Below are 225,932 nucleotides of genomic sequence, written 5' to 3' on the forward strand. Positions count from 1 at the left end.
GACGCGGTACCACCCACACGAACCATCCCCGGATCTCGAACCGACTAATCAGTCCAAGAACCGGGGACCAGTCCACTGGCACCGGGCCTCCCGTCCGTCCGTGGTCGCGACCAGGGCCGCGCATCGTGATCAGAAATGGTCGGGTCCGCATCACGAACCCGACCATTTCTGCTCACGAAGTCACGCGGGGCGGGCCCGCCGCAAGCAGCACCACGAAGACCAGAGCGACCGCCACGACCCCGATGACGACCGCGACCGCGGGGCGACGCACCACGAAGAACAGCAGACGGTCCCAGAAGCCCGAGCGCGCGTCGGGTGAGCGGCGCCACGGGCCCTCGAGCATGCCTCGTCGGGCGACCGCGACCTCGAACGGCACCGTGGCGTACGGCACGACGGCACTCGCCCAGCCGAGCACGAGTGCCCCGACGGTCCAGCGCTGGTTGACCGCGACGACGGTCGTCACGACGAGGTAGGCCAGGAACACGAAGCCGTGCACCCCGCCGCCGATCCGGACGCCCCAGTCGCCGGCGTCCAGGCCGTACTTGAGCACCATCCCGGCGATGAGCATGGTCCAGGTCACGAGTTCGGCGACCGCGGCGGCACGGAACAGGGAGCGGGGAGTCATGCCCACATCGTCGCGGACGTGTCCCGGGAAACCCCCGACACTCCGGTGGTCGTATCGATTCGACGCCCGGGGAGGCTAGCGTTGGAGCCATGTCAGTGCCGACCGAGAACCGTCCCCTGAACATCGTCGTCTGGAACGAGAACGTGCACGAGACCCGCGGTGACGCGACGGTCATCGGGCACTACCCCGACGGCATGCACACCGTGATCGCGGCAGCGCTCCGCGAGCACCACCCCGACGCCACCGTGAGCACCGCGACGCTGCAGGAGCCCGAGCACGGCATCACCGCCGAGCGCCTGGCCACGACCGACGTCCTGTTCTGGTGGGGCCACGCCGCCCACGACGAGGTCAGCGACGCCGTGGTCGACCTGGTCGTCGACGCCGTGCACGCCGGCATGGGCTTGGTGGTGCTGCACTCCGGGCACTACTCGAAGCCGTTCAAGCGCCTGATGGGCACCACCTGCTCGCTGAAGTGGCGCAACGACGGCGAGCGCGAACTCGTCTGGACGATCGCGCCGGAGCACCCGATCGCCGACGGGGTGCCGCACCCGATCGTGATCGACCGGCAGGAGATGTACGGCGAGTTCTTCGACATCCCGCGCCCCGACGAAGAGGTCTTCCTGTCGACCTTCGCCGGCGGCGAGGTCTTCCGGTCCGGGGTCGCCTACCGCCGCGGTCTGGGGAAGGTCTTCTACTTCTCCCCCGGCGACCAGGAGTACCCCGTCTACCACCACCCGGACATCCAGCGCGTGCTGTCGAACGCGGCGGCGTGGGCCGCTCCGGTGTCCGAGCGACGCGAGTTGACGGCCGACCAGCACCCGCGGGACTGGTTCCTGACGGAGGGTGCGGGTAGACAGGGCGCATGACCCAGCCGGACCCCGCCGCGCACCGGACCGCCGTGGTCGAGGCACTCGGTGTCCTCGGCAGTGGTCCGGAGGAGCGGTTCGACCGCATCACCCGCATGACCCAAGAGGCGTTCGGGGTCCCGCTGACGTTCCTGAACCTGGTGCACGGCAACGTCGTGACGGCGCAGTCGACGCAGGGCTGGCGGCAGGGCGGGAGCGCCCCGGCGGAGCAGGTCTTCTGCTCGACGACGGTGCTCACGAACGAGCCGATGGTGGTGCCGGACGCGCTGTTGGACCCCCGGTTCCGCGACCTGGCAGCGGTCACCGAGCAGGGCATCCGGTTCTACGCCGGAGCACCGTTGTCGATGCTCGACGGCACCCGTGTCGGCACGCTCTGCATCATGGACGCGACCCCGCGCGAGCTGTCGGCGGCCGACCTCGACCTGCTGCGTGACCTCGCACGGTGGGCGGAGCGCGAACTCGGCCACGCGATCGACCGCGATCGGGTGACCCGCGTGCTCGAGGGCCTGGTCCCCGGACCCGTCGAGGTCCCCGGACACGACCTCGACACCCTGGTGCTCCGGACCGAGGACGGCGGCGGGGACGTCGCTGACTGGCGACTCGCCAGCGACGGTGCGCTGCACGTCACCATGGGCAGCGTCGCGGCGGCCGGACGCGCGTCCGGCCTGCTGGCCTCCGCGGTCCGCGGCGCCGTCGTCGCACGCACCGAGACCGCCATGCAGGACGCGATCGGCGGCCTGGAGGCCCAGATCACCGCCGACCTGTCCGCTGCGGACGCCGTCGGCTCGCTCTTCCACCTGCGGCTCGACCCGACGTCGGGGCACGTCGTCTTCGGGGACGCCGGCCACGGCCTCGCCGTACTCGTCCGCGCCGACGGCACCAGCCGTGCGCTGCACTCGCTCGACCTGCCGCTCGGCCTGCAGCCGGAGTCCGTGCCGCGGTCCCCCGCGACGCTCGACCTGGCCGCGGGCGACCGGCTGGTGGTCTGCACCGAGGGCGTCCTGGCGCTCGAGGGGATCGGCCACCTCGACGACCTGGCCGCCCTGGTCGCTGCCGAGCCGACCGGGGCCGCGGTCGTCGAACGGGTCCGCGCCCTGGTGCCGGCCGGTGCAGCCCACGACGTGACGCTGGTCGTGCTCGGGCGGAGTTGAACACCGTCCGCTGACGACGTCGCTGCCGCAGTCGTGCGCCGCGGTCAGGAGCGGAAGCGGTCCTGCCGTGATCGCGGTGCACCGGTGAGCGCGACGACGAGCAGCGTGGCCAGCAGTCCGAAGCCCGCGAGCTCGATGCCGAGGCCGGCGAGCTGCCAGTAGGCACTGCCGACCACCTGCGGCTGCGTGATCGACTCGGGCCACCACGCGTCGATCAGCGGGAACGATGCAGGGAACGGGTCGAGGCCGAACACCACGAGCCCGCCGAGCAGCAGGACGACACCGAGCAGCGCCATCACCCCGCGGGAGCGCCCGAGCATGTGCACGACGAGCGCGGCTGCCATCCCGGCGAGGCCGACGACGGCGATCAGGAACGCGAGCACGACGATGGTCTGCGGCGCGAGGGCCACCCAGTCGAGCACCGCGATCGGCAGCAGCAGCCACCGACCGGTCCGCGCCCACCGCGCGGGGTTCCGCCATCCGTCCATGGCGGCCAACCGTAGGGCACCCGCCCGGACGCGGGCCGTGCGCAGCCTCGGAGCGGACTACGATCGGCAGGTGATGGCCCAGGACGGACGCACCCGGCAGCAGCGGGCGCTCGAGACCCGCGCGGCGATCATCGGGGCCGCGGCCGCCGAGTTCGACGAGCGCGGGTACCTCGGCGCGTCGATGGACGGCGTCGCCGAACGGATCGGGCTGACCAAGGGCGCGCTGTACTTCCACTTCGCGTCGAAGGCCGACCTCGCCGGTGCCGTGATCGCGCAGCAGCACGAGGTCTCGCGGCGCTACGGCGAGGCCGCGATCGCCCGGAGCCGGACGCCGCTCGAAGCCCTCATGTGGATGTCACAGGGACTGGCGACCCAGATGGTCACCGAGGTGGTCGTGAGCGCCGGCATCCGTCTGTCGACCGAGGTCGCGACGCACGACGTCCCCCGTCAGGACCCGTACACCGACTGGATGGCGCTCATCGCACAGACCGTGCGCCAGGCGATCGACGCCGGCGAGGTGGACCCGCGGTGGGACCCGGACATGGTCGGACGCGTCGTCATCCCCGCGTACACGGGCGTGCAGACGGTGTCGGACGTGCTCGCCGACCGCACCGACCTGTACGAACGCCTGCGGGAACTCTGGACGGTGCTGCTCGCCGCGCTCGTCACCGAACGCCTGCGGCCAGAGGTCCCGCGACTCGTCGCCATCATCGCGCCGGAATGACGCGGGTCCCCCCAGGGAAACACCCACGTCACCGTCCTCACGAGGATACCCAGCGGTCGGTTCCCGCACCCGCCCCCGTTCGCGGGCATGTGTCCACCGGCCCACTAGCCTGAGCCGGTGCCCACACCACCGGCAGAGGTCGACGTCGACGTCCCGCTCGTCCGGGCCCTGCTGCACGCCCAGCACCCCGACCTGGCGGACCTGACGCTCGTGGTCGTCGCGAACGGCTGGGACAACGTCATCGTGCGACTCGGCGACGAGCACGCCGTGCGGTTGCCGCGTCGGGAGCTCGCGGCACGCCTGGTCGAGCACGAGCAGCGGTGGCTGCCGGAGATCGCCGTCCGCGTCGCACCCGTCGTCCCGGTGCCGGCTCCGGTGCGCGTGGGCCGTCCGGCGCTCGGGTACCCCTGGTCGTGGAGCATCGTCCCGTGGCTCCCGGGAGCACCCGTCGGTGAGCGTGCTGCGGGTGTCCGGGTCGCCGAGGCCCTCGCGGAGTTCGTGCGACTGCTGCACGTGCCGGCTCCGGCGGATGCTCCGGCGAACCCGTTCCGTGCGGTGCCGCTGGCGACGCGCAGCGACGCCGTCCTGAAGCGACTCGCCACGCAGGACGTGCCCCGGGCCGTGGAGCTGGCAGCGGTCTGGCGGACCGCGGCGGCGCTGCCGACGCACACCGGGCCTCCCGTCTGGGTGCACGGCGACCTGCACCCGTTCAACCTGCTCGTGGACCGCACGCCGGACGGCGACGAACGCCTGTCGGCGGTCGTCGACTTCGGCGACGTGACCTCGGGGGACCCCGCCGTCGACCTCGCCACCGCCTGGCTGACGCTCGACCGGGAGGCCCGCCACGCGTTCCGGACGCTGGTCGCCGCCCCGGACGTCACCTGGGGACGCGCGCGCGGGTGGGCGATCGCGCTCGCCTCCGCGCTCGCGACGTCCGACGAACGCGCCTTCCGGAGCGTCGCGCGGCGCAGCATCGACGCGGTGCTGGACGGCTGAGACCCCGCGGGGCTATCGTGACCGCACCATCCGTGCACAGCCGATCGGAGGGGCCCTCATGACCCTCGAGTTCCGCGTCCAGCACGACGTCGCCACCGACGCCTCTCCCGCCCCCACCCGAACCGAGCGAACCGGCCTCCGCGGGTTCCTCGACCGCCTCGCCGAGCGCCGCGCCGCTGCACGCGTCCGACGGGTCGAAGCCCGGCTGCAGGAACTCGGCGAGCTCGAGCACCTGCTGTCCGACGCGCGTGGCGTCGTCGAACGCGGCTGGATCCAGCACGCCTGGTTCGCGTACCTCGACGAGCACGGCCGGATGCGGAAGGCCACGAGTGCCGCCGCGATGGACGTGCAGGGGCGACCGCTCGTCGCCGCGTGCCTGGTCGGCGCGGTCGTCTCGGCCGCTGGCGGGCCGCACGCCGTGCACTCGCCGCGGGTCCAGCACTCCCTCGACCTGGTCTGGCACGCGCTCGCCGTGGACGAGGGCGCGCCGGTGCTCTGGTGTCCTGCGCCCGACGTCCGGATGGGCCGCGTGCGTGACCTGACGAGCTGGAACGACGCCCCTGCGCGCACCTCGGCCGAGGTGGCCGGGCTGCTGCTCACCGCGGAGCGGGTGGCCGTGCAGGAATCGGCACGCCTGCAGGACGTCGTGGTGGCACGATCGAGGGCATGAGCAGCACCGACGCCGTCCCCGAGGTCCACCCCGCGACGACCACCGGCCTCGCGTCCAGCGGGAACTCGGCCCTGTCGGACGAGGGCGCGTCGTCGGACACCGACCCCCTGGCCTCGGCCGCTGCGGTGAAGCGGACGCTGCACCGGTACCTGCAGAAGCACCGCGCCGCGCTCCTCGGCAAGCTCGACGGCCTGGCCGAACGGCAGGCCCGCTGGCCGGTGACCCCGACCGGCACGAACGTGCTCGGGCTGGTGAAGCACGTCGCCGGTGTGCAGGCCGGGTACTTCGGCGAGGTGTTCGGTCGGCCGCTTCCGGACCCGCCCGCCTGGCTCGAGTCCGAGGACGGCGAGGACATGTACGCGACGCTCGACGAGACCCTGGACGACGTCGTGGCCTTCCACCACCGCAGTGCAGCGCACGCCGACGCGACCATCGAAGCGCTCGACCTCGACGCCCGCGGCACCGTCCCCTGGTGGCCGGAGGAGCTCCGCGAGGTCACGCTCCACCGCATCCTGGTGCACATGGCGTACGAGACAGCCCGGCACGCAGGGCACGCCGACATCGTGCGCGAGATGCTCGACGGACTGGCGGGTGACGGGGACGGCAACCTGGCCGACAAGAGCCCGGAAGAGTGGGTCCTCTGGCGCGAGCAGCTCGTCGACATCGCCGAGCGGTCCGGCCTGCGGGGTCTGGCCATGTAGCCGACGGCCCCTCACGATCGTTACCGTTCTCTCAGGCTCGACGGTCGAACTGGCCGCTGACCAGGGGTTCTCATCGTGCCGTCTGCACAGGAAACGATCGCTTCCGCTGCACGTCGACGTGCGACCGGTCCGTGCCCTGCGTAGCTTTGGCGGAGCTTGTGCCCCGACCCGTGGGCAGTTCGGCCGACCGGAAGGGGAGCGCCCACCTGTGTTCCAGTACGTCGTGGAGCGATGGAGCCAGATCTGGTTCTCGTCGTGGCAACACTTCTCACTGGTGGTCCAGTGCACGGTGCTCGCCACGGTCATCGCCGTGGTGCTCGCCACACTCGTCTACCGCAGTCCCCGCCTGACCTCCGTCGCGAACGGGGTGTCCGCAATCGGCCTCACCCTGCCGTCCTTCGCGGTCATCGGCCTGCTCATCGTCCCGCTCGGCTTCGGCGTGCTGCCGTCCGTCGTGACGGTCGTCTTCTTCGCCGCCCTGCCCATCCTGCGCAACGCGGTCGTCGGCCTCGCCGAGATCCCGCCGAGCGTGGTCGAGTCGGCCCGCGGCATCGGCATGAGCCGGTTCCGGACCCTTGTGCAGATCGAACTGCCGATGGCCTGGCCGATCATCCTCAGCGGTGTCCGGGTGTCCGCACAGATGGTGATGGGCATCGCCGCCATCGCCGCCTACGCACTCGGGCCCGGACTCGGCGGCTTCATCTTCTCCGGACTCTCGCGCCTCGGCGGCGCGAACGCCCTGTACTCCGTGGTCGTCGGGGTGGTCGGCGTCGTCCTGCTCGCCCTCGTCCTCGACCTGCTCCTCCTCGGCCTCGGCCGCCTGACCATCTCGAGAGGTATCCGTGTCCAGCACTGACTCCGCCACCACCACCGCGCCCGACGGGGACGTCACCGGCCGCAGCATCCTGCTCGACGAGGTCACCAAGCGGTACCCCGGGCAGTCGAAGCCGGCCGTCGACGGCATCACGCTCGAGATCCCCGCCGGCAAGATCGTCATGCTCGTCGGCCCGTCCGGCTGCGGCAAGACGACCACGCTCAAGATGATCAACCGGCTGATCGAGCCCACCGAGGGCCGCATCGTCGTCGGGGACGACGACGTGACCGGCATCGACGCCGACGAGCTCCGCCGCCGGATGGGCTACGTCATCCAGGCCGGCGGGCTCTTCCCGCACATGACCGTCGCCGCGAACATCGCGATCGTGCCGAAGATGCTCGGCTGGTCGAAGGAGAAGATCGCGGCGCGCGTCGACGAGCTGCTCGACCTCGTCTCGCTCGACCCCGACACCTACCGCGACCGCTACCCCCGCGAACTCTCCGGCGGCCAGCAGCAGCGCGTCGGTGTCGCCCGGGCGCTCGCCGCGGACCCGCCCGTCCTGCTGATGGACGAGCCGTTCGGCGCGGTGGACCCGATCACCCGGCAGCGTCTGCAGGACGAGCTCCTGCGCATCCAGGAAGAGCTGCACAAGACGATCGTCATCGTCAGCCACGACTTCGACGAGGCCGTGAAGCTCGGTGACTGGATCGTCATCTTCACCGAGGGTGCGCACATCGTGCAGTACGACACCCCGGAGCGGATCCTGGCCGAGCCGGCGAACGAGTTCGTCGAGAACTTCATCGGCTCGGGGGCCGGGCTGAAGCAGCTCACCCTGAACCGCGTCCGCGACGTCGAGGTCGTCTCCGCGGTGACCTGCTCCCCCGGCGAAGAGGCGAAGGCCGTCCTGCAGCGCATGCAGGAGGCCGGGGGTCACGGGCACGCCGTCGTGGTCGACCGTCGACAGCGGCCGATCGGCTGGCCGTCGCGCCGGCAGCTCGAGCGCCTGGACCGGATCCCGGACGGCGTCGACCCGGAACTGCCCATCGTGGGCGAGGCCTCGACGCTCAACGACGCCCTCGACACCATGCTCGTCTCGAGCGCCGGGGCCGCACTGGTCACCGGTCGTGGCGAGGCGTTCCGCGGTGTCATCACGGTCGAGGTCGTCATGGAGGCCATCACCCGGTCGCGTGCGGCGGCCGCCGACGACCGCGCGTACACGCCGGTCGGCACGAACACCAACCAGATCGAGACGCTGCCGTCCTCGCCGGCCGCGCCCGTGATCGCGCCCTCCGGGGAAGACCTGTGAGTGCTGTCGCCGCCGGACCCGCCACCGGCGCCAGCACGTCCTGGAAGGGCCTACTGTTCCAGCCGATCGCGATCCTGGTCGTGCTCGCCGGGTTCGCGATCTGGCTCGCCACGGCGGACCTGACCCCGACCGAGCGCACGACGCTCAACCCGTCGGACATCCTGGCGCTCACCGGGCAGCACCTGGTGCTCACGCTGCAGTCGACGGTACTGGTGCTCGTGATCGGCATCCCGCTCGGCATCGTGCTCACCCGCGGACCGCTGCGTCGGGCGAGTCCGTACGTGCTCGCCGTCGCGAACTTCGGGCAGGCGGCTCCCGCCGTCGGCCTGATCGTGCTGCTCGCCGCCTGGCTCGGCCTGAACAGCTGGTCTGCCGTGGTCGCGCTCGTGCTCTACGCGATCCTGCCGGTCCTCCGGAACACCATGATCGGCGTGCAGAGCGTCGACTCGCGACTCGTCGAGGCCGGCCGTGGCATGGGCATGAGCGCGTTCAGCGTCCTGATGCGCGTCGAGCTGCCCCTCGCGGTGCCGGTCATGCTGTCCGGCATCCGGACGGCCCTCGTGCTGCTCGTCGGCACCGCGAGCCTGGCCACCTTCGTCGGTGCAGGCGGCCTCGGTCTCCTCATCACCACGGGCGTGACGCTGTTCCTGCCGAAGGTGCTCGTCGCCGGTGCGCTGCTCGTGGCGCTCCTCGCCCTCTCCATCGACTGGCTCGGCCGTGTGGTCGAGACCGTCGCACGTCCGAAGGGACTCCGATGAACCGCCGTACCCGCCGCCTCCGCCGCGGGGCTGCCGTCGCACTCGCCGGTGCCACCGCGCTCGTCCTGGCCGGCTGCGGCCTGCAGCCCGCGACGTCCTTCGTCCCCGAGGCCGGTCCGGGCACCATCGAGCGCATCGACGACCTGCCGGACGGCGCCCACATCACCGTGACGTCGAAGAACTTCACCGAGCAGCTCGTGCTCGGCAAGATCGCCGTGCTCGCCGCGAAGGCCGCCGGGTTCGACGTCACCGACGAGACCAACGTGCCGGGCAGCGTCGCCGTCCGCGAGTTGATGACCTCGCACGGTGCGGACTTCACGTACGAGTACACCGGCACCGCCTGGCTGACCTTCATGGGCCACGCCGAGGGGATCCCGGACAAGACCGAGCAGTGGGAAGCGGTCAAGAAGGAGGACGCCGGCAACGGGCTCACGTGGCTCGACCCGGCGCCGATGAACAACACCTACGCGTTCGCGGTGCGGGACGAGGCGGTCAAGGAGCTCGGAGACATCAAGACCCTGTCCGACATCGCGAAGCTGCCGGTCGACCAGCGGACGTTCTGCGTCGAGTCGGAGTTCAACTCGCGTGCCGACGGGTTCAAGCCGATGCTCAAGAAGTACGGGTTGGAGCTCGGCGGTTCGGGGGAGAACGGGATCCCCAGCGACAACGTCAGCATCCTCGACACCGGCACGGTCTACACGGCCACCGACCGCGGCAAGTGCAACTTCGGCGAGGTCTTCACCACCGACGGCCGCATCAAGTCGCTCGGCCTGACCGTGCTCGAGGACGACAAGGGCTTCTTCCCGGCGTACAACGTCGCGCCGGTGCTCGACTCGGCCACGCTCAAGGAGTACCCGCAGCTCGCCGACGTCTACGACCAGATCTCGCCGAAGCTCACCGATGCGGTGCTGCAGGAGCTGAACCGTCAGGTCGACGTCGAGGGGCGCGAGCCGGCCGACGTCGCGTTCGACTGGATGGTGAAGGAGGGCTTCATCACGAAGCCGTGACGGCTCTCGACGCATCCACGTCACGGACGGGAGGCCCGGTGCCAGCTGGCACCCGGCCTCCCGTCCGTCCGTGGTTGCGTCTCAGGCCGCAGCGATGCGCGCAGCCGTGTCGCGGATCGACGCGACGACGCGGGCGCGGACCTCTTCCGGGTCGGAACCCTCGTGCCGCGCCGAACTCCGCAGGCCGGTCATGCACATGCCGAGCAGCATCTCGGCGGCCTGCGGGGTCGCGGCGTCCGGCCCCCACGCCGGGTCGCGTTCGAGGATCGTGCGCACCGCACCCGTCATCGCCTCGGCCACGGTCGTCATCCGGCTGACCTGGCGGCGCATGAGCTGCGGGAAGCGCACGATGACCTCCTTCCGGGCGAGCCGCTCGTGCTCGTCGCCGAACGACGAGCCGAACACCAGGAACGCCAGGTCGACCACGGCCTGCGCAGCCGGCTCCCCCGCGACGGTCTCGAGGTGCGCTGCCAGGGTCTCGGCGTCCAGGTCGAGCTCGGTGTGCCCGAGGACCGCGTCCTCCTTGCTCTCGAAGTAGTTGAAGAACGTGCGCGGTGACACCTCGGCGCGTGCGGCGATCTGTTCGATCGTGGTGTGGTCGATGTCCTGCTCGAGCGCGAGGGACCGAGCCGCCTCCGCGATGCGGTGGCGTGTCTCGATGCGCTTGCGGTCGCGCAGACCCATCTCGGTGGCGGGCGCGGTGTCGGGCATGGCCCGACTGTAACCGGAACGTCACATGATCTACAGCAAACGCAAACTTGCAGTCGTGCAGCGGACACTACGGTGGGGCCATGACCACTCCCGTGCTCGAGGCCCGTGACCTCGCCAGGACCTACGGCCGAGGCCCGACGCGGTTCGACGCGCTCAAGGGGGTGTCACTCCAGGTGCACCAGGGCGAGAGCCTGGCGATCGTCGGCAAGTCCGGTTCGGGCAAGTCGACGCTCATGCACCTGCTCGCACTGCTCGACAAGCCGTCGACCGGGCAGGTCCTGCTCGACGGGACCGATGCGGCGACCCTCGGCGCGCGGCAGGTGAACCGCACGCGCAACAGCACCTTCGGGTTCGTGTTCCAGCAGTTCTTCCTGACCCCCAAGACCTCGGTCCTCGACAACGTCGTGCTGCCGCTCAAGATCGCGGGCGTCTCCGGAGCCGAGCGGAAGCGACGCGGCATGGCGGCGCTCGACTCCCTCGGTCTGGCCGACAAGGCGAAGAACGACGCCAACGACCTGTCCGGCGGGCAGAAGCAGCGCGTGGTCATCGCACGCGCGCTGGTCGGTGAGCCGAGCGTCATCTTCGCCGACGAGCCGACCGGCAACCTCGACACGAACACCGGGCAGGTGGTCGAGGACATGCTCTTCGGCCTGCAGCGCGAACGCGGGATCACGCTCGTCGTGGTCACCCACGACGAAGAACTCGCCGCCCGCTGCGACCGCAGCGTGAACGTCCGCGACGGACTCATCGTCGGTGGATCGGACGGCACCCCCACCGCCGGTGCCGCGGTCGACCAGCAGGCCACGCACGGAAGGCACTCCGCATGAACTTCCTCGACCTGCTCCGCACCGCGGTCTCGAACACCTTCCGGTCGAAGCTGCGCACGACCCTGACCGTCATCGCGATCTTCATCGGCGCCTTCACGATCACGCTGACCTCGGCGATCGGTACGGGTGTCAGCAACTACATCGACACCCAGGTCTCGTCGATCGGTGACACCGGTTCCCTGACCATCACGAAGGCCGTCGACACCACGTCGACCGACAGCGGGCCGGCGGAGTACGACCCCGACGAGTCCGGCCAGAGCGTCGACCGCGGTCCGGCGTCGTTCTCGTACCTGTCGCAGTCCGACGTCGACGACATCCGCGCGATCGACGGCATCAAGAGCATCCGTCCGGCGGTCGCCCTGGCGCCGAAGTACGCCGAGCACGGCGACGACGGCAAGTACGTCGTCTCCCTGACCGCCAACGCGGGGGAACTCGACGCCGACCTGGCGAGCGGGAAGCAGCTCGACGACGACACCGACGCGAACCAGGTGATCCTGCCGACGAACTACCTGGAGAACCTCGGACTCGGCAGCGCGAAGGCCGCCGTCGGCAAGGAACTCACCTTCGCGGTGGACGACTACCAGGGCAAGGAGCACACCCTCACCGCGACGGTGGTCGGTGTGCAGAACGAGTCGCTGTTCGGGGGCGGAGCCGGTGCGAACGCCGCGCTCACCGACGCGATGCAGGCCGCGCAGGAGATCGGCAAGCCGGACTCGATCGCGACCTCGTACGCCAGCGCCACCGCGACGCTCGACTCCGGGGCCTCCGCGACCACGGTCAAGAAGGCGCTGTCGGACGACGGGTTCCTCGGGCAGACCATCCAGGACCAGCTCGGCCAGTTCCAGACCGTCATCAGCGGCATCGTCGGGGTCCTGAACGCCTTCGCCGTCATCGCCCTGGTGGCAGCGGGCTTCGGCATCATCAACACGCTGCTGATGAGCGTGCAGGAACGCACCCGCGAGATCGGCCTGATGAAGGCGATGGGCATGGGCGGCGGCAAGGTCTACACGCTGTTCTCGCTCGAGGCGGTCTTCATCGGGTTCCTCGGCAGCGCGATCGGAGCCGGTGTCGCGATCCTGCTCGGGACGGGCATCTCGAACGTGCTCGCCGGCACGGTGCTCAAGGACCTGCCGGGCCTGCAGATCATGCAGTTCGCGCCGAGTTCGGTGGCGACGATCATCCTCGTCGTGATGTTCATCGCGTTCCTCGCCGGCACGCTCCCCGCGCGCCGCGCCGCGCGGCAGAACCCGATCGAGGCGCTCCGGTACGAGTAGCGCCCGGCGTGCATAGTCTCTGACGGGTGGCGGCATTCGGGCGGGACCTCGGCGACGGGTACACGCTGACGCTGCGCGACCTGACGACGGTCGACCCGGTGCTGGAACTCGTGTGCGCGAACCTCGACCGGCTCCGGGCGGCCGAACCCTGGGCGTGGGATCCGCAGGACCGCGAGACCATCGGACTGCACACCGAACGGCTGCTCGGCCAGTTCGCGATGGACCGCGCGCTCCCCTGCGTCATCCGCTCCGACGACCGCATCGTCGGGGTCGCGTCGCTGACCTTCGACCCGTACCTGGGCCAGGCGTCACTCGGCTACTGGGTGGACGCCGGACACGAGGGCCGCGGTGTCGCGGGGCGGGCCGCCGGCGTGCTGGTCGAGGTCGCGCGGGCGCGCGGCACCGCACGGCTCGAGATCCGGACCGGCGTCGACAACGTCCGCAGCCGCGCGCTCGCCGAACGGCTCGGGTTCGCCCTCGAGGGCACTCTGCGGGGCGCGCTGCCGCTCGGGCCCGTCCGCGCCGACGTCGCCGTCTACGGCCTGCTGCTCTAGGCGAGACTCCCCGCCGCCCCCGTGCGCATGCGCGTGCGCGTGCGTCAGGAGCCCTGCGTCGCGCCCTGCCAGACCGCGAACACACCGCCGACGACCGCCAGCACGAGCAGCAGGATCCAGACGGCGAGCGCGATGAGGTTCAGGAAGACCCCCCAGCCCGCGCGACCACGGGCGAGCGGTTCCCGGCTGCGCGACGCGACGCCCAGGCACAGCCCGACGATCGGCGCGACGAACGTCCAACCGGCGAGCAGCGAGCAGATCCCGAGGACGAGGCTCGCGGTGCCGAGACCGGTGCGGGGGGACTCCGTGTACGTGACCATGCACCCGACGCTACGGAACCACTCGTGGCGTGTCGTCCCTCCAGGGCGTGATCCGGGTCCACCTGCCGACGGATGGTCACCGGACGCCGGTATCGTCGGAGCATGGCCTTGTTCGGACGACGCAACCACGACGTGCGCGATCGACCCATCAGCCAGGTCGAACTGAAGCGGGCCGTCGACGAGGGGTTCCTCATCGCGAAGGCCGCGGTCACGATCGCGGTCGGCAACCGGATCATCACGAACGCGCTGCGTGACCAGGGGTACTTCGACCACGCGCTGATCGCCGAGGCCGCGCGCGAGGAGCTCCACCGCATGGCCGAGGAGCAGCGGGGCGACGCCGCGCGCATGCGGGAGATCCGGTCGACGTCGAGCAAGTCGAAGGGCCGTTCACGGCACCAGCACGACTACCGCCGGGGTGACGACCTCAAGCTGCGCACGCGCGAGGCGACGTACGAGCAACTCGCGACGATGCTCGACAAGCGCCGCGACGACCAGCACTTCGTCGACGGCATCGTGCTCGCCGCCCGCGCCCGAGCCTGGGACGACATCGGCACCACGGTGGTCGGGCGCCTCGGCTGGGCCCAGCGTCCGGCCGACGACTACGAGATCGGGCGCGACGACCGTCTGCAGCAGATGCTCGACGAGGACTTCGCGACGTTGCTGGCCGAGCACCCCGTGGGCTCGACCCCGGTCGACGCCGACGAACCCGACGACGCCGACGGCGACGAGGACGGCTCCGACCCTGCGGACCCCGACGTCGCTCGCCCCTGACCGGGACCACGCGCAGACACGAGTCCCTAGGCTCGGACCATGGTTGATGCGGTGGTCGTCGGGGCCGGACCGAACGGACTCGCGGCGGCGGTGACGCTCGCCCGTGCGGGCCTGTCCGTCGAGGTGGTCGAACGGAACGACACGATCGGCGGTGGTGCGCGCACCGCCGAGCTCACCCTGCCGGGGTTCCTGCACGACGTCTGCTCGGCGGTGCACCCGATGGCCCTGCAGTCCGAGTTCTTCCGGCTGTTCCGGATGGAGGAGCGCATCGAGCTCCGTCTGCCCGAGGTGCAGTACGGGCACCCGCTCGACGGCGGTCGTGCGGGCATCGCGTACCAGGACCTCGAGCGGACGGCCGCCGAGCTCGGCGTGGACGGCCCGGCCTTCCGGAACCTGATGGGCCCGCTCGCCCGCGCTGCCGACCAGGTCGCCGACTTCGCCACCGACGCCCTCCTGCACGTGCCGCGGCACCCGCTCACGGTGCTGCGGTTCGGCCTGCGCGCACTCGAGCAGGGCAGCAGCGCCTGGAACGCCCGCTTCCGGCAGGACGCCGCCCCGGCGATGGTGTCCGGCGTCGCCGCGCACTCCATCCAGCACATGCCCTCGCTGTCGACGGCCGCCGCGGCGCTGTCGCTCGGCGCCTACGCACACGCCCGCGGTTGGCCCGTGCCGATCGGCGGCAGCCAGGCGATCATCGACGCGCTCGCCGACGACCTCGTCGCGCACGGCGGACGGATCGTCACCGGGCACGAGGTCCGGTCGCTCGGTGACCTCACCCCGGCGAAGGCGGTGCTCTTCGACACGAGTGTCCCCGGCATGCTGCGGATCGCCGGCTCGCAGATCCCCACGCCGAAGCGCGGTGCGCTCCGCCGGTTCCGGTTCGGCAACGCGGCCGCGAAGGTCGACTTCGCGCTGTCCGACCCGGTGCCGTGGACGAACGAGGCGCTGCGCCGGGCCGGCACGGTGCACATCGGCGGGACACGAGCCGAGATCGCCGCTGCGGAGGGCTCGGTCGCGCACGGCCAGCACGCCGAACGGCCGTACGTGCTCGGTTCCGAGCCGACCGTCGTCGACCCGACCCGGGCGCCGCGGGGCAAGCACGTCTTCTGGGCCTACGCGCACGTGCCGGCGGGGTCCGACGTCGACCAGACCGAGGCGATCACGCGCCAGGTCGAACGGTTCGCACCGGGGTTCCGCGACACGATCCTGCACACGTCGAGCCGGACGGCCGCGCACATGTCGGACCACAACCCGAACTACGTCGGCGGTGACATCGCCGCCGGTGCTGCGAGCTTCTGGCAGCTCGTGAAGCGCCCGGTGCTGTCCAGCGACCCGTGGCGGATGGGCGGCGGCATGTACCTGTGCTCCGAGTCGGCCGCGCCCGGCCCCGGTGTGCACGGCATGGCCGGTTGGCGTGCCGCGAAGAGCGCACTCCGGCACACCTTCGGGCTGCCCGACGACGTCGACCTCACCCCGGAAGGCTGATCACCATGGCGAAGAACGTCCGCATCCTCCACTGCGCTCCCGAGGACGTCTTCGACGTGCTCGGCGACGGCTGGCTCTACACGACCTGGGTGGTCGGCGCCTCGCGCATGCGGAAGCAGGAGGCCGGTTGGCCGCAGGTCGGCACGCACCTGCACCACTCCTTCGGTGCCTGGCCGCTCGTCATCGACGACGTCACGACCTCGTTGGTGTGGGATCCGCCGCACCGCATGGTGATCCAGCCGAAGGGGTGGCCGATCGGCGAGGCCCGCGTGGAGCTGACCGTGGAGCCGCACCGCAAGGGCTGCAAGGTGACGATCGTCGAGAACGCCGTCGCCGGTCCGGGCGCCTGGGTCCCCGACTTCCTCATGCAGCCGCTCATCTGGGTCCGGAACCACGAGACGCTGCGCCGACTCGGGTGGGTGGCCGTCGGGCGCGCGACGAACGCCTGAGACGTTCCCACAAAGGCGGACGGGAGGCGCGGTGCCAGCTGGCCCCGCGCCTCCCGTCCGCCCTGTGGGCGCGTCGACTACTCGGCGCGCGAGAACTCGCTGGCGCGCGCCACCTGGTCGTCCGTCAGGGCGACACCCGTGTACCGCTCGAACTGGCGCGCCGCCTGCAGCGCGATGACCTCGGCTCCGGTGATGACGTGCTTGCCGGCGTCCCGTCCCGCACGGACCAGCGGGGTCTCCGACGGGAACGCGACCACGTCGAAGACCGTGTGGGCCGCCTCGATCCGGTCCTGTGCGAAGGCGAGCGCGTCCTGCTGGTCGCCTCGCATGCCGAGCGGCGTGACGTTGACCACCAGGTCGGACTCCCCCGCCTCGCGCTCCTCGGCGATCCACTCGTACCCGTACTGCGACGCGAGCGCCGTACCGGTCTGCTCGTTGCGGGCGACGACCGTCAGGCGGTCGAAGCCGGCGCCGCGGAACGCCGCGGTCACGGCCTTCGCCATGCCGCCGGAGCCGCGGAGCAGCACCCGGGACGCGGTGTCGACGTCGTGCGACCCGAGCAGCGCGGCGATCGCCTCGTAGTCGGTGTTCGATGCGGTGAGCACGCCGTCGTCGTTCACGACCGTGTTCACCGACTGGATGGCGACGGCGGACTCCTCGACGTGGTCGACGAGCGGGATGATCGCCTCCTTGAAGGGCATCGACACCGAGCAGCCGCGGATGCCGAGCGCGCGGATGCCGGCCACGGCGCCGGGCAGGTCGGTCGTGGTGAACGCCTTGTACAGGAAGTTGAGCCCGAGCTCGTCGTACAGGAAGTTGTGGAACCGGGTGCCGATGTTGCTCGGCCGGGCCGCGAGCGACATGCAGACCTGCATGTCCTTGTTGAGGATGGGCATGGGGCCAGTCTCCCACCGTCGTGCCGATGGAGCGGTCCACGCGGACCGTTCGTCATGCTCGGGGTACCGTCGGACGCGATGACTGAGATCCCGGAGACCATGCGCGCCGTCCGCTTCGACGAGTGGGGTGACCGCTCCGTGCTGCACGTCGCCGAGGTCCCCGTCCCCGAGGCCACCGCCGGTCGGGTGCTCGTCCGGGTCCGCGCCGCGGGCATCAATCCGGGCGAGTCGGCGATCCGCCAGGGGCTGCTCGACGGCGGGTCCTCCGACGCGCTGCCGTCCGGTCAGGGCACCGACTTCGCCGGCATCGTCGTGGCCGTCGGCGAGGGCGTCGACGGCGTCGACGAGGGCGAAGAGGTCCTCGGGTGGTCGTGGGACCGCGCGAGCCAGGCCGAGTACGTCTCGGTGCCGGCCGAACAGGTCGTGCAGAAGCCCCGGCTGCTCGACTGGACCGTCGCTGGCGGGCTCGACATCGTCGCCACGACCGCTGCCGCAGCCGTCCGTGCCGTCGACCCCCGACCCGGCGAGACCGTCGTCGTGTCCGGTGCCGCCGGCGGTGTCGGCGGGTTCGTCACGCAGCTGCTGACGAACGAGGGCATCGACGTGATCGCGATCGCGTCCGAGGCGAACCACGAGTGGCTCCGGTCGAAGCGTGCACGGCCCGTCGCCTACGGCGATGGCCTGCAGGAGCGCATCACCGAGCTCGCCACCAACGGCATCGACGCCGTCATCGACACCCACGGTCCGGAGTACGTGCACCTGGGGATCGCCCTGGGCGTGCCGGTCGACCGCATCGAGACGATCATCGCGTTCGAGGCTGCCGCCGAGGTCGGTGCGAAGGCCTCCGGCAGTGCGGACACGGCCGACCCGGAGATCCTCGGCGCCCTCGCGATGCAGGTGGCGAACGGCGAGGTCGAGGTGCCGATCGCGGCGACGTTCCCGCTCGACCGGGTGCAGGACGCGTACGAGCAGCTGGAGCAGCGGCACACCCGCGGGAAGATCGTGCTGATCCCCTGACGGGCATCGGGCATCGGGCATCGGGCATCGGTGGTCGTGGGCGGGCCTTCGGGGTCGTTCGGGGGTTTTCCCCACCGTTCTCCGGGGTACTGCCCGGATGCCCTTGCTCGTCGCCGGTGCGTAGCGTCGGCCCCATGAGCACACTCTCCCGCCCCCGCAACGGCCGCATCCTCGCCGGTGTCTGCGCCGGCCTCGCCGATCGCTTCGGCCTGTCCCGCACCCTCGTCCGCATCGGCTGGGTGATCCTGAGCCTGTTCCCCGGGCCGCTGTGGATCGCCTACGTCGTCCTGTGGTTCGTGGTGCCGGCGGAGGGCAACACCCGCCGCTGAGCCCGGTCCGTCCGTGCCCGGGGGCCGAGTCTCGCGGTGAGCGACAGTTCTCGCGCTCGTGAGTCCGTGATCTGTCGCTCAGCCCGAGACTCGGCACGGCCAGCTGAGCCCGGTCCGTCCGGACGGGGCTGAGCCCGGTCCGTCCGGACGGGTTAGTGTGGCGGCGTGCCGGTCTCCGTCTTCGATCTGTTCAGCGTGGGTGTCGGTCCCTCGAGCTCGCACACCGTCGGGCCGATGCGGGCCGGCGCCGAGTTCGCGTCCCTGGTCGCCGGGCTGCCCGTCGCCTCCGTCGCCGTCGACCTGTACGGCTCACTGGCGTCGACGGGACAGGGCCACGGCACCCTCGGCGCCGTGGTCGCCGGCCTGATGGGGTCCCACCCCGAGACCGTCGACCCGGACGCGATGTCCGCGGCGCTCGACACCCTCGAACGCGACGGCCTGCTCCGGCTCGACGGTGGGGCGACCGTGCCGTTCCGGCTCGCCGACATCGTGCTGCACCCCCTGACCATGCTGCCCCGGCACCCGAACGCCATGCGGCTGCGAGCCCGTGACGGAGCCGGTGCCGACCTGGCCGACGAGACGTACTACTCGATCGGCGGCGGCTTCATCGCTCGCGACAGCGACGGCGACGGCGAGGACGGCGGTGCCGTGGACGACGGTGCCGTGGTCGCGGGGGCGGCGATCCCGGTCGACGACCGTGTCCCGTACCCGTTCTCGAGCGGCGCCGAGCTGCTGGCCGCCTGCGCTGCCTCCGGTCTGCCGATCAGCGGAGTGGCGCTCGCCAACGAGTCGGTCACCCGGACCGACGCCGACGTCCGCTCCGGGCTGCTCGACATCCACGCCGTTATGGACTCGTGCGTCGACCGCTCCGTCCGCCGTGACGGATGCCTGCCCGGCGGGCTCGACGTCCGGCGTCGTGCAGCCACCTGGCACGAGCAGCTCACCCGCGAGGACCCCGACCACGACCCGCTGTTCGCCATGGAGTGGGTGAACCTCGTCGCCATGGCGGTGAACGAGGAGAACGCCACCGGCGGCCGGGTCGTCACCGCACCCACCAACGGCGCCGCCGGCATCATCCCCGCGGTGCTGTACTACGCGCTCACCTACGTCCCCGTGATCACCGCTGCCGACCGGGACGACGCCGTCGTGCGGTTCCTGCTCACAGCCGGCGCCGTCGGGTCGATCTACAAGGAGCGCGCATCGATCTCCGGCGCCGAGGTCGGGTGCCAGGGCGAGGTCGGCTCGGCCGCGTCGATGGCTGCCGCCGGACTCGCCGAGGTACTCGGGGGCACCCCGGAACAGGTCGAGAACGCCGCGGAGATCGCGATGGAGCACAACCTCGGGCTCACTTGCGACCCGATCGGTGGCCTGGTGCAGATCCCGTGCATCGAGCGGAACGCGATCGCGGCGAACAAGGCGATCAACGCCGCACGGATGGCCCTGCGTGGCGACGGCGTGCACCACGTGTCGCTCGACCAGGTCGTCGAGACGATGCGGCAGACCGGGGCGGACATGTCGACGAAGTACAAGGAGACCGCGATGGGTGGGCTCGCGGTGAACGTCCCGCTCTGCTGAGCACTGCGGCTGCTCGGGCCGCCACCGCTCAGCCGTGCAGGAGCGTCAGCAGCCGGGCGGTCTCGGTGGAGATCGCCTCGCGCCCCGCCGACACGTACTTGCGGGGGTCGACCAGGTCGGGCCGCTCGTCGAGCACGGTGCGCAGGGCACGCGTGAACAGGCCGTTCAGGTGCGTCGAGATGTTGATCTTCGTCATGCCGGCCTGCACCGCGCCGCGCAGCTCGTCGTCGGACAGCCCCGACGAACCGTGCAGGACCAGCGGGACCGGCACCGCGGACCGCAGACGTTCCACCAGGTCGCGGTCGACCGAGGCTTCGCGGGTCTGCATCGCGTGCGAGGTCCCGACGGCGACGGCCAGGGCGTCCACCCCGGTGTCGGCCACGAACGCGGCGGCATCGGTGGGGTCGGTGCGGACACCCGGAGCGTGCACGCCGTCCTTGCCGCCCACCTCGCCGAGCTCGGCCTCGATGGCGACGCCGGCGGCGTGACACCGGACCGCGAGGTCAAGGGTGGCGGCGACGTTCGCCGCGAAGTCCAGGTGCGAGCCGTCGTACATGACGGAGTCGACGCCCAGGTCGATGCCGGCGGCGACGAGGTCCGGGTCCTCGATGTGGTCGAGGTGGACCAGGACGTCGACGTCGGCGGCCCGGGCGATCGCCTGGGTCGCGGTCGTGATCGGTGCGAGACCGCCGTGGTACCGGACGCAGTTCTCGCTGATCTGCAGGATGACGGGCAGTCCGGCCCGCTCGGCCCCGGTGACGATGGCCTCGGCGTGCTCGAGCAGCACGACGTTGAACGCGCCCACGCCGCGGTGTGCCGTGCGGGCGGTGTCGAGCAGGCCCGTCAGGGCGAGGTCGGTGATCATGCTGGGGTCCTCGTTCGGTCGGGGTGGGTCAGGAAGCGGTGGACGTCGGCGGGGTCGACCTCGCCGGCCACCGGGCGCAGGACGGCGGCGGCGCCGTGGGCGGCGGCGGACCGGAGCGCTCGGAGCAGGGTGTCGTCGGTGAACGGGGCACCGGTGCCCTGCTGGTGACCCGAGCGGACCAGGGCACCGACCAGACCGGCGGTCGCTGCGTCGCCCGCCCCGGTCGGGTTGCCCGAGACGCCGGGCACCGCTGGGACCTCGAGCACGTGGTCCGTGGTGTGGGCGGCGATGCCGTGCGCACCGCGGGAGACCACGACGACGCCCGCACCGCGTTCCAGCAGCCGGAGGGCGGCGGTGCGTTCGTCCGCGGCGCCCGTGGCCTCGAGCAGCTCTTCGCGGTTGGGCTTGCAGACGATGGCACCGGCGCTCGCCGCCGCCAGCAGTGCGGCACCGGAGCAGTCCACGACGCTCAGGACGCCGTGCTCGTGGGCCGTGGCGACCCAGCGCGCGACGACGTCGGGTGCGGCACCGCCGGGCAGCGAACCGGACACCACGAGGCCGGTGGCGTCGGCGCGGCCGAGCAGTCCGTCGACCGCTGCGGCGACGGCGTCCCACTCGGTGCCGGTGAGCACCGGGCCGGGCTCACCGAACATCGTCGGGTGGGCGACGTCGTCGACCACGGTGACGGTCGTGCGGGTCGTGCCGGACACCACGACGTCGGTGTGGCCGAGGCCGAGGTCGTCGAGCGCGTCCGACACCCAGCGGCCGGGCGTCTCCCCGAGGGGCAGGACGGCGTGCGTCGCGACACCCGTCGCCGCCAGGACCCGACCGACGTTCAGGCCCTTGCCACCCGGGTGCCGTGCGACGTCGAGGACCCGCTGGGTCTCGCCGATGCGCTGTTCGGCGACCCGGTACGTGACGTCGACGGCCGGGTTCGGGGTGACGACGACGATCACGAGACCACCGCCGTCCGCAGGGGGTTCCGCACCGCACCGGTGTCGGGGTCGAGCACGAGGAGATCGGCGGGTGCGCCGACCGTGAGCGGCGCCGGCCGACCGAGCAGCCGAGCCGCACGTGTGGCAGAGGCGGCGACGACCTCGGGCACCGCGACCCCGCTCGTCAGCAGCCCACGGACCGCGTCGGCGACGGTGATCGTGCTGCCCGCCAACGACGACCCGTCGGCGAGCATCGCGACACCGCCGCGGACCGAGACCGCGGACCCGGCGATGGTGTGGTCACCGTCGGGGCAGCCCGTCGCCGACATCGCATCGGACACGAGCACCAGGCGGCCAGGGGCGCTCCGCTGGACGAGCCCGATCGTGGTCGGGTCGAGGTGGTGTCCGTCGACGATGCACTCGAGCAGCACGCGGTCGTCGGTCAGGGCGACCCCGACCGGCCCCGGTGCGCGGTGGTGGAGCGGTGGCATGCCGTTGAACAGGTGCGTGACGAGCGTGGCACCGGCGTCGATCGCCCGGCGGGTCTGCTCGGCGGTGGCGTCGGTGTGCCCGATCGCCACGACGACCCCGGCGGCGACGAACCGCGCCACGGTGTCGAGGGCACCGGGGAGCTCAGGGGCGAGTGTCACGACCCGCAGCGCTCCGTCGGCGGCCGCCAGGTACGCGTCGACCTCGAGCGGGTCCGGGGCGTGGAGCAGGTCCACCCGGTGGGCTCCGCGGCGGGCCGGGGACAACCACGGCCCTTCGAGGTGCAGGCCAGCCAGCGTGCCGTCCGAGGTGAGCGGTCGCAGGCGCGTGAGGGCTGCGACGGTGTCGTCGGGACGCCCGGTCGCGATCGAGGCGACGAGGGTCGTGGTCCCCCGTGACCGGTGGTGCGCGGCCGCCGCTCGGGCGTCCGCGGCGGAACACGTCGCGAAGTCGTGGCTGAGTGCGCCGTGGGCGTGCGGGTCGACGAAGCCCGGCACGACGGTGCCCTCGACGGTGACCGCGGAGTCCGCGCGCGGCGGTGTGCCGGCACCGACCGCGAGCACGGTGGCGTCGTCGCCGAGGACGAGCCACCCGTCGTGCAGGTCGTGGGCGGCGGTCACGATGCGTGGCGCACGGACGAGCGTGGTCACAGCAGCACCCCGTTCTCGAGTACCCGCCGTGCGAGCAGGCCCGCGCCGATGGCTCCGGCGGCGTCGCCGTGGGCGGCCGGCAGGATCTCCGGTGCGCGGACCCCGACGAGCCGCTCGGCAACCGCCGTGCGGAGCGGCCCGAACAGCAGTGGGCCGGACTCGGCGAGTCCCCCGCCGACGATGACGGTGTGGCAGCCGGCGACCGCGGTCGTCCAGGCGAGGGCGTCCGCGAGCACGGCGACGCAGTCGTCCCAGACGGCGGTCGCCACGGGGTCGCCGTCGCGCACCCGGAGCATGGCTGCGTGCGCTGATGCCGACCCGGAGCGGCGTGCGACTCCCCCGGCCGATGCGATCTCCTCGACCCGGCGCCCAGCGTGCGGTCCGGACGGGATCAGCACCTGGCCGATCTCCCCCGCCCATCCGCCCCCGGACACGACCTGGCCGTCGACGACCAGCGCGCTGGCCAGGCCGGTGCCGACGGGTACGAACGCGACCGATCCGCGGGACAGCGCCGGGTCACCGGTGTGGGTCTCGGCGAGGGCGCCGGCACGGACGTCGTGGCCGAAGGCGATCGGGACGTCGACACCGCGTCGGACGAGCTCGGCCCGCACGAGGTCGCGGACCGGCACGTCCCGCCAGCCGAGGTTCACCGCGAGGACGACGGTGCCGAGGGCTTCGTCGACGACACCCGGGGTGACGAGCCCGACGGCGTCGAGCCGACCGTGGTCGAGTGCCCGCACTGCCAGGTCGGCGACGGCCACCGCCAGTCGGAGCCCCCACGGATCGTCGCGCGGCGTCGGGACCCGGGTCTCGTCCAGGACGAGTCCGTCGGCGTCGGTCAGCCGGGCCTTGGTGCCCGTGCCGCCGACGTCGACCCCGAGCACCGTGCCTGCGCCCGCCATCAGGTGAGGATGACCGACCGCGTCAGCGAGCGGGGGTTGTCCGGGTCCAGCCCACGACCCTCGGCCAGGGCGACGGCGAACCGGTGCACGACGACGAGGCCGGCGATCGGGTCGAGGTCGTGCTGCACGAAGCGCGCACCGGTGGCGGCGACCTCGTCGGCCAGCCCCTGCGGTGCGGCACCGAGCGACCAGACGAGCCGGCCGGGCTGCGCGATGGCGATCGGCCCGTGTCGGTAGTCCATCGCCGGGTAGGACTCTGCCCAGAACTGCGCGGCCTCCCGTGTCTTCAGTGCGGCCTCGAACGTCAGGCCGACGGCGGCACCGCGGCCCACGAAGGAGACCTGCTCGGCGTCGAGCAGGTCGTCGATCGGCAGGGTCAGCGCGATCTCGGCCTGGGCGGCGAGGGCCTCGACGTCGTCGCCGATCGACGCGCGCAGCAGGGCGAGCGCCGTGGTGGCGAACCGCGTCTGCACGACGGAGCGCTCGTCGGCGAAGGGCAGTGCGACCACGTCGTCGGCGACGGCCGCGGCGGGACTGTCCGCGACGGCCGTGATCAGGACGGTGCGCTGCGACGGCAGGGCCTGCAGCAGGTCGACGATCTCGGTCGTCGTGCCCGAGCGGCTGATGGTGAGCACACGGTCGTACTCGCGCGATGCGGGGTACTCGGAGCCGGCGAAGGCGTCGGTGACCCCGAGGCCGGCCTGCTCACGGGCGACGGCGTAGCTCATCGCGATGAACCAGCTCGTGCCGCAGCCGATCACGGCGACGCGTTCACCGGGCTGGGGGAGCGCGTCCGAGAAGGTCGGCAGGAGTGCTGCGGCGGCGCGCCAGGTCTCCGGCTGGGAGGCCAGTTCGGCGCTCACGAAGGTGTCGGTCATGGGAGCCTTCCGGTCCGGTTCGATCCGGGTGATCGATGATCAGGAAGCGTAGCGAGCGATCGTGCGCGATGGAAGACCAAAGCGTCAATTCCGATCACCGAGCAGTCGCGATGGCACCGTAGGATGGCCGTCATGACCCCCCAACAGCGGCTGAACGCCCTGCTCGAACTGGTGAGCGAACGCGGCAACGTGTCGATCGCCGAGATCGGCGAGCTGCTGGGGATCTCGGCCGCCACGGCCCGACGCGACCTCACGACGCTCGCCGACCAGCGGCTCGTCACGCGCACGCACGGCGGAGCCGCGGCGCTCGGGGCCGGTTACGAACTGCCCCTGCAGTACAAGATCGCGCGCCAGGCCGAGGCGAAGACCGCCATCGCCCGTGCCGCAGCACGACTGGTGCAGCCGGGCGAGACCGTCGGGCTGAACGGTGGGACCACCACGACCGAGGTCGCGCGGGAACTCGGCAAGAGCGAGCGGTTCATCCGTGCCGACGGCGAGTTCGGGATCACGATCGTGACGAACGCGCTCAACGTCGGGTACGAGCTGTCCGTCCGCGCCAACGTCAAGATCGTGGTCACCGGCGGGGTGGCGCGGCGGCAGTCGTACGAGCTCGTCGGCCCGCTCGTCCGCGACACCCTCGACGAGTTCGCGCTCGACCTCGTGGTCCTCGGGGTGGACGGGCTCACCGGGCAGTACGGCGCCACGACCATGCACGAGGGCGAGGCCGAGGTCAGCCGGCACTTCGCGTCGGTCGGCCGACGCGTCATCGTGGTCGCCGACTCGACCAAGATCGAGCGGTCGACGTTCGCCAGGATCTGCCCGCTGGACCGCATCGACGTCCTGGTCACCGACCAGCCCGTCCCGCCGGCCTTCGCAGCTGACCTCGCCAGCGCCGGCGTGGAGCTCGTCGTCGCCGACTGACCCGACGGACGAGCGCTCGGATCCCGGGCGCGACGTTTCGATCGTGTAAAACCCTCCCGCTGTGGACCCATGAGCGATCCGTGAGCGCCTATTGTGCATTCATGATCGATTCGGCATCATGGGCGTCACAATCACGCAAGGGAGCGAGATGAGCATGGGCGTTGACAACGGGATCCTCCGCGTCGCGGTGATCGGGATGGGCCAGCGGTCCGCCATCGCACGGCACGTCGCCGAGGCGGTCGCCGCGGACCCGGCACTGCGGGCGCAGGTCGTCGCCGTGGCGGACGTCACCGCAGCGGGCCGCGAGCGCGGGCGGGCCGAGTACCCCGATGCGCTGGTGGTCGAGCACCACCGGGACCTCACCGGGCAGGTCGACGCCGCGATCGTGACCACGCCGGACTGGACGCACGCCGAGATCGCGATCGACCTGCTCCGCGCGGGCATCGCCGTCTACCTCGAGAAGCCCCTCGCCATCACGGTCGAGGACGCCGACGCGGTCCTCAACACCGCCGCCGAGACGGGCACCCCGCTCTACGTCGGCCACAACTTCCGCCACGCGGCCGTCGTCCGCCTGATGCGCGAGATCGTCGACCGCGGCGAGATCGGCGAGGTCAAGGCCGTCTGGTGCCGCCACTTCGTCGGCAACGGCGGGGACTACTACTTCAAGGACTGGCACGCCGACCGCGCGAACGTCAACTCCCTGCTCCTGCAGAAGGCCAGCCACGACCTGGACGTCATCCACGCACTCGGCGGCGGGGACACCAGCCGCGTCGTGGGCATGGGGTCGCTGTCGGTCTACGGCGACGTCACCGACCGACGGGACCGCAGCGGCGAGCTGATGGGGGACTGGTTCTCCCACGACAACTGGCCGCCGCTCGCCCAGACGGGGCTGAACCCGGTCGTCGACGTCGAGGACGTCTCGATGGTGATGATGACGCTCGACAACGGCGTGCAGGCCAGCTACGAGCAGTGCCACTTCACCCCGGACTACTGGCGGAACTACACGGTCATCGGCACCGAGGGTCGCCTCGAGAACATCGGCGACACCGGCGGTGGCGTCGTGAAGGTCTGGACGCACCGTCGTGGCTGGGACACCGCGGGGGACCGCGAGTACCCGATCGACGGCGTCGAGGACGGCCACGCCGACGCCGACCTGATCACCATGACCGAGTTCCTGCGGTCCGTCGCCCTCGGCGAACCGACGGAGCTGTCCCCGATCGCGGCGCGCGCCGCGGTCGCCGCCGGTGCACTGGCGACCCGTTCGCTGCGCACCGGTTCCGTCCCCATCGACGTCCCGCCGCTGCCGGCCGAGACGATCGCGCACTTCAGCCGGCCCGCCACACCCTCCACCCGACCCGCTCCGCACCCCACCCACCCCGCCCAGACCGTCGGTTCCTGACGGCCGTGCGAAAGGACCTCCCGATGACCGCACACATCCCCGCCCGAGGAACCGGCGTCCGCCGGATCCTCGTCGGCGCCGTCGCCGCCCTCGGCGCGGCCGCACTCCTCGCCGGGTGCTCCACGTCCTCCGGGGCGTCGAGCTCCGGCGGCGACTACACCGCCGCCGCGAAGGACACCAAGGCGAACCTGACGTACGCCGTCTGGGACGAGAACCAGGTCAAGGCGATCAAGGCCAACCTCAAGGGCTTCAACGAGGAGTACCCGGACATCAAGGTCAGCGTCGACGTCACGCCGTTCGCCAACTACTGGACGAAGCTGCAGACCCAGGGCTCGAGCAACACGCTGCCCGACCTGTTCTGGATGAACGGCCCCAACTTCCAGCTGTACGCGGCCAACGGCAAGCTCGCGCCGATCACCGGCGAGGTCAAGGCCGGCGACATCGACCCCGCGAAGTACTCGAGCGCGCTGAACGACCTGTACACGTACGACGACACCCAGTACGGCGTGCCGAAGGACTTCGACACCATCGGCGTCTGGGTCAACAAGGCCCTGTTCGAGAAGGCCGGCATGGACCTGCCGTCGAAGGACTGGACCTGGGACGACTTCCAGAAGACCGGCGCCGAGCTCAGCGAGAAGCTCAAGGCCGACGGCGCGTACGGCGCGGCCGGCGGCATGGACGGCCAGACGACCTACTACGACACGATCTTCCAGGCCGGGGGATCGGTCGTGAACGCGGACGGCACGAAGTCCGAGTACGCCTCGAAGGCATCGGAAGCGGGTCTGCAGTTCTGGACGGACCTGATCGACTCGGGCGCTTCGCCGTCGATGAAGCAGCTCACCGACACCACCGCCGACCAGTGGTTCACGTCGGGCAAGCTCGCGATGTACCAGGGCGGCAGCTGGTTCCGCTCGGCCCTGACCGGCACCGCGATGGAGAAGGACATCGTCGTGTACCCCCTGCCGAAGGGCAAGGAGCAGGCGACCGTCATCCACGGTGTCTCGAACGTCGTGTCCGAGGCGAGCAAGAACAAGGCCGCGGCGCAGGCGCTCCAGGTCTACCTCGCCGGCAAGACCGCCCAGCAGCAGCAGGGCGACATGGGCGCCGTCATCCCGGCCTACGAGGGCACGCAGTCCGCCTTCACGAAGACGATGCCGGACGCCGACCTGCAGGTGTTCCTCGACGCCGTCGACTACGCCAAGCCCCTGCCGGTGTCGAAGAACACCGCCGCGTGGAACACCCTCGAGACCAACCTCCTGCCGAACGCCTTCGACGGTTCGACCCCGGTCGACGACGTCGCGAAGCAGCTCGCGCAGAAGATGGACGCCGCCCTCGCCAAGGAACAGTGAGTCCCGAGCCGATGACGATCAACACCGAGCGGCCGCAGGCCGCCTCCACTCCCGCCCGGACGACGCGTTCGTCCGGGCGGGGCGCCCCCGGCCCGACGGCCGGCGGCAAGCGCGCACCCCGACGGACCGACGGCTGGTGGCCGTGGCTCTTCGTCCTGCCGCTGCTCATCGGCGTCGGCACGTTCTACATCTGGCCGATCATCCAGACGTTCTGGTACTCCTTCACCAGCTGGGGCGTGTTCGGCGGTGCGACGTTCAGCGGCGTCGCGAACTACGTGCGGCTCGCCGGTGACCCGCAGCTGTACCAGTCGCTGCTCAACACGATCGTCTACACGGTCATCGTGCTGGCCGGCATCCCGATCGCGGTGTGGCTCGCCAGCCTGCTGAACACCCCGGGCCTGCGGTTCGCGCAGTTCTACCGGGTGCTCTTCTTCCTGCCCTACGTCGCCATGCCGGCCGCGATCGCCCTCGTCTGGCGCATCATGTTCAACGGCGACTACGGCATCGTGAACTGGTTCATCGGACTGTTCGGCATCGACGGCCCGTACTGGATCTCGACGCCCGGGTTCGCGCTCGTCGCAGTGAGCTTCGTCGGCCTGTGGTCGTCCCTCGGGTTCTCGATGATCATCCTCGGCGCGGGCCTCAAGGACATCCCACCGGAGCTGTACGAGGCCGCCGAGCTCGACGGCGCGAGCCGCTGGCGGCAGTTCCGCTCCGTCACGGTCCCGCTGCTCAGCCCGAGCATCTTCTTCGTGGTCATCGTCACGACGATCTCGAGCTTCCAGCTGTTCGACCTGCTCTACGCCATCCTCGGCAGCACCAACCCGGTGATCCCGAAGACGATGTCGCTCGTCTTCTACTTCTACAGCGCCGGGTTCATCGACAACGACAAGGGCTTCGCGGCCGCGATCGCCATGGTGATCTTCCTGCTCATCGGCATCGTCACGCTCGTGCAGTTCCGTGTCCAACGGAAGTGGGTGCAGGCATGACCGCAACCGTCACACCGCCACGGGCAGCACGTCGGCCCGGTCGTCGCGGCGGCAGTCACTGGTGGATCCACGTCGTCCTCGGCGTCGGCGGCTTCGCGATGGCGTTCCCGTTCGTCTGGCAGATCATCATGTCGCTGTCCACGAACGCCCAGGTGCAGTCCGTCACCCCGACGTTCTGGCCGGGGGAGCTGCAGTGGCAGAACTACGCGCAGGTGTTCGAGCGTCTGCCGTTCCTCAGCCAGCTCGGCACGTCCGTGTACGTCACGATCATCCGCACCCTCGCGCAGATCGTGCTCTGCACGCTCGCCGGCTACGCCTTCGCCCGCATGCGGTTCCGCGGCCGGGCGATCCTGCTCGCGATCGTGCTGTCGATCCTGCTCGTGCCGTCGCAGGTCTACCTGATCTCGCAGTACCAGATCGTGCAGGGGCTCGGATGGCTCGACACCCTGATGGGGATCGTCGCGCCGGGCCTGTTCAGCGCGTTCGGCACCTTCCTGATGCGGACGGCGTTCCTGAACATGCCGCCCGAGCTCGAAGAGGCTGCGCGCATGGACGGCGCGAACCCGTTCCAGACGTTCTGGCGGATCATGCTGCCGCTCGCCCGTCCCTCGATCAGCGTGCTCGCGATCACGACGGTGCTGTGGTCGTGGAACGAGCTGCTCTGGCCGCTCGTCGTCTCGACTCGTGCCGAGGACATGCCCCTCGCCGCAGGACTCGCGACGCTGTCGAGCGACCGGACGATCGACTACCCGGTGCTCATGGCCGCGAGCCTGATGGCCATGGCCCCGGTGCTCATCATGTTCATCGTCCTGCAGCGGCGGGTGATGGACGGGCTCGCCTCGTCCGGTCTGAAGTGACCGCCGACACCCCCGGCCAGGAGGCCCGTCCCGCGTCCGTCGCGGTCCTCGCCGCCGCCGTGGGGTCGCCGGACGACTCCGCCACGGTGGCGGCCGCACTGGCCGCCACCGTGGCCGACGCGGAGCCCGCCCAGCGGGACGCCCTGCTGGTCGCCGCGCTCCGCGCGGCCGTGCCCGGCAACGCCGCGGCGCTCGAGGCGCGGGGGCTCCCGCGCAGCCTCGCCGAGGCGTCCGTGGCGGACGTCGACCGCAAACTCGACCGGTACGGTCTGCGTGGCACGGGGGTGGACTGGCTCGTCGCGGTGGCGACCGGTCGCGTGGTGGCCGTGGGGCGCCTCCAGTACGAACTCGGCGACCACCTGCCCGACGGCCAGCCGGCCTGGGGCGTCCACGTCCCGGAGACCGGGCCGCTCGATCCGGACACCTGCGACCGGTCCTTCGCCCGCGCGCCGGAGGTCCTGCGCGCCCTCGCACCGGCGCTCGCCGCCGACCGGTGGCAGTGCCGCTCGTGGATCCTCGATCCCGGTCTGGCCGCGGTGCTCGGTCCCGACGCGAACCTGGTGCGCTTCGCGCGACGGTTCCGGCTCGCGCCGCCCGGCCCGCACGACGCCGCCGAAGGGGACGAGAGCGTGGCGAAGTTCGTGTTCGGTGTGCCGCTGGCCACGGCTCGCGCCTCGAACGCGTCCGGTCGCCTGCCCCGTGCGGTGCTCGACCGGTGGGCGGCGGGCGCGCACTGGACCGTACGGACCGGCACCGCACCCGTCGTCTGATCGCGCGCAGCAGTCAGCGCGTACCGTGCAGCGCATGACGAAGCCCGACCACGACCACCTCGACGACGGCGTGGACATGACGTTCGAGGAACGACGCCAGGACACCTTCCGGCGCATGTCCGGGTCCGACGCGCACGACGCCGACCCCCGGGTCGAGGTGTCCCGCGCCGAGGACGGCGACGTCCGCATCGACGTGGCCGACACCGCAGCCGTGCGCCCCGGCGGTCCGAAGCGCGCCTGAACCGTCACCCCGTCAGCCGGTGACGGTGGGGCACGGCATGATCGTTCCGTGCACCTCGTCCTCCGCCGCGTCGACGGCGGCGTCCTCGCGACGCCCCTGACCGACTCGGGGACCGCTGACGGTGAGCCGATGCGCGTGGACGAGTCGGGCCTCCCGGCCTTCGTCGCGGCGCACGACGCACCGAGCGTGCGCTGGGTGTGGGACGACACCGCGCGCTGGTACCCGGCCGTGCTCGGCGCCGGCGGACGCGTGGGGCGCTGCGTCGACCTGCGGTTGTGCCGACGGATCCTCCGCGCAGCGCTGGCCGCGCGTGGCTCCGCACTCGCGGCGGCATCGGCGGACGCGCTCGACGCTCCGGTGGCGGAGGCCCGGGTCGTCCGGCCGACGCAGGCCCAGCTCTTCGACGACGCCCTGTTCACCGCTTCGGTGCCGGACGACGACGTCGACCCGGTCGCCGAGTTCCGGGCCCAGCTCGCGGCGGTCGCGGGGTCGACGTCGCCCGGTGCCCTCCGCCTGCTGACGACGGCCGAGTCCGCCGGAGCCCTCGTCGCAGCGGAGATGCTGCACGCGGGGCTGCCGTGGCGTGCCGACGTGCACGAGCGACTGCTCGAGGAGACGCTCGGACCGCGCGTCCCGTACGGCGTGCGGCCGCGCCGGCTCGAGGAGATCGCCACCGTCGTCCGCGAGCGCCTCGACGACCCGACGCTCAACCCGGACTCACCGGCCGACGTCCTGCGGTCGTTGCGCCGTGCGGGGCTCATGGTGACGAGCACCCGCAAGTGGGAGCTGCAGGAGATCGAGCACCCCGTCATCGAGCCCCTGCTCGAGTACAAGCGACTGGCGCGGCTCCTGACGGCGAACGGTTGGACGTGGCTCGACGAGTGGGTGCGCGACGGCCGGTTCCACCCGAAGTACGTGGTCGGCGGCGTCGTCACCGGGCGCTGGGCAGCCGACGGCGGGGGAGCGATGCAGCTGCCGAAGGGCATCCGCGGGGCCGTCATCGCCGACCCGGGCTGGAAGCTCGTCGTGGCCGACGCTGCGCAGCTGGAACCGCGCGTGCTCGCCGCGATGGCCGGTGACCGGGCGATGGCCTCCGCGGGCGACGGACGCGACCTGTACGACGGCGTCGTGGCCTCGGGCGCAGTCGAGACCCGGCAGCAGGCGAAGGTGGCCATGCTGGGCGCGATGTACGGCGCCACCCAGGGCGAGGGTGGTCGGCTCGTCCCACGACTGGTGCGGGCGTTCCCGCGCGCGCTCGACCTGGTCGAGCGCGCCGCACGCGCGGGGGAGCGGGGCGAAGCCGTCACGACGTTGCTCGGTCGGACGTCGCCCGTTCCGGAGTCGTCGTGGTTCGAGGCCAGGAACCAGGCCTACACGGTCGAGGGGACCCCGGCGATGCAGCGTGCCGTCGAGTCCCGGGCGCGGAGCTGGGGGAGGTTCACCCGGAACTTCGTGGTGCAGGGGACCGCGGCCGAGTGGGCGCTCGCGTGGATGGGGTCGTTGCGCTCCCGCCTCGCCGCGCGGTTCCCCGGGGCCGTGACGGACGGCCCGCACCTGGTGTTCTTCGTGCACGACGAGATCGTGGTGCACGCGCCGGAGGAGCACGCCGAGTGGGTGGCGACGCAGATCCGTGAAGCCGCGGTCGACGCCGGTCGGCTGTTGTTCCAGGACTTCCCGGTGACGTTCCCGCTGTCGGTCGCGGTGGTGGGGGCGTACTCCGAGGCGAAGGACTGACCGGGGCCGGCGTCGGGGCCTCGGCGGTTCCCGGGCGCTTCGGGCAGGCTGGAGGGATGGACACCGAACGCGGGGACTCCGCCGACCGCACCGTCGGCGAGGTCGACCTCACCCGCTGGCGCACCCGCGCGGGCCGGGCGACCGCGCAGGGGTGGACCACGCTCGGCCACCGGTACGGCGCGATGCCGCTCCTGCTGCTGACGCTGGCCGTCGGGATCGGCATCGCCCTCGTCGCGACCTGGCTCGCCTCCGAGGTCTACGACGCCGTCCGCGAAGCCGACGACGTCGCCGTGCTCGACCGTCCGGTGCTCGACTGGGCACTCACCCTCCGGTCGCCCGTGGGGGATCGCCTGGTCACGTGGTGGACCGACATCGCGGGCACGATCGGCATGCCCATCGTCGCCCTCGGGTTCCTCGTCGGGTTCACCGTCCAGCGTCGGGCGTGGACCCCGTTGGTGCTGCTCGTCGCGGCGAGTGGCGGCTCGCTGCTCATGACGATCGCGGGCAAGGACCTCATCGGTCGAGCGCGTCCGCCGCTCTCCGACGCGGTACCGCCGTACGAGCACTCGCCGTCGTTCCCGTCCGGTCACACCCTCAACGCGACGGTGATCGTGGGGACGATCGTGTACCTGTTGCTCCTGCGACAGTCGCGGGTCGTCACGCGGGTGTGGACGATCGTCGTCGGGACCCTGTTCGTGCTGTCGGTCGGGGCCTCGCGGGTGTTCCTCGGGCACCACTGGCTGACCGACGTACTGGCGGCGTGGGCGCTGGGTCTCGCCTGGCTCGCCCTCGTGATCACGGCGCACCGGCTGTACCTGACGGCGCTCCGCCACGGTGCCGAGCCCACCCCGGACTCGGGTCGCCCCGCTCAGTGAGCAGAAGACGTCGGGTCAGCCTCGCGCACTCGACGTCTTCTGCTCACTCGACGGCCACACCACCCCGAGGGCAGAGCCCCGTCAGCCGCTACCGGTAGGTTGCCCGTCATGGAAGAACGGGTCTTCGGCGGCAGGTACCGCGTCACGGGCACGCTCGGACACGGTGGCATGGCGTCCGTGTACCGGGCGGTCGACGAGCAGCTCGGCCGCGAGGTCGCCGTCAAGGTGTTCCGCATCGGACCGGTCGACCACGGTGAACGCGCCCGCGCCGAGTCGGAGATCCAGACGCTCGCGACACTGCGCAGCCCGGCCCTCGTCACCCTGTACGACGCCGCCCTCGACGACGAGGACGGGGACTCGTACCTCGTCATGGAGCTCGTGCCCGGCAGCGACCTGGCCACCCGGCTGCGCGAAGGACCGCTCGACCCCACGACCGCCGCCCGCGTCGGCGCACAGGTGGCCGACGGGCTGAGCGCCGTGCACGCCCAGGGCATCGTCCACCGCGACGTGAAGCCCGCCAACGTGCTGCTCGAGCGCGACGGCAGCCACGTCAAGCTCGCCGACTTCGGCATCGCCCTGCTCCGTGACGCCTCGCGCGTGACGGGGACGGGCACCGTGATGGGAACAGCCGCGTACCTCGCGCCGGAGCAGGTCCTGGCGCAGGAGATCACCGGCAAGGCCGACGTCTACGCGCTCGGGCTGGTGCTGCTCGAGTGCTTGACCGGCGGGACACCGTTCCCGGGCAGCGCGATCGAGTCCGCGACCGCGCGACTCACCCGCAGCCCGGAGATCGACCAGCACCTGCCGACGGCCTGGCGCACGCTCCTGCACGTGATGACCGCGCAGGACCCGTCCGAGCGCCCGAGCGCGGCGGAGGCAGCCGAACGACTCCGCGCCCTGGGCCGCGACGAGCCCGGGCCCGCCACGCAGCTCCTGCCCGGTGGTCCCGGCACGTTGACGGCAGCCGGTGCCGGCGCGGCAGCCGGAGCAGCCGCGGCCGGTGCCGCCGCCGCAGCCACAGCTCCGATGGCCGCGCACGCGGACGACGCGACCCGCGTGATGCCGGCGAGTGGTGCCTCCCGTCCGGGTGGACAGCCGGGCGCGGACGACGCGACCCGCGTCATGGACGCCCAGCAGCCGAACGCCGCGGACGATGTGTCGACCACCGTCCTCGGTGCTCAGCGCGGCACCGGCGGTCCGACCGGCGGTGGCGGCGTGCCACCCGCGGCCCCGCCCGTCCGTCCGGGCTCCGGTGACGCCCCGGCGCAGCGCGAGAAGCGACGCAAGGGGCCGATCATCACGGCGATCGTCGTGGTCGTCCTGGTGCTGGTCGGCATCGGGGTCGCAGTGTTCGCACTGAACGGCGACGACGACGGCACACCGGCTCCGACGGACACGAACTCGACAGCGCCGACGGAGCAGCAGCCCAGCGAGGAGCAGCAGCCGAGCGAGGAGCAGCAGCCGAGCCAGGAGCAGCAGCAGCCGAGCGAGCCGGCTGAGCAGCAGCCCTCCGAGCCGGCCGAGCAGCCGTCCGAGCCCGCTGAACAGCCGAGCGAGCCCGCCGAGCCCAGCCAGGAGCCTTCCGTCGGTCCGGAGCCGAGCGCGCCGGTCTCGAACCCGGTGCAGGAGCCGCAGGACGGCGCCGACCCAGCCGACGGCGCAGCCGACACGACGACCGACACGACGACCGACACGTCAGCGGACGCGGGTCCGGGCAACTCGGAGAACGCGCCCGGGCAGAACAAGGGCTGACACGCCGAGCGTTTTCGTCCAGACGCTGGACCAAATACGCTGGACCCGTGCGAGAACTGCAACGGAGCGGTGGGCCGACGACGGCCGTCGCGGCGCGGAACGGTGTCGGCTTCGGATCATCGGAGGGGTGGCTGGTCGAACGACCCGCGGGTGACGGTGTCGTCGTGGCGCTCGTCCCCGGGGGCGGTGGCCGGGTGGTCGCACCCGGCGACGAACTGTCGTGGGTCTGGTTCCCCGAACGCACGCTGCCGCAGGGCGCCGCCGAGCCCACCGAGGCGGACCTGCCGCACTTCTGGGACGCCACGGCCTTCACCGTGGACGTCGTCTTCACCGATGGCACGCGACTGAGCGAGCACGCGGCCGCGCACGGTGGACACACCCGCGACCAGTACGGCGACGCGCTCACGCCCGAGGCGCAGGACGCAGCCCGCAAGCAGTGGGTCGACCAGTGGAACCGTCGCGCGGTGGACCTCACGCCGTTCGCGGGGCTGGTCGTCGACCGACTGGAGGCCCGGCTCGGCTCCGACACGCAGCCGTCGGACGCCGACGGGGAGCGTCCAGCCCTGCGCGGCTGGCTCGACGACGTCCGGATCGCCCCGGCACGCCCGGCACCGGTCACGCCGCTCGACCACGTCCGCACGACCCGCGGCACGCAGGCGTCGTCACGGTTCTCCCGCGGCAACAACGCGCCGCTCGTCGGCATCCCGCACGGCGGGGTCTTCGGCCTGCCGATGACCGACGCGTCGAGCAACCGCTGGCCCTACGCCTACCAGGAGCACTCGCGCACCGACGCCGACGGGCGGGTCCGACCGGCGATCCAGGCCTTCGCGACGAGTCACATCCCGTCGCCGTGGATGGGGGACCGCGGCGTGTTCCAGGTCATGCCGTCGCCGCTCGACACCCCCGACGTCGACCGGGCCGCCCGCGCGCTCGGCTTCGACCACGACGACGAACTCGACGGTCCGCACCGGTACCGGGTCGCCCTCGACCAGGGTGTGACGGCCGAGATGACCGCGGGGGAGTTCGCCCTCGGTTTCCGGTTCACCGGTACCCGCAGCATCGTGCTCGACCACCACGGGTGGGTCTCCGACGTCTCCGTGACCGTGACCGACGGCACCGCCGTGGTCGAGGCCCTGCTCGACGACCGCCCCGGCACCCCGCCGCACCACGTGCACGTCCGGGTGTCGGGGGTCACCTCCGACCACACGACGATCGGTGAGCACGAGCTGCGCGGCTGGCTGTCCGTGGGGGAGGGCGGGGGCACGGGCGGCCCGGTCGACGTCCTGCTCGGCATCTCGACCGTCTCGATCGAGGACGCCCGCGCGAACCTCGACGCCGCCGGCTCGTTCGACGCCATGTGCACCCGCGCCGAGGCACTCTGGACCGAGAAGCTCGCGACCCTGTCGTTCGACGGAGCCACCCCGGACCAGCTGACGAGCCTGTACTCCGGCCTGTACCGGCTGTTCCTCTACCCGAACCGTGCCGGCGAGACCGCCCTGACCGGCACCCCGCGGCACCGTTCCCCGTACGGCGCCGTGCTCGCCGACCCGATCCGCGACGAGCCCGGCCCGGAGATCGTCGAGGGGCTGTTCACCACCACGAACGGCTTCTGGGACACCTACCGCACCGCCTGGCCGCTGCTCGGACTCCTCACCCCGGAGACCGCGGGCGAGCTCGCGCAGGGCTTCGTCGAGCACCACCACGACGGCGGGTGGACCCCGCGCTGGAGCGCCCCCGGCGCCGAGGACTGCATGACGGGCACCACGAGCGACACCGTCTTCGCCGACCTCGCGGCGAAGGGCATCACCGGGTTCGACCTCGCCGAGGCGTACCGGAGCGCGGTCCGCAACGCGACCGTCCCGCCGCGTGACGAGCGTGTCGGACGCAAGGGGAGCCTCCCGGGCGCCTTCCGCGGCCACGTCGACACCGCGACGTCCGAGGGCATGTCCTGGACCCTGGACGCCGCCATCAACGACTGGGGACTCGCGGTGATGGCGGGGCTGCTCGCGTCGCGGGCGGGCACGCCCGCCGACCTGTCCCGGTACGAGGCCGAGGCGGAGTGGTTCGCCCGGCGATCCCTCCAGTACCGGCACGTGTTCGACTCCGAGCGGGGCTTCTTCATCGGCCGCGACCCCGACGGCTCGTGGCGGGTCGGCACCGAGTTCGACCCGCGCGACTGGGGCGACGACTACACCGAGACGAACGCGTGGGGCACGGCCTTCACCGCACCCCACGACGGCGCGGGCATCGTCGACCTGCACGGCGGCCCGGCGCGGTTCGACGCTGCGATCGACGCGTTCTTCGCGACTCCCGAGACCGGCGCGACCATCCGCTCCGGCGCGTACGGCTTCCCCATCCACGAGATGACCGAGGCCCGCGACGTCCGGATGGGCATGCTCGGCCTGTCCAACCAGCCGGCGCACCACATCCCGTTCTTCTCGATGTTCACCGGTCGGCACGACGACGCGCACCGGATCGTCCGGGAGTCGCTCGAGCGGCTGTTCGTCGGCTCCGACCTCGGCCAGGGCTACCCCGGCGACGAGGACAACGGCGAGATGAGTGCCTGGTACGTCTTCGCGACGATCGGCCTGTACCCGCTGGCGCCGTCCACGGGCACCTACGTGCTCGTGCCGCCGTCGGTCCGCAGGACGGTGCTGCAGCAGCCGGGAGGAACGCCCACGGTCATCGAGGTCGCCGACGGTTCCTCAGGTGCCTACGTGGCGTCGGTGACGGTCGACGGCTCGCCCTGGACGTCGGTCAGCATCCCGCACCACGTGGTGGTGTCGGCGTCGCGCATCGTCTTCACGCTGTCGTCCGAACCGCAGGGCTGGGCATCGGACACGCGGCCGGTGTCGGCCTCCGAGGTCCACGGCTACCGGGACGCCCCGGTCGACCTGCTGCCCGTCGGGACGTCGTCGGAGGGCTCGTCGGCACTGGTCGACGACACCGGGCGGACCGTCACGGCGCTCGCCGCGGGGGAGTCCGTGTGGTTCGACGTGGACTGCCCCGCCGCGTCGCTGTACACCGTGACGGTGGCGACCCCGGGTTCGTACTCGTGGCAGGTGTCCCTCGGCGAGACCGTCACGGCCGTCGACGGCGCCGAGTTCACCTGGCCCGGGCAGACCCGGGTGTTCCGGATCATCGGTGGCGGCTCGTCGTTCACGTTCACCGCCGGCACCGACCTGACGCTGACGCAGCTCGAGCTGATCGCGGCGGACGGTGCCTGACCTCGACCGCTGATCGCTCGCTCTACGGCGATTCAGAGGCGTCACTCAAGGTCGCCCGGCATGCTCGTCGGCATGTCGATCGCGAACTCGTGGGACCCGTCTGGTGGCCGTGCAATCCCGGAGGACCAGGTCCGCGAGGACGGGCTGGAGCTCGACGAGGACCCGGCGATGCTCGGGATCTCCTTCGACGTCGTGGGTGGCGCCTCCGCCGACCCCGCCGCGGTGTCCCCGGTCGACGTGCGCGTCCCGTCGTCGGGGACCCCGGCTTCTTCCGACTGAAATCCTGGGGTATCGGCCGCCGGGCCGATCGTTGTACCATCGGAGGGCGCGTTGCAGTAGCGGCGCGAAGTGAGCTCGGCAGCCTTCCGGACGGTCGGTGAGCCGAGCTTTGCGCTTTCTACGGTCTGATTGCTGCAGACACGATCATGGGTTGAGTGCGCCGGCGCCAATCGCCACCCTTGGCCTGGCTCCAAGCGATCGCGTCGGCCGCCCACAGAAGCGGCTCGTGGTGCGCGGTCTCGTGTGCGTACGTGAGCGCATCCCGTACCCCGTGTGCATGAACGGCGTCGTAGAGGACCTTCTTGTCAGCGCGCTCGATCGACACGTCTCGCTCGAGTACGATCCGCTCGTGTCCGGCGCTCGCCGCGAGCGCAACGAGCTCACGCAGGCACGCTGCACGGTCGCTCGGCTCGTGCTTCAGGTCGGACCGGACGAGGTGTGCGCGCACTCCGATCTGGTCCAGGGTCGACAGGACGTGACGCCGTCGAGAATCGCTCTCGTTGGTGAAGTGGAGTCGTCGCTGACCGGGCAGTACGAGGGCTCGTATCTTGCGGCGGAGCGTCGTCTGCTCGCCTGGGGCAACGACGACGGCGACCATGAGGTAGCCCTTCGTCTTCGATTCGTCGACGAAGAGCGACGTCATCGACTCGAGTCGGTGGACCGGCCACCGAGAGAACTGGCGGGCTCCGGCATGGGACGAGTCTGCCACTGATGTTTCAGTGGATCGGACCGCCTCGCCGCCGCTGGGGAGACGCGCGGTTCACGCTTGCCGGTCTGCGCCGACGCCAGGGACGCGGTACTTGAAGCCGACGTGCGATCCGGTGAAGCCGAGGCGCTCGTAGAACCGGTGCGCATCCGTGCGGGCGGCGTCCGAGGTGAGCTGCACGAGCGGGGTCCCGAGGTCCGGCGCTGCGACGTCTGTCACCCAGCGCATCAGCGAGCTGCCGATGCCGCCCGAGCGGAGCGCACTGCTCACGCGGACGGCCTCGACCAGCAACCGCGTCGAACCCCGGCGAGCCATGCCCGGGATCCGGGTGAGCTGCAGCGTGCCGACGAGCCGACCGGACTCGTCCTCGGCGACGAGCAGCGCGTTCGCCGGGTCGTCGGTGATCGATCGAAGGGCCGCGGCGTACTGCGGGCGGTCCTCCGGGGCGGCGACATCGCCGCGGGCGGCACTGATCGGGTCGTCGGACAACAGCGCCATCAGGGCGTCGAGGTCGCCGTCGGCCGCGTTCCGCACCACCACCGAACCGGCGCGGGCGGACAGGCGGACGGGCAGGGTGAGGTCGTGGAGCACGACTCCACCCTGCCCGATGGACTCACGGGACGGTGTGCCCCGCGGCGGTGAAGATGCGGTACCACTCCTCGCGCGACAGCTCGACGTCCGAGCCGGCCGCCGAGTCGCGCACGCGCTGCGGGTTCGTCGTGCCGAGGACGACCTGGAAGTGCGCGGGGTGCCGGGTGATCCAGGCGACCGCGATGCCGGTCGGGGTGACCCCGTGCGCGGCGGCGATCTCCTCGAGGACGTCGTCGAGGTCGGCGTACTGCTCGCGGTCGCCGAGGAAGACGCCGTCGAAGAACCCCTTCTGGAACGGCGACCAGGCCTGCAGCGTGATGTCGTTGATCCGCGAGTAGTTGAGGATGTCGTTGTCGCGGGAGATCGACTGGTCGAGGCCACCCATGTTCGCCGTGAGGCCCTGCGAGATGACGTTGGCGTGCGTGATGCTCAGCTGCACCTGGTTGAAGGCGAGCGGCTGGCGGACGTGCTTCTTGAGCAGGTCGACCTGGCCAGGGGTGTGGTTCGAGACGCCGAAGTGGTGCACCTTGCCGGCGGCGTGCAGCTCGTCGAAGGCCTTCGCGACCTCTTCCGGCTCCACCAGGGCGTCGGGGCGGTGCAGGAGCAGGATGTCGATGTACTCGGTCTGCAGCGCGGTGAGCGATTCCTCGACCGACTCGAGGATGTGCTCGTACGAGAAGTCGAAGTACGCGCCGTTCGGGGTCGGACGGATGCCGACCTTGGTCTGCAGCACGATCTCGGCGCGCTCCGCCGGCGACAGCGTCACGGCGGCACCGAACCGCTCCTCGCAACCGTGCCACTCGCCGTACACCGCGGCGTGGTCGAACATGTTCACGCCCGCGTCCCGCGAGGCGCTGTAGAGCGCGCGGATGTCCTCGTCGCTCATGTCGTTGATCCGCATCAGGCCGACGACGACGTCGGATGCGGTGAGGTCCGTCTGTGGCAACTCCAGTGTCTTCACACCATCGATCCTGCCAGCCGGTCCCCGGCGCAGGCAGGCCCTGCCAGTACCTCAGGCGCGTTCGGGCAGCAGGACGGCGAGCACTCCGGAGCCGTCCGTCCACGTACCGGTCAGCTTCTCGCCCTCGGGCAGGGCGGTGCCGACGACCCGAGCGATGACGATCGTGCCGTGGTCGGTCGCGATCGACGTCACCGCGCCCGTCGTGGTCGCGTGCACCGAGGTGACATCGGGGGAGTCGGGTTCGGAGCCGCTGCCGCTGGCCCAGGCGTCCTTCGGCCGCCGTCCGGCATCGTTCGCGAGTTCGAGCTCCGCTTCGTGCCCGCCGGTGACGATCGCCCGGCGCAGGACGTCGGCGTGGACGGGATCGCCCACGGCGTCGTACACCCAGCGTCGCCCGAGCACGGAGTGGTCCATCTCGGTGACCAGGAACGCGTCGGCGCCGGGCAGCGGTGCATCCCGGTAGGTCAGTGGCGCCTGCAGGACCCGGCCGTCCTCGGTGCGGGCGAGCAGCACTTCGACGCCGACCTCGCCGGCGGGGTCGTCGAACCGGAACTGCCCGACGACCTGCAGCGGCGCTCCCGCGACGACGCCGCTCCACGCCTGGTCGGGCAGCCAAGCGGCGAGCGCTTCGGCCTTGGAGGGGCGGAGCGTTGCCTGCTCGATGACTGCCATGTCCCGACCGTACTGCTGCGCAGCACCCTGCCGTCGGCGCACCTCGAGGTCAGTGGACGGAGAACCCGCCGTCGACCGCGATCGACTGCCCGGTGACGTACGCCGAACCGGGGCCGGCGAGGAACACGGCAGCGGCGGCGAAGTCCGACGCGAGTCCGTTCCGGCCGACCAGCGTCCGCGCCGCGAGCGCTGACACCGCGGCCGGGTCGGAGCCGAGCCGCTCGTTGAGCGGGGTGCGCACGAAACCGGGGATGAGGACGTTGGAGGTGACCCCCTGCGCGGACCAGGCCTCCGCTTGGGACCGGGCCAGTGCCTCCAGGCCGGCCTTGGAGACCCCGTACGCGCCACTCGCGGCGAACGGACGGTGCGCCTGCTGCGAGCTGATGCTGATGATCCGGCCGCGGCCACGCGCTGCCATGCCGGGCGCGAGCCGCTGGCCGAGCACGAAGGGTGCGTCGAGGTTCACGGCCATCGTGGCGTCCCAGGTGTCCTCGTCGAGGTCGGCCATCGGCGGCCGGAGGTTGATCCCCGCGGAGTTCACGAGGACGTCGACGTCGCCCGCCGCGTCGGCGAGGGCGTGTGCCCCGGCACGCGAGGACAGGTCCGCGACGATGCCGTCGGCCGATCCTCCAGCGGCGCGGACGTCGTCGACCGTCGAGTCGATGGTTGACCGTGTCCGAGCAGCGACGAGCACGTGCGCACCCGCGTCGGCGAGTGCGGTGGCGATGGCGCGTCCGATGCCGGAACTGCCTCCTGTCACGAGGGCGGTGCGTCCGTCGAGACCGAAGAGCTGCTGCAGCGACATCCGTCCAGGCTAGCGAGGCCCCGTACGCTGGGCCGGTGCGTGACGACCTGCTGCCGATGCTCGCCTGCCCCGTGTGCGCCGAGCCCCTCGGTCGGGTCGACGGCGGCCAGGTCGGCTGTGCGACCGGGCACCGGTTCGACGAGGCAAAGCAGGGCCACCTGACGCTCCTGCCGGCGAAGCGTCGGTCGCTCACCGCGGACACCCCGGAGATGGTCGACGCCCGGCTGCGGTTCCTGGGACGGGGCCACTACGCGCCCGTCGAGCGGGCGCTCGCCGACGCCGTCGCCGAGGCGACGGCCCCTGGAATCGTGCTCGACGTCGGGTCCGGTCCGGGGACGTACCTGGCGCATGCGCTGGACGCAGCGCACGTTCCGGACGGTGCGGACGGGAGGCTCGGGGTTGCGCTGGACCTGTCGGCGATCGCGATCCGACGGGCGGCCCGCGTCCACGAACGTGCCGGAGCCGTCGTCGGGGACGTGACCGAGCGCCTCCCGGTCGTCGACGACGCTGCCGCCGTCGTCCTCGACGTCTTCGCACCGCGCAACCAGACCGAGTACGCCCGCGTCCTGCACCCCGACGGCGTGCTGGTCGTCGTGACCCCGCGCACCGGCCACCTGGCAGAGCTGGCCGAGGCGACGATCTCCGTCGACCCGGAGAAGGAGCGGCGGCTGCACGACTCGCTCACGCCGTCGTTCGTCCTGCGGTCCTCCGAGGACCTGACCTGGACGATGGACCTCTCCGCCGAGGACGTCCACGACGTCGTGCACATGGGGCCGAGCCACCACCACGTCGCACCGGACGCGGTGTTCGCCCCGGCGACGGTGACGGCCGCAGTCACCGTGTCGACGTGGACGCCGACGCGCTGACCGCGGCCACGGGGAACTACAGCTAGCGGTCGGCCGGAGCGACGTCGAGCTGCCAGACCACGCCGAACCGGTCGCGGAGCTGCCCGGCGAGCGGCGCCCAGGCCGAGGGAGCGAGGGGCTGCCGGATCTCGGCGCCGTCGGACAGCACGGCCCAGTACCGCTCGATCTCAGCGGTGTCGTCGCCGTGCACGAACACGTAGAACGCGTTCGATCCCTGGTCGTAGGGCTGCCCGGGCCAGACGTCGAAGGCCATGACCCGGAACCCGGCGTCGGTGGAGACCTGGCCGAAGACGATGCGGTCGGCCCAGGCCTGGTCGTCCAGGGCGCCCATCTGGCCGTAAGTGGCGGCGGTGACCTCGCCGCCGAAGACCGATGCGTAGAAGTCGAGGGCCTCGCGGGCGTTTCCGTCGAAGTTGAGGTGGGGTGTCGTTTCGATGCTCATGGAATGAGGATGACCGGCAATGCGGTCAGATCATGTCCGCTTCTCCGACGAGAATGATCGACATGGCCGGACCTTCTTCGCGCATGCTCGCGCTGCTGTCGCTGTTGCAGGTGCACCGCGACTGGCCAGGCGACGAGCTCGCCGGACGCCTCGAGGTCAGCCCCCGCACGGTCCGCCGCGATGTCGACCGGCTCCGCGAGCTCGGGTACCGGGTCGAGGCACTGCGCGGTCCCGCCGGTGGGTACCGGCTCGCAGCGGGCTCGGACCTTCCGCCGCTGCTGTTCGACGACGACCAGGCCGTGGCGATCGCGCTGTCGCTCGCCGTCGCCCCCGCCTCGGGCGCGGACATCGCCGAGTCGGCTGCCCGAGCACTGGCGACGGTCCGGCAGGTCATGCCCGCGCGGCTCCGGTCGCGCATCGACGCGGTGCAGGCGGTCACGACGTCCGGGCGGACCCGCACCGACCCGGACGTGCTCGTCGCGGTGAGCGAGGCCGTCCACCTGCGCGAGGTGTTCCGCTTCGGCTACGGCGAGGACGAGACCCCGCACCGGGTGGAAGCGCACGCCGTCGTCGCGCGGAACGGCCGCTGGTACCTGCTCGACTGGGACCTCGACCGCGACGACTGGCGCACCCATCGCATCGACCGGATCACCCCGCGGATGCGTACGCGGGTGCCGTTCACCCCACGGCCCGTACCCGGTGGCGACCCCGTGGCCTTCGTGTCGGCGCGCTTCAAGGGATCGTCGCAGGCCGACGTGTGGCCGTGCGTCGGCTCGGTCACCGTGACGGCCGCCGAGGCCCGGACGATCACGCCCTACCTGCCCGAGGACGCCGTCGTCGAACCCCTGTCCGACGAGCGGAGTCGGGTGACGCTCGGCTCGTGGTCCTGGCCGGGGCTCGCCGGAGCGTTCGCGGGGTTCGCGGTCGACTTCGTCGTCGAGGGTCCCGAGGACCTCGCCTGCTCGGTCCATGCGCTGTCCGCACGACTCAGCGCCTCGACCGCGGACTGAAGACGGACCCGTTCGGGCCTCAGACCGACGTGTCGACGAGCGCGCTGCCCGGGCCGAACACCATCACGATCGGTGCCAGCAGGACGACCACGGCGCAGCAGACGGCGAGCGCCGCGCGCTTCCGCCCGCGCCCGCGCGACCACCCCACCAGTGCGAGGACGAGCGCTGCGATCGCGGCCAGCCACGGCACGAACGCCAGCGGCACGGCCCAGAACCACAGCAGGAGCTGCCGCTGCTCACCGAAGAGCCACAGCGGCCCGAAGACGACCGCCCACAGCGCACCGATCGACACCACGGCCGTGGTGAGCAGGCTCCCGGCCACGGCGGACGCCCTCGTTCCGGGGCGGGTCGGGGGAGCAGGGATCACCATGCTCCGATCGTAGGACGGCGAGCGCGCGTTAGCGGGGCGCATGCGTCCGCCAGCGCGGCGTGAGGAAACCGTTAGGAGCGGCCAGGAGGCCCGGCGCAGGATCCAGCATCGGTCTCGGCACCACACGTGGTGCCGTCCGCGTCGCCCGACGCGGACACCGCAGAACTTCTGGAGTCCCTCGTGTTCGACGTGTTCGTCGTCGCCGGTGTCCTCGCCGTGTTCGGCGTGGTGGCACTGATCGCCAAGGGGGTGGAACGGCTGTGATCGGCATCACCATCGCGGCCGCCGTCCTCGGCATCGCCGCAGTCGTGTACCTCGTCTGGGCGCTCGTGCGTCCGGAGCGGTTCTAGTGGGCACCGTGGGCGCGTCGGGCGCCGCGGATGTCTGGGCGGGGATCGTCCAGGTCGCCACGCTCGTCCTGCTGCTCGTCGTCGCCTACCGGCCGCTCGGCGACTGGATGGCGCGGGTCTTCACGCCCGTCCGGCACAACCGGGTCGAGCGCGGGGTCTACCGGCTGATCGGGGTCGACCCGGACGCCGAGCAGTCGTGGCCCGTGTACCTGCGCGGCGTGCTGCTCTTCAGCGTCGTCGGGCTCCTGCTCGTCTACCTGCTGCAGCGCATCCAGGTCGTGCTGCCCGGCGACCTCGGGCTCCCTGCCGTCGGCCCGTCGCTCGCGTTCAACACCGCGGCGTCGTTCGTCGCGAACACGAACTGGCAGTCTTACTCGCCCGAGGTCACCGTCGGGTACAGCGTGCAGATGGCCGGCCTCGCGGTGCAGAACTTCCTGTCCGCAGCCGTCGGGCTCGCCGTCGCCGTGGCGCTGGTCCGTGGGTTCGCCCGCCGTAAGTCCGGCACGCTCGGCAACGTGTGGGTGGACGTCGTCCGCGGTGTCGGTCGGCTGCTGCTGCCCGGTGCGTTCGTCTTCGCGATCGTGCTCGTCGCCGGCGGCGTCGTCCAGTCGTGGGGGAGCGGCACCGACGTCACCACGCTGGTCGGTGGCACGCAGCACCTGCCGGACGGGTTCGTGGCATCGCAGGAGGCGATCAAGGAACTCGGCACGAACGGCGGTGGCTACTTCAACGCGAACTCGGCGCACCCGTTCGAGAACCCGCAGGCGTGGACGAACCTGGTCGAGGTCTTCCTGATGCTCGTCATCCCGTTCTCGCTCCCGCGCACGTTCGGGCGGCTGGTCGGCGACGATCGCCAGGGGTACGCGATCCTCGCCGTGATGGGCGCGATCTTCCTCGTGTCGCTGTCGGTGATGTCGATCGCCGAGCTCGGCGGCGGCGGTGTCGCCACACACGCTGCCGGGGCCGCGATGGAGGGCAAGGAGAGCCGCTTCGGCATCCTCGGTTCGACGCTCTTCTCGACTGCGACCACCTCGACGTCCACCGGTGCCGTCAACGCGATGCACGACAGCTACACCCCGATCGGCGGGATGATGGCGCTCGTCAACATGATGCTCGGCGAGGTCACCCCCGGCGGCGTCGGATCCGGCCTGTACGGCATGCTCGTGCTCGCCGTCATCACGGTGTTCATCGGCGGCCTGCTCGTCGGTCGCACCCCGGAGTACCTCGGCAAGAAGATCCGCGCCAAGGAGATGACCTTCGCGGCGCTGTACATCCTCGTCACGCCGACGCTCGTGCTCCTGGCCACCGGGCTCTCGCTCGTGATCCCCGGGGTCCGGGAACAGGTGCTCGGGACGTCGATCTTCAACCCGGGCAACCACGGTCTGACCGAGCTGCTCTACGCCTTCACCTCGGGCGCGAACAACAACGGGTCGGCCTTCGGCGGGCTCACCGCGAACACGACGTGGATGAACTCCGCGCTCGGTGTCGTGATGCTACTCGGCCGCTTCGTCCCGATGGTGTTCGTCCTGGCGCTCGCCGGATCCCTCGCCGCCCAGGACCGCGTGCCCGAGACGGCCGGCACCCTGCCCACCCACCGCCCGCTGTTCATCGGGCTGCTCGGCGGCGTCGCCGTCATCGTCACCGCACTCACCTACTTCCCGGTGCTCGCACTGGGACCGCTCGCAGAAGGACTGTCATGACCTCCGTGACCTCCGAGCACGAGGCGACCACCGCCCCGGAGCCGGCCACCCGCTCGTCCGCATTCGGACCCCGCCAACTGGTGGCGGGCCTCCCGGGAGCCCTGCGGAAACTCGATCCGCGACTGATGTGGCGGAACCCCGTCATGTTCATCGTCGAGGTCGGCGCCGCGCTGACGACGGTCGCCGCTGTCGTCGAGCCGTCCGCCTTCACCATCGCCATCGCGGTGTGGCTCTGGCTCACCGTCGTCTTCGCGAACCTGGCGGAGTCGGTCGCCGAGGGCCGTGGGAAAGCGCAGGCCGACACCCTGCGGAAGACCCGCTCGACCACGAGCGCCCGACGGGTGCTCGGCTACGACCCGGCCGACGCGGCCGCGACTGGCAACGCGACCGAGGAGGTCGCGTCGGTCGACTTGGCCAAGGGTGACGTGGTGGTCGTCGTCGCCGGCGAGGTGATCCCGGGTGACGGTGACGTCATCGACGGCATCGCGTCCGTCGACGAGTCGGCCGTCACGGGGGAGTCCGCACCGGTCATCCGCGAGTCCGGCGGCGACCGCAGTGCCGTCACCGGCGGCACCCGGGTGCTGTCCGACCGGATCATCGTGCGCATCACCTCGACCCCTGGTGAGACCTTCATCGACCGGATGATCCGCCTCGTCGAGGGTGCAGCCCGGCAGAAGACGCCCAACGAGATCGCGCTGAACATCCTGCTCGCCTCGCTGTCGATCGTCTTCGTGATCGTCTGCCTGACGATGCAGCCCATCGCGGGGCTCGTCGGTGCCACGGTCAGCGTCCCCGTCCTGATCGCCCTGCTCGTCTGCCTCATCCCGACCACCATCGGCGCCCTGCTCTCCGCGATCGGCATCGCCGGCATGGACCGGCTCGTGCAGCACAACGTGCTCGCGATGTCGGGCCGCGCGGTCGAGGCCGCCGGCGACATCACCACCCTGCTGCTCGACAAGACCGGCACGATCACGTACGGCAACCGTCGGGCGTCCCGCGTGGTGCCGGTGCCGGGCGTGAGCGAGGCTTCGCTGATGGCGGCAGCAGCCCTGTCGAGCGCGGCGGACTCGACGCCCGAAGGCCGCTCGATCGTGTCGCTCGCTGCCGACGCCGGGGTGACGCCGGCACTGCCGGACGGTGCCGTCGAGGTGCCGTTCACGGCGCAGACGCGCATGTCCGGTCTGGACCTGCCGGACGGGTCGCAGATCCGAAAGGGTGCCGCTGCGGCCGTACTGGCCTGGGCAGACACCCCCGACGCCGGTTTGGTTGCCGCGATCGACTCCACCGTCGCGGAGATCTCCGACCAGGGCGGCACCCCACTGGTCGTCGGCCGCCGCTCCTCGGACGGCGCGGTCGCCCTGCTCGGCGTCGTGCACCTGAAGGACGTCGTCAAGGACGGCATGGCGGCCCGGTTCGCCGAGCTCCGGTCGATGGGCATCCGCACGGTGATGATCACCGGTGACAACCCCCGCACCGCGGCCGCGATCGCGCACGAGGCCGGCGTCGACGACTTCCTGGCCGAGGCCACCCCGGAGGACAAGCTCGCGTACATCAAGCGCGAGCAGGAGGGCGGCAACCTCGTCGCGATGACCGGGGACGGCACCAACGACGCCCCGGCCCTGGCGCAGGCGGACGTCGGCGTCGCGATGAACACCGGCACGACGGCGGCGAAGGAGGCGGGCAACATGGTCGACCTCGACTCCGACCCGACCAAGCTGATCGACGTCGTCCGGATCGGCAAGCAGCTGCTCATCACCCGCGGCGCCCTGACCACCTTCTCCATCGCCAACGACGTCGCGAAGTACTTCGCGATCATCCCGGCGATGTTCCAGGCGGCGTTCCCCGGGCTCGCAGCGCTCAACGTCATGGGACTCCACAGCCCGTCGTCCGCGATCCTGTCGGCGGTCATCTTCAACGCGCTCGTCATCGTGGCGCTCATCCCGCTGTCCCTGCGTGGCGTCAAGTACCGCGCGGCCGCAGCGTCGTCGATCCTCGGCCGGAACCTGCTCGTCTACGGGCTCGGCGGCGTGATCGTCCCCTTCATCGGCATCAAACTGATCGACCTCGTGGTCGGTCTCATCCCGGGGTTCTAGTCATGGCATCTGCACGTTCCACCGTCCGATCCGCTGGTGTGGCCATCCGCCTCACCCTGCTCGCCACCGTCGTGCTCGGCGTCGGCTACCCGCTCGCCGTCTGGGGTGTCGGCCAGGGGGTGTTCCACGACCAGGCCAACGGCTCGGAGGTCACCGATTCGTCGGGCGCCGTCGTGGGGTCCTCGCTCATCGGGCAGTCGTTCTCCGGCAAGCAGGCTGATCGCTGGTTCCAGTCGCGGCCCTCCGCAGCTGGCGAGGACGGCTACGACGCCGGGGCCTCGTCCGGCTCGAACCTCGGGCCGAACAACCCGGACCTGCTGAAGGCCGTCGAGGAGCGGCAGCAGGCGGTCGCGAAGGCCGACGGTGTGTCCGTGTCCGAGGTGCCGGCCGACGCCGTGACGGCCTCGGGCTCGGGTCTCGACCCGGACATCAGCCCGGCGTACGCGGCGCAGCAGGTGGCGCGTGTGGCTGCGGCGCGGGGGCTGTCCGAGGACAGCGTGCGTGCACTGGTGGTGCAGCACACCGAGTCGCGCCAGCTCGGGTTCCTCGGCGAACCCGTCGTGAACGTGCTGGCCCTGAACCTCGCGCTGGCGAAGGCGTCCTCGTGATCGATCGCGCCCCGCGGTGGTCATCGCGCCCCGACTCACCGGGGCGCGATGACCACACAGGGGCGCGATCCCGCCCTGCGCCCGGCTTCGCACCCGCTGCGGAACTCGACGCGAGAGGATGAGCACGTGAAGCGCGGCAAGCTACGGGTCCTGCTCGGTGCCGCACCGGGCGTCGGCAAGACGTTCACCATGCTCGAGGAGGGCCGCCGGCTGCTCGACGAGGGCCGGGACGTCGTCGTCGCCGTGGTCGAGACGCACGAACGGGCCGCCACCGCCGCGCTCGTCGACGGTCTCGAGGTCGTGCCGCGCCGCACCGTGGACCACCGCGGCGTCGAGCTCGACGACCTGGACCTCGCCGCGGTGCTCCGGCGAGCGCCCGAGGTCGCCCTCGTCGACGAACTCGCGCACACGAACGCTCCCGGCAGTCCGAACGAGAAGCGCTGGCAGGACGTCGAAGCGCTGCGGGCCGCCGGCATCGACGTCATCTCGACGGTCAACGTGCAGCACATGCAGTCCCTCGGTGACGTGGTCCGCGAGATCACGGGCACCGTGCAGCGGGAGACCGTCCCCGACGCCGTGGTGCGCGCGGCCGACCAGATCGAGGTCGTCGACCTCGCGCCGGCTGCCCTGCGCGAGCGGCTCTCCGACGGACTCGTGTACCCGGCTGCCCGGATCGATGCGGCCCTGTCGAACTACTTCCGGCTCGGGAACCTGACGGCGCTGCGCGAGATCGCGCTGCTCTGGCTGGCGGACGAGGTCGACGACGCGCTCAAGGCCTACCGCGCCGAGCACGGCATCGAGCACCGGTGGGAGACCCGGGAGCGCGTGCTGGTCGCCCTGACCGGCGGCCCCGAGGGCGAGACCCTCCTGCGCCGCGGTGCCCGCATCGCTGCCCGCAGTGCCGGGGGCGAACTCGCGGCCGTGCACGTGACGACGAACGACGGCCTGCGCGAGCGCCACCCGGGGGCGCTCGGTGCCCAACGCACCCTGCTCGAACAGCTCGGTGGGACGTACCACCAGGTGGTCGGCGACGACGTGCCGTCGACCCTCGTGCGGTTCGCGCGGTCGATCGACGCGACCCAGATCGTCATCGGCGTCAGCCGTCGCAGTCGGCTCGCCGCGGCCCTGACCGGCCCGGGCATCGGCAACACGGTGATCCGTGAGTCGGGCGACATCGACGTGCACGTCGTCACGCACGAGCGCGCCGGTGGTGGCTTCGCCCTGCCGAAGCTCGGCGGCAGTCTGTCCCGCGGACGGGTCCTCGCCGCGTTCGTGCTCTCGGTCCTGGTCGGGCCCCTGCTCACCTGGGTCCTGTCGATCGGCAGCGACCCCGACGCCATCACCGTGGACGTCCTGGCGTACCAGTTGCTGGTGCTCGTCGTGGCGCTCGTCGGCGGGATGTGTCCGGCGGTGTTCACGGCGGTGCTGTCCGGACTGAGCCTCGACTTCTTCTTCGTCCAACCCCTGCACATGGTCACGGTGCAGCAGCCGTGGCACCTCTTCGCCCTGGTCATGTACGTCATCAGTGCCGTACTCGTCAGCTTCGTGGTCGACCGGTCCGCCAGACGTTCGCGTGCTGCCCGTCGCGCCGCGGCGGAGTCGGGTCTGCTGATGGGGATCGCCGGCAGCGTCCTCCGCGGCGACGACGCCCTGCAGGCCCTGCTCGACCGCACCCGCGAGGCCTTCGGGTTCGCCGGCGTCCGGATCCGGCAGGGGAACGAGGAACCGGCCACGTCGGGGACGTTCGGCGAATCGCCGGACGCGTCCACGAGCCTCCCGTCCGGTGCCGTGCTCGAGTTCGCTGGCGCTCCGGACGACCCGACCCAGCGCCGGTTGCTGCGCGTCGTCGAGCAGCAGCTCGACGCCGCGGTCGAACACCGCTCGTTGACGCGCACCGCGCTGGACGCAGAGCGGATCGCGGCGGCGGACCGCGTCCGCAGCGCGATCCTCGCGGCCGTCGGCCACGACGTGCGGCGGCCGATCGCGGCCGCCTCGGCCGCCGTCCAGTCGTTGCGTGCGTTGGACGTCGACCTGTCCAGGGCCGACCGGGAGGCACTGCTCGCGACCGCCGACGAGAGCCTCGGTCAGCTAGCGGTGCTGTTGGCAGACCTGCTGGACGTCAGTCGTGTGCAGGCGGGTGTGCTCGCGGTCGCGTCCGGGCCGCTGGCCCTCGACACGGTGGTCGCACCGGCGCTCGACGAGCTCGAGCTCGGGCCCGACGACGTCGACCTCGACCTGCCGGCGGACCTGCCGCCGGTGCTCGCCGACCCCGTCCTGCTGCAGCGGGTCGTCGTGAACCTGCTCGCGAACGCCGTCCGCTACGCACCCGACGGCACCCGCGTGCGCGTCGCGGCGAGCGCCTTCGGAGGCGGGGTCGAGCTCCGGATCGCCGACCACGGTCCGGGTATCCCGTCGGACCGGGTCGACGAGGTCTTCCAGCCGTTCCAACGGCTCGGCGACACCGACAACGAGACGGGCCTCGGGCTCGGTCTCGCACTCGCGCGGGGCTTCACCGAGGGCATGGGCGGCACGATCGAGGTCGATGACACCCCGGGTGGTGGGCTCACCGTCGTGGTGCGGCTGCCGATCGCCGGGCACGTGGGAGTGGAGCTCCGGTGAAGGTCCTGATCGCGGACGACGACGCGCAACTCGTCCGAGCGCTCTCCGTCACGCTCGCCGCCCGCGGGTACGAGGTCGTGACGGCGAAGGACGGGCGCGCGGCGATCGACGCCGTCATCACCGAACGGCCCGACCTGGTGCTGCTCGACCTGGGCATGCCCCGGCTCGACGGCATCGGGGTGCTCGAGGGCATCCGGGGGTGGTCGCAGGTGCCGGTGCTCGTGCTGTCCGGACGGACCGACTCGTCCGACAAGGTCGACGCACTCGACGCCGGCGCGGACGACTACGTGACGAAGCCGTTCCAGATGGACGAGCTGCTGGCGCGGTTGCGGGCCCTCGGACGACGCCGTGCCCCGGCCGGCGTCGACAGCGCGCCGACGATCCGGATCGGCGACCTCGTCGTGGACCTCGTCGCGAAGCAGGTCACCCCGGCCAGCGGTCCCGCGATCCGGCTGACCCCGACGGAGTGGCGCCTGCTCGAGGTGCTCGTCACGAACCCCGACCGGCTGATGACCCGCGAGATGCTCCTGACCGAGGTGTGGGGGCCGTCGCACGGCAACGACTCGGGGTACCTGCGGCTGTACATGGCGCAGCTGCGGCGGAAGCTCGAGCCCGACTCGGCGACCCCGCGGTACCTGGTGACCGAGTCCGGCATGGGCTACCGCTTCAGCCCCTCCGGGGTCACGCCCGGGAACTGAAGGCGGCGAGCTCGGCACGGGTGCGGGCGCCGTGCTTCCGGAGCAGGTTCGCCACGTGGTACTTCACCGTGTTGACGCTGATGCCCAGGCCCTCGGCGATCTCGCGGTTGCCGACGCCCGTCGCGAGCAGCCGCAGCACGTCGCGCTCCCGCGGGGTGAGGTCGTCGTCCGCGACCGACTCCACCTCGGTCGGCGACGGGTCGAGGGGCAGCGAGATGTCGAGGACCGAGCCCCAGTCCGGCGTGCTCGACACCTGGACGCGGCCGTCGAGGGTGACGACCCGTTCTGCGATCGGCCGCATGGCGTCGTCGTGCACGTCGAGGGTGCCGGAGCCGTCGTCGCGGAGCTGCATGAGCAGGTTCCGGCCGTCGCAGTCCCACTGGATGCGGACCCGCTTGGCCGCACCACCGTCGACCAGGGCGAGCACGGCGGTCCGGACGATGGCGCGGGCCGCGTGGGCGACGTCGCCCGGCAGTGCGCGGCCGGTGGTCGGCGGCTCGACGAACTGCACGTCGAGGTCGCCGAACCGGACGAGCGGGCGCAGGTCGGCTCGGAGGCGCGAGAACGCCCCGGTGACCGGCTCCAGCAGGGTGCTGCGCTGGTGGTCGGTCTCGGTGCGCAGGTCGACGAGTGCTGCCGACGCGATCTCGACGGCCTCGGCCCGCGCGGCGGCGTCCGACACCCGTGGTGACCGGAGCACGGCGAGCACGGACTCGAGGGTGAGCGCCTGACGGTCCGCCTGCTCGGCGACGGTCCGGGCGTGCTCCGAGGCGGCGAGCCGACTGGCGGGCTCGCCACGGGCCTCCCTGTCGGGTGCGATGGCGTCCATGGGAGCCGAACCTACCTGTCCCACCCGTGCGGACGGGGCCACCCGATCGGGTGGGACGCCTGCCGACGCGGGTAGCGGTGCGGCGGGCCGCGCGACGGCATGCTCGTGGACATGGCAGAACCCACCGTCCCCGCAGCGTTCGACGTGATCGTGCGCGAGGTCACCGACCTCGCCGCGAACGTCGACGACGCGTCGGCCGAGCGCGCCCTCGACCTGATCGACCGCTCCCACCGTGTCTTCGTGCACGGTGCCGGCCGTTCCGGACTCGCGCTGCGCATGACCGCGATGCGGCTCATGCACCTCGGTCGCGACGTCCACGTCGTCGGCGAGGTCACCACGCCCGCGATCCGGCCCGGGGACGTGCTCCTCGTCGCGAGCGGTTCCGGCACGACCACCGGCATCGTGCAGGCCGCCCGCACCGCGCACGACGTCGGCGCGTCCGTCGTCGCCCTGTCGACCACCGACGACTCCCCGTTGTCCGAGGTCGCGGACGTCACCCTCGTGCTGCCGGCAGCGACGAAGACCGACCGCTCCGGCACGGCCTCGGCGCAGTACGCCGGCAGCCTCTTCGAGCAGGCCGTCGCCCTGGTCGGCGACGCCCTGTTCCACACGCTCTGGTCCCGCGGCGGGCAGTCCGCCGACGACCTCTGGCCCCGACACGCAAACCTCGAATGAAAGGCATCCACATGCAGCTCCAGTTCGCCATGGACACCCTGACCACCGAAGCCGCCCTCGAACTCGCCGCCGCGGCCGCGCCGCACGTCGACGTCCTCGAGCTCGGCACGCCCCTGATCAAGAGCGCCGGCCTGTCCGCCGTCACCGCGATCAAGGAAGCCCACCCGGACAAGATCGTGTTCGCGGACCTCAAGACGATGGACGCCGGTGAGCTCGAGGCCGACATCGCCTTCTCGGCCGGTGCCGACCTGGTCACCGTCCTCGGTGTCGCCGGCGACTCGACGATCGTCGGCGCCGTCAAGGCCGCGAAGAAGCACGGCAAGGGCATCGTCGTCGACCTGATCGGCGTCTCCGACAAGGCCGCCCGTGCCCGCGAGGTCGTTGCGCTCGGCGCCGAGTTCGTCGAGGTGCACGCCGGGCTCGACGAGCAGGCGGAAGAGGGCTTCACGTTCTCGACACTGCTCGACGCCGGCAAGGAGTCGGGTGTGCCGTTCTCGATCGCCGGCGGCGTGAACGCGTCCTCCGTCGCCTCGGTGCAGGAGGCCGGTGCCCGGATCGCCGTCGCCGGCAGCGCGATCTACAGCGCGTCGGACGTCGGCGCAGCAGCCGCGGAGATCCGCGCCGCGATCACGGCGTAGCGCCCGCGGCGCCCGCGCCGCGATGGTGAGCAGAAATGGTCGAGTGCGCATCACGCACTCGACCATTTCTGCTCACCGAGGGACCTCCGCCGGTACCGTCGAGGCGTGACGATCGAGCTGCGCCGGGTGACCGCGGACGACTGGCAGACCTGGCGCCCCGTCCGGCTGCGGGCGCTCGCCGACTCCCCGCACGCGTTCGGTTCGACGCTGCAGGACTGGGCGGACGCCCCCGAGCACCGCTGGCGGACACGCCTGTCGATCCCCGGTGCGCTCGACCTGCTGGCGGTCGCCGCCGAGGGCGACGTCGTCGGGATGGCGAGCGGTGTCCCGGGCGCCGACGCCGGTGCGCCAGCCGAACTCATCTCGATGTGGGTCGACCCCGCCGCCCGGGGCCGAGGCGTCGCACGTGCCCTGGTCGAGACGATCGCGGAGTGGGCAGCGGCCTCCGGTGGCGGGGCGCTCGAACTCTCCGTGATGCCCGACAACACCGTCGCCCGGCACACCTACGAGCGCGCCGGGTTCACCGCACTCGACGAACCGGGCGCTCCCCTGCCCGACGGTCGGAACGAGGTGCTGATGCGTCGTACGGTGGTCGCATGAACCGAGTACTGCGGTGGACCGCGTGGATCGTCGCCGTGCTGCTGGTGGTCGTGGTGGTGTTCCTCGTCTGGGCGCACATCGTCATGCAGGGCACCCGGAGCGCTGCGCTGCAGGTCTGGCGCGACGACCGTGTGTCGGTCCAGGATGCCGGTGACTCCGTGGTGATGACGCCCACGGGGCAGGCCGACGGCAAGGGCATCGTGTTCATCCCGGGTGCGAAGGTCGATCCGTACGCGTACATGGCGACCTTCCGGCAGGTGGTCGCGAACGGCACGACGGTCGTCATCACGAAGCCGACGCTCAACCTCGCGTTCTTCGACACCCGGCCGCTCTCGACCTTCGAGGCGCACGCGCCGGACGTCGCGACCTGGGCGGTCGGCGGGCACTCGCTGGGCGGGGTCCGTGCCTGCCAGCTCGCGCAGGACGCGGACGGCCTGCTGCTGCTCGGCAGCTACTGCGCGAACGACATCAGCAGCTCGTACATCGACGTGCTGAGCGTCTCGGGCTCGCGTGACGGGCTCTCGACCCCCGACAAGGTCGACGCGGCCCGGCACCTGTTGCCGTCGACCGCGACGATGACCGAGGTCCAGGGTTCGAACCACGCCGACTTCGGCGCCTACGGGGACCAGCCGGGCGACCGCACGGCGACCATCAGCCGCGAGGCCGCCCGCGAGCAGATCTCCTCGGCGATCGAGGAATGGGCGCGCGACCTGCCGCCGGCCCCTGGCCTGCGCTGACGGCGCGGTCTGAACACGCGTGCTGGAGCGGTCCTAGACTCGACGAGAGCAACGTCCACGAACCCCGTTCCCTGAAGGGCTGCAGATGACGACGCCGACCCGGCGCACACCCGCGCGACTCGCGGACACGCGAGCGCTCCTGTTCGACCTGGACGGTGTCCTCACCCCCACCGCCGACGTGCACATGCGCGCCTGGAGCCGGCTCTTCACGCCGTACCTCGAAGCGCACGGGGTCGCGCCGTACACACAGGCCGACTACTTCGCGTACATCGACGGCAAGCCGCGGTACGACGGCGTGCGGTCGCTGCTCGAGTCGCGGGGCATCGACCTGCCGCAGGGCACCCCGGACGACGGCCCGGACGACGACACCGTGTGCGGTCTCGGCAACCGGAAGAACGCCGAGTTCACCGCCGAGCTGGACGAACACGGCGTCGAGCCGTACCCCGGCTCGCTCCGGTTCCTCACCGCCGCGATCGACGCCGGCTTCCACGTCGCGGTCGTCTCGAGTTCCGCGAACGCCGTCTCGGTGCTGCGGACCGCCGGCATCCTCGACCGGTTCACCGTCGTGGTCGACGGGCTCGTCGCCCGCCAGGACGGCCTGGCGGGCAAGCCCGCCCCCGATACCTACCTGGACGCCGCCGGGCGCTTCGGACTGACCGCCGCCGAGTGCGTCGTGGTCGAGGACGCCACCAGTGGTGTGGAAGCCGGCCGGAACGGGGCCTTCGGGCTCGTCGTCGGGGTCGACCGCGGAGCGGGCGCCGACGCGCTGCGCGAACACGGTGCCGACGTCGTCGTGACGGACCTCGCCGACCTGGTCGCGGACCTTCCCCACGCGACCACCAGCACGACGTAGCCAGCGCGCCGGAGGCGAGCCGCGCCTCCCGGTCGAACCGACGTCCCCACACCACCCTCCCTTCCCACGGAGCACCATGAACCCCATCACCTCGGACCCGCTCGACCGCGTCCGGTACCCGATCGACGAGTGGGCACTCGTCGAGACCGAGTACACCCCCGACCAGCAGGGCGTCGCCGAGACGAACTTCGCCGTCGGTAACGGGTACCTCGGCCTGCGCGGCAACCTCGACGAGGGCCGCGGCGGTGTGCAGTACGGCACGTACATCAACGGGTTCCACGAGACCTGGCCGATCCGGCACGCCGAAGACGCCTTCGGGTTCGCCAAGACCGGCCAGACGATCATCAACGCGCCCGACGCCAAGGTGATCCGGCTCTACGTCGACGACGAACCCCTCGTGCTGGCCGAGGCGGACATCCTCCACCACACGCGGCGCCTCGAGTTCCGCGGCGGCTACCTGTTCCGCGAGACCGAGTGGTCGACGCCGTCCGGCAAGCGCGTGCTGATCCGGTCCCGCCGCCTGGTGTCGTTCACCGATCGGCACCTCGCCGTCATCGACTACGAGGTCACCGTGCTCGACGCGGACGCCTCGATCCTGCTGTCCAGCCAGATCCTGAACCGCCAGGACGTGCAGGACGAGTACCACGCCGGGATGCGGGCGGCCGCGAACGCCTTCGACCCGCGGAAGGCCGAGGCCTTCACCGACCGGGTGCTCGAACCGAAGCTCAAGCGCAGCACCGGCGCCCGTTCGCTGCTCGGGTACCAGGCGTCGAGCTCCGGCATGACGATCTGCGTCGGTGTGGAGCACCACCTCGAGACCGAGAACAGCTGGGACGAGTCGTCGTCGATCGATGACGACCTGGCGAAGCACGTCTACCGCGTCCAGGCGCGTGCCGGGCAGCCGATCCGACTCGTCAAGCACGTGGTGTACCACACCTCCCGCGGTGTCCCGGTGCGCGAACTCGCCGACCGCTGCGACCGCACGCTCGACCGGGCGCACGCCGAGAACATCGACGAGACGTTCGAGAAGCAGCGCGTCTGGCTCGACGACTACTGGGCACGCAGCGACGTCGAGATCGCCGGGCAGCCGGAGATCCAGCAGGCCGTCCGGTGGAACCTGTTCATGCTCGCGCAGGCCACGGCCCGCACCGACGGGCACGGCATCGCCGCCAAGGGCGTCACCGGCTCCGGCTACGGCGGGCACTACTTCTGGGACATGGAGATCTACGTCCTGCCGTTCCTGTCGTACACGGCGCCGATCGTCGCCCGGAACGCGCTGCGGTTCCGCTACAACATGCTCGACGCCGCACGCTCGCGGGCACGCGAGCTGAACCAGCGGGGTGCCCTGTTCCCGTGGCGCACGATCAACGGCGAGGAGTCGAGCGCGTACTACGCCGCCGGCACCGCGCAGTACCACATCGACGCCGACATCGCCCATGCCCTGATGCAGTACGTGCGGGCGTCCGGTGACACCGAGTTCCTGAAGCGCGGGGCGATCGACGTGCTCGTCGAGACCGCCCGGCTGTGGGCTGACCTCGGCTTCTGGCGCTCCAACGGCGACAAGAAGTTCCACATCGACGGCGTCACCGGGCCCGACGAGTACACGACCGTCGTCGACGACAACCTCTACACGAACGTCATGGCGCGGGCGAACCTGTGGTTCGCGGTGAACGCGTGCCGCGAACTCGCGGCCGACGACGTCGAAGAGTACGACCGGATGGTCCGGCGCACCGGTCTGCGCCCCGACGAGCTCGTCGAGTGGGAGCACGCCGCCGAGTCGATGGAGATCCCCTTCGACCCGCACCGTGGCATCCACCCGCAGGACGCCCAGTTCCTCGACAAGGAACTCTGGGACCTCGAGAACACCCCCGAGTCCAAGCGTCCACTGCTGCTCCACTACCACCCGCTGGTCATCTACCGGTTCCAGGTGCTCAAGCAGGCCGACGTCGTGCTCGCGCTGTTCCTGCAGGGGCACGAGTTCACCGCGGCCGAGAAGCGCCGCGACTTCGACTACTACGACGCGCTCACCACGGGCGACTCGACGCTGTCGGCGGTCGTGCAGTCGATCATGGCGGCCGAGGTCGGGTACCACGACCTCGCCGACCAGTACTTCCAGACGGCGCTCTACGTCGACCTGGCCGACCTGCACGGCAACACCTCGGACGGCGTGCACATCGCGTCGACCGGTGGCATCTGGGGTGCGCTCGTCAACGGGTTCGGCGGCATGCGCGACCACGGCGGCCGGATGACGTTCAACCCGCGACTGCCGCGGCACTGGGACTCGTTGACCTACCGTCTGACCGTGCGCGGGTCGCGGGTCCGGGTCGACCTCGGGCAGGACGCCATGACCTTCACGGTCGAGTCCGGCACGGGTTTCACCGCCTGGGTGCACAACCAGCAGTGGGACATCGAGGCCGGCGAGCCGACCGTTGTTCCGTTGCCGCACCAGGGGCCGCGGATGTCCGGGCACGCACCGACCACGAGCGACATCCAGGGCACGCTCCGCGCCGACGGCTCCGTGATCACGGCCTCGATCCCGACGATCTCGCTCCAGCGCGACTTCGACGTGGACGAGACGACCGCTTAGGGCGTCACGCCGGCTGTCGGCAGGGGCCCGCTCGACCCGGTCAGCTCGCGACGAGCTCGACCTTGAAGCGTTCGGCGTCCTCCAGGAAGGCAGCACGGTGGTCTGGACCGCCGGCGTACGGGTGCCGGTCCTCGTAGAGGCGGGTCCAGCCGTGCGCCGGTGCGTCCGTCCACAGCTGCTCGACCTGTCCGGCGTCGCCGGCGTGGAACGCGAGGTGGCTCAGCCCGGGCCGTCGGCGGTCGTGCGCGCCGTCGAGCGGTGCGGCCTCGAGAACGAGGTAGACGTCACCGAGTCGCCAGCTCCGGCCCGCTGGCCACTCCTGGAACGGCGTGTACCCGAGCTCGCCGAGCAGCCAGCCCCACGCCCTGCTCGCCGTGTCGAGGTGGGCGGTGCGGAGCTCGACGTGGTGCAGGGCTCCCCGGGTCACAGGAGCTTCCGGAGCGTGTTCGTGTTGCGCGTCGTGGTCGAGCGCTTGAAGCGTGCTGCCCCGGCCCGCTTCGCGAACACGGTGTCCGTGCTCGACCCCTTCGGGCACGACCAGTACACGACACCGTCACCCCGGGCGACCTGCTCCACGGCGGTGTCGAGCACGAGGTCGGCGAGCAGCGCGTCGAGGGCGTCGTCGTCGGAGCCGAACACCCCGTAGTCGTGCCGAGCGTCGGCCCGGTCGAACGGGAACCCCTCGACGATGCCTTCGAGGTCGTCGTGCCGGACGAGCACGATCCACGCGTCGTAGCCGAAGCGGTCACGGAGTGCCTGCTCGATCGTGGCCTTCAGGGTCGGCGCGTCGGCGTCCGTCCCGAACACCACGTTGCCGGATGCGAGCACCGTGCGGACGTCGTCGAAGCCGAGTCCACGGAGCAGTTCCGCGAGCTCGGCGTTCTTGATCGTGATGCCGTTGACGTTCACTCCGCGCAGCAGCGCGATCCACTTCGCCATGCCGGAACCGTAGCGCGGTGGCGGCCGTCTCAGCCGATCGACTACACAAGAAGCATTGCGCAAGAGTTCTTGTGCATCTATCGTCAGAGCATGACCGTGCGCAGACTCGACGACGCCGCCCACATGCGTGCCCTCGCCCACCCGACCCGACTGCGGATCGTCGGGCTCCTGCGTTCCGGTGGACCGCAGACTGCGGCGATGCTCGGCGACGAGATCGACGAGGCACCCGGCACGATCAGCTACCACTGCAAGCGCCTGGCCGACGCGGACTTCATCGAGCCGGCGCCGGAGCTCGGTTCGGACCGGCGGGAGCGGTGGTGGCGTGCGACTGCGGACCACACGTCGTGGGACCTCGCCGATGCGTTCGACGACCCGGAACGGATGCTCGCCACGACGGCACTCGACCACACCGTCGCCGATGCGTACGCGGCCGAGTACGGGCGGTTCATCGACCAGGCGCCGGTGCTCGGCCGTGAGTGGGTCGCGGCGTCGACCAGCTCCGACGAGGTGCTGCGACTGACCGCCGAGGAGCTCACCGGCCTCGGCGCCGAACTGCGTGCCGTCGTCGAGCGATGGACGGCCGTGAGTGACGCGCACACGCCGGGTGACGGGTCGGAGCGCGTCATCGCCGTCACGCAGAGCTACCGGATGGGGCGACCGTGAACGCCCGGGCACGGTTGCGGGCGCTGCTCGCGGTCCAGGTCGTCTCGCGGACCGGCAACGTCGTCACGACCGTGGCCGTGCCCTTCGCCGTCCTGGCCCGGGGCGGCTCGGCGACGGACGTCGGGATCGCCGCCTTCGCCGCGACGGTGCCGATCGTCCTCGGCGGCCCGTTCGGCGGGGCGCTCGTCGAGCGGGTCGGGTTCGTCCGTTCGAGTGTGGCGTCGGACCTCGTCAGCGGTGCGACCCTCCTGGCGATGCCGATCCTCGCCTGGACGGTGGGTCTGCCATTCTGGGCACTCCTGGCGCTCGTGTTCGTGAGCGGCCTGTTCGACCTGCCCGGGGAGTCCGCACGCCGGGTCCTGCTCCCGGGGCTCGCACGATCGGCCGGCGTCCCGCTGGAGCGCGCGGTCGGTCACTTCGAGGCGTCCCAGCGACTCTCGGTGCTCATCGGCGCGCCGCTCGGCGGGGTGCTCGTCGCGGCTGCCGGACCGATGGCCGCCCTCGTCTGCACCGCGGTGGCGTTCAGTACCGCAGCGCTGCTCGCTGCGGTACTGGTCCGGCCAGCGGGCGACGACGCAGCGGGCGACGACGCAGCGGGTGCGAGCGCTGATGCGGCTCCGACCAACGGGTACTGGCGGGACATCGCCGAGGGCTTCCGGTTCTGCGTCCGCGACCCGTTCTTCCGGCTCGTGATCGCCCTCGTGCTGATCACGAACCTGCTGGACGCGGCCCGGTCGACGACGTTGCTCCCGCTCTACGCCGCTGACACACTCGGCGGGGCGCAGGCGCTGGGCTTCGTGACCGGGACCTTCGGCGGTGCGGCGTTCCTCGGGTCGGTGGCCTTCGGGTACGTCGCACACCGCGTCCCCCGTCGGATCACGTTCGTCGTGTGCTTCGTGCTCGCCGGTGGGCCCTCGCTCCTGGTGCCGGCGCTCGGCCTCGGGCTGCCGTGGATGCTCGCTGCCTCGGCGCTGTCGGGCCTCGCCGCCGGATCACTCAACCCGATCCTCGGAGCCGTCGAGCTCGAGCGCATCCCGGCGCACATGCGCGCCCGGGTGTTCGGGCTGCTCGGAGCCGGGTCCTGGGCGGGCATCCCGCTCGGCGGACTGCTCGCCGGGTTCGCGGCCGAGGGCGTTGGTGTGCAGGCGACGTTCGGGGCCGTCGTCGTGCTCTACACCGTCGTGACGCTCGCGCCGCTGACGGGCGGCGCCTGGCGTCTCATGGAACGACCGGCTCCGGAGCGGGCACCGGTCGAGCGCGTGACGACGTAGTCCGCATCCGGGGCGGCGCTCACGTCCACGTCCGCGCGACGCCCCAGCCGCTGCCCTCGGGCACGATGTCGACCACCAGCGTGTCCCCGTCGTCGGCCGTGGCCTGGAAGCGCCAGCCGACCGTGCGCTCGGGGGCGTGGGTGATGGCGGTCGGCAGCTCGGCCCGCGTCACGGTCAGACGGGTCGGGGTGTCGCTCACCCGCCAACGGCGCCCGCCCCAGACCAGCCGGCTCGGTGCGCCCTCGGACCACCACACGGTGGCGGCCGTCTCCGTGATCATCATCGGGTCTCCTCGTTCGAACGTGTGTTCGAATGCTAGATCGCAATCGAACGGCGAGCAACCGCGGGTTGTGTTCAGAACGCGTTCTGAATACGCTGGATCCATGACCCTGACCGCCCCTCCTCGCTCGCGTCGTGCCGTCCAGTCGTCCGACCTCTCCCGCCATTCGAGAGAAGTGTTCGCTGCAGCTGAAGAAGAGCCGCTCGAAGTCACGCGGCGCGATGGAAAAGCGCTCGTGCTCACCACGAAGGAACGCTCGGACGACGACGACGCGGTCCTCGAGATCGCTGCGCAGTTGATCGCTGCGGTGACCGTCAACGAGGGGCTGCCGCTCCACGATCGACTCGCCATCCCCTACCCGTGGATCAAGCTCCTGAGTCGAGACGACCAGCAGCGATTTGCCCGCGAGATCGTCGACGTGGCTCGTGGATCGTTCTCGCTCAGGCAGCCGCGGGCCTTGCTCGTCGAGATGCAGGCGTGGCGCAGCAGTGCCGAGGCGATCGCGGCGGGCTGGAGCACCGGCGACCCCGAACTCCTCGAGCACCCGATCGTCCTCGACGCGCCGTGAAGCCGTGGTCAGTCGCGGCACTGGTGTCCCCCGGCCGGTACGGACGACGGAGTTCACGGTCGTCCTGGGCACGCGCTCGGCAGAGCACGGATGGCGAGAAGTCCTGGCGACACAGCGGAACGCAGTCGTGTCAGCCTGGGAGCGGTTGACCAGCGATCCCTTGTCCGAGGACCTGGCCTGCCATGCGCTCCGCGGTGCGCTCGGCGTCGTCCGGCACTCGGGTCGCGAATGGACACGTCGGCAGCTCGAACTGAAGCGGGGCGCGCGGATCTGGTTCACGGTGGACGAGGCGGATCGAGTCGTCTGCATCACAGACGTCCACACGCGCCATCCCAACCAGACGAAGTGACTGCGCCTGACCTCGGATGCCCTCGTGTAGACGGGGAGCATGACGAACGACGATCAGGGCCCCGACGAACATCACGAGGTACCCGCGGGGGTCTCCGACGCCACGGTGGAGGCACTCGGCACACTGTCGGCTGCGGTCGAGGTCATCGAGCACGCCCGCGGCCTGCTCTACGGCTTCCACCGCCTGACGGGCACCGCCGACCTGAACCTCGGCGAAGCCGTCGAGCAGCTCCGGAAGGCCGGCCACACCGAACTCGCCGACCGCATCGACACCGAGCTCGTGGGTCGCAACGTCATCGCCGGCCGCTGGACGTTCCAGGTCGTCGAGGACTACGACGACGGGTACTACGCCCTGGCGAAGGAGCTGGAGCGCACTGCGCGGGACGAGCTCGTGCAGGGGCGCCGCCACCTGTTCGAGGCGGGCATGAAGGAGGACCGGCGGTCCGGCGGTCGACGCCACCACGAGGCGACGCCGGGCGACCTGCCGGACTGAGCACGGGCCTCCCGGCCGGCCCGAACGCGAAAGCGACAGTTCTCCGCGGATGTTTCGCGGACAACTGTCGCTTTCGTGGACCACCCTCGGACGGCCCCACAGGAACTGTCGCTCTTGCAGACCAGCCCCGGCCCGGCCCGGCCAACCCCGGCCCGGCGCCCCTGCCTCAGCCGACGCCGAGCAGTGCCTCCAGCGGCCCTCGTGCGAAGTACAGCAGGAAGCCCGCGGCGACGACGTAGAGCAGCCACGACACCTCGCGACCCCGGCCGGACAGCAGCTTGATGAGGACCCAGCTGATGAAGCCGACGCCGATGCCGTTCGCGATCGAGTAGGTGAGCGGCATGACGACGATCGTCAGGAACGCGGGCAGGGCCGAGCCGAAGTCCGTCCAGGAGATGTCCGCGACCTGCGCCACCATCAGGGCGCCGACGACGACGAGTCCGGCGGCGGCGACCTCGAGCGGGACGACCTGCGTGAGCGGGGTGAGGAACATCGACGCCAGGAACAGCAGGCCGGTGACGACCGACGCCATGCCGGTGCGTGCGCCCTCGCCGATGCCGGCGGCGGAGTCGATGAAGACGGTGTTCGACGACACCGAGGCGCCACCGCCGGCGATCGCGCCGACGCCCTCGACGACGAGCGCCGACTTCAGGCGGGGGAACGTGCCGTCGGGCTTCGCGACGCCGGCGGCCTTCGCCAGGCCGGTCATGGTGCCCATCGCGTCGAAGAAGTTCGTGAACACGAGGGTGAAGACGAGCATCGACGCCGCCAACGGCCCGATGCGGCTGAACGCGCCGAACAGGTCGGCGTGGCCGACGAGCGACAGGTCGGGGAACGCGAAGAGCGCACTCGGCAGGCCCGGGGCGTTGAGGTTCCAGCCGGTCTTCGAGTCGACCGACGTCGGCACCTGGAAGATCGCCTGCAGGATGATCGCGATGATCGTCGTGGCGACGATCCCGATGAGCAGGGCGCCCTTGACCTTGCGTGCCATGAGCGTGCCGATGATGACCAGCCCGATCAGGAACACGATGGTCGGCAGGGCGCCGACGGAGCCGTCCTCACCGAGCTGCAGGGGCGGCGACGCGAGCCCGGACGAGCGCACGAAGCCCGAGTCGACGAGGCCGATGAAGGCGATGAACAGGCCGATGCCGACGGTGATCGCTGCCTTCAGCTGCGCCGGGACGGCGGTGAAGATCATCGTCCGGATCCCCGTCAACGCCAGGACCACGATGATCACGCCGTTGATGACGACGAGTCCCATCGCCTCGGCCCAGGTGACCTGCTGCACGACACTGACGGCCAGGAACGAGTTGATCCCGAGGCCCGCGGCGATACCGAACGGCAGGTTCGCGATGACGCCCATGGCGATGGTCATCAGGCCGGCGACGAGACCGGTCGCGGCGGCGACCTGCGCGTTCTCGAGCCAGCCGCCGGAGACGTCCTTGGCGGCCTGGTCGGCGCTGAACCCACCGAGGATCAGCGGGTTGAGGATGACGATGTACGCCATCGTCACGAACGAGACGAGTCCGCCTCGCACCTCGCGCGGGATCGTGGATCCGCGCTTCGTGATGGAGAAGTATCGATCGAGGCCGGTCGCGAAGCGGTTCCGGGGTGGGGTGTCGGTCTTCGTGGCGCTCACCGAGCAAGTTTAAAGCCTGCTGGGTTTCCGGCATGTCACAGGATCCTCACAGGGCGCGCAGGGTGCGCCGATGTCCGACCGGGAGGCCCGACCCGCGTGATCGGGGGACGTCACGCCGTGCGCCGGCTCGCGTTCTCCGGCCATGGCTGGTGTTGGATGGACCGGTGACGTCACGCATGGACCGTGCCCGCGTCGAGGCCGCGGTGCGCGAACTCCTGCTCGGCATCGGCGAGGATCCCGACCGCCCCGAACTCGAACGCACACCCGCTCGGGTCGCCGACTCGTACGCCGAGTTCTTCGCCGGCATCGGCACGGACGCCGTTGCCATCGCCCGCGACGGCACCGTGCACGCCGAGGACGGTGAACGCGGCCGACTCGTCATCGTGCGCGACGTGAAGTTCCGGTCCGTCTGCGAGCACCACCTGCTGCCGTTCCTCGGGGTCGCGCACCTGGCCTACGCGCCGGGTGACCGTCTGATCGGGCTCGGAACGCTCTCGCGGGTGCTCGACGCCGTGGCCTCGCGTCCGCAGCTGCAGGAGCGGCTGGGCGAGCAGGTCGCTGCCACGATCGCCGAGGGGCTCGGCGCCGAGGGGGTCCTCGTGGTCCTCGACGCGCAGCACCAATGCGTGACGACCCGTGGGGAGCGCCAGACCGGCTCGACGACCGTCACGGTCGCGGCGAACGGCTCGCTGGCCGACGCCGCGGGCCGGGCGGAGGCGATCGCGCTCATCGGTGCGGGGCGTGTACCCGACCCCGAGGCGGACGCGTGACGTCTGAGGGGGCCGCCACGGGCCTCCAGGCAGGATCGACCGCACCCGGCTGGGTCGTGCCGGACCTGCGGCAGCCGGTCCGTACGATCGGACGCAGAACGTTCGACTTCGACCACCGCATCGCCGTGATGGCGATCGTGAACCGCACGCCCGACTCGTTCCACGACCGCGGTGCCACCTTCGAGCTCGACCGCGCCGTCGCCGCCGCCGTCCGGGCTGCCGAACAGGGCGCCGACTGGGTCGACATCGGCGGCGTAAAGTTCGCTCCGGGGCCGGAACTGCCCGCTGCTGACGAGGTCGACCGCGTCGTGCCCGTCGTCGAGCAGCTCGCCCAGGAGTCCGACGTCACCATCAGCGTCGACACGTTCCGCCCCGAGGTCGCCGCAGCGGCGATCGCAGCTGGCGCGAGCGTGGTCAACGACACCACCGGCCTGTCCGATCCCCGGATGGCGGCCGTCGTCGCGGACTCCGAGGCGACGATCGTCATCACGCACTCGCTCGCCGAACCCCGACGGCCCCTCGCAGCGCCGCCGCAGTACGACGACGTCACCGCGTCCGTCGTCGGGTTCCTGCGGGAGCGCGTCGACCGGGCGCTCGCCGCGGGGATCCCGGAGTCGCGGATCGTCGTCGACCCGGGCCACGACCTCAACAAGAACACCGTGCACACGCTCGAGGTCACCCGGCGCCTGCCCGAGGTCGTGGCGCTCGGCTACCCGGTGCTCGCGGCGGTGTCGAACAAGGACTTCGTGGGGGAGTCGCTCGGACGCCCGCGCGGCGAACGCCTGGCGGGGTCGCTCGCCGTCGCGACCGTGAGCGCGATGCTCGGGGCGCGGATCGTCCGGATGCACGACGTCGCCGAGAGCGTCGACGCGATGCGCATGGTCGAGGCGACGCTCGGTTGGCGCGCCCCAGCGGAAGCGCGGCACAACACGTGAACCTCCTGCCCCCGTCGATCGCGGACCTGTCCGACGACGACCTCATCGACCTGTACACAGCGGGTGCCTCGGCGCCGTGGCTGCGGGTGAACTTCGTGGCGACGCTCGACGGGTCCGCCTCGGCCGCCGGGGTCTCGGGGTCGCTCGGCGGCCCGGACGACCTGCGCGTGTTCGACCTGCTCCGCCGGGTCGCCGACGTCGTGCTCGTCGCAGCCGGCACCGTGCGTGACGAGGGCTACGGGCCGATGGTCCTGCACGACGCCGACGTGGCCTGGCGCCGGGCGCACGGCCTGCCCGACCACCCGGTGTTCGCGATCGTGTCGCGGTCACTGTCACTGGACGCCGGATCCCGGGTGTTCACCGAGGCCCCGGTCCGGCCAGTCGTCCTGACCTCCGCGGCTGCGGCGGCGTCGGACGTCGGGGTCGCGCTGTCGTCCGTCGCCGACGTCGTGCCCTGCAGCACCGACACCGACCCCGACTCGGTCGACGTGTCGCTCGTCCGCGACGCACTGGTGGCGCGGGGGTTCGGCACGATCCACTGCGAGGGCGGGCCGTCGTTCCTCGGGTCGCTCATCGCCGCGGACGCCGTCGACGAGCTGACCCTGACGATCGACCCGTCGCTCGAGGGCGGCACCGGGCCCCGGATCGCCCGCGGCAGTTCACCGGAGCTGCGACGGATGCGCCCCGCGCACGTGCTCCGCGGTGCGGGTGACGTGCTGCTGACCCGGTACGTCCGGGCGGAGCCGCCTGCCCGAGTCTCGGTGCCGGTCGACCGCGTCGGCTAGGGTCGGGCGCGTGATCGACATCGTGGCGTCCGGGGTCCTCTTCGACATGGACGGGACGCTCGTCGACTCGACCGCGGTGGTCGAGGCCACCTGGACCCGGTTCGGTCACGACCGCGGCATCGACCCGGCCGAGATCCTCGCCTTCTCGCACGGCCGTCAGGCGATCAGCACGATCGAACACTTCCTGCCCGAACTGGACCGCGACGAACAGCTCCGCATCGCCGCCGCACTGGTCGCCGAGGAGAGCGCGAGCAGCGAGGGCATCTTCGAGATCCCCGGTGCCGCAGCCTTCGTCGACCGGCTCCTCGACGCAGGCGTGCCGGTGGCGCTCGTGACCAGTGCACCGCGCGACCTGGCCGCCGGCCGGATGGCGGCAGCGGGCCTGACCATGCCGACGGCGTTCGTGCCGTCCGAGGACGTCGAGCACGGCAAGCCCCACCCCGACGGGTACCTGCGCGGTGCCGCGCTGCTCGGTGTCGAGGCCACCGACTGCGTGGCGTTCGAGGACGCCCCCGCCGGCCTCGAGTCGGCCATCGCCTCCGGAGCGACCACGGTCGTCGTCGGCCCGCACGAGTCGGACGTCACGGCCGGGCTCTACCGGGTGTCGGGGTACGAGGGCATCACCGTCGAGCCCGAAGGGTCCGCTTTCCGCATCCGCGGCTGAGGACCCGCTGCGTCCTGCGGGCACGCCCAGCGCTCCCCGACGACCCTCGGGTGTGCGGCCGGAACAACCGGGCCGCACGTGCGGCCGGAATCACCGGGCCGCGGAAGGAGCGACCATGGCAACCCTGGACGGCAAGAAGGTCCTCGTCATCGCGACGAACTACGGCGTGGAGCAGGACGAGATCGTCGTGCCCGTCGACCAGCTCCGCGAGCGCGGCGCGACGGTGACCGTGGCGGCGCAGGACTCCGGTTCGATCGCGACCCTGGTCGGCGACAAGGACCCCGGCAAGTCCCTCGACCCCGACACCACCATCGCCGGTGTCAACGTGACCGGGTACGACGCGCTCGTGGTCCCCGGTGGCACCATCAACGCCGACACCCTGCGACAGGACAACTCGGCGGTCTCCCTGGTGACGGCCTTCGTCGAGGCGAACAAGCCCGTCGCGGCGATCTGCCACGGCCCGTGGACCCTCATCGAGGCCGGTGTGCTGCGCGGACGGACGATCACTTCGTTCCCGTCGCTGCAGACCGACGTCCGGAACGCCGGCGCCGAGTGGGTCGACCAGGAGGTCCAGGTCGACGGCGGCATCATCACCTCGCGGAACCCCGACGACCTGCCGGCCTTCGTCGACGCGATCGAGAGCGCGCTGACAGCGTGAGCACGGTGCGCTGCCGCTGACGGCCCTGCCGCTGACGGCACCGCCGTCAGCCCGGCGCGACGGGGCGGGTCGTCCGGAGCACCGCGGGTCCGAGGGTGAGCACGCCGTCGGACTCGGGGTCGCACCGCACCCCGCCCCGTCCACGCATCGCCCGGAACGCACCCGGCGCCACCTCGTGGTCCATCCAGGCGCACGGGTTCGCCGGCCGGTACCCGCGGAACAGCACGGCACCGCTGCCGGGGCTCTGCAGCGAGAACGGCTCCCCCCGGAGCGCCTCGACGTCGGCGCCCCGCAGGAACACGTTCCGCCGGGTCGCCACGGGATCGACCGGCACGCCGAGTGATCGTCCGACCTCCTCGAGGCCCTCGAGCCCGATGACCGTCACCGAGGCGTGCACGTGCGCCCGCGCCGCGAAGTAGCGGTCGCCGACGATGCCGAGTCCCGCGCGCAGTTCGATGCGGTCGCGCAGCTCGTCGGGGTCGTCCGATCGGACCGGCAGGGCACCGTCGGCCGGCCTGCCCTCGTAGCGGTGGCGGCGCGACACGAGCAGCAGCGCGACCTCGACGTCGGTCCGGAACGGCAGGTCGACGGAGTCGGCGAGCTCGGCGAGCTCGTCGGAGCCGACCCGGTGGTCAGACCCGGCCACGTCGTCTCCGGAGGTCACCCGCCCAACGCTAGCCGGGCCTCCCGGTCGACGCCGTGCCGCCGTCGGTACTGCGCCGAGGTTCCACAACACGCCGTCGGTGCTGCGCCGAGGTTCCACGGGCGAGCACATCGAGCGCCGACATGCCGAGATCTCGGAACCTCGGAACCTCGGGCCGCCCGCCACCCGCACCACGCGACGTGCCGCGGCGTCCGATTTCCGCCAGTCGCGGTCGGTGGTGCGTGTCAGGCTGGGCCCGTGACCATCCCCGGAACCGACCAGCTGCATGCCGAGCGCTACCGCGTCGTCGCCTCGCGCGACGCACGCTTCGACGGCCAGTTCGTCACCGCCGTGCACTCCACGGGCATCTACTGCCGACCGAGCTGCCCGGCACGCACGCCCCGCGAGACCGGCGTCACCTTCTACCGCACGAGTGCAGCAGCGCACCTGGCCGGCTTCCGTGCCTGCAAGCGCTGCCTGCCCGAAGCGACCCCCGGCAGCCCCGAGTGGGACCTGCGCGAGGACGTCGCCGGCCGCGCCATGCGCCTCGTCCTCGACGGCGTCGTCGAGCGCGACGGCGTCCCGGGGCTCGCCGCACGGGTCGGCTACTCCGAACGCCAGCTCAACCGCATCATGACGGCCGAGCTCGGTGCCGGCCCGAAGGCGCTCAGCCGCGCACACCGCGCCCAGACGGCACGCACGCTGCTGACGTCGTCGGACCTGCCCATCGCGGACGTCGCCTTCGCGGCCGGGTTCGCGAGCGTCCGCCAGTTCAACGAGACCGTCCGCGAGGTCTTCGCCGTCACCCCGTCCGAGCTGCGTGCCCGTCGGACGCCCCGGCCCGCGTCCGACGGCGCACTGCACGTGCACCTGCCCGCGCGGTCGCCGTTCGACGCGCAGGGGCTCCTCGACTGGCACGCACTGCACGCCCTGCCGGGCCTGGAGCAGGTGGACACCGACGAATCCGCGCGGGTCACCTCCTACGGACGGCTGCTCGACCTGCCGGGAGGCCCGGGGTGGTTCAGCGCATCGGCCGCGGTCGCAGGGACGGCCGGTTCCACGGCCGCCGGTCGCGGTACCGGGATCGACCTGCGGGTGCGCGTCACCGACCTGTCCGACCTGCCGACGCTCGTCGCCCGCGTCCGGTCGTACTTCGACCTCGATGCCGACCCGGTCGCCGTCGACGCGGTGCTCGGCTCCGTGCCCGAGCTGGCTGCGGCGGTGCAGCGGGTCCCCGGCCTGCGGCTGCCCGGTGCCGTCGACGCGCACGAGATCGTGTTCCGCACCCTCATCGGGCAGCAGGTCTCCGTCGCCGCGGCCAGGACGGCCCAGACGCGGCTCGTGGCGGCGCTCGGTGCCGCCGTGCCGTCGGCGATCCTGCCGGACGGCCTGCTGTTCCCGTCCGCCGAGGTCATCGCCGCCCGCGGCCACGAGGTGCTGCGCGGTCCGGCCGCCCGGGTCGACACGATCCTGCGGGTCGCCGCGGCGCTCACCGACGGGTCGCTCGTCATCGACGGCGGGCAGTCCCTCGACGAGCTGCGCGAGCGGCTGCTGGCGGTGAAGGGCATCGGGCCGTGGACCGCCGACTACGTGGCGCTCCGGGTCCGGCACCACCCCGACGTGTTCCTCCACAGCGACCTCGCGGTGCGCAACGGTGCACAGGAACTCGGACTGCCCGGTACGGCGCGCGAGCTCTCCCTATGGTCGGAGCAGGTGGCGCCCTGGCGGAGCTACCTGACGATGCACTGCTGGCGACCGATCATCGACCGCGCGATCGCGACGGCCGCCGGTGCGCGGGTGCACGGCACCGGCCGTGCGCAGCACGCAGACAACGACCCTCGGAAGGACGAACGATGACCGACGCAACCATCCAGACCCTGGACACCCCGGACGGGGCCTTCACCGTGCTCGAGGACGCCGAGGGCCGTGTCCTCGCCTCGGGCTGGACCGACTCCGTCGACCGGATCCTCGGGCGGCTCGCCGACCGGTACCGGCCCAGTCGCATCGTCGACGGCACGGTCGCCGCCGCTGATGCCGTGGACGCCTTCTACTCGGGCGAGGTCGAGCACGCCATGCAGGTGCCGGTCCGGCAGTTCGGCACCGACCTGTTCACCGAGGGGTGGCGGCAGCTCCGCCGCATCCCCGCCGGCGGCACCCTGACCTACACCGAGTTCGCGGGGGCGATGGGCCGCCCGGACGCCGTGCGGGCCGCCGCCAGCGTGTGCGCACGGAACGCTCCCGCCCTGTTCGTGCCGTGCCACCGGGTGCTGCGTTCCGACGGCACGCTCGGGGGCTTCGCGTGGGGGCTCGACGTCAAGCGATCGTTGCTCGAACGGGAGTCGGTCGGCACCACGGCGCTCGTCTGACTTGTACAAAACGCTCTAGAATGTACAGGTGAGCGAAGTGTCGATCTCCGAAGCGCGTGGCCGCCTGGCGTCGATCATCGACGACGCCCGGCGCGAACCCGTCTACCTGACCCGGCGCAACAAGCGCGTCGCGGCGGTGGTGGACGCGGATGTCCTGGACCGCCTGCTCGAGGCGGCCGAGGACCTCGACGACCTGGTCGCGTACGACGCTGCCATCGCGGAGAACAAGCGCATCGGCGGCGAGAACGTGCAGTGGGACGATCTCAAGCGCGAACTCGGACTCGGATGACCTGGTCGGTCGAGGTCATCCCGTCCGCGCAACGTGTCATCCGCAAGCTCCCGCCCGACGGTCGTCGGCGGATCGAGGGACTCCTCGCGATCCTCGCCGACCACCCGCGGCCCCCGGCAGCTCGGAAGCTCGTGAACCGACCCGGTTGGCGGGTGCGATCAGGTGACTACCGTCTGATCTACGAGATCGACGACGGCCGACTCATCGTGATCGTCGTCGATGCCGGCCACCGCCGAGCGATCTACCGCGACCGCTGAGCGGAGCCGGAGCCGGACCCGGATCGGTCGTCTCCCCCTGGTTGCGGGTGGTGACGTGGGAGCGCTCCGATGCCATGCTTCGAGGACCGACCCGCCCGGTCCCTCCCGAGGACCCGACGCAGCGCCGTCGAACCACCCTCGGAAGGCCCCCAATGGACCAGCACGTCGACCGCACGGTCGTCTCCGCCGACGGCACGGTGATCGCCGTGTCCGACGCGGGGATCGGTCCGGCGCTCGTCGTGGTCGGTGGCGCCTTCGACCACCACGGCACCCCCACCGTCGAGCACCTGACCGGCGCGCTGCAGGACCGCTACCGGGTCATCACGTACGACCGGCGGGGCCGCGGTGCGAGCGGCGACACCACCCCGTGGACGATCGAGCGCGAGGTCGAGGACCTCGCGGCCGTCGTCGCGAGTGTGGACGGACCCGTCGCCGCGCTCGGCCTCTGCGTCGGCGCGGGGGTGGTCCTCCGGGGCCTCGCCGCCGGTGTCCCGCTCGGGGCCGCCGTGCTGTGGGAGCCGCCGTACCGGGCGACGGTCGACCCGCACGCCGACGACGTCGTCTTCGCCGACCTGCTCGACGAACACGTCGCCGCCGGCCGTCGCGCCCAAGCGGTCCGGGCGTTCCTCGCGCACGTCCTGGGGGTGCCGATGGGGCAGATCTCGGCGCTGCGGCTGAAGGGTGCGCTCTGGCGGTCGCTCGTCGTCGACGCCCACGTGCTCAGCCGCGACGTGCGGGTGCTCAACGGCCTGGCGATCCCGGAGCGGGTGGCAGCAGCGGTCGGTGTCCCGGTGCTCGTCGCCGCGGGCAGCGACGGCCACGAGTGGATGCGGCAGGCGGCCCGAGCGGTCGTCGAGGCCGTGCCGGGCTCGGGCTACGTCGAGGTCCCCGGGCAGGGTCACGTGCCCGACCCGGCTGCGATCGGCGCGGTGCTCGACGGGTTCCTGGTCCGGGTCGTCTCACCGAGCAGCTGACTGCGAGAGGATGGCGTGGTGAACCCAGCTCGTGCTGGGGAGTTCAGCACTCCTGCGAAGATGGTGCCGTGAACGCACCTCGTCTCGGACTCCTGCTCGACGTCGACGGGCCCATCGCCAGCCCCGTCTCCCGCACCATCGCGATCCCGAGCATCATCGAGGACCTCGTCGCCCTCGCCGCCGAGGGCATCCCCGTCGTCTTCAACACCGGCCGGAGCGACGCCTTCATCCGGAGCGAGGTGGTCGGTCCGCTGCTCGCCGGTGGTCTCGCCGAGGGTGGCCGCGTGCACGCCGTCTGCGAGAAGGGCGCCGTCTGGTGCTCGATCGGCCCGCAGTACGAGGGCGGCATGAGCGAGCTCACCGTCGCCGACGACCTGGCGCTCCCGCGCGACTACGCCGACGAGATGCGCGAGCTCGTCCGCACCGAGTACGCCGACCTGGTGTTCTTCGACGAGACGAAGCGCGCCATGGTGTCGATCGAGCAGCGGGTGGAGGTGCCGAACGCCACGTACCTGGCCCGGCAGCCCGAGTTCGACGCGAAGGCGATGGCGGCCCTCGAGCGTCGCGGCCTGGGCGTGCGCCGTCTCGACGACGTCCGACCCGATGCCGACGGCGCTGTGCAGTGGCGGATCGACCCGACGATCATCTCGACCGACGTCGAGTCCGACCGCAGCGGCAAGGACATGGGCGCCGAGCGGTCGCTCGAGCTCCTGGCGCAGGACGGCGAGCTGCCGACGGCCTGGCGCACGATGGGTGACTCGCGCAGCGACTACGCGATGGCGGACTGGCTGCACGCGAACGGCCACGAGGTCGCGCACGTCGACGTCCGTCCCTCGGACGGCGTGCCGGCGACGCCGTACCCGGTGCTCACCGCACCCGACGGGGTGATCCACGACGAGGCCGGAGCGCGGTTCCTGGCGGACTGGCGCCGATCCGCCTGAGCCGAGCCGGGCCTCCCGGTCGACCCGCCCTGCCCACGGAACCTGGTTCCGGACACCGCACCGCGCCGTTCCCTGGTTCCGCGTCCGGAACCTGGTTCCCATGCGCCCAGCGGCTCCGCTGTTTGCGTGTCGGGGTGGTACACCAGTAATGTCACGGGGTCCGCCGCCCAGTCGATGACGGGATCCACCCCATGGCAACGAAGCTCCGCATCAAGTCGATCGAGGCCTCACTGGCCGACTCCGAGGAGCAGGGCCGGTCCCTGAAACGCTCCCTGAAGACGTTCGACATCGCCGCGATGGGCATCGCGGTCGCCGTCGGCGCCGGCATCTTCTCGGTCGGCGCGAACGCCGCCGCGAACTTCGCAGGGCCGGGCGTCATCATCTCGTTCCTGCTCGCCGCCGTCACGTGTGGCCTGGCGATCATGTGCTACGCCGAGTTCGCCTCGACGATCCCCGTCGCCGGCTCCGCGTACACGTTCACGTACGCCACGATGGGCGAGCTGCTCGCCTGGATCGTCGGCTGGGACCTCATCCTCGAGACCCTCACCGCCAGCGCCGTCATCGCGAAGTACTGGGGCATCTACCTCAGCACCGCGTTCGACGTGTTCGGTGTGACCCTGCCGAGCACGATCCAGCTCGGCCCGATCCCGTTCACCTGGGGCCCGGTCCTGATCGTCGGCATCTTCACGGTGCTGCTCGCCTTCGGCACCCGCCTGTCGTCGCGGGTCTCGGCGGTCATCACGATCATCAAGGTCGCCATCGTGGTGTTCGTCATCGTCGCCGGCGCGTTCTTCGTCAAGGCCGCGAACTTCACCCCGTTCATCCCGCCGTCGGAGCCCGCCAAGGGCGCCGAGGGCAGCGTCTGGACCCAGTCGCTCGTGTCGTGGTTCACCGGTTCCGAGCCCGCGCAGTACGGCGTCTTCGGGCTGCTCGCCGCCGCGTCGCTCGTGTTCTTCGCGTTCATCGGCTTCGACGTCGTCGCGACCAGCGCGGAGGAGACCGAGAACCCGCAGAAGACGCTGCCCCGCGGCATCTTCATCGGCCTGGGCATCGTGACGCTGCTCTACGTCGGCGTCAGCATCGTCATCACCGGCATGGTCTCCTACCAGCGCCTCGCGCAGGAGGACGCACCCTCCCTGGCCTCGGCCTTCGACATCGTCGGGCTGCCGTGGGCTGCCGGCATCATCGCCATCGGCTCCCTGATCGGTCTGACGACCGTCGTCATGGTGCTGCTGCTCGGTCTGTCCCGCATCGTCTTCGCGATGAGCCGAGACGGTCTGTTGCCGCGCTGGTTCTCGAAGACGAACCCGAAGACGCAGACGCCGGTGCGCGTGCAGGTCGTCGCGGGCGTCGTCGTCGCGCTGCTCGCCGGGTTCACGGCGGTCGACAAGCTCGAGGGCATGATCAACATCGGCACGCTGTCGGCCTTCGTGCTGGTGTCGATCGGCATCATCGTGCTCCGCAAGTCGCGCCCGGACGCCCCGCGCTCGTTCCGGGTGCCGTGGTCGCCGGTGATCCCGATCCTGTCGGCGGTGCTGTGCTTCTGGCTGATGCTGAACCTCGAGGTCGAGACCTGGCTGCGGTTCGTCGTCTGGCTCGTCATCGGCTTCGCCATCTACTTCGGGTACAGCCGCCGCAACAGCCGGGTCGGCAAGAGGCAGCAGTAGCGGGCTCCGGCCTCCTACGCGCCGACGACCAGCAGGACGCCGAAGCCCAGCATCACGACGGCGACCAGACCGTCGAACACCCGCCACGTCAGCGGCTTCGCGAACAGCGGTCGGAGCAGCCGCCCGCCGAAGCCGAGGGCACCGAACCACAGGCAGCTCGCCGCGACGGCGCCGACGGTCCACAGCCAGCGGTCGTCCGGACCCTGCTGGTTCGCCACGGACCCGAGGAACACCAGCGTGTCCAGGTACACGTGCGGGTTCGCCCACGTGAAGACGAGCATGGTCGCCACCGCCGTGCGCATGGTCACCGCCTGGCCGGGAGGCGCGGTGCGCGTCCGCCCCGCCACCACCGTCCCCGGGCGCTCGGGTCCACTGCCCGCGGCCGGCTCCGGCACGCCGTCGTCCGCCGCGTCGTCGGCCACGCGCATGGCGTCGCGCGACGGCCGCAGTGCCCGTCGCGCGGCGAGCACACCGTAGGTCACGAGGAACGCGGCCCCGACGAACCGCACGACGACGAGCGCCACCGGGAACCGCTCGATCACGGCCCCGACGCCGAGCACCCCGGCGACGATGAGCACGGCGTCCGACACCGCGCACACGACGACCGCCGCCGTCACCACCCGCAGGCCCGAGCTGACCGCCAACCGGAGCAGGTAGGTGTTCTGCACACCGATCGCGACGATCAGGGCGAGTCCGGTGCCGAGGCCGGCGAGCAAGGGGAGGAGTGCGGTCACGTCCACGACGCTAGGGGCGCCCTCGTCTGTAGACCAGCTCACGTTCCTACAGCGCCGTAAGCTGCACTGCATGGTCCGATTCCAGCGCGAGCACCTCGAGACCCTGTTGGCCGCCGTCGACCACGGCACCCTCGACGCGGCTGCCCGGGCCCTGGCGATCACCCCGTCGGCGGTCTCGCAGCGCATCAAGTCGATGGAGCAGCAGGTCGGCCGGGTCCTGCTGCAGCGGACGACCCCGGTCACCCCGACGGCCGACGGCGCCGTCGTGCTCCGGCATGCACGCCAGGTGCGGTTGCTCGACGACGAGACCGCCCACGCACTCGGCGAGACCGATGCCGACGGATCGGGGTCCGCGGTGCCGTCGATCCCGCTCGCCGTCAACGCCGACTCGCTCGGCACCTGGTTCCTCGACGCGCTCGCACTCGTCCGTGTCGACACCGAGGTGGTCTTCGACCTGCACCGCGAGGACCAGGACCGCACCGCCGAGCTGCTGCGCGCCGGCACGGTGATGGGTGCCGTGACGGCCGAGGCGGACCCCGTGCAGGGCTGCTCGTCGGTGCCGCTCGGCATCGACCGGTACCGGGCGGTGGCATCGCCGGCGTTCGTCGACCGCTACCTGTCCGACGCCGACACCGAGCGGCGGATGCTGAGCCGCCTCGACCGGGTGCCGCTCGTCGACTACGACCGCGACGACGACCTGCAGCAGGGCTACCTCCGCCGGGTGCTCGGTCACGCGCCCTCCGGTCCACGCCACTTCGTCCCGACGTCGGCCGACTTCGCACGGGCGGTCTCGCTCGGCTTCGGGTGGGGGATGCTGCCCGAAGCGCAGTGCCTCGATGCCCTGGCGCGGGGCGAGCTGCTCGAGCTCACCCCGACCCGCCGCGCCGACGTCGCCCTGTGGTGGCAGCGGTGGAACCTGGCGTCACCCTTGCTCGAGCGGGTCACGGAAGCGGTGCGGTCGACCGCCGCCGAGCGCCTGCACCCCGTCACCCGGTGAGCAGGCACGTCCCGGTGCTCGTCGCTGCGCCCGCGGCTCAGGTCTGGCAGCGCGTGCACCAGTAGGTGTCCCGCAGGGTGAGCTCCGAGTCACCGAGGTCTCCTCGCCGGATCCGGGTGCCGCACCGCAGGCACGGCTTGCCCGCGCGTCCGTAGACCCAGAACCGACGCCCCGGGCGGTCGATCCCCGTCGTCACCCGGTGGCTGCGGTCGCGGTTCGCCAGGATGAGCCGGCTCGCCAGGGAGATCGTCCGGCCGGCGTCGTGCACCTCGGCCACCGGGCGGGTCGGCAGGACTCCGCGCAGGAAGCAGAGCTCGTTGCGGTAGACGTTGCCGAGGCCGGCGAGCACGCGCTGGTCGAGCAGCGCCAGTCCGACCGGCCGTGCAGGATCCCGCGTCAGGTTCTCGAGCGCCAGGTCGGCGTCCCAGTCGGGCCCGAGCAGGTCCGGGCCGAGGTGTCCGACGACCTCGGACTCCTGGTCGCGGGGGATCACCTCGAGCACCCCGAGCGTGAACCCGACGGTCGAGACGTCCTCGGTGTCGAGGATCGCGCGTGCCTGGTGCGCCGGGCGTCGCCAGCGCTCGCCGGGGGCGTAGACGTCCCACCGCCCCTCCATCTTCAGATGCGAGTGCACGGTCAGGTCCCCGATCCGGTGCAGCAGGTGCTTGCCACGGGGCACGACCTCGTCGACGGTGCGGCCGACCAGGTCGACGGTCGCGAACGCGGGCACCCGGAAGTCGCTCCGGGTCAGGACCTTGCCCGCGAGCGCCGTGTGCAGCCGGTGGGCTGCCCGGTAGACGGTGTCGCCCTCAGGCACGGAGCCGGAGTCCCTGCGGGGTGGCGGTGAACCCGGCGTCGCCCAGCGCGGTGCCGAGCGGGGTGCCGAGCACGAACTCGCCGTCGACGCGCTCGACCGCGAGCTTCCGCAGTCCGGTGCGCACGATGCCCGCGATCGACGCCGCTGCGACGGCCAGCTCGGCGGGGTCGTCGGTGAAGGTCAACACCGACTTGCCGCCGCGCTCGACGTACACCGCGAGCCGGCCGTCGACGGTGGTGACGAGTGCTCCGGCCTTGCGCCCGGGCCGGTGGCCGCGTGCGCCGGTGGTGGCCGGTGCCGGGGCCTTCTGCGCAGCCGCAGCGACAGCAGCGACGTCGGCGCCCGTGACGTCCGTGTCGGCCGCCGCGCGGTCGTCGGACGGCCAAGGCAGCGATGCGCCGTACGGGTTCGCGGGGTCGGTCGCAGCCAGGGTCAGTGCCTCGCGCTTCCGGTCCGGGTCGACGCGCTCGTCGTCGTCGAGGTCACGGGCGTAGGTCCGCAGCCGGTCGATGGTCGGACCCGTGGCGAACTGTGCGGCCCCGAGGCCCTCGATGAAGTAGCCGCGGCGCGCCCGCCCGGACTCCTCGAACCGCGAGAGCACCCGGTACACGCCCGCGAACCCACCTCGGACCCCCTCGACCTGGACGGCCCCGCGGGTGACGACGCCGTAGCGCTCGAGCAGCTGTTCGGCGGTCGCGGCGGCCCGTACGGTCGAGTCGGACTCGGCCAGGGGGAGCAGGGACCAGCGGCCACCGACGGTCGGCGGACCGGACTGCGTCGGCATCGTCGGACGGCGGCGCCCGCGGTACGCACGAGCCCGCGGGGTGCTGCTGCTCTTCGCCTTGCCGCCGAGCATCGAGCGCAGCGGAGCGAACGTGTCGTTCGTGATCTGCCCGGCCCAGACGAGGTCCCACAGCGCCGCCGTCAGGGCCGGGTCGTCGGTGCTGCCGACGGCCTGCCCGAGCTGGCGGAAGAAGTACGCGCCGCCGCCGGCCAGGGCACCGAGCACGTCGCGCTGCAGCTCGGTGGTCTCGTCGCCGGAGGGCTCGGCGAGCGTCGTCGACGCCGTCTCGGCGAGGTGCAGGCGCACCCACCCGTCGTTGCCGGGCAGGGTCCCGCCGCCGGACCACAGGACCTCGCCGGTGGCGGTGAGCTCGTCGAGCATGTTCGTGGAGTAGTCGGTCACCCGCGCGGGCAGCACCAGGGTCTCCCAAGCGCTGGCGGGCAGGGCGACGCCGGCGAGCTGGTCGATCACCTGCAGGACCCCGTCGACCCCGCGCAGACCGCCGCGGGTGCCAGGGGTCTGCACGTGCTGCCAGGCGGGCAGGAAGCGCGCGAGCGTGTCCGGCGACACCGGCTCGACCTCGTGGCGGAGCGCGGCGAGGGACTTCGTGCGGATCCGGCGCAGGACCTCGGCGTCGCACCACTCGGCGCCCTGCCGATCCGGGCGGAACTCGCCCTCGACCACACGCCGGTCGGCGACCAGACGGCGCAGGGTGTCCTGCACGACGGCGACCCCGAGGCCGAGGCGACCCGCGGCCTCCTGCGCCGAGAACGGCCCGTGCGACCGGGCGTAGCGGCCGACCAGGTCACCGAGCGGGTCGGCGACGGGTTCGACGAACGCGGTCGGCACGCCGATCGGCAGCGGGACCCCGAGGGCGTCACGCAGGCGCGAGGCGTCCTCGATGACGGCCCAGCGGGTGGACCCGGCGTGTGAGAACGACAGGACACGGCGGTCGCGCTCGAGCGCGGTGAGCACGGTCTGCACCTCGGTCGCAGCGGCGGAGCGGTCGTCCGACGCCGCCAGCCAGCTCCGGTCGACGGCTTCGTCGAGGTCGAGCGCGCCGACGAGCCGCAGCACGTCGACCAGCCCCTCGGCGTCGCGTGCCCGGCGGTCCGGCGACAGCCGCTGCAGGTCCTGTTCCACCGAGGCGATGACCGCCGGGTCGAGCAGCTCCCGCAGTTCGGCACGACCGAGCAGCTCGCCGAGCAGGGTCGAGTCGAGCGACAGTGCCGCGGCCCGGCGCTCGGCGAGCGGGGAGTCGCCCTCGTACATGAACGCGGCGACGTACCCGAACAGGATCGACCGTGCGAACGGGGACGGCGTCTCGGTCTCGGTCTCGACCAGGCGGATGCGGCGGCCGGCGATCTCGTCAGCGATGCCGAGCAGGGCGGGCACGTCGTAGACGTCCTGCAGCACTTCGCGCACGGTCTCGAGCACGATCGGGAACGACGGGTACTTCCGGGCCACCTCGAGCAGCTGCGAGGCCCGTTGCCGCTGCTGCCACAGGGGCGAACGCTGCCCGGGGTTCCGACGGGGCAGCAGCAGGGCGCGCGCCGCACACTCGCGGAACCGCGCGGCGAACAGCGCCGAGCCACCGACCTCGTCCGTGACGAGCGCCTCGAGGTCGTCGCGCTCGAACACGAACAGGTCGGCACCCGGCGGTTCGGCGTCGGTCTCGGGGATGCGCACCACGATGCCGTCGTCAGCGGCCATCGCGTCGCCGTCGATGCCGTGGCGTTCACGCAGCCGCGCCGCGACCGCCAGGGCCCACGGCGCGTGCACCTGCATGCCGTACGGCGAGTGCAGGATGAGCCGCCAGTCGCCGAGTTCGTCGCGGAAGCGTTCGACCACGAGCGTCGTGTCGTTCGGCACGTGGCCGGTGGCCGCCCGCTGGTCGCGCAGGAAGGTCAGCAGGTTCGTGACAGCACGCTCGTCGAGGCCGCCGGCGGCGACCCGGGCGCGGGCGTCGTCGTCCGAGGCGCCCTCGACCTCGCGCACGAACGCCCCCGTCGCGCGACCGAGTTCGGCGGGGCGGCCGATGCCGTCGCCCTTCCAGAACGGCACCCGACCGGGCTGTCCGAACGCCGGGCTCACGATGACCCGGTCGTGGGTGATCTCCTCGATCCGCCAGCTCGTGGCTCCGAGGGCGAAGACGTCGCCGACGCGGGACTCGTAGACCATCTCCTCGTCGAGCTCGCCGACCCGGGAGGCCTTCTCGCCGACCATGAACACGCCGAACATGCCGCGGTCCGGGATCGTGCCGCCGCTCGTCACCGCGAGCCGCTGGGCGCCGGGGCGTCCGGTCAGGGTGCCGTGCACGCGGTCCCACACCAGCCGCGGGCGGAGTTCGGCGAACTCGTCGCTCGGGTACCGCCCGGTGATCAGGTCGAGCGTGGCGTCGAACGCCGAGCGGGGCAGCCCGCTGAACGGAGCGCTCCGCCGGACCAGGTCGAACCAGTGCTCGACGTCGACGGTGTCGATCGCTCCCGCGGCGACGGTGTGCTGCGCCAGCACGTCGAGGGGGTTCGCCGGCACCGAGATCGACTCGATCTGCCCCGAGACCATCCGTTCGACCGTGACCGCACTGTTGACGAGGTCGGCGCGGTGCTTCGGGAACAGCACCCCGCGCGAGATCTCGCCCACCTGGTGCCCGGCACGCCCGACGCGCTGCAGGCCGCTCGCGACCGAGGGTGGCGCCTCGACCTGGACGACGAGGTCGACCTCGCCCATGTCGATCCCGAGTTCGAGCGAACTCGTCGCGACGACGCACCGCAGCCGACCGGACTTCAGGTCGTCCTCGATGATGGCGCGCTGGTCCTTCGACACCGAGCCGTGGTGGGCGCGGGCGAGCACGGGCACTGCAGTGTCGGAGCCGCCGCCACCGGTCTGCCCGGACGCGCCGATCATCTGCGCCGGCGGCCGCTTCATGCCCTGGGGTGCGACCGCGTGCGCCGAGGTCCGCGCGGGCGACTGCGGGCGACCCCGCGCCACCGGCAGCCCGTCGTCGGCCGGCGAGACACCCGCCGGCACCAGCGCATCGCCCATCGCGGCCGAAGCCGGAGCCGCCGCAGCGAGGACGCGCTCTTCGTGGATCTCGTTCAGCCGCGCGGTGAGTCGCTCGGCCAGGCGCCGCGAGTTCGCGAACACGATCGTCGACCGGTGCTCCTCGATGAGGTCGACCACGCGCTCTTCGACGTGCGGCCAGATCGAGCCGTTCGAGGGCGCGTCGGACGCGTCCGCACCGACCGGCGGAGCACCGAGCTCGGTCATGTCGTCGACCGGCACGACGACCCGCAGGTCGAAGGTCTTCTGCGCCGGCGGGGCGATGATCGTCACCGGCGCACGGCCGCCGAGGAACCGAGCGACCTCTTCCGGCGGCCGGACCGTGGCGGACAACCCGATGCGCTGCACCGGCTTGTCGAGCAGGTCGTCGAGCCGCTCGAGCGAGACGGCCAGGTGCGCCCCGCGCTTGGTCGAGGCGACCGCGTGCACCTCGTCCACGATGACGGTGTCGACGTTCACCAGGGTCTCGCGCGCCTGCGAGGTGAGCATGAGGTACAGGGACTCGGGCGTGGTGATGAGGATGTCGGGCGGCTGGCGGAGCAGCTTCTGCCGGTCCGACGACGGGGTGTCGCCACTGCGCACCCCGACGGTGACCTCTGGTGGTTCGGTGCCGAGCCGCCGGGCCGTCTGCGTGATGCCGACGAGCGGGCTGCGCAGGTTCCGCTCGACGTCGACGCCGAGGGCCTTGAGCGGCGAGACGTACAGGACCCGCGTGCGCTGCTTGGCCGGGGGCCGGTCGGTCGCGCTGATGAGCCGGTCGATCGACCACAGGAACGAGGCCAGGGTCTTGCCGGAACCGGTCGGCGCGATGACGAGTGCGTGCTGCCCCGTCGAGATGGCGTCCCACGCGCCCGCCTGTGCCGGAGTGGGGGCGTCGAACGCACCTCGGAACCACTCCGCGGTCGCGGGGGAGAAGCGCTCGAAGACGTCCGTCATGGTCCGCCCATCCTGCCCGCCACCACCGACAGCAGGCCGAGCGGGGAGTACCCCTTGACAAGACGATAGTTAGCGATCTATCGTAAACACATCGCGATACGACGAAGACGAAACCAGTCAGACCGATCGCGAGCCGACTCAGCAACAAGGAAGGACGCACCATGCGCCCCATGCACAACGACAACGACAGCAACCACCACCCGCGCGGCCCCCGTTTCGGCGGCGCGCGGCAGCACCACGGCGCCGGCTTCCCCGGCCGCGACCGCGGTGACCACGAGCACGGCGGCCGAGGCGGCCGCGGCTTCGGCCCGGGCTTCGGGCCGGGCATGGGCTTCGGCCCCGGCTTCGGTGGCTTCGGCGGACCCGGCTTCGGTCGCGAACGCCGCCGCCGCGGTGACGTCCGCCTCGCGATCCTCGGCCTGCTGGCCGAGGGGCCGCAGAACGGATACGCCGTGATCAAGACCATCGCCGAGCGCACCGGCGGCGCCTGGAAGCCGAGCCCCGGCTCGGTCTACCCGACGCTCCAGCAGCTCGTCGACGAAGACCTCGTGGTCTCGTCGGGCGACGGCCGCAAGACGCTCTTCGAGCTCACCGACGCCGGCAAGGCCGAGGCCGAGGCGAAGGCCGACGAGATCGCCGCGGCACTCGACGCGGCCCCCGGGATCCCGGACGCGCAGCGCGAGTTCTTCGAGGCGCTCCGGAAGACCATGGGCGTCCTGCAGATGTACCGGACGACCGCGACGGAGGACCAGGCCAAGGCCGCCACCGCCAAGGTCGACCAGCTCCGCAAGGACCTGCTGCAGATCCTCGCCGACTGACGGATAGGAGGCACGGTGCCAGCTGGCACCGTGCCTCCCGTCCGTCGTCGCCGGGGCTGACCCCCGCGCATCGTGAGCAGAAAAGGTCGAGTCCGCACGTCGGACCCGACCATTTCTGCTCACCAAGCGGGCTGCGCGTCGCACCAAGCGCGCCCCGCGCCTACACCCCGATGAACGCCGCGACGTCCGACAGCTCCGCCGCCGACACCGCGTGCGGCAGCCCCTCGTACGCCCGGTCCGTCACGGTGGTGTTCGCCGCCGCCCACGCCTGCGTCCGCGCGGTGGCCTCCGCCGGGATCACCGGGTCGAGGTCGCCGTGCCCGAGGAACACCCGCGGCCGGACGGCGGCGACGGTCTCGTCCCGCCCATCCGTCACCCCCGGCACGACGAACCCGGACAGCGACACCGCGAACGCGAACGCCGCGGGCCGTGCGCGCAGCAGCTGCAGCGCCATCGACCCGCCCTGCGAGAACCCGAGGAGTCCGATCCGCGGGTGGTCGGCGGCGACGGAGTCGACCCACGCGAGCACCTCGGCGACGGCGGCGTCGACGGGCTCGAGCGCGGGGGAGCCCGGCGTCTCGAGCGGGTACCAGCTGAACCCCTGGCCCCACGGCATCGGCGCCCGCAGTGACGCCATCGTCCAGGCCGCCGGCAGCGCGGGGGCGAGTCCGAGCAGGTCGCGTTCGTTCGACCCCACCCCGTGCATGGTCACGAGCAGCGGTGTCCCTGCGCGTTCCTCCGCGGGACGGGTCCACTGCACCAGGTCTGCATCGATCATGTGGACAACGCTAACCATCCCCAAGTCCCGCGCCTTCCGCCGAACTCGACGCCGTCCCTGGTAGACACGGTGCATGGCCTCGTTGCAAACCCCCGACCCCGACTCCGGCTGGCTGTCCGACGAGGAACTCGCCAACGCGCGTCGTCGACTCCCCATCTGCTACGTCGAGGCGATCCCCGTCCGTACCGACGGGCTCGGCGTCGTGACCGAGGTCGGAGTGCTGCTGCGTGTGGCCCCGAGCGGCTCGATCGTCCGCACCCTGGTGTCCGGTCGCGTGATGTTCGGCGAGTCCATCCGCACGGCCCTCTTCCGTCACCTCGAGAAGGACCTCGGCCCGATGGCGTTCCCGCAGCTGCCGTCGAGCCCGACGCCGTTCACCGTGGCCGAGTACTTCCCGCTCCCCGGCGCGTCCGTCTACACCGACGAGCGGCAGCACGCGATCTCGCTGGCCTACGTCGTCCCGGTCACCGGCACGTGCGAGCCCCGGCAGGACGCCCTCGAGCTCACCTGGATGACCCCGATGGAAGCCGCGTCCGACGGCGTCGCCGACGACATGGAGGGTGGCCGCGGCGCCCTGCTGCGCGCGGGCCTCGCGTCGGTCGGCGCGCTCATGTAGCGACCGGCTCGGTTCCCGAACACGACGGAGCCCCCCGAACACGACGAAGCCCCCGGATCCGATCGGATCCGGAGGCTTCGCAGCGCGGTGCTTGACCGGCTTGTTACTTCGTGTCGCGGTCGCTCTTGAGGCTGTCGGCGACGCCGGAAGCGGCGTCCTTGACGTTCGTACCCGCCTGCTTGGTGTCGGCCTTGACCTGATCGGTCTTGCCCTCAGCCTTGAGGTGGTCGTTGTCCGTCGCGTTCCCGACGGCCTCCTTGACCTTGCCTGCCGCCTTCTCAGCGGCGTTCTTGATGTCTTCGATCCCAGCCATAGGCACTCCTTCCAACAGCGGACGTTTCCCCGCCAGCCGCTTGCGCGGCATCCGGTGAAGGAGAACCTACGCCTCGGGGGCGTCCGCTTCGCAGGCGCCCCCAAGGTTGTCCCCCGCTGGTCAGCGCGGGCCGGGTCGACAGGTCAGTGGCGGTCGGCAGCGCCGGCCGGACGGGAGGCGCGGCGCGACGAGCCACGACGGCCCCCGCCCGACTCCTGGCCGGCTCCACGGCCCGCGGCGTAGCCACCGTCCGAGGACCAGACGGCAGAGGACCCACCGCGCACGGTGTCGCTGCCGGCGCGACGGCTGCCGCCGGTACGGCGACCACCCGTCGAGCCCGCGCCCGCGGCGGCGGAGCGCCCGGTGCCCTCGGAACGTGCGCCGCGAGCCGGACGGCCCTGACGGCCCCCGGCCGAACCGGCGGACTCGGAAGCCGAGCCGGCACGCGCGGGCTGACCCGAGCCTCCCGGACGGCCGCCGCGACCACGACGACCACGGTCACCCGCGGAATCGGCGGAGCGCTGCTTCGGCTGACGCTGCTGCTGCGCGGGCTGGTCCTCGGCGACGTGGCGGATCGGGGCGATCTCGCCGACGAGCGTGGTGACCGCCGGGGAGGTCGCGGTGACCTGCTGCGGGGTGACCTTGATCGCGGCGGCACGCATCATCTGCGCGACGTCGCGACGCTCGGCGGGCATCGTCACCGTGACGACGTCACCGGACGAACCGGCACGGGCGGTGCGGCCCGAGCGGTGCAGGTACGCCTTGTGCTCGGTGGGCGGGTCGACGTGCACGACGAGCTCGACGTTGTCGACGTGCACACCACGGGCGGCGACGTCGGTGGCGACGAGGACGAGGGCCTCGCCGGACGAGAACTTCGCCAGGTTCCGCTCACGGGCGCCCTGCGACAGGTTGCCCTGCAGGTCGACGGCCGGGATCCCCTGGCTGCTGAGCTGCTTGGCGAGGCGCTTGGCGTGGTGCTTGGTGCGCATGAAGAGGATGCGGCGACCGTTGCCCGAGGCGAGGGTGCTCACGAGGTGCTTCTTCGCGTCGGCGTCGGCGACCTCGAACAGGTGGTGGGTCATCGCCTCGACGGGGCTGTTTGCCTCGTCGACGGAGTGCATCACCGGGTTGTGCAGGAACTTCTTGACGAGCTTGTCCACGCCGTTGTCGAGCGTGGCGGAGAACAGCAGACGCTGCCCCTGCTCGGGCGTGGCCTGCATGATCTTGGTCACGCCGGGCAGGAAGCCCATGTCGGCCATGTGGTCGGCCTCGTCGAGGACGGTCACCTCGATGTCACCGAGGTTGACGTGGCCCTGCTGCATGAGGTCGGCGAGGCGACCCGGGCAGGCCACGACGACGTCCACGCCGCCGCGCAGGGCGTCGACCTGACGGCCCTGTCCGACGCCACCGAAGATGGTCGTGGTGTTCAGGCCCATGGCCTTGGCGAGCGGGGCGAGGGCGACGTCGATCTGGGTCGCGAGCTCACGGGTCGGGGCGAGCACCAGGGCGCGGGGGCGGCCGGCGCGGCGCTTGCGGCCACTGGCGGCGAGACGGGCGACGAGCGGGATCGCGAAAGCGATCGTCTTGCCGGAGCCGGTGCGGCCACGGCCGAGGACGTCCTTGCCCTGCAGGGAGTCGGGGAGCGTGTCCTCCTGGATCGGGAACGCGGTCTCCTTGCCCTGGTCGGCGAGGACGGCGACCATCGGCGCGGGGACGCCCAGGTCGGAGAAACGGAGGTCATTGGTGGTCATGGTGACCTTTCGAGCCGGATGAGACCGGCTGTGGGCGCGCTCTGAGGCAGCGCGCGGGCGGGATGCGCGCCAACAGAGGTGGCTGGCGCAGTCGCCGCAGCAGAGAAGCCTGGGCACCTTCGGGAGGTGCTCGATCATCGACCAGAGGATCAGCGGAACGTGGTCGGGAGTTCGGGGCGTCCGTACGACGCACGAGACGATCGGCGTCTCGAGTACCACCAGCATAGCGTGTCGACCCCGCAGAACCCAGGACCGGTCCGTTCGCCGTGCGCATGCGAGGATTCCCGGGTGCGCACGCGAACCGTCCTGATCACCACCGCGATGGCCCTGGTGGCCGTCCTCGGCACGGCCGGCTGCGCCGAAGCTGCTCCGACCAGCGCTGCGGCGAGCTACCGCAACCTGCCGACCTCGGGGCGCCCGGACTACCAGCTCGGCGGCTCCTACACGCCGCCGTCCGGCGTGACGATCGTCGAGCGGGACAGCACTGCGAAGCCTGCGACGGGCAAGTACGACATCTGCTACGTCAACGGGTTCCAGACGCAGCCCGAGTCCGCCCGCACGTGGACGGGGTCGTACCCGTCGGCGATCCTGCGCGACCGGGCCGGCAAGCCGGTGTCCGACCCGGGTTGGCCGGACGAGATGCTCCTCGACACCCGGACGGCAGCGAAGCGCGCGCTCATCACGAAGGTGCTCGCGAAGTCCATCGCCCGCTGCGGCGACCGCGGGTTCGACGCGGTCGAGTTCGACAACCTCGACTCGTGGACCCGGAGCGGGAAGCGGCTCACGCGCGCCGGCAACCTCGCGCTGGCGAAGTCACTCGTCGACACCGGGCACCGCCACGGCCTGGCCGTCGGGCAGAAGAACACGCCGCAGCTCGGGGCCTCCGGCCGGAAGCAGACCGGGTTCGACTTCGTCGTCGCCGAGGAGTGCGTGCAGTACCGGGAGTGCTCGGCGTACACGAAGGCCTACGGCAAGCGGGTCATCGACATCGAGTACGCGGACACCCTCGAGCGCTCGTGGGGCTCGGTCTGCAAGCTGAAGAGCCGCCCGGCGATGACGATCCTGCGCGACCGCGACCTGGTGACACCGACCGACGACGCCTACGTCTTCGAGCACTGCTGAGCGCGCGGGTTCCTTCCCAGAACGCCCGCGATGGAAAGTCGAATCGGGCGTACCGGGCCGGAACTTCCGACCAGGTACGCCCGGAAGCACCAGGTACGCCCCAGAGCCCCGGTGCCTACGCGGGCCAGGCGTCCTTGAGCGCCGTTGCCGCCTGGTCCGCGGACAGTCCCGCCGCGCGGGCAGCGGCTGCGAGCGCACGTGCCGCATCAGCCACGGCGTCGGGCACCTCGGCCGGCCGCACCACCCGGGTGCCGGCACCACGCGCGGTGTGCACGAGCCCGGCCTCCTCGAGCAGTTGGTAGGCCTTCGCGACCGTGCCGGCCGCCAGCCCGAGCTCGTCGGCCAGCCCCCGCACGCTCGGCAGCCGTTCGCCGTCGACGAGGTACCCCGCGCCGATCTGTGCCGCGATCTGCGAGCGGACCTGCTCGAAGGGCGGCACGCGTCCGCCGGCGTCGAGTGCGACCAGTCCTGCCATGCGTTCCACCCTAGAAGTCGTACTGCTCGCCGACCGGGATCGGCACCGGCACGGTGTTGCCGGGAGGCGCGAGCGGGCACGCCCACGCCGGGTCGTACGCGCACGACGGGTTGTACGCGAAGTTGAAGTCCAGCACGAGCGAGTCGGCGTCGTCGCCGCCCAGGTCCGAGCCCTTGATCGTGTCGAGCAGGTAGCGTCCGCCGCCGTACGTGCCGCGGGCCTTGCCGGCGCTGGAGTCCTTCACGGGGACGAACAGCCCGCCCGCGTAGCCGCCGTGCGACCAGACGTCGAGCGTGCCGACGCCCGGGACCGTCACGACGCCGAGGCGGTCGAAGTGCACGGTGCCGTCGGTGCCGGTCTCGTAGTCGAACTCGGCGGGCTCGGCGGGTTCGATGCGCACCTGGAACCGCCAGGCGGGGTCGTAGTCCGGCACGGGCAGCGACTCGAAGTCGCGGGCGTCCTCGTCCAGGAGCGGCGACGCGGGGTGCTCCGCGAACATCGCGTCGCGGGTCTCCCGCCACAGCGCGTGCGCCGTCTGGGGATCGGGCGTCGCGCGGACACGGCGGTACAGGTCGAACGTCATGCGCCGCCAGTCCACGGTCGCCAGCGTGCTGCGCACACGGTCGTCGGTCGTCGGCTCCTGGGGGCGCGTCTGGCTCACGTGGTCGAGGCTACGCCCGCTCCGCGGTGGACGGGAGGCCCGACTCGCCTCGCTCAGGCAGCATCCGTCCGCCAGGTGGGCGCGAGCGCACGCATCCGGTACGCCCGCCACTGCCAGATGACCCACATCCCCGGCCACAGCAGTGCGCCGAGGGGCCACGGCCGCATCCGGTAGGTCAGGCGGTCGATGAGCAGCGTCCGGTCGCCAGGAGCCGGCACGACCGCCATCCGGTGGCGCATCGTCATGCGGCCGAACAGCCCGCTCGTACCGCCGCCGTTGTCACGCTGCACGGGGACGCCGTCGATCTCGTACAGGTCGAGGTCGACGTGCGTGTCGCCGCTCGGCACGAGGCCGAACGCACTCGCGGTGATCGGGTGCGGGTGCCCCGGTTCCCACCGCTCCGGGAACCCCTCGGGGCTGCGCGAGCGGTACACCAGGAACGGCTTCGTCACCGCGACCATCACGGACGGGGACAGCAGGGCGTCGCGCACGGCGTCGACCGGCGCATCGAGGACGATCCGGATACCGACGTGCATGCCCAGGACCCTACGCTCGGGGCCGACGACCGCTCTCGGCAAATGTGAAATACGAGTATGTGAGTGTGTACAGCATGCGATCCACTCACCCCCGCCTCCCCCTGCTCGCCACCCCCGCCGTCCTCCTCGTCCTCGCCGGGTGCGCGGCCGGAACGCCTCCCGAGGCCGACGCGCACGACGCCGGCACGTCGTGGTCGTACGAGGGAGCAGGCGCCCCGCAGCACTGGGGTGGTCTCACCGACGAGTACGGCACGTGCGGCACCGGCGACCAGCAGTCCCCGATCGACCTCCCGGCCGCCCGCGGTGGCGCCGACCTCGACCTCGTGGGCTCGGGCGCCGTCCGGGGTCTGACGGCGGACAACGGGCACACCGTGCAGTTCACCGCCGGCGACGGTGCCTCGACGACCATCGCCGGCGCGGACCTCGACCTGGTGCAGATGCACTTCCACGCGGGCTCGGAGCACACCGTCGACGGCGATCCGGCCGACGCGGAGTTCCACTTCGTGCACGCCGACGACCGCGGGGCCCTGACCGTCGTCGGGGTCCTCGCCGAGCGGGGCGCGCACAACCCCGCCTACGAGAGCTACCTCGCCGGGGCGACGGCGGGTGCCGGCCGGGAGAGCACGGTGGACGTCGAGGCGATGCTGCCCGCGTCGCGCTCCTTCGCGACCTACGAGGGGTCGCTCACCACGCCGCCGTGCACCGAGGGGGTGCGGTGGATCGTGCTCGAGGACCCGATCGAGCTCGGCGCCGACCAGCTCGCCGACCTCGAGGCAGCGCACGTCGAGAACGCGCGTCCGATCCAGCCGCTCGGCGACCGGACGGTCCGTCACACGCTCTGACGGTCAGGCGTGCCGGGCGGACCGGCGGCGCGACCCCTCGGCGCGGTCGTGCCGCCGGAGCCGCTCGGCCAGGGACAGCCGGACCGCCGGCCACTCCGAGGCGATGATCGAGAACACCACGGTGTCGCGGAGCGTGCCGTCGCGACCGATCGAGTGGTTCCGCAGCACGCCGTCCTGCTTCGCGCCCAGACCGGCGATCGCGGCGCGGGACTGGTGGTTGTGCCAGTGCGTGCGGAACTCCACCGCGATGCACTGCCAGGCCTCGAACGCGTGGGACAGCATCAGCAGCTTCGCCTCGGTGTTGATGCCCGATCGCTGCGCCGACTTCGCCAGGAACGTGCTGCCGATCTCGACGTGCCGGTTGCCCGCGTCGATGTTCATGAAGGTCGTCGAGCCCACCACGCGGCCGGTCGGACGGTCACGCACCGCGAAGGGCACCATGCGGCCGGCCTCGTGCTCGGCGAGGCGCCGGTCGATCTCGTCCTCGACCTGGGCCGGCGCGGGCACCGAGGTGTACCAGGTGCGCCACAGATCGCCGTCCGTCACCGCTGCCCGCAGGTCCTCCGCGTGCTCCTGCGCGAGGGGCTCGAGCGTCACACGGTCGCCGGTCAGGGTGGGCGCGGGGGCGATCTCCATGGAAGTGCATCCTACGGTCGTCGACCATGGTGGAGCCTGTCGGGACGGCCACCCTGTGGAGAGGGACAGCATCGCCCGGACGGCTATCGTGACGGACGTGGCAGAACGCACCCAGGAGCAGTACCAGGTCCGGTTCGCGTGGGGCACCGGTGGTGCGGCACGCATCGCCCACGGCGCACACCTCGTCGTCTGGGCGGACGTCCTGCCGAGCTCGCCGGACGCGGCGGCGCAGCGCCGCGCGTTGCGGAACGCGACCGCCCAGCTGCCGGACGGTCCGGAGGTCGTGCTCGGCCACCTCGGCAACGCGAGTGCGATCGCGGAACGGGTGACGGGCCTCCAGGCCGATCGTGGCGACCGGTGCGTCGTCGCGGTCGTCGCCGCCGGGCTGCACCATCCCGGAGCGCTGGACGACGCGGCCGAGGCCGCGGGCGAGACCGTCGACGTGCCCGACGCACCCGACTTCGCCGTCGAGGACCTGCTCGCCGCCGGCGCCGTCGTCGACGCGCTCGCCGCGGTCGGGATCGACCACACCTCACCGGAGGCCGCCGCGGCCTGCGCGGCGTACACCGGGCTCCGGCGCGCGGTGAAGCACCTGGTCACGGCCTCCGAGAGCGCGGCCGTCCTCGGTCGCGAGCCGGTGCACGCGGCGCTCGCCGTCGGACCGGAACTGGTCGTCCTGCGGGAATCGCGGGGCCGGGCGTAGCGTTCGGGCGGACAGGGACCGGAGCGCCGTCCAGGCCGTCCGGCACCAGCGAGCGAAGGAGCAACGCATGAAGGCAGTCGTCGGCGACACGGTGATCGCGGAGGCCCCGGAAGAGGACCTCATCAAGATCGAGGGCAACTGGTACTTCCCGCCGTCGAGCGTGAAGTCCGAGCTGTTCACCGAGAGCCCCACCCAGTACCACTGCCCGTGGAAGGGCGACACCCAGTACTTCACGGTGAACGTGGACGGACAGGCGCTGCAGGACCGCGCGTGGTCCTACCCGACGCCGATCCCGTCGTCGTTCGACCGCGTCGGCAAGGACTACTCGGGCTACGTCGCGTTCTGGAAGGACGTCACGGTCGTCGAGTGACGACCAGCGCCCCGGCGCTCACTGCGTCACCGTGAGCACGATCAGCGCGACGTTGAGCGCCACGATGACCGCCGCGATCACCCACGCCACCACGCGGGTGGTCGCGGCGTTCACGTCCGTGCCCATGATGCTGCGGCGCGACGTGTAGACGACCAACGGGACGATCGCGAAGGCGATCCCGAAGCTCAGCACCACCTGGCTCACCACCAGCAGCATCGTCGCGTCGGCACCGATCGCGAGCAGCACGATCGCCGGCACCAGGGTGATCACGCGCCGTGCCACGAGCGGGATCCGGACGTGCAGCAGCCCCTTCATGATCTCGGCGCCGGCCATGCAGCCGACCGAGGTCGAGGCCAGCCCCGACGCCAGCAACCCCACCGCGAACAGCACCCCGACGACGGGCCCGACGTGGTCGGCGATCGCCCGCTGGGCACCGGGGATCGAGTCGGTGTCGGCGACGCCGGGCAGGGTCGCCGCGGCCAGGACGAGCATGCAGATGTTCACGCCGCCGGCGACCACCAGCGCGAGACCGACGTCCCACCGGGTCGCGACGAGCACGCGGCGGCGCTCGGGGCCGGCGGGGACGTCGCCGTGCCGGTCGCGGGCCAGCGCGGAGTGCAGGTACACCGCGTGCGGCATGACCGTCGCGCCGAGCATCGACGCCGCGAGCATCACCGACTCGGAGCCCTCGAACCGCGGCACCAGGCCGCTGACGAGCTCGGCGGGGGAGACCTGCGCGAAGAGCAGCCCGGCGCAGAAGCCGACGGTCAGGATCGCGAGCATCGCCGTGACGACGGCTTCGAAGGTGCGGGTCCCGCGGCGGCTATGCAGGGTCAGCAGCAGCATCGAGACGACGCCGGTGATGAGCCCGCCGGCGACGAGCGGCAGGCCGAAGAGCAGGTGCAGGGCGAGCGCGCCGCCGATCACCTCGGCGATGTCGGTCGCGGCCGCGACGATCTCGGCCTGCCCCCAGAACAGCAGCCTCGGGGTGCGACGCATCCGCAGGCCGAGGTGCTCCGGCAGGGACTTGCCCGTGACGACGCCGAGCTTGGCGGACAGGTACTGCACGACGACCGCGCTCGCGTTCGCGGCGACCAGGACCCAGAGGAGCAGGTAGCCGTACTTCGCCCCGGCGGTGAGGTTGGCCGCCACGTTGCCGGGGTCGACGTAGGCGATGGCCGCGACGAACGCCGGGCCGAGCAGGGTGAGGCCGGCGGCGCGGCGCCTCGGGGTACCCGTGGGTTCCTCAGTGGTCCTGGCTGCGGCGGTGTCGGTCACGGGACCCAGCATGCCAGGGAATTCGGCGCGCCGAATCTTTTTCTTCGCGGTGCCTTTGTCGGCTGGCTGGAGGGCGGTCAGACCGCCGCGCGCCGAGCGCGGTGCGCACGGACCTTGGCGCGGTTCCCGCACCGCTGCATCGAACACCAGCGACGCGTCCCGCCCCGCGAGGAGTCGTAGAAGACCAGCGCGCAGTCGTCCGCCGAGCAGCGGCTCAGACGCGTCGGACGGCCGTCGGCCTCGACGTCGTCGAAGCCGACCTCGGTGAACAGCGCGACGGCGTCGCGCGCGACGCTGGACAGTGCCTGGGCCAGGCGGACGCGGTTCGCTCCGGCACGTCGGCGGCCACCCGGGAGGCTCGGGGGCACGTCCGGCAGGGCGGCGAACAGGTTGACGGTGTCGATGTCGTCGGGCGCGGGGCGCGTGCGGCCGGTCCCGGCACGCAGGCCCGCCGCGACGGCGGTGCGCTCGGCCGCGGTGGTCGCCGGGCCGGGGGCCGCGGCGACGGCGAGTCGGGCGATCGCCGCGCGGAGCGCGCGGGCGTCCTGCAGCTCGCGCGCGCTCGCCCCGACGTCGATCGGTTCGGTGTGGTCGCTGAGCCACTCGTCCAGGTCCGCCGGGCTCGCGAGCAGCTCACCGAGCTGCGATCGGGGACGCCGGCCGTCCGGGTCGTCGGCGAACCCACCGGTGTGCGCGAAGTCCAGGGCGATCCGACCGGCGTCGAAGAACCAGGTGGATCCGGCGTCCGTGCGGATGTGCTGCCCCGTGTGCATCCGTCCAGGCTAACGGGTTACCGGCGCGCCTCCGCGCGCGGACGGACTCATGCGGTAGTCGAGGCCACTGTCGACGGGGTGTCAGCGTCGCTCCGGCGCCGCCAGACGATGGCGTTGCGGGGATCGAACCGGCGGGAGCACCGGGCACAGGCGAGCTGGCGGGTGGGCGTCCGGTAGCGGAAGTGCTCGTGTCCGGCTGGGCATGTCCCGATCCACGGTGCGAGCTCGCTGGCGATCGGGCCGTCGTGCAGCCGCGAACCCGTGTACCCGATGGCGGACGCGGTCCGCTTCCACTTCGGGCCGTGGCCCGCACGGGCGCCGGCGAGGGCGTGCGCGACCTCGTGCAGCAGGACCTGCTCGACGTCGTCGTCCGAGAACCGTGTCGCCAGGTGCCGGCTGACGGTGATGCGCTTCCGGGCGAAGTCGCACTGTCCTGCGCGGGTCTTCGCGTGGTCGAACCCGAAGGCCCACGAGCCCGCGCCGAGGTGTTCGGTGATGAGTGCCTCGGCTCGGGAACGGACCGTCTCGAGTGCGGTCACTGGTCGGCGCGGGGCTCGGCCTGGCCCTTCTTGGCTGCCCGTGCGGCGATCCGTCCCCAGATGTCGTCGGCCTCGGTGCGCGCGGCGTCCGGCGCCCCGAGCACCCGGCGGCGGATCGGCGGGACCTGCTTGACCGGCTCGGCGACGCGCATGGTCGGTTCGTCGTCCTCGGCACGGCGGGCGGCGACCTCGCGGGCCGTCCGCGGCTTGTCAGCGGGTTCGGCGGGGTGCGTGATCGAGGCACGCATCGCCGCCTCGACCGCGGTGCGCAGCGCGTCGGTGCGCTCGGACGGGGCACCGGCCTGGCGGAACGCCTGGTAGGCGCGGGACAGTGCGGCGCGGGCATCTTCGAAGCGGTCGTTCTCGAACAGCGACCACCCCTCGATCTCGGCGGCGGCACCCTCGAGCTCCGGCCACTCCTCGGTGGCTGCGGTGTCGCGGGCCAGGGCGGCCTCGGTCGCGGCACGCTCGTGGCGACCCAGGTCGTGCAGGATGTGCGCGCGCCGGATCCGGGCGGCGACCTTGTCCTGACGCTCGCCCGTGAACATCGCGAGGCGGAAGACCTCCTCCGCGACGACGAGTGACTCGTCGAGGCGACCGAGCAGGCGGAGGAGTTCGGCGCGTTCCGCGAGCGCCTCGGTGCTGCGGCTCTGACCGAGGTCGCGCAGACGTTGGTGCACGGCGTCGACGTCGACCGCCGGTCGCAGGCTGATGGGCGCGAAGGTGCTGCCCGGGCTGACCCCGGCCGTCACGGGAGCCGCGTGGCGCGGTTCACGGGACGGGTCGGACGGGTCGGGCTGCTGACGGTCGTCGGGCGGGAGGGACATCGGTTCGAGGGTAGCCGCGCTCTGCCGGGAGCGGCCGGTGCGACGCGCTCAGGCTTCGCGCCGGTGGACGCAGAACGGCCCGCCGTGCCGGAGCACGACGGGCCGTTCCGGACGGGCTCAGCGGATCAGGACATCCCGCTCGCCGCGACCGCAGCGACGCCGACCGCCACGACGAAGACGATGAGCGCGACGACGGCGAGGACGATCGCGAAGACGCCCCAACCGCGGCCACGCTTGGTGACGGCAGCGATGATGCCCTGCACGATCGCCCACAGGCCGAGGGCCGTGCCCAGGTAGAACATGAGGGATCCGGTGATGACGTTCGACGAGGTCATCAGCTCGGTGATCTGCGCGTCGCTCGGCGTCGCTCCGCTGTTCTGCATCGAGTCGCGGAAGGCGTCGGAAGCGCCGAACGACTGCCCGAACAGGTACCCGCCGATGGCTCCCACGACCAGGGCGGCGAGGCCGACCACGAACGCGATCACGCCGACGGTCTTCTTCTTGGCCTTCGGTTCCTCGTAGCTCTGCCACGCGGGCGAACCGGAGCTCGCGGGCGCCGCGGCGTACGGCTGCTGGCCGTACTGCTGCTGCTGGCCGTACTGGTCCTGCTGCTGCCCGTACTGCTGCTGCTGCTGCCCGTACTGCTGCTGCTGCTGCCCGTACTGGTTCTGCTGCTCGCCGTACTGCGGGGCGGACTGCCCGTACTGCGGCGTCGGGTCGCTCCGCTCGCCGTACCGCGGTGCGTCGGCGGCGGGCTGCTGCTGCGGGGCTCCGCCCCAGCTCGGCGCCTGGCCGTCGCCCGTCCGGTCCTGGTTGCTCCGGTCGTCGTTCGTCATCAGGGGATCCCATCGCTCGGTCGCGCACCTGCGCGGTCGTTCAGACCATCCTGACAGCCGCACCCGCCGAGTGCCCGGGAACGGCCTGGCGCGCCGCCCCGTCGTCACCGCAGGGTCAGGCGCCGAACACGCTCCGGTTCGGCTCCGGTGACGCCACGGCCGTCGCGTCGGTGACGATCGGCGCCCCGGCGATGAACGCCCGCAACTCGGCCCCGTGCACGACCTTCGCCGGCATCGGGTCCGACGAGTACCGCCGCGGCATCTCGGCGATCGGCAGGTCGGTCGGCGAGCCGAGCAGCACGATGTTCCCGAACCGACGCCCCTTGAGCATGCCAGTGTCCGCCACCGCTGCGACCGACGGCAGCACGGCCTGCAGCGTCGACGCCTGCCCCCGTGCGAACGCGAGACCCGCGCCGTCGGCCACGTTCACGGCGACGATGCCGGTCGGCGACAGGAACGCGGCGACCTCGCGGTAGAACTCGATGCTCGTCACGTGCGCCGGGATCTGCGAGCCGCCGAAGACGTCCACCACGGCCAGGTCCACCGTGCCGCGGAGCCCGGTGGGGAGCTTGCCGAGTACCTCGCGCGCGTCGCCGTACCGCACCCGGATCGACGCACCGCGGGGGAACGGCAGGACCTCGCGGACGTGGTCCACCAGGTCGCGCTCGAGCTCGATGACCTGCTGGCGGGAGCCCGGCCGGGTCACCGCGACGTACCGGGGGAGCGTCAGGGCGCCGGCGCCGAGGTGCAGCGCCGTGACCGGGCCGGACGGCAGCAGGTCGATGGCGTGTCCGATCCGCCGGATGTACTCGAACGCCAGGTGGGTCGGGTCCTCGAGGTCGACGTGCGACTGCGGCGTGCCGTCCACCACGAGCGTGAAGGACCCGGGGCGGTGCCGGTCCGGCTCGACCACCGAGTACCCCGCACCGATCCGGAACCCGTCGAACGCATCAGCCATGCGGTCAATCGAACACCACCCGACCGGCACCGCGATCACCACCCGGGCCTCCACCCCTGGTTGGTGTGCCCGCGGACGCACCGGAACGAGGCTGGATCCATCGGTCGGGGACGTCCCGCCGGGTCACCTCGAAAGGCACACCATGTCGGTCCAGCTCCTCGTCAACGTCCTGATCGGCGTCGCCCTCGTCGGCTTCCTCGGGTACCGCCAGGCCACCTGGCAGTACCTCGACCCGGCGCGCATCTGGCGCACGCCGATGATCATGGCGATCATCGGCGTGGTGGTCCTGGCGCAGTCGGGGGCGACGATCACCACGACCGACGTCGTGTTCCTCGGCATCGAGGCCCTGATCACGATCGGCGTGGGCCTGACGATGGGCACCATCACTCGGTTCCGCACCGTCGCCACCCCGGACAGCAAGGGTCGGACGATCCAGTCCCGCACGGGCTGGCTCGGAGCGTCCCTCTGGATCGTGCTCATCGCCGTGCGCGTCGGCCTCGACGTGCTCGGCGGCCACCTCGGTGCCCACCTGCTCACCTCGACCGGCGCGATCCTGCTCGTGCTCGCCCTGAACCGCGCCGCCCGCGCCGTCGTCATCGACCAGCGCATCCCGCGCGGAGACCGCGGAGACCACGGAGACCAGAGCGACCGCGGAGACCGCGGCGACCGGACCGCCAGTGGCCGCACCACCCGCGGCATGATGGTCCGGTGACCCTGCTGAGCGGACAGGACCCGACCGACCTCCCCGGGGGTCGGTCCCGTTCGGCAACCGCCTGGGGGCTCAACGCCCTCGGCATCGTGATCGTCGGGTTCTGGTTCGTGAAGAACGGACTCGAGCTGCAGCCGCCCGCGTGGGTGTGGGTGCTCGGTGCGGTGGCGCTCGCCGCGTGGGCGCTCCGTGAGTTCGGCCGGACGCCGCAGCTGCTCGTCGTCGCGGGCGTGGTGATGATCGTCGCCGGTTCCCTGACCGTGGTGGCGACCGACTCGCTCATGATCGTCCCGGTGATCGTCGGGATCGTCCTGCTCGGCGCGAACCTCCGGGTGCCGGTCTGGCTCGCGGCGGTGGCGGCGGTGGGGGCGATGGTGGTCATCGCCGTCTGCGCGACGATCGAGCACGCCTCGGTCCAGTTCGTCCTCGGCACGAGCGGCGGGCTGCTGCTCGGCGTGCTCATCGGGTTCAGCCGCCGGCAGTTCCGGGTCGCGGCGCAACGTGCGCGGCAGGCCGAGCGGGACCAGCAGCGGGCACAGCTCCTCGCCGATCGGTCCCGGGCCTCGCGGGACATCCACGACGTCCTCGCGCACTCGCTCGGCGGTCTCGTGCTGCAGCTCGACGCGGTCGAGGCCCTGCTCGAGGCCGGCCGGGTCGACGACGCGACGAAGCGTGCCGGCGAGGCCAGGACCCTGGCGGCGGACGGCCTCGCCGAGGCGCGCCGAGCCGTGCACGCCCTCCGCGACGACGCGGACGCCGAGCCCGACGCCACCCCGGACCGGGCCGCGACCCCGGACCGGGCCGCCACCCCGGACGGGGCCGCCGTCCCCGACCCGACCACGACCGCGGACCGCGCCACCACACCGGACCGCGCCACCACACCGGACCGCGCCACCACACCGGACCGGACCACGGCCCCGGACCAGGCCACGCGGACCACCGGAGCCGACGTGCCGGACGCGAGCCGCGCCTCCCGGCCGTCCACCGACCACGTGCCGGACCACACCGACCAGACCGACCGCACCGACCACGTGCCGGACCGCACCGACCTGACCGCCCTGGTCGCCGCTCACCGCTCGTTCGGCGGCACCATCGTGGTGCAGGGCGACGCGACCCTGGCCGCACTCGACGAGGCGCACCGCGCCGCCGTCGTCCAGGTCGTCCGCGAGGCCCTCAGCAACGCCCGTAGGCACGCCCCCGGCCGCCCCGTGTCACTGTCCGTCGTCCGCGACGGCGACGCCGTGGACATCGTCGTGGCCAACCCGCTCACCGGCGGCGGCCAGGGGCTGCTCGGGATGCGCGAGCGCGTCGAGGAGCTCGGCAGCGGTGCGACGGTCGAAGCGAAGCGGTCCGACGACGAGTTCGTCGTCGCGCTGCACCTGCCGGTGGACCGGGTGGCCGAGCACGAGGTGGACGCCTCGTGACCATCCGTGTCCTCGTCGTCGACGACCAGGCGATCGTCCGCGACGGCCTGGTGACGGTGCTGTCGCTCGTGCCGGACCTGCAGGTGACGGGTGAGGCCGCCGACGGTGCCGAGGCGATCGCAGCGGTGGACCGTGACGCTCCCGACGTCGTGCTGATGGACCTCCGCATGCCGGGCACCGACGGGCCGACGGCGACCGCGCGCATCGTGGCCGACCACCCGCAGGTGGCGGTGCTCGTGCTGACGACCTACGCGGACGACGAGTCGATCGTGACCGCGCTCCGGGCCGGTGCGCGCGGGTACCTGACGAAGGACGCCGGACGGACCGAGATCGCGACGGCGATCCGGGCGGTCGCGTCGGGGCAGTCGACGTTCGACGCGACGGTCGGAGCGCGGCTGGTGGCGCAGCTCGCCGGCGGCGGGGCGACGGGGTCCACACCCGCTGTGCCGGCGCTGCGTGACCGGTTCCCGGACCTCACCCCGCGCGAGGCCGACGTGCTCGAGCGCATCGCGGCCGGCCGGACGAACCCGCAGATCGCGGCGGAGTTGTTCCTGACGGTGCCGACGGTGAAGTCGTACGTGAACCAGGTGTTCGCGAAGCTCGGGGTCGCCACCCGCGCCGAGGCGGTCGCGCGCGTTCTGCGCTGACGCGGCCACGCGTGGCCCGCGCTGACCGGCCCGGCACATGAATGCGTACACATGGACGGCCAGCGGACGCCAAGACTCGTTCCGTACTGTTCATCCGGTCGTCACGCGGAACCGCGTCGATGCGTGCAGTGCCCCACACCTCGCGCGTCCGCCCTCCCGACGTGACCACGACGTGCCGTCGAGCGGCCCCACCGCTCGAGCGTGCGCGTCGTCGGCATGCGTCCGCGTGCCCCTTCCGGTCACCCGCGCGCGCTGGCCGTGATCACATCGCACCCGTCATGTAAAATACGGGATGCAACACTCCGCCGAGCCGCAGGAGACCCGACATGACCGCTGACACGATGAGCGTGCCCACTGCACGCCTGGCCGCACCGACGACCCGCGACACCACGCGCGCGACCGCGAGCCGGACGACGCGGGTGCCCCGCGCCTCCCGTCCGGCCCACGCCGACCACGAGGCGGCGCCTACCTGGATGCGTGTCGTCGGCGCGGTCCTGCTCCTCGGCGGGCTCGGCCTGACCGCGGCGGTGACCGCCTGGCCCGGCGACGCGCCGGAGACCGCGCTCATCGTGCCGGCGCTGGTCGCCGTCGTGGCGGGCGTGCTGCTGCTGCTCGCGCGGGCCGGGTTCGCCGTCACCGACACGCACGTCACGCTGCACTTCCGGCCGCTGCCGCCACGGCGCATCGCACGTCGGCGCATCGCCGACGTCCGACTCGTCGAGGCGGACGCCCGCACCTACGGCGGCGTCGGCCTGCGGATCGGTCGCGGTGTGCGCGCCCTGATCCTCACCCCCGGACTCGGGATCGAGCTCACCGACGACCGTGGTCGCGTCACCTTCGTGCGCACCCGTCGACCCGAGGACGCCTTCCGTGCGCTGGCGGGGCGGCAGGTCCAGCCGGGAGGCGCGGCGCACGTCGAGCGCGAGCGCCTCGGCTGAGCGCACGGCCGGGTCCACTGCGCGGGCGGGGTGCGCGGGCCTGTTGCGGGCCGTCGCGGGCCGGACGCTGGCCGTTGCAGGCCGGGCGCGGGCCGGGAATTCCGCGGGCACGCAGCGGCTTATACACGCCACTGCCGAATCTGGTCAAGCCAGGACTGGACAGCACGACTCGGCGCGAACTATGATGGCAGTTCGCGCTCCCTGGCATCCGTGTCGTCATATTGCGGTCGACGCAGAGTTCTGAGTTGGACAAGCTCAACTCGCCCTGGTGCAGCCGGACCCGTATATGGCGGCGGGTCCCGCTCACGGAGATCATCCCACACGTGCACCGACGTTCCGCGTCAGGCACGCGTCGGCGTGGTCGCAGGGCAAGAACTCGCGGGGATCGCCGAGCGATCATCTACTCACCTACATGCTGCTCGTCAGTATCGGCCCGACGGGGCCTACGGAGGTCACACCCTTGGCTGCTGCGCCCAACGCATCCACCAACCCCAAGAACGGTCGCAACCACTCGCGACTCTCGTTCGCCAAGATCACGGACACCCTCACGGTTCCTGATCTGCTCGCACTCCAGACGGAGAGCTTCGACTGGCTCGTCGGCAACGACGTCTGGAAGGCCCGTCTCGCAGAGGGACAGGAGCAGGGTCGCACCGACCTCGCCCTGCACTCCGGGTTGGAGGAGATCTTCGAGGAGATCTCCCCGATCGAGGACCTCGGCGAGACCATGCAGCTCTCGTTCACGGCGCCCGAGCTCGAGGACCCCAAGTACTCGATCGACGACTGCAAGGAGCGCGGCAAGACCTACGCCGCTCCGCTGTACGTCAACGCCGAGTTCATGAACCACATGACGGGTGAGATCAAGACGCAGACGGTCTTCATGGGCGACTTCCCGCTCATGACCGAACGCGGCACGTTCATCATCAACGGCACCGAGCGCGTCGTCGTGTCGCAGCTCGTCCGTTCGCCCGGCGTGTACTTCGAGCGCCAGCAGGAGAAGACGTCCGACAAGGACATCTACTCCGCTCGCGTCATCCCCTCGCGTGGTGCGTGGCTCGAGTTCGAGATCGACAAGCGCGACCAGGTGGGCGTGCGCATCGACCGCAAGCGCAAGCAGTCCGTCACGGTCTTCCTCAAGGCGCTGGGTCTGACCAGCGAGGAGATCATGGAGGAGTTCCAGGGCTTCGCCTCGATCGAGTCGACCCTCGAGAAGGACGCCATCCTCACGAAGGAAGAGGCGCTCAAGGACATCTACCGCAAGCTGCGCCCGGGCGAGCAGGTCGCTGCCGAGGCCGCGCGTGCGCTGCTCGACAACTTCTACTTCAACTCGAAGCGCTACGACCTGGCGAAGGTGGGCCGCTACAAGGTCAACCGCAAGCTCGGGATCGACGCCCCGCTGTCCGACTCGGTGCTGACCGTCAAGGACATCGTCGCGACGATCAAGTACCTCGTGTCCCTGCACGCCGAGAAGACCACGCTGAACGGCGTGCGTGACGGCGAGCCGGTGCAGCTGCGCCTCGACGTGGACGACATCGACCACTTCGGCAACCGTCGCATCCGCGCCGTCGGCGAGCTCATCCAGAACCAGGTCCGCACGGGTCTGTCCCGCATGGAGCGCGTCGTCCGCGAGCGCATGACCACGCAGGACATCGAGGCGATCACGCCCCAGACGCTCATCAACGTGCGTCCGGTCGTCGCCGCGATCAAGGAGTTCTTCGGAACGTCCCAGCTGTCGCAGTTCATGGACCAGAACAACCCGCTCGCAGGCCTGACGCACAAGCGTCGTCTCTCGGCCCTCGGCCCGGGTGGTCTGTCCCGTGAGCGAGCCGGTGTCGAGGTCCGTGACGTCCACCCGTCGCACTACGGCCGCATGTGCCCGATCGAGACCCCGGAAGGCCCGAACATCGGCCTGATCGGCTCGCTCGCGTCGTTCGGTCGGATCAACTCGTTCGGCTTCATCGAGACCCCGTACCGTCGCGTCGTCAACGGCGAGGTCACGAAGACCATCGACTACCTGACCGCCTCGGAAGAGGACGAGTTCGTCGTCGCGCAGGCCAACGCGCCGCTGACCGACTCGTTCCACTTCGCCGACGACAAGGTCCTCGTCCGCAAGAAGGGTGGCGAGGTCGAACTCGTCGCCAAGGGCGAAGTCGACTACATGGACGTCTCGCCGCGCCAGATGGTGTCGGTCGCGACCTCGCTCATCCCGTTCCTCGAGCACGACGACGCGAACCGCGCCCTCATGGGTGCGAACATGCAGCGTCAGGCCGTCCCGCTGCTCCGTTCCGAGTCGCCGCTCGTCGGTACCGGCATGGAGGGCTACACCGCGATCGACGCCGGTGACGTCGTCACCGCCGACAAGGCCGGTGTCGTCTCCGAGGTCTCGGCCGACGCCGTGACCCTGCAGCTCGACGAGGGCGGCACGCAGACCTTCTACCTGCGCAAGTTCGACCGCTCCAACCAGGGCACGAGCTACAACCACCGCGTGGTCGTCTCGGCCGGCGAGCGTGTGGAGCAGGGCGAGGTCATCGCCGACGGTCCCGCGACGGAGAACGGCGAGCTCGCGCTCGGCAAGAACCTCCTCGTCGCGTTCATGCCGTGGGAGGGCTACAACTACGAGGACGCGATGATCCTGTCGCAGAACCTCATCAAGGACGACACGCTCTCCTCGATCCACATCGAGGAGTACGAGGTCGACGCCCGCGACACGAAGCTCGGCAAGGAGGAGATCACCCGTGACCTCCCCAACGTCAGCCCGGACCTGCTGGCCGACCTCGACGAGCGCGGCATCATCCGCATCGGTGCCGAGGTCCGCCCCGGCGACATCCTGGTCGGCAAGGTCACGCCGAAGGGCGAGACCGAGCTCTCCGCTGAAGAGCGCCTCCTCCGCGCCATCTTCAACGAGAAGTCGCGCGAAGTGCGCGACACCTCGCTGAAGGTGCCCCACGGTGAAGAGGGCACGATCATCGGCGTCAAGGTGTTCGACTCGCAGGACGGCGACGACGAACTCGGCTCTGGTGTCAACCAGCGCGTGGTCGTCTACATCGCCCAGAAGCGCAAGATCACCGCGGGTGACAAGCTCGCCGGTCGTCACGGCAACAAGGGCGTCATCTCGACCATCCTCCCGGTCGAGGACATGCCCTTCCTCGCCGACGGCACCCCGGTCGACATCGTCCTGAACCCGCTCGGCGTCCCCGGCCGCATGAACTTCGGCCAGGTCCTCGAGATCCACCTCGGTTGGCTCGCCAAGCAGGGCTGGAACGTCGAGGGCATCCAGGAGTGGGCATCGGCCCTCCCCGAGGCAGCGCACAGCGCCGCTCCGGGCACGAAGGTCGCCACCCCGGTGTTCGACGGTGCGTACGAGCGCGAGATCGAGGGCCTCCTCGACTCGACCCTCCCGAACCGCGACGGCGAGCGCCTGATCGGCTCGTCCGGCAAGGCGCAGCTCTTCGACGGTCGCTCCGGCGAGCCGTTCCCCGAGCCCGTCTCGGTCGGCTACATGTACATCCTCAAGCTGCACCACCTGGTCGACGACAAGATCCACGCTCGTTCGACGGGTCCGTACTCGATGATCACGCAGCAGCCGCTGGGTGGTAAGGCGCAGTTCGGTGGCCAGCGATTCGGTGAGATGGAGGTGTGGGCGCTCGAGGCGTACGGCGCCGCTTACGCCCTCCAGGAGCTCCTGACGATCAAGTCCGACGACATCCTCGGCCGCGTGAAGGTCTACGAGGCGATCGTCAAGGGCGAGAACATCCAGGAACCCGGCATCCCCGAGTCCTTCAAGGTCCTCATGAAGGAGATGCAGTCGCTTTGCCTGAACGTCGAGGTCCTCTCGGCCGACGGCCAGGCGGTCAGCCTGCGCGACAACGATGACGAGGTCTTCCGCGCTGCGGAGGAGCTGGGCATCAACATCTCCTCGCGGTTCGAGTCGTCGTCCGTCGACGACATCTGATCCCGCCCGTACATCGAAGCCTGAATCAAGCAAGAGAGAAGAACATTGCTCGAAGCAACTTCCTTTGACGCCATTCGGATCGGCCTCGCGACCGCCGAGGACATCCGTCAGTGGTCGTACGGCGAGGTCAAGAAGCCGGAGACCATCAACTACCGCACCCTGAAGCCCGAGAAGGACGGTCTGTTCGGCGAGCAGATCTTCGGTCCTTCCCGCGACTGGGAGTGCGCCTGCGGCAAGTACAAGCGTGTCCGGTTCAAGGGCATCGTCTGCGAGCGCTGCGGCGTCGAGGTCACCAAGTCCTCGGTCCGTCGTGAGCGCATGGGCCACATCGAGCTCGCTGCCCCCGTCACGCACATCTGGTACTTCAAGGGCGTCCCGTCGCGCCTCGGGTACCTCCTCGACATGGCGCCGAAGGACCTCGAGAAGGTCATCTACTTCGCGGCGTACATGATCATCGACATCGATGAAGAGGGCCGTCACGCGGACATGCCGGGTCTCGAGAACGAGATGCGTCTCGAGATCAAGACCCTCGAGGGCCAGCGCGACTCGATCATCGCCGACCGCCTCAAGAAGCTCGAGGACGACCTCGCAGCCCTTGAGGAAGAGGGAGCGAAGGCCGACGTCAAGCGGCGCACCAAGGACACCGCCGAGAAGGAGATGTCCCAGGTCCGCAAGTCGTTCGACGAGGACATCACCCGTCTCGAGCGTGTGTGGGAGGACTTCCGCAACCTCAAGGTGGGCGACCTCAAGCCCGAGGACGCCGTCTTCCACGAGCTCCAGGACCGGTTCGGGATCTACTTCGACGCCTACATGGGCGCCGAGGCGATCAAGCTCCGGCTCGAGGCGTTCGACCTGGCTGCCGAGGCCGAGGCGCTGCGTCTGCAGATCGCCGAGGGCAAGGGCCAGAAGAAGATCCGCGCGATCAAGCGTCTGCGCGTCGTCAGCTCCTTCCTCGCCACCGGCAACTCGCCGGCAGCGATGGTGCTCGGCGTCGTGCCGGTGATCCCGCCGGAGCTGCGCCCGATGGTGCAGCTCGACGGTGGCCGTTTCGCCACGTCGGACCTCAACGACCTCTACCGTCGTGTGATCAACCGCAACAACCGTCTCCGCCGCCTGCTCGACCTCGGTGCCCCCGAGATCATCGTGAACAACGAGAAGCGCATGCTGCAGGAAGCCGTTGACGCGCTGTTCGACAACGGTCGTCGTGGACGTCCGGTCACGGGTACCGGTAACCGCGCCCTGAAGTCCCTGAGCGACATGCTCAAGGGCAAGCAGGGTCGTTTCCGCCAGAACCTGCTCGGCAAGCGCGTCGACTACTCGGGCCGTTCGGTCATCATCGTCGGCCCGCAGCTGAAGCTGCACCAGTGTGGTCTGCCCAAGCAGATGGCGCTCGAGCTCTTCAAGCCGTTCGTGATCAAGCGCCTGATCGACCTGTCGCACGCGCAGAACATCAAGTCGGCCAAGCGCATGGTCGAGCGTTCGCGTCCGCAGGTGTGGGACGTGCTCGAGGAGATCATCCGCGAGCGCCCCGTGCTGCTGAACCGTGCGCCGACGCTGCACCGTCTGGGCATCCAGGCGTTCGAACCGCAGCTCGTCGAGGGCAAGGCCATCCAGCTCCACCCGCTCGTGTGTGCTGCGTTCAACGCGGACTTCGACGGTGACCAGATGGCCGTGCACCTGCCGCTGTCGGTGGAGGCCCAGGCCGAGGCCCGCATCCTGATGCTCGCCTCGAACAACATCCTGAAGCCGTCCGACGGCCGCCCGGTGACCCTGCCCGCACAGGACATGATCATCGGTCTGCACCACCTGACGACCGTCCGCGAGGGCGCCGTCGGTGAGGGCCGTGCGTTCTCCTCGGTCGCCGAGGCGATCCTGGCCAACGACCAGCACACGCTGCACCTCAACGCCATGGCGAAGATCCGCATGACGGGTGTCCACTTCGCCGAGGGTGAAGCTCCCGAGGGCTACGAGCAGGGCGACACCGTCCTCCTCGAGACGACCCTGGGCCGTGCGCTCTTCAACGAGACCCTCCCGGCGAACTACCCGTTCGTCCAGAAGGTCACCGACAAGGGTGTGCTGTCCGCGATCGTCAACGACCTCGCCGAGCGGTACTCCAAGACCGAGACGGCCGCTGCGCTGGACCGGATCAAGGACGCCGGCTTCTACTGGGGCACGCGCTCCGGTGTGACCGTCGCCCTGTCGGACGTCGTGACGCCTCCTCGCAAGAAGGAGATCATCGCGGGCTACGAGATCCAGGCCGCCAAGGTGCAGGGCGAGTTCGACAAGGGTCTGATCACCGACTCCGAGCGTCGCGCCGACCTGATCAAGATCTGGACCGAGGCCACCAACGAGATCGCGCAGGAGATGCGGGACAACTTCCCCGTCGACAACACGATCAACCGCATGGTGTCGTCGGGTGCTCGTGGTAACTGGCTGCAGGTCCGCAACATCGCGGGTATGCGTGGTCTGGTGAACAACCCGAAGGGCGAGATCATCGCCCGCCCGATCATCAACTCGTACCGCGAGGGCCTGACCGTGGCGGAGTACTTCATCGCCACCCACGGTGCTCGCAAGGGTCTTGCCGACACCGCGCTCCGTACCGCGGACTCCGGGTACCTCACCCGTCGTCTCGTGGACGTCTCGCAGGACGTCATCATCCGCGAGGACGACTGCGGTACGACGCGTGGCCTCGAGCTGCCGATCGCGACCGTGGACGCGGACGGCAAGCTGGTCCGCGACCCGCGCGTCGAGAACACCGTGTACTCGCGCACCCTGGCCACCGAGGCCGTGGACGCCAAGGGCACGGTCGTCGCCGAGGCTCGTGAGGACGTCGGTGACGTGCTCCTCGAGAAGCTGCTGGCAGCCGGTGTCGAGAGCATCAAGGTGCGCTCGGTCCTGACCTGCGAGTCGGCCGTCGGTGTCTGCGCGAAGTGCTACGGCCGTTCGCTCGCCACCGGCAACCTGGTCGACATCGGTGAGGCAGTCGGCATCATCGCCGCGCAGTCCATCGGTGAGCCCGGTACCCAGCTGACGATGCGTACCTTCCACACGGGTGGTTCGGCCTCGGCCGACGACATCACCCAGGGTCTGCCGCGTGTCACGGAGCTCTTCGAGGCCCGTACGCCCAAGGGCGCGTCCCCGATCGCCGAGGCCCCCGGCCGCGTCGTCGTCGAGGACACGGACAAGGGTCGTCGGATCATCCTCACGCCGGACAACGGTGACGAGCCGTTCATCTACCCGGTGCTCAAGCGTGCGACGCTCCTCATCGAGGACAACCAGCACGTCGAGCTCGGCGAGCAGTTCATCGCCGGCACCGTCGACCCGAAGGAAGTCCTCCGGGTCAAGGGTGTCCGAGAGGTCCAGAAGCACCTGGTCAACGGTGTGCAGGACGTCTACGGCTCGCAGGGCGTGCCGATCCACGACAAGCACATCGAGGTCATCGTCCGTCAGATGCTCCGCAAGGTCACCGTCGTCGACCACGGCGACACCGACCTGCTGCCGGGCGAGCTCGTCGACCGGTCGCGCTACAACATGCTGAACCGTGCGGCGCTGCAGGAGGGTCGCAAGACCGCCTCGGCTCGCCAGGAGGTCATGGGCATCACGAAGGCGTCCCTCGCGACCGAGTCGTGGCTGTCCGCCGCTTCCTTCCAGGAGACCACCCGCGTGCTCACGCAGGCGGCCATGGAGGGCAAGCAGGACCACCTCGTCGGCCTCAAGGAGAACGTCATCATCGGTAAGCTCATCCCCGCCGGGACGGGCCTCAGCCGGTACCGCGACGTGGACGTGAACGCGACGGAAGAAGCGAAGGCAGAGCGGTACCCCAACCGCATCTTCGCGGACGACTCGTCGTTCTCGGACGCCGACCTGAGCTTCGTCGACTTCGACAGCTTCTCGTCGGACGACTTCACGCCGGGCACGTACAACTGAGTCTGATGTGATCCCACGAAGGCCCCGTCTCCGCAAGGAGGCGGGGCCTTCGTCGTGTCGTCACCACGTGACGGACGGGAGGCGCGGGGCGGGGCCGCCACGGGCCTCCAGTCCGTCAGGCGGGTGCGTCTAGAGCGCGCGGTCCGCGCCGTTGTCGCGTCCCGAACCGCGACCGGTCTCGTCCACGAGGGAGAACAGGCTGAGGACGTTGCCGTCGGGATCGCGGACGTCGAACCAGTTCACGGCGCCGTCGACGCACTCGACCGGTCCGATGTCGATGCCGAGTGCGCCGATGCGGGCGTGCTGCGCCCCGACGTCGTCGACGCCGAACCGGACGCTCACCGGGTTCTCCTCAGCGGAGTCGTCCTCGTAGAGCTGGATCCAGATCCCGCCGACCTCGTACTCGGCGACACCGTCCTCGGGTTCGAGGTCTGGTTCGGTGCGCTCGAAGACGGCGCCGTACCAGAGGCAGGACGCCTCGATGTCGGTGACGGGCAGCCCCACGGTCACGCTCGTGATGTCCATGACTCATCATGGTCCCGGTCGGGCCTGCTCGTCGAGGGGCTTTCCGCGGCGTCTCGCTGCGCGACGGAACTGGCAGGCTGGAGGGATGGCGACCCTGCGCGAACGGATCACGGCCCCGGCACACCTCTCGTTCCCCACGCCGATCAGCGGCTTGACGTTCCGGGCGGGCGGGCTCGACGACGTCGGCGCGATGCACGCCGTCGCGGTCGCGTCGGCCGCGGTGGACGACCCGCACGCTCGTCCCTCCACAGCCGACCTCGAACGGTCGTTGTCCACCGAGGGGCTGGACGTCACCAGGGACACCGTGGTGGGCGTCGATGCTGGAGGGCATGTGCAGGCCTACGGCATCGTCATCGACGTCCCCTCCCGCGTCACCGCTGCGCGCGCCGTGCTCGACGGGGCGGTCCACCCCGACCTGCGCGGGCAGGGGATCGGACGGCGGGTACTGGCCTGGCAGGTCGGCCGGGCCCGGCAGCGCCTGGCGACGCTCGCCGTCGACCTGCCGGCGACGCTCGACGTCGGCGGACGGCAGGGGTCCTCGGCGCTCCGGCTGGCGGCGCACTTCGACTTCGCGCCGGTGCGCACCTGGCTCGACATGCAGGTCGTGTTCGACGACCGCGGGCCGGACGCCGACGCGGTGCCCGTCCTGGCGGACGGGCTCGTCCTGCGGCCCGTCACGGCGGACGACATCGAGCCGCTCCGGACGGCCAAGAACGACGCCTTCCGCGACCACTGGGGTTCCCAGCCGATGGTCGCGTCGGACTGGCGGGGGTTCCTCACCTCGGACAAGAGCCGGCTGGACCTGTCGCGGGTCGTCGTCGGTGCCGACGGTTCGGTCGTGGCGTTCACGATCGTCGAGGTGGAGCCCGACGGGTTCGCTGCCCGGGGCCGTTCGTACGGGTACGTGCACTGGGTCGGCGTCGTGCGTGCAGCTCGGGGGACGGGGCTCGCCCCGATCGTCCTCGACGCCACGCTGCAGGCGATCCGCGCCGACGGGTTGTCCGCGGCGGTGCTGCACGTCGACGCCGAGAACCCGAGCGGAGCCGGGCGCATCTACGAGCGACTCGGGTTCGTCGCCGGCGAGGTCCACGTCACCGCGTCGACGTCGCTCTGACCGTCGCGTCGGGGGTCCTGGACCCCAGTTCTGGGTGCATCCGGACCCCCTCCGCCCCCTCCTTCTGGGACTGCGGCCGACGACTGTCGCAGAAGTAGCGTGGTCGAGCGCCACATCCCTGGTGGTGCGCAACCCGACCACGTCTCGCCGCGCGCGAGTCCAAGGAGGCACAGGACTCATGGCGACCCTGTCCGAGATCCTCATCCTGAACGGCGCCCTGCCGATCGAGCACCTCGACTCGATGACGGGCGACGAGGACCTGGACGAGCGCGCCATCCGCGGCCTGGTCGACCAGGGCGTCGTGAGCGAGGCGCAGTTCATCACCGCCCGCGCGGCGTCGAACAACTCCCGCACCGTACCGTTGACCGACTACCCGGTCGACGGCACCGCGGTCTCGATCCTCCCCGCTGCGCTCTGCCGGCGCCACGGCGTCCTCGGCGTCGGGTTCGAGGGCGAGCTGCTCATCCTCGCGATGGTCAACCCGACCAACGTGCTCGCGATCGACGACGCCCGCGCTGCGTCCGGCCGACCGATCAAGCCGCTCCAGGTGGACGAGCGCGACCTGCTCACCGCGCTCGACCGCTACCTGCGTGCCGACGACGAGCTCAACGACCTGACCTCGTCGCTCGAAGAAGAAGCCTCGATCAGCTCCTCGGCTCAGGTGGACCTGGCCGACGGTGCCCTCGACGACGTCCCGATCGTCCGCTTCGTGAACCTGCTCGTGTCGCAGGCGATCCAGGACCACGCCTCGGACATCCACATCGAGCCCGGTGAGCACGAGGTCCGGATCCGCTACCGCATCGACGGTGTGCTGCACGAGATGGCCCCGGCGCCGAAGAACATCCAGAACGGCGTCATCAGCCGCCTGAAGATCATGAGCGACATCGACATCGCCGAGCGTCGCAAGCCGCAGGACGGCCGCATGTCGGTCCGCCACGGTGGCCGCCAGATCGACCTCCGCGTGGCGACGCTGCCCACCGTGTGGGGCGAGAAGGTCGTCATGCGGATCCTCGACAACACGAACACGTCGCTGACCCTCAAGGACCTCAACCTCCTCGAGCAGAACTTCCAGGCGTACCAGCGGTCGTACTCGAAGCCGTACGGCATGATCCTGGTCACCGGGCCCACCGGCTCCGGCAAGTCCACGACGCTGTACACGACCCTGAACGCGGTCGCGAAGCCCGAGATCAACGTCATCACGGTCGAGGACCCGGTCGAGTACCGGATGGCCGGCATCAACCAGGTGCAGGTCAACCCGAAGGCCGGGCTGACCTTCGCCTCGGCGCTGCGCTCGATCCTGCGCTCCGACCCCGACGTCGTCCTGCTCGGTGAGATCCGCGACCACGAGACCGCCCAGATCGCCATCGAGGCGTCCCTCACCGGCCACCTCGTGCTGTCCACCCTGCACACGAACGACGCCCCCTCCGCCGTTACCCGCCTGACCGAGATGGACATCGAGCCCTTCCTGGTCGGCTCCGCGCTGGACTCCGTCGTGGCCCAGCGTCTGGCGCGACGGCTGTGCGACCGGTGCAAGGCCCCCGCCGTGTACGAGGCCGAACAGCTCCGCACCCTCGGGTTCCTGCGCCCCGGCGACGAGGTCCCGGCGTTCTTCGCCCCCATCGGCTGCGCGGTCTGCTCGAACACCGGGTACCGCGGCCGCATCGCCCTGCACGAGGTCATGACCGTCACCGAGGAGATCGAACGCCTCGCCGTCTCGCGCGCCTCGAGTGCCGAGATCAGCCGTGTCGCCCAGGCGCAGGGGATGCTGACGCTCCGCCAGGACGGCTTCGAGAAGGTCAAGCTCGGTCTCACGAGCGTCGACGAGATCCTGCGCGTGGTCGCGTAGTCACGAGAGAGCGCAGCAGATGACCGACTCCGTGTACGACATCACGCACCCCGGCGACGAGCCCGTCGCCGGCTGGCACCCGGGCAGCCCCGGCACCGAGGTGGGCTCCCGCCGTGCGGCACGTCTGGCTGCCGCCGCAGCGTCGGCCACTCCGGAGCAGGTGTACGACCTCGGGGACGACATCGCCGGATGGCCGGCACCGTCCGGGTCGCCCGTCGCCGTGCCCGTCGCGCAGCCGCTCGCCGCTCCGGCGACGCCGCCCGCCGGCGTGCCGTCGTCGATCGCGACCTACGGCTACGCCGAGGCGCCGACGCAGCAGCTGCCCACGGCGCCTGCGGCCCCGGCACCGACCGCCACGACTGGCGGCGACATCGAGTTCTCGCGCCACGCGCGCGAGGTCGCCGACCCCGACCTGATCACCGCACTCGCCCAGGTCGTGTACCAGGGCGCATCCGACCTGCACGTCACCGCCGACGCCCCGCCCACAGTCCGCGTCGACGGCTCGCTCCGTCCCGCAGTCCCCGGCGGCGCGTGGTCGCGCGGCAAGGTCATCGCCGCACTCAAGACGATGCTGTCGGTCGAGCAGGTCGGCCAGTTCGACCAGGAGCAGGAACTCGACTTCGCGTACTCGCTGTCGCCGGAGTACCGCTTCCGCGTGAACTTCTACCAGCAGCGCGGCAACTGGGGCGCGGCCTTCCGCATCATCCCCACCAAGATCAAGACGCTCAAGCAGCTCGGCATCCCCGAGCACGTCGGCGACTTCGCCGGCCTGCCCCGGGGACTCGTCCTGGTCACCGGCCCGACCGGTTCCGGCAAGTCCACGACCCTCGCCGCCCTGATCGACCTGGTGAACGAGAGCCGGGCCGACCACATCGTGACGGTCGAGGACCCGATCGAGTTCATGCACGAGCACAAGAAGGCGATCATCAACCAGCGCGAGGTCGGTGCCGACACGCACTCCTTCGCCGCCGCACTGAAGCACGTGCTGCGCCAGGACCCCGACGTCATCCTGATCGGCGAGCTCCGCGACCTCGAGACCATCTCGGTCGCGCTCACCGCGGCCGAGACCGGTCACCTGGTGTTCGCCACCCTGCACACGCAGAGCGCCCCCGGCACGATCGACCGTGTCATCGACGTCTTCCCGCCCCACCAGCAGGGCCAGATCCGCACGCAGCTCGCGGCGACCCTGCAGGGCGTCGTCTGCCAGACCCTGGTGCCGAAGGCCAACGGTGTCGGCCGTGTCGTCGCCACCGAGATCATGACGATCACCCCCGCCATCGGCAACCTGATCCGCGAGGGCAAGACCTACCAGATCACCTCGGCCATGCAGGCGGGGCGTGACCTGGGCATGCACACCATGGACCAGGACCTCGCCGAACTGGTCAACGTCGGCACGATCTCGCGCAAGGCCGCGATGGACAAGGTGCACGACGAAGAGGGCTTCGACCGGCTGGTGCAGCGCGTCGAGTCCCCGTCCGACTCCTCGGCAGCCGCGATCGCCGCCAGCGGGATCGACTTCGGCGACAAGTTCTCCGGAGGCTACTGATGTCCCTCGCATTCGACTACCGCGGGCGCGATGGTGCCGGCAAGCTCGTCAAGGGGCGCCTCGACGCCTCGTCCGAAGGAGCGGTCGTCCAGCGGCTCCGGGGCATGGGTGTCTCGCCGATCGCGATCACGGAGTCCAAGGCCGGCACCGGCCTGCAGACCGAGATCAAGATCCCCGGGTTCGAGAAGGGCGTCGGGCTCAAGGACCTCGCGATCATGTCGCGGCAGGCCTCGACGATGCTCACCTCGGGACTCTCGCTGCTGCGCGCGCTGTCGATCCTCGCCGACCAGACCGAGAACAAGAAGCTCAAGGACATCCTCGGCAAGGTCCGCGACGACGTCGAACGCGGTGTCTCGTTCTCCGACGCGGTGGCGAAGTTCCCGGTCGACTTCCCGCCGATCATGATCAACATGATCCGCGCGGGCGAGACCGGCGGGTTCCTCGACCAGGCCATGGACTCCATCGCGACCAACTTCGAGAAGGAGCACAAGCTCCGCTCGACGATCAAGTCGGCGATGACCTACCCGGTGGTCGTGCTGTGCATGTCGCTGGCCGCGGTCGTCATCATGCTCGTGTTCATCGTGCCGATCTTCCAAGGCATGTTCGAGTCGCTCGGCGGGCAGCTGCCGTTGCCGACGCTGATGCTCGTCTACCTGTCGCACGCGATGGTGTACGTCGGGCCGGTCCTCGCGGTCGCCGTGGTCGTCGGCTGGTTCTGGTGGCGCGCGAACAAGAACACCGACCGTGTGCGTCGGGTGATCGATCCGCTCCGGATGCGCCTTCCAGTGTTCGGGCAACTCAACCGCAAGATCGTGATGGCCCGGTTCGCGCGCAACCTGTCGAACATGATCGGAGCTGGCGTCCCCATTCTCGAGGCATTGCAGATCGCCGGACAGGTGTCGAACAACTTCGTCGTCGAGCAGGCGTTGGGGCGCGTTTCTGAAGCGGTTCGGAAAGGGGAATCAATCGCCGCCCCGCTCGAGCGGGAATCAGTGTTCCCGACGATGGTGACGCAGATGATCGCCGTCGGCGAGGACGCCGGCTCGATGGAATTGATGCTCGAGCGGATCGCGGTCTTCTACGACAACGAGGTCGAGGCATCGACAGAAGCGCTGACCTCGTTGATCGAACCGCTGCTCATCGGGTTCCTCGGGGTGGTGGTCGGCGGCATGATCGTCGCCCTGTACCTGCCGATCTTCCAGATCTCGTCGCTCGTCAAGTAACGGATCCAACAGCACGGGTCACCCTCTGACGGGGGTGGCCCGTGCTGTTCCACCCCCGGTACTGGGGGTATTTCGCACCCCCGATCACCCCCGTTCTCGGGATTCTGCACCGAACCTCGTGTGAATACGCTCGTCACCGGCGGCCGAGCAAGTGCCGGACACTTTCCCCATCACATTCCCGAAAGAATGGAAACACCATGTACTTCGCTCTCATGGGCAAGCTGAACGCTCGCCGCAAGGGTCTTCTCGAAGAGAACGAGAAGGGCTTCACGCTCATCGAGCTCCTCGTCGTCGTGATCATCATCGGTATCCTCGCCGCGATCGCCATCCCGGTGTACCTGGGCATCACAAACAACGCTAAGGAATCGAGCACGAAGTCGGACATCACCAACTTCAAGACCGCGGTGATCAGCATCCAGTCGACCAGCGGTTCGTTCCCCGCCGCAGGGACGTACAACGGAACCACCGCGCTCACCACGGCGTTGAAGGGTGCCGGGGCGAGCCTCGGCAGCGACACGTCGTCGATCGTCTACACGATCGGCGGCACCACCGCTGCGCCGACGTTCAAGATCGTCGGCACCAGCTCGACCAACAGCACCTTCTGCACGTCGGACACCTCCGGCGTCGTCAGCGGTTCGACCTGCTGACCTGCCGTCCAGCGACGAGCCGTGACGTCCGTCACGGCTCGTCGCGACCACCGCTCCGACAGAGAGGCAGAACGTGTTGCTGCGCATCGTCGACCGCCTCCGGGCGGCCCGTGAGTCCGACGAGGGCTTCTCGATCATCGAGGTGATGGTCGCGATGACCGTCTTCGCGATGATCGCCGCGGGTGTCGCAGCGGGCATCGTCTCCGCGCTCTACCTCACGCAGGACAACCGCTCGCGCGAAGCAGCGCTCAACCTTGCGAACCAGGCGCTCGACGCGGCACGCAGCACGAAGGACGTCTTCACGCTCGACGACGACACGTCGCTGCAGTCGGTCGGCAACCAGGCGTACACGATCAAGCAGACCACGAACTGGATCAACTCGGACGGCTCCGACAACTCGTGCGGCGCGGGGTCGGGTGTCCTCGCTTACAAGCGCGTGTCGATCACCGTCTCCTGGACGAGTGGGACGTCGCCGCGACAGAAGAACGTCGTGCTCGACACCCTGATCTCGCCTTCCGCTGCGGTGTCGAGCGCGAGCGCGTCCACGATCGTGGTCGGGGTCCAGACCGCGACGGGCGGACCGAACCCTGGCGTCGCCGTCACGATCACGCCCGTGTCCGGCGGCGCGACCGGCTTGTCGAACCCGCCAGCGGTGACCGACACGAACGGGTGCAGTTACGCGGTCGGGGTCACCCCGGGAACCTACAAGGTGACGATCGCCAAGGCCGGGAACATCGACAAGGACGGAGCGACCGCTCCGTCCTCGTCGGTGGCCACCACCGCCGGCGGCGTCGGCAACGCGACGTTCCTCTACGACCAGGCGATCACCGTGACGGCCGGTGCGCCGCTGAACCTCAAGGACGGCGTCACGGCGAAGCTGCCGACGTCGCTCCCGATGACCTACCGCTACGACGACACGGTAAGGACCGTCACCACCACGTCCACCGTGCTCTTCCCCTACCAGTGGACCGCGATCGCCGGCGCGTACACCTCGACGTGCAAGGACGTCGACCCGACGGCGTGGCCCACGGCGAGCAACCTGACGACGTCACCGAACATCTTCAACGCGGCAGACGGCGCCACCCCGGGCTACAACCCGACGACCGCGCTCACCGCCACCGCGCGGGCTCCCATGGGGGTGTTCGACGTGAAGATGGGCGGCGTGGACACCGTCCTCGTCGCGACGGTCAAGAACACGGCAGCGGTGACCAACGGCGATCCTGGATGCGCACCGTCGACGACGTACACGTTCACCGGTATGAGCCCGTCCGTCGCGACGACGATCGCGCTGCCGTTCGGAACCTGGACGCTGCGCGGGACGACCGTGCTCGGTGGCGTGTTGAGCAGCAACACGCAGACCATCGCCTCGAACCCGAACGTGTCGAACCTCAAGGTCTCCTCGAGCGGCAACGTCGTGACGCTCGACCCGCGAACGGTACCGACCTCGTGATCGGCCGGATCCGCCGAGTCCTCGACCGCGCCCGCACCGACCAACGGGGCATCACGCTCGTCGAGCTCATCGTGGGCATGAGTCTCTCGCTCCTCGTGCTGACGATCGCGGGCTCGTTCCTCGTCGCGTCCCAGAAGGCCTCCGTGACGGCGAGCTCGATCAGTCAGAACACCCGAGCTGCGTCGACAGCCATGAACGAGATGGGCCGCATGCTCCGGGCGGCGACCGACAACCCGGTGCCGACCGGCGACGACTCGCAGTTCGCCTTCCAGTACGCCAGCGCGACGTCGATCCGCTTCTTCGCGTACGTGAACCTCGACTCGACACTCTCCCAGCCGGTCCAGGTCCAGCTGACGCTCGATCCGGTCACGAACCGGATCACGGAGACGACCTGGAAGGGTACCGCCGTCTCCGGCAACTCCTCGTACTTCTCCTTCCCGCTGGCCCTCGGTGCCACGCTGACGTCGACTCCCACGTCGAAGCGCACGCTGGTGTCCTCCGCGGTGAACGGCGTCGCGTTCTCGTTCACCGATGCGTCGAACAACGTGCTCGGAACGCTGACATCACCGGTCGCGGTGACGGACCTGCCGAACATCCGATCGGTCAGCGTGACGCTGACCGTCGGGTCGAGCACGACGGACCCGAACGCCGTGACCCTGACCAACAGGGCCAGCATGCCGAACATCGTGATGGGAGCCTCCTCGTGATCCGACTCCTCCGCGTCATCCGTTCCCGGGACGACGAACGTGGTGTCGCCCTCGTTGCCGTCGTGGGCATCGGCATGGTCGTGATGATCCTGGTCGCGACGATGGTCGCGATCGCGACGTCGGGCGCGAAGGTCACGTCGACGGACCGATCCTGGAACCGAGCCATCGCGGCGGCCTACGCCGGCGTCGCCGATTACCAGTCGCGGCTCAACGCCGACAACACCTACGGCAACTACGGGCAGTCGAGCGCACCGTTCAGCGCCGCGTCGAACAGCACCTTCAGCAAGGGCACCGGCGACAACGCGGCGTTCAACTACCAGACCGGTCAGCAGTGGGTGTCCGTCCCCACCGGCGACGGCTCCGCCAGCGACTCGTCGTTCCGGTACGCCGTCGACAACAGCAAGCTCTCGTCGCAGGGCGTGATCCGGGTGCAGTCGACCGGGCGTTCCGGCACGACGACCAGGACCGTCGTCGCAAACGTGCGGCCGGACGGGTTCTCGAACTACCTCTACTTCACCAACTTCGAGTCCGGTGACCCGACCGTCACGAACGAGAAGGGCGTCGGGACGCTGCCGTGCACCTCGGTGTACCGACCGGTCGCGACGTCGGCGACCTGCGACCAGATCCAGTTCGGCGGCGGTGACGTGCTCGAGGGCCCGGTGCGGTCGAACGATCAACTCAAGGTGTGCGGCGCGCAGTTCAAGAGCACGGTCCAGAGCGTCTACGGCGTGAGCAGCAGCGGGTGCACGCTCGGGCGGTACGCCTCGAACCCGACGACGTCCTCGACGTTGACCCCGCCGGCCACGATCGGTGACCTGCGCGACTACACGCGCTCCGATCTGCCCTCGACCACCAGCACCGTCGAGGGAGCCGGCTGCATCTACACCGGGCCGACGAAGATCACGTTCAACGGTGACGGCACGATGACGGTGCGCTCGCCGATGACGATCGCGACGCAGGTCACCGGAGCGACCGCGACACCGGGGGCGCAGATCACCGGCGTGAACAGCGACACGTCGGCAGCCGCGGCCAAGTGCGGTGCTCCCACCGACCTCCGGAGCGCCAGCGGGGCTCGGGTCACGATCCCGAAGAACAACCTGATCTTCGTGCAGAACGAGCCGAGCGCACGTGCGGCCGGGACGACGCCGGACCCGAACTACTGGAAGGGCAACGCCACCCTCAAGAACGTCGCGACAGCGTGTGATGCGACCTCGGCCGCGAGCACCGCGACCACCCTGAAGCCGAACGGTGTCGGTTTCCCCTTCGTCGGTTCCTCGGCGAACAACTCCGAGACGGACCCCACCGCTGGCGGTGGCACCTCGGTGACGGCGCCGTACGGCTGCGATCGCGGTGACGCGTTCGTGCAGGGCACGGTCGACAAGGCGGTCACCATCGCTGCCGAGAACTACCTCTACGTCACCGGCGACATCCGGTACCCGGCGACGCGGTCCGCGTCCACGGTCCTCGGGCTGATCGGTCAGCGTGCGGTCTGGGTGTGGAACCCGATCAACACGAACAACGCTGCGATCCTGTCGAACGATCGCGAGATCGACGCAGCGATCCTCTCGAACACCGGCACGTTCGTCGTGCAGAACTGGACACGGGGTTCGTCGAACGGCCGGGGGACCCTCACGGTCAGCGGATCGATCGCGCAGAACTTCCGCGGTGCGGTCGGTCTGGCGAGCGGGCAGGGCTACACGAAGGCGTACACGTTCGACTCGAGCTTGGCGACCTACACGCCGCCGAAGTTCCCGCAGCCGACCGTGACGACGTACCGAGTGGCCACCCAGGTCGAATCGAAGACGGCGTACGACCGGAACGGAGCCCCGATCTCGTGACCAGCGCCGTCTCGACCCTCGCGGCGTTCGTGGCTGCGTTCGGAGCGGTGTTCGGGCTCGCCGTCGGTTCGTTCCTCAACGTGGTCGTCCATCGGGTCCCGGCCGGGATGTCCGTCGTCGCCCCCGCATCCGCGTGTCCGAAGTGTGGGCGCGCGATCCGGGGCTTCGACAACGTTCCGTTGGTGTCCTGGTTGGTCCTCCGGGGCCGATGCCGTGACTGCGCCGAACCGATCTCCGTCCGGTACCCGATCGTCGAGGCCTCGACCGGGGTGTTGTTCATCGCGGTGGTGCTCCGGTTCCTGCCACAGGACGGCTCACCCGGTGCGGTTGTCGCGGGTCAGACGGTCCTGCTCGTCGCCCTGCTCTTCGTCATGGCGGTGAGCGTCGCGTTGGCGCTCATCGACATCGACACGCACACGTTGCCCAACAGGATCGTCCTGCCGATGTACCCGGTGCTCGTCGGGCTGCTGGCCGCTTCGAGTGTCCTGACCGGCGATTGGGGTGCGATGCTCCGGGGTCTGCTCGGTCTCGTGATCCTCGGTGGCGTCTACCTGGTCCTCGCGATCGCGGCACCACGGGGGATGGGGTTCGGGGACGTGAAGCTCGCCGGTGCACTGGGACTCCTGCTCGCGTACCTCGGATGGGGACCCCTCGCTGTGGGTGCTTTCGGAGCGTTCCTCCTCGGCGGTACCTTCGGGATCGTCCTCCTCCTGACCAGGCGTGCGGGTCGCTCGACGGGGATCCCGTTCGGCCCGTGGATGCTCCTCGGCGCGTGGGTGGGCGCGTTCTCCGGGGTCCCGATCTGGAACGCCTACCTCCGACTCCTCGGTCTCGCCTGACGAACCGGGCTGACACCCCCCCCCAGAGCCCGGCTCGACCGGAAGGAACACGACATGACGAAGAACATCGTCGGCATCGACATCGGCGCCGAGTCGATCCGCGCAGTCGAGGTCGCCGACGCCGAGAAGGCGAACCCGACGATCGTGCGCGTCGCTGAGGTCCCGGTACCGAAGGATGCGACGAAGCAGGGCGAGGTCCTCGAAGCGAACACGGTCGCGGCGGCATTCCGCGAACTCTGGTCGATCGGCCGCTTCCGGACCAAGGACGTCGTCCTGGGCATGGGGAACCAGCGCGTCCTCTCGCGTGACCTCACCGTGCCGAAGGCGCCGCTCGCGCAGATCCGCGAGTCGCTCCCCTTCCAGGTCCAGGACATGCTCCCCGTTCCGGTCGTGGACGCGATCCTCGACTTCTACCCGGTGTCCGAGGGCGTCGGGGAGTCCGGACCGGTCGTGAACGGTTTGCTCGTCGCCGCGATCAAGGACGCGGTCCTCGCGAACGTGCGCGCTGCGGAGCTGGCCGGACTGCGCCCGGTGGGTGTCGACCTGATCCCGTTCGCCTTGTCACGGGTCCTGGCGCCCCGGGTCGCCGGTGCCGGGACGGTCGCGATCGTCGACTGCGGTGGCAACACGACGTCGGTCGTGATCGCCAACGACGGGGTCCCCACGTTCGTGCGCATCATCCCGACGGGTGGCGATCACGTGACCAAGACGATCGCCACCCGGCTCGAGGTCTCCCTCACCGAAGCCGAGGCGATCAAGCGGCACTTCGGTCTGGTCGGACGAGCGCAGACGCCGGACGACGCCCGTGCCGTGGCCGTGACGCGTGAGACGGTCGGTGAACTGCTCACCAGCGTCCGGAACACGGTGACCTACTACGCCAACACCCGACCAGCCGATGTCGTGCGGGGCATCGTGCTCGTCGGTGGCGGTGCGGCACTCCCCGGCTTCCGGGAGAGTCTCGGTGACTACTCCGGCCTGCCGGTCGCCGTCGGGGACCCGTTCGTGTCCGCTCGGACGGCACGGGGCATCACCCCGGAACTCCTCCGTGAGCGGTCGGCTTCCATCTCGGTCGCCTGGAGCCTCGCGGTCGGAGGCCGAGCAGCATGACCAAGATGATCGAGACCGGTTCGACCGCCCGACGCCGGCCAGCCAAGGCGGTTCCCGGCAGCAGCACAGAGGCGACCTCTCGCACGGCGAGAGCCGGCGCGAAGTCGCGTGTCCTGGTGGTCGGAGGACCGCCGCGAGTGGACCTGCTCCCCACCGAGGTCCACGTCAGCCGGCGGCAGCGCGCCACGATCCGGCGTGCGTGGGCGGGCGTGCTGGTCGTCGCCGTCGCAGTCGGACTGGCGACTGCCTGGGCGATGGCGGACCGCATGTCCGCCGAGCAGGACCTGGCCGCAGCCCAGAGTGAGACGGCGACGCTCGCCAAGCAGCAGGGGCAGTACCGGGACGTCCGTGTGGCTGAATCCGAGAGCGCGTTGTTGCAGAGCGCGCAGACGGTCGGCGGATCAACGGAGATCGACTGGGCGACGACGCTGGCGTCGGTGCGGTCGAGACTGCCGGCCGGGGTGCAGATCACCGGACTCACGATCGACTCCGCCGGCGCCGAGGAAGCGTACGCGCAGTCGGACGACCCCCTGCAGGGGCAACGCATCGCGACGCTCACCTTCGACGCCACGAGCGACGCCCTGCCCTCGATCCCGGACTGGCTGACCGCCGTCGGCGGGGTCAACGGGTTCGTCGATGCGAACGCCAACTCGGTCGCCCGGTCGCAGGACGGCGGCGGGTACGCGGTCAACATGACCATCCACCTCGACGAGAAGGCGTTCGACGGTCGGTACGCCGTCAAGAACGCGGAGAAGGACTGACCATGTCGCGCAACCGCCTGAGTCTCTTGCTCGCCGTCCTCGCGATGGCGGTCGTCGCCGTCGGCGGGTTCTTCCTCGCTGTGCAGCCGCAGCTCGCTCAGACGGCATCAGCGCACACCCAGACGGCGTCCGTCGAGCAGACGAACGACACCAGCCGGAGCGAGCTCGCACGCCTGCGCGAGCAGGCGGCGGACCTGCCAGCCATGAAGCGCGAGCTGTCGACCCGTGCGGCCTCGGTGCCGGACACCGCTCGGCTGTCGGCGTTCATCGACGAGCTCAACACCATCGCCGCGGCTTCCGGGATGCAGGTGTCGTCGTTCACGGCGAGCGACGCGACGGCGTACTCGCCAGCGGTCGCGGCGGAGGCCGCGGCTGCGGGGCAGGGCGCTGCAACGCCGTCGGCATCGCCGTCCGCGACGGCCGGAGCGGTGCCGTCCGCCCCGCAGGCGCCGAGCCTCGTCACGGACGCGGCGGTCACCGGCCAGAACTTCTCGGTGATCCCCGTCACCGTCGCGGTCGACGGCTCGTTCGACCAGGCGCTGCAGTTCGTCAAGGGAGTCCAGGGTGGCGATCGACTGTTCCTGATCACGACCGTCTCGTCTGCAGAGAAGAGCGGGGACGACGGCACTGCAAGCAGCAGCAGCTCATGGACCTTCGGTGGATCGGTCTACGTGCTCGACCGGTCCCCTGACGCGGGTGCTGACACCGCAGGCACGGCCTCCGCGAAGGGCTGATCCGACCCCCTCCCACTGGGGTGTGACGCGCCACGCCGACCCCTCTTCCGCGACACCCGTCGCTGTGCGTACGATGCTCACGGCGCCGTGATCGCGGCTGCTCATCTCCCTCTCGAACGGTCGGCTCGAACCGGCCGTTCCCGTCGTGCCCGGAGTCGCGCGTGTTGGTCGGAATCGTGGAATTCCTTGGTTGGTTCGGTGCTGTAACCGTGCTGGCTGGTTACATTCTCTTCTCCACGGGGAAGCTCCCGAACGGGCCGGTCTACCAGCTCTTCAACCTCGTCGGCGGGCTGGCCGTCGCCGTCAACGTGGCCGCGCACCACGCGGTGCCGTCGACCATCGTCAACGGCATCTGGGCGATCGTGGCCGTGGTCGTCCTGGTGAAGATGAGACGCGCCCGTCGTGCGGCGAAGCGCGGCGAGCCGGCGGCCTCCGAGGCGACCGTCCTGCACGCCGAGCCGGCGGCCACCACCGGCGTCCTGCCGATCATCGGCCCGGCCCTGCGTGACCACGAGCCGGACGAGCCCTTCGAGGCGGACGCAGCCCCGGGCCTCCAGGCAGCGCCGACCACGAGCACGACGCAGGTCGCTCCGATGACCGAGACCGTCCCGATCATCACCGCGACGATCGCACTGGCCCTGGTCGCCGCAGCGCAGGGGCACGTGGAGCGTGCGGACACCGCGGACAGCGCAGTCTCCCCTGAAGGCGCCGACCACGCGGAGCGGACCGAAGCCACCCGCTGACCGTCCCGTCGGCGATACGATCACCTCATGTCCCGGTGGTTGATCGCGACGATGACGTCCGTCCTCTTCATCGCGCTCGTCGTCGCCGTCGCGGGGTTCGAAGCGCTCCTCGCTGACGTCGAGGCGATCGCGCAGCCGGACGCGACCCCGTACCTCGGCCCGGCCATGGTGATCGGCGCCGCAGTGGTGGTGTTCCTCGCGACCGCGGTCGGCGCGCGAGAGGGCAACCCCGGTGTCACCGGCCTGGTCGCCGCCGCGACCGCCTACCTGGTCATGCTCGGCGTCGGTGCCGTCGGGTACGCGGCGATCCGCCGCGACCTGACCGAGCTCCTCGTCTTCCCGGCTGGCTACGCACTCGGGCCGTTCGTGGTCGGGTCCGTCGTGGTGGCGCTCCTGTCGGTGATCGGCGGGATCTCCATGGCCCGGCACCAGGCCCGGACGACGGGCTCGACACCCACCGCAGGGCAGCGGCAGGAGCCGACCGTCGCGGGTGACGACACCGTCGGGCGGTAGTCTGCCCGGGCAGGACGCACACGCAACGGGGGAACGATGAGCGACGAGAACACGCCGGATCCGGACCAGCAGGACGGTTGGGGAGCCGTGCCGTCGGTGGCGTCGATCCGCGGGACGCAAGAGACGCCCGCGGCCGCGCAGAACGCGCAGGCCGGGTCGACGGCGCAGGCCGGGACGACCGCGCACGGCGCGCAGTACGCCCCGACCGCGTCGCGTGCTCCGCGCCGGAAGCTCCGCCGCGGCCAGCTCATCGGGATCATCGCCGGCAGCACCGCCGTCGTGCTGTTGCTCGTCGCCGGTGTCGTCGGGTTCTCGGTCGGCTCGGCCACCCACTCGGCCGACCGCCCCGTGCGGGCGTTCCTCGACGACCTGACCGCGGGGAAGGTCACCGACGCCCTCGACGCAGCGGGCATCGACCGGACGAAGGCCGACGTGCTCCTGACCGACGCCGCGTACGCGAAGGCGACCGCCAAGGTCACCGGTTACCGGGTGGCCGCGACGCGCACGGACGGCGACACCGCCACCGTCCGCGCGTACCTGCGCCAGGCCGGCCGTGACGTCGCGGCGACCTTCACGCTCGACAAGACCGGCACCGACTGGGGCGTGTTCCCGGTGTGGGAGCTGCAGGCGCCGGAGCTCGGCAGCGTCGACGTCAGCGTCCGGGGTCCGGCCGGCGCCTCGGTGCAGGTCGCGGGCACGTCGACGAAGACCCCGAAGGACGGCACGGTCGGTCTCCGCGCCCTCCCCGGCACCTACGCGGTCACGTACGACGGCGGCAAGTGGACCAAGGCCACTGGAGGCAGCGCCGTCGTGGGCGGGTTCGGTGGCAGTACCTCGACGCCGGTGCAGATGACCGCGACGCTCACGAACGCGGGCGACCAGGCGGCGAAGCGGGCCGTGGACGCCTGGGTGGACGGCTGCATCGCCTCGAACGACGCAGCGCCGGCCGGGTGCAGCTTCTACGCGTACGGCGAGAACCCCGCGTACACCTACACGAACGAGAAGTGGACGCTCGAGTCGCGGCCGACCGTCGCCGTCGGCAGCTGGACGACGAACGGCTGGCTCGTCTCCACCACCACCTTCGGTCGGGCCACCTTCACGGCGGACATCGCCGGCGCGGGCGGCACCGGGACGGCCACGGCCGGACCGCTCAACGTCAACGCGAGCGGGTACATCACGGGGTTCTCGAGCTCGGGCGCGACGTTCCGGTCGGCGGTCGGCAACGGGTCCTCGGACACCGGCTCATGACGGTGTCCGGCGTGGTGCCGGCCCGGATTGATTTCGTCCCGTTACGCGGGTAGTCTCTTCTGGGTGTGCGCCCTCGGGCGCGCCCGAAAAGTCCGGCGAGCAAGATCGCCCAGTCGGACCACTCCGTCCCCCCGCAGATTCCTCCGCCGTCAGGCGGTCATCAGCGTGGGACGAGGAAGCCGGCGGATCGCGCCGGCCAGAGAGCACGAGCGAAGAACCAGGAGAACAGTTGCCTACTATTCAGCAGCTGGTTCGCAAGGGTCGTACGCCGAAGGTCACCAAGACCAAGGCGCCCGCCCTGAAGGCGAACCCCCAGCAGCGTGGTGTGTGCACCCGCGTCTACACCACCACCCCGAAGAAGCCGAACTCCGCACTGCGCAAGGTCGCTCGTGTGAAGCTCTCGAACGGCACCGAGGTCACGGCGTACATCCCCGGTGAGGGCCACAACCTCCAGGAGCACTCGATGGTGCTCGTCCGTGGCGGTCGTGTGAAGGACCTCCCCGGTGTGCGGTACAAGATCATCCGTGGCGCCCTGGACACCCAGGCCGTGAAGAACCGTAAGCAGGCTCGTAGCCGCTACGGCGCGAAGAAGGGTTGAGTTAGATGCCTCGTAAGGGTCCCGCCCCCAAGCGTCCCGTCGTCGCCGACCCGGTCTACGGTGCGCCGATCGTCAGCCAGCTCGTCAACAAGATCCTGCTCGACGGCAAGAAGGGCCTCGCCGAGCGCATCGTCTACGGTGCACTCGAGGGCGTCACTGCCAAGAACCAGCAGGATGCTGTCGTCACGCTCAAGAAGGCGCTCGACAACGTCCGTCCGACCCTCGAGGTCCGCAGCCGCCGCGTCGGTGGCTCGACCTACCAGGTCCCGGTCGAGGTCAAGCCGCACCGCGCGAACACCCTCGCGCTCCGCTGGCTGACCTCGTACGCCAAGGCCCGTCGCGAGAAGACGATGACCGAGCGTCTCATGAACGAGATCCTCGACGCGTCGAACGGTCTCGGTGCCGCGGTCAAGCGCCGCGAGGACACGCACAAGATGGCCGAGTCGAACAAGGCCTTCGCCCACTACCGCTGGTAGTCCCGGCACCGTCCGGGCACAGGTGGTCAAGAACCCCGGCGCCCGGACGGCCGCCAACCTCTCCTACAACTCTTCCGGAGGAACCCTGTGGCACAGGACGTGCTCACCGACCTGAACAAGGTCCGCAACATCGGCATCATGGCGCACATCGATGCCGGCAAGACCACGACGACCGAGCGCATCCTGTTCTACACGGGCATCACGCACAAGATCGGTGAGGTCCACGACGGCGCTGCCACGATGGACTGGATGGCGCAGGAGCAGGAGCGCGGCATCACGATCACGTCGGCCGCGACGACCTGCTTCTGGGACAACAACCAGATCAACATCATCGACACCCCCGGTCACGTGGACTTCACGGTCGAGGTGGAGCGTTCGCTCCGCGTCCTCGACGGTGCGGTCGCCGTCTTCGACGGCAAGGAGGGCGTCGAGCCCCAGTCCGAGACCGTGTGGCGTCAGGCTGACAAGTACAACGTCCCGCGCATCTGCTTCGTCAACAAGATGGACAAGCTCGGCGCGGACTTCTACTACACCGTCGACACGATCATCAACCGCCTCGGTGCGGAGCCCCTCGTGCTCCAGCTGCCGATCGGTTCGGAGAGCTCGTTCGAAGGCGTCGTCGACCTCGTCCAGATGCGTGCACTCACCTGGCGCGGCGACGCCAAGGGTGACGTCGCGATGGGTGCGAAGTACGAGATCGAAGAGATCCCGGCCGACCTGCAGGACCGCGCCGCCGAGTACCGCGAGAAGCTCATCGAGCGCGTGGCCGAGGCGGACGACGTCCTCATGGAGCGTTACCTCGAGGGCGACACCGACTTCTCGGTCGACGAGATCAAGGCCGCGATCCGCGCCCTCACCGTGAGCAGCACGCTCTACCCGGTGCTGTGCGGTTCCGCGTTCAAGAACCGCGGTGTCCAGCCGATGCTCGACGCCGTCATCGACTACCTCCCGTCCCCGCTCGACGTGCCGCCGATGATCGGCCACGACGTCAAGGACGAGGAGAAGGAGATCATCCGCAAGCCCGACGCGTCGGAGCCGTTCTCGGCTCTCGCGTTCAAGGTCGCGGTGCACCCCTTCTTCGGTCGCCTCACCTACGTCCGCGTGTACTCCGGCTCGATCGAGTCCGGCGCACAGGTCATCAACTCGACCAAGGGCAAGAAGGAGCGCATCGGGAAGATCTTCCAGATGCACTCCAACAAGGAGAACCCGGTCGCCAACGTGACCGCTGGCCACATCTACGCGGTCATCGGCCTCAAGGACACCACCACCGGTGACACCCTGTGCGACCCGACCAACCAGGTCGTCCTCGAGTCGATGACGTTCCCGGAGCCGGTCATCGAGGTCGCGATCGAGCCGAACACGAAGGCTGACCAGGAGAAGCTCTCCACGGCCATCCAGAAGCTCGCCGAAGAGGACCCGACGTTCCGCGTCGAGCTCAACGCCGAGACCGGTCAGACGACGATCAAGGGCATGGGCGAGCTCCACCTCGACATCCTCGTCGACCGCATGAAGCGCGAGTTCCACGTCGAGGCGAGCGTCGGCAAGCCCCAGGTGGCCTACCGCGAGACGCTCACCAAGATCGTCGAGCGCTACGACTACACCCACAAGAAGCAGACCGGTGGTTCCGGTCAGTTCGCGAAGGTGCAGATCGCGCTCGAGCCGATGGAGGTCACGAGCGAGAAGGTCTACGAGTTCGTCAACGCGACCTCCGGTGGCCGTGTCCCGCGCGAGTACATCCCCTCGGTCGACGCCGGTATCCAGGACGCCATGCAGGTCGGCATCCTCGCGGGCTACCCGACCGTCGGCGTGAAGGCCATCCTCAAGGACGGCGCGGCGCACGACGTCGACTCGTCCGAGATGGCGTTCAAGATCGCCGGTTCCATCGCCTACAAGGAAGCGGCCCGCAAGGCCGGTCCCGCGATCCTCGAGCCGATCATGGCCGTCGAGGTCCGTACTCCTGAGGAGTACATGGGCGACGTCATCGGTGACCTGAACTCCCGTCGTGGCCAGATCGCCTCGATGGAGGACGCCTCGGGCGTCAAGGTGGTCCGCGCGAGCGTGCCGCTGTCCGAGATGTTCGGCTACGTCGGCGACCTGCGGTCGAAGACCTCTGGTCGTGCGGTCTACTCGATGACCTTCGAGACCTACAGCCAGGTCCCGGCCAAGGTCGCCGAGGAGATCATCGCGAAGAACGCGGGGGAGTAGCGCTCAGCGCTTCTCCACAGGCGGGGGTGCCCGGCGACGGGCCCCTCGCCACCAAGTAAAGTACAGACACACACCGCGCATCAACGGTCGCGAGCCCATCCAGGGCCGGCCGGGGATGACGCTTCCGAGTCCTGAGGAGGACCCACAGTGGCCAAGGCCAAGTTCGAGCGCACCAAGCCGCACGTCAACATCGGAACCATCGGTCACGTCGACCACGGCAAGACCACGCTCACGGCGGCGATCACCAAGGTTCTGCACGACCAGTACCCGGACCTCAACGAGGCCCGTGACTTCGCGCAGATCGACAACGCTCCCGAGGAGCGCCAGCGCGGCATCACGATCAACATCTCGCACGTCGAGTACCAGACCGAGAAGCGTCACTACGCGCACGTCGACGCCCCCGGTCACGCCGACTACGTGAAGAACATGATCACGGGTGCGGCGCAGATGGACGGCGCGATCCTCGTGGTCGCCGCCACCGACGGCCCGATGCCCCAGACGCGTGAGCACGTGCTGCTCGCCCGCCAGGTCGGCGTCCCCTACATCGTCGTCGCGCTGAACAAGTCCGACATGGTGGACGACGAGGAGATCCTGGAGCTCGTCGAGCTCGAGGTCCGCGAGCTCCTCGGCACGCAGCAGTTCGACGAGGACGCCCCCGTCGTGCAGGTCTCGGCGCTCAAGGCGCTCGAGGGCGACGAGAAGTGGGTCAAGTCGGTCCAGGAGCTCATGGCCCAGGTCGACGAGCACGTGCCGGACCCGGTGCGCGCCACCGACCAGCCCTTCCTGATGCCGATCGAGGACGTCTTCACGATCACCGGTCGTGGAACGGTCGTCACCGGTCGCGTCGAGCGTGGAACGCTCAACCTGAACGCCGAGGTCGAGATCGTCGGCATCCGCGCGACGCAGAAGACCACCGTCACGGGCATCGAGATGTTCCGCAAGCTGCTCGACCAGGCGGTCGCCGGTGACAACACCGGTCTGCTCATCCGTGGCCTCAAGCGCGAGGACGTGGAGCGCGGCCAGGTCGTCGTGAAGCCGGGTTCGGTCACGCCGCACACCGAGTTCCAGGCGAACGCGTACATCCTGACCAAGGACGAGGGTGGGCGTCACAACCCGTTCTACGCGAACTACCGCCCGCAGTTCTACTTCCGCACCACGGACGTCACCGGCGTCATCACGCTGCCCGAGGGCACCGAGATGGTCATGCCCGGTGACACCGTCGCCATGACGGTCGAGCTGATCCAGCCGATCGCCATGGAAGAGGGCCTCCGTTTCGCCATCCGTGAGGGTGGTCGTACGGTCGGCGCCGGTACGGTCGAGAAGATCCTCAAGTAACTCCGGTTACCTGCCGCAGCGGGGTCGAGCCTTCGGGCTCGGCCCCGCTGTGTCGTTGCCCCGGTCGACGTGGCAGCGCTCGGAGCCACTGTCGGCCGCTCACGGCCCTGGCGGGCGGCGGACGGGAGGCCCGGGGTACGCCCGCCACGACGGCGTCCGTCCGCCCCGTACGGCGTCCCAGGCAGCGGGGAGTTGGCTCGGCCGGGTGACTCGTCTGCGCCGTTCCACGACCTCCGGTCGTGGCTACCACCGTGTCCGGAGCGGCCGCGGCTTCTCGTACCGTGACCCCGACGGTGCGACCGTCACCGATGCCGCGGTGCGTCAGCGGCTCGAGGACCTCGTCATCCCGCCGGCCTGGGACGACGTCTGGATCTCGCCGTACGAGAACGGGCACGTCCTCGCGACCGGGATCGACGGGGCCGGACGCCGCCAGTACATGTACCACCCGTCGTGGCGCGAACGGATGGACCGGATCAAGTACGACCGGGCGCTCGCCCTCGCGGAGTCGCTGCCGGTCGCACGGCGCGGGGTCACGCAGGACCTCCGACGACCGGAACCCGATCGCCGCCGAGCGCTGGCCGCAGCGTTCCGGATGCTCGACCAGGGCTCGCTGCGGGTCGGATCGGAGCGGTACGCCAGCGAGCACGGCAGCCGCGGACTGTCGACCCTGCTGTGCGCGCACGCCCACGTCTCCGGTGACGACATCGAGCTCGACTTCCCCGGCAAGAGCGGGCAGGAGTGGTCGTCGTCGATCCACGACGCCGACCTCGCGACGGTGATCGCCGGCATGAAGCGCCGTGGGCCGAACGCCCGACTGCTGTCGTTCCGCGAACGCCGCGGTGACGAGTGGGAGCCGTTGTCCGCCGAGGACATCAACGCCTACGTCAAGGAGCGTGCTGGTGACGACTTCACGGCGAAGGACTTCCGCACCCTGCACGGCACGGTGGCCGCGGCCGTCGACCTTGCCCAGACCGGTCCGCTGTCGTCGCAGGCGAAGCGGAAGCGTGCGGTGTCCCATGCCGTGAAGGCCGCGAGCGACGAGCTCGGCAACACCCCGACGGTGTGCCGGCAGAGCTACATCGACCCGCGGCTGCTCGACGCCTACGAGCACGGCGAGACCATCGATCCGGCCCGGATCCACGCCGCCGAGTCCGAGGTCCGGGCACTGCTCTACCGACAATGACCCCGGGAGCGTCCGGATGACGTAGCGTTGGTCGACGTGCTGGACCACCCCACACGGCACGGAAGGACCCACAACAGTCGTGACTGACGAGTGCATCCACGGTTTCCCCATCGAGCTCTGCGACATCTGCGCGCCCCGGCAGCGTGAGGAGTCGGCGATCCCAGCCGCTCCGGCGCCACGGCGGACCCGCATCACCACCAACCTGCGCGTCGACCCGCCTGCCTCCGGCCCCGGGACGTCGCTGCGTTCACCGACGTCGCTCCGGTCGTCGTCGGCCGACCTGCCCGAGGCTCGGGTGTTCGCGTCGCTGCGTGCGCACCACGTGACCCACATCGACAACCTCGACGGCATCGTCGGGTCCGGCGCCATCCTGGCTGCCGACCAGGCGGAGCCCGCCGTCGACGTCAGCAGCCCCGAGACCCGAGCCGCACGCGCCGAGGCCGAAGCACCCGACGGCAGCACCATCGCGAGCCACGTGCCGTTCACCCTGTCGCCGGATGCCGTCCGGTGGGACGAACTCCGCACCGGCGCCGTCGGGGAGCGGTGGTCCGACGCCGCCCGACGCACGCGCGCGGTGGACTACGTCGTGCTCGTCGTCCCGGTCTCGGCGTTCGGTGACTCGGTGGTCGTCGCCGACCAGGACGCCGACGCTGACGACGTCCGGTTCGCCGTCGGCCCCGACGCCGGGACGAACCTGATCCGCCGCACCGACTTCTCCGACCCCGAGATGCTCGGACTCGAGCTCCTCGCGGGGCCGAGCGTGCCGTTCTCGTCCGTCGCGGTGATCGGTGTCCCGAACGACAAGGCCCGCCAGACGGTCCGTGCGGTGCTCGCCGACCACGGCGGCCACGCGCCGCGCGTGGCGGTCTTCCCGCCGTGGTTCGTCCCTCCGGTGACGGCCGAGTAACCGTCTCCACGAGCGCCCTCCGGACCATGTCCGGAGGGCGCTCCGCGTTGCGGCGGCGACCCGTGCCTCCAGGCCGTCCGATCCGCGTGGATCCGGGGGGCGAGCCGGTGTCGACACGCCCGGCACATCGCGACACGCCCGGGTTGCACGTGGGCTCGGGACATGCGAGACTTGTCCGGTTCCGAATTCCCCGCGGGTGCGAGTCCGCAGGATCACTGCTCTGGCAGTGCACAACCCCCCTGTTCAGCAGGGCTGGGTTGGGCCGCAGGCAGCAGAACACGACTCCCCGAGGTCATGACGGACGCGACACTGTTGCGCCCGGAGTGCGAGGAAGTCGATTGCCCACGCTGGACGGCCAAGGTCGCCCGCGCGGTTGACAGGTGAACAGCGGTCATCCCCAGCGGATGCGGCCGGTTGGTTCAGGAAAACAGCACGGTCTGCAGCAATGCGGAGCCGAGCGGCGTCAGGCGGCCTGCGGGTGCGCGGCGCAGAGAGAGGACAAGAGACACATGGCGGGACAGAAGATCCGCATCCGGCTCAAGTCGTATGACCACGAGGTCATCGACACGTCGGCCCGGAAGATCGTCGACACGGTGACCCGTGCCGGTGCAACCGTGGTCGGCCCGGTGCCACTCCCCACCGAGAAGAACGTGATCGCAGTGATCCGTTCCCCTCACAAGTACAAGGACTCGCGCGAGCACTTCGAGAAGCGCACGCACAAGCGGGTCATCGACATCGTCGACCCGACGCCGAAGGCCGTTGACTCGCTCATGCGACTCGACCTGCCGGCAGACGTCAACATCGAGATCAAGCTGTAAGGGGGCTGACCAATGGCGAACTCAACCAAGACCGTCAAGGGCCTCCTCGGCAAGAAGCTCGGGATGACCCAGGTGTGGGACGAGAACAACAAGTTCATCCCCGTCACCGTGATCGAGGTCGGCCCGAACGTGGTCACCCAGATCCGCAACGCTGAGCGCGACGGCTACGAGGCGATCCAGATCGCCGCCGGTGCCATCGACCCGCGCAAGGTCAACAAGCCGGCCGCTGGCCACTTCGAGGCCGCTGGCGTGACCCCGCGTCGCACCCTCACCGAGATCCGGACCAACGACTCCGCTGAGTACACGCTCGGCCAGGAGCTCACCGTGGACGGCACGTTCACGGCGGGCCAGAAGGTCGACGTCGTCGGTACCTCCAAGGGCAAGGGCTTCGCCGGTGTCATGAAGCGCCACGGCTTCCACGGCGTCGGCGCCTCGCACGGTGCACACCGCAACCACCGCAAGCCCGGCTCGATCGGTGCTTCCTCGACCCCGTCGCGTGTCTTCAAGGGCATGCGCATGGCCGGTCGTATGGGTGGCGACCGCGTGACCGTCCTCAACCTCACGGTGCACGCCGTCGACGCCGAGAAGGGTCTGCTGCTCGTCAAGGGCGCCGTCCCCGGTGCTCGTGGCCGCTCCGTCTTCGTCCGCACCGCCGTGAAGGGTAAGTGATCATGGCCACCACGACCGCAACCACGATCGACGTCCTCGACGCATCGGGTGTCAAGTCCGGCACCGTCGAGCTGCCCGCAGCTCTCTTCGACGTCGAGACCAACGTCCCGCTGATCCACCAGGTCGTCACCGCGCAGCTCGCAGCCGCGCGTCAGGGCACCCACAAGACCAAGAACCGCGGCGAAGTCCGCGGTGCCGGTCGCAAGCCGTTCAAGCAGAAGGGCACCGGCCGCGCCCGTCAGGGTTCCGTCCGTGCTCCCGAGCACACCGGTGGTGGCGTCGTCCACGGACCGACCCCCCGCGACTACTCGCAGCGCACCCCCAAGAAGATGATCGCCGCAGCGCTGCTCGGCTCGCTCTCGGACCGCGCCCGCGGTGGCCGCATCTCGGCTGTCGACGGCTTCGTCGAGGCCGACGTGCCGTCGACCAAGGTCGCTCGCACGCTCCTCGAGAAGGTCGCGCCCGTCAAGCACGTGCTGATCGTGCTCGAGTCGAACGACGAGCTGACGCTCAAGTCGATCCGCAACCTGCCGAACGTCCACGCGCTCTCGTACGGCCAGCTGAACGCCTACGACGTCCTCAAGTCGGACGCCGTCGTCTTCAGCAAGAGCGCCCTCGACGCCTTCATCGCGTCGAAGACCGCGAAGGAGATCACCGCATGAGCGGCTTCAACAAGGACCCGCGCGACGTCATCATCTCGCCGGTCGTCTCGGAGAAGAGCTACGCGCTCATCGACCAGGGCAAGTACACGTTCATCGTGGACCCCCGTTCGAACAAGACCGAGATCAAGCTCGCCATCGAGAAGATCTTCGAAGTCAAGGTCGCGAGCATCAACACGCTGAACCGCCCGGGCAAGACCCGTCGCACCAAGTTCGGTCTCGGCAAGCGCAAGGACACCAAGCGCGCCATCGTGACGCTCAAGTCCGGTTCGATCGACATCTTCACGGCTGTCGGCTGAGGACCAGAGGGATAAATCATGGCTATTCGTAACTACAAGCCGACGACCCCCGGTCGTCGCGGCTCGTCGGTCGCCGACTTCGCTGAGATCACCCGTTCGACTCCGGAGAAGTCCCTGCTTCGTCCGCTGCCGAAGACCGGTGGTCGCAACAGCTCCGGCCGCATCACCACGCGTCACATCGGTGGTGGCCACAAGCGCCAGTACCGCGTGATCGACTTCCGTCGCTCCGACAAGGACGGCGTGGACGCCAAGGTCGCTCACATCGAGTACGACCCCAACCGCACTGCGCGCATCGCGCTCCTGCACTACGTGGACGGCACGAAGCGGTACATCATCGCGCCGAACAAGCTCAAGCAGGGCGACGTCATCGAGCAGGGCCCCGGCGCCGACATCAAGCCCGGCAACAACCTGCCGCTGCGCAACATCCCGGTGGGTACCGTCGTGCACGCCATCGAGCTCCGCCCCGGTGGCGGCGCGAAGATGGCCCGCTCGGCCGGCGCCTCGGTGCGTCTCGTCGCCAAGGACGGCCCCTACGCGCAGCTCCGTCTGCCGTCGGGCGAGGTCCGCAACGTCGACGCACGCTGCCGCGCCACGATCGGCGAGGTCGGCAACGCCGAGCAGTCGAACATCAACTGGGGCAAGGCCGGCCGCATGCGCTGGAAGGGCGTCCGCCCGACCGTGCGTGGTGTCGCGATGAACCCGGTCGACCACCCCCACGGTGGTGGCGAGGGCAAGACCTCCGGTGGTCGTCACCCGGTCAGCCCCTGGGGCCAGGCCGAGGGTCGCACGCGCAAGCCGAACAAGCCGAGCGACAAGCTCATCGTCCGTCGCCGTAACGCCGGCAAGAAGCGCAAGTAGGAGTTCAGAAGATGCCACGCAGTCTGAAGAAGGGCCCCTTCGTCGACGAGCACCTGCTCCGCAAGGTCGTCACGCAGAACGAGGCCAACACCAAGAACGTGATCCGTACGTGGTCGCGGCGGTCGATGATCGTCCCGAACATGCTCGGTCACACCATCGCGGTGCACGACGGCCGCAAGCACATCCCGGTGTTCGTCACCGAGTCGATGGTCGGTCACAAGCTCGGCGAGTTCGCGCCGACCCGCACCTTCCGTGGTCACGTGAAGGACGACAAGAAGGGCCGTCGCCGCTAACGCGGGGACGCAGAGGAGGAACGAAATGGTGGAGTCGATCGCACGCGTGCGACACATCCGCGTCACGCCTCAGAAGGCCCGTCGCGTCATCGAGCTGATCCGCGGCAAGCAGGCCCACGAGGCGCTCGCCATCCTGAAGTTCGCCCCCCAGGGCGCTTCGGAGCCCGTGTACAAGCTGGTCGCCTCGGCGATCGCGAACGCCCGGGTGAAGGCTGACTCGACGAACAGCTTCCTCGACGAGCGCGACCTCTACGTGAGCCGCGTCTTCGTCGACGAGGGAACGACCCTGAAGCGGTTCCAGCCGCGCGCCCAGGGCCGGGCCTTCCGCATCAACAAGCGCACCAGCCACATCACGGTCGTCCTCGCGACGCCGGAAGAGGCCGAGGCTGCCGCGACGAGCAAGAAGGCGAGCAACTAATGGGCCAGAAGGTCAACCCGTACGGCTTCCGTCTCGGGATCACGACGGACCACGTCTCGCACTGGTTCACCGACAGCAAGAAGGCCGGTCAGCGCTACGCCGACTACGTGGCCGAGGACATCAAGGTGCGCGAGTACCTGAAGAAGACCCTCGACCGCGCCGGTGTTGCTCGCATCGAGCTCGAGCGAACCCGTGACCGTGTCCGCGTGGACATCCACACGGCGCGTCCGGGCATCGTCATCGGCCGCCGCGGCGCCGAGGCGGAGCGCGTTCGCGGTGAGCTCGAGAAGCTCACCAAGAAGCAGATCCAGCTGAACATCCTCGAGGTCAAGAACCCCGAGACCGAGGCCCAGCTCGTCGCGCAGGGCATCGCCGAGCAGCTCTCCGCTCGTGTCGCGTTCCGTCGCGCCATGCGCAAGGGCCTGCAGGGTGCACAGCGCGCCGGCGCCAAGGGTGTCCGCATCCAGGTGTCGGGCCGTCTCGGCGGCGCCGAGATGTCCCGTTCGGAGTTCTACCGCGAAGGCCGTGTGCCGCTGCACACCCTCCGCGCGAACATCGACTACGGCTTCTACGAGGCCCGGACCACGTTCGGCCGCATCGGCGTGAAGGTCTGGATCTACAAGGGCGACATCACGAACAAGGAGCTCGCTCGCGAGCAGGCGAACCAGCGTTCGTCGCGCCCCGAGCGTCGTGGCGGCCCGCGCGGTGAGCGTGGCGACCGTGGCGGCGACCGTCGTGGCGGCGACCGCGGTGACCGCCGCCCGCAGCAGGCCCCGCAGGACGCGCCGGCCGGCGCAGGAGTTGAGGCGTAACCATGCTTATTCCCCGTCGAGTCAAGCACCGTAAGCAGCACCACCCGAAGCGTTCGGGTCAGGCAACCGGTGGTACCAAGGTCAGCTTCGGCGACTACGGCATCCAGGCCCTCACCCCGGCGTACGTGACCAACCGTCAGATCGAGTCCGCTCGTATCGCCATGACGCGTCACATCAAGCGTGGCGGCAAGGTCTGGATCAACATCTACCCGGACCGTCCGCTCACGAAGAAGCCGGCTGAGACCCGCATGGGTTCCGGTAAGGGCTCGCCCGAGTGGTGGGTCGCCAACGTCAAGCCGGGTCGTGTGCTCTTCGAGCTCTCCGGCGTCACCGAGGACATCGCCCGTGAGGCGCTGACCCGTGCAATCCACAAGCTGCCCCTCAAGGCACGCATCATCAAGCGCGAGGAGGGCGACGCATAATGGCGATCGGTTCCAAGGAGCTCCGTCCGACGGAGCTCGACACGTTCGAGAACGAGCGTCTCGCTGACGAGCTGAAGAAGGCCAAGGAGGAACTCTTCAACCTCCGCTTCCAGTCGGCCACCGGCCAGCTGGAGAGCCACGGTCGTCTCCGTGCCGTCAAGCGCGACATCGCTCGCATCTACACCGTCCTCCGCGAGCGCGAGCTCGGCATCCGTGCCACTCCCGCGCCCGTCGAGACCGCCACCAAGGCCAAGAAGACGACGAAGAAGGCTGACAAGCCGGCTGAGTCGACCGAGGCCGAGACCGCCGAGGAGAAGTAATGGCGAACGAAGAGAAGACCTCCGCCGCCCTCACTCGCGGCTACCGCAAGACGCGTCGCGGCTACGTGACCAGCGACAAGATGGACAAGACCATCGTGGTCGAGGTCGAGGACCGCGTGAAGCACGCGCTCTACGGCAAGATCATCCGTCGCACGTCCAAGGTGAAGGCCCACGACGAGCTCGGCACCGCTGGTGTCGGCGACCTCGTCGTGATCAGCGAGACCCGTCCCCTCAGCGCTTCCAAGCGCTGGCGCCTGGTCGAGATCCTCGAGAAGGCCAAGTAGGCCTCGGCCTGCTTCGGAATAGGAGACAGCAGTGATTCAGCAGGAATCCCGCCTGAAGATCGCCGACAACACGGGTGCCAAGGAGATCTTGACCATCCGCGTGCTCGGTGGTTCGGGTCGTCGCTACGCCGGTCTCGGTGACGTCATCGTCGCCACGGTGAAGGACGCCATCCCCGGCGGCAACGTGAAGAAGGGTGACGTCGTGAAGGCGGTCATCGTTCGCACCAAGAAGGAGACCCGTCGTCAGGACGGCTCCTACATCAAGTTCGACGAGAACGCGGCAGTGATCCTCAAGGCCGACGGCGACCCGCGCGGCACGCGCATCTTCGGTCCGGTCGGTCGCGAGCTCCGTGACAAGAAGTTCATGAAGATCATCTCGCTCGCGCCGGAGGTGCTGTAAGCCATGGCGAACATCAAGAAGGGTGACCTCGTCCAGGTCATCACGGGCGCGACGCAGGAGCGTGGCGGCGACCGTGGCAAGCAGGGCAAGGTCATCGAGGTCCTCAAGGACAAGCAGCGCGTCGTCGTCGAGGGCGTGAATTTCGTCACGAAGCACGTCCGCGTCGGCCAGACGCAGCGCGGCTCGAAGACGGGTGGCATCGAGAAGCACGAAGCCTCGATCCACGTGTCCAACGTCGCCCTCGTCGACCCGAAGACGAAGAAGCCGACCCGCGTCGGCTTCCGTACCGAAGAGGTGGAGAAGGGCGGGGTCAAGAAGACCGTCCGTGTCCGCTACGCCAAGAAGTCAGGTGAAACGCTCTGATGACTGACACGACTGCAACGACTGAGGCCCCCAAGGCCCAGCCGCGCCTCAAGCAGAAGTACAAGGACGAGATCAAGGCCACGCTCACCGAGCAGTTCGGCTACGCGAACGTCAACCAGGTCCCCGGCCTGGTCAAGGTCGTCGTGAACACCGGTGTCGGCGAGGCCGCTCGCGACTCGAAGATCATCGAAGGGGCCATCAAGGACCTCACGGCGATCACGGGTCAGAAGCCCCAGGTCAACATCGCTCGCAAGTCCATCGCGCAGTTCAAGCTGCGCGAGGGTCAGGCGATCGGTGCGCACGTCACCCTCCGCGGTGACCGCGCCTGGGAGTTCCTCGACCGCCTGATCTCCCTCGCACTGCCCCGCATCCGCGACTTCCGCGGTCTCAGCGACAAGCAGTTCGACGGGAACGGCAACTACACGTTCGGTCTCTCGGAGCAGTCCGTGTTCCACGAGATCGACCAGGACCGCATCGACCGTGTCCGCGGCTTCGACATCACTGTCGTCACCACCGCGAAGACGGACGACGAGGGACGCGCGCTGCTCCGTCAGCTCGGCTTCCCGTTCCGCTCCAACGAGCAGACGGTCTAAACTACTTCGGGCGGTGCGGGCCGGAGGATTCACGTCCTCCGGCCCGCACGCACGAACACACCGATCCTGGGGAACCGCCCCGGGATCACTCGATCGCTCAGGTCGGCATTCGTGGAACGGGTGTCGAAACCAGGCGAGAAATGGACGAACATCATGACGATGACCGATCCGGTCGCAGACATGCTGACCAGATTGCGGAACGCGAACTCCGCGCACCACGACGCCGTCGCGCTCCCGAGCTCCAAGCTCAAGAAGAACATCGCCGACATCCTCAAGCGTGAGGGCTACATCAGCGAGTGGAAGGTGGAGGACGCCCGAGTCGGGCAGACCCTCACCATCGACCTGAAGTACGGCCCCGAGCGCGAGCGTTCGATCGCCGGCATCAAGCGCGTGTCGAAGCCGGGCCTCCGGGTCTACGCGAAGTCGACGGAGATCCCCCAGGTCCTCGGTGGCCTCGGCGTGGCGATCCTCTCGACCTCGTCCGGCCTGCTGACCGACCGCGAAGCCGAGCAGAAGGGCGTGGGTGGGGAAGTCCTCGCCTACGTGTGGTGATCGACAATGTCACGAATCGGACGTCTTCCCATCGACATCCCCGCCGGCGTGACCGTCTCCGTTGACGGTCAGAGCGTGGCGGTCAAGGGCCCGAAGGGCGAGCTCGCGCTCGTCGTCGCGGAGCCCATCCAGGCCAAGGTCGAGGAGAACCAGGTTCTCGTCACCCGTCCGGACGACGAGCGCGAGTCGCGTTCGCTCCACGGCCTGACCCGTACCCTCATCGCCAACAACATCATCGGCGTGACCCAGGGCTACACCAAGGGCCTCGAGGTCGTCGGCACCGGTTACCGCGTGCAGGCGAAGGGCTCGAACCTCGAGTTCGCGCTCGGGTACTCCCACTCGATCACGGTCGAGCCGCCCGCGGGCATCAGCTTCGCGGTCGAGGGCAACAACAAGGTCACGGTCGCCGGCATCGACAAGCAGGCAGTCGGCGAAGTGGCGGCGAACATCCGGAAGCTCCGGAAGCCCGAGCCGTACAAGGGCAAGGGTGTCCGTTACGCCGGCGAGAACGTGCGCCGCAAGGCCGGAAAGTCAGGTAAGTGATCATGGGACTCCTCAAGACACGAGGCAAGAGCAAGGCGGCCGCCAAGGCGCGTCGTCACAACCGTCTCCGCAAGAAGATCACCGGCACCGAGGCTCGTCCCCGTCTCGCCGTCACCCGCTCGTCGCGTCACGTGTTCGTGCAGGTCATCGACGACGCGAAGGGTCACACCCTCGCAAGCGCCTCGACGATGGAGGCAGACCTCCGCTCGTTCGACGGCGACAAGACCGCCAAGGCCCGTCGCGTCGGTGAGCTCCTCGCCGAGCGCGCGAAGTCGGCTGGCGTCGAGGCCGTGGTCTTCGACCGCGGTGGCAGCAAGTACGCCGGTCGCGTCGCCGCGATCGCCGATGGTGCCCGTGAAGGAGGGCTGAACCTGTGAGCGACAACGCGAACACCAACGAAGACGCCAAGACCGAGACCACCGAGGCGAGCACGGAGGCCCCCGAGGCCACCGAAGCGACCGCTGAGGGCACCGAGGCAACTGCTGAGGGCACCGACGCAGCCGCTGAGGGCACCGACACCGCCGCGAAGGGCAAGGAGGCGGAGGCACCTGCCGTCGCCGAGCGTCCCGTCGAGACCGCTGCCGGTTCCGCATCGAACAACCGCGACTCGGCTGACAACCGTGGCCGTCGTGGTGGCGGTCGTGACCGTCAGCAGGGCCGCGACCGCAACAACCGCGGTGGTGATAGCCAGTTCCTCGAGCGCGTGGTGACCATCAACCGCGTGTCGAAGGTCGTCAAGGGTGGTCGTCGCTTCAGCTTCACGGCGCTCGTCGTCGTGGGTGACGGCAACGGCCTCGTGGGCGTCGGCTACGGCAAGGCCAAGGAGGTCCCCACTGCGATCTCCAAGGGTGTCGAAGAGGCGAAGAAGAACTTCTTCCGCGTCCCCCGCGTCGGCAACACCATCCCGCACCCCGTGCAGGGTGAAGCCGCTGCTGGCGTCGTCCTCCTGCGTCCGGCCGGCCCGGGTACCGGTGTCATCGCCGGTGGTCCCGTCCGCGCCGTGCTCGAGTGCGCCGGCATCCACGACGTCCTGAGCAAGTCGCTCGGTTCGTCGAACACCATCAACATCGTGCACGCGACCGTCGAGGCTCTGAAGCAGCTCGAGGAGCCCCGCGCCGTCGCGAGCCGTCGTGGCCTCGACGTCGAGCGGGTCGTCCCGGCTCGTCTGCTCCAGGCCGAGGCTGCAGCACTGCGTGCCGCGACCGAGAAGGCAGGTGCGTGATGGCGACGCTGAAGATCACGCAGATCAAGTCCGTTATCAGCGAGAAGCAGTACCAGCGCGACACGCTCCGCAGCCTGGGTCTCAAGCGCATCGGCCGTACGGTCGAGCGTGAGGACAACGCCCAGAACCGCGGGTACATCGCAACGGTGGCGCACCTCGTGAAGGTCGAGGAGGTCGACGCATGAGCGACGAGAAGAACGAGCGCGTGCAGGTGCTGAAGCTGCACCACCTCCGCCCCGCAGAGGGCGCCAAGAAGGACCGCACCCGTGTGGGTCGCGGTGAGGGCTCGAAGGGCAAGACCGCTGGGCGTGGTACCAAGGGCACGAAGGCCCGTTACCAGGTCCGGGTCGGCTTCGAGGGTGGGCAGATGCCGCTGCACATGCGCACCCCGAAGCTCCGCGGGTTCAAGAACCCGTTCCGGGTCGAGTACCAGGTCGTGAACCTGGACAAGATCTCGGAGCTCTACCCCGATGGTGGCGACGTCACCGTTGCGGGCCTGGTCGCCAAGGGCGCCGTCCGCAAGAACGAGAAGGTCAAGGTTCTCGGTCAGGGTGACATCACCGTGAAGATCACGGTCACGGTCGACAAGGTCTCGGCGTCCGCCGCCGAGAAGATCGTGGCTGCTGGCGGCACCGTCTCCCAGTAACCCCCGTCGGCGGCCCGTGCGTTTGCGCACGGGCCGCCGTTACGGTTTCCTTGACAGTGGCCGGCATCCGCCAGCCTGGTCGGCCCTGCCGACCGACACCGGAACGGCCGCGATCGACGGCCCCGGTCCCAGAAGTTCGGAGTCCTCGTGTTCAGAGCGGTCGCGCGCATCATGCGCACCCCTGATCTTCGCAAGAAGATCGGCTTCACCCTCGCGATCATCGCGCTGTTCCGCCTCGGGTCGTACATCCCGGCACCGTTCGTCGACTACGCGGCCGTGCAGAGCTGTCTCGCCAGCGCCTCGTCGTCCGGCGGTCTCTACGACCTGATCAACCTGTTCTCCGGCGGCGCGCTGCTGAAGCTCTCGGTCTTCGCGCTCGGCATCATGCCGTACATCACGTCGTCGATCATCGTGCAGCTCCTGCGCGTGGTCATCCCGCACTTCGATTCCCTCTACAAGGAGGGCCAGTCCGGTCAGGCGAAGCTGACGCAGTACACGCGCTACCTCACGATCGCGCTGGGCGTGCTGCAGTCCACCACCCTGATCACGGTCGCCCGCTCGGGTGCCCTCTTCGGCACGAACGCGTCGTCCTCCTGCTCGTCGATCATCTCGAACGACAGCTGGTACGCGATCATGCTCATGGTCGTCACGCTGACCGCCGGTACCGGCCTCATCATGTGGATGGGCGAGCTCGTCACCGAGCGCGGCATCGGCAACGGCATGTCGCTCCTCATCTTCACGTCGATCGCGGCGCAGTTCCCGTCGGCGCTGTGGGCCATCGAGCAGTCGCAGTCGTTCGAGCTCTTCCTGTTCGTCATCCTGGTCGGACTGGTCATCATGATGGCCGTCGTGTTCGTCGAGCAGTCGCAGCGGCGGATCCCGGTCCAGTACGCCAAGCGCATGGTCGGCCGACGCACGTACGGCGGCAACAACACGTACATCCCGATCAAGGTGAACATGGCCGGCGTCGTGCCCGTCATCTTCGCGTCGTCGCTGCTGTACCTGCCGGCCCTGGTCGCGCAGTTCAACAAGCCCTCGGACGGCTCCGAGCCCGCGGCGTGGGTCACCTGGATCGAGAACAACCTCGTCTCCGGCGACAACCTGTTCTACATGGTGCTGTACTTCCTGCTCATCGTCGGGTTCACGTACTTCTACGTGGCGATCACCTTCAACCCCGAAGAGGTCGCCGACAACATGAAGAAGTACGGCGGGTTCATCCCCGGCATCCGTGCCGGTCGTCCGACCGCCGAGTACCTCGACTACGTCCTCACCCGGGTGACGCTGCCCGGCTCGCTCTACCTCGGTTTCATCGCGCTCATCCCGCTGGCAGCACTGGCGCTGTTCGGCGCGAACCAGAACTTCCCGTTCGGTGGCGCGAGCATCCTGATCATCGTGGGTGTCGGTCTCGAGACCGTGAAGCAGATCGACTCGCAGCTGCAGCAGCGTCACTACGAAGGGCTTCTCCGTTGAGCGCACGTCTCATCATCGTCGGACCCCCCGGAGCGGGGAAGGGCACCCAGGCCGGGCGGATCGCCGAGTCCTTCGGGATCCCGGCGGTCTCGACGGGCGACATCTTCCGCAAGAACGTCGCAGAGGGCACGCCGCTCGGTGTGCAGGCCAAGGCGATCATGGACGCCGGCGAGTACGTGCCGGACTCCTTGACGAACGAGCTCGTGAAGTCGCGCCTGAACGAGGCCGACGCAGCCGAGGGGTTCCTGCTCGACGGGTACCCCCGCACGGTCGGGCAGGTCGAGTACCTCGACGCGCTGCTCGCCGAGCAGGGCACCGGGATCGACGCGGTCGTGCAGCTCGTCGCCGACCAGGACGAGCTCGTCGGCCGGTTGCTCAAGCGTGCCGAGCAGCAGGGCCGCAGTGACGACAACGAGGAGACGATCCGTCGTCGCCAGCAGGTCTACACCGAGCAGACCGCCCCGATCGTCGGTGCCTACGGCGACCGTGGTCTCGTCCTCGACGTCGACGGCCTCGGCGCGATCGACGAGGTCGGCGACCGCATCCAGGCCGCGCTGTCGGCTCGCGGGCTGACCGCGGGCGTCTGACCCGGCGTGGTCCGCTTCCGCAAGCCCTCGATCTACAAGACGCCGGACGAGCTCCGCGCCATGGTGCGCCCCGGGCTGCTGACCGCCGAGGCGCTCGACGCCGTGCGTGCGGCGATCCGTCCCGGCATCACGACGGGTGAGCTCGACGCGATCGCCGAGCGGACGATCCGCGACGGCGGCGGGATCCCGAACTTCCAGCTCGTGCCGGGCTACCGGCACACGCTGTGCGTGTCCGTGAACGACGAGATCGTGCACGGCATCCCCGGTGACCGCGTGCTCGCTCTCGGTGACATCGTGTCGGTGGACGCCGGTGCCGAGGTCGACGGCTGGAACGGCGACAGCGCGTTCACCACGGTCGTCCCCGGTGGTGACGCCGAGGTGTCCGCAGCACGCCAGACGCTCTGCGACACCACGGAGCGCTCGCTCTGGCACGGCATCGCGGCGCTCGCCCACGCGAAGAACCTGCACGAGGTCGGTTCCGCGGTCGAGGACGCGATCGACGAGACCGGCGCCTGGGGCATCGTCGAGGACTACACGGGGCACGGCATCGGTCGCTCCATGCACGAGGACCCGCCGGTCTTCAACTACCGCGTCCGCGGTGCCGGTCCGGCGGTGAAGCCCGGCCTGGTGGTGGCCATCGAGCCGATGGTCACCGCGGGCACGATCGACAGCTCGACGGACGACGACGACTGGACCGTCCGCACGATGGACGGCAAGGACGCCGCGCACTGGGAACACAGTGTCGCGGTGCACGCCGACGGCGTGTGGGTCCTGACGGCCGCCGACGGCGGCGCTGCGGGCCTGGCCCCGCTGGGCGTGACGCCCGTCCCGATCCCGTAGGACGGGCCTCCAGGCTGCCTCGGTCGTGACGGCCAGGAGGCGCGGGTCGTCCCCGCCTCGTCGCCCGCCCTGCGCAGACGCGTCTGCCCAGTGCCCGGAGGGCGTCGCGCTGTCCGCCCTGTCCGGCGGTCAGTTGCCGACGGAGCAGGTCTGCTCGGAGGCGCTCTGTCCGGTGATCGACGAGGGCAGCGGGGTCGACGTCGCCGTGCTCGTGGCCGACGAGCTCGGTGCGGACGACGTTCCCGACGATGCGCCGCTCGACGCGGGCGCCGACGCCGTGTCGGACGGCGTGGTGCCGGTCGACGGCGCGGTCGTCGCGGTGCCCCCGGCTGTCGGCGACTCCTCGGACGCGCGCCCGGTGCTCGAGTCGCTCAGCGAGGACTTCACGTCGTTCTGCAGCGCCACGTTGAGCGTGTGGGCGGTCTCCTGGTCGACGATCACCCGCGCGCTGTCGTCGGGGTCGTCGGCGACGGGGTACTGCACGAAGAGCATGTTGGCGGTGCTCATGCCGCGCAGTGCGGAGGCAAGGCCGACGAGGGTGCGGGTCTGGGCCAGGCCGTCGGACAGCGTCATGTTCGACAGGGCCGCGCCGGCGAGCTTGTAGAGCGTGATGGGGTTCGACAGGGTGCCGTCGGAGGTGACCTTGCGGAGCAGCGCCGACAGGAACACCTGCTGCGAGCTGATCCGGGCCAGGTCGCTGCCGTCGCCGACGCCGTGGCGGGTGCGCAGGAACGCGAGGGCGTCGGAGCCCTCGAGGTTGTGCGAGCCGGCGGTGAGGTGCAGACCGGTGAAGGTGTCGTCGATGGGCTCCGCGACGCAGACGTCGACGCCGCCCAGGGCGTTCGACATCTCGATCACGCCGTCGAAGGTGATGAGCCCGGCGTAGGGGATGCTCAGGCCGGTGAGGTTCTCGACGGTGTCGACGACGCACGAGACGCCACCGTTGCCGAGCGCCGTGTTGAACATGGCGGAGGTCGAGGCCGGGTAGGTCGTCCCGCTCGCGGGGTTGGTGCAGGCCGGGATCGGGACCATCAGATCGCGGGGGAAGCTGACCGCGGTGAGCTGCTGGTGGTCCTCGGAGATGTGGATGAGCATGGTGACGTCGTTGCGGGCGCCCTCGACGTCCTCGTCGGAGTCGAACTGTCCGACGCGGGTGTCGCTGCCGATGAGCAGGATGTTCGCCCCGCCCTTGATCGCCGTGATGTCGGCGGTCTTCGCGGTGCTCTGGTCGTCGGTGCTGAGCTGCACGGTCTGCGGTGCGGTCGCCAGCTGGGCGCCGGCGATGGCGGCGACGCTCGTCCCGCTCACGAGCACGACGGCCAGCGCCGAGGCCACGACGGTCACGAGCGTGGTCCAGCCGCGACGGCGGGCCTGCTTGCCGTGTGCGGCGAAGGGGCGTCGTGTGGCGTCGGGCACGTGGTCTCCGTTCGGTGGTCCGCGCAGGGTACGTGGGCGGCGGACGTGGCTGCGGAGCAACGCTACGGTCCGGGCACAAGCTCCGGCCCGGAGCACGCCGTCAAACCACTGTGGAACACTCAGGTGTGCCAGCGGAAGCCCCAGGTGAGGGGGCGTGCCGCGCCTGCACTTGGCAATTGCGGGTTTACCACATAAGATCGATCTTTGGTGTGTCATGCCCTCTCGGGTGTGGCGACCGACCCGCAGACCGGTTCGGGGATCACACCTGTTCCACAACCAAGCGACAGTGAGGCTATGGCCAAGAAAGACGGCGTCATCGAGATCGAAGGCTCGGTGCTCGAAGCTCTGCCCAACGCGATGTTCCGCGTTGAGCTGACGAACGGACACAAGGTCCTCGCGCACATCTCCGGGAAGATGCGCCAGCACTACATCCGCATCCTCCCCGAGGACCGCGTGATCGTGGAGCTGAGCCCGTACGACCTGACCCGCGGCCGGATCGTCTACCGCTACAAGTGATCCGCGAGCTGGAAAGGAACGGCTCGGCAATCCTGCCGCGCACGAAGCCAGCGAGCACGAGGAAAGAACAATGAAGGTCAACCCCAGCGTCAAGCCCATGTGCGAGCACTGCCGAGTGATTCGCCGCAAGGGCCGCGTCATGGTGATCTGCAAGAGCAACCCGCGTCACAAGCAGCGCCAGGGCTAGTCCCCGGCGCGTGACCGGCGCCGACGCTGTCCCTCGGACAGCAGGCTGCTCGAGCACGACCCACAACTGAAGATCGACAACGCAGTACCAGAACCCGGTCGCACGACGATCGGGGGACACCTCGGGTCGGAGGCCCGGGCACCGGTACTGCTCCACACCTCCATCGACAACAGGAGCAGCCATCACATGGCACGTCTAGCAGGCGTCGACATCCCGCGCGAGAAGCGCGTGGAGATCGCACTCACGTACATCTACGGCGTCGGCCGTACCCGCGCGGTCCAGGCACTCGCCGAGACCGGTATCTCCGGTGACATCCGCGTCAAGGACCTGACCGACGACCAGCTCGTCGCCCTCCGTGACTTCATCGAGGGCAACTTCAAGGTGGAGGGTGACCTCCGCCGCGAGGTGGCAGCCGACATCCGTCGCAAGGTCGAGATCGGTAGCTACGAGGGTCTTCGCCACCGTCGTGGTCTCCCGGTGCGCGGTCAGCGCACCAAGACCAACGCGCGTACCCGCAAGGGACCGAAGCGCACCGTGGCAGGCAAGAAGAAGGCTCGATAGGAGACCCCGATGGCTACCCCCAAGACTGCCGCGCGCAAGCCGCGCCGCAAGGAGAAGAAGAACGTCGCAGTGGGCCAGGCCCACATCAAGAGCACGTTCAACAACACGATCGTCAGCATCACCGACCCGTCGGGTGCCGTCCTCAGCTGGGCGTCCTCGGGTGCCGTGGGCTTCAAGGGTTCGCGCAAGTCGACGCCGTTCGCGGCGCAGCTCGCCGCCGAGTCCGCTGCGCGTCAGGCGCAGGAGCACGGCGTCAAGAAGGTCGACGTCTTCGTGAAGGGTCCGGGTTCGGGCCGCGAGACCGCGATCCGTTCGCTCCAGGCCGCTGGCCTCGAGGTCGGTTCGATCAACGACGTCACTCCGCAGGCGCACAACGGTTGCCGCCCGCCGAAGCGTCGTCGCGTCTGACGCGAGGAGCAACCGGCCGCGCCCTGCTCGTCCCCTGACGGGGTCGGGCAGGGCCCGCGGCCATTCCTGGTCGTTCGATCGCGCACATCGGTGCGCGTGATCACAACTCAACAGACCCGTCGGGGCCCACGCGGCCCCGTCGTACCGCCAAGTGTCATATAGCGGACACTTCGCCGAAAGGAATCCCACAGTGCTCATTGCACAGCGCCCCACCCTGACCGAGGAGTCGATCTCCGAGCACCGCTCGCGCTTCGTCATCGAGCCGCTCGAGCCGGGCTTCGGTTACACCCTCGGCAACTCGCTGCGCCGCACGCTCCTCTCCTCGATCCCCGGCGCGGCTGTCACCAGCATCCGCATCGACGGTGTCCTCCACGAATTCAGCACCGTTCCCGGTGTGAAGGAAGACGTCACCGAGATCATCCTCAACATCAAGAGCCTCGTCGTCTCCAGCGAGCACGACGAGCCGATCACCGCGTACCTGCGCAAGCAGGGTGCCGGTCAGGTCACCGCAGCGGACATCTCCGCTCCGGCCGGCGTCGAGATCCACAACCCGGAACTCGTCATCGCGACCCTGAACGACACCGCGCGGTTCGAGCTCGAGCTCACGATCGAGCGCGGCCGCGGCTACGTCTCGGCCACGCAGAACCGTTCCGAGTTCTCCGAGGCCGGTCAGATCCCGATCGACTCGATCTACTCGCCGGTCCTCAAGGTCACCTACCGCGTCGAGGCGACGCGTGCCGGTGAGCGCACGGACTTCGACCGCCTGGTCGTCGACGTCGAGTCGAAGCCGGCGATCACGCCGCGCGACGCCATCGCGTCGGCCGGTCGCACGCTGGTCGAGCTGTTCGGGCTCGCTCGCGAGCTCAACACGGCCGCAGAGGGCATCGAGATCGGCCCCGCGCCGGTCGACGCTGTCCTGTCGAACGAGCTGCAGACGCCGATCGAGGACCTCGACCTGTCGGTCCGCAGCTACAACTGCCTGAAGCGCGAGGGCATCAACACGGTGTCCGAGCTCGTCGCCCTGTCGGAGACGCAGCTCATGAACATCCGCAACTTCGGTCAGAAGTCGGTGGACGAGGTCAAGGACAAGCTCACCGAGCTCGGCCTGTCCCTCAAGGACACCGTCCCCGGATTCGACGGTGCCCACTTCTACAGCGGGTACGACGAGGACGAGTCCAACAACTGATCTCGCGCTCACGCGCAAGCGCGCTGACACCGCGCGCACCACTTTCACCACTGGAGAACTGACATGCCGAAGCCCACCAAGGGCCCCCGCCTCGGTGGCGGTCCCGCTCACGAGCGCCTGCTCCTGAGCAACCTCGCCAACGCCCTCTTCACGCACGGCCGCATCACGACCACCGAGACGAAGGCCAAGCGCCTCCGTCCGGTCGCCGAGCGGCTCATCACGTTCGCGAAGCGCGGCGACCTGCACGCTCGTCGTCGGGTCATCGCGACCCTGCGCGACAAGTCCGTCGTGCACACGCTGTTCACGGAGATCGCCCCGCAGGTCGAGGACCGTCAGGGCGGTTACACCCGCATCACGAAGCTCGGCTTCCGCAAGGGCGACAACGCCCCGCTGGCGTCGATCGAGCTCGTCCTCGAGCCGGTGTCGGGCACGCCCGCCCCGGTGAAGCGCACCGCGGCTCCGGCCGCCGCCGCTCCGGTCGAGGAGCCGGCTGCCGACGAGACCACCGAGGAGGCCCCGGTCGAGGAGACCGAGACCACCGAGGAGTCCGCGCCGGTCGAGTCGGAGACCGAGACCGAGGCTGCTGCCGAGGTCGAGGCCGACGCCGCTGAGAAGAGCGACGACACCAAGTAGTACCCCGCGTCACCACGAAGCCCCCGCGACCCAGGTCGCGGGGGCTTCGTCGCGTTCGGGAGCGGTACGCATGCACCCCGACGTCCGGAGAACGCAGGACCGTCGCCTTCCCAGTGGGCGCCCCGTAGCGTGTCCGCCCGACAGGGAGAGTCACCACATGGAGTTCCAACACATCGCGGGCGTCGGTCGCCGCGCGTGGCGGTGGAGCCGCACGTCCGGCACGCAGCCGCGACTGCTGCACGCAGCCAAGGCCGCAGGCGCCGCGGCACTGGCCTGGTTCATCGCCAGGCACGTGCCCGGGGTCGCGTCCGACTACCCGTACTACGCACCGCTCGGGGCGATCGTCGCGATGCAGACGACGGTCTACGCGGGGCTGCGCAACGGCATCCAGACGCTCGTCGGCATCCTGCTCGGCATCGCCGTCGCGGGCTTCACGATGATCGTGGGCGACCCGGGGATCCTCGCCGTGGCCCTGGCGGTCGGCATCGGCGTACTCGTCGGCGGGTTCCGGGTGCTCGGCGAGGGCAGCACCTGGGTCTCGACGGCGGCGTTGTTCGTGCTGCTCGTCGGCGGGGCGAACGCCGAGGGCTACTCGTTCGGGTACCTGGTGCAGATGGGTGTCGGCGTGGTCGTCGGCCTGCTCGTGAACTTCCTGGTGTTCCCGCCGCTGCACTTCTGGGACGCCGAACGCCGGATCGACGAGGTGAACGCCGTGTTGGCCGATCACCTCGAGGGGCTCGCACACGTGCTGGAGAGCGGCAAGCGCGACGAGGACGCCTGGAACCGGCAGCAGGACAAGCTCGACCGTGCGATCGCCGACGTGCGCGCGCGGGTGTCCGTCGCCCACGAGAGCCGGAAGATCAACCCCCGCGGAGCGCTCCGCGGGTCACGGGCCCGGCTCCAGCAGGACGGGGCGCGCTTCCGGGCGCTCGAACGGGTCGCCTGGTACACGACCGACCTCACCGAACTCGTCGCTCGGTCGGGCCCGGTGTCGGGGAACCTCGGCCGTCCCGACCCCGCGTTCACCGAACCGCTCTTCGAGGCGATCCGTCAGCTCGCCGGCGTGATCCGCGGGGAGTCCCCCGAGGACGACGGCGACAAGGCGATCGAGCGACTCGAGCAGGCGCTCGACGCCTCGCACGAGAACCCGTCGCACGTCGCGGTGACGGCGTCCGCGCTCGTGGCGCTCCGCGGCATCGTGGAGTCCGAGCGCCGTGCGACGGACAACCTCGACACCCGCACGGGTCCGTCGGCGTTCCACCGTCCGCGCGGCTGACGCGAGGACCCCGTGACACCGGCGCTCCGTAGACTCGCACCGTGACCGTCCCGCCCCGAATCAACGTCCTCGGACCGGTCACGGTGACGGGTGCGGACGGCCGGCAGTCGCCGGTGCCCGGGGCGCTCGCTCGGGCGTTCCTGACCGCGCTGGTGCTCGCGCGCGGCCACGCCCTGACCACCGATTCCCTGATCGACGACCTCTGGCCGGACGTGCAGCCGCGGGGTGCCCGTGCAGCGCTGCAGACACTCGTGTCCCGACTGCGCCGGAGCGTGGCGGACGGCCTCGTGGTGTCGACGAGCACCGGGTACGCGTTGGGCGGCGACCCCGAGGACGTCGACCTCGCCCGCGCCGAGCGTGCGGTGGGCGAGGCGGAGCCGGCAGCGGTCCGTGCCGCCCTCGACCTCTGGCGTGGTGAACCGGGCGCCGACGTCGACGGCGACCTGGGCGCAGCACTCGCGGACCGTGCGGCAGCGCTCCGGCGGACACTCCGACGCGCGCTCGGCGGTGCACTGCTCGACGAGGGCGACGCCGACGAGGCCGCCGCACTCTGGGCAGCAGAGGCCGTCGCCAACCCCTACGACGAGGTCGCGGTCGCCGGTTCGATGCGTGCCCTCGCCGCGGCCGGCCGCACGAGCGAGGCCATCGCCGCCTTCGCAGCGCACCGTGACCGGCTCGCCGACGAACTCGGCGCCGACCCCTCGGCCGATCTGGTCCGCCTCAACGCCGAGTTGCTGCGTCGGTCCGGCCCCGCCACGGGCAGCGTCCGCCGCGTCGGCCTGCGTGCTGCGCCGAACACCTTGGTCGGGAGGGAGGCCGACCTCGCCGCCGTCTCGGACCTGCTGTCCGCCGGACGGCTCGTCACGATCCTCGGTGCGGGTGGGCTGGGGAAGACCCGCCTCGCGCAGGCGGTCGCCGCCGGCCTGCCGCCGACACAGGGCGTCGTCGTGTTCGAGCTCGCGCCGCTCGCCACGGCTGACGACATCGTGCCGGCCCTCGGCGCGCTGCTCGGGATCGCCGAGTTCCGTTCCACCAGGTCGCTCCGGGACGCCGTCGCGGCCGACCTGCGCACCCGGGTCGTGCGGGCGCTCGCCGACGGGCCGACCGTGCTCGTCCTGGACAACTGCGAACACCTGGTTGCCGAGGTCGCCGCCTTCGCCGCGGACCTGCTCGCGACCGTGCCCGAGCTGCGGATCCTGACGACGTCACGCGCGCCGCTCGCCATCGCCGGCGAGGTCGTGGCTCCCCTCGCGCCCCTGCCCGTCGAGGCCGACGGGGCAGCCGTCCGGCTGTTCACCGAGCGGGCGCGGGCCGCACGACCCGGAGCCGTGCTGCCGGTGGACGCGGTGCGCCGGATCTGCACGCGGCTCGACGGGTCACCGCTGGCCATCGAGCTCGCGGCCGCACGCATCCGGGGGATGAGCGCCGACGAGATCGAGCGCCGGCTGGACGACCGGTTCGCGCTGCTGCGCGGCGGCGACCGGAGCGCCCCGGAGCGGCACCGCACCCTGCTCGCCGTGATCGAGTGGAGCTGGCGCCTGCTCGACGACGGGGCCCAGGACCTGTTGACCCGGCTGGCGCTCTTCCCGGACGGACTCGCGGTCGACGCCGTCGAGGCCGTCGCCGCCCCGGACCGCCGGGCCGACGCGCTCGACGACCTCGCCGAGCTCGTGGAGCAGTCGCTCGTGCAGCTCGTCGAGCACGAGGGCGAGCCCGTGCGGTACCGGCTGCTCGAGACGGTGCGGGAGTTCGGTGCGGCCCGGCTGGGGAACCGCGGCGCCACCGAGGCCGTCCGTGCGGCCATGATCGGCTGGGGCCGTGGGTTCGCGGCCGAGCGCAACCTCCTCACGATCACGGGTTCCGCCCAGCTCGAGCGGTTCCGCGAGGTCGCCCGCGAATCCGACAACCTCGTCACGCTGCTCCGCTGGAGCCTGGCGGCCGACGACACCGCGGCGGTCGCGCACCTGTTCGCGGCCCTCGGCGGCTACTGGTCGCTGCGCGGGGCCCACGGCGAGGTCGTCGCACTCGGCCCCGAGGTCGTCCCGGTCCTGCGCCGTACCGGACCGGCGACCGAGGACCGCGCAGCGACGGTCCTCGGGCTGGTCGTCACCGGCGGGTCGTCCGCGTTCAGCGACAAGCGCACCGCAGCCCTCGCCGTGTCGACCCTGCGCCGCGTGATGCGCGACGGCACCACCGGGTTCGCGGTGCTCGACGCCCAGGCAGCGCTGCTCCTCACCCTGGGGCGACCGGCCGACGGGTACGCCCTGCTCGCCCGCTACCGCGACGACCCGGAGCCCGGGGTCGCCTGCCTGGCGAACATGCTCAGCGCGCCGCTCGCCGAGAACGACGGGGAGTCCGCCGTCGCCCTGCGGTACGCGACCCGCGCCGAGACGCTCTCACGGTCGAGCGACGATGCCTGGACCACCGGGTCGATCGCCGTCACCATGACCCAGCTCCTGGCGCAGACCGGTCGGCACGCCGACGCCCTGCGCTCCGCCGAGGTCGCCCGCGAGCAACTCGAACGGTTCGGGGCCGACGACGACCTGTACGAGATCGGTTGGACCGTCGGGCTCTGCGCCGCGAGCACCGGCGACGTCGTGCGTGCCCGGCAGGTCGCCGACGACCTGCAGCACCGGCCGGTCGAGGCCCGCGGCGGGTTCGACGAGGACCGGGTGCAGATCGGCGTGCTCGCGATGGCCATCGGTGCGGAGTGCTCGCGCTGGGAAGGAGCCCTCGACGAGGCGGCGGCGGAGTACGCCCGCGCCTGGGACTCCGTGCTGCCCCTGCGGAAGCAGACACCGCACTGGACGCTCATGGCGGGGTCGGCGCGGCTCGCGGCCCGGGACGAGGCGGCGGTGCGCCGGTCCGGCGGGGCCGCCCCGGGCCTCCCGGTCGACGACGTGGCGGTCGCGAGACGCCTGCGCGTCGGTGCGCTCGTGATGCTGCGCGTCCACCCGTGGTGGCTGGACCTGCCCGTGATCGGGACCGCCCTGCTCGGCCTGGCGCTCGCCGCCGCCCGTGACGGACAGCCGGAGCACGCCGCTCGCTGCTGGGGGCTGGCGACCCGACTCGGTTCGCGGCAGGACTTCGGCGTGCTCGCGCACCCACGGATGCGGTCGGTGCTGTCCGACGCCCTCGGCGACGCGGTGCTGGCGGACGCCGAGACGGCCTCGGCCGGATCGAACCGGGCCGAGGCCGTCTCGCAGGCGCGGCTCCTGCTCGAGGAGCTGCGGTTCCGCGTGCGCTGATCGGCGCCCGTCAGGCCTTCCGCATGTACGCGCGGACCGTCAGCGGCGCGAACACCGCGACCACGACCGCTGCGCCGAGCAGGCTGATCCAGAGGTCGACGCCCACCGTGCCGTGGTTCACGAGCTCACGGACCGCCGTGATCAGGTGCGAGATCGGGTTCACCTCGGAGAACCAGCGCAGCCAGTCCGGCAGGGTGTCCGCAGGCACGAACGCGTTCGACAGGAACGTCAGCGGGAACAGCACCATGTTGGAGATGCCGGAGACGCTCGACGCCGTCCGCGCGACGACGCCGAAGTAGGCGAAGATCCAGCTGATCGCCCACGCGACGACGATGACCAGCAACCCGGCCAGGACGACCGCACCGAACCCGCCGGCGGGACGCAGACCCATGATGATGCCGACCGTGAAGGTGATCGTCGTGGCGATCGCGTACCGGACGGTGTCGGCGAGCAGCGCACCCGCGAGCGGGGCGATCCGGGCGATGGGCAGGGACTTGAAGCGGTCGAAGACGCCCTTGTCCATGTCCTCGCGCAGCTGCACGCCGGTGACGATCGACGACGTGATGTTCGTCTGGACCAGGATGCCGGGGATGATGATCGGCAGGTAGCTCGCGACGTCACCCGCGATCGCACCACCGAAGATGTACGTGAACATCACGGTGAAGATGATCGGCATCAGGGTGACGTCGAACAGCTGCTCCGGGGTGCGCCGGACCTTGATCAGCCCGCGGTACGCCATCGTGAGCGACTGCCGGACGGTGGCGCCGAGGCCGGTCGCACCGACGCCGGGGCGCGGGGTGATCCGGGGCGCAGCGGTGCCCGTGGTGGTGGTGATGGTGGTCATGCGATGCTCCCTGCGAGTTCGCGGTCGGTGCTGTCGTTGTCGTCGTCGGTGCCGTCGTCGTCGGCGGTCGCCGGTGCGCCGGTGATCGTCAGGAAGACCTCGTCGAGGGTGGGCTTCTGCACGCTCATCTCGGCGAGGGTGATGCCGGCCTCGCGGAACGACACCAGCAGGTCCGTCACGCGGTCGGGGTCCGACATCGGCGCGGTGAGACGCGAGCCCTCGGGGCTGGCCACCGCGTCGACACCGAGGGTGTTCCGGACGATCGTGCGCGCGGCGTCGAGCCGGAGCGCATCGGTCAGGCGGAGCTGCAGCGACGAACTGCCGATCGAGGCCTTCAGTTCGTCGCTCGTGCCCTCGGCGACCACCTTGCCGTGGTCGATGACCGCGATGCGGTCGGCGAGCTGGTCCGCCTCGTCCAGGTACTGCGTCGTCAGCAGCACCGTCGAACCCGTCGCCACGAGCTCGCGGATGGTGTCCCACATCTGCGCACGGGTCCGGGGGTCGAGCCCCGTCGTCGGCTCGTCGAGGAAGATCAGCGGCGGCTGCGCGATGAGGCTCGCAGCCAGGTCGAGCCGGCGACGCATGCCACCGGAGAAGGCCTTGAGCGGGCGTGACGCGGCCTCGGTCAGCCCGAAGCGTTCGAGCAGCTCCACGGCCTTCCGCTTCGCGTCCGCGCGGGACAGCCCGAGCAGGCGCGCGAAGATCACCAGGTTCTCGGTCGCGCTGAGCGTCTCGTCGACACTGGCGTACTGACCGGTCACCCCGATCAGGGTGCGGACGGTCTGCGCCTCGCGTCGGACGTCGTGCCCGAAGATCCGGGCCTCGCCGCCGTCCGCCTTGAGCAGGGTCGCGAGCATGGAGATGGTGGTGGTCTTGCCGGCGCCGTTGGGACCGAGCACGCCGTAGACCGTGCCGGCCTCCACACGGAGGTCGACACCGTCCACTGCGCGGTTCGTCCCGAAGGTCTTCACGAGGCCGGAGGCCTCCACCGCGAGCGGTGTCGTGGTCATCGAAATGTCCTTTCGTCGATGTCGAGGACGATGGTGCCGCGGGGCGCTCACGCGGCACTGACGTGGCGCTGACACCGGTGGACAGCGCGCGTCAGCGGCGCAGCGGCCTTCGGTTGCGCAGACGGGTGTCCGCCGGCTGCCGGGAGGCGCGGTGCGGCCCCGGTACGGTGGTCGCGTGGACGAGACGGCGGGCCCGCAGAGCGGCGGCGAGGTTGCCGGGATCCGGCTGCGGCTGGACATCGCGTACGACGGGGCCGCGTTCTCCGGGTGGGCCCGGCAGCCCGGGCTGCGGACCGTGCAGGGCGCGCTCGAGGCCGCCCTCGCCACCGTCTTCACCCGGTGGGGCGAGCCGCCACTGCTCACCGTCGCCGGACGCACCGACGCAGGCGTGCACGCCACCGGGCAGGTCTCCCACCTCGACCTCTCCGCCGAGCAGTGGGACGCGCTCAGCGCCAAGCGCGGCACGGGGCGCTCACCGCTGGACGGGCTCGTCAAACGCGTGAACGGCATCGCGGCACCCGAGGGCGACGTCGTCGTCACCCGGGCGTCGGTCGCGCCGGACGGGTTCGACGCACGGTTCTCGCCGCTCTGGCGACGGTACGAGTACCGGATCGCGGACGCCGACGCCCCGCGCGATCCACGTCGGCGCGGGCACACGGTCTGGCACGGGGCGAGCCTCGACCCGGCAGCGATGGAGCGCGGTGCGCTGACGCTGTTGGGGCTGCACGACTTCGCGACGTTCTGCAAGCCGCGCGAGGGCGCGACGACCATCCGGACGTTGCAGGAGTTCCGCTGGGACCGCGAGCCGGACGGCGTGCTGGTGGCGCGCCTCCAGGCCGATGCGTTCTGCCACTCCATGGTGCGCGCGATGGTGGGGGCGACCGTCGCCGTCGGCGAGGGACGGTTCGGGCCGGAACGGCTCGAGGAGCTCCGCGTCGCCGAGACGCGGACGAGCGCGTTCAAGACCGCTCCGGCGAAGGGGCTGACCCTGACCGAGGTGGGGTACCCGGCCGACGCGGAGCTCGCGGGGAGGGCGGAGCAGACGCGGGCGCGGCGGGAGTGAACGCCCGGTCCTGATGTTGCCGAACGCAATCATTTACCTCGACGCAACCTGAGGGACTCCGCAGGTCGGTAGCGTGCGGGCATGCCCAACTCCCTCGGGCGCACTCTGCTGTGCGCCACGGCTGCCGCGACACTCCTCGCGGCCCCGCTCGTCACCGTCACCGCAGCGACCGCGAACCCCGAGGGGAGTGGCCTCGTCATCGAGGAGGCCTACCTGAAGGCCGGCAGCAACGGTGCCTTCTACAACCAGAAGTTCATCGAGATCGGCAACCCGACCGACGCCCCGGTGTCGCTCGACGGCTGGTCGCTGCAGTACCGCTCGGCGACGAGCACCGGCGCCTTCTCGACGAGCGCGCTCGAGGGGACGGTGCCGGCCAAGGGCACGTTCCTGGTGTCGATGGCCGGCAACGGCGGCGCCACCCCGGTCGGCGCGGACCTGCCGACGGCGGACGACACCGCCTCGCTGAACCCCTCCGGAACCACGGGCACGCTCGTGTTGTCCGACGCCACCACGCCGGTGGCGCTCGCCGCGGGTCCCGTGACGACCGGCACCGCTGGCGTCGTCGACCTGCTCGGCTACGGCGCCTCGAACACCTTCGAGGGCACCGTGCGCACCGTCGAGGGTGCGAACGCCGTGCCGAACGGCCTGGTCCGCCAGGGCACCACGGACACCGACGACAACGGCGCGGACTTCTCGGTGACGACGACCCTGACCCCGCGGAACGCCGCGGGTGAGACGGCTGCGCCGACCGACCCGACGGAGCCCACCGACCCGACCGACCCGACGGACCCCGGCGCCCCTGCCGAGGCCGTTACCATCGCGCAGCTGCAGGGCACCACGGACACCTCGCCCTACACCGGCAAGAACGTCACCACCGACGGTGTCGTCACCGCGGTCTACGCGTCCGGCGGCTTCAACGGCTACACGATCCAGACCCCGGGGACCGGCGGCGCGATCGACTTCGGCACCCACACCGCGTCCGACGCCGTGTTCGTCTTCTCGTCCGCGACCGCCGGGCTGGTGGCCGAGGGCGACCACGTGCGGGTCACCGGTGCGGTCTCCGAGTACTTCGGCCTGACCGAGCTGACGGTGTCGGGGGCATCCTCGCTCGAAAAGCTCGGCGACGCCGTCGCCGCCCCGCAGCCCGCCGCGGTCGCGTTCCCGTCGTCGGACGCGCAGCGCGAGTCGCTCGAGAGCATGCTCATCGCCCCGCAGGGCTCCTACACCGTCGCCGACAACTACACGACGAACCAGTACGGCGAGGTCGTGCTCGCCAGCGGCGCCGGCCGGCTCGTCCAGCCGACCGAGGTCGGTCGCCCCGGCAGCGCCGAGGCGACGGCCGCCGCGGCGTCCAACGCTGCGCGCAAGGTCACGCTCGACGACGGCGCCAGCACCAACTTCCTGACGAAGGCCAACCAGGGCATCCCGGTGTCGTGGCTCACCCAGGGCCCGGTGACCGTCGGTGCGACCGCTACGTTCGAGGCACCGGTCGTCCTCGACTACCGCAACAGCGGGTGGAAGTTCCAGCCGACCGCGCCGATCACCGGTGCGACCCCGGCGGCGGACCTGCCCGCGTCGTTCTCGAACGTGCGGCAGGCGAAGCCGCAGGACGTCGGCGGCGACCTCAAGCTCGCCGGCTTCAACGTGCTGAACTACTTCCCGACCACGGGTGACCAGCTCACCGGGTGCTCGTACTACACCGACCGCGCGGGCGACCCCGTCACGGTGAACTCCGGCTGTGACGCCCGCGGTGCTGCTGAGGAAGAGGACTTCCTGCGCCAGCAGGTCAAGATCGTCAAGGCGATCAACGGCCTCGGTGCCGACGTCGTCTCGCTCGAGGAGATCGAGAACTCGGCGCGCTTCGGCCAGGACCGTGACGCCGCGGTCGCCACGCTCGTCGACGCCCTGAACGCCGCCACCGGCGAGGACACCTGGGCCTACGCGAAGTCGCCCGCGACCGTCCCGGCGAGCGAGGACGTCATCCGCCTCGCGCTCATCTACAAGCAGGACCGCGTCGAACCCGTCGGCGAGTCGACGATCCTGCTCGACGACGCGTTCACGAACGCCCGGCAGCCCGTCGCGGACGCGTTCCGCCCCGTCGGCGGCACCGCGGACGACGACTTCCTGGTGATCGCGAACCACTTCAAGTCGAAGGGCTCCGGCACCGGCGAGAACGCCGACCAGGGTGACGGCCAGGGCGCCTCGAACGCCGACCGGGTGCGGCAGGCGAAGGCCCTCGTGACCTTCTCCACCGACATGCAGGCGCAGTACGGCACCGACAAGGTGTTCATGCTCGGCGACTTCAACGCCTACAGCAAGGAGGACCCGGTGGTCGTCCTCGACGACGCCGGCTACACCGACCTCGGCCCGGCGCTCGACGCCACCGAGTACTCGTACGTGTTCTCCGGCCTGAGCGGGTCGCTCGACCACGTGTTCGCGTCCCCGGCCGCCACCGAGACGGTCACGGGGGTGGACATCTGGAACATCAACTCGGTCGAGTCGGTGGGTCTGGAGTACAGCCGCTACAACTACAACGCGTCGGACCTGTACACGGACGACGTGTTCCGCGCGAGCGACCACGACCCGATCCTGGTGGGCTTCGACCTCGATGCTGCGGGCACCGACCCGGGCACGGACCCGGGCACGGACCCCGGGACCGGCCCGACCCCGGTGCCGACCCCGACCCCGACGCCGGGTGACGGCGGCACGACCCCGACCCCGACGCCCACGTCGAAGCCGACCCCTGCTCCGACCCCGTCCGCTCCGGGCACGGTGCCGCCGGTGGGCCCGTCCGAGACCGGTCTGACCGACGCGAACCGCGGGAGCGTCTCGGCGCCGTCGTCGGCTCGTGCGGGGGAGACCATCACGGTCACGGTCGGCACGCAGTACGCGGGTGACGTCGTGAACGTGTGGCTGTACTCGACGCCGACGCTGCTCGGCACCGTGACGGTCGCTGAGGACGGCACGGTGCGCGTCACGATCCCGTCGGACACCCCCGCTGGTGCACACCGCCTCGCGGTGACGGCAGCGGACGGGAGCCTGATCGGGTGGACCCCGATCACGATCACCGCTGACGGGCAGCTCGCGTTCACGGGTGCGGAGGGCCTCGGTGCCGGAGCACTCCTCGCGTTCCTGCTGCTCGCCGCGGGTGCCGGTGTCCTGATCGTCCGCCGCAGGAGGACCGCGGCCGCCGCGGAGTAGTCCCCACGCCCCACGGGGGCACTTCGTGAGCAGGAATGGTCGGGTTCGCCGTGCGCGACCCGACCATTCCTGCTCACCATGCGGGGGTGGGCGCGACCCACGGACGGACGGGAGGCTCGTGGCGGGTTTGCCACGTGACTCCCGTCCGGCAGCGGCTGCGTTTGACCGACGCGACTCGCGTCGGCTAAGCTCTCACCTTGGTCTGTGCGCCACGCGCGCCGGACAGTCAGATGAGCCCTCCATCCGGGCGTTCCGCCGGCTTCTGCCGCGGGGAACCCCGACCGGAGTGGGATTCACGGACTCCTCACCTCGACACGAAAGCAGCACTCCTGTGACTCGCACGTTCTCACCGAAGCCGGCAGACGTCCAGCACGACTGGATCGTCATCGACGCGACCGACGTCGTCCTCGGCCGTCTCGCCACCCACGCCGCGGCGCTCCTGCGCGGCAAGCACAAGGCCACCTTCGCCCAGCACATGGACATGGGTGACTACGTCATCATCGTGAACGCCGACAAGGTCGCCCTGACCGGGTCGAAGCTCGCGAAGAAGGTCTACTACCGCCACTCGGGCTACCCGGGCGGCCTCACGGCGACCTCCTACCCGGAGATGCTCGAGAAGCACCCCACCCGCGCCGTCGAGAAGGCGATCCGCGGCATGCTGCCGAAGAACACCCTCGGTCGCGAGCAGCTCAAGAAGCTGAAGGTCTACGCCGGCGCGGAGCACCCGCACTCCGCGCAGCAGCCCAAGGCGTACATCTTCGACCAGGTCGCACAGTAGTTCCGGCCACGACGACTTCAAGGACATAGAGAAACTCATGGCTCAGATCGCTGATTCCCTCGACCAGACCCCGGAGAGCTTCACCACGGAGAGCGCACCCGCCGCTGCCGAGGCCGCTCCCCGTCAGATCCTCAACGTCTCCGGCGGTGCCGTCGGGCGCCGCAAGGAGGCCATCGCGCGCGTTCGCCTCGTTCCGGGCTCCGGCACGTTCGTCGTGAACGGTCGCTCGCTCGAGGACTACTTCCCGAACAAGCTGCACCAGCAGCTCATCAACGACCCGTTCAAGGTCCTCGAGCTCCTCGGCTCGTACGACGTCGTCGCCCGCATCACCGGTGGCGGCCCCTCGGGTCAGGCCGGCGCACTCCGCCTCGCCATCGCCCGCACCCTGAACGAGATCGACCGCGAGAACAACCGCGCGACCCTCAAGAAGGCCGGCTTCCTCACCCGTGACGCCCGCGTCATCGAGCGCAAGAAGGCCGGTCTCAAGAAGGCCCGCAAGGCTTCGCAGTTCTCGAAGCGCTAGTCGTCACCGGCTGAAGATCGCAATGCCGCGTCTGTTCGGTACCGACGGGGTTCGTGGTCTCGCCAACGGCGAGCTGACGGCCGCGCTCGCACTGGGTCTTGCCCAGGCGAGCGCGGCCGTCCTCACACACGGACACCATGCCGACGCCCGCCGGGCGTCCGGTCGACCGCGCCCGCGCGCGGTCCTCGCGCGTGACCCGCGCGTCTCCGGCGAGTTCCTCGGTGCCGCCGTCGCGGCCGGGCTCGCTTCCGCCGGCGTCGACGTGCTCGACGCCGGGGTCATCCCCACCCCCGCTGCGGCGTTCCTCGTCGCGGACATCGACGCCGACTTCGGCGTGATGATCTCCGCGTCGCACAACCCCGCCCCGGACAACGGGATCAAGTTCTTCGCCACGGGTGGTCGCAAGCTGCCGGACGAGGTCGAGGACCGCATCGAAGCGGCCATGCACGACCACTCCGCGCCGACCCCCACCGGCATCGACGTCGGCCGGATCACCCGGTTCGCCGACGCCGAGGACCGCTACGTCGTCCACCTGCTCGGCACGCTGCCGCACCGGCTCGACGGCATCCACGTCGTGCTCGACTGCGCCAACGGTGCTGCCGCCGGCGTCTCGCCCGAGGTGTTCGTGAACGCCGGGGCCCGCGTGACGCTCATCGGCGCCGAGCCCGACGGCTGGAACATCAACGACGGCGTCGGCTCGACCCACATCGACAACCTGTCCCGCGCCGTCCTGGCTGCCGGCGCGGACATCGGCATCGCGCACGACGGCGACGCCGACCGCTGCCTGGCGGTGGACGCCGCGGGCAACGCCATCGACGGTGACCAGATCATGGCGATCCTGGCGCTGTCGTTGCAGGAGCGCGGGCGGCTGAAGGACGACACCCTCGTCGCGACGGTCATGTCCAACCTCGGGCTGAAGCGTGCCATGGCGGATGCGGGCATCACCGTGATCGAGGCCGGCGTCGGCGACCGCTACGTGCTCGAGAAGATGAACGAGGGCGACTACTCCATCGGTGGCGAGCAGTCCGGCCACATCATCTTCAACGAGTACGCCACCACGGGTGACGGCATCCTGACCGGGCTGCACCTGGTCGCCGAGATGGCGCGCACCGGGAAGTCGCTGCAGGAGCTCGCCTCGTGCATGACGGTGTTCCCGCAGGTGCTGCTCAACGTGCGCGGGGTCGACCGGCACGGTCTCGCCGACCAGGGCGTGCAGGACGCGGTCGCCGCGGCTTCAGCAGCGCTCGGTGACACCGGTCGCGTCCTGCTCCGTCCGTCGGGCACCGAGCCGGTCGTGCGCGTGATGGTCGAGGCTGCCTCGCAGGACGATGCCCAGCGCATCGCCGAGGAGCTCGCCGCCGTCGTGCAGGAGCGCCTGGCGCTCGACGCCGCGTAGGGCGGGCGCGACTTCGCGCTGCGCGCGCGCCGCGTTCGCGCCCCGCTGCGGTCGTTGCGCCCCGACTCTTGGGGGCGCGACGCCCATACCGGGGTGCAAGCCCGCGCGCACCCGCGCGCGCCCGCGCTAGATCTTGCGGAGCAGGACCGAGTTCACCTTGTGGTCGGCGGCCTTCTTGAGCACCAGGGTCGCGCGGGACCGGGTCGGCAGGACGTTCTCGAGCAGGTTCGGTTCGTTGATCGCCCGCCAGACCTCGGTCGCCGTCCGCACCGCGTCGTCGCGCGACAGCGAGGCGAACCGGTGGAAGAAGGAGTCCGGGCTCGAGAACGCCTCTTCCTGCAGGGCCAGGAACCGGTCGACGTACCAGGCCTCGATGTCCTTGGTCTTGGCGTCGACGTAGATCGTGAAGTCGAACAGGTCGGACAGCGCGAGCCGCCCGTGCACCGGCGGGGCGAGCACGTTCAGGCCCTCGACGATGAGGATGTCCGGCTGGCGGACGACGATCTCGGCGTCCGGCACGATGTCGTAGACCAGGTGCGAGTAGTACGGCGCCCGTACCTCGGTCGCGCCGCTCTTCACCTGGCTGACGAACCGCAGCAGGGAGCGACGGTCGTAGGACTCCGGGAAGCCCTTCCGGTCCATGATCCCGCGACGCTCGAGCTCGGCGTTCGGGTACAGGAAGCCGTCGGTGGTCACCAGCTCGACCCGCGGGGTGTCCGGCCAGCGCTTCGTCAGCTCGCGGAGCAGTCGGGCGACGGTCGACTTGCCGACGGCGACGGAGCCCGCGACGCCGATGACGAACGGCGTGCGACCGGCGCGGTCACCCAGGAACGCCGATGTCGACGCGTGCAGGTTCCGTGCGCCGGCGGCGTAGAGCGTCAGCAACCGCGACAGTGGGAGGTAGACCTCCTGCACCTCCTGCATGTCCAACCGGTCGCCGAGACCGCGCAGCTGCACGATCTCGGTCTCGGTGAGGGACAGGTGCTCCTTGGGTGCGAGCTGCGACCACTCGTGCCGCGGGATCTCCACGAACGGGGTCGGGTGCGCGACGGCGGTCTCCGGGATCGGCATGGGGACGAGCGTACAGACGGGAGGCCCGGTGCAGGTGAGCTGACCGGCTCACCTGCACCGGGCCTCCCGTCCAGTGCTCGGTGTGCGTCCGCAGGACGCGGTGCGTCAGGCGGGCAGGGCGGCCTCGATGGCCGCGATCACCTCGGGGGCGTCCGGCTTCGTGGTCGGACGGAAGCGCGAGACGGTGCCGTCGGGTGCGACGAGGAACTTCTCGAAGTTCCAGCTGACCCGTCCGGCCTTGCCGTCGGCGTCCGGGGTCTCCTTGAGTGCCTGGTAGAGCGGGTGCGCGCTCTTGCCGTTCACCTTGACCTTCTCGGACATCGGGAAGGTGACGCCCCACGTGGTGGAGCAGTACTCGTCGATGGCCTCGTACGAGCCGAGCTCCTGCAGGAACTGGTTGCTCGGGAACCCGAGGACCGTGAAGCCGCGTGGGCCGTACTGCTTCTGGAGGGCCTCGAGCTGCTCGTACTGCGGAGCGAGACCGCACCGCGACGCGACGTTCACGACCAGCACCGCCTTGTCCGCGAACGAACCGAACGTGGTGTCCTCGCCGTGCAGCGTGGTGATGGCGATGTCGTCGAAGCGTCCCATGGCCGAAACGTTATCCCCAGCCCTGCTGCTTCGCAGGGTCCGCGCTCAGGCAGACCGTAGGATCGCTTCCATGTGTGGAATCGTCGGCTACGTCGGCAGCAACAGCAGCCAGGACGTCCTCCTCGGTGGCCTCCGTCGCCTCGAGTACCGCGGCTACGACTCGGCGGGCATCGCCGTGGTCGATCCTGCGGGGGACCTCGTCTCCGCCAAGAAGGCGGGCAAGCTCCAGGCCCTCGTCGACGAGCTCGAGTCGTCGCCGATCCCGGACGGCACCACGGGCATCGGGCACACCCGCTGGGCGACCCACGGCGGCCCGACGGACGGCAACGCCCACCCGCACCTGGCCGACGGCGACAAGCTCGCCCTCATCCACAACGGCATCATCGAGAACTTCTCCGAGCTGCGCGCCGAGCTGCAGGCCGAGGGCATCGAGTTCCGCAGCGAGACCGACTCCGAGGTCGCCGCGCACCTGGTCGGCCGGGCGTTCCGCGAGACCGGTGACCTGACCGCCGCCATGCAGCAGGCCGTGCAGCGACTGGACGGGGCGTTCACGCTCCTCGTCGTGCACGCCGACCAGCCCGGCGTCGTCGTCGGTGCCCGTCGCAACTCCCCGCTCGTGGTGGGCCTGGGCGACGGCGAGAACTTCATGGGCTCGGACGTCGCCGCGTTCGTCGCCTACACGCAGCGTGCGCTCGCGATCGGGCAGGACGAGATCGCCACGATCCGCCCCGACCGCGTCGACGTCATCCACTTCGACGGCACCCCGGCCACCCCGAGCGAGTTCGAGGTGAACTGGGACGCCTCCGCGGCCGACAAGGGCGGCTGGTCCTCGTTCATGGCGAAGGAGATCAGCGAGGAGCCCGAGGCCGTCGCCAAGACGATCCTCGGCCGCGTGCACGACGGTGCCGTCACCCTGACCGACCTCGACCCGATCGCCGAGCGCCTGGCCACGGTCGACCGCGTCATCGTGATCGCCTGCGGCACCGCTGCGTACGCCGGCATCCTCGGCAAGTACGCCATCGAGCAGTGGGCCCGGATCCCGGTCGAGGTCGAGCTCGCCCACGAGTTCCGCTACCGCGACCCGGTGCTGAACGACCGCACGCTCGTCGTCTCGATCAGCCAGTCCGGCGAGACGATGGACACGCTCATGGCCGTCAAGTACGCCCGCGAGCAGGGCGCGCAGGTGCTGTCGATCTGCAACACCCAGGGCGCGACGATCCCGCGCGAGTCCGACGCCGTGATCTACACGCACGCCGGGCCCGAGGTCGCCGTCGCGTCGACGAAGGCCTTCATCGCCCAGGGCGTTGCGCTGTACCTCCTGGGGCTGCACCTGGCCACCCTTTGCGGCACCATGACGGCGGAGCAGATCGCCGAGCAGGTCGCCGAGCTCGAGGGCCTGGCCCCGAAGCTGCAGCAGACCATCGAGGACGCCGCTGGCATCAAGGACCTGGCGCGCTGGATGGCGGACACCCGCAGCGTGCTGTTCCTCGGTCGCCACGTCGGCTACCCGATCGCGCTCGAGGGTGCGCTCAAGCTCAAGGAGCTCGCGTACATCCACGCCGAGGGCTTCGCCGCAGGTGAGCTCAAGCACGGCCCGATCGCGCTCATCGAGCCCGGACAGATCGTCTTCGTCATCGTGCCGTCGCCGCGTGACCCGCGGTCGCTGCACCCGAAGGTCGTTTCGAACATCCAGGAGATCCGCGCCCGTGGTGCTCGCGTGATCGCCATCGCGGAAGAGGGCGACGCCGCCGTGCTGCCCTTCGCCGACGAGGTGCTGCGCATCCCGCTCGCGACCCCGCTGTTCGAGCCGCTGCTCGCCGTGGCACCGCTGCACATGTTCGGTATGGAGCTCGCCGCGGCCAAGGGCCTCGACGTCGACCAGCCGCGCAACCTCGCGAAGTCGGTCACCGTCGAGTAGTCGCACGATGATCATCGGCATCGGGGTCGACGTGGTGGACCTGGAGCGGTTCGAACGGGTGCTGTCGCGCACGCCGGCGATGCGTGCGCGGTTGTTCACCCCGGCCGAGCAGGTCCGCGACGGCGAACAACGGCCGATCGCGTCGCTCGCTGCGCGGTTCGCGGCCAAGGAGGCCCTGATCAAGGCGTTCGGCTCCAGTGCGGGGCTCAGCTGGCAGGACCTCGAGGTCGTGTCGGACGACCAGCGCAACCCGTCGCTGACGCTGCACCAACAGGCGCGACAGGTGGCGGATGCGCGTGGCGTGACGAGCGTGCACCTGTCGCTCTCGCATGATGGAGGCATCGCGACCGCGTTCGTGGTCCTGGAGGGAACAACGAAGTGAGTGCGTTCACCGGCATCACGGTCGATCGTGAAGCGCTGATCGAGAACTACGCGACGATCGCCGAGCAGGTCGCACCGGCCGGCGTCATCGCGGTCGTGAAGGCCAACGCCTACGGCCACGGCGCGCTCGACGCCGCACGGGCCTTCGTCGACGCCGGTGCCGAGTGGCTCGGCGTCGCGGACATCGACGAGGCCGTCGCGCTCCGTCAGGGCGGCATCGACGAGGACGTCCGGATCCTCGCGTGGTTGCACGCCCCCGACGAGGACTTCCGCCGGGCAGCGCAGTACGGCATCACCCCGGCGGTGTCGAGCGTCGAGCAGTTGTCCGCCGCTGCCGACTCCGAGGTCGGCGCCGTGCACGTCTGCGTCGACACCGGCCTGAGCCGCAACGGTGCGGTCGAATCCGAGTGGACCGAACTCTTCGCGACCGCCGGGGCTCTCGCCCGTGGTGGCAACCGCACCCGTGTCGAGGGGCTGATGTCGCACCTGTCGAACGCGTCGCGCACGGACGACCTCGACCAGGACGCAGCACTGCAGCGCGCACTCGACGGCCTCGCCGCCAACGGCATCGTGCCCGACCTGGTGCACCTCGCCGCGAGCGCCGCGAGCATCGCCGTGCCGGAGACGCGCCGCGACCTGTCCCGCGTCGGACTCGCCCTGTACGGCCTGAGCCCGTTCACCGACCGCACGTCGGCCGACCTCGGCCTCCGCCCCGCGATGCGTGTGACCGCTGCCGTGCTCCGCACCGTCGACGTCCGCGCCGGCGAGGGCGTGTCCTACGGCTACACCTGGCGGGCGTCGACCGACACCCGCCTCGCCGTCATCGGCCTCGGGTACGCCGACGGCTTCGACCGCGACTTCGGCAACCGGGTCTCGGTCCGCATCGGCGACCGCACGTTCCCGGTGGTCGGCCGGGTCGCGATGAACGCCATGCACGTGGACATCGGCGACGCCGACGTCAGCATCGGCGACGAAGCCGTGCTCTGGGGCGACCCGGCGAACGGCGACCCCGCGGTCGAGGACTGGGCCGCCGCGATCGGCACCATCAACTACGAGGTGGTCGCCCGGGTCGGCCACAGCGTGCACCGGAGGACGACGTGAGCTCCGCACCCCTGCGCCAGGCACGGATCGACCTGGACGCCTACCGCGCGAACCTCGACCTGGTCCGCGAGTGGATGGACCCCGTCGCGGTCATGGCGATCATGAAGGCCGACGCCTACGGCCACGGTCTCGAGCCGATCGCGCTCGCCGCGGTGGACGCCGGCATCCGCTGGATCGGGGTGCTCACGGTCCCCGCGGCCCTGCGTCTGCGGTCGATCGGCGTCGGTGAGGACGTCCACCTCTTCACCTGGCAGCACGACCCCGCCCTGGACTTCCGCGACGCCATCGACTCCGCCGTCGACCTCGGTGTCTCGAACGTGCCGGAGCTGCGGCGCGTCATCGACGCCGTCGACCAGCGACCCGCGCGCGTGCACCTCGGCTTCGACTCCGGGCTGCACCGCGACGGAGCGACCCCGGCGGCCTGGCCGGCGCTCGTGTCGCTCGCGCTGGACGCCCAGCGCGCCGGCCGCATCGAGGTCGTCGCGGCGTACACGCACCTGGCGGAGTCCTCGGACCAGGACGACGCCGACGCCGTGGCGCTCTTCGACGCCGCCGTGGAGCAGGCCGACGACCTCGGGCTCGACCTCCCGATGGAGCACGTCGCCGCCTCGCTCGCCGGGTTGGAGCGCAAGGAGTTCCGCAAGGACATGGTCCGGATGGGCGCCAACTTGTTCGGCATCCCCGGCGCGGACGGTGTCTCGGCGGCCGACCTCGGGCTCGAACCCGTGATGACCCTGACGGCGTCGGTCGCGAAGACCAAGCGGGTGCCCGTCGACACCGGCGTCTCGTACGACTACACGTACCGCACCGCCTCGGAGACCACCCTCGCGCTCGTGCCCGTCGGGTACGCGGACGGCGTCCCCCGTCTGGCGCAGGGCCGCATCGAGGTCGCGATCGGCGGCAAGCGCTACCCGGTCGCCGGCCGTGTGGCCATGGACCAGTTCCTGGTCGACGTCGGCGACGACGACGTCCGCACCGGCGACACCGTGACCCTGTTCGGCACCGGCGAGCACGACGAGATGACCGTCCTCGACTGGGGCCGTGCGCTCGGCACCATCGGCGAGGAGATCGTCTGCCGCATCGGGCCCCGCGTGCCACGGTTCTACGAGGGTCACGACATCGAGGGACACGTCGGGGAGTACCTGCGGGGCGACCAGTCGTGACCGGCGCCGCTCGGGTCCTGCTGGACATGGCCGTCGACAGCACCGATGCGATGGGCCAGCTCGGGGCGCGGCTGGCCGCGGTCCTGCGTGCCGGGGACCTGGTCGTGCTGACCGGGCCGCTCGGCGCCGGCAAGACGACGCTGACCCGTGGCCTCGGCGCTGCTCTCGGCGCGCGTGGCCAGGTGTCGAGCCCGACCTTCGTCCTCGCCCGGACGCACCCCACCAACGCCGGCCCGGACCTGGTGCACGTCGACGCCTACCGGCTGTCCGACCCCGTCGAGCTCGACGACCTCGACCTCGACTGGGATGCGTCGATCGTCGTGGTCGAGTGGGGCCGCGGCATGGTCGACGGCATCAGCGACAGCGTGCTCGACGTCGAGATCACCCGGGCCACCGGAGCCGACGCGGCCGACCGCGGGGCCGACGACGACGTCGATCCCGACGACGTGACCGACGAGCCGCGCCGGGTCGTCGTCACCGCGACGGGCCCGCGCTGGACGGGCGTCGACCTCTGACTCTGCAGCGCGTGGACACCGGTGCGGTCGACGACCTCCGCACCTTCCTCGTCGGTGCCGACCTGACCGTCGCTGGTCTCGACCGTGCTGGTCTCGACCCTGCCGGTCTCGAGCCGACCGTCCGGCTGTGGGTCAACCGTGCCGACGACGGCCGCGTGGTCGGCAGCACCGGGTACGAGACGAGAGCCGACGGTGTCCACGTGCTCGTCCGCAGCGTGGCGGTGGCGCCGCACCTCCGGGGGCTCGGCCATGGCACCCGACTCGCACGCTTCGCCGTCGACCACGCCGCGACCACGGGCGCGCGACGGGCGTGGCTGTTCTCGCGGCGCTCCGGTCCGTTCTGGCAGTCGCTCGGGTTCACCCCCGCCGACCGTGACGACCTGGCGGCCGTGATGGCCGACACGCACCAGGTCCGGTCGTTCCGGCGGACCGGGCAGTTCGCGCACGAGGTCGCCTGGTCCCTCGACCTGACCGCAGTGTGAGCCGGCACGGCCTGGCGACAGCGGGCGTCCCGGTGCCGCCCAGCCGGCGCCGGGAGGATGCGGTGTGCCGACGCTCATCGTGACCGCCCACCTGGCGGCCGAGGGGTTCGACCCGCGGTTCACGCTGGCCGACCGGCACACCTACCGGACCGGCACGGACGCCCCGGCCGACGTCGTCGCCGAGCAGCAGCGCATCGACCGCGCCACCGACCTCGTCCTCGTGTTCCCGGTCTGGTGGTGGTCCGTGCCCGCGGTGCTCAAGGGGTGGATCGACCGCGTGTTCGTGAACGGCTGGGCGTTCGACGTCGACCCGCACGGCGGCATCCGTCGGGCGCTCGGACGGCTCACCGTCCACCTGGTGCCGATCGCAGGTGACGACGCCGGCGTGTACGAACGGCACGGGTACGCCGAGGCACTCCGGACGCAGGTCGAGCACGGGATCGTCGACTTCTGCGGTGCCCGCCGGGGCGCCACTGTGTTCGTGCACGACTCCGAGACCGAGGACGCCGAGGCCCGCGAGCGCGCGGTCGCCGCGGCGGTGGAGGGTGTCCGTCGGGCGGTCGTCGACCGTGAGCCGGCCGGCGCACGGTAGCCTCGCAGCAGATCTGGTGAGCGCGAACGGGGGGAACCATGCGCATCGTCCTCGACACCGGCGGCTTCAGCGACGTGGAGGTCGGCACGGTGGACCGTGACGACACCGAGTTGGTGTTCCGGTCGCCCGCAGGAGCGGTCGTGGCACGCCATCCGGTGACTGCCGTCGCCTGCCTGGACGTCCGGGCGACCGGCCCGCAGTCGACGCCGACGCCGGCGCCGGCCGTCGCCACGACGTCCGGAACGGACGAAGCACCGTCCCCGCTGGTGGTCCGGGCTGCACCGACCGGCAACCCGCAGGTCGACGCTGCTCGGCTCGACCGGCCCGCCGCCTACGCGCCGTGGACGCAGCAGGAGGACACTGGGCTCGAGGCGATGACGGCCGCGGGGATGTCCGTGGCGGACGTCGCGATCGTCCTGCGTCGCCAAGACGGCGGTGTGCGGTCCCGGCTGCGGCACCTCCGAGAAGCAGCGGACGAGGCCGCGACGCGTACGGGCGCGACGTCGCCCACCAGCACGGTCCGTTTCGACTAGCCGCCGCGCCTGGCTCCTGCGCCCCGCGGCCCCGGGACGGCTCAGCACATCGGGACCGTCTCGTGACGCTTCTGCCGCCAGGGGGGCGGTGCGTCCTCGCCGTTCCAGACCTGCACAATGCCCGAGTCGGCTGCGATGAGCGAGACCGCGAGCAGCGCACCCGTCACCCCGCCGAGCACGGTACCCGCCGTCAGCCCGATCAGGATGACGAGGCCGTGCAGGCTGTGTGTCCGGACGACAGCGAAGGACTCGCCTTCGCTCGTCGGGCGTTGGACCTCCTGCACGGGGCTTGAGGCGGATCGCGACGTCCAGTGATCCATCTGCAGAGCCGGGGCGACGCTCCCGAGACAGCATGACGGATCGAACGTCCCCGCGCTCCCCACGTGCGGGTGCTTGGAAGTTCGACCCGAAGTTATAGGGCGGAGGGTACTTTGCTTATGATGACAGGATGCGCCGAGAAGACTTCCGTTCAGATCGGTTCGGCACGCTCACGACGCGTCCGTTGTCCGAGTGGCCGCACGCCTACTTCTTGCCTGCACCCCTCCCACGCGAACTCGTCCTCGAGCCCGTGACGAACGCTGCGGTGTCACGCGCCGACATCGCCATCGGCCGGTTGGCCGGGCTCGGGCAGCTCGTGCAGGAGCCGGAACTGCTGCTCGGCCCATCCATGGCACAGGAAGCCCTTGCGAGCTCGCGGATCGAGGGCACACAAGCGTCGCTGAGCGATGTGCTCAGCGTCGAGAACGGCGACGAGATCCTGGACGACGACCTTCGTGAGGTCGACAACTACCTACGAGCGGCGCGCGAGGGCGTCGACCTCCTCGCGGACCTGCCGATCACGCAGCGGTTCATCTGCGCGCTGCACGAGACCCTCATGCGCGACGTGCGCGGCGACGAGAAGTCTCCTGGAGAGCTCCGCCGCTCGCCGGTCTGGATCGGATCACCGAACGCTCGGCCCGAAACCGCACGCTTCATCCCACCGCACCAGGACCACCTGCCGGACACGCTCGACGACTGGGAGCGGTTCGTGAACGGACGGTTGGACACGATGTCGGTGACCGTGAAGTGTGCGCTGCTGCACTACCAGTTCGAGACGATCCACCCGTTCCTCGACGGTAACGGCCGGATCGGCCGGCTCCTGATCGGTTTCTCGCTCATCGCGGACGGCATCCTGCCGGCGCCGATCCTGCACATCTCGGGCTACTTCGAACAGCACCGCACGGAGTACTACGAGCGGTTGCAGGCTGTCCGGGAGCGCGGGGAGGTGGACGAGTGGATCCAGTTCTTCGCGGAGGCGGTGACCGTCCGGGCGAACGACAGCGCCGAACGGATCCGGAAGCTCGTCGAGATCCGCGAGCGGTACCGCCTGGCCTCGCGAACGGAGCGTTCGGCCCTCCCTGGGCTCGTCGACGTGGTCTTCAGGAACCCGGTCGTGACGGTCACGTCCGTCCGGCGTGCGCTCGACGTCTCGCAGCCGACGGCCTCGTCCCTCCTCCGCCGCGCGGAGGAGTACGGCTGGCTCCGGTCGCTGGGGCGTTCGGGCCGAGGCGGACGCGAGCGGTGGCGTGCCGACGAGATCTGGAACGCGGTCGCTGGCAGCCTCGACGAGACCTGATCCCACCCCGCCTACGATGGACGGGTGCTCCTCGCCATCGACACCTCCGCCGGAACCTCCGTGGCCGTCGTCGACCCCGCCACCGGCAAGCCCCTCGCCACCCGCGACACCGAGGACAGTCGCCGGCACGCCGAGGTGATCGGCCCGTTCCTGGCCGAGGCGCTCGCCGAGGCCGGCATCACTGGCGCGGACGTCACGGGCGTGGTCGCCGGCATGGGCCCCGGCCCGTTCACCGGTCTGCGCGTCGGGATCGCCGCCGCCCGCACCTTCGCCGCCGCGGTCGGCGTGCCCGTCCTGCCACTCGTCAGCCACGACGCGGTCGCGGCCGACGAGCGCGACGGGCGACGAGACGGACCGTTCGTCGTCCTGACGGACGCCCGCCGGCGCGAGGTCTACTGGAGCGCGTACGACCAGACCGGCACGCGTGTTGCGGGTCCGGGTCTCGCCAGGCCGGCCGATCTCGACGAGGCGATCCGTGCCTCCCGGCCCGAAGCGGTGGGCTGGGACCGCGTGACGGCCCTGTCCATCCCTGCCTGGAGGCTCGGATCACTCGCCGCGGACCGCCTGCGGTCCGGCGCGGGGTTCGACCAGGACACCCCCCTCTACCTGCGGGAACCCGACGTCACGGTGCCGGGTGCGCCGAAGCGGGTGAAGCAGTGACGGTGCGGGACGGGCTCCGCCTGCGGCGGGCGCACCCGCAGGACCTCGACGACATCATGTGGCTCGAGCACGTCTCGTTCCCGGCGGACGCCTGGTCGGCGTCGCAGATGTCGGGCGAGCTGTACTCGCCGCACGGGTACTACGTCGTCGTCGAGACCGTCGACGAATCGGCAGCGCCGTCGGTCGTCGGGTACGCCGGACTGTCCTCGCTGGCGGGCAACCCGGTCGCTGACGTGCAGACCATCGCGGTCGCAGCCGAGCAGCGCGGCAAGGGACTCGGGCGGGTGCTGTTCACGGAACTCCTCGACGAGGCCCGTCGCCGCGGTGTGCGCGAGGTGTTCCTCGAGGTCCGCGCCGACAACCCCGTCGCGCAGTCGATGTACACGGCGTTCGGGTTCGAGCACATCGCGACCCGGCCGCGGTACTACCAGCCGGACGGCGTCGACGCGTGGGTGATGCGGGCGGAGCTGCCGGTCGCAGCAGACGCGGCCACGACGCCGACGACCGTCGGCCCGATCGGACAGGAGGCGCTCGATGAGCGTGGCTGAACCGCTGGTGCTCGGCATCGAGACGAGCTGCGACGAGACGGGTGTCGGGATCGTGCGGGGGAGCACCCTGCTCGCGAACGTCATCGCGTCGAGCATGGACGAGCACGCTCGGTACGGCGGCGTCGTGCCCGAGGTCGCCGCACGCGCGCACCTCGAGGCGATGACCCCGACGCTGCACGAGGCACTCGAGCGGGCCGGGGTCACCCTCGACGAACTCGACGCCGTCGCGGTCACCGCCGGGCCGGGTCTGGCGGGCGCGCTCATGGTCGGGGTGGGTGCCGCGAAGGCGCTCGCCGTCGCCACCGGCAAGCCCCTGTACGGCGTGAACCACCTGGTCGGGCACGTCGGTGCCGACGTCCTGCGCACGGACGGCAGCGACATCGAGCTGCCGACGATCGCACTGCTGGTGTCCGGCGGGCACACCTCGCTGCTGCTCGTGAAGGACCTGGTCGGCGACGTCGAACTGCTCGGCGAGACCATCGACGACGCCGCGGGTGAAGCGTTCGACAAGGTCGCACGGCTGCTCGGCCTGCCGTACCCCGGCGGGCCGCAGATCGACCGCGCCGCGGCGGACGGCGACCCGAAGGCCATCCGGTTCCCCCGCGGCCTGACGTTGCCGAAGGACCTGGCCGCGCACCGGTACGACTTCTCGTTCTCCGGGCTGAAGACCGCCGTCGCGCGCTGGGTCGAGCGCTGCCGCGACGAAGGGCGCGAGGTCCCCGTGGCCGACGTCGCCGCGAGTTTCCGAGAAGCCGTCGTCGACGTCCTGCTGACCAAGGCCCTGAACGCGTGCCGCGACACCGGCGTGGACCGGCTCCTGCTCGGTGGCGGTGTGGTCGCGAACGCTCGGCTGCGGCAGGTCGCCGAGGAGCGGTGCGCCGCTGCGGGGGTGCAGCTGCGGATCCCGCCGTTCGACCTGTGCACGGACAACGGCGCCATGATCGCGGCCGTCGGCGCACGCCTGGTCGCCGAGGGGCACGCGCCGAGCGACCTCGGGATCGCGGCCGACTCGACGTTGCCGGTCACGACCGTCCAGGTCTGAACCGTCCGGGCACCGTCCAGGTCTGAACCGTCCGGGCCCCGACCCGGTCTGAACCGTCCGGGCCCCGACCGGTCGGCCCTCGGGCGCCTGTGGGAGGATTCACGTGGCGTCGGAGAGACCGGGCGCCGAGAGGGGTGGACGGTGTCCGATCAGAACGAGTGGCCGAAGCCGGGCGAGACGACGCCGGGCGGCACGAGCGGTGGGCAGCCCGAGGGGACGCCCGCACCGGACGCACCGCAGGCCCCCGACGCACCACAGGCCCCGTCGGCTCCCGAGCAGCCGCAAAACCCGTACGGGCAGCAGCAGCCGTCGAACCCGTACGCGGCTCCGCAGCCGAACCCGTACGGTCAGCCCCAGCCGTCCAACCCGTACGGCCAGCCGCAGCCGTCGAACCCGTACGCGGCTCCGCAGCAGCCGCAGAACCCGTACTCGGCACCGCAGGCGCCGCAGGACCCGTACGGCGCCGCCCAGAACCCGTACGGCCAGCAGAACCCGTACGCGCAGCAGCAGGGCGGCCAGAACCCCTACGCGCAGCCGCAGCAGCAGCCGTACGCGCCCGCGGGTGCCTACGGTCCGACGGGGTACCAGCCCTACGCGCAGCGCCCGAAGACGAACACCCTGGCGATCCTGTCGATCGTGTTCGGTCTCGCCGCCGTCCCGATGTGGTTCATCGCGATCCTGCTCGGCCCCGCCGGCGCGATCCTCGGCCACGTCGCACTCGGCAAGATCAAGCAGAACGGTGAGGCCGGCCGAGGGCTCGCCCTGACCGGCATCATCGCCGGCTGGGTGATGACCGGCGTCTGGCTGATCTGGATCGCCTTCATCATCTTCCTCGGCGTGATCGGCCAGAGCTCGTACTCCGACTACGGCTACGACTCGGGGACCGGCGCGTTCCTCAGCTGAGCCGCTCGCACAGGATCGCGGTGTGCCGGCCCTCCAGCCGGGTGAGCACGAGGGTCACACGACCGGTCCCGCGCAGCCGCAGGCGCTTGCGGAACTGCGCCGGGTCGACGTCGACGCCGCGCTTCTTGATCTCGACGGTGCCGATGCCGTCGGCGGCGAGCCGCGCTGACAGGCGCTTCACGTCGAGCGGCATGGTGTCGAGCACCCGGAAGCCCTGGGCGAAGGGCGTCGACGCGGCACGGTCCGAGGTGACGTACGCGATCCCGTCGGAGAGCATGTGGCCGTCCAGGGTGCGGGCGAGGTCGCCGATGAGCCGTGCGCGGATGACGGCGCCGTCCGGCTCGTACAGGTAGGCCCCGAGCGGCCCCACCTCGGCGTCGTCCGAGTCTGCCGGGCCGGTCATCTCGGCGATGCCGTGTGCACCGATGACGGTCGCCGCTCGGCGGATGCCCGGTCGGGCGAGGGGTCCGAACCACAGCGCGAGCTCGACGACCTCGCGGTCGACGGACGTCCACTGCGCCTCGGCGGTGTCCGGGATCAGGTCGCGGTCGATCCCCGGCCCGAGCTTCACGCCGGTCGGGGTCGTCGTCGCGGTGGCGAACACGGTGTCCAACGAGGGTGACCAGTCGTCCGGGTCGGCCAGGCGGCGGGTGTCGGAGTGGCCGGAGGTCCGACGTGCGGGGTCCATCCAGATGCCGTCGACGCGGGAGGCGTCGAACGAGGCCGCGTCGCCGAGTTCGACCCGGGCGTTCGGCCACACCGCGAGGTTGTGCGTGGCGACCGCCGCGGTGACCTCATCACGGTCGACCGCTGTGACGTCGAGGTCGAGGGCCGCCATCGCCATCGCGTCGCCGCCGATCCCGCACCCGAGGTCGGCGACCCGGGTCAGCCCGGCAGCAGCGAAGCGCCCGGCATGCTGCGCGGCGACCTGCAGGCGCGTGGCCTGCTCGAGTCCAGCCTCGGTGAAGAGCATGCGCGCGGCGAAGTCGCCGAACTTGCCGCGGGCCTTCTGCCGGAGCTTGGCCTGGGTCAGGACCGCCGCGACGAGCTGCGGATCGTGCCCCTCGGCTCGGAGCCGCGACACCACCCGGACGATCTCGCCGCCGTCCGAGACGCCGGGGGTACGGTCGAGCAGGGCCATCCCGTCGGGGGTCAGCAGTGCGGCGAGTTCGGCGGCTTCCATGTCCCGATCCTCCCAGGTGCTAGATGTTCCCCTGATGTGCTGGCACTCGGATTGACCGAGTGCCAGTGTCCCCCTAGAGTTGGCGTTGGCACTCTCCTGTGCGTAGTGCCAACCCGGTTTTCATCTGTACCGAGTCCGTACCGAGAAAGAAGAGGTCACCGTGGCCGTCAGCATCAAGCCGCTCGAGGATCGCATCGTCATCCGCCAGGTCGAGGCGGAGCAGACCACTGCATCCGGTCTGGTCATCCCCGACACCGCGAAGGAGAAGCCCCAGGAGGGCGAGGTCGTCGCCGTGGGCCCCGGTCGCATCGACGACAACGGCAACCGCGTCCCGCTGGACGTCGCCGTGGGTGACAAGGTCATCTACTCCAAGTACGGCGGAACCGAGGTCAAGTACTCGGGCGAGGACCTGCTGGTCCTGTCGGCCCGCGACGTCCTCGCGGTCGTCGTCAACTGAGTCCAGTACTCCACGCGAACGCCCCGTTCGGCCTGTCGGCCGGCGGGGCGTTCGTGCGTCTGCGGGCTTCCGGCGGGTCCGTCGCGTGCACGTGCCCCGACCGGGAGGCCCGTGGAACGCCCGGCCCGTCGGTGGCCGTTCCTAGGATGGTTCCGTGAGTGAACCGAGTCCCGCGCGACCCGTCCGCAGCGAGGCATCCGTCGGCGTGGTGCAGGCGATCATCGCGTACGGACTCTGGGGCCTCATGCCCCTGCTCTTCGCGGCGATGGCCCCGGCCGGCGCGTTCGAGATCGTCGCCTGGCGGATCGTCTTCGGGCTGGTGTTCTGCGCGGTCGCGATCGCCGTCACCCGCTCGTGGCTCCGGACCCGCACCCTGATGGCGCAGCGCCGCGTGATGGCCGTGATGGGGCTGGCCGCGGTCCTCATCCTGGTGAACTGGACCGTGTACGTCCTGGCGACCACGACCGGCCACACCGTCGAGGCCGCGCTCGGGTACTTCATCAACCCCCTGGTCACGATCGCGCTCGGCGTCGTCGTGCTCCGCGAACGCCTGCGGCCGGCGCAGTGGGCCGCGGTCGGCATCAGCGTCGTCGCGGTCGTCGTGATCGCCGTCGGCTACGGGCAGGTGCCGTGGATCTCGCTCGTGCTGGCGTGCTCGTTCGGCCTGTACGGCCTGGTGAAGAAGCGGGTCGGCGGCACGGTCGACGCGCTGAGTGGTCTGACGATCGAGACCGTGTGGCTGCTGCCGATCGCGGTCGTGGCGCTGGTCGTGCTCGGCGCGACGGGGCTCGGCGGCGGCGTGACGTTCACGAGCGCGGGCTGGGTGCACGTCCTCGTGACGGTGCTCACCGGTCCGGCGACGGCGGTCCCGCTCCTGCTGTTCGCCTCGTCGGCGCGGCGGGTGAGCCTGTCGACCCTCGGGCTGACGCAGTACCTCGCGCCCGTGATGCAGCTGCTCGTCGGTGTCGTGGTGCAGCACGAGGCGATGCCGCCCGCGCGCTGGTTCGGGTTCGGCATCGTGTGGTTGGCGCTCGTGGTGCTGACGGCGGACTCGTTCGCCGCCGCGCGGGCGTCCCGTCGGCGAGCGCTCGCACCTGCTCCGGCCGAGCCCGCCTGACGGACGCACCCCGGGCCTCCCGTCCGCCCGTCCCACACGCGAAAGCGACAGTTCCCTGCGGATGGTCCGCAGGGAACTGTCGCTTTCGTGAGGTGGAGCCGGTGCCCTACTTCTTGACCGCGCCCTGGATGGCGCTCTGGTAGACGGGCTTGTTGTCGCCGTCGAACTTGTAGATGCCGATGTAGGCGCTCGACGGGTCGTTGTTGTCGTCGAACGGACCGATGCCGGACGGGCCGGTGTAGTGGATGTCCTTGCCGTCGTCGAGGAGCGCGACGCACTCCTTGTACGTGGCGCACTCGGTGCCGCCGTCCGCTCCGGAGACCGCGGCCATGTTGGCCTGGATCGTGCCCGAGTCGGTGCCCTTGCCCTTCACCGCGGCGAGGGCGGCGAGGACGGTGGCGTCGTAGGACTCCGCCGCGTACGAGTAGTCGGCGAGCGTCTTGTTCGACGAGTCCTTGTAGAAGGCGGACAGCTGCTTCTTGAAGTCGTCCTTCGGCGAGGCACCGGGGATGGTGCCCTGGGCGCCGGTCAGGGTGCCCTTGTCGAAGTCCTTCGAGTAGTCGGCCGTGTTGCCGTCGGACATGTAGATCTTCGCCGTGTTCCCCTGCGAGACGAGCTCCGGGATGATCGACTTCGTCTCGTCGAAGGCCAGGACGACGATCGCGTCCGGCTTGGCTGCGAGTGCGGCCGTCACCTCGGACGAGAACGTGGTCTGACCGGGCGGGAACTCCTGGCCCTCGCCCTTGCCGCCGTAGACGACCTGGCCACCAGAGGCCTCGACCGCGGACTGCACCGAGTTGCGGAGGCCCGTGCCGTAGGTGTCGTTGAAGACGAGGAACGCGACCTTGGCGTTGCCGTCACCGGTCACGAGCTGACCGAGTGCCGAACCCTGCACGGAGTCCGGCGGAGCGGTCCGGTAGTAGTACGACGAGTAGCCGGACAGGTCGCTCGCGGTGTTCGCGGGTGAGATCTCGACGATGCAGTTGCTGGTGAGCTGGTCGATGACGTTGAGCGTGACCGACGAGGACTCGGCGCCGATCGCGACCGGGACCTTCGCGTTCACGAGCTTCGTCGCCGCCGAGCTCGACACGGTCATGTCGTTGCTGTCGCCCGAGTCCGTCGCCGGGTCGATGGTGACGTCCTTGTCGAGGACGCCGCCCGCGGCGTTGATGTCCTTCACCGCGAGGCCGACACCGGACTCGGCCGGCGGGTTCAGGTACGCCAGCGAACCGGTGAGCGGCAGGATCGTGCCGATCTTCAGCGCATCGGTGCTGGGGGTGTCGGGGGCCTTGCAACTGGCGGCGGGGTCCTTCTTCGCACCGCTCGACGCCGAGCTGGACGGGGAGTCGCCGCTGCTGGTGGTGGAACACGCGGCGAGCAGGACGGCTACTGCGCCTGCCAACGCCAGTGCCGTGGTGGCACGGGTGGTTCTGATCATCCGTGGAGCCCTTTCTCTGCGCGGAGGCCGTGCCGCTTCGGGTCGAACGCGGCGCCTCCACTGGATGTCGAGAAACGTAGGGTCCCGGTGTTTCGCCCGTGTGACGGGGCGGTACGGAAAGTGTTTCGTTACCGAGCCGTGATCGTTTCTGTGCGGAGGATCAGGGATCGGCGATCTGGGCAGCCCGCGCGTCAGCCGTCGAGTTCAGCCACGGAACGCAGCACGCAGAACTCGTTGCCCTCCGGATCGGCGAACACCACCCACCCACCGTCGTCGTGTCGGAGGTCCGCGAGTTCGGTCGCACCGATGCCCCGCAGCCGCTCCACCTCGGCATCGCGCGTGCGGTCGGTGGGACGCAGGTCGAAGTGGATCCGGTTCTTCACGGACTTCGCCTCGGGCACCTGGATGAACAGCACCTGGTGCGAGCCGTCGGGAGCGGTGATCATGCACTCCTCGTGCCCGAGGCCGTTCGGGTCGTCGGCGATGTCGACGTAGCCGAGGACCTGCTTCCACCACTCCGACAGGGCGAAGGCGTCACGGCAGTCGATCGTGGTGTGGGAGACGGCGCTGACCATGCCGTGACACTACTGCCGGCAGACGACGAACGCCCCGCTCCGGTGGGGAGCGGGGCGTTCGGGGTGCAGTCGGCTCAGCTGCGGTAGTTCGGTGCCTCGACGACCATCTGGACGTCGTGCGGGTGCGACTCCTTGAGCCCGGCAGCCGTGATGCGGACGAACTTGCCGCGGGCCTTGAGCTCCGGGATCGTGCGGCCGCCGACGTAGAACATCGACTGCCGGAGTCCACCGGTGAGCTGGTACACGACGTTGCCGACCGAGCCGCGGTAGGGCACCTGGCCCTCGATGCCCTCGGGGATCAGCTTGTCGTCGTTGGGGACGTCCGCCTGGAAGTAGCGGTCCTTCGAGTACGAGGTCTTCTTGCCGCGGGTCTGCAGTGCGCCCAGGGAGCCCATCCCGCGGTACGCCTTGAACTGCTTGCCGCCCACGAAGACCAGGTCGCCGGGGGACTCGTCCGTGCCGGCCAGCAGCGAACCGAGCATGACGGTGTCGGCACCGGCCACCAGGGCCTTGGCGATGTCGCCCGAGTACTGCAGGCCACCGTCGGCGATGATCGGCACGCCGGCCTCGCGCGCGGCGAGGGACGCCTCGTACACGGCGGTGACCTGCGGGACGCCGACGCCGGCGACGACGCGGGTGGTGCAGATCGAGCCGGGTCCGACGCCCACCTTGACGGCGTCGACACCGGCGTCGATGAGCGCCTGCGCACCGGCACGGGTCGCCACGTTGCCGCCGATGACGTCGATGTCCGCGAAGGACGGGTCTGCCTTGAGGCGGCGCACCATGTCGAGCACGCCTTCGCTCTCGCCGTTGGCGGTGTCGACCACGAGCACGTCGACGCCCGCGTCACGCAGGGCCTCGGCACGCTGCCAGGCGTCGCCGAAGAAGCCGATCGCGGCACCGACGCGCAGTCGGCCCTCGTCGTCCTTGGTGGCGTCCGGGTACTGCTCGCTCTTGTCGAAGTCCTTGACGGTGATGAGGCCGCGGAGCTTGCCCTCGGCGTCCACCAGCGGGAGCTTCTCGATCTTGTGCTGCGCGAAGATCGCGATGGCTTCTTCGGGGTCGATGCCCTCCATCGCGGTGATCAGCGGCGCCTTGGTCATGACGTCGCGCACGAAGGTGGTCGACTGCTCGAACGTCGCCACGAACCGCATGTCGCGGTTGGTGATGATGCCGACGAGGGTGCCGTCCGCTTCGACCACGGGCAGGCCGGAGACCCGGAACTGTCCGCAGATCGCGTCGACCTCGGCCACGGTGGCGTCCGGGGTGGTGGTCACCGGGTTGGTGATCATGCCCGACTCGGAGCGCTTGACCTTGTCGACGTAGGCCGCCTGGTCCTCGATGGAGAGGTTGCGGTGGAGGATCCCGATGCCACCCTGCCGCGCCATGGCGATGGCCATGCGGGCTTCGGTGACGGTGTCCATCGCTGCGGAGAGCAGCGGGACGTTGACGGAGATCCGCCTGGTGAGCCGGGACGCGGTGGACGCCTCGCTCGGGATGACGTCGGTGTGCCCCGGCAGGAGCATGACGTCGTCGTACGTGAGTCCGATGAATCCGAACGGATCCGGCTGGTCCATGGGTCCCCTTCGTGGGCGAGTGAAGTGGTCGAGACACCGAGAACGCAACGGCGGGTTCCGGATAGGACATGGTAACGCGCGTGGGCCGTCCCGCTATTCCGCGTTCCGCCTGGGAGAACGGATCGCGGCTCTCCTCCACACAGGTCACGGTTGCGCGACGACTCACAGCGGGAACGAGTTGGAAACACGGGTGTCACACAATCCCCATAGCGTCACTCGACATCCGAACGAGAGGCTCTTCCGTGGGATCCATCACTCCTCCGGGACGGGCGCAGCCGCGCCTGTTCCGCCTCCGCCAGGCCCGGCGACGACCGGTCCTGGCGGCCGTGCTCGTCGCCGCGTTCCTGGCGACCTTCCTGATCGACTGGGCGGTCACCCTGCCGGCCTTCAGTGCCACGTCGGCACCGGCGACCAGCCAGGCCTGCACCGTCAGCCCGACGAACGGGTGCATCCAGGGCACGATCACCGACTCCGAGCGGGAACCGGCCGACGACGTCGACGTCGACGTCGCCGGGCCCGGCGGCTTCGCCGAGACCGCCACCACGAACGCCGACGGCCGCTGGTCGGTCAGCGTCGACGAGGCCGGCGAGTACACCGTGAGCGTCGACCAGGACACCCTGCCGAAGGGCCAGTACCTGACGAACGCGGCGGACGCGGAGCGCAAGGTCCAGGCGACCCTGAACGCCAACGTCGGGCAGATCTTCCAGCTGTCCGACCAGAAGGGCGCCACCACCACGACGGACTCGTCGAGCGTCAGCCCGCAGCGGGCCTGGCAGCAGTTCGCCTCGGGGATCCGACTCGGCCTGCTCATCGCACTGGCGTCGATCGGCCTCTCGCTCATCTACGGCACGACGGGGCTGTCGAGCTTCTCGCACGGCGAGCAGGTCACCCTCGGCGGGCTGCTGGCCTACGTGTTCGCGAACCAGCTCGGCTGGAACATCTGGGTGACCGGCATCGTCGTCACGCTGCTGTGCGCGGCGACCGGGTACCTGCAGGACGCCGGGATCTGGCGGCCACTGCGGCGCAAGCGGATCAGCCTCACGCAGCTCATGATCGTGACGATCGGTCTGTCGATCGCCGCCCAGTACGCGTTCCAGTACTTCTTCGGCGCCGCGACCGTCCGGATCCAGCAGGGCAACCCCGAGACCGTCCGGTTCGCCGGGGTCACGCTCACGGTGCAGTCCTACGTGGCGATGGGCATCGCGCTGGTCGTCCTGATCGCCACCGGCCTGTTCCTGGCGAAGACCCGCTTCGGCCGGGCCACCCGCGCAGTGTCGGACAACCCGGCGCTCGCCGCGGCGTCCGGCATCGACGTCGACCGGGTCATCCGGTTCGTGTGGACGCTCGCCGCCGGTCTCGCCGGCCTGTCCGGCGTGATGCTCGGCCTGGTGCTGAACGGCGTGAACTGGCAGACCGGCCTGCAGCTGCTCCTGCTCATGTTCGCCTCGGTGACCCTCGGTGGTCTCGGCACGGCCTACGGCGCGCTGGTCGGATCGATGATCATCGGCGTCGTCGTCGAGCTCACGAACCTCGTGCTCCCCGGTGACTTCAAGTACGCCACCGCCCTCGTCATCCTCATCCTCATCCTGCTGTTCCGGCCGCAGGGCATCTTCGGCCGCGCCGAGCGGGTCGGCTAAGGGAGCACGCGCATGGACTACATCCTCAACCTGCTGTCCTCGCTCACCCAGGAGGCCCTCGCCCCGACCACGGCGGCGTTCGCCCTGGCGGCCATCGGACTGAACGTGCACTTCGGCCTGACCGGGCTCGTGAACATGGGCCAGGCGGCGTTCCTGCTGCTCGGTGCCTACGGCTTCGCGATCTCGATCACGAACGGGCTGCCGTTCGTGATGGCCGTGCTCATCGCCCTGCTCGTCGCCATCGTGTTCGCGATCATCCTCGGCGTCCCGACGTTGCGGCTCCGCGGCGACTACCTGGCGATCGTGACGATCTCCGGCGCCGAGATCATCCGCATGGTCGGCCGCTCCAGCCTGCTGACCACGACGACGGGTGGCTCCAACGGCATCACCGGGTCGAGCTACCGCGACCCGTTCACCGCCCTGAGCCCGCTGCCGGACGGCACCACGACCATCCTCTGGTTCACCTACGCGAACAACGGCGTCAACGGCTGGTGGATCCGCATCGCCGCCTGGGCCCTCGTCGCGCTGTTCACCTTCGTGCTCTTCCTGCTCATGCGCAGCCCCTGGGGCCGTGTCCTGAAGGCGATCCGCGAGGACGAGGACGCCGTCCGCTCCCTCGGCAAGAACGTCTACTCGTACAAGATGCAGGCGCTCGTCTTCGGCGGTGCGCTCGGAGCGCTGGCGGGGATCATCTACGTCCTGCCGAGTTCGGTGCAACCGGACGCCATGGGCCGCTCGATGACGTTCTTCATCTGGACGGCGCTCATCCTCGGCGGTGCCGCGACGGTGTTCGGTCCGGTGCTCGGCGCAGTGCTGTTCTTCGTCGTCCGGCTCTTCATCCGCACCCTGGCCGGTGACTTCATCCCCGACTCGATCATGAACGCCCAGCAGGCCGAGCAGTTCTCGTACGTGCTCGTCGGCGTCGCGCTCATGCTCCTGATCGTGTTCCGACCACAGGGCCTGCTCGGCAACAAGAAGGAGCTGACGTTCAGTGTCTGAGACCTACGGCTACACGAAGGCCGACCCGATCCTCACGGTCGACGGCGTCACCCGGCACTTCGGCGGCATGACCGCCGTGGACGTCGACCACCTCGAGGTCCAGCGCGGCTCCATCACCGCCCTGATCGGCCCGAACGGCGCCGGCAAGACGACCTTCTTCAACCTGCTGACCGGCTTCGACAAGCCCAGCCCCGGCGCCAGGACGCAGTTCAACGGCGCCACGCTGCAGAAGACCAGCGCGACCCACATCGCCAACCGCGGCATGGTCCGCACCTTCCAGCTGACGAAGGCGTTGTCGCGGCTCACCGTGATGCAGAACATGCTGCTCGGCGCCCGCGACCAGCCCGGCGAGAACTTCTTCGCCGCGCTGATCAAGCCGGTGTGGGCGAAGCGCGAGCGGGAGATCACCGCGAAGGCCGAGGACCTCCTCGCCCGCTTCAAGCTCGACGACAAGGCGGACGACTACGCCGGGTCGCTGTCCGGCGGCCAGCGGAAGCTCCTCGAGATGGCCAGGGCACTGATGTCCGACCCGACGATGATCATGCTCGACGAGCCGATGGCGGGCGTGAACCCCGCGCTGACGCAGTCGCTGCTCGGGCACATCCAGTCCCTGCGCGACGACGGCATGACCGTGCTGTTCGTCGAGCACGACATGCACATGGTCCGGCACATCTCGGACTGGGTGGTCGTGATGGCCGAGGGCAAGGTCGTCGCCGAGGGCCCGGCGGACACCGTGATGGACGACCAGGCGGTCATCGACGCGTACCTGGGCGCACACCACGACACCGACCTGGGTGACGACTCGCTCCTCACCGAGGAGACCTTCGAGGAACTGGCGGAGGAAGTCGCGGAAGAAGACGCGGCGGACGCAGCAGCAGAGGAGAAGACCCGATGACGGACGCAGTCGACCCCACGAACGCGAGCAGCGCCTCCAGTCCGGAAGCGCCGAAGGCGAGCACCGCCACGCTGGAACGCGAGCCGGTGCTGAGCGCGAAGAACCTCGTCGCCGGCTACCTGCCGGGGGTGAACATCCTGAACGGCTGCGACCTGGACTGCTACCCCGGTGAGCTGATCGGGATCATCGGGCCGAACGGTGCGGGCAAGTCCACGCTGCTCAAGGCCCTGTTCGGTCTCGTGTCGATCCGCGAGGGGTCGGTCACGCTGCAGGGTGAGGACATCACGAACCTCAAGGCGAACAAGCTCGTGCAGGCCGGCGTCGGCTTCGTCCCGCAGACGAACAACGTGTTCCCGTCGCTGTCCATCGAGGAGAACCTGCAGATGGGGCTGTACCTGCGGCCCCGCAAGTTCGCCGAGCGCCTCGAGGTCATCTACGACCTGTTCCCGGTGCTCGCGCAGCGCCGCGGCCAGCGGGCGGGGTCCCTGTCCGGCGGTGAGCGGCAGTCGGTCGCCATGGCACGTGCGCTGATGATGGACCCGAAGGTGCTGCTGCTCGACGAGCCGAGTGCCGGGCTGTCCCCGGTGCGGCAGGACGAGACGTTCCTGCGGACCCGCCGGATCAACAAGGCCGGTGTGTCGATCGTCATGGTGGAGCAGAACGCGCGACGCTGTCTGCAGATCTGCGATCGTGGGTACGTGCTCGACCAGGGGAGGAACGCGTACTCGGGCACGGGGAAGGAACTCGCGGACGACCCGAAGGTCATCGAGCTGTACCTCGGGACGCTCGCCAAGGACGTCGACGCGGGGCGCTAGCGCACTGTGTCGACTGCGGGTACCGCTGTGGGGGTGGTATCCGCGACGGGTGGGGCCGTGCGTGGTCGCTTCGCGCCGCACGGCCCCGCTCCTGCATGCGGTCGTCTGTTGGCCCACCCCGGTGCGTGGCCGGCTCCGGTTCTGCCGGGAGGCCCGCCCCGCGTCCGCCGGGTCGGTATCGTTCCGCAGGTGCAGAGACTGTCGGCGGGTGCGATGGACGCCCTGGTGTGGGTGGTCTTCATCGCGCTGTTCGTCGGTGCGGCGCTGCTCGTGAAGGTGGCGGCTGCGCTCCTGGTCGTGCTCGTGGTGCTCGCGCTCCTGCTCGGCTTCGTGTTGCGGGTGCTCCGCAAGCGACGCCGGGCCCCGCGCCGCCCCCGCTGACCTCGCACCATGCGCGGCGGGCCTCGCACGGTGCGAGGTCGCCAGCCGCGGTCCGCACCGTCCGGTCCGTGCACGCCCCCGGACCTGCCCGGTAGGCTTGCCGGGTGAGCGAAGTCGAGATCGGTGCAGGCAAGCGCGGACGTCGGGCGTACGCGTTCGACGACATCGCGGTGGTCCCCTCCAGGCGCACGCGTGACCCGCGCGACGTCAGCGTGCAGTGGTCGATCGACGCGTTCACCTTCGCGTCGCCGATCCTCTCCGCGCCGATGGACTCCGTGTCCTCGCCGGCCACGGTCATCCAGATGGGCAAGCTCGGCATCCTGGGCGTCCTCGACCTCGAGGGGCTGTGGACCCGCTACGAGGACCCGACGCCCTACTACGACGAGATCAAGTCGCTCACCGACGGCAACGTCACGAAGCGCATGCAGGAGATCTACTCCGAGCCGATCAAGGCCGAGCTGATCACCGCGCGCCTGGCCGAGATCCGTGCCGCCGGGGTGCCGGTCGCCGGCTCGCTCAGCCCGCAGCGCACGCAGGAGTTCTCGAAGACGGTCGTCGACGCCGGTGTCGACCTGTTCGTCATCCGCGGCACGACGGTCTCGGCCGAGCACGTGTCGCAGAACGAAGAGCCCCTCAACCTCAAGAAGTTCATCTACGAGCTCGACGTCCCCGTGATCGTGGGCGGTGCCTCGACGTACACGTCGGCGCTGCACCTCATGCGCACCGGTGCCGCCGGTGTCCTCGTCGGCTTCGGCGGCGGTGCTGCGTCCACCACGCGTGCCGCGCTGGGCATCCACGCGCCGATGGCCACCGCGGTCGCCGACGTCGCGGGTGCCCGTCGTGACTACCTCGACGAGTCGGGTGGCCGCTACGTGCACGTCATCGCCGACGGCGGTCTCGACACCGCCGGCGACATCGTCAAGGCGATCGCGGTCGGTGCGGACGCCGTCATGCTCGGTACCGCGCTCGCCCGTGCCACCGAGGCGCCGGGTGGCGGCTTCCACTGGGGTGCCGAGGCCCACCACCCGGAGCTGCCCCGCGGCCGCCGGGTCGAGGTGGGCACGATCGCCCCGCTCGAGAACGTGCTGAACGGCCCGACCCCGACGTTCGACGGCCGCGCCAACCTCGTCGGTGCGCTGCGCCGCTCGATGGCGACGACCGGATACTCCGACGTCAAGGAGTTCCAGCGAGTAGAAGTGGTCGTGGCGCCGTACCACCAGTGATCCTGGTGGCACCCGCGCACCGACGCGGGTGACGCTTCGGCGCCGACCGTGACCCGGAGGCGACGATGGCGAAGTCCAGCACCACGAAGCAGACCAGTTCGGCCGGACGTCCTGGCGACGTCGTGCCGGGGGCGGGGTTCGACCCCGCGGCCAAGCTCGGCCCCGACGAACGCGCGGCGGCGATCGAGACCCTCAAGACGAAGGAGCTCGACGTCCTGGTCGTGGGCGGCGGCATCGTCGGTGCGGGCAGTGCGCTCGACGCCGTCACCCGTGGCCTGACCGTCGGCATCGTCGAGGCCCGTGACTGGGGTTCCGGCACGTCGAGCCGTTCGTCGAAGCTCGTGCACGGTGGCATCCGCTACCTGGAGCAGTTGAACTTCGGGCTCGTGCGCGAGGCCCTCATCGAACGCGGCCTGCTGCTGCAGCGGATCGCCCCGCACCTGGTGAAGCCGGTGCGCTTCCTGTACCCGCTCAACCACCGTGTGTGGGAGCGGTTCTACATCGGCATCGGCATGGCGATGTACGACGCCTTCAGTTGGTCCGGCGGTCGTCCGCCCGGGGTCCCGCACCACCGGCACCTCAGCCGCACGCAGGTGCTCCGCTCGATGCCGTCGCTCAAGAAGGACGCCTTCGTCGGCGGCATGACCTACTACGACGCCCAGGTCGACGACGCCCGCTACGTCGCTTCGCTCGTCCGCACCGCGGCCTCGTACGGCGCCCATGCGGCGAGCCGCATCCGGATCGAGGGCTTCATCAAGGTGGGGGAGCGCGTGGTCGGCGCGCAGGCCCACGACATCCAGACCGGCGAGCGGTTCGAGATCCGCGCGAAGCAGGTCGTGAACGCCACGGGCGTCTGGACGGACGACACCCAGGCGATGATCGGCACCCGCGGGCAGTTCAAGGTGCGGGCGTCGAAGGGCGTGCACCTGGTCATCCCGCGCGACCGGTTCCAGTCGAACATGGGCATGATCCTGCGCACCGAGAAGAGCGTGCTGTTCGTGATCCCGTGGGGCCGGCACTGGCTGGTCGGCACGACCGACACCGACTGGTACCTCGACAAGGCGCACCCGGCGGCGACCGCAGCGGACATCGACTACATCCTCGAGCACGTCAACAAGGTGCTCCGCGTCCCGCTCACCCGTGAGGACGTCGAGGGCGTCTACGCCGGCCTCCGTCCCCTGCTGGCGGGGGAGTCCGACCAGACCTCGAAGCTCAGCCGCGAACACGTGGTGGCGCACACGGTGCCCGGGCTCGTGGTGGTCGCCGGCGGCAAGTGGACCACCTACCGGGTGATGGGCAAGGACGCCATCGACGAGGCCGTCGCCGCGATGGACGGCAAGATCCCGGTGTCGACGACCGAGGACATCCCACTGCTCGGGGCCGAGGGCTACCCGGCCGCGTGGAACCGTCGCGCACGGACCGCCCGCAGCTTCAACGTGCACAAGGTCCGCATCGAGCACCTGCTGAACCGCTACGGCACCCTGGCCACCGAGGTGCTGCAGCTCGTCGAGCAGGACCCCGCCCTGGCCGAGCCGCTGCCGGGAGCCGACGACTACATCGGTGCCGAGGTCGTGTACGCCGCATCGCACGAGGGGGCCCTGCACCTGGAGGACGTCCTCGCCCGCCGCACCCGCATCTCGATCGAGGCCTGGGACCGCGGTGAGTCGGCGGCCCCGGTCGCCGCGAAGCTCATGGCCGACGTGCTCGGCTGGGACCAGGAGACGACCGAGCACGAGGTGTCGAACTACCTGAAGCGTGTGGCCGCGGAACGCGAGTCGCAGCTGCAGCCCGACGACGAGAGCGCGGACCGTGTGCGGCTCGAGGCACCGGACATCGCGTTCGGTTTCGACGAGGACGACGTCGTCGTGGGCGGTGGCCGCAGCAGCGGCGCCGAGGGTGCGAAGGCGTCCGACGAGCAGGTGGTGGGGGAGAAGACGAGCGAGCCGGAGTAGCGACCCGCGTTGCGGACGCGGCCACGGGCCTCCGGACGGGAGGCCCGTGGTGCGTCCGTCAGGCGGCCAGCGTCTCCGACACGGCGCGGCCACGGCGTCGCTCGCCGACGACGAGCACGACTGGGATCGCGAGCAGCGCGACGAGGCTGGTGACGTAGAGGACACCGGCCCAGATGGTGTGGTCCTCGCCGCCGATGCCGTAGCCGTCGGCCACGTCCATCCCGAGCTGGAAACCGGAACCGAACACCTGGACGGCGCCGGCGGCCACGATCGCCAGCAGCCAGGCGGCGGCGAAGTGCGCCGTCGTCCGCCGGACCAGCGTCACGATCAGGACCGTGACCGCCAAAGCGATGCCGACCGCCGCGATGACGAGTACGGTCACGACGTCGGTCCGCACCTGGTACCCCTGCGCGTCGAGGTGACCGTAGATCGCACCGAGCGACTGCCCCGGCACCGCGCCGAGCGGATCGAGCACGAGCGCGTTGAGCGCCAGCAACCCCGCGTACAGCGTGACGACCAGCGTCCCGACGACCCCGACGACGATCCGAGTTCTCCCCATCCACAGAACAGTAACGACCGGAATGCGCGGGGCCGTGCGGTGGTTAGCATGGGCGTACTCGAAAAGGGAGCCATCATGGTCGACGTCCATCGCGTCAAACTCCCCGGAGTCGGCGTGCTGCACAGCTTCTACACCGACGACGGTGGCAAGTGCGGTGTCATCACGCACCGGTCGGGTCACTCCGACCTCATCTCGTTCGCCGACGTCTCCGACGGCGCGGACAAGTCCGAGAAGGTCTCGCTGCGCCTCAGCGAAGACGAGGCGCACACCCTCGCCGAACTCCTGGGCGGCACCCGGATCACCGAGGGCCTCGACAAGCTCGACGAGATCCCCGGGCTGTCCATCGACTGGTTCTCGGTCGACTACGACGACGCGATCGCCGGCAAGCCGCTCGGCGACCTGCACGACTCCGGCTTCATCGGCCTGACCGTCGTGGCCGTCGTCCGTGGCGACAGCGCCAACCCGGCACCCTCGCCGGACTTCGTCGTCTTCCCCGGTGACACCATCGTCGTCGCCGGTTCCCCCGAGAAGGTCGCCAAGGCCTTCTCTTTCTACCGCAGCGGAGAGCTTGCGGCCGCATCGGCCGAGGCCCCGCGGAAGAGCTAGCGCATGCACCTGGGCGGTGAACTGCTCACCATCGGTGTGCTGTTCGTCATCGCCTACGTGCTCGGGCGGCTCGGCAAGACCATCGGTCTGCCGGCGATCCCGATCTACATGATCGTCGGGCTCATCGCGAGCCCGCACACGCCGTGGATCGGCCTGAACGTCGAGTCGCACACGATCGAGCTCATCGCGACGTTCGGGCTCATCCTGCTGCTGTTCAACCTCGGGTTGGAGTTCGACCAAGAGGAGTTCTACGGCAACGCCGGCAAGCTCCTGGTGTCGGGCGGCACCTACGTCGTCATCAACATGGGCGTCGGGTTCGCGTTCGGGTTCTCGCTCGGCTGGGGCACCCGTGAAGCCCTGATCATCGCTGGCATGACGGCCACCTCGTCGAGTGCGATCGTCACGAAGCTCCTCATCGAGCTGCGACGACTCGCGAACGACGAGACCCCGATGATCCTGGGCGTCACGGTCATCGAGGACGTCTTCATCGCCATCTACCTGGCGATCGTCTCGGTCGTGCTGTCCGGCGACACCAACGCGTGGGCCGTCGTCGGCAAGCTCGCGCTCGCGTTCGGCTTCCTCATCGTGATGTTCACGCTCGCCCGGTTTGCCGGCAAGTGGGTCTCGAAGATCTTCGCGACGCGTGACGACGAACTCTTCACGGTGCTGTTCTTCGGGCTCGCCGTGATGTTCGGTGGCATCGGCGACCTGCTCGGCGTGACCGACGCAATCGGTGCCTTCGTCATCGGGCTGCTCTGCGGCGCCACCCGGTACCGCGACCGCATCGAACAGCTCGCCCTGCCGATGCGTGACGTCTTCGCCGCGTTCTTCTTCGTGAACTTCGGGCTCGGTCTCGACCTGTCGACCTTCGGCGAGGTGCTCTGGCCGGTCCTCGGTGCGATCGGCATGACGGTCGTGCTCAACGCGGTCGCCGGGCAGATCGTCGCGCGCATGAACGGCTTCAACGTCCAACAGGGGATCAACACCGCCGTCATCCTGGTGAACCGTGGCGAGTTCGCGCTGATCCTCGCGACGCTCTCGGCTGCCGCCGGACTGGAGGCCCGGATCACCGCGTTCGCGGGCCTCTACGTCCTCGTCATGGCGATCCTCGGGCCGCTGCTCGCGGTGAACTCGGAGCGGATCGGCCGCCTCGTGGTGCGACCCGCCCGCCTCGCCCGCCTGCGCGGACGACTCGGTGGCCGCCGAGCGGTCGCAGCGGCTGCCGCCGCCGAGGCAGCAGAGGCCGAGGAAGCCGAAGCAGCGTCCGCCGCCGCGGTCCGCCGTGCCGAGCGGGACCGCCAGTTCGCGGAGGAGTTCGCGCTCGTGGAGGCCGCTGGCAGGGACGAGCAGGAGAATGGGTCACCGGAGGCGACCGACGAACCCGTCACGTCGCCCGTCGAGATCCCCACCGAGCGCCCCGAGCGTCCGGTCCGACAGCGCGATCCGGAGTACTGATACAGATGTGGGCCGTTGCCCGACGACCGAGGTGGATCGCGCTGCTGTTGCTGGCGCTCGTGCTCGCGGCGGTGTTCGCCGGGCTGGGCAAGTGGCAGCTCGAGCGGAGCATCGCCAACGGCAAGCCGCTGCCGGAGACCACCGAGACCCGCAAGACGCTCGATGCGGTCACCGCCCCGGAAGAACCCGCGAGCGAGACCATCGCCGGCCAGAAGGTCACCGTCACCGGCACGTTCGTCGCCGGCGACACCACGATCCTGACCGGCCGCACCGGGGGTGGGACGTACCAGACCGTGGGTCACTTGGTGGACTCGGATGGTGGGGCGAGCCTCCCGGTCGTCATCGGGTGGTCCGACCAACGGTCCGCCGCCGTCGCCGGTGGTGACCGCCTGACGGACGGGCAGACGCTCACGGTGCAGGGCCGGTACTACCCCGCCGAGTCGCCCGACCAGGACACCTACAAGCAGGCTGAGTACTCCGCCGTGGCACCCGCGCGCTTCGTGAACACGTGGAAGGCGTTCGACGACCGGATGTACCTCGGGTACGTCGTCGCCGACGGTGCCACCGCGCAGGCCGCCGACCTCGGCACCATCGCCGACCGGGCGCCGTCGCGCGAGGTCCAGTTCGACTGGCTGAACCTGTTCTACGCGATCGAGTGGGTCGTCTTCGCCGGCTTCGCGGTGTTCCTCTGGTACCGGTTCGTGAAGGACGCCTGGGAGCGCGAGGAAGAGGAGCGGCGTGAGGCTGCCCTCAGCGTCGACGGGGCCCTCGCGGACCGACGGTAGGCTGGTCGTCATGGCCTTGACCGTCCGAACCCGCGACATCCCGAAGATCCCGGGTGCGGTGAAGTGGTACCGCGTCTCCGCGTACATCACCGGTGTGCTGCTGCTGGCCCTCGTGATCGAGGTCATCATCAAGTACACGCCGCTCCAGCTCGAGATGCAGCTCGGCAACGGCCCGTTCTTCGTGCCGAACGGCACGGCCGGCGAAGCACCCGGCACGTTCAACCTGTCGATCGCGATCCTCATCGCGCACGGCTGGCTGTACGTCCTCTACCTCTTCACGGACTTCCGTCTGTGGAGCATCATGCGCTGGAAGCCCTCCCGCTTCCTGCTCATCGCCCTCGGTGGCATCATCCCGTTCATGTCCTTCGTGGTCGAACACCGCATGCAGCAGAAGGCCATGGACACCTACCACGAGCTGATCGCTGCCCAGCAGCGTGAGAAGGAGGCCGCTCGGTGAGCGAGACCGAACAGCGTCCCGTCCTCGTCGTCGACTTCGGGGCCCAGTACGCGCAGCTCATCGCGCGTCGGGTCCGTGAAGCGAACGTCTACAGCGAGATCGTCCCGCACTCCATCACGGCGGAGGAGATCCGCGCGAAGGACCCCGCAGCCATCGTGCTGTCCGGTGGGCCGTCGTCCGTGTACGAAGAAGGTGCACCGTCCCTCGACGGCGACATCCTCGACCTCGGCGTCCCCGTGCTCGGCATCTGCTACGGCTTCCAGGCCATGGCGACCGCCCTCGGTGGCGAGGTCGCGAACACCGGCCTGCGTGAGTACGGCGCGACGTCCGTCGACGTCAGCGGCACCGACAGCGTCCTGCTCGGCGGGCAGCCCGGGTCCCAGGTCACGTGGATGTCGCACGGCGACTCCGTGGCGAAGGCCCCCGAGGGCTTCGAGGTCCTCGCGTCGAGCGCGTCGACCCCCGTCGCGGCCTTCGCGTCCGACGAGCGCAAGCTCTACGGCGTGCAGTGGCACCCCGAGGTGAAGCACTCCGAGCACGGCCAGGCCGTCCTCGAGAACTTCCTGCACCGCGCCGCCGGTCTGCCCGGCGACTGGAACTCGAGCAACGTCATCGACGAGCAGGTCGCCCGGATCCAGGCCCAGGTCGGGTCGAACCGCGTGATCGCCGGCCTGTCCGGCGGTGTCGACTCCGCCGTCGCCGCAGCCATCGTGCACAAGGCCGTCGGTGACCAGCTCACTTGCGTCTTCGTCGACCACGGGCTCCTCCGCGCCGACGAGCGCAAGCAGGTGGAAGAGGACTACGTCGCCTCCACCGGTGTCCGGCTCATCACGATCGACGCCGAGCAGCAGTTCCTCGACGCCCTCGCCGGTGTGAGCGACCCCGAGCAGAAGCGCAAGATCATCGGGCGCGAGTTCATCCGCACGTTCGAGGCCGCGGCCGAGGCACTCGTGCTCGAGGCGCGCGGGGACGGTGACGACGGCGAGGTCAAGTTCCTCGTGCAGGGCACTCTCTACCCCGACGTCGTCGAGTCCGGCGGCGGAGCGGGCACCGCGAACATCAAGTCGCACCACAACGTGGGCGGCCTGCCCGAGGACATGACCTTCGAGCTCGTCGAGCCGCTCCGTGCGCTCTTCAAGGACGAGGTCCGTGCCGTCGGTCGCGAGCTCGGCCTTCCCGAGGTCATCGTCGGCCGCCAGCCGTTCCCCGGACCGGGGCTCGGCATCCGCATCGTGGGTTCGGTCGACAAGCAGCGGCTCGAGCTGCTCCGCGCCGCCGACAAGATCGCGCGCGAGGAACTCTCCGCAGCGGGCCTCGACGGGGAGATCTGGCAGTGCCCGGTCATCCTGCTCGCCGACGTCCGCTCCGTGGGTGTTCAGGGTGACGGCCGCACGTACGGGCACCCGATCGTGCTCCGTCCGGTCTCGTCCGAGGACGCCATGACCGCGGACTGGACGCGCCTGCCGTACGACGTGCTCGCGAAGATCTCGAACCGCATCACGAACGAGGTGCCCGACGTCAACCGGGTCGTGCTCGACGTCACGTCGAAGCCGCCGGGGACGATCGAGTGGGAGTGACGCTCCCCTGAACGACCGGAGGCCCGGCACGCCCTGCGTGCCGGGCCTCCGCGCGTCCGGGGGCGGCGCTGCCGGGGGAATGGGTGCTGCTGGGGGTGGTCGAGTGGCGACAACACCCCGCGGGCCCGGTGCCGAGCGGTCACGAACTGTCGGTTGGCCCCGGCCCGGGCGACACTTCGTGACCACTCGCCGGGCGACCGGCGGGGTGTTGCGACCACTGGCGCTGCCGCCGCTCCCGCCCACGGCGCCCCGGGAACGACGAAGGGCCCCGGCAGCGCCGGGGCCCTTCGTGTACGCGGTGGTACTAGTTGCGCGCGCTGCTCGCGACGATGGCGAGGATGCGCAGGATCTCGAGGTACAGCCACACGAGCGTCACGATGAGGCCGAACGCCGCGGTCCACGCGTAGATCTTCGGAGCGCCGCGCTGGACACCGGTCTTGATCTGGTCGAAGTCGAGGATCAGCGAGTACGCCGCCATGACCACGACGAAGATGCCGATGAGGACGCCGAGCGGGATACCGAACAACGTCACACCCATGAGGCCGAAGGCGCTCTGGGTCACACCGGTCCACATCAGGACGAGGTTCACGAGCGAGAACGCCATGTACCCGACGATCGCGATGAGGAAGAAGCGGGTGGCCTTCGGGGTCGCACGGACCTTTCCCGACAGGAACAGGAGCAGCGTGACCGCGAACACCCCGAGGGTGCCGAACACGGCCTGGGCGACGATGCCGCCAGTCTGCGTGAAGTTGTACTCGAAGAAGTTCGAGATCCCGCCGACGAAGAGCCCCTCGAAGAACGCGTACGTCAGGATCAGACCCGGCGACGGCTTCTTCTTGAAGGTGTTCACGAGCGCCAGGACGAACCCGACGATCGCGCCGACGATCCACACGATCGGGGGCAGGTTCCAACCGGCCACTGCACCGACGAGCAGCACGCCGAAGGCGAGCAGCGTCTTGACGATGGTGTCCTCGTACGACATGCGGTCGGTGTCGACCGTCGATGCGGCCGGGCGGTCGTACATGTACTGCAGCTGCTCGGGGGTCATCCCGCCCTGCGCCTGCTGCGGGGTCTGTCCCCAGCCGGCCTGCTGCTGACCAGCGCCACGCCCGCCCCAGGTGTTGGGTCCCTGGGCGTTGAAGGCGGGGGACTGGTCGAAACCGGGCTTGAAGGCCATGGTGTCCTCTTCCTAGGAGATATGAGTCCTCTCAGCCTAGGTGCGCTCGGTCGCGGAAGGCTGAGGATTCGCGGCGAGCGGACGCGGGCCCGGAGGCCCTGACGATCGCAGCCTATGGGCACCCGCTGCGCGCGCGCCTCGAAGTCGTCGAGAGTCCGCCGTCCAACGCGCCGAGCCGGACGGCAGCGCCGGGTAGACCCAGGTGACGAGCGCGACCGAGATCGTCATGAGCAGGAACCACGCCACGATCTTCGTCGGGGCCACCGGGTGCCAGACGGCGAGCTGCGCGGGGTAGCTCCACGCTCCGGCCCAGGTCGCGACGTTCTCGGCGAACCAGATGAACACGGCGACGAGTCCCATGGCGACGAGCACCGGCATGCGCATCGTCGCTCGGTGTATCCGGACGTGCATGGTCGTGCGGGCGAAGAGCAGTACGACGAGTGCGAGCAGGACCCAGCGGGCGTCGGGCAGGAAGTGGTGCCCGAAGAAGTTCAGGTACACGCCGGCAGCGACGACGGCGAGCAGCCACTGCCGCGGGTACCGGTCGAACCGCAGGTCGAACAGGCGGTGCACACGGACCATGTACGACCCGACCGCGCCGTACATGAACCCGGAGAACAGCGGGACCCCGGCGACCACGAACAGCCCGCCGGGTTCGTACGACCACGAGCCCATGTGCGTCTTGAAGACCTCCATGGCGGTGCCGACGACGTGGAAGAGCAGGACGACCCGGAGCTCCCGCACGGTCTCGAGCCCGAACACGAGCATGCCGAGCTGCAGCAGCACCGCCACGACGGTCAGCACGTCGTTCCGGAACGCCGCCGGCACGGTCAGTGAGGCCACGGCCATCGAACCGAGCAGCAGCGCCCCGAACGCGCACGCCCACGCCTGCTTCGCGCCGAACACCAGGAACTCGGTGACGAACAACCGGACGGGCCGGTGCGGCTGGTGCCCGGCGTCGAGCAGTCGGCGGGCGGCACGGTCGATCCGGGCCTCGACGGCGGTGGAGAGCGATCGGACGGTCATGCAGCGATGGTCAGCGCCGATGCTGAGATGCACGGGCTCCGGCCGGGCGCGTGTGTCCCGCGACACAGGGCGGCCCGCCGTCACCCTGGCCCAGTAGGGTCGCGCCATGACCCTCGTGATCGCCCACCGCGGTGCGTCCGGCTACCGCCCCGAGCACTCGCGGAGCGCGTACGAACTCGCCATCGAGCTCGGTGCCGACGCGATCGAGCCGGACCTGGTGCCCACGAAGGACGGCGTGCTCGTGCTCCGCCACGAGAACGAGGTGTCCGGCACCACCGACGTCGCGGACCACCCGGAGTTCCGGCACCTGCGCACGACGAAGACCGTCGACGGCCAGAGCCTGACCGGCTGGTTCACCGAGGACTTCACCTGGGCCGAGCTGCAGACGCTCCGCACCCGGGAACGTCTGCCCGCCCTGCGGCCCGGGTCGGCCGAGCACGACGGCGAGGAGCCGGTCCTGCGCCTCGAGGACCTGCTCGCGATCCTCGACGCCGCGCCTCGTCCGGTCGGGCTGGTCGCCGAGGTCAAGCACGCGGCGTTCTTCGACCGCGCGGGCTTCCCGATGGACGAACTCGTCGACCGCGCGCTCGGTGACGCCGGGTGGCGCCGTGACGAGCGGCTCACGGTCGAGAGCTTCGAGAAGGGCGTGCTCCGCGACCTGCGCGAGCGGCACACGGGTGGTCGGCTGGTGTACCTCCAGGAGGCCCGTGGCAGCGCCGCCGACGAGGTCGCGTCCCACGGATCGCTCGCCCCCACCTACGCCGCGGAGCGTTCCGAGGACGCGCTCGCGTCGTTCGCGACCGAGTTCCACGGCATCAGCGTCGACCTCGGCACGCTGATGGCCGGGGTGGACAGCGTCGCGCTCGAGGACCCGACGCCGGTCCGGAGCGCGATCGTCGACCGTGCGCACGCCGCGGGCCTCGCGGTGTACACGTGGACGCTCCGACCGGAGAACCGGTTCCTGCCCGGGCCGCTGCGCCGCGGTGGGGACGTCGCGGCCTTCGGCGACTGGGAGCGCTGGTACACCTCGGTGATCCGGACCGGCCTCGACGGGGTGTTCGCGGACCACACCGACCTGGCGGTCCTCGCCCGGTCGGCTGTCGGGGGTCCCGCTTAGACTGTCCCGAACATGACGATCGTGCTCGACCCCTTCGAATCGACGCCCGAGCCGGGCGCCGGTGCCCGTGCGTACGAGGACCCGTTCACCGCGGGTCTGAACCCCCAGCAGAAGGAAGCCGTCGAGTACCGCGGCGAGTCCCTGCTGATCGTGGCCGGTGCCGGATCCGGCAAGACGAGCGTCCTCACGCGCCGCATCGCGCTGCTGCTCGCCAACCGTGAAGCCTGGCCGTCGCAGATCCTCGCGATCACCTTCACGAACAAGGCCGCGGCCGAGATGCGTGAGCGCGTCCGGGCCCTGGTGGGTGGCGAGTCCGACGGCATGTGGATCTCGACGTTCCACTCGGCGTGCGTGCGCATCCTCCGGCGGGAGGCGGAGCGGTTCGGGTTCGCGCAATCGTTCACGATCTACGACTCCGCCGACTCCAAGGCCCTGCTGAAGCGGATCATCAAGGACCTCGAGGCGGACACGCTCGGGCTCACGGTGGGCGCCGCTGCGTCGAAGATCTCGAAGCTCAAGAACGAGCTGCAGGACATCGACTCGTACGCGCGCAACATCAACGTGAACGACCCGCAGGAAGTCATGTTCACCGAGGTCTTCCGTCGGTACACGAACGACCTGCGCCGGGCGAACGCGTTCGACTTCGACGACCTCATCGGCCAGACCGTCTTCCTGTTCCGGGCGTTCCCCGAGGTCGCTGCGCTCTACCAGCGGCGTTTCCGCTTCATCCTGGTCGACGAGTACCAGGACACCAACCACGCGCAGTACTCCCTGATCCGCGAGCTCACGCGTCCGGTGCCGGTCGAGCAGGTCGACAAACTCGAGGACTCCGGCCAGCACGTCGCCCGCATGCGCGAGCGCGACGGGTCGATCGCCGGAGCGTCCCTGACCGTTGTGGGCGACTCGGACCAGTCGATCTACGCGTTCCGCGGGGCCGACATCCGCAACATCGTCGAGTTCGAGCGCGACTTCCCGAACTCGAAGGTGATCCTGCTCGAGCAGAACTACCGCTCGACGCAGACCATCCTCGACGCCGCGAACGCCGTCATCGCGAACAACTTCGACCGTCAGGCGAAGAACCTGTTCACCGACGTCGGCGCGGGCGAGAAGATCGTCGGCTTCACCGGGTACACCGGCCACGACGAGGCCCAGTTCGTCGCCGACGAGATCCAGCGCCTGCGCGAGGACGGCATGGACTACCGCGACATGGCGGTGTTCTACCGGACCAATTCGCAGACCCGTGCGCTCGAGGAGATCCTCATCCGCGCCGCGATCCCGTACCGGGTGCTCGGCGGCACGAAGTTCTACGAGCGCGCCGAGATCAAGGACGCCATGGCGTACCTGATCACCGTGGCGAACCCCGCCGACCCGATGGCGCTCCGTCGTGTGCTCAACGTGCCGAAGCGCGGCATCGGCTCCGTCACCGAGACGACCCTGCAGCGCTACGCCGACGAGCACGAGACCACGATGCGTGATGCCCTGCGGCACGCGGGTGAGCTCGGCTTCGGGCCGAAGGTGCGGAACGCCATCACCGAGTTCGCGGCGCTGCTGGACTCCGTGTCCGAGAAGGCCCCGACGCAGCCGGTCGTCGACACCCTGACCCAGCTGCTCGACGGCTCCCACCTGCTCGAGAACCTGCGGAAGTCGCCCGACGCGCAGGACGCCGCCCGGGCCGACAACATCGACGAACTCGTGGCGGTGACGCGCGAGTTCCAGAAGAACAACCCCGAGGGCACGCTGACGGACTTCCTGACCGAGGTCTCGTTGGTCGCAGCGGCGGACGAGCTCGACGACTCGTCCGGCACGGTGTCGCTCATGACGCTGCACACGGCCAAGGGGCTGGAGTACGAGGCCGTGTTCCTGACCGGCGTCGAGGAAGACCTGCTGCCGCACCGGATGTCCGCGAACGAGCCGGGTGGTCCGTCGGAGGAACGCCGGCTGTTCTACGTCGGCATCACCCGCGCGAAGAAGGTCCTGTTCCTGTCGCTGGCGATGACCCGCGCCCAGTTCGGTGACGTCAACGTCGCCATGCCGTCGCGCTTCCTGCAGGAGATCCCCGAGGGGCTCATCGAGTGGAAGCAGTCGCCGGGCATGGCGAACAGCCGTGGTGGCACGCAGCCCCGGGCGCTCAACGCGAAGCGCGAGGGCGGCATCGGCGGCGGCGGTGGCGGTGGTTACCGCGGCGGTGGCGGCTGGGGCGGTGGGTCGTACGACCGCGCGGCCGCTGCGTCGAAGACCCGCCCGAAGACCGAGTGGGCGAACCGGGTGTCCGGCCAGGTCCGCGACAACGGCGACATGGAACTCGTCGCCGGCGACCGGATCAAGCACGTCGACTTCGGCGAGGGCACCGTGTCGGCGGTGACCGGCCAGGGCGCGAAGCGCATCGCCGAGATCGCGTTCGACTCCGCGGGCCGCAAGAAGCTGCTCATCAAGATCGCGCCGATCGAGAAGCTCTAGCCAGAGCTGGCTGAACGTCCGTACACCCCGCCGGTTCCCCGGCGGGGTGCGTTCGTCGTGGGTACGAGGACGTCGCGCCACGCCCGAGACCTGGGAGTCCACCCCTGTTCGGGTGACACCGAAAAGCAGGTGAGGTTAGCCTTACCTAACGTGACACCCATCGAACTGCTGACCACTGCCAACGCCGAGCGCTACCGGTCGACCGTCGGGTCGACGGTGGACCAGCTCGCCGACCGACTCGCCACCGTCGACCGCGCGACGACCGCGACCGCCCCGGAAGCGCTGCACGACCGCGTGCGCGCGGTCGACCTGGACGCCGCTCCCGTCGGGACGGAACGGGCGCTCGCCGAACTCGACGACCTGTTCGTCCGCGAGGCCGTGTGGTTCCACGACCCCGGCTACCTCGCGCACCTGAACTGCCCGGTCGCACTGCCCGCGGTCGCCGCCGAGTCCGTCCTCGCCGCGGTGAACCCGTCGGTCGACACCTGGGACCAGTCCCGCATCGGCACGGACATCGAACGCCACGTGGTCGACTGGCTGGCCCGTCGTGCCGGGTTCGCTGTCGGCGACGGGGTGTTCACCTCCGGTGGCTCGCAGTCCAACCTGCAGGCGCTGCTGCTGGCGCGCGAAGCCGTCGGCGTGGCCGGAACCGTGTTCACGACGGCGGAGACCCACTTCAGCATCGCGAAGTCGGCACGACTCCTCGGTCTCGAGGCCGTGGTCGACGTCGCTACCGACCACGCCGGTCGGATGCGACCGGCAGCCCTCGCGGAGGCGATCGCCGCGACCCGGGCAGCGGGCCGTACCCCGATCGCGGTCGTCGCGACCGCCGGCACCACCGACCGCGGGGTCATTGACCCGATCGAGCCGATCGCCGACGTGTGTGATCTGGAGGGCGTCTGGCTGCACGTCGACGCCGCGTACGGCTGCGGACTGCTCGTGTCCCCGACGCGTCGGCACCTGCTCGCCGGCATCGAGCGGGCGCGCAGCGTGACGACCGATCTGCACAAGTCGTTCTTCCAGCCGGTGTCCTCGAGCGCACTGCTCGTCCGTGACCCGGCCGACCTGCGCCGGACGGCCTGGTACGCCGACTACCTCAACCCCGAGGATGCCGCCGAGCCGAACCAGGTCGACAAGTCGCTGCAGACCACCCGCCGCTTCGACGCCCTGAAGCTCTGGGCCACCCTGCGCGCGACCGGGGCCGACGCGATCGGCACCGCGTTCGACGCCGTCATCGACCTCGCCGCCGCCACCCACCGGATCGTCGAGGAGGACCCCGACCTGGTGCTCGTCGCCCCGACGCAGCTCAGCACCGTGCTCTTCCGCTGGCAGCCGGCCGGGGTGACCGACGAGCAGGCCGACGCGCTCGTCGCCCCGATCCGTGCGGCGCTGCTCGCCGAGGGCCGGGTCCTCATCGCGAAGACCGTGATCGACGGCCGACCCTGCAACAAGCTGACGCTGCTCAACCCCGAGACCACCCCGGCGCAGATGCGCGCCTCGCTGGAGCACGTCGCCGCGACGGCGGAGCGCGTCCGAGCCGCCACCACCACCCCGGAAGGAGCGATCCGATGAGCCACGTTGAGCAGCCCGTCCACGACCTGATCGGCATCGGCATCGGCCCGTTCAACCTCGGCCTCGCCTGCCTCACCGACCCGCTCGACGACCTCGACGCGGTGTTCCTCGACGCCGCCGACGGCTTCGCCTGGCACCACGGCATGATGCTCGACGACGCCACGATCCAGGTGCCCTTCATGGCGGACCTGGTGACGATGGCCGACCCGACCTCGCCGTTCTCGTTCCTCGCGTGGCTCAAGGAGACCGGCCGCCTGTACCCGTTCTACATCCGCGAGGACTTCCACCCCCTGCGCAGCGAGTACGACGCCTACTGCCGGTGGGCCGCCGACCGGCTCGACACGCTCCGGTGGGGCCGGTCCGTCACGGCGGTCGAGCACGACCCGGCGACGGACGTGTTCACGGTGCACACCGAGACCGATCAGGGTCCCGAGACGTACCGCGCACGCCACGTCGTGGTCGGCATCGGGACGGAGCCGTCGGTCCCCGCCCCGCTGCGTGGGATCGCCGGGCCGGCGATCCACTCCGCCGAGTTCCTGCCGAACCGGGACGCCCTGCGCGACGCCGGGTCGATCGCCGTCGTCGGCAGCGGGCAGTCCGCCGCCGAGGTCTACCGCGAACTGCTCGAGGACATCCGGCAGGACGGCTACCGCCTCGACTGGATCACCCGGTCGCCGCGGTTCTTCCCGATGGAGGACACGAAGCTCACCCTCGAGATGACGAGTCCGGAGTACACGGACCACTTCCACGGGCTGCCCGAAGCCGTCCGCGACCACCTGGGGCGCGAGCAGCGCGGGCTGTACAAGGGCATCAGTGCGGACCTGGTCGACGAGCTCTACGACCAGCTGTACCGCATCAGCGCTCGAGGCCCGATCCCGACGACCCTGCGCACCGAGACCAGTGTCGTCGACGCCGAGTGGCTCGCCGACCGGGGGACGTACCGGCTGACGCTCCGCCACGAGCAGCTCGGCGAGACGTACGAGCACGAGGTCGAGCGGCTCGTCCTGGCGACCGGCTACACGCCGCGCACGCCGCGGTTCCTCGACCCCGTCGAGCACCTCGTCGACCGTGACTCCCGTGGTCGCCTGGCCGTCGCGCGCGATCACCACGTCGACACCCTCGGCGGACGCATCTGGGTGCAGAACGCCGAGGAGCACACGCACGGCCTGACCGCGCCCGACCTCGGCATGGGTGCGTGGCGGAACGCGTCGATCATCCGGTCCGTCACGGGGCGCCCCGTGTACGGCCTGGAGGCCCGGATCGCCTTCCAGGAGTTCGGCCTGCCCGCCACGGACCAGTCCACCGCCGCTCCCGCCGGTGCGCACCGCGCGCCGGCCCGGCAGGCGACCGAGCGCACGGAGGTGCCCGCATGAGCGCGCACCTGACGGGTGCCGACGTGACGGGTAGTGGACTGACCAGTGCGCCCGAGGCGACGGTGTCTGCCGGAGCTGCTCCGGGCCTCCTGGCCGTCGAACCCGTGGTCCCGGAACGCGACGCCGTCGTCGTCCAGTCGTGGCTCGCCCATCCGGCGTCGTCGTGGTGGGAGATGGGCGACCTCGACGTGGACGGCGTCCGGGACTACCTGACCGGCGTGCAGGCGGACCCGGCGCAGGCTGCGTGGCTCGGCCGACGCGACGGTGAGCCGTGCTTCCTGGTCGAGACCTACGACCCCGCCGCCGTCCTGCTCACCGACGTGTGGGCGGCCGAACCCGGCGACGTCGGGATGCACCTGCTCGTCGCGCCGGCGCCCGCTGACCGTCGTGTGCACGGACTGACGAGCGCCGTGATGCGCGCCGTCGTCGAGCACTGCCGCGACGTCCTCGGCGCGCGGCGGGTCGTCGTCGAGCCGGACGTGCGGAACACCGCGGTGCAGGCGAAGAACGCCGAGGTGGGCTTCCGCGCGCTGCGCCAGGTCGACGTCGACGGCAAGCGGGCACTGCTGTCGGTGCTCGACACCGACCGGATCGGCGTGCCCGACGACGACGGGCCGGCCGCGCACCTGCGACCCGAGCACCTGGAACCCGCTGAACGCCACCTGGTGGCGAAGGCCATCGCCGAGTTCACCCACGAGCGGCTGATCGAACCCGTGCCGGACGGGGAGGGGTGGCGGCTCGACGCGGGGGACTCGACCTACCGGTTCCGGGCACGGCAGCACGTGCTCGAACACTGGTCGATCGACGAAGCCTCGCTGACGCGCACTCGCGCTGGGACACCGGCGTCGCTCAGTGCGCAGGACTTCGTGCTCGAACTGCACGAGGTGCTCGGGATCCCCGACGAGCTGCTCGGCACCTACCTGGAGGAGATCGCGTCGACCCTGGCGAGCGCCGCTGCGAAGCACCGGCGGGGTGGGCCGTCGGCCGCGCAGCTGGCGCGTGGGCGGGCGGGCGATTCTGTCGCCGCCGTCGTCGCTTCGTTCCAGGACATCGAGGCGGCGATGACCGAGGGTCACCCGGCCTTCGTCGCCGCGAACGGGCGGATCGGGTTCGGACTCGATGAGTACCGGGCCTTCGCACCCGAGGTCGGCGGCCGGTTCCGGTACCGGTGGCTCGCCGCCCGACGGGAGCACACGCACCTGGCGCTCGCCGCGGACCGCACCGAAGAAGCGCACTGGGAGGCCGAGCTCGACCCGCAGACCATCGCCGGGTTCCGGGCCGTGCTCGTGTCCCGCGGCCTCGACCCCGACGACTACGTGTGGATCCCCGTGCACCCCTGGCAGTGGCAGCACCGGATCGCCGTGACGTTCGCACCCGACCTGGGGCGGCAGGACCTCGTCGACCTCGGCGAGGGGCCGGACGAGTACCAGCCGCAGCAGTCGATCCGCACCGCGTTCGACCACTCGGACCAGACCCGCTCGTACGTCAAGACGGCGCTCGCCGTGCAGAACATGGGGTTCCTGCGGGGGATGTCGCCCGCGTACATGCGGAACACTCCGGCGGTGAACGACTGGGTCGAGTCGATCGTCGCCGCCGACCCGACACTCGCGTCGGTCGGGTTCTCGGTGCTCCGGGAGCACGCCGCCATCGGGTACACCGGCGACGCGTACCACCGGGTCGACGTGTCGTCGCCGCAGCGCAAGATGCTCGCGGCCCTGTGGCGGGAGAGCCCGCTGCCGAGGGTGACGGACGGCGAGCGACTGCTGACGATGGCGGCGCTGCTGCACCGGGACGCCTCGGGGAACGCCGTCGTCTCAGCGCTGATCGAGGCATCGGGGCTGCCTGCCGACGAGTGGGTGCGGCGCTGGCTCGACGCCTACCTGTTGCCCGTCGTGCACTGCCTGACCGTGCACGACCTGGTGTTCATGCCGCACGGCGAGAACCTCGTGCTCGTCGTCCGCGACGGCGCCGTTGTCCGTGCCGTGATGAAGGACATCGGGGAAGAGGCAGCGGTGCTCGGACACCACCACGATCGCCCGGTGCCCGCCGACATCGACCGGATCGTGCACCCGGTGTCCGACGACGAAGCCGCGCTCGCGGTGTTCACCGACGTGTTCGACGGGGTGCTGCGGTTCGTCGCGGCGATCCTCGACGACGACGGGGTGCTGCCGGAAGGCCGGTTCTGGCAGGTCGTGGGGGAGTGCATCGACGCGCACGCCGCCGCGCACCCGGACCGCCGCCGTCCGTTGGACCTGCGGGTGCCGACGTTCGAGCACTCCTGCCTGAACCGGCTGCAGCTGCGGAACACCCTGTCGATGGTCGACCTGACGGACCAGTCGTCGTCGCTCATCCGGGCGGGGGCGATGGCGAACCCGATCGGGCGGTAGGGGCTGCGCGGCGGACGGCGGACCTACTCGGTGCGAGGTTGACCACTCCGTGCAGCGCAAGAAGCGCGCACGGAGTGGTCAACCTCGCACCAGCCGGAGCGGCGCCGGTGCGGGGTGCGGGAGACTGGCCTGGTGCAGACGGGCGGGGGCGGCGCGATGGACGAGGTCACGGTCGACATCGGGGACGTCGTCGACGCGGATCAGACCTGGCGCCGTGCATTCCGACCAGTCAGGCGCATCCGAGGCGCCGGACTGTTGCTCGGCGGGGCGGTCCTCGTCGGGGGAGTCGCCGTCGCGGACCAGCCGAGTGACCGCGGTACCGCAGCGGCCCTGGTCGGCACGGTGCTGGTTGCCGCGGGGCTCATCGCCCTCGGGTACCTGGTCACGCGACGCCGGCTCCGGCTGGCCCGGGCCGCGCGGACGACGGCCGTCGATGCTGGTGTCGCTCGTGTCCTCACGCAGGCGCGGGCGTCTGGCGTCCCCGAACTCGACCCGGCCAGCGTTCGGCGCGCGCTGGTCGAGAGCGACAACGGACCGGGGCCCTGGTACGACCCGAAGCTCGGTCCGCACACCTGGCCGGTGTGGCGCGTGCTGGCCGCGGACCCCACGGCGACGGTGTTCGTGGTGGCCAGGAAGTCCGACGACGCCCGGTCGCTGACGATCAGCGTCGAGTCCGCGAAGCCGTCGTGGTGGCAGCGGGACTGACCGGGAGCGGACTCGACTACGGCTGCAGGCGGGTGGCCGACCAGGCGCGGTCGGCGAGCACGTACTGCAGGCGGCGGTGCATCCGGTCGCGGCTGCCGTGCCAGAACTCCACCACGTCGGGCTCGAGCCGCCACGCGACCCACCCAGCCGGCCGTGGCACGGCGTCGTCAGACTCGTCGAGCAGCACGTTGGCGTCGTCGATCAAGTCCTGCAGCGTCCGCGGTTCGAGCACGGCGGACTGGTCGGCGATGGCGGTGGCGGCGCGGGACTTCGGCGAGCGATCCGCGAACAGCGCGTCGGATTCGTCGTCGGTCAGCTGCACGGCCCGGCCCTCGAACCGGAGCTGCTGCATGGTCTCGCGCCAGTAGACCTGGAGTGCCGCGTGCGGGTTGTCGGCGAGCTGACGACCCTTCGGGCTCAGCGTCGAGGTGCCGAACACGAGCCCGCGGTCGTCGAGCCGCTTCACGTCGACCGTGCGGGCGGACACTCGGCCGTCCACACCTGCCGTGGCGAGGGTCATCGACTTCGGCTCGGAGACGTCGCGTTCGTCCGCGGCATCCAGCCACTGCTGCGCGAGGTCGAGCGGCGACGCCGGGGGTGCGTCGAACTCGGGCAGGTGCAGGGAGTCGTCACCGGACAAGGAAGAGGACATGGGTCCACCCAACCGTGCTCAGTTCTGCCACGTCCAGGCTGCCGGGGGACGCCCGCCCCGGGGTCCCGCACTCGCTGGGAGCTCGACCCGGGCAAGCGCGGTGTTCGTACGGAGCGTCCGGTTGAGGTTGCCCGGATCCGGTGTGGTCCCTGTCAGGGCGATCCGCAGCCGAGCGGCGTCCGCCGTGGTGAACGGATCGCCGAGCAGCGCTCGTGTGAACGGCAGGTCTGACCAGAGGAGGACCCGTGCGCGCTCGAGCGCCGAGTCGACGATCCGGTCGTGGTCGAACGGCAGTCCGAGCGGCAGCGCGCCGACGTCGTGCCACGTTGCGTCGGCGTGCGCTGCCGGGTCGATGACCGCGAGGAACGCGATGCTGATCGCGGAGCTCCGTGGATCGCGGTCGGGTCCGTCGAACGCGCCGACCTGCGCGAGGTGGCGCACCGCTGCCGGGCCGACGCCGGTCTTGGTCCGCAGGGCGCGCCGCGCACCGTCGGCGAGGATCTCGGTGCCGTCGAGGAGCACGCCGGGGAGCGCTTCCTGTCCGGCGTACGGTGCATACGCCCGACGCGCGGTGGCGACCCGCAAACCGTCCGTCGTCACGAAGGACACCGGGACGACGTCGATCGCGATGAGCGGTTGGTCGCGGATCGCCGCTGCGGCATCGGTCACGCGGTGGCCGCCCGGCGGGTGGCACGAGCCGAACGCTCGTCGCGGAGCGTCTGGCGGACGTCGGCGAAGGACTGGAGGCGCGTGAAACGGCCGTCGACCCACACCGGCTGGAGCAGGCTGCTCGCCTCGTCGTCGGCCGTGGCCTGGTCGGTCTGCCGGATCTCGCCGGTCTCGTCGCGGTGCAGGGCGATGCGGCCCTTCGCGCTCTTCTTGCCGCTGCCGGTCTTCGGGTCCTTCTGGATGTCGACGGGCTCGCCGTCGACGAGTGCCCACGTGGCCTTGACCGCGCTGCCGAGGTTGTCGCGGGTCATGTACTGGTACGTGTACGACCCGATGCCGAGCACGATGTTGTCGCTCGAGTACCCCTTGGCGGCCAGGCGCTCGTAGATGCGACGGGCACGGTCGAGCGTGATGCTGTCGCCGTAGATGACGCCGATGTGCTGGTCGAGGACCTTGAAGCCCTGCTCGTTCACGGTGTGCCCGAAGATCTCGTCGAGCAGTTCGACGACGCCCTTCTGCTCGTGGCTGCGGTCGGCGGCGAACAGTTCGGCCTGGTCGACACCGTGCACGGTGCCGGTGACGATGTCGACCGGGTCGCCCGAGTCGGGTCGGATGACGAGCTTGCCGTCACGACCGGTGATGCGGTCCTTGAGCTGCGGCAGGGTCTCGGTGATGACCTTGAACAGGTCGAAGCCGTCGCTGACCGCCGAGACGATGCCCGTCGGGTACACGTCGAGGATCTGCTCGAAGGTCGCCAGCTCGCCGTCGGCGCCGCGGACGCACATCACGCTGTGCTCGGTGGCGGGCACGCTCGCGGCCACCCAACCGTTGTCGCCCGGGTAGTAGCGGTCGATGAAGTCGAGCGACGGCATCGAGTCAGTGCCGAGGAACGAGAGCAGGTGGCCCGCGCCACCCGCTGCGGCCGACTCGATGCTCGACTGCCCACGGAACGAGAAGTCGTGCGCGGCGAAGTCGATGCCGGCCGGGACCGCGCCGGTGCGGGCGGCCCAGTCCTCCATCAGGTCGCGGTACTCGAGCGCCTTCGTCGCGACCGTCGACGGGTGCCAGATCGACGCCGACAGGGCAGTCTCGATGTAGTTGGGCAGCCAGTAGAACTCGTCGATCGTGTTCTCGACGGTGAGGGTCGCGACACCGATCGGGGCGAGGGTGCCCTCGGGCAGCGCACGGATCTCGAGGGGCAGGTAGCCGAGGCGGTGCAGGGCCCGGACGTGGTCGGTGCCGATGTGGTTCGGGCCGAAGTAGCTCTGCAGTGCGTCGTCGAAGAGCCGGACGACCTCGTCTTCGTCCGCCGCGAAGAACGGTGCCCAGGCCTCGACGAGCGAGCGCTGGATGAACGCCTGCAGCCCGAAGACCACGGCGTGCGTCGACTCGGGCATGTGCGCGTTCGACCGGTTCGTCCAGTTGATCAGGATGCGGGTGGTGCCGGCCGGGTAGACCTGCCGGTGCGAGTGCTTGTAACCGTCGACGGCCAGTAGCGGCGCGATCGGGCTCGCCGTGGTGATGCGCGGCTCGATCCCGGTGGTCGTTCCGGCGTTCGCGGTGGTCGTGGTGCTCGTGGTCTGCGTCATCGGATCTGCTCCGTCAGGTAGGGGGTGAGTGCGATCGTGCGCAGGCCGTCGATGGCGTTCTGCGCCGGGTACGAGTCGGTGGTGACGATCTCGCCGAAGTGGTCGGCGAGCTGTGCTGCCCGGCCGGAGAAGACGCCGTGCGAGACCCAGAGGCCGAGGCGTTCCTTGGGCAGGCCCGTCGAGCCCGCGAGCCCCATGAACGTGCCGCCGCCGTCGCAGATGTCGTCGACCACCAGGAACCGGCCGGTGTCGGGCAGGGGTTCGCAGGTGAAGCCGTCGAGCTTGCCGGTGTCGGGGTTGCGGTGCTTCTCGGCCCGGTAGAGCGGCAGCCCGCACGCCTCGGCGACCGCGGTTGCACGGGGGACCGCGCCCTTGTCCGGAGCGATGATGCCGGTGTACGGGGCGCCGCCGTCGTGCTCGGGTGCGCCGACCACGGCGTCACGGACGACCTGCTCGCTCGTGACGACGGTCAGGTTGTCGACCAGGCCGACGATGACCGGCGAGTGCGGGTCGAACGCGATGACCTGGTCGAGGTGGAAGCCGTTGAGGACGTCCGCGTAGACCTTCGCGCCGAACGGCAAGCCGCGGTCCTGCCGGGCTCCGGGCAGGTAGGGGACGAGCGCGACGGACCTCGATCCGCGCTGCCGCACGGCGTCCGCCCACATGCCGAGCATGATCAGGTCGTCGCCGCTCGTGCCGCGCAGGGTCGCGATCTCGATGAGTCCCCCCGGCTCGGCGGTGTCGTTCGCGACCTTGACGTGGGCTTCACCGGCGGGGAACCGCATGGTGGAGAACGTCGGTGTCATCTGGTTGCCCTGGGCGTCCCAGGTGCTGAGTTCAACTGCCATGGCTCGACCGTACCACGGTATTTGTCAGGAGGACAAGAACGCGGCCTCGATCGCTGCCTGCGCTCCAGCCCGCCACGGCCGCGGCAGCCCTCCGGGACGTTCCACCACGAAGATCGTCGGGTGCGGGCGGTCGCCGAGGGCGTGTCTGATCGCCGCAGCCGTCGCCCGGGGGTCTCGGGCCAGCACCACGGGGAGCGACCACCGACCCGAACGGAGCATGAGCGACCGCCCGGGCGAGACGGTGTCGGCGGTGATCGCGGCCCAGAGGCCGGCGGCCGTCCCGAGCGGAGTCGGCGTCACGGACCGGAGCGTGGCGAGCACCGGCGGCCGAGGAGGTGGGAGGAACTCCGTACCGGCGCGGGACGGGCCCGCCGGGTCGATGACGAACCGTACCGAGCCCGTGGCCTCGCGCTGGCGGAGCGTGTCGCTGGAGATGCACTGCGTCCCGGCACCGAAGTCGGTCGGACGGTCGGCCGGATCGCTGTAGGCCCAGTGCACCGCGGCACCGTGGTCGAGCTGCTCCCGTTCCGGTCGGCCGCGCGAGTCGACGACCACGTGCAGTTCTACCGGGACGCCGACCCGCTGGACCACGACCGCCGGGCGTCCACGGTGCATCGGTCTCAGTGCCGTTCGACGTGCGCGAGCGGCGGCTGCTGACGCACCCACGTGGCGTGCTCGACGGGGAGTTCGTCGATCCAGGCGGTGAGGACCGGCACCGGCACGTCGTGCGCGCGTGCGACCTCGAACACGATCTCGGAGAAGGCGAACGCGGCGTCACGGTCCGCCGTCGCCACCACGACCATCAGGTCCTCGGGCACGATGTCGACACCGTGGCGGAACAGCCACACCCAGACCACGCCCGGTGTGAGCGGGGCTCGTTCGGCGAGTGCGTCGGAGAACCCCTGGGACGCGGACGGTGCCGGGCGGAGCGTGACCTCGGCTCCGTCGGGGAACGGACCACCCGCGGCGATGACCGTCTGCTTCTCGTCGGGCTGCACGACCTGCGGGTAGGGCTGGTCGATGTCGAGCACGAGACCCCAGTCAGCGGGCAGACCGGCGACCAGACGTGACATCGGCAGTGACAGCGGCGTCGCAGCGACCCCGGCCGGGATGCGGGCGACGGCCGCTGCGGGATCGGTGAAGGCCAGCGCGAGGGGGATGCCCTCGGGGCTGACGACGCCGAGTGGGATTCCCTGCTCGTCGTGTCGGAGCGCGACGACCTCGGCAGCTGCGAACGCGAACCGCGAGCGCACCATCAGGGCGCGTCGCTGTGCGGAGGTGAGGTTCGTGGTGGTGCTCATCAGGAGAAGATCCTCGCGAACAGGCTCGGTCGTGCCGCCGACGGGGGTGTGAACACGAGCGCGAACGTCGGGTGCAGCGGGTCGCCGGGGTGGGGGATGTCGCGGATGATCGCGTACCCGTCGGAGAGTACCTCTGACTGGACGCCCTGCGGGAACACGAACCGGGCGAGCAGTTCGGCCCAGTCGTCGGCTCCGCGGATCTCGGTGCCCCACGTCGGGCGGACGACACCGGACAGCGTCGCGTACGCGCCGAGGTCGGGACGCACGTCGTACCCGAGATCGCCGATCGTGCGGACGATCGGAGCGAGTCTGCCCCAACCCTGTTCGTACGGGCCGGTCGACGGCACGGTGTACGTTCCGCGGGCATCGGCCGGCAGGGGTTCCACGGTCTTCTCGATGCGGGACACCGTCGTCGGCACCACCCCGGGTTCGTGGCGGTCGATCGCTGCTCGGTCCGGGCTCAACGTCGTGCGGAAGCGGCGCGGTTCGTACTCGTTCCGCCAGCCGTCCTCGATGTTCGCGTCGGTCCGGACGTCGACGGCGAACGATGCGACGTGGAACGAGTCCGGCAGGGCCACCGACTCGAGGACCGCGGGTGCGGAAGTCGTGTGGACGAGCGCCGCGCGCGGGACGACGACCTGTCGCCCGCGTTCGAACAGCGTGCCGTCGAGGTCCTCGACCTCGTGGCCATCGTCCGACAGGGCGTTGAGCAGTCGCAGGCTCGCGCCGTACTCCGGCCACAGTGGGTCGACGGTGTCGGTGATGGTCCACCGGCCGTCCGCGGCGCGCTCGGGCAGGGCGTTCCAGGACGGTGAACGGTCCAGGAGCTCGTGACCCGCCCGGGTGACGCCGCTGCGGGTCACCGCAGTCGGTCCTGGACGGACTGCGTCGCCTCGCTGATGTCCCACGGCGCCGTCACGATGCCCGCCGCGACGGCCGGCCCGCGCGAGCCGAGGTCGTGCAGCGCGTTCGCGTACTGGTTCGTCGTGAGGACCCCCGGCTGTGGACTCCGCGTGGCCGGGTCCATCAGCACCTGGTTCATCCCGTCGGGGACGACGTTCCCCGCCTGGTCGACCGGGCTGAGCACGCCGGTGTTCACCAGGTCGCTCGTCGACTTGTCCGTGAAGAGCTGGTGCTGCCCGCCACTGCCGAACTGGGTGTTCGCCTGCGCGGTGCCCTCGGCGTGCGGCAGCGGTTGATTTACCAGGTAGCTGTCGCCGGTGTTGCGGTAGTCGGGGTGCGTGGACGCTCCTGCCGGGACGCCGTCGTGACCGGCGTGGGACTGAACGCCCACCTGCACGGACTCGCTGTAGTCCGAGGCGCTGCCGCCGGCGTGCATGGTGCCGTCGGGGACGTAGAAGTTGCCGTGGCCCGGTCCGCTGATCTGGAGCGTCTGCCCGACGAGCGAGTCGGCGTCGCCGTTCGCCCAGCGGTCGACACCGAGGTAGCCGCTCTGGAAGCCGCCCTTGCCACCCTGCCAGTGCCGCGCGAGCTCGGCGAGGGAGGACCCGCCGTTGTCCCAGTACGCCTGCGTGGCCTTGTTCGCGATCTCCGGCATCGACCGGACCGAGGCGATGAAGCCGTCGCCCGGACGTCGGAGTGCACCGACCGCCGCGGAACCGCCGTGCACGGCGAGGGCGCGGAGCGACTCGACCGAGCGCAGTGCGGCACCGTGGCGAAGGTTGTTGACCAGGTGCAGACCCGGCGCGAACAGCTGTCGGCTCTCCGAGGCGACGTGTCGACCGGCCGAGCTGAACTTGGCAGCGAGTGAGGCGCCCTTCGCGAACTCCTCGCCGATCTTCGCCGCGGTGGTGATCCCCTTCATCCCCGGGATGCAGTCGAGCAACGCGAAGGCGAGGTCCCACCCGTCGGCGGTGCCCTTCGACATCTTGTACAGGGTGTCGGCGAGGACGAGCAGGGCTGCGCCGAGCACGATCCAGGCGAGTGGCCCGCCGATGATCATGACGATGATGCCGCCCACGGCGACGACGACCTTCGCGATGGAGACGATGGTCTCCCACGCCTCGGACCCGAAGATCTTGTCCCACGTGGACTGCTTCCCCAGCCCCGCGTCAGCCGCTTCACCGATCTTCGTCGCGGTCCGCTGCTCCGCGTCCTGCCAGTCACCCTTCGCATCCGCCACGAGCCGCTTCGCCGCGTCGATCCGCGACTGCGCCGCCGCGATGTCGCCCTGCGCGGACGACACGGACCCCTGCGCGACGGAGGCGTTGTCGGACGCCGCCCGCAACTGCGCCGGCGACGGCACGTCCACCCCGTCCGGCACCTCGGACCCGGCCGGGTACTTGTCCGCCACCTTCGACAGGTCCGACGACGCCGACTGGTAGTGCGACAGGTTCGACTGCGCATCGGAGAGCCGGTCCTGCGCCGCGGCGAGGTCCCCGGAGGCGTCCTTCGCGTCCGCGAGCGCACCGTCGGCCCGGTACTGGGTGTCATCGACCGTGTCCGCCCACCCCGACAACGCCGTCGCGGCGAGTTCGTAGGAGTCGACGAGCTTGGTCAGGTCCGACGGGGTGTCCTCGATCGCGTCGACGAACACGTCCGCCGCTTCACCCTCCCAGTCGGTCAGCCACCCCGACCCCTTCACCGATTTCAACCGGGTCGAGGCGTCATCGGCTGCGTCGGAGATGCGCTGGTACTCCCGCGACATCATCCGCAACGTCGACGGATCACCCTTGACCGGATCATCACCCTGCTCGACGACATCCCACCCCGACGGCCGCCCCATGACTACTCCGCCCTCGAGGCAGCGGGTCCGCCGCCGCCGTTCTCGTCGTTGACCTGCAGTGCCTGTGCGAGCTGCTCGTCGGTCTCGGTGTAGGTCTCGACGGACGCGCTGAGCATGTCCGCCAGCGCCTTCGTCGAGTCGCTGATCTTGTCGCGCTTGTCGCCCCAGCGGTGGTCGAAGTCGTGCAGGGCGTCCTGCACGGTGCCCGAGCCGATCTCGTCGTCGGACGCATCGACGCGCTTGTGCGCCTGTTCGAGCGTGCTGTGCACGGTCGACAGGTCGGTCTGGAGCTCCCCGAGCCCCATCAGGTCAACGAGCAGTCTCGAAGCCACGGAACAATCCCTCCCCGATCACGAACCGGAAGCCACCGCCACCGGAACCGCGTCGACCCCGTGCCCCACGCGATCGCGGGACACGGGGTCGTCAGCGGTGTCAGCCCTTGAGGCCGGAAGCGAGCGACTCGTCCGTCTCAGACAGGGTCTGCGACGCCTTCGACAGGAACGTCGACAGGCCCTCGAGCCCCTGGACGGTCTGGGTCACGCCACGGTTGAACTCGTCGTAGGACTCGCCGAACGCGACGGACGACTTGTCGGTGACGTAGCCGTCGGAGATGAGCTGCTGGATCTTGCGCTGCAGGGCGGAGAGACGGTCTTCGATGTCCGCCTGACCCGCCTTGAGGTCGGAGGCTGCTGCCTCGAGGTCTGCGTACGAGACGTTGATGTTCGCCACGGTGTGACTCCCTTTCCCCGGAGTTTCGTCATGTCCCCCCAACGGGGCGTGTTGCAGGGGACACTACCATCGTCCTGCGACATGTAGTCAATGCTACGGGGGATGCCATGACCTTCACGTTCACGATGGTCGACCGCGAGAGCGGTCAGACCGCCAACGTCTACGTCGACGGGGACGACACCCGCGCGGTCGGCGAGCTCGTCGCCGAGGCCGAACGCCTCATCGCGACTGACGTCGTGGCCTCCGGACGGACCCCGGCGTACTTCGTCGGCGAGCAGCCGCTCGACCTGGCCGCGACGGTCGCGGAGTCCGGTGTGCGCGAGGGCGTGGTCGTGGCCCGCAGTCTCGAGCAGGTGCCGCCGCAGCCGCTCCGTCCGCTGACCGACGCCGAGATCCGGATCGTCTCGGGCCTGCACGCCGGCACCATCGTGCGGGTGGGCACCGGCACGGTGACGATCGGCACGGCGACGAACGCCACGGTGCGCATCCCGGTGAGCACCACCGCCGAGGTCGAGGCCGAGGCCACCGGGGCCGAGACCGTCCCGGAGGTCGCCCTGCTCGTGTCGGTCACGGCCGACGGCGCGAAGGTCCGTCCGGCGAACGGCTTCGCCGGGGCAGTGCTCGACGGTGCTGCCGTCACCGAGGAGACCGACTGGCCGGAGACCGCGCAGCTGGCGATCGGCGGGGTCCTGCTCGGCTTCGGTCGGGCGCCGGACCGCGGAGCCCACCTGTCCCTGGCCGACGACGGCATGTCGCTCGAGTACAACCGCCCGCCGCGCATCCTGCCGCCCGACGAGCACACCCGCTACCAGCTGCCGGCACCGCCGACCGAACCCCCGGCGCGGGCGCTGCCCATCCTGATGGCGCTGGCGCCGATGGGCATGGCCGTGATGTTCGTGTCGACCACCGGTCGCTGGATCTACCTGCTCATCGCCCTGCTGTCACCGATCCTGATGATCATCACGGGCCTCCAGGGCCGCCGCCAGGGCAAGAAGACGTACCGCCAGCGGATCGTGGAGTACGAGGACACCAAGGCGCGCATCGAGGCGGACGCGACCGAGAGCCTCCAGTCCGAACGGGCACGCTGGATCGCGAGCGCGCCCGACCCGGCTGCCGTCTACGAGACGGCGGTCACGCCGCTGCCGCGCCTGTGGGAGCGGCGCCGCACCGACCCCGACCACCTGCTCGTCCGTGTCGGCACGGCGACGCAGCGGTCCGAGGTGACCATCGAGGACCCGGAACAGCTGTCGCACAAGCGGACCGTCGCGTGGGACGCGACCGACGTGCCGGTCCGGATCCGCCTGGCGGAGCGCGGCGTGATCGGCATCGCCGGTCCGGACGACGACGCCCGACGGCTGGCGAACTGGGTGGTCGCGCAGCTCGCGACGCTGCAGAGCCCGAAGGACGTCACCTTCACGCTGCTCACCGACACCACCCGGACCGCGCTGTGGGAGTGGATGTCCTGGTTGCCGCACGTCCGCCGCGACGGCGCCGACCAGCCGATGACGAGCATCGCCTCGAACGCCGCGACGACCGCGCGGGCCATCGCCGAGCTCGCGGCGGTCATCGACGCCCGGAAGGAAGCCGGCATCGGCAAGAAGACGCCGCCGGCCGACGAGATCGTGGTCGTGATGGACGGCGCCCGACGCCTGCGTGCGATGCCGTCGCTCGTGCAGGTGCTGAAGGAGGGGCCGTCGGTCGGGGTGTTCAGCATCTGCCTCGACCTGGACGAGCGGCTCCTGCCCGAGGAGTGCGACGCCGTGGTCGTGGTCCGCGACGACCGGATCCGGGTCACGCAGCAGCGCAGCGAGCGGATCGACGATGCCCGACCCGACTTGGTCGACCAGGACTGGCTCGAGTGGGTCGCCCGCTCGCTGTCGCCGATCGTCGACGCCAGCCCGGACGTGCAGGACGGCGCCATCCCGTCGTCGGCGCGGCTGCTCGACGTCCTCCAGCTCGAACCGCCGACGTCCGAGGCCGTGCAGGCCCGGTGGCTGCTCGGCGGACGCAGCACGACCGCCGTCATCGGCGCCTCGATCGACGGGCCGTTCGCGATCGACCTGCGGAACGACGGCCCGCACGGACTCGTCGCCGGCACGACCGGTTCCGGCAAGTCCGAGTTGCTGCAGACGATCGTCGCGTCGCTCGCCGTCGCGAACCGGCCGGACGAGATGAACTTCGTGCTCGTCGACTACAAGGGCGGTGCGGCGTTCAAGGACTGCGTCGACCTGCCGCACACGGTCGGCATGGTCACCGACCTCGACACCCACCAGGTGGAGCGGGCGCTCGAGTCGCTCGGCGCGGAACTGCGCACCCGCGAGCACGCCCTGGCCGAGGTCGGCGCGAAGGACCTGGAGGACTACCAGGACCTGCAGGCGAAGCGCGCCGCGTCGGGCGACGCGATCCCGAGCCTGCCGCGCCTGCTCATCGTCATCGACGAGTTCGCCTCGCTCGCCCGCGAGCTGCCCGACTTCGTCAAGGGCCTGGTCAACATCGCCCAGCGCGGTCGGTCGCTCGGCATCCACCTCGTGCTCGCCACGCAGCGCCCCGGCGGTGTCGTGTCGCCCGAGATCCGCGCCAACACGAACCTGCGGATCGCGTTGCGCGTCACCGACCAGTCCGAGAGCCAGGACGTCATCGGCGCGAACGACGCCGCGCGGATCGCGAAGACGACGCCCGGTCGCGCGTACGTGCGGCTCGGCGCGGCCTCGTTGCTGCCCTTCCAGTCCGGTCGGGTGGGCGGGCGTCGGCCCGGCACGGACGACCAGGAGGCCCGGCCCGCCCTGGTCCGCGAACTCACCTTCGCCTCGTACAGCGAACCAGCCCCCCGCCCGGCAGCCGTCGAGGCCGCCGCCAGCGACGTGGAGGTCACCGACCTGAGCGTCCTCGTCGCGTCGATCGGCGACGCCACCCGCGCCCTCGGCACCCCCGAGCAGCGGAAGCCGTGGCTGCCGCCCCTCGGTGCGGTCGTCGGACTCGACGACGTCGAAGCCGCCGGTGCCTCGGCCGCCCCCGAGCTGCCGCCGCTCGCCGTGGCCTGGGGCATCGAGGACCACCCCGCCGACCAGCAGCAGCGCCCCGCCGTGTTCGACCTCGACGCCGACGGGCACCTGTTCGTCATCGGGTCGCCGCGCTCCGGCCGCAGCCAGACGCTCCGCACCCTGGCCGGTGCGATGGCCCTGCGCCTCGGCGTCGGTGACGTGCACATGTACGGGATCGACTGCGGCAACGGCGCCCTGCTCGCGCTCGGGGCCCTGCCGCACTGCGGTGCCGTGGTGCAGCGGCACGAGCCCGACCGGGTCTCGCGGTTGCTCGGCATCCTGCTCCGCACCGTGCAGGAGCGCCAGGCGGCCTTCGCGAGCGGCGGGTACTCGTCCATCGCCGAGCAGCGGTCCGACGAGCACACCACCCCGCTGCCGCACGTCGTCGTGTTCCTGGACCAGTGGGAGAGCTTCATGGCGACCCTGGCCGACGCCGAGAACGGAGCGCTGCACGACGCCGTCCAGACGCTGCTGCGCGAGGGCGTCGGCGTCGGCGTGCACCTGATCGTCTCCGGGGACCGCACGCTGACCTCCGGCCGGATGTCGAGCCAGGTGGAGCGGAAGCTGCTGCTCGCCCTGGCCGACCGCGGCGACTACAACTACGAGGGCATCAACGGCAAGAAGCTGCCGGAGTCGATCCCGCCCGGCCGCGGCTTCCGGAACGCCACTGCGACGGAGACCCAGGTCGCCGTGCTGCCCGGTGGCCTCGGCGGCCGTGACCAGGCGGCGGCGATCCGCGGCATCGGCGACGAGGTCCGCGCCCACGTCCCCGCGACCGTGCCGAAGCCGTTCCGGATCGATGTGCTGCCGCGGTCCATCACGTTCGAGGAGGCCGTGCGCTACCTGCCCTCGGCGGACGCCTCGGTCGGCCGGGTCGCGCTCGGCGTCGGCGGCGACGAGCTCCGGCTCTTCACCCACGACTTCGTGCAGGACACCCCGGTGTTCATCGTCGCCGGCAGCCCGCGCTCCGGCAAGAGCACCGCGCTCGTCGCGATGGCCCGGCACGTCCTGTCCGCAGGTGGGTCGGTCGTCGCGGTCACGCCGCGGGACTCCCCGCTCCGGGCACTCGAGGGTGCACCGCGCGCGACCGTGGTCACCGACGGCGGGATCGGGGCGGAGGGGCTCTCCGCCGCGATCGACACCGGCTCGGACGGCTTCACGCTCGTGCTCGTCGACGACGCCGAGGCACTCAAGGAGACCCCGGCCGAACCGGTGTTCCGGGCGGTCATGGACTCCGACCGGGGCCGTTCGGTCGGGCTCGTCATCGCGGGCGACGTCGAGGGCGTCGCGAGCGGGTTCCGTGGCTGGCAGGTCGACGCGAAGAAGGCCCGTCGCGGGATGCTGCTCGCACCGCTCAGCACCGTCGACGGCGACCTGATCGGCACGAAGCTGTCGAAGAGCCTGGTGACGCAGGACCGGGTGCCGGGTCGGGCGCTGCTCAACGACGCCGACCAGGCGCTGCGGCTGGTGCAGGTGCCCGCCGACTGACGGGGACGGCGCGAGGTCGCGCGCCGGCGTCAGCCGAGTGGGGCTTCGCCGACCAGCGCGGTCTGCGGCTCGGCGCGCAGCGTGTGGCCGCCGAACACGACCACGTCGCCCGGCTGCACCACGGTGCGCTGCGCCGGCGGCACCATCGTCGCCGGGAACCCCGGCCGCTGCAGCTCGACCCCGTTCGCCGACGCCGTGTCGAGCACCCAGAGCGACCCCTCGGCACCGAAGCCGAACTCCAGGTGCGTGCGGCTGAGCAGCTTGTCCGGGTCCTCGAGCGCGATCATGTGCGCGTAGCCGCCGTCCGGGTGAGCGCTCGCCGGGTCACGGCCGATCAGCCCGCCACCGGACACCGTCACCCGCTGGTGGTCGTCGAGCACCAGGACGGCCGCCGCGGTCTGCCGGGCCGGAGCCGCGTCGCGGCGAGCCGTGCCACCGGCGGAGCCCAGGGGACGTCCGGGCATCTGCGCGACGGTCGCCCGCACCCGGTCGGCGCTGGCGCGGGGAGCCGGCGGCGGCGTGACGACCGCGCGGGCGAGTTCGCCGCGCTGCGCCATCCGCGCGAGGTCGTCGACGGTGACCCGCTCGACGACGGGCTCGACGGGCTTCCGACGCTTCCGGAACGGCCAGATCCGCATCAGTCGACCCCGCCGCCGACCGTGGCCGAGTCGATGAGCTCGAAGGTGTCGGTCACGGTCTCGAACAGTTCGTACAGCGGCTCGGCCAGGTCGGTCGCGGGCGAGGACACGCTCACCAGCGCGACCTGGTCACCGGCCGGCACGAACGTCTGCATCAGCACGACGTCGAACGAGCCGCGGCCGTCCGGCGCCTGCACGGTCGAGACGCCCCAGACGCGCGGCACCCGACCGACGCGCGGGACCTCGTGCACGTCGACGTGCATGCCGTCGTCGTCACCGCCGAGCGCGGCGACGTGGTCGGTCAGGGCGGCGAGCGGATCGCCGCCGGCCTCGGGCGCGGGCAGGACCGTGACGGTCAGGGCGCCGGAGACGATGCCGTCCTCGCTCGGCTCGGCGAAGGCCGCGCAGTACCGCGCACCGCTGTCCCACGCCGACCGGGCGAACCGACGGAGGGCGCGGACGATCTCGGTCCGGTGGTCCCAGAGCTCGCGCTGGTCCTCGATGCGCTCCTGCACGAGGGCGCTGATCCGGTCGTCGCGGCGCTCCGGCTCGACGGGCAGCTCGAACCAGGAGCGCGGGACCGTGATGGCGAAGTGGTCGACCGACATGCCCGCTACCGTACCGTGGCGTGTCGCCCGGCCGTCCGGCGCATCGCCCGCAGCAGCAGCGGACCCGGCAGCCGCAGCAGGGCCCCGGGCAGGACCGACCGCACCCCGCTGACCACGGCGACCGTCCGCTGGAACCGACGGTGCTCGCGCGGCCCCCACGCGAACCCGTACGCGGTCCGCAGCCGTTCCGGCAGCATCCCGACCGTGACGATCCGGACGAGCGGCATCGCGGCACGCACCCAGAGCGGCGCGAACCGCGGGTGGAGCAGGTCACGCACCACCCCGCGGGCGTCGTCGGTGACCTCGAGCCGCTCGAGGGCGTCGGCCCAGTACTCGTCGAAGGCCGCGACCGAGGTCGGCCAGCGCTCGGCGGGCACCCGCAGCGTCGTCGCGATCGGGGCGTA

Annotated in this window: 233 protein-coding genes (1 of these 233 running past the window's edge); 168 read left to right on the forward strand and 65 right to left on the reverse strand. The window is 70.6% G+C overall.

Features of this window, described 5'->3' with window-relative positions; genetic code table 11:
- Positions 1-172: 172 nt before the first annotated feature.
- Positions 173-625, reverse strand: coding sequence for a DUF3817 domain-containing protein (locus tag EDF31_RS08665; protein ID WP_131845874.1), 453 nt, complete (start codon positions 623-625; stop codon positions 173-175).
- Between the two features lie 89 nt (positions 626-714).
- On the opposite strand from EDF31_RS08665, the gene EDF31_RS08670 reads away from it, so the two are divergent.
- Complete coding sequence (locus EDF31_RS08670) at positions 715-1,491, forward strand: ThuA domain-containing protein (RefSeq protein WP_243649950.1); 777 nt, start codon at positions 715-717, stop codon at positions 1,489-1,491.
- The gene (locus EDF31_RS08675) at positions 1,488-2,642 is read left to right on the forward strand and encodes a GAF domain-containing protein (RefSeq protein WP_131845875.1); all 1,155 of its coding nucleotides are present in this window, start codon (positions 1,488-1,490) and stop codon (positions 2,640-2,642) included. The genes EDF31_RS08670 and EDF31_RS08675 overlap by 4 nt, the downstream gene beginning before the upstream one ends.
- A gap of 44 nt (positions 2,643-2,686) precedes the next feature.
- Here EDF31_RS08675 and EDF31_RS08680 read toward each other — a convergent pair whose 3' ends face one another.
- Entirely contained in the window at positions 2,687-3,130 is a 444-nt protein-coding gene (locus EDF31_RS08680; protein ID WP_123293011.1) for a hypothetical protein, read from the reverse strand.
- Positions 3,131-3,203: 73 nt separating this feature from the next.
- Here EDF31_RS08680 and EDF31_RS08685 point away from each other — a divergent pair, with 73 nt between their 5' ends.
- The 8 genes from EDF31_RS08685 to EDF31_RS08720 all read left to right on the forward strand — a co-directional run bounded on the left by EDF31_RS08685 (position 3,204) and on the right by EDF31_RS08720 (position 10,106).
- Positions 3,204-3,854, forward strand: a complete 651-nt coding sequence (locus EDF31_RS08685; protein WP_165901374.1) for a ScbR family autoregulator-binding transcription factor — start codon at positions 3,204-3,206, stop codon at positions 3,852-3,854.
- 117 nt (positions 3,855-3,971) lie between these two features.
- Entirely contained in the window at positions 3,972-4,850 is an 879-nt protein-coding gene (locus EDF31_RS08690; protein ID WP_131845877.1) for an aminoglycoside phosphotransferase family protein, read from the forward strand.
- 58 nt (positions 4,851-4,908) lie between these two features.
- Positions 4,909-5,520 (forward strand): hypothetical protein, encoded by a 612-nt coding sequence (locus EDF31_RS08695; RefSeq protein WP_131845878.1) that lies wholly within the window; start codon positions 4,909-4,911, stop codon positions 5,518-5,520.
- A complete protein-coding gene (locus tag EDF31_RS08700) occupies positions 5,517-6,221 on the forward strand; it encodes a DinB family protein (RefSeq protein WP_123293015.1) in 705 nt (234 codons plus the stop codon). Before EDF31_RS08695 ends, EDF31_RS08700 begins: the two co-directional genes overlap by 4 nt.
- Positions 6,222-6,429: 208 nt before the next feature.
- Positions 6,430-7,077, forward strand: coding sequence for an ABC transporter permease (locus EDF31_RS08705; RefSeq protein ID WP_131845879.1), 648 nt, complete (start codon positions 6,430-6,432; stop codon positions 7,075-7,077).
- Entirely contained in the window at positions 7,064-8,341 is a 1,278-nt protein-coding gene (locus tag EDF31_RS08710; RefSeq protein WP_111083580.1) for an ATP-binding cassette domain-containing protein, read from the forward strand. Before EDF31_RS08705 ends, EDF31_RS08710 begins: the two co-directional genes overlap by 14 nt.
- Positions 8,338-9,099, forward strand: a complete 762-nt coding sequence (locus EDF31_RS08715) for an ABC transporter permease (RefSeq protein ID WP_111083579.1) — start codon at positions 8,338-8,340, stop codon at positions 9,097-9,099. The genes EDF31_RS08710 and EDF31_RS08715 overlap by 4 nt, the downstream gene beginning before the upstream one ends.
- On the forward strand, positions 9,096-10,106 hold the full coding sequence (locus EDF31_RS08720; RefSeq protein WP_131845880.1) for a glycine betaine ABC transporter substrate-binding protein: 1,011 nt from the start codon (positions 9,096-9,098) through the stop codon (positions 10,104-10,106). Before EDF31_RS08715 ends, EDF31_RS08720 begins: the two co-directional genes overlap by 4 nt.
- Before the next feature lie 81 nt (positions 10,107-10,187).
- Here the strand turns inward: EDF31_RS08720 and EDF31_RS08725 are convergent, their stop codons facing one another.
- Positions 10,188-10,817 carry a TetR/AcrR family transcriptional regulator gene (locus EDF31_RS08725; protein ID WP_123293018.1) on the reverse strand — a complete coding sequence of 210 codons (630 nt, stop codon included), beginning with the start codon at positions 10,815-10,817 and terminating at the stop codon, positions 10,188-10,190.
- 80 nt (positions 10,818-10,897) lie between these two features.
- Here EDF31_RS08725 and EDF31_RS08730 point away from each other — a divergent pair, with 80 nt between their 5' ends.
- From EDF31_RS08730 to EDF31_RS08740, 3 genes are read left to right on the forward strand one after another with little or no spacing between them, the layout of a single operon-like run.
- Positions 10,898-11,644, forward strand: a complete 747-nt coding sequence (locus EDF31_RS08730; RefSeq protein WP_111083576.1) for an ABC transporter ATP-binding protein — start codon at positions 10,898-10,900, stop codon at positions 11,642-11,644.
- On the forward strand, positions 11,641-12,918 hold the full coding sequence (locus EDF31_RS08735) for an ABC transporter permease (protein ID WP_123937041.1): 1,278 nt from the start codon (positions 11,641-11,643) through the stop codon (positions 12,916-12,918). The genes EDF31_RS08730 and EDF31_RS08735 overlap by 4 nt, the downstream gene beginning before the upstream one ends.
- A gap of 26 nt (positions 12,919-12,944) precedes the next feature.
- A complete protein-coding gene (locus EDF31_RS08740) occupies positions 12,945-13,472 on the forward strand; it encodes a GNAT family protein (RefSeq protein WP_131845881.1) in 528 nt (175 codons plus the stop codon).
- Positions 13,473-13,516: 44 nt separating this feature from the next.
- Here EDF31_RS08740 and EDF31_RS08745 read toward each other — a convergent pair whose 3' ends face one another.
- Positions 13,517-13,792, reverse strand: a complete 276-nt coding sequence (locus tag EDF31_RS08745) for a hypothetical protein (protein WP_131845882.1) — start codon at positions 13,790-13,792, stop codon at positions 13,517-13,519.
- 102 nt (positions 13,793-13,894) lie between these two features.
- Between EDF31_RS08745 and EDF31_RS08750 the strand changes: the two genes are divergently transcribed.
- Genes EDF31_RS08750 through EDF31_RS08760 form a run of 3 tightly spaced genes read left to right on the forward strand, consistent with a single transcriptional unit; the run spans position 13,895 to position 16,497 of the window.
- Positions 13,895-14,563 (forward strand): hypothetical protein, encoded by a 669-nt coding sequence (locus EDF31_RS08750; protein ID WP_111083572.1) that lies wholly within the window; start codon positions 13,895-13,897, stop codon positions 14,561-14,563.
- 39 nt (positions 14,564-14,602) lie between these two features.
- Complete coding sequence (locus tag EDF31_RS08755; protein WP_131845883.1) at positions 14,603-16,048, forward strand: NAD(P)/FAD-dependent oxidoreductase; 1,446 nt, start codon at positions 14,603-14,605, stop codon at positions 16,046-16,048.
- Positions 16,049-16,053: 5 nt separating this feature from the next.
- Positions 16,054-16,497, forward strand: coding sequence for an SRPBCC family protein (locus EDF31_RS08760; RefSeq protein WP_123293024.1), 444 nt, complete (start codon positions 16,054-16,056; stop codon positions 16,495-16,497).
- Between the two features lie 77 nt (positions 16,498-16,574).
- On the opposite strand, the gene EDF31_RS08765 is transcribed toward EDF31_RS08760, so the two are convergent.
- A complete protein-coding gene (locus EDF31_RS08765) occupies positions 16,575-17,393 on the reverse strand; it encodes a shikimate 5-dehydrogenase (protein WP_131845884.1) in 819 nt (272 codons plus the stop codon).
- 78 nt (positions 17,394-17,471) lie between these two features.
- On the opposite strand from EDF31_RS08765, the gene EDF31_RS08770 reads away from it, so the two are divergent.
- From EDF31_RS08770 to EDF31_RS08780, 3 genes are all read left to right on the forward strand, one after another.
- Complete coding sequence (locus EDF31_RS08770; protein WP_243649951.1) at positions 17,472-18,410, forward strand: NADP-dependent oxidoreductase; 939 nt, start codon at positions 17,472-17,474, stop codon at positions 18,408-18,410.
- Positions 18,411-18,544: 134 nt separating this feature from the next.
- On the forward strand, positions 18,545-18,739 hold the full coding sequence (locus EDF31_RS08775; RefSeq protein ID WP_111083567.1) for a PspC domain-containing protein: 195 nt from the start codon (positions 18,545-18,547) through the stop codon (positions 18,737-18,739).
- Positions 18,740-18,904: 165 nt separating this feature from the next.
- Positions 18,905-20,314 (forward strand): L-serine ammonia-lyase, encoded by a 1,410-nt coding sequence (locus tag EDF31_RS08780; RefSeq protein WP_123293026.1) that lies wholly within the window; start codon positions 18,905-18,907, stop codon positions 20,312-20,314.
- Between the two features lie 28 nt (positions 20,315-20,342).
- Here EDF31_RS08780 and EDF31_RS08785 read toward each other — a convergent pair whose 3' ends face one another.
- From EDF31_RS08785 to EDF31_RS08805, 5 genes are read right to left on the reverse strand one after another with little or no spacing between them, the layout of a single operon-like run.
- Complete coding sequence (locus EDF31_RS08785) at positions 20,343-21,179, reverse strand: class II fructose-bisphosphate aldolase (RefSeq protein WP_123937035.1); 837 nt, start codon at positions 21,177-21,179, stop codon at positions 20,343-20,345.
- Complete coding sequence (locus EDF31_RS08790; protein ID WP_131845885.1) at positions 21,176-22,135, reverse strand: PfkB family carbohydrate kinase; 960 nt, start codon at positions 22,133-22,135, stop codon at positions 21,176-21,178. Before EDF31_RS08790 ends, EDF31_RS08785 begins: the two co-directional genes overlap by 4 nt.
- Complete coding sequence (gene nagA / locus EDF31_RS08795; RefSeq protein ID WP_131845886.1) at positions 22,132-23,253, reverse strand: N-acetylglucosamine-6-phosphate deacetylase; 1,122 nt, start codon at positions 23,251-23,253, stop codon at positions 22,132-22,134. Before nagA ends, EDF31_RS08790 begins: the two co-directional genes overlap by 4 nt.
- Complete coding sequence (locus EDF31_RS08800; RefSeq protein WP_131845887.1) at positions 23,250-24,155, reverse strand: ROK family protein; 906 nt, start codon at positions 24,153-24,155, stop codon at positions 23,250-23,252. Before EDF31_RS08800 ends, nagA begins: the two co-directional genes overlap by 4 nt.
- Positions 24,155-25,033, reverse strand: coding sequence for an SIS domain-containing protein (locus EDF31_RS08805; RefSeq protein WP_123293030.1), 879 nt, complete (start codon positions 25,031-25,033; stop codon positions 24,155-24,157). The genes EDF31_RS08800 and EDF31_RS08805 overlap by 1 nt, the downstream gene beginning before the upstream one ends.
- 132 nt (positions 25,034-25,165) lie before the next feature.
- Here EDF31_RS08805 and EDF31_RS08810 point away from each other — a divergent pair, with 132 nt between their 5' ends.
- The 13 genes from EDF31_RS08810 to EDF31_RS08870 all read left to right on the forward strand — a co-directional run bounded on the left by EDF31_RS08810 (position 25,166) and on the right by EDF31_RS08870 (position 40,138).
- Positions 25,166-25,954: a DeoR/GlpR family DNA-binding transcription regulator gene (locus EDF31_RS08810; protein WP_165901013.1), complete on the forward strand. Its 789-nt coding sequence runs from the start codon at positions 25,166-25,168 to the stop codon at positions 25,952-25,954.
- A gap of 148 nt (positions 25,955-26,102) precedes the next feature.
- Complete coding sequence (locus EDF31_RS08815) at positions 26,103-27,353, forward strand: Gfo/Idh/MocA family oxidoreductase (protein ID WP_131845888.1); 1,251 nt, start codon at positions 26,103-26,105, stop codon at positions 27,351-27,353.
- 23 nt (positions 27,354-27,376) lie between these two features.
- Positions 27,377-28,702 (forward strand): sugar ABC transporter substrate-binding protein, encoded by a 1,326-nt coding sequence (locus EDF31_RS08820; protein ID WP_123339407.1) that lies wholly within the window; start codon positions 27,377-27,379, stop codon positions 28,700-28,702.
- Positions 28,703-28,713: 11 nt separating this feature from the next.
- Complete coding sequence (locus tag EDF31_RS08825; protein WP_111083559.1) at positions 28,714-29,691, forward strand: sugar ABC transporter permease; 978 nt, start codon at positions 28,714-28,716, stop codon at positions 29,689-29,691.
- Positions 29,688-30,548, forward strand: coding sequence for a carbohydrate ABC transporter permease (locus EDF31_RS08830; RefSeq protein ID WP_165901014.1), 861 nt, complete (start codon positions 29,688-29,690; stop codon positions 30,546-30,548). Before EDF31_RS08825 ends, EDF31_RS08830 begins: the two co-directional genes overlap by 4 nt.
- A complete protein-coding gene (locus tag EDF31_RS08835; protein WP_131845889.1) occupies positions 30,545-31,318 on the forward strand; it encodes a hypothetical protein in 774 nt (257 codons plus the stop codon). The genes EDF31_RS08830 and EDF31_RS08835 overlap by 4 nt, the downstream gene beginning before the upstream one ends.
- A gap of 34 nt (positions 31,319-31,352) precedes the next feature.
- On the forward strand, positions 31,353-31,559 hold the full coding sequence (locus EDF31_RS08840; RefSeq protein WP_111083557.1) for a hypothetical protein: 207 nt from the start codon (positions 31,353-31,355) through the stop codon (positions 31,557-31,559).
- Positions 31,560-31,607: 48 nt separating this feature from the next.
- Positions 31,608-33,293, forward strand: a complete 1,686-nt coding sequence (locus EDF31_RS08845) for a bifunctional 3'-5' exonuclease/DNA polymerase (protein ID WP_131845890.1) — start codon at positions 31,608-31,610, stop codon at positions 33,291-33,293.
- 56 nt (positions 33,294-33,349) lie between these two features.
- On the forward strand, positions 33,350-34,168 hold the full coding sequence (locus EDF31_RS08850; protein WP_131845891.1) for a phosphatase PAP2 family protein: 819 nt from the start codon (positions 33,350-33,352) through the stop codon (positions 34,166-34,168).
- Between the two features lie 108 nt (positions 34,169-34,276).
- Positions 34,277-35,920, forward strand: coding sequence for a serine/threonine-protein kinase (locus EDF31_RS08855; RefSeq protein ID WP_131845892.1), 1,644 nt, complete (start codon positions 34,277-34,279; stop codon positions 35,918-35,920).
- Between the two features lie 47 nt (positions 35,921-35,967).
- Positions 35,968-39,147 carry a GH92 family glycosyl hydrolase gene (locus tag EDF31_RS08860; RefSeq protein WP_243649952.1) on the forward strand — a complete coding sequence of 1,060 codons (3,180 nt, stop codon included), beginning with the start codon at positions 35,968-35,970 and terminating at the stop codon, positions 39,145-39,147.
- Positions 39,148-39,207: 60 nt separating this feature from the next.
- A complete protein-coding gene (locus EDF31_RS08865) occupies positions 39,208-39,426 on the forward strand; it encodes a hypothetical protein (protein WP_131845893.1) in 219 nt (72 codons plus the stop codon).
- A gap of 277 nt (positions 39,427-39,703) precedes the next feature.
- The gene (locus EDF31_RS08870; protein ID WP_131845894.1) at positions 39,704-40,138 is read left to right on the forward strand and encodes a hypothetical protein; all 435 of its coding nucleotides are present in this window, start codon (positions 39,704-39,706) and stop codon (positions 40,136-40,138) included.
- 48 nt (positions 40,139-40,186) lie between these two features.
- Here the strand turns inward: EDF31_RS08870 and EDF31_RS08875 are convergent, their stop codons facing one another.
- From EDF31_RS08875 to EDF31_RS08890, 4 genes are read right to left on the reverse strand one after another with little or no spacing between them, the layout of a single operon-like run.
- Complete coding sequence (locus EDF31_RS08875; RefSeq protein ID WP_131845895.1) at positions 40,187-40,723, reverse strand: GNAT family N-acetyltransferase; 537 nt, start codon at positions 40,721-40,723, stop codon at positions 40,187-40,189.
- Between the two features lie 22 nt (positions 40,724-40,745).
- Positions 40,746-41,684: an aldo/keto reductase gene (locus tag EDF31_RS08880; protein WP_131845896.1), complete on the reverse strand. Its 939-nt coding sequence runs from the start codon at positions 41,682-41,684 to the stop codon at positions 40,746-40,748.
- A 51-nt stretch (positions 41,685-41,735) separates the two neighbouring features.
- Positions 41,736-42,356 (reverse strand): hypothetical protein, encoded by a 621-nt coding sequence (locus tag EDF31_RS08885; protein ID WP_131845897.1) that lies wholly within the window; start codon positions 42,354-42,356, stop codon positions 41,736-41,738.
- 49 nt (positions 42,357-42,405) lie between these two features.
- A complete protein-coding gene (locus EDF31_RS08890) occupies positions 42,406-43,161 on the reverse strand; it encodes an SDR family oxidoreductase (RefSeq protein ID WP_131845898.1) in 756 nt (251 codons plus the stop codon).
- 35 nt (positions 43,162-43,196) lie between these two features.
- On the opposite strand from EDF31_RS08890, the gene EDF31_RS08895 reads away from it, so the two are divergent.
- A complete protein-coding gene (locus tag EDF31_RS08895; RefSeq protein ID WP_131845899.1) occupies positions 43,197-44,027 on the forward strand; it encodes a putative RNA methyltransferase in 831 nt (276 codons plus the stop codon).
- Positions 44,028-44,049: 22 nt separating this feature from the next.
- Here EDF31_RS08895 and EDF31_RS08900 read toward each other — a convergent pair whose 3' ends face one another.
- Positions 44,050-44,469 (reverse strand): VOC family protein, encoded by a 420-nt coding sequence (locus tag EDF31_RS08900; RefSeq protein WP_131845900.1) that lies wholly within the window; start codon positions 44,467-44,469, stop codon positions 44,050-44,052.
- A gap of 62 nt (positions 44,470-44,531) precedes the next feature.
- Here EDF31_RS08900 and EDF31_RS08905 point away from each other — a divergent pair, with 62 nt between their 5' ends.
- Entirely contained in the window at positions 44,532-45,479 is a 948-nt protein-coding gene (locus EDF31_RS08905; RefSeq protein ID WP_131845901.1) for a WYL domain-containing protein, read from the forward strand.
- 19 nt (positions 45,480-45,498) lie between these two features.
- Here the strand turns inward: EDF31_RS08905 and EDF31_RS08910 are convergent, their stop codons facing one another.
- Entirely contained in the window at positions 45,499-45,849 is a 351-nt protein-coding gene (locus EDF31_RS08910; RefSeq protein ID WP_131845902.1) for a hypothetical protein, read from the reverse strand.
- Positions 45,850-45,975: 126 nt separating this feature from the next.
- Between EDF31_RS08910 and EDF31_RS19940 the strand changes: the two genes are divergently transcribed.
- The 7 genes from EDF31_RS19940 (at position 45,976) to EDF31_RS08940 (ending at position 53,917) form a co-directional block, all read left to right on the forward strand.
- Entirely contained in the window at positions 45,976-46,113 is a 138-nt protein-coding gene (locus EDF31_RS19940) for a hypothetical protein (protein ID WP_165901375.1), read from the forward strand.
- Positions 46,110-46,199, forward strand: a complete 90-nt coding sequence (locus EDF31_RS08915; protein ID WP_017887940.1) for a potassium-transporting ATPase subunit F — start codon at positions 46,110-46,112, stop codon at positions 46,197-46,199. The genes EDF31_RS19940 and EDF31_RS08915 overlap by 4 nt, the downstream gene beginning before the upstream one ends.
- 8 nt (positions 46,200-46,207) lie before the next feature.
- The gene (kdpA, locus tag EDF31_RS08920) at positions 46,208-47,899 is read left to right on the forward strand and encodes a potassium-transporting ATPase subunit KdpA (protein WP_131845903.1); all 1,692 of its coding nucleotides are present in this window, start codon (positions 46,208-46,210) and stop codon (positions 47,897-47,899) included.
- Complete coding sequence (gene kdpB, locus EDF31_RS08925; RefSeq protein WP_131845904.1) at positions 47,896-49,992, forward strand: potassium-transporting ATPase subunit KdpB; 2,097 nt, start codon at positions 47,896-47,898, stop codon at positions 49,990-49,992. Before kdpA ends, kdpB begins: the two co-directional genes overlap by 4 nt.
- A 2-nt stretch (positions 49,993-49,994) precedes the next feature.
- On the forward strand, positions 49,995-50,600 hold the full coding sequence (gene kdpC, locus EDF31_RS08930; protein ID WP_131845905.1) for a potassium-transporting ATPase subunit KdpC: 606 nt from the start codon (positions 49,995-49,997) through the stop codon (positions 50,598-50,600).
- 126 nt (positions 50,601-50,726) lie between these two features.
- Positions 50,727-53,219 carry an ATP-binding protein gene (locus EDF31_RS08935; protein ID WP_131845906.1) on the forward strand — a complete coding sequence of 831 codons (2,493 nt, stop codon included), beginning with the start codon at positions 50,727-50,729 and terminating at the stop codon, positions 53,217-53,219.
- The gene (locus EDF31_RS08940; RefSeq protein ID WP_123937009.1) at positions 53,216-53,917 is read left to right on the forward strand and encodes a response regulator transcription factor; all 702 of its coding nucleotides are present in this window, start codon (positions 53,216-53,218) and stop codon (positions 53,915-53,917) included. The genes EDF31_RS08935 and EDF31_RS08940 overlap by 4 nt, the downstream gene beginning before the upstream one ends.
- Here EDF31_RS08940 and EDF31_RS08945 read toward each other — a convergent pair.
- Positions 53,901-54,746 (reverse strand): LuxR C-terminal-related transcriptional regulator, encoded by an 846-nt coding sequence (locus EDF31_RS08945; RefSeq protein WP_131845907.1) that lies wholly within the window; start codon positions 54,744-54,746, stop codon positions 53,901-53,903. The genes EDF31_RS08940 and EDF31_RS08945 overlap by 17 nt on opposite strands.
- 111 nt (positions 54,747-54,857) lie before the next feature.
- On the opposite strand from EDF31_RS08945, the gene hxlB reads away from it, so the two are divergent.
- The 6 genes from hxlB (at position 54,858) to EDF31_RS08975 (ending at position 60,836) form a co-directional block, all read left to right on the forward strand.
- On the forward strand, positions 54,858-55,421 hold the full coding sequence (hxlB, locus tag EDF31_RS08950; protein WP_123339553.1) for a 6-phospho-3-hexuloisomerase: 564 nt from the start codon (positions 54,858-54,860) through the stop codon (positions 55,419-55,421).
- Positions 55,422-55,432: 11 nt separating this feature from the next.
- Complete coding sequence (gene hxlA / locus EDF31_RS08955; RefSeq protein WP_111083537.1) at positions 55,433-56,059, forward strand: 3-hexulose-6-phosphate synthase; 627 nt, start codon at positions 55,433-55,435, stop codon at positions 56,057-56,059.
- 105 nt (positions 56,060-56,164) lie between these two features.
- Positions 56,165-56,659 (forward strand): GNAT family N-acetyltransferase, encoded by a 495-nt coding sequence (locus EDF31_RS08960; RefSeq protein ID WP_131845908.1) that lies wholly within the window; start codon positions 56,165-56,167, stop codon positions 56,657-56,659.
- A complete protein-coding gene (locus EDF31_RS08965; RefSeq protein ID WP_123339425.1) occupies positions 56,656-57,396 on the forward strand; it encodes an alpha/beta hydrolase in 741 nt (246 codons plus the stop codon). Before EDF31_RS08960 ends, EDF31_RS08965 begins: the two co-directional genes overlap by 4 nt.
- An 85-nt stretch (positions 57,397-57,481) precedes the next feature.
- The gene (locus EDF31_RS08970; RefSeq protein WP_111083533.1) at positions 57,482-58,249 is read left to right on the forward strand and encodes an HAD-IA family hydrolase; all 768 of its coding nucleotides are present in this window, start codon (positions 57,482-57,484) and stop codon (positions 58,247-58,249) included.
- 76 nt (positions 58,250-58,325) lie between these two features.
- Positions 58,326-60,836, forward strand: a complete 2,511-nt coding sequence (locus tag EDF31_RS08975; RefSeq protein WP_131845909.1) for a glycosyl hydrolase family 65 protein — start codon at positions 58,326-58,328, stop codon at positions 60,834-60,836.
- Between the two features lie 40 nt (positions 60,837-60,876).
- Here the strand turns inward: EDF31_RS08975 and EDF31_RS08980 are convergent, their stop codons facing one another.
- Complete coding sequence (locus tag EDF31_RS08980) at positions 60,877-61,263, reverse strand: VOC family protein (protein WP_123671387.1); 387 nt, start codon at positions 61,261-61,263, stop codon at positions 60,877-60,879.
- Positions 61,260-61,775: a DUF1697 domain-containing protein gene (locus tag EDF31_RS08985; protein WP_131845910.1), complete on the reverse strand. Its 516-nt coding sequence runs from the start codon at positions 61,773-61,775 to the stop codon at positions 61,260-61,262. Before EDF31_RS08985 ends, EDF31_RS08980 begins: the two co-directional genes overlap by 4 nt.
- Before the next feature lie 90 nt (positions 61,776-61,865).
- On the opposite strand from EDF31_RS08985, the gene EDF31_RS08990 reads away from it, so the two are divergent.
- A complete protein-coding gene (locus EDF31_RS08990) occupies positions 61,866-62,438 on the forward strand; it encodes a helix-turn-helix domain-containing protein (RefSeq protein WP_123671389.1) in 573 nt (190 codons plus the stop codon).
- A complete protein-coding gene (locus EDF31_RS08995; protein WP_131845911.1) occupies positions 62,435-63,709 on the forward strand; it encodes an MFS transporter in 1,275 nt (424 codons plus the stop codon). Before EDF31_RS08990 ends, EDF31_RS08995 begins: the two co-directional genes overlap by 4 nt.
- Before the next feature lie 19 nt (positions 63,710-63,728).
- Here EDF31_RS08995 and EDF31_RS09000 read toward each other — a convergent pair whose 3' ends face one another.
- Entirely contained in the window at positions 63,729-63,992 is a 264-nt protein-coding gene (locus EDF31_RS09000; protein WP_111083527.1) for a hypothetical protein, read from the reverse strand.
- A gap of 100 nt (positions 63,993-64,092) precedes the next feature.
- Here EDF31_RS09000 and EDF31_RS09005 point away from each other — a divergent pair, with 100 nt between their 5' ends.
- The 3 genes from EDF31_RS09005 (at position 64,093) to EDF31_RS09015 (ending at position 65,398) form a co-directional block, all read left to right on the forward strand.
- On the forward strand, positions 64,093-64,557 hold the full coding sequence (locus EDF31_RS09005) for a prevent-host-death protein (protein WP_131845912.1): 465 nt from the start codon (positions 64,093-64,095) through the stop codon (positions 64,555-64,557).
- A gap of 127 nt (positions 64,558-64,684) precedes the next feature.
- On the forward strand, positions 64,685-64,906 hold the full coding sequence (locus EDF31_RS20335) for a hypothetical protein (RefSeq protein WP_235035857.1): 222 nt from the start codon (positions 64,685-64,687) through the stop codon (positions 64,904-64,906).
- Between the two features lie 39 nt (positions 64,907-64,945).
- Entirely contained in the window at positions 64,946-65,398 is a 453-nt protein-coding gene (locus tag EDF31_RS09015) for a hypothetical protein (protein ID WP_131845914.1), read from the forward strand.
- A gap of 166 nt (positions 65,399-65,564) precedes the next feature.
- Here the strand turns inward: EDF31_RS09015 and EDF31_RS09020 are convergent, their stop codons facing one another.
- Positions 65,565-67,037: an NCS2 family permease gene (locus EDF31_RS09020; protein WP_123293062.1), complete on the reverse strand. Its 1,473-nt coding sequence runs from the start codon at positions 67,035-67,037 to the stop codon at positions 65,565-65,567.
- A 176-nt stretch (positions 67,038-67,213) separates the two neighbouring features.
- Here EDF31_RS09020 and folE point away from each other — a divergent pair, with 176 nt between their 5' ends.
- From folE to EDF31_RS09045, 5 genes are all read left to right on the forward strand, one after another.
- A complete protein-coding gene (gene folE / locus EDF31_RS09025) occupies positions 67,214-67,807 on the forward strand; it encodes a GTP cyclohydrolase I (protein WP_123293064.1) in 594 nt (197 codons plus the stop codon).
- Positions 67,804-68,742, forward strand: coding sequence for a dihydropteroate synthase (gene folP / locus EDF31_RS09030; protein WP_131845915.1), 939 nt, complete (start codon positions 67,804-67,806; stop codon positions 68,740-68,742). The genes folE and folP overlap by 4 nt, the downstream gene beginning before the upstream one ends.
- Complete coding sequence (locus EDF31_RS09035; RefSeq protein ID WP_131845916.1) at positions 68,739-69,527, forward strand: pyrimidine reductase family protein; 789 nt, start codon at positions 68,739-68,741, stop codon at positions 69,525-69,527. Before folP ends, EDF31_RS09035 begins: the two co-directional genes overlap by 4 nt.
- 10 nt (positions 69,528-69,537) lie before the next feature.
- Positions 69,538-70,191 carry an HAD-IA family hydrolase gene (locus EDF31_RS09040; RefSeq protein WP_123293069.1) on the forward strand — a complete coding sequence of 218 codons (654 nt, stop codon included), beginning with the start codon at positions 69,538-69,540 and terminating at the stop codon, positions 70,189-70,191.
- 115 nt (positions 70,192-70,306) lie between these two features.
- On the forward strand, positions 70,307-70,849 hold the full coding sequence (locus tag EDF31_RS09045; RefSeq protein ID WP_111083520.1) for a type 1 glutamine amidotransferase domain-containing protein: 543 nt from the start codon (positions 70,307-70,309) through the stop codon (positions 70,847-70,849).
- A 46-nt stretch (positions 70,850-70,895) separates the two neighbouring features.
- Here EDF31_RS09045 and EDF31_RS09050 read toward each other — a convergent pair whose 3' ends face one another.
- The gene (locus EDF31_RS09050) at positions 70,896-71,432 is read right to left on the reverse strand and encodes a molybdenum cofactor biosysynthesis protein (protein ID WP_131846116.1); all 537 of its coding nucleotides are present in this window, start codon (positions 71,430-71,432) and stop codon (positions 70,896-70,898) included.
- Between the two features lie 318 nt (positions 71,433-71,750).
- Here EDF31_RS09050 and EDF31_RS09055 point away from each other — a divergent pair, with 318 nt between their 5' ends.
- The 7 genes from EDF31_RS09055 (at position 71,751) to EDF31_RS09085 (ending at position 77,986) form a co-directional block, all read left to right on the forward strand.
- Positions 71,751-73,349, forward strand: coding sequence for an AlkA N-terminal domain-containing protein (locus EDF31_RS09055; RefSeq protein ID WP_243649953.1), 1,599 nt, complete (start codon positions 71,751-71,753; stop codon positions 73,347-73,349).
- Complete coding sequence (locus EDF31_RS09060) at positions 73,346-73,858, forward strand: MGMT family protein (RefSeq protein ID WP_111083519.1); 513 nt, start codon at positions 73,346-73,348, stop codon at positions 73,856-73,858. Before EDF31_RS09055 ends, EDF31_RS09060 begins: the two co-directional genes overlap by 4 nt.
- A gap of 28 nt (positions 73,859-73,886) precedes the next feature.
- Positions 73,887-74,147, forward strand: a complete 261-nt coding sequence (locus tag EDF31_RS09065) for a type II toxin-antitoxin system Phd/YefM family antitoxin (RefSeq protein WP_165901376.1) — start codon at positions 73,887-73,889, stop codon at positions 74,145-74,147.
- Positions 74,144-74,404: a type II toxin-antitoxin system RelE/ParE family toxin gene (locus tag EDF31_RS09070; protein WP_123293075.1), complete on the forward strand. Its 261-nt coding sequence runs from the start codon at positions 74,144-74,146 to the stop codon at positions 74,402-74,404. The genes EDF31_RS09065 and EDF31_RS09070 overlap by 4 nt, the downstream gene beginning before the upstream one ends.
- A 152-nt stretch (positions 74,405-74,556) precedes the next feature.
- Positions 74,557-75,378, forward strand: a complete 822-nt coding sequence (locus EDF31_RS09075) for an alpha/beta fold hydrolase (protein ID WP_165901377.1) — start codon at positions 74,557-74,559, stop codon at positions 75,376-75,378.
- Positions 75,379-75,446: 68 nt separating this feature from the next.
- A complete protein-coding gene (locus tag EDF31_RS09080; protein WP_131845918.1) occupies positions 75,447-76,319 on the forward strand; it encodes a hypothetical protein in 873 nt (290 codons plus the stop codon).
- 191 nt (positions 76,320-76,510) lie between these two features.
- A complete protein-coding gene (locus EDF31_RS09085; RefSeq protein WP_131845919.1) occupies positions 76,511-77,986 on the forward strand; it encodes an amino acid permease in 1,476 nt (491 codons plus the stop codon).
- Between the two features lie 14 nt (positions 77,987-78,000).
- Here EDF31_RS09085 and EDF31_RS09090 read toward each other — a convergent pair whose 3' ends face one another.
- Positions 78,001-78,720 carry a LysE family transporter gene (locus EDF31_RS09090; protein WP_243649954.1) on the reverse strand — a complete coding sequence of 240 codons (720 nt, stop codon included), beginning with the start codon at positions 78,718-78,720 and terminating at the stop codon, positions 78,001-78,003.
- A 70-nt stretch (positions 78,721-78,790) separates the two neighbouring features.
- Here EDF31_RS09090 and EDF31_RS09095 point away from each other — a divergent pair, with 70 nt between their 5' ends.
- Positions 78,791-79,717 carry a LysR family transcriptional regulator ArgP gene (locus EDF31_RS09095; RefSeq protein ID WP_131845921.1) on the forward strand — a complete coding sequence of 309 codons (927 nt, stop codon included), beginning with the start codon at positions 78,791-78,793 and terminating at the stop codon, positions 79,715-79,717.
- A gap of 37 nt (positions 79,718-79,754) precedes the next feature.
- Here the strand turns inward: EDF31_RS09095 and EDF31_RS09100 are convergent, their stop codons facing one another.
- Positions 79,755-80,534, reverse strand: a complete 780-nt coding sequence (locus EDF31_RS09100) for a DNA-formamidopyrimidine glycosylase family protein (protein ID WP_131845922.1) — start codon at positions 80,532-80,534, stop codon at positions 79,755-79,757.
- Complete coding sequence (locus EDF31_RS09105) at positions 80,527-85,317, reverse strand: DEAD/DEAH box helicase (protein WP_131845923.1); 4,791 nt, start codon at positions 85,315-85,317, stop codon at positions 80,527-80,529. The genes EDF31_RS09100 and EDF31_RS09105 overlap by 8 nt, the downstream gene beginning before the upstream one ends.
- 170 nt (positions 85,318-85,487) lie before the next feature.
- On the opposite strand from EDF31_RS09105, the gene EDF31_RS09110 reads away from it, so the two are divergent.
- Positions 85,488-86,135, forward strand: coding sequence for a PadR family transcriptional regulator (locus EDF31_RS09110; protein WP_235035855.1), 648 nt, complete (start codon positions 85,488-85,490; stop codon positions 86,133-86,135).
- A 160-nt stretch (positions 86,136-86,295) separates the two neighbouring features.
- Here EDF31_RS09110 and EDF31_RS09115 read toward each other — a convergent pair whose 3' ends face one another.
- On the reverse strand, positions 86,296-86,913 hold the full coding sequence (locus EDF31_RS09115) for an alpha/beta hydrolase-fold protein (protein ID WP_165901379.1): 618 nt from the start codon (positions 86,911-86,913) through the stop codon (positions 86,296-86,298).
- Positions 86,914-86,986: 73 nt separating this feature from the next.
- Here EDF31_RS09115 and EDF31_RS09120 point away from each other — a divergent pair, with 73 nt between their 5' ends.
- Positions 86,987-87,529 (forward strand): NUDIX hydrolase family protein, encoded by a 543-nt coding sequence (locus EDF31_RS09120; RefSeq protein WP_111083509.1) that lies wholly within the window; start codon positions 86,987-86,989, stop codon positions 87,527-87,529.
- Between the two features lie 103 nt (positions 87,530-87,632).
- Here the strand turns inward: EDF31_RS09120 and EDF31_RS09125 are convergent, their stop codons facing one another.
- Together EDF31_RS09125 and EDF31_RS09130 are read right to left on the reverse strand one after the other, a co-directional pair.
- Positions 87,633-87,842, reverse strand: a complete 210-nt coding sequence (locus EDF31_RS09125; protein ID WP_111083508.1) for a CsbD family protein — start codon at positions 87,840-87,842, stop codon at positions 87,633-87,635.
- A gap of 143 nt (positions 87,843-87,985) precedes the next feature.
- Complete coding sequence (locus EDF31_RS09130) at positions 87,986-89,593, reverse strand: DEAD/DEAH box helicase (RefSeq protein WP_131845925.1); 1,608 nt, start codon at positions 89,591-89,593, stop codon at positions 87,986-87,988.
- A gap of 288 nt (positions 89,594-89,881) precedes the next feature.
- On the opposite strand from EDF31_RS09130, the gene EDF31_RS09135 reads away from it, so the two are divergent.
- Positions 89,882-90,715: an endo alpha-1,4 polygalactosaminidase gene (locus EDF31_RS09135; protein ID WP_123936986.1), complete on the forward strand. Its 834-nt coding sequence runs from the start codon at positions 89,882-89,884 to the stop codon at positions 90,713-90,715.
- A gap of 115 nt (positions 90,716-90,830) precedes the next feature.
- On the opposite strand, the gene EDF31_RS09140 is transcribed toward EDF31_RS09135, so the two are convergent.
- The 3 genes from EDF31_RS09140 to EDF31_RS09150 all read right to left on the reverse strand — a co-directional run bounded on the left by EDF31_RS09140 (position 90,831) and on the right by EDF31_RS09150 (position 92,387).
- Positions 90,831-91,190: a GntR family transcriptional regulator gene (locus EDF31_RS09140; protein WP_165901018.1), complete on the reverse strand. Its 360-nt coding sequence runs from the start codon at positions 91,188-91,190 to the stop codon at positions 90,831-90,833.
- Positions 91,191-91,200: 10 nt separating this feature from the next.
- Positions 91,201-91,773, reverse strand: a complete 573-nt coding sequence (locus EDF31_RS09145; protein ID WP_123293403.1) for a DUF1684 domain-containing protein — start codon at positions 91,771-91,773, stop codon at positions 91,201-91,203.
- A gap of 131 nt (positions 91,774-91,904) precedes the next feature.
- On the reverse strand, positions 91,905-92,387 hold the full coding sequence (locus EDF31_RS09150) for a hypothetical protein (protein WP_123293092.1): 483 nt from the start codon (positions 92,385-92,387) through the stop codon (positions 91,905-91,907).
- 74 nt (positions 92,388-92,461) lie between these two features.
- Here EDF31_RS09150 and EDF31_RS09155 point away from each other — a divergent pair, with 74 nt between their 5' ends.
- Complete coding sequence (locus EDF31_RS09155) at positions 92,462-93,229, forward strand: carbonic anhydrase family protein (RefSeq protein ID WP_131845926.1); 768 nt, start codon at positions 92,462-92,464, stop codon at positions 93,227-93,229.
- Positions 93,230-93,232: 3 nt separating this feature from the next.
- On the opposite strand, the gene EDF31_RS09160 is transcribed toward EDF31_RS09155, so the two are convergent.
- Positions 93,233-93,865 carry a GNAT family protein gene (locus EDF31_RS09160; protein ID WP_123339447.1) on the reverse strand — a complete coding sequence of 211 codons (633 nt, stop codon included), beginning with the start codon at positions 93,863-93,865 and terminating at the stop codon, positions 93,233-93,235.
- A gap of 97 nt (positions 93,866-93,962) precedes the next feature.
- Here EDF31_RS09160 and EDF31_RS09165 point away from each other — a divergent pair, with 97 nt between their 5' ends.
- Positions 93,963-94,568 (forward strand): hypothetical protein, encoded by a 606-nt coding sequence (locus tag EDF31_RS09165; protein ID WP_243649955.1) that lies wholly within the window; start codon positions 93,963-93,965, stop codon positions 94,566-94,568.
- 67 nt (positions 94,569-94,635) lie between these two features.
- Positions 94,636-94,938: a DUF427 domain-containing protein gene (locus EDF31_RS09170; protein ID WP_111083501.1), complete on the forward strand. Its 303-nt coding sequence runs from the start codon at positions 94,636-94,638 to the stop codon at positions 94,936-94,938.
- A gap of 18 nt (positions 94,939-94,956) precedes the next feature.
- Here the strand turns inward: EDF31_RS09170 and EDF31_RS09175 are convergent, their stop codons facing one another.
- The 6 genes from EDF31_RS09175 to EDF31_RS09200 form a co-directional block, all read right to left on the reverse strand.
- Positions 94,957-96,216 carry an Nramp family divalent metal transporter gene (locus EDF31_RS09175; RefSeq protein ID WP_207895445.1) on the reverse strand — a complete coding sequence of 420 codons (1,260 nt, stop codon included), beginning with the start codon at positions 96,214-96,216 and terminating at the stop codon, positions 94,957-94,959.
- A 77-nt stretch (positions 96,217-96,293) separates the two neighbouring features.
- Positions 96,294-96,989, reverse strand: coding sequence for a CGNR zinc finger domain-containing protein (locus tag EDF31_RS09180; RefSeq protein ID WP_111083499.1), 696 nt, complete (start codon positions 96,987-96,989; stop codon positions 96,294-96,296).
- A 47-nt stretch (positions 96,990-97,036) separates the two neighbouring features.
- On the reverse strand, positions 97,037-97,528 hold the full coding sequence (locus EDF31_RS09185; protein ID WP_123293099.1) for a SprT-like domain-containing protein: 492 nt from the start codon (positions 97,526-97,528) through the stop codon (positions 97,037-97,039).
- A complete protein-coding gene (locus tag EDF31_RS09190; protein WP_131845928.1) occupies positions 97,525-98,355 on the reverse strand; it encodes a hypothetical protein in 831 nt (276 codons plus the stop codon). The genes EDF31_RS09185 and EDF31_RS09190 overlap by 4 nt, the downstream gene beginning before the upstream one ends.
- 125 nt (positions 98,356-98,480) lie before the next feature.
- Positions 98,481-99,191, reverse strand: a complete 711-nt coding sequence (locus tag EDF31_RS09195; RefSeq protein ID WP_131845929.1) for a DUF4064 domain-containing protein — start codon at positions 99,189-99,191, stop codon at positions 98,481-98,483.
- A gap of 115 nt (positions 99,192-99,306) precedes the next feature.
- The gene (locus tag EDF31_RS09200) at positions 99,307-100,149 is read right to left on the reverse strand and encodes a fused MFS/spermidine synthase (protein WP_131845930.1); all 843 of its coding nucleotides are present in this window, start codon (positions 100,147-100,149) and stop codon (positions 99,307-99,309) included.
- 142 nt (positions 100,150-100,291) lie between these two features.
- Here EDF31_RS09200 and EDF31_RS09205 point away from each other — a divergent pair, with 142 nt between their 5' ends.
- The 6 genes from EDF31_RS09205 to rpoC all read left to right on the forward strand — a co-directional run bounded on the left by EDF31_RS09205 (position 100,292) and on the right by rpoC (position 111,743).
- Positions 100,292-100,861, forward strand: a complete 570-nt coding sequence (locus EDF31_RS09205; protein ID WP_131845931.1) for a hypothetical protein — start codon at positions 100,292-100,294, stop codon at positions 100,859-100,861.
- The gene (locus tag EDF31_RS09210) at positions 100,858-102,282 is read left to right on the forward strand and encodes a histidine kinase (RefSeq protein ID WP_131845932.1); all 1,425 of its coding nucleotides are present in this window, start codon (positions 100,858-100,860) and stop codon (positions 102,280-102,282) included. The genes EDF31_RS09205 and EDF31_RS09210 overlap by 4 nt, the downstream gene beginning before the upstream one ends.
- Positions 102,279-102,929, forward strand: coding sequence for a response regulator transcription factor (locus EDF31_RS09215; RefSeq protein WP_131845933.1), 651 nt, complete (start codon positions 102,279-102,281; stop codon positions 102,927-102,929). The genes EDF31_RS09210 and EDF31_RS09215 overlap by 4 nt, the downstream gene beginning before the upstream one ends.
- Positions 102,930-103,255: 326 nt before the next feature.
- Positions 103,256-103,867 (forward strand): hypothetical protein, encoded by a 612-nt coding sequence (locus EDF31_RS09220; protein WP_131845934.1) that lies wholly within the window; start codon positions 103,256-103,258, stop codon positions 103,865-103,867.
- A gap of 460 nt (positions 103,868-104,327) precedes the next feature.
- A complete protein-coding gene (gene rpoB, locus EDF31_RS09225) occupies positions 104,328-107,816 on the forward strand; it encodes a DNA-directed RNA polymerase subunit beta (protein WP_111083490.1) in 3,489 nt (1,162 codons plus the stop codon).
- Between the two features lie 45 nt (positions 107,817-107,861).
- Positions 107,862-111,743 (forward strand): DNA-directed RNA polymerase subunit beta', encoded by a 3,882-nt coding sequence (gene rpoC, locus EDF31_RS09230; RefSeq protein ID WP_111083489.1) that lies wholly within the window; start codon positions 107,862-107,864, stop codon positions 111,741-111,743.
- A gap of 129 nt (positions 111,744-111,872) precedes the next feature.
- On the opposite strand, the gene EDF31_RS09235 is transcribed toward rpoC, so the two are convergent.
- Positions 111,873-112,268, reverse strand: a complete 396-nt coding sequence (locus EDF31_RS09235; RefSeq protein WP_111083488.1) for a VOC family protein — start codon at positions 112,266-112,268, stop codon at positions 111,873-111,875.
- Positions 112,269-112,353: 85 nt separating this feature from the next.
- Between EDF31_RS09235 and EDF31_RS09240 the strand changes: the two genes are divergently transcribed.
- The 44 genes from EDF31_RS09240 to map all read left to right on the forward strand — a co-directional run bounded on the left by EDF31_RS09240 (position 112,354) and on the right by map (position 148,356).
- Complete coding sequence (locus EDF31_RS09240) at positions 112,354-113,382, forward strand: GNAT family N-acetyltransferase (RefSeq protein ID WP_131845935.1); 1,029 nt, start codon at positions 112,354-112,356, stop codon at positions 113,380-113,382.
- Between the two features lie 178 nt (positions 113,383-113,560).
- Positions 113,561-115,228, forward strand: a complete 1,668-nt coding sequence (locus EDF31_RS09245) for an ATPase, T2SS/T4P/T4SS family (protein ID WP_123293113.1) — start codon at positions 113,561-113,563, stop codon at positions 115,226-115,228.
- A gap of 19 nt (positions 115,229-115,247) precedes the next feature.
- The gene (locus tag EDF31_RS09250; RefSeq protein WP_131845936.1) at positions 115,248-116,774 is read left to right on the forward strand and encodes a type IV pilus twitching motility protein PilT; all 1,527 of its coding nucleotides are present in this window, start codon (positions 115,248-115,250) and stop codon (positions 116,772-116,774) included.
- Positions 116,774-117,997, forward strand: coding sequence for a type II secretion system F family protein (locus EDF31_RS09255; RefSeq protein ID WP_131845937.1), 1,224 nt, complete (start codon positions 116,774-116,776; stop codon positions 117,995-117,997). Before EDF31_RS09250 ends, EDF31_RS09255 begins: the two co-directional genes overlap by 1 nt.
- A 197-nt stretch (positions 117,998-118,194) precedes the next feature.
- Positions 118,195-118,644 (forward strand): prepilin-type N-terminal cleavage/methylation domain-containing protein, encoded by a 450-nt coding sequence (locus tag EDF31_RS20495; RefSeq protein WP_131845938.1) that lies wholly within the window; start codon positions 118,195-118,197, stop codon positions 118,642-118,644.
- A gap of 73 nt (positions 118,645-118,717) precedes the next feature.
- Positions 118,718-120,094, forward strand: a complete 1,377-nt coding sequence (locus EDF31_RS09265) for a prepilin-type N-terminal cleavage/methylation domain-containing protein (protein ID WP_131845939.1) — start codon at positions 118,718-118,720, stop codon at positions 120,092-120,094.
- Positions 120,091-120,801 (forward strand): type II secretion system protein, encoded by a 711-nt coding sequence (locus EDF31_RS09270; RefSeq protein ID WP_165901380.1) that lies wholly within the window; start codon positions 120,091-120,093, stop codon positions 120,799-120,801. The genes EDF31_RS09265 and EDF31_RS09270 overlap by 4 nt, the downstream gene beginning before the upstream one ends.
- A complete protein-coding gene (locus EDF31_RS09275; protein WP_131845941.1) occupies positions 120,798-122,639 on the forward strand; it encodes a hypothetical protein in 1,842 nt (613 codons plus the stop codon). The genes EDF31_RS09270 and EDF31_RS09275 overlap by 4 nt, the downstream gene beginning before the upstream one ends.
- Positions 122,636-123,478 carry an A24 family peptidase gene (locus EDF31_RS09280; RefSeq protein ID WP_243649956.1) on the forward strand — a complete coding sequence of 281 codons (843 nt, stop codon included), beginning with the start codon at positions 122,636-122,638 and terminating at the stop codon, positions 123,476-123,478. Before EDF31_RS09275 ends, EDF31_RS09280 begins: the two co-directional genes overlap by 4 nt.
- A gap of 54 nt (positions 123,479-123,532) precedes the next feature.
- Positions 123,533-124,585, forward strand: a complete 1,053-nt coding sequence (gene pilM, locus EDF31_RS09285; RefSeq protein ID WP_131845942.1) for a type IV pilus assembly protein PilM — start codon at positions 123,533-123,535, stop codon at positions 124,583-124,585.
- A 137-nt stretch (positions 124,586-124,722) separates the two neighbouring features.
- On the forward strand, positions 124,723-125,346 hold the full coding sequence (locus EDF31_RS09290) for a hypothetical protein (protein ID WP_131845943.1): 624 nt from the start codon (positions 124,723-124,725) through the stop codon (positions 125,344-125,346).
- Positions 125,347-125,348: 2 nt separating this feature from the next.
- Positions 125,349-126,080 carry a hypothetical protein gene (locus EDF31_RS09295; RefSeq protein ID WP_131845944.1) on the forward strand — a complete coding sequence of 244 codons (732 nt, stop codon included), beginning with the start codon at positions 125,349-125,351 and terminating at the stop codon, positions 126,078-126,080.
- 209 nt (positions 126,081-126,289) lie between these two features.
- Positions 126,290-126,823 carry a hypothetical protein gene (locus tag EDF31_RS09300; RefSeq protein WP_131845945.1) on the forward strand — a complete coding sequence of 178 codons (534 nt, stop codon included), beginning with the start codon at positions 126,290-126,292 and terminating at the stop codon, positions 126,821-126,823.
- Positions 126,824-126,850: 27 nt separating this feature from the next.
- Positions 126,851-127,336 (forward strand): DUF6121 family protein, encoded by a 486-nt coding sequence (locus EDF31_RS09305; protein ID WP_123936962.1) that lies wholly within the window; start codon positions 126,851-126,853, stop codon positions 127,334-127,336.
- A 36-nt stretch (positions 127,337-127,372) separates the two neighbouring features.
- Positions 127,373-128,584 carry a hypothetical protein gene (locus EDF31_RS09310; protein WP_131845946.1) on the forward strand — a complete coding sequence of 404 codons (1,212 nt, stop codon included), beginning with the start codon at positions 127,373-127,375 and terminating at the stop codon, positions 128,582-128,584.
- Positions 128,585-128,813: 229 nt separating this feature from the next.
- Positions 128,814-129,182 (forward strand): 30S ribosomal protein S12, encoded by a 369-nt coding sequence (gene rpsL / locus EDF31_RS09315; RefSeq protein ID WP_017885540.1) that lies wholly within the window; start codon positions 128,814-128,816, stop codon positions 129,180-129,182.
- Positions 129,183-129,187: 5 nt separating this feature from the next.
- Positions 129,188-129,658 carry a 30S ribosomal protein S7 gene (gene rpsG / locus EDF31_RS09320; RefSeq protein ID WP_055950927.1) on the forward strand — a complete coding sequence of 157 codons (471 nt, stop codon included), beginning with the start codon at positions 129,188-129,190 and terminating at the stop codon, positions 129,656-129,658.
- An 87-nt stretch (positions 129,659-129,745) separates the two neighbouring features.
- Positions 129,746-131,863, forward strand: coding sequence for an elongation factor G (fusA, locus tag EDF31_RS09325; RefSeq protein ID WP_111083473.1), 2,118 nt, complete (start codon positions 129,746-129,748; stop codon positions 131,861-131,863).
- Between the two features lie 147 nt (positions 131,864-132,010).
- Positions 132,011-133,198: an elongation factor Tu gene (tuf, locus tag EDF31_RS09330; protein ID WP_131845947.1), complete on the forward strand. Its 1,188-nt coding sequence runs from the start codon at positions 132,011-132,013 to the stop codon at positions 133,196-133,198.
- 205 nt (positions 133,199-133,403) lie between these two features.
- Entirely contained in the window at positions 133,404-134,381 is a 978-nt protein-coding gene (locus EDF31_RS09335; RefSeq protein WP_123293138.1) for a DNA topoisomerase IB, read from the forward strand.
- Between the two features lie 79 nt (positions 134,382-134,460).
- Complete coding sequence (locus tag EDF31_RS09340) at positions 134,461-135,288, forward strand: DarT ssDNA thymidine ADP-ribosyltransferase family protein (protein ID WP_131845948.1); 828 nt, start codon at positions 134,461-134,463, stop codon at positions 135,286-135,288.
- Positions 135,289-135,797: 509 nt separating this feature from the next.
- Positions 135,798-136,106 carry a 30S ribosomal protein S10 gene (gene rpsJ / locus EDF31_RS09345; protein WP_017885534.1) on the forward strand — a complete coding sequence of 103 codons (309 nt, stop codon included), beginning with the start codon at positions 135,798-135,800 and terminating at the stop codon, positions 136,104-136,106.
- Positions 136,107-136,118: 12 nt separating this feature from the next.
- Positions 136,119-136,775 carry a 50S ribosomal protein L3 gene (gene rplC / locus EDF31_RS09350; RefSeq protein ID WP_027466731.1) on the forward strand — a complete coding sequence of 219 codons (657 nt, stop codon included), beginning with the start codon at positions 136,119-136,121 and terminating at the stop codon, positions 136,773-136,775.
- A gap of 2 nt (positions 136,776-136,777) precedes the next feature.
- Complete coding sequence (gene rplD, locus EDF31_RS09355; RefSeq protein WP_111083469.1) at positions 136,778-137,437, forward strand: 50S ribosomal protein L4; 660 nt, start codon at positions 136,778-136,780, stop codon at positions 137,435-137,437.
- The gene (gene rplW, locus EDF31_RS09360; protein WP_111083468.1) at positions 137,434-137,733 is read left to right on the forward strand and encodes a 50S ribosomal protein L23; all 300 of its coding nucleotides are present in this window, start codon (positions 137,434-137,436) and stop codon (positions 137,731-137,733) included. Before rplD ends, rplW begins: the two co-directional genes overlap by 4 nt.
- Before the next feature lie 18 nt (positions 137,734-137,751).
- Positions 137,752-138,591, forward strand: a complete 840-nt coding sequence (gene rplB / locus EDF31_RS09365; protein WP_111083467.1) for a 50S ribosomal protein L2 — start codon at positions 137,752-137,754, stop codon at positions 138,589-138,591.
- A gap of 11 nt (positions 138,592-138,602) precedes the next feature.
- Positions 138,603-138,884 carry a 30S ribosomal protein S19 gene (gene rpsS / locus EDF31_RS09370; protein WP_017885529.1) on the forward strand — a complete coding sequence of 94 codons (282 nt, stop codon included), beginning with the start codon at positions 138,603-138,605 and terminating at the stop codon, positions 138,882-138,884.
- 25 nt (positions 138,885-138,909) lie between these two features.
- Complete coding sequence (rplV, locus tag EDF31_RS09375; protein WP_111083466.1) at positions 138,910-139,302, forward strand: 50S ribosomal protein L22; 393 nt, start codon at positions 138,910-138,912, stop codon at positions 139,300-139,302.
- The gene (gene rpsC, locus EDF31_RS09380) at positions 139,302-140,114 is read left to right on the forward strand and encodes a 30S ribosomal protein S3 (RefSeq protein ID WP_017885527.1); all 813 of its coding nucleotides are present in this window, start codon (positions 139,302-139,304) and stop codon (positions 140,112-140,114) included. Before rplV ends, rpsC begins: the two co-directional genes overlap by 1 nt.
- Before the next feature lie 2 nt (positions 140,115-140,116).
- Entirely contained in the window at positions 140,117-140,536 is a 420-nt protein-coding gene (gene rplP, locus EDF31_RS09385) for a 50S ribosomal protein L16 (protein WP_111083465.1), read from the forward strand.
- A complete protein-coding gene (gene rpmC, locus EDF31_RS20500) occupies positions 140,536-140,856 on the forward strand; it encodes a 50S ribosomal protein L29 (RefSeq protein WP_111083464.1) in 321 nt (106 codons plus the stop codon). Before rplP ends, rpmC begins: the two co-directional genes overlap by 1 nt.
- Complete coding sequence (rpsQ, locus tag EDF31_RS09395; protein ID WP_111083463.1) at positions 140,856-141,140, forward strand: 30S ribosomal protein S17; 285 nt, start codon at positions 140,856-140,858, stop codon at positions 141,138-141,140. The genes rpmC and rpsQ overlap by 1 nt, the downstream gene beginning before the upstream one ends.
- Before the next feature lie 31 nt (positions 141,141-141,171).
- Positions 141,172-141,540, forward strand: coding sequence for a 50S ribosomal protein L14 (gene rplN / locus EDF31_RS09400; protein WP_111083462.1), 369 nt, complete (start codon positions 141,172-141,174; stop codon positions 141,538-141,540).
- 3 nt (positions 141,541-141,543) lie between these two features.
- Positions 141,544-141,903, forward strand: coding sequence for a 50S ribosomal protein L24 (gene rplX / locus EDF31_RS09405; RefSeq protein ID WP_111083461.1), 360 nt, complete (start codon positions 141,544-141,546; stop codon positions 141,901-141,903).
- Positions 141,903-142,496: a 50S ribosomal protein L5 gene (gene rplE, locus EDF31_RS09410; RefSeq protein ID WP_111083460.1), complete on the forward strand. Its 594-nt coding sequence runs from the start codon at positions 141,903-141,905 to the stop codon at positions 142,494-142,496. Before rplX ends, rplE begins: the two co-directional genes overlap by 1 nt.
- Before the next feature lie 153 nt (positions 142,497-142,649).
- Positions 142,650-143,048 carry a 30S ribosomal protein S8 gene (gene rpsH / locus EDF31_RS09415; RefSeq protein WP_017885519.1) on the forward strand — a complete coding sequence of 133 codons (399 nt, stop codon included), beginning with the start codon at positions 142,650-142,652 and terminating at the stop codon, positions 143,046-143,048.
- Positions 143,049-143,054: 6 nt separating this feature from the next.
- Positions 143,055-143,591 carry a 50S ribosomal protein L6 gene (gene rplF, locus EDF31_RS09420; protein ID WP_131845949.1) on the forward strand — a complete coding sequence of 179 codons (537 nt, stop codon included), beginning with the start codon at positions 143,055-143,057 and terminating at the stop codon, positions 143,589-143,591.
- 2 nt (positions 143,592-143,593) lie between these two features.
- Complete coding sequence (gene rplR, locus EDF31_RS09425; protein ID WP_031259041.1) at positions 143,594-143,968, forward strand: 50S ribosomal protein L18; 375 nt, start codon at positions 143,594-143,596, stop codon at positions 143,966-143,968.
- Positions 143,965-144,813, forward strand: coding sequence for a 30S ribosomal protein S5 (rpsE, locus tag EDF31_RS09430; protein ID WP_131845950.1), 849 nt, complete (start codon positions 143,965-143,967; stop codon positions 144,811-144,813). The genes rplR and rpsE overlap by 4 nt, the downstream gene beginning before the upstream one ends.
- Complete coding sequence (gene rpmD, locus EDF31_RS09435; protein ID WP_173168934.1) at positions 144,813-144,998, forward strand: 50S ribosomal protein L30; 186 nt, start codon at positions 144,813-144,815, stop codon at positions 144,996-144,998. The genes rpsE and rpmD overlap by 1 nt, the downstream gene beginning before the upstream one ends.
- Positions 144,995-145,459, forward strand: coding sequence for a 50S ribosomal protein L15 (gene rplO / locus EDF31_RS09440; RefSeq protein WP_027466723.1), 465 nt, complete (start codon positions 144,995-144,997; stop codon positions 145,457-145,459). Before rpmD ends, rplO begins: the two co-directional genes overlap by 4 nt.
- Positions 145,460-145,606: 147 nt before the next feature.
- Complete coding sequence (gene secY, locus EDF31_RS09445) at positions 145,607-146,929, forward strand: preprotein translocase subunit SecY (protein WP_111083457.1); 1,323 nt, start codon at positions 145,607-145,609, stop codon at positions 146,927-146,929.
- Positions 146,926-147,516: an adenylate kinase gene (locus EDF31_RS09450; protein ID WP_131845951.1), complete on the forward strand. Its 591-nt coding sequence runs from the start codon at positions 146,926-146,928 to the stop codon at positions 147,514-147,516. Before secY ends, EDF31_RS09450 begins: the two co-directional genes overlap by 4 nt.
- A 6-nt stretch (positions 147,517-147,522) precedes the next feature.
- A complete protein-coding gene (gene map, locus EDF31_RS09455; RefSeq protein WP_131845952.1) occupies positions 147,523-148,356 on the forward strand; it encodes a type I methionyl aminopeptidase in 834 nt (277 codons plus the stop codon).
- Between the two features lie 129 nt (positions 148,357-148,485).
- On the opposite strand, the gene EDF31_RS09460 is transcribed toward map, so the two are convergent.
- Entirely contained in the window at positions 148,486-149,772 is a 1,287-nt protein-coding gene (locus tag EDF31_RS09460; RefSeq protein WP_165901022.1) for an LCP family protein, read from the reverse strand.
- A gap of 294 nt (positions 149,773-150,066) precedes the next feature.
- Between EDF31_RS09460 and infA the strand changes: the two genes are divergently transcribed.
- The 8 genes from infA to EDF31_RS09500 all read left to right on the forward strand — a co-directional run bounded on the left by infA (position 150,067) and on the right by EDF31_RS09500 (position 157,787).
- Entirely contained in the window at positions 150,067-150,288 is a 222-nt protein-coding gene (gene infA / locus EDF31_RS09465; protein WP_017885509.1) for a translation initiation factor IF-1, read from the forward strand.
- 70 nt (positions 150,289-150,358) lie between these two features.
- Positions 150,359-150,475: a 50S ribosomal protein L36 gene (gene rpmJ, locus EDF31_RS09470; RefSeq protein ID WP_071276701.1), complete on the forward strand. Its 117-nt coding sequence runs from the start codon at positions 150,359-150,361 to the stop codon at positions 150,473-150,475.
- Positions 150,476-150,661: 186 nt separating this feature from the next.
- Entirely contained in the window at positions 150,662-151,036 is a 375-nt protein-coding gene (rpsM, locus tag EDF31_RS09475) for a 30S ribosomal protein S13 (protein WP_058728274.1), read from the forward strand.
- A gap of 9 nt (positions 151,037-151,045) precedes the next feature.
- Positions 151,046-151,444 carry a 30S ribosomal protein S11 gene (gene rpsK, locus EDF31_RS09480; protein ID WP_017885507.1) on the forward strand — a complete coding sequence of 133 codons (399 nt, stop codon included), beginning with the start codon at positions 151,046-151,048 and terminating at the stop codon, positions 151,442-151,444.
- A gap of 190 nt (positions 151,445-151,634) precedes the next feature.
- Positions 151,635-152,630, forward strand: a complete 996-nt coding sequence (locus EDF31_RS09485) for a DNA-directed RNA polymerase subunit alpha (protein WP_071259847.1) — start codon at positions 151,635-151,637, stop codon at positions 152,628-152,630.
- Positions 152,631-152,693: 63 nt separating this feature from the next.
- Positions 152,694-153,263 carry a 50S ribosomal protein L17 gene (gene rplQ, locus EDF31_RS09490; protein WP_131845954.1) on the forward strand — a complete coding sequence of 190 codons (570 nt, stop codon included), beginning with the start codon at positions 152,694-152,696 and terminating at the stop codon, positions 153,261-153,263.
- A gap of 157 nt (positions 153,264-153,420) precedes the next feature.
- Positions 153,421-154,539 (forward strand): aromatic acid exporter family protein, encoded by a 1,119-nt coding sequence (locus tag EDF31_RS09495; protein ID WP_165901381.1) that lies wholly within the window; start codon positions 153,421-153,423, stop codon positions 154,537-154,539.
- Between the two features lie 41 nt (positions 154,540-154,580).
- A complete protein-coding gene (locus tag EDF31_RS09500) occupies positions 154,581-157,787 on the forward strand; it encodes a BTAD domain-containing putative transcriptional regulator (protein WP_131845956.1) in 3,207 nt (1,068 codons plus the stop codon).
- 10 nt (positions 157,788-157,797) lie between these two features.
- Here EDF31_RS09500 and EDF31_RS09505 read toward each other — a convergent pair whose 3' ends face one another.
- Positions 157,798-158,631, reverse strand: coding sequence for an ABC transporter permease (locus tag EDF31_RS09505; RefSeq protein WP_123339476.1), 834 nt, complete (start codon positions 158,629-158,631; stop codon positions 157,798-157,800).
- The gene (locus EDF31_RS09510; RefSeq protein WP_131845957.1) at positions 158,628-159,641 is read right to left on the reverse strand and encodes an ATP-binding cassette domain-containing protein; all 1,014 of its coding nucleotides are present in this window, start codon (positions 159,639-159,641) and stop codon (positions 158,628-158,630) included. The genes EDF31_RS09505 and EDF31_RS09510 overlap by 4 nt, the downstream gene beginning before the upstream one ends.
- Before the next feature lie 175 nt (positions 159,642-159,816).
- Between EDF31_RS09510 and truA the strand changes: the two genes are divergently transcribed.
- The 5 genes from truA to glmM all read left to right on the forward strand — a co-directional run bounded on the left by truA (position 159,817) and on the right by glmM (position 166,602).
- Positions 159,817-160,704, forward strand: a complete 888-nt coding sequence (gene truA, locus EDF31_RS09515; protein ID WP_243649957.1) for a tRNA pseudouridine(38-40) synthase TruA — start codon at positions 159,817-159,819, stop codon at positions 160,702-160,704.
- An 81-nt stretch (positions 160,705-160,785) separates the two neighbouring features.
- Complete coding sequence (locus EDF31_RS09520; RefSeq protein WP_207896160.1) at positions 160,786-163,905, forward strand: ExeM/NucH family extracellular endonuclease; 3,120 nt, start codon at positions 160,786-160,788, stop codon at positions 163,903-163,905.
- A 331-nt stretch (positions 163,906-164,236) separates the two neighbouring features.
- On the forward strand, positions 164,237-164,683 hold the full coding sequence (gene rplM, locus EDF31_RS09530; RefSeq protein ID WP_071259898.1) for a 50S ribosomal protein L13: 447 nt from the start codon (positions 164,237-164,239) through the stop codon (positions 164,681-164,683).
- A gap of 37 nt (positions 164,684-164,720) precedes the next feature.
- Positions 164,721-165,206, forward strand: a complete 486-nt coding sequence (gene rpsI, locus EDF31_RS09535) for a 30S ribosomal protein S9 (RefSeq protein WP_111083442.1) — start codon at positions 164,721-164,723, stop codon at positions 165,204-165,206.
- A 22-nt stretch (positions 165,207-165,228) separates the two neighbouring features.
- The gene (glmM, locus tag EDF31_RS09540; protein ID WP_123936954.1) at positions 165,229-166,602 is read left to right on the forward strand and encodes a phosphoglucosamine mutase; all 1,374 of its coding nucleotides are present in this window, start codon (positions 165,229-165,231) and stop codon (positions 166,600-166,602) included.
- A gap of 126 nt (positions 166,603-166,728) precedes the next feature.
- On the opposite strand, the gene coaA is transcribed toward glmM, so the two are convergent.
- Positions 166,729-167,673 (reverse strand): type I pantothenate kinase, encoded by a 945-nt coding sequence (gene coaA, locus EDF31_RS09545; protein WP_123339480.1) that lies wholly within the window; start codon positions 167,671-167,673, stop codon positions 166,729-166,731.
- Positions 167,674-167,778: 105 nt separating this feature from the next.
- The gene (locus tag EDF31_RS09550; RefSeq protein WP_131845959.1) at positions 167,779-168,264 is read right to left on the reverse strand and encodes a glutathione peroxidase; all 486 of its coding nucleotides are present in this window, start codon (positions 168,262-168,264) and stop codon (positions 167,779-167,781) included.
- A 70-nt stretch (positions 168,265-168,334) separates the two neighbouring features.
- Between EDF31_RS09550 and glmS the strand changes: the two genes are divergently transcribed.
- From glmS to EDF31_RS09590, 8 genes are all read left to right on the forward strand, one after another.
- Positions 168,335-170,182 (forward strand): glutamine--fructose-6-phosphate transaminase (isomerizing), encoded by a 1,848-nt coding sequence (gene glmS, locus EDF31_RS09555; RefSeq protein ID WP_131845960.1) that lies wholly within the window; start codon positions 168,335-168,337, stop codon positions 170,180-170,182.
- A gap of 7 nt (positions 170,183-170,189) precedes the next feature.
- The gene (locus EDF31_RS09560; protein ID WP_123293157.1) at positions 170,190-170,564 is read left to right on the forward strand and encodes a holo-ACP synthase; all 375 of its coding nucleotides are present in this window, start codon (positions 170,190-170,192) and stop codon (positions 170,562-170,564) included.
- Positions 170,561-171,664 (forward strand): alanine racemase, encoded by a 1,104-nt coding sequence (gene alr, locus EDF31_RS09565; RefSeq protein WP_131845961.1) that lies wholly within the window; start codon positions 170,561-170,563, stop codon positions 171,662-171,664. The genes EDF31_RS09560 and alr (EDF31_RS09565) overlap by 4 nt, the downstream gene beginning before the upstream one ends.
- Positions 171,661-172,827, forward strand: coding sequence for an alanine racemase (gene alr, locus EDF31_RS09570; protein WP_165901382.1), 1,167 nt, complete (start codon positions 171,661-171,663; stop codon positions 172,825-172,827). The genes alr (EDF31_RS09565) and alr (EDF31_RS09570) overlap by 4 nt, the downstream gene beginning before the upstream one ends.
- Entirely contained in the window at positions 172,824-173,342 is a 519-nt protein-coding gene (gene tsaE / locus EDF31_RS09575) for a tRNA (adenosine(37)-N6)-threonylcarbamoyltransferase complex ATPase subunit type 1 TsaE (protein WP_243649958.1), read from the forward strand. The genes alr (EDF31_RS09570) and tsaE overlap by 4 nt, the downstream gene beginning before the upstream one ends.
- Positions 173,343-173,353: 11 nt before the next feature.
- Positions 173,354-173,824, forward strand: coding sequence for a GNAT family N-acetyltransferase (locus EDF31_RS09580; protein ID WP_131845962.1), 471 nt, complete (start codon positions 173,354-173,356; stop codon positions 173,822-173,824).
- 64 nt (positions 173,825-173,888) lie between these two features.
- Positions 173,889-174,416 carry an NAD(P)H-dependent oxidoreductase gene (locus EDF31_RS09585; RefSeq protein WP_131845963.1) on the forward strand — a complete coding sequence of 176 codons (528 nt, stop codon included), beginning with the start codon at positions 173,889-173,891 and terminating at the stop codon, positions 174,414-174,416.
- Between the two features lie 38 nt (positions 174,417-174,454).
- Positions 174,455-174,949 carry a hypothetical protein gene (locus EDF31_RS09590; protein ID WP_131845964.1) on the forward strand — a complete coding sequence of 165 codons (495 nt, stop codon included), beginning with the start codon at positions 174,455-174,457 and terminating at the stop codon, positions 174,947-174,949.
- Between the two features lie 41 nt (positions 174,950-174,990).
- Here EDF31_RS09590 and EDF31_RS09595 read toward each other — a convergent pair whose 3' ends face one another.
- Positions 174,991-175,233, reverse strand: coding sequence for a hypothetical protein (locus EDF31_RS09595; RefSeq protein WP_131845965.1), 243 nt, complete (start codon positions 175,231-175,233; stop codon positions 174,991-174,993).
- Between the two features lie 164 nt (positions 175,234-175,397).
- On the opposite strand from EDF31_RS09595, the gene EDF31_RS09600 reads away from it, so the two are divergent.
- The 5 genes from EDF31_RS09600 (at position 175,398) to EDF31_RS09620 (ending at position 179,717) form a co-directional block, all read left to right on the forward strand.
- Positions 175,398-176,564 carry a Fic family protein gene (locus tag EDF31_RS09600; RefSeq protein WP_131845966.1) on the forward strand — a complete coding sequence of 389 codons (1,167 nt, stop codon included), beginning with the start codon at positions 175,398-175,400 and terminating at the stop codon, positions 176,562-176,564.
- 24 nt (positions 176,565-176,588) lie between these two features.
- On the forward strand, positions 176,589-177,224 hold the full coding sequence (tsaB, locus tag EDF31_RS09605) for a tRNA (adenosine(37)-N6)-threonylcarbamoyltransferase complex dimerization subunit type 1 TsaB (RefSeq protein ID WP_131845967.1): 636 nt from the start codon (positions 176,589-176,591) through the stop codon (positions 177,222-177,224).
- Positions 177,221-177,772, forward strand: coding sequence for a ribosomal protein S18-alanine N-acetyltransferase (gene rimI, locus EDF31_RS09610; RefSeq protein ID WP_243649960.1), 552 nt, complete (start codon positions 177,221-177,223; stop codon positions 177,770-177,772). The genes tsaB and rimI overlap by 4 nt, the downstream gene beginning before the upstream one ends.
- Entirely contained in the window at positions 177,759-178,814 is a 1,056-nt protein-coding gene (gene tsaD / locus EDF31_RS09615; RefSeq protein WP_111083431.1) for a tRNA (adenosine(37)-N6)-threonylcarbamoyltransferase complex transferase subunit TsaD, read from the forward strand. The genes rimI and tsaD overlap by 14 nt, the downstream gene beginning before the upstream one ends.
- A gap of 141 nt (positions 178,815-178,955) precedes the next feature.
- Positions 178,956-179,717, forward strand: a complete 762-nt coding sequence (locus EDF31_RS09620; RefSeq protein ID WP_131845968.1) for a DUF4190 domain-containing protein — start codon at positions 178,956-178,958, stop codon at positions 179,715-179,717.
- Here EDF31_RS09620 and EDF31_RS09625 read toward each other — a convergent pair.
- Positions 179,710-180,900 carry a class I SAM-dependent methyltransferase gene (locus EDF31_RS09625; protein WP_131845969.1) on the reverse strand — a complete coding sequence of 397 codons (1,191 nt, stop codon included), beginning with the start codon at positions 180,898-180,900 and terminating at the stop codon, positions 179,710-179,712. The genes EDF31_RS09620 and EDF31_RS09625 overlap by 8 nt on opposite strands.
- A 160-nt stretch (positions 180,901-181,060) precedes the next feature.
- On the opposite strand from EDF31_RS09625, the gene groES reads away from it, so the two are divergent.
- Both groES and rarD read left to right on the forward strand, forming a co-directional pair.
- Positions 181,061-181,357 (forward strand): co-chaperone GroES, encoded by a 297-nt coding sequence (groES, locus tag EDF31_RS09630; protein ID WP_110893972.1) that lies wholly within the window; start codon positions 181,061-181,063, stop codon positions 181,355-181,357.
- A 154-nt stretch (positions 181,358-181,511) separates the two neighbouring features.
- Complete coding sequence (gene rarD / locus EDF31_RS09635; RefSeq protein WP_207896162.1) at positions 181,512-182,474, forward strand: EamA family transporter RarD; 963 nt, start codon at positions 181,512-181,514, stop codon at positions 182,472-182,474.
- A 106-nt stretch (positions 182,475-182,580) separates the two neighbouring features.
- Here the strand turns inward: rarD and EDF31_RS09640 are convergent, their stop codons facing one another.
- The 3 genes from EDF31_RS09640 to guaB form a co-directional block, all read right to left on the reverse strand.
- Positions 182,581-183,912 carry an ABC transporter substrate-binding protein gene (locus tag EDF31_RS09640; RefSeq protein ID WP_131845970.1) on the reverse strand — a complete coding sequence of 444 codons (1,332 nt, stop codon included), beginning with the start codon at positions 183,910-183,912 and terminating at the stop codon, positions 182,581-182,583.
- A 191-nt stretch (positions 183,913-184,103) separates the two neighbouring features.
- A complete protein-coding gene (locus EDF31_RS09645; protein WP_131845971.1) occupies positions 184,104-184,487 on the reverse strand; it encodes a VOC family protein in 384 nt (127 codons plus the stop codon).
- A 74-nt stretch (positions 184,488-184,561) separates the two neighbouring features.
- Positions 184,562-186,064, reverse strand: a complete 1,503-nt coding sequence (gene guaB, locus EDF31_RS09650; protein WP_123293173.1) for an IMP dehydrogenase — start codon at positions 186,062-186,064, stop codon at positions 184,562-184,564.
- Between the two features lie 242 nt (positions 186,065-186,306).
- Between guaB and EDF31_RS09655 the strand changes: the two genes are divergently transcribed.
- From EDF31_RS09655 to EDF31_RS09685, 7 genes are all read left to right on the forward strand, one after another.
- Positions 186,307-187,701 carry a branched-chain amino acid ABC transporter permease gene (locus EDF31_RS09655; protein WP_235035783.1) on the forward strand — a complete coding sequence of 465 codons (1,395 nt, stop codon included), beginning with the start codon at positions 186,307-186,309 and terminating at the stop codon, positions 187,699-187,701.
- A gap of 12 nt (positions 187,702-187,713) precedes the next feature.
- Positions 187,714-188,700, forward strand: coding sequence for a branched-chain amino acid ABC transporter permease (locus EDF31_RS09660; protein WP_123293176.1), 987 nt, complete (start codon positions 187,714-187,716; stop codon positions 188,698-188,700).
- On the forward strand, positions 188,693-189,595 hold the full coding sequence (locus EDF31_RS09665) for an ABC transporter ATP-binding protein (RefSeq protein ID WP_123293178.1): 903 nt from the start codon (positions 188,693-188,695) through the stop codon (positions 189,593-189,595). Before EDF31_RS09660 ends, EDF31_RS09665 begins: the two co-directional genes overlap by 8 nt.
- Positions 189,592-190,410 carry an ABC transporter ATP-binding protein gene (locus EDF31_RS09670; protein ID WP_123293180.1) on the forward strand — a complete coding sequence of 273 codons (819 nt, stop codon included), beginning with the start codon at positions 189,592-189,594 and terminating at the stop codon, positions 190,408-190,410. Before EDF31_RS09665 ends, EDF31_RS09670 begins: the two co-directional genes overlap by 4 nt.
- A gap of 189 nt (positions 190,411-190,599) precedes the next feature.
- Positions 190,600-190,791, forward strand: a complete 192-nt coding sequence (locus EDF31_RS09675) for a hypothetical protein (protein ID WP_131845972.1) — start codon at positions 190,600-190,602, stop codon at positions 190,789-190,791.
- A gap of 104 nt (positions 190,792-190,895) precedes the next feature.
- Positions 190,896-192,014: a GuaB3 family IMP dehydrogenase-related protein gene (locus tag EDF31_RS09680; RefSeq protein ID WP_111083422.1), complete on the forward strand. Its 1,119-nt coding sequence runs from the start codon at positions 190,896-190,898 to the stop codon at positions 192,012-192,014.
- 65 nt (positions 192,015-192,079) lie between these two features.
- Entirely contained in the window at positions 192,080-193,966 is a 1,887-nt protein-coding gene (locus EDF31_RS09685) for a glycerol-3-phosphate dehydrogenase/oxidase (protein ID WP_131845973.1), read from the forward strand.
- 58 nt (positions 193,967-194,024) lie between these two features.
- On the opposite strand, the gene EDF31_RS09690 is transcribed toward EDF31_RS09685, so the two are convergent.
- Positions 194,025-194,525, reverse strand: coding sequence for a hypothetical protein (locus EDF31_RS09690; RefSeq protein WP_131845974.1), 501 nt, complete (start codon positions 194,523-194,525; stop codon positions 194,025-194,027).
- Positions 194,526-194,600: 75 nt separating this feature from the next.
- On the opposite strand from EDF31_RS09690, the gene EDF31_RS09695 reads away from it, so the two are divergent.
- Genes EDF31_RS09695 through guaA form a run of 5 tightly spaced genes read left to right on the forward strand, consistent with a single transcriptional unit; the run spans position 194,601 to position 199,405 of the window.
- Positions 194,601-195,131 carry a TrkA C-terminal domain-containing protein gene (locus EDF31_RS09695; RefSeq protein ID WP_071260110.1) on the forward strand — a complete coding sequence of 177 codons (531 nt, stop codon included), beginning with the start codon at positions 194,601-194,603 and terminating at the stop codon, positions 195,129-195,131.
- A gap of 3 nt (positions 195,132-195,134) precedes the next feature.
- A complete protein-coding gene (locus tag EDF31_RS09700) occupies positions 195,135-196,586 on the forward strand; it encodes a cation:proton antiporter (protein WP_111083418.1) in 1,452 nt (483 codons plus the stop codon).
- Positions 196,587-196,591: 5 nt separating this feature from the next.
- The gene (locus EDF31_RS09705) at positions 196,592-197,371 is read left to right on the forward strand and encodes an SURF1 family cytochrome oxidase biogenesis protein (RefSeq protein ID WP_123293184.1); all 780 of its coding nucleotides are present in this window, start codon (positions 196,592-196,594) and stop codon (positions 197,369-197,371) included.
- Positions 197,372-197,381: 10 nt separating this feature from the next.
- Positions 197,382-197,828: a DUF3817 domain-containing protein gene (locus EDF31_RS09710; RefSeq protein ID WP_111083416.1), complete on the forward strand. Its 447-nt coding sequence runs from the start codon at positions 197,382-197,384 to the stop codon at positions 197,826-197,828.
- Complete coding sequence (guaA, locus tag EDF31_RS09715; RefSeq protein ID WP_131845975.1) at positions 197,825-199,405, forward strand: glutamine-hydrolyzing GMP synthase; 1,581 nt, start codon at positions 197,825-197,827, stop codon at positions 199,403-199,405. The genes EDF31_RS09710 and guaA overlap by 4 nt, the downstream gene beginning before the upstream one ends.
- 304 nt (positions 199,406-199,709) lie before the next feature.
- Here the strand turns inward: guaA and EDF31_RS09720 are convergent, their stop codons facing one another.
- Together EDF31_RS09720 and EDF31_RS09725 are read right to left on the reverse strand one after the other, a co-directional pair.
- The gene (locus EDF31_RS09720) at positions 199,710-200,582 is read right to left on the reverse strand and encodes a Bax inhibitor-1/YccA family protein (protein ID WP_111083414.1); all 873 of its coding nucleotides are present in this window, start codon (positions 200,580-200,582) and stop codon (positions 199,710-199,712) included.
- Between the two features lie 36 nt (positions 200,583-200,618).
- Positions 200,619-201,608 (reverse strand): DUF817 domain-containing protein, encoded by a 990-nt coding sequence (locus EDF31_RS09725; protein ID WP_131845976.1) that lies wholly within the window; start codon positions 201,606-201,608, stop codon positions 200,619-200,621.
- A gap of 106 nt (positions 201,609-201,714) precedes the next feature.
- On the opposite strand from EDF31_RS09725, the gene EDF31_RS09730 reads away from it, so the two are divergent.
- From EDF31_RS09730 to EDF31_RS09755, 6 genes are all read left to right on the forward strand, one after another.
- Positions 201,715-202,725 (forward strand): glycerophosphodiester phosphodiesterase family protein, encoded by a 1,011-nt coding sequence (locus EDF31_RS09730; RefSeq protein WP_131845977.1) that lies wholly within the window; start codon positions 201,715-201,717, stop codon positions 202,723-202,725.
- Between the two features lie 12 nt (positions 202,726-202,737).
- Positions 202,738-205,182, forward strand: a complete 2,445-nt coding sequence (locus EDF31_RS09735) for a UvrD-helicase domain-containing protein (RefSeq protein ID WP_131845978.1) — start codon at positions 202,738-202,740, stop codon at positions 205,180-205,182.
- 150 nt (positions 205,183-205,332) lie between these two features.
- Positions 205,333-206,754: a pyridoxal-dependent decarboxylase gene (locus tag EDF31_RS09740; RefSeq protein WP_131845979.1), complete on the forward strand. Its 1,422-nt coding sequence runs from the start codon at positions 205,333-205,335 to the stop codon at positions 206,752-206,754.
- Entirely contained in the window at positions 206,751-208,127 is a 1,377-nt protein-coding gene (locus tag EDF31_RS09745) for a SidA/IucD/PvdA family monooxygenase (protein WP_131845980.1), read from the forward strand. The genes EDF31_RS09740 and EDF31_RS09745 overlap by 4 nt, the downstream gene beginning before the upstream one ends.
- Entirely contained in the window at positions 208,124-210,514 is a 2,391-nt protein-coding gene (locus EDF31_RS09750) for a GNAT family N-acetyltransferase (RefSeq protein WP_165901383.1), read from the forward strand. Before EDF31_RS09745 ends, EDF31_RS09750 begins: the two co-directional genes overlap by 4 nt.
- 132 nt (positions 210,515-210,646) lie before the next feature.
- Positions 210,647-211,219 carry a hypothetical protein gene (locus tag EDF31_RS09755; protein WP_131845981.1) on the forward strand — a complete coding sequence of 191 codons (573 nt, stop codon included), beginning with the start codon at positions 210,647-210,649 and terminating at the stop codon, positions 211,217-211,219.
- A 16-nt stretch (positions 211,220-211,235) separates the two neighbouring features.
- Here EDF31_RS09755 and EDF31_RS09760 read toward each other — a convergent pair whose 3' ends face one another.
- From EDF31_RS09760 to EDF31_RS09805, 10 genes are all read right to left on the reverse strand, one after another.
- Positions 211,236-211,871 (reverse strand): pyridoxal 5'-phosphate synthase, encoded by a 636-nt coding sequence (locus EDF31_RS09760; protein WP_131845982.1) that lies wholly within the window; start codon positions 211,869-211,871, stop codon positions 211,236-211,238.
- 18 nt (positions 211,872-211,889) lie between these two features.
- Positions 211,890-212,540 carry an NUDIX hydrolase gene (locus EDF31_RS09765; protein ID WP_131845983.1) on the reverse strand — a complete coding sequence of 217 codons (651 nt, stop codon included), beginning with the start codon at positions 212,538-212,540 and terminating at the stop codon, positions 211,890-211,892.
- Positions 212,537-214,129, reverse strand: coding sequence for a nicotinate phosphoribosyltransferase (locus tag EDF31_RS09770; RefSeq protein ID WP_131845984.1), 1,593 nt, complete (start codon positions 214,127-214,129; stop codon positions 212,537-212,539). Before EDF31_RS09770 ends, EDF31_RS09765 begins: the two co-directional genes overlap by 4 nt.
- The gene (locus EDF31_RS09775) at positions 214,126-214,977 is read right to left on the reverse strand and encodes a phosphoribosyltransferase family protein (protein WP_131845985.1); all 852 of its coding nucleotides are present in this window, start codon (positions 214,975-214,977) and stop codon (positions 214,126-214,128) included. Before EDF31_RS09775 ends, EDF31_RS09770 begins: the two co-directional genes overlap by 4 nt.
- 24 nt (positions 214,978-215,001) lie before the next feature.
- Complete coding sequence (locus EDF31_RS09780; RefSeq protein ID WP_131845986.1) at positions 215,002-215,592, reverse strand: hypothetical protein; 591 nt, start codon at positions 215,590-215,592, stop codon at positions 215,002-215,004.
- 5 nt (positions 215,593-215,597) lie between these two features.
- Positions 215,598-216,278 (reverse strand): hypothetical protein, encoded by a 681-nt coding sequence (locus tag EDF31_RS09785; protein ID WP_131845987.1) that lies wholly within the window; start codon positions 216,276-216,278, stop codon positions 215,598-215,600.
- A complete protein-coding gene (locus EDF31_RS09790) occupies positions 216,278-217,141 on the reverse strand; it encodes a hypothetical protein (protein WP_131845988.1) in 864 nt (287 codons plus the stop codon). The genes EDF31_RS09785 and EDF31_RS09790 overlap by 1 nt, the downstream gene beginning before the upstream one ends.
- Positions 217,138-219,024, reverse strand: coding sequence for a putative T7SS-secreted protein (locus EDF31_RS09795; RefSeq protein ID WP_131845989.1), 1,887 nt, complete (start codon positions 219,022-219,024; stop codon positions 217,138-217,140). The genes EDF31_RS09790 and EDF31_RS09795 overlap by 4 nt, the downstream gene beginning before the upstream one ends.
- Before the next feature lie 2 nt (positions 219,025-219,026).
- Positions 219,027-219,356 carry a hypothetical protein gene (locus tag EDF31_RS09800; protein ID WP_123936922.1) on the reverse strand — a complete coding sequence of 110 codons (330 nt, stop codon included), beginning with the start codon at positions 219,354-219,356 and terminating at the stop codon, positions 219,027-219,029.
- A gap of 100 nt (positions 219,357-219,456) precedes the next feature.
- Entirely contained in the window at positions 219,457-219,753 is a 297-nt protein-coding gene (locus EDF31_RS09805; protein WP_071404660.1) for a WXG100 family type VII secretion target, read from the reverse strand.
- A gap of 107 nt (positions 219,754-219,860) precedes the next feature.
- Here EDF31_RS09805 and EDF31_RS09810 point away from each other — a divergent pair, with 107 nt between their 5' ends.
- Positions 219,861-224,282, forward strand: coding sequence for an FtsK/SpoIIIE domain-containing protein (locus EDF31_RS09810; protein ID WP_131845990.1), 4,422 nt, complete (start codon positions 219,861-219,863; stop codon positions 224,280-224,282).
- Between the two features lie 29 nt (positions 224,283-224,311).
- Here EDF31_RS09810 and EDF31_RS09815 read toward each other — a convergent pair whose 3' ends face one another.
- The 3 genes in view from EDF31_RS09815 to EDF31_RS09825 are tightly spaced (at most 5 nt apart) and all read right to left on the reverse strand, a layout consistent with a single transcriptional unit that may run on beyond the window.
- Positions 224,312-224,920 (reverse strand): FHA domain-containing protein, encoded by a 609-nt coding sequence (locus EDF31_RS09815; RefSeq protein WP_131845991.1) that lies wholly within the window; start codon positions 224,918-224,920, stop codon positions 224,312-224,314.
- Positions 224,920-225,528 carry a hypothetical protein gene (locus tag EDF31_RS09820; RefSeq protein ID WP_111085350.1) on the reverse strand — a complete coding sequence of 203 codons (609 nt, stop codon included), beginning with the start codon at positions 225,526-225,528 and terminating at the stop codon, positions 224,920-224,922. Before EDF31_RS09820 ends, EDF31_RS09815 begins: the two co-directional genes overlap by 1 nt.
- 5 nt (positions 225,529-225,533) lie before the next feature.
- Positions 225,534-225,932, reverse strand: partial view of an oxygenase MpaB family protein gene (locus tag EDF31_RS09825; protein WP_165901384.1) — the 3' end only. 405 nt of this gene lie beyond the right edge of the window; only the last 399 of its 804 coding nucleotides appear in the window; its start codon lies beyond the right edge, outside the window; its stop codon occupies positions 225,534-225,536.

This window comes from Curtobacterium sp. PhB142, from assembly GCF_004341255.1.
GTDB lineage: Bacteria > Actinomycetota > Actinomycetes > Actinomycetales > Microbacteriaceae > Curtobacterium.

What these genes read in the sequence shown, in the direction of transcription:
- EDF31_RS09070 (WP_123293075.1), top strand. Translation starts at nt 74,144, where the DNA reads ATGACCTGGTCGGTCGAGGTCATCCCGTCCGCGCAACGTGTCATCCGC.
- EDF31_RS09145 (WP_123293403.1), bottom strand. Translation starts at nt 91,773, where the DNA reads ATGACGTTCGACCTGTACCGCCGTGTCCGCGCGACGCCCGATCCCCAG.
- EDF31_RS09150 (WP_123293092.1), bottom strand. Translation starts at nt 92,387, where the DNA reads ATGCACGTCGGTATCCGGATCGTCCTCGATGCGCCGGTCGACGCCGTG.
- EDF31_RS08870 (WP_131845894.1), top strand. Translation starts at nt 39,704, where the DNA reads ATGAACGGCGTCGTAGAGGACCTTCTTGTCAGCGCGCTCGATCGACAC.
- rpsQ (WP_111083463.1), top strand. Translation starts at nt 140,856, where the DNA reads ATGGCGAACGAAGAGAAGACCTCCGCCGCCCTCACTCGCGGCTACCGC.
- EDF31_RS08905 (WP_131845901.1), top strand. Translation starts at nt 44,532, where the DNA reads ATGGCCGGACCTTCTTCGCGCATGCTCGCGCTGCTGTCGCTGTTGCAG.
- EDF31_RS09060 (WP_111083519.1), top strand. Translation starts at nt 73,346, where the DNA reads ATGACCGACGCAACCATCCAGACCCTGGACACCCCGGACGGGGCCTTC.
- hxlA (WP_111083537.1), top strand. Translation starts at nt 55,433, where the DNA reads ATGCAGCTCCAGTTCGCCATGGACACCCTGACCACCGAAGCCGCCCTC.
- EDF31_RS09015 (WP_131845914.1), top strand. Translation starts at nt 64,946, where the DNA reads ATGACGAACGACGATCAGGGCCCCGACGAACATCACGAGGTACCCGCG.
- rpmC (WP_111083464.1), top strand. Translation starts at nt 140,536, where the DNA reads ATGGCGATCGGTTCCAAGGAGCTCCGTCCGACGGAGCTCGACACGTTC.
- EDF31_RS08805 (WP_123293030.1), bottom strand. Translation starts at nt 25,033, where the DNA reads ATGACCGACACCTTCGTGAGCGCCGAACTGGCCTCCCAGCCGGAGACC.
- EDF31_RS09115 (WP_165901379.1), bottom strand. Translation starts at nt 86,913, where the DNA reads ATGATCGATGCAGACCTGGTGCAGTGGACCCGTCCCGCGGAGGAACGC.
- EDF31_RS09705 (WP_123293184.1), top strand. Translation starts at nt 196,592, where the DNA reads ATGTGGGCCGTTGCCCGACGACCGAGGTGGATCGCGCTGCTGTTGCTG.
- EDF31_RS09195 (WP_131845929.1), bottom strand. Translation starts at nt 99,191, where the DNA reads ATGACGAACGACGACCGGAGCAACCAGGACCGGACGGGCGACGGCCAG.
- rplX (WP_111083461.1), top strand. Translation starts at nt 141,544, where the DNA reads ATGGCGAACATCAAGAAGGGTGACCTCGTCCAGGTCATCACGGGCGCG.
- EDF31_RS08725 (WP_123293018.1), bottom strand. Translation starts at nt 10,817, where the DNA reads ATGCCCGACACCGCGCCCGCCACCGAGATGGGTCTGCGCGACCGCAAG.
- EDF31_RS08990 (WP_123671389.1), top strand. Translation starts at nt 61,866, where the DNA reads ATGACCGTGCGCAGACTCGACGACGCCGCCCACATGCGTGCCCTCGCC.
- rpsC (WP_017885527.1), top strand. Translation starts at nt 139,302, where the DNA reads ATGGGCCAGAAGGTCAACCCGTACGGCTTCCGTCTCGGGATCACGACG.
- EDF31_RS09785 (WP_131845987.1), bottom strand. Translation starts at nt 216,278, where the DNA reads ATGAGCACCACCACGAACCTCACCTCCGCACAGCGACGCGCCCTGATG.
- EDF31_RS09640 (WP_131845970.1), bottom strand. Translation starts at nt 183,912, where the DNA reads ATGATCAGAACCACCCGTGCCACCACGGCACTGGCGTTGGCAGGCGCA.
- EDF31_RS08750 (WP_111083572.1), top strand. Translation starts at nt 13,895, where the DNA reads ATGGCCTTGTTCGGACGACGCAACCACGACGTGCGCGATCGACCCATC.
- EDF31_RS09250 (WP_131845936.1), top strand. Translation starts at nt 115,248, where the DNA reads ATGACCGACTCCGTGTACGACATCACGCACCCCGGCGACGAGCCCGTC.
- EDF31_RS08685 (WP_165901374.1), top strand. Translation starts at nt 3,204, where the DNA reads ATGGCCCAGGACGGACGCACCCGGCAGCAGCGGGCGCTCGAGACCCGC.
- rplQ (WP_131845954.1), top strand. Translation starts at nt 152,694, where the DNA reads ATGCCGAAGCCCACCAAGGGCCCCCGCCTCGGTGGCGGTCCCGCTCAC.
- EDF31_RS08815 (WP_131845888.1), top strand. Translation starts at nt 26,103, where the DNA reads ATGAGCATGGGCGTTGACAACGGGATCCTCCGCGTCGCGGTGATCGGG.
- guaB (WP_123293173.1), bottom strand. Translation starts at nt 186,064, where the DNA reads ATGGACCAGCCGGATCCGTTCGGATTCATCGGACTCACGTACGACGAC.
- EDF31_RS08770 (WP_243649951.1), top strand. Translation starts at nt 17,472, where the DNA reads ATGACTGAGATCCCGGAGACCATGCGCGCCGTCCGCTTCGACGAGTGG.
- EDF31_RS09520 (WP_207896160.1), top strand. Translation starts at nt 160,786, where the DNA reads ATGCCCAACTCCCTCGGGCGCACTCTGCTGTGCGCCACGGCTGCCGCG.
- EDF31_RS08735 (WP_123937041.1), top strand. Translation starts at nt 11,641, where the DNA reads ATGAACTTCCTCGACCTGCTCCGCACCGCGGTCTCGAACACCTTCCGG.
- EDF31_RS09685 (WP_131845973.1), top strand. Translation starts at nt 192,080, where the DNA reads ATGGCGAAGTCCAGCACCACGAAGCAGACCAGTTCGGCCGGACGTCCT.
- EDF31_RS09240 (WP_131845935.1), top strand. Translation starts at nt 112,354, where the DNA reads ATGGCGACCCTGCGCGAACGGATCACGGCCCCGGCACACCTCTCGTTC.
- hxlB (WP_123339553.1), top strand. Translation starts at nt 54,858, where the DNA reads ATGGCAGAACCCACCGTCCCCGCAGCGTTCGACGTGATCGTGCGCGAG.
- EDF31_RS08855 (WP_131845892.1), top strand. Translation starts at nt 34,277, where the DNA reads ATGGAAGAACGGGTCTTCGGCGGCAGGTACCGCGTCACGGGCACGCTC.
- EDF31_RS09140 (WP_165901018.1), bottom strand. Translation starts at nt 91,190, where the DNA reads ATGGCAGGACTGGTCGCACTCGACGCCGGCGGACGCGTGCCGCCCTTC.
- EDF31_RS08680 (WP_123293011.1), bottom strand. Translation starts at nt 3,130, where the DNA reads ATGGACGGATGGCGGAACCCCGCGCGGTGGGCGCGGACCGGTCGGTGG.
- EDF31_RS09310 (WP_131845946.1), top strand. Translation starts at nt 127,373, where the DNA reads ATGAGCGACGAGAACACGCCGGATCCGGACCAGCAGGACGGTTGGGGA.
- EDF31_RS09820 (WP_111085350.1), bottom strand. Translation starts at nt 225,528, where the DNA reads ATGTCGGTCGACCACTTCGCCATCACGGTCCCGCGCTCCTGGTTCGAG.
- EDF31_RS09770 (WP_131845984.1), bottom strand. Translation starts at nt 214,129, where the DNA reads ATGACGCAGACCACGAGCACCACGACCACCGCGAACGCCGGAACGACC.
- EDF31_RS08720 (WP_131845880.1), top strand. Translation starts at nt 9,096, where the DNA reads ATGAACCGCCGTACCCGCCGCCTCCGCCGCGGGGCTGCCGTCGCACTC.
- EDF31_RS09000 (WP_111083527.1), bottom strand. Translation starts at nt 63,992, where the DNA reads ATGATGATCACGGAGACGGCCGCCACCGTGTGGTGGTCCGAGGGCGCA.
- rpsG (WP_055950927.1), top strand. Translation starts at nt 129,188, where the DNA reads ATGCCTCGTAAGGGTCCCGCCCCCAAGCGTCCCGTCGTCGCCGACCCG.
- EDF31_RS08820 (WP_123339407.1), top strand. Translation starts at nt 27,377, where the DNA reads ATGACCGCACACATCCCCGCCCGAGGAACCGGCGTCCGCCGGATCCTC.
- EDF31_RS09095 (WP_131845921.1), top strand. Translation starts at nt 78,791, where the DNA reads ATGGTCCGATTCCAGCGCGAGCACCTCGAGACCCTGTTGGCCGCCGTC.
- EDF31_RS09690 (WP_131845974.1), bottom strand. Translation starts at nt 194,525, where the DNA reads ATGGGGAGAACTCGGATCGTCGTCGGGGTCGTCGGGACGCTGGTCGTC.
- EDF31_RS09775 (WP_131845985.1), bottom strand. Translation starts at nt 214,977, where the DNA reads ATGGCAGTTGAACTCAGCACCTGGGACGCCCAGGGCAACCAGATGACA.
- EDF31_RS08800 (WP_131845887.1), bottom strand. Translation starts at nt 24,155, where the DNA reads ATGGCGGGCGCAGGCACGGTGCTCGGGGTCGACGTCGGCGGCACGGGC.
- EDF31_RS09105 (WP_131845923.1), bottom strand. Translation starts at nt 85,317, where the DNA reads ATGACGGACGTCTTCGAGCGCTTCTCCCCCGCGACCGCGGAGTGGTTC.
- rplO (WP_027466723.1), top strand. Translation starts at nt 144,995, where the DNA reads ATGAGCGACGAGAAGAACGAGCGCGTGCAGGTGCTGAAGCTGCACCAC.
- EDF31_RS08985 (WP_131845910.1), bottom strand. Translation starts at nt 61,775, where the DNA reads ATGGCGAAGTGGATCGCGCTGCTGCGCGGAGTGAACGTCAACGGCATC.
- EDF31_RS08700 (WP_123293015.1), top strand. Translation starts at nt 5,517, where the DNA reads ATGAGCAGCACCGACGCCGTCCCCGAGGTCCACCCCGCGACGACCACC.
- infA (WP_017885509.1), top strand. Translation starts at nt 150,067, where the DNA reads ATGGCCAAGAAAGACGGCGTCATCGAGATCGAAGGCTCGGTGCTCGAA.
- rplE (WP_111083460.1), top strand. Translation starts at nt 141,903, where the DNA reads ATGACTGACACGACTGCAACGACTGAGGCCCCCAAGGCCCAGCCGCGC.
- EDF31_RS08775 (WP_111083567.1), top strand. Translation starts at nt 18,545, where the DNA reads ATGAGCACACTCTCCCGCCCCCGCAACGGCCGCATCCTCGCCGGTGTC.
- rpsH (WP_017885519.1), top strand. Translation starts at nt 142,650, where the DNA reads ATGACGATGACCGATCCGGTCGCAGACATGCTGACCAGATTGCGGAAC.
- EDF31_RS09810 (WP_131845990.1), top strand. Translation starts at nt 219,861, where the DNA reads ATGACCTTCACGTTCACGATGGTCGACCGCGAGAGCGGTCAGACCGCC.
- EDF31_RS09625 (WP_131845969.1), bottom strand. Translation starts at nt 180,900, where the DNA reads ATGGAAGCCGCCGAACTCGCCGCACTGCTGACCCCCGACGGGATGGCC.
- EDF31_RS09815 (WP_131845991.1), bottom strand. Translation starts at nt 224,920, where the DNA reads ATGCGGATCTGGCCGTTCCGGAAGCGTCGGAAGCCCGTCGAGCCCGTC.
- EDF31_RS08765 (WP_131845884.1), bottom strand. Translation starts at nt 17,393, where the DNA reads ATGCCCATCCTCAACAAGGACATGCAGGTCTGCATGTCGCTCGCGGCC.
- EDF31_RS08785 (WP_123937035.1), bottom strand. Translation starts at nt 21,179, where the DNA reads ATGATCACCGACCTCGCCCTGACGGGCCTGCTCGACACCGCCCGCACG.
- EDF31_RS09700 (WP_111083418.1), top strand. Translation starts at nt 195,135, where the DNA reads ATGCACCTGGGCGGTGAACTGCTCACCATCGGTGTGCTGTTCGTCATC.
- EDF31_RS08665 (WP_131845874.1), bottom strand. Translation starts at nt 625, where the DNA reads ATGACTCCCCGCTCCCTGTTCCGTGCCGCCGCGGTCGCCGAACTCGTG.
- EDF31_RS09725 (WP_131845976.1), bottom strand. Translation starts at nt 201,608, where the DNA reads ATGACCGTCCGATCGCTCTCCACCGCCGTCGAGGCCCGGATCGACCGT.
- EDF31_RS09205 (WP_131845931.1), top strand. Translation starts at nt 100,292, where the DNA reads ATGTCGGTCCAGCTCCTCGTCAACGTCCTGATCGGCGTCGCCCTCGTC.
- EDF31_RS08975 (WP_131845909.1), top strand. Translation starts at nt 58,326, where the DNA reads ATGAACCCCATCACCTCGGACCCGCTCGACCGCGTCCGGTACCCGATC.
- EDF31_RS08945 (WP_131845907.1), bottom strand. Translation starts at nt 54,746, where the DNA reads ATGGACGCCATCGCACCCGACAGGGAGGCCCGTGGCGAGCCCGCCAGT.
- rplB (WP_111083467.1), top strand. Translation starts at nt 137,752, where the DNA reads ATGGCTATTCGTAACTACAAGCCGACGACCCCCGGTCGTCGCGGCTCG.
- EDF31_RS09670 (WP_123293180.1), top strand. Translation starts at nt 189,592, where the DNA reads ATGACGGACGCAGTCGACCCCACGAACGCGAGCAGCGCCTCCAGTCCG.
- EDF31_RS09795 (WP_131845989.1), bottom strand. Translation starts at nt 219,024, where the DNA reads ATGGGGCGGCCGTCGGGGTGGGATGTCGTCGAGCAGGGTGATGATCCG.
- EDF31_RS09660 (WP_123293176.1), top strand. Translation starts at nt 187,714, where the DNA reads ATGGACTACATCCTCAACCTGCTGTCCTCGCTCACCCAGGAGGCCCTC.
- EDF31_RS09235 (WP_111083488.1), bottom strand. Translation starts at nt 112,268, where the DNA reads ATGGACATCACGAGCGTGACCGTGGGGCTGCCCGTCACCGACATCGAG.
- rpmD (WP_173168934.1), top strand. Translation starts at nt 144,813, where the DNA reads ATGGCGACGCTGAAGATCACGCAGATCAAGTCCGTTATCAGCGAGAAG.
- EDF31_RS09155 (WP_131845926.1), top strand. Translation starts at nt 92,462, where the DNA reads ATGCGATCCACTCACCCCCGCCTCCCCCTGCTCGCCACCCCCGCCGTC.
- rpsJ (WP_017885534.1), top strand. Translation starts at nt 135,798, where the DNA reads ATGGCGGGACAGAAGATCCGCATCCGGCTCAAGTCGTATGACCACGAG.
- coaA (WP_123339480.1), bottom strand. Translation starts at nt 167,673, where the DNA reads ATGCCGATCCCGGAGACCGCCGTCGCGCACCCGACCCCGTTCGTGGAG.
- EDF31_RS09125 (WP_111083508.1), bottom strand. Translation starts at nt 87,842, where the DNA reads ATGGCTGGGATCGAAGACATCAAGAACGCCGCTGAGAAGGCGGCAGGC.
- EDF31_RS08755 (WP_131845883.1), top strand. Translation starts at nt 14,603, where the DNA reads ATGGTTGATGCGGTGGTCGTCGGGGCCGGACCGAACGGACTCGCGGCG.
- rpsK (WP_017885507.1), top strand. Translation starts at nt 151,046, where the DNA reads ATGGCTACCCCCAAGACTGCCGCGCGCAAGCCGCGCCGCAAGGAGAAG.
- EDF31_RS09760 (WP_131845982.1), bottom strand. Translation starts at nt 211,871, where the DNA reads ATGTCCTCTTCCTTGTCCGGTGACGACTCCCTGCACCTGCCCGAGTTC.
- EDF31_RS09120 (WP_111083509.1), top strand. Translation starts at nt 86,987, where the DNA reads ATGGCCTCGTTGCAAACCCCCGACCCCGACTCCGGCTGGCTGTCCGAC.
- EDF31_RS09780 (WP_131845986.1), bottom strand. Translation starts at nt 215,592, where the DNA reads ATGCACCGTGGACGCCCGGCGGTCGTGGTCCAGCGGGTCGGCGTCCCG.
- EDF31_RS09750 (WP_165901383.1), top strand. Translation starts at nt 208,124, where the DNA reads ATGAGCGCGCACCTGACGGGTGCCGACGTGACGGGTAGTGGACTGACC.
- EDF31_RS08910 (WP_131845902.1), bottom strand. Translation starts at nt 45,849, where the DNA reads ATGGTGATCCCTGCTCCCCCGACCCGCCCCGGAACGAGGGCGTCCGCC.
- rpsI (WP_111083442.1), top strand. Translation starts at nt 164,721, where the DNA reads ATGGCTCAGATCGCTGATTCCCTCGACCAGACCCCGGAGAGCTTCACC.
- EDF31_RS09170 (WP_111083501.1), top strand. Translation starts at nt 94,636, where the DNA reads ATGAAGGCAGTCGTCGGCGACACGGTGATCGCGGAGGCCCCGGAAGAG.
- rplP (WP_111083465.1), top strand. Translation starts at nt 140,117, where the DNA reads ATGCTTATTCCCCGTCGAGTCAAGCACCGTAAGCAGCACCACCCGAAG.
- EDF31_RS08900 (WP_131845900.1), bottom strand. Translation starts at nt 44,469, where the DNA reads ATGAGCATCGAAACGACACCCCACCTCAACTTCGACGGAAACGCCCGC.
- rpmJ (WP_071276701.1), top strand. Translation starts at nt 150,359, where the DNA reads ATGAAGGTCAACCCCAGCGTCAAGCCCATGTGCGAGCACTGCCGAGTG.
- rplC (WP_027466731.1), top strand. Translation starts at nt 136,119, where the DNA reads ATGGCGAACTCAACCAAGACCGTCAAGGGCCTCCTCGGCAAGAAGCTC.
- kdpC (WP_131845905.1), top strand. Translation starts at nt 49,995, where the DNA reads ATGGCATCTGCACGTTCCACCGTCCGATCCGCTGGTGTGGCCATCCGC.
- folE (WP_123293064.1), top strand. Translation starts at nt 67,214, where the DNA reads ATGGACCGTGCCCGCGTCGAGGCCGCGGTGCGCGAACTCCTGCTCGGC.
- EDF31_RS09710 (WP_111083416.1), top strand. Translation starts at nt 197,382, where the DNA reads ATGGCCTTGACCGTCCGAACCCGCGACATCCCGAAGATCCCGGGTGCG.
- rplF (WP_131845949.1), top strand. Translation starts at nt 143,055, where the DNA reads ATGTCACGAATCGGACGTCTTCCCATCGACATCCCCGCCGGCGTGACC.
- EDF31_RS09220 (WP_131845934.1), top strand. Translation starts at nt 103,256, where the DNA reads ATGACCGCTGACACGATGAGCGTGCCCACTGCACGCCTGGCCGCACCG.
- tsaD (WP_111083431.1), top strand. Translation starts at nt 177,759, where the DNA reads ATGAGCGTGGCTGAACCGCTGGTGCTCGGCATCGAGACGAGCTGCGAC.
- EDF31_RS09045 (WP_111083520.1), top strand. Translation starts at nt 70,307, where the DNA reads ATGGCAACCCTGGACGGCAAGAAGGTCCTCGTCATCGCGACGAACTAC.
- EDF31_RS08810 (WP_165901013.1), top strand. Translation starts at nt 25,166, where the DNA reads ATGACCCCCCAACAGCGGCTGAACGCCCTGCTCGAACTGGTGAGCGAA.
- EDF31_RS09245 (WP_123293113.1), top strand. Translation starts at nt 113,561, where the DNA reads ATGGCGACCCTGTCCGAGATCCTCATCCTGAACGGCGCCCTGCCGATC.
- EDF31_RS09720 (WP_111083414.1), bottom strand. Translation starts at nt 200,582, where the DNA reads ATGGCCTTCAAGCCCGGTTTCGACCAGTCCCCCGCCTTCAACGCCCAG.
- EDF31_RS08695 (WP_131845878.1), top strand. Translation starts at nt 4,909, where the DNA reads ATGACCCTCGAGTTCCGCGTCCAGCACGACGTCGCCACCGACGCCTCT.
- EDF31_RS08745 (WP_131845882.1), bottom strand. Translation starts at nt 13,792, where the DNA reads ATGGTCACGTACACGGAGTCCCCCCGCACCGGTCTCGGCACCGCGAGC.
- EDF31_RS20495 (WP_131845938.1), top strand. Translation starts at nt 118,195, where the DNA reads ATGTACTTCGCTCTCATGGGCAAGCTGAACGCTCGCCGCAAGGGTCTT.
- EDF31_RS08670 (WP_243649950.1), top strand. Translation starts at nt 715, where the DNA reads ATGTCAGTGCCGACCGAGAACCGTCCCCTGAACATCGTCGTCTGGAAC.
- EDF31_RS08675 (WP_131845875.1), top strand. Translation starts at nt 1,488, where the DNA reads ATGACCCAGCCGGACCCCGCCGCGCACCGGACCGCCGTGGTCGAGGCA.
- EDF31_RS09645 (WP_131845971.1), bottom strand. Translation starts at nt 184,487, where the DNA reads ATGGTCAGCGCCGTCTCCCACACCACGATCGACTGCCGTGACGCCTTC.
- EDF31_RS08965 (WP_123339425.1), top strand. Translation starts at nt 56,656, where the DNA reads ATGAACCGAGTACTGCGGTGGACCGCGTGGATCGTCGCCGTGCTGCTG.
- EDF31_RS09590 (WP_131845964.1), top strand. Translation starts at nt 174,455, where the DNA reads ATGCGCATCGTCCTCGACACCGGCGGCTTCAGCGACGTGGAGGTCGGC.
- EDF31_RS09730 (WP_131845977.1), top strand. Translation starts at nt 201,715, where the DNA reads ATGACCCTCGTGATCGCCCACCGCGGTGCGTCCGGCTACCGCCCCGAG.
- glmM (WP_123936954.1), top strand. Translation starts at nt 165,229, where the DNA reads ATGCCGCGTCTGTTCGGTACCGACGGGGTTCGTGGTCTCGCCAACGGC.
- EDF31_RS09745 (WP_131845980.1), top strand. Translation starts at nt 206,751, where the DNA reads ATGAGCCACGTTGAGCAGCCCGTCCACGACCTGATCGGCATCGGCATC.
- EDF31_RS09550 (WP_131845959.1), bottom strand. Translation starts at nt 168,264, where the DNA reads ATGGGACGCTTCGACGACATCGCCATCACCACGCTGCACGGCGAGGAC.
- EDF31_RS08830 (WP_165901014.1), top strand. Translation starts at nt 29,688, where the DNA reads ATGACCGCAACCGTCACACCGCCACGGGCAGCACGTCGGCCCGGTCGT.
- rpsS (WP_017885529.1), top strand. Translation starts at nt 138,603, where the DNA reads ATGCCACGCAGTCTGAAGAAGGGCCCCTTCGTCGACGAGCACCTGCTC.
- kdpB (WP_131845904.1), top strand. Translation starts at nt 47,896, where the DNA reads ATGACCTCCGTGACCTCCGAGCACGAGGCGACCACCGCCCCGGAGCCG.
- rplV (WP_111083466.1), top strand. Translation starts at nt 138,910, where the DNA reads ATGGTGGAGTCGATCGCACGCGTGCGACACATCCGCGTCACGCCTCAG.
- EDF31_RS09160 (WP_123339447.1), bottom strand. Translation starts at nt 93,865, where the DNA reads ATGGAGATCGCCCCCGCGCCCACCCTGACCGGCGACCGTGTGACGCTC.
- EDF31_RS09180 (WP_111083499.1), bottom strand. Translation starts at nt 96,989, where the DNA reads ATGCACACGGGGCAGCACATCCGCACGGACGCCGGATCCACCTGGTTC.
- rplW (WP_111083468.1), top strand. Translation starts at nt 137,434, where the DNA reads ATGAGCGGCTTCAACAAGGACCCGCGCGACGTCATCATCTCGCCGGTC.
- EDF31_RS09255 (WP_131845937.1), top strand. Translation starts at nt 116,774, where the DNA reads ATGTCCCTCGCATTCGACTACCGCGGGCGCGATGGTGCCGGCAAGCTC.
- EDF31_RS09075 (WP_165901377.1), top strand. Translation starts at nt 74,557, where the DNA reads ATGGACCAGCACGTCGACCGCACGGTCGTCTCCGCCGACGGCACGGTG.
- EDF31_RS09505 (WP_123339476.1), bottom strand. Translation starts at nt 158,631, where the DNA reads ATGACCACCATCACCACCACCACGGGCACCGCTGCGCCCCGGATCACC.
- EDF31_RS09560 (WP_123293157.1), top strand. Translation starts at nt 170,190, where the DNA reads ATGATCATCGGCATCGGGGTCGACGTGGTGGACCTGGAGCGGTTCGAA.
- EDF31_RS09495 (WP_165901381.1), top strand. Translation starts at nt 153,421, where the DNA reads ATGGAGTTCCAACACATCGCGGGCGTCGGTCGCCGCGCGTGGCGGTGG.
- EDF31_RS09600 (WP_131845966.1), top strand. Translation starts at nt 175,398, where the DNA reads ATGCGCCGAGAAGACTTCCGTTCAGATCGGTTCGGCACGCTCACGACG.
- pilM (WP_131845942.1), top strand. Translation starts at nt 123,533, where the DNA reads ATGACGAAGAACATCGTCGGCATCGACATCGGCGCCGAGTCGATCCGC.
- EDF31_RS09085 (WP_131845919.1), top strand. Translation starts at nt 76,511, where the DNA reads ATGGCAACGAAGCTCCGCATCAAGTCGATCGAGGCCTCACTGGCCGAC.
- EDF31_RS09130 (WP_131845925.1), bottom strand. Translation starts at nt 89,593, where the DNA reads ATGACCACCAATGACCTCCGTTTCTCCGACCTGGGCGTCCCCGCGCCG.
- EDF31_RS09295 (WP_131845944.1), top strand. Translation starts at nt 125,349, where the DNA reads ATGTCGCGCAACCGCCTGAGTCTCTTGCTCGCCGTCCTCGCGATGGCG.
- EDF31_RS08825 (WP_111083559.1), top strand. Translation starts at nt 28,714, where the DNA reads ATGACGATCAACACCGAGCGGCCGCAGGCCGCCTCCACTCCCGCCCGG.
- EDF31_RS08890 (WP_131845898.1), bottom strand. Translation starts at nt 43,161, where the DNA reads ATGTCGCTGCAGCAGCTCTTCGGTCTCGACGGACGCACCGCCCTCGTG.
- rpsM (WP_058728274.1), top strand. Translation starts at nt 150,662, where the DNA reads ATGGCACGTCTAGCAGGCGTCGACATCCCGCGCGAGAAGCGCGTGGAG.
- rplD (WP_111083469.1), top strand. Translation starts at nt 136,778, where the DNA reads ATGGCCACCACGACCGCAACCACGATCGACGTCCTCGACGCATCGGGT.
- rplR (WP_031259041.1), top strand. Translation starts at nt 143,594, where the DNA reads ATGGGACTCCTCAAGACACGAGGCAAGAGCAAGGCGGCCGCCAAGGCG.
- EDF31_RS09190 (WP_131845928.1), bottom strand. Translation starts at nt 98,355, where the DNA reads ATGTCCCTCCCGCCCGACGACCGTCAGCAGCCCGACCCGTCCGACCCG.
- EDF31_RS08885 (WP_131845897.1), bottom strand. Translation starts at nt 42,356, where the DNA reads ATGGCAGTCATCGAGCAGGCAACGCTCCGCCCCTCCAAGGCCGAAGCG.
- EDF31_RS09200 (WP_131845930.1), bottom strand. Translation starts at nt 100,149, where the DNA reads ATGGCTGATGCGTTCGACGGGTTCCGGATCGGTGCGGGGTACTCGGTG.
- EDF31_RS09110 (WP_235035855.1), top strand. Translation starts at nt 85,488, where the DNA reads ATGCACAACGACAACGACAGCAACCACCACCCGCGCGGCCCCCGTTTC.
- EDF31_RS08850 (WP_131845891.1), top strand. Translation starts at nt 33,350, where the DNA reads ATGGACACCGAACGCGGGGACTCCGCCGACCGCACCGTCGGCGAGGTC.
- EDF31_RS09305 (WP_123936962.1), top strand. Translation starts at nt 126,851, where the DNA reads ATGTCCCGGTGGTTGATCGCGACGATGACGTCCGTCCTCTTCATCGCG.
- EDF31_RS09510 (WP_131845957.1), bottom strand. Translation starts at nt 159,641, where the DNA reads ATGACCACGACACCGCTCGCGGTGGAGGCCTCCGGCCTCGTGAAGACC.
- EDF31_RS09695 (WP_071260110.1), top strand. Translation starts at nt 194,601, where the DNA reads ATGGTCGACGTCCATCGCGTCAAACTCCCCGGAGTCGGCGTGCTGCAC.
- EDF31_RS08865 (WP_131845893.1), top strand. Translation starts at nt 39,208, where the DNA reads ATGCTCGTCGGCATGTCGATCGCGAACTCGTGGGACCCGTCTGGTGGC.
- EDF31_RS08730 (WP_111083576.1), top strand. Translation starts at nt 10,898, where the DNA reads ATGACCACTCCCGTGCTCGAGGCCCGTGACCTCGCCAGGACCTACGGC.
- EDF31_RS08760 (WP_123293024.1), top strand. Translation starts at nt 16,054, where the DNA reads ATGGCGAAGAACGTCCGCATCCTCCACTGCGCTCCCGAGGACGTCTTC.
- EDF31_RS09005 (WP_131845912.1), top strand. Translation starts at nt 64,093, where the DNA reads ATGACCCTGACCGCCCCTCCTCGCTCGCGTCGTGCCGTCCAGTCGTCC.
- EDF31_RS08840 (WP_111083557.1), top strand. Translation starts at nt 31,353, where the DNA reads ATGACGAAGCCCGACCACGACCACCTCGACGACGGCGTGGACATGACG.
- EDF31_RS08970 (WP_111083533.1), top strand. Translation starts at nt 57,482, where the DNA reads ATGACGACGCCGACCCGGCGCACACCCGCGCGACTCGCGGACACGCGA.
- glmS (WP_131845960.1), top strand. Translation starts at nt 168,335, where the DNA reads ATGTGTGGAATCGTCGGCTACGTCGGCAGCAACAGCAGCCAGGACGTC.
- EDF31_RS09735 (WP_131845978.1), top strand. Translation starts at nt 202,738, where the DNA reads ATGACGATCGTGCTCGACCCCTTCGAATCGACGCCCGAGCCGGGCGCC.